Origin of the sequence: Ancylobacter sp. IITR112 (assembly GCF_041415945.1) — a bacterium.
Classification (GTDB): Bacteria; Pseudomonadota; Alphaproteobacteria; order Rhizobiales; family Xanthobacteraceae; genus Ancylobacter.
Genome location: NZ_JBGCUS010000001.1, coordinates 568,681 through 793,078, shown reverse-complemented (window position 1 = coordinate 793,078; position 224,398 = coordinate 568,681). Strand labels below are relative to the sequence as shown.

217 protein-coding genes and 2 pseudogenes (1 of these 219 cut by a window edge) are annotated in these 224,398 nt (G+C 68.2%); 102 read left to right on the top strand and 117 right to left on the bottom strand.

What is annotated here, in order from left to right:
- On the bottom strand, window positions 1-75 hold the 5' end (the start) of the coding sequence (locus AAC979_RS03625; RefSeq protein WP_371345454.1) for an Mrp/NBP35 family ATP-binding protein. Its footprint begins 1,095 nt before the window's first position; the window shows 75 of its 1,170 coding nt (coding positions 1-75); it begins with the start codon at window positions 73-75; the stop codon falls past the left edge of the window.
- A 248-nt stretch (window positions 76-323) separates the two neighbouring features.
- Between AAC979_RS03625 and AAC979_RS03620 the strand changes: the two genes are divergently transcribed.
- The 3 genes from AAC979_RS03620 (at window position 324) to AAC979_RS03610 (ending at window position 2,695) form a co-directional block, all read left to right on the top strand.
- On the top strand, window positions 324-1,145 hold the full coding sequence (locus AAC979_RS03620) for an ABC transporter substrate-binding protein (protein WP_371345453.1): 822 nt from the start codon (window positions 324-326) through the stop codon (window positions 1,143-1,145).
- A gap of 78 nt (window positions 1,146-1,223) precedes the next feature.
- A complete protein-coding gene (locus AAC979_RS03615) occupies window positions 1,224-1,946 on the top strand; it encodes an ABC transporter permease (RefSeq protein WP_371345452.1) in 723 nt (240 codons plus the stop codon).
- Window positions 1,946-2,695 (top strand): ABC transporter permease, encoded by a 750-nt coding sequence (locus AAC979_RS03610; protein ID WP_371345451.1) that lies wholly within the window; start codon window positions 1,946-1,948, stop codon window positions 2,693-2,695. Before AAC979_RS03615 ends, AAC979_RS03610 begins: the two co-directional genes overlap by 1 nt.
- A 168-nt stretch (window positions 2,696-2,863) precedes the next feature.
- Here AAC979_RS03610 and AAC979_RS03605 read toward each other — a convergent pair whose 3' ends face one another.
- The 3 genes from AAC979_RS03605 to cobT form a co-directional block, all read right to left on the bottom strand.
- On the bottom strand, window positions 2,864-3,499 hold the full coding sequence (locus AAC979_RS03605) for a uracil-DNA glycosylase family protein (RefSeq protein ID WP_371345450.1): 636 nt from the start codon (window positions 3,497-3,499) through the stop codon (window positions 2,864-2,866).
- Window positions 3,500-3,723: 224 nt separating this feature from the next.
- Entirely contained in the window at window positions 3,724-4,278 is a 555-nt protein-coding gene (locus AAC979_RS03600) for a thermonuclease family protein (RefSeq protein ID WP_371345449.1), read from the bottom strand.
- Between the two features lie 377 nt (window positions 4,279-4,655).
- The gene (gene cobT / locus AAC979_RS03595; RefSeq protein WP_371345448.1) at window positions 4,656-5,678 is read right to left on the bottom strand and encodes a nicotinate-nucleotide--dimethylbenzimidazole phosphoribosyltransferase; all 1,023 of its coding nucleotides are present in this window, start codon (window positions 5,676-5,678) and stop codon (window positions 4,656-4,658) included.
- 192 nt (window positions 5,679-5,870) lie between these two features.
- On the opposite strand from cobT, the gene bluB reads away from it, so the two are divergent.
- From bluB to AAC979_RS03575, 4 genes are read left to right on the top strand one after another with little or no spacing between them, the layout of a single operon-like run.
- On the top strand, window positions 5,871-6,560 hold the full coding sequence (gene bluB / locus AAC979_RS03590; RefSeq protein ID WP_371345447.1) for a 5,6-dimethylbenzimidazole synthase: 690 nt from the start codon (window positions 5,871-5,873) through the stop codon (window positions 6,558-6,560).
- Between the two features lie 12 nt (window positions 6,561-6,572).
- Window positions 6,573-7,355: an adenosylcobinamide-GDP ribazoletransferase gene (cobS, locus tag AAC979_RS03585; protein ID WP_371345446.1), complete on the top strand. Its 783-nt coding sequence runs from the start codon at window positions 6,573-6,575 to the stop codon at window positions 7,353-7,355.
- Window positions 7,355-7,612, top strand: a complete 258-nt coding sequence (locus tag AAC979_RS03580) for a DUF1289 domain-containing protein (protein WP_371345445.1) — start codon at window positions 7,355-7,357, stop codon at window positions 7,610-7,612. The genes cobS and AAC979_RS03580 overlap by 1 nt, the downstream gene beginning before the upstream one ends.
- Window positions 7,609-8,331, top strand: a complete 723-nt coding sequence (locus AAC979_RS03575; protein WP_371345444.1) for a TIGR02281 family clan AA aspartic protease — start codon at window positions 7,609-7,611, stop codon at window positions 8,329-8,331. The genes AAC979_RS03580 and AAC979_RS03575 overlap by 4 nt, the downstream gene beginning before the upstream one ends.
- A gap of 8 nt (window positions 8,332-8,339) precedes the next feature.
- On the opposite strand, the gene AAC979_RS03570 is transcribed toward AAC979_RS03575, so the two are convergent.
- Both AAC979_RS03570 and dusA read right to left on the bottom strand, forming a co-directional pair.
- Window positions 8,340-9,173: a sulfite exporter TauE/SafE family protein gene (locus AAC979_RS03570; protein WP_371345443.1), complete on the bottom strand. Its 834-nt coding sequence runs from the start codon at window positions 9,171-9,173 to the stop codon at window positions 8,340-8,342.
- 45 nt (window positions 9,174-9,218) lie between these two features.
- Entirely contained in the window at window positions 9,219-10,220 is a 1,002-nt protein-coding gene (gene dusA, locus AAC979_RS03565; RefSeq protein WP_371345442.1) for a tRNA dihydrouridine(20/20a) synthase DusA, read from the bottom strand.
- A 225-nt stretch (window positions 10,221-10,445) separates the two neighbouring features.
- Here dusA and AAC979_RS03560 point away from each other — a divergent pair, with 225 nt between their 5' ends.
- Window positions 10,446-11,390 carry a site-specific integrase gene (locus AAC979_RS03560; protein ID WP_371345441.1) on the top strand — a complete coding sequence of 315 codons (945 nt, stop codon included), beginning with the start codon at window positions 10,446-10,448 and terminating at the stop codon, window positions 11,388-11,390.
- Window positions 11,391-11,484: 94 nt separating this feature from the next.
- Here AAC979_RS03560 and AAC979_RS03555 read toward each other — a convergent pair whose 3' ends face one another.
- Together AAC979_RS03555 and AAC979_RS03550 are read right to left on the bottom strand one after the other, a co-directional pair.
- Complete coding sequence (locus AAC979_RS03555; RefSeq protein WP_371348990.1) at window positions 11,485-14,148, bottom strand: DEAD/DEAH box helicase; 2,664 nt, start codon at window positions 14,146-14,148, stop codon at window positions 11,485-11,487.
- Window positions 14,149-14,159: 11 nt separating this feature from the next.
- Window positions 14,160-15,713 carry a site-specific DNA-methyltransferase gene (locus tag AAC979_RS03550; protein WP_371345440.1) on the bottom strand — a complete coding sequence of 518 codons (1,554 nt, stop codon included), beginning with the start codon at window positions 15,711-15,713 and terminating at the stop codon, window positions 14,160-14,162.
- 438 nt (window positions 15,714-16,151) lie between these two features.
- On the opposite strand from AAC979_RS03550, the gene AAC979_RS03545 reads away from it, so the two are divergent.
- The 10 genes from AAC979_RS03545 to AAC979_RS03500 all read left to right on the top strand — a co-directional run bounded on the left by AAC979_RS03545 (window position 16,152) and on the right by AAC979_RS03500 (window position 25,945).
- Complete coding sequence (locus AAC979_RS03545; RefSeq protein ID WP_371345439.1) at window positions 16,152-17,345, top strand: DUF932 domain-containing protein; 1,194 nt, start codon at window positions 16,152-16,154, stop codon at window positions 17,343-17,345.
- A 222-nt stretch (window positions 17,346-17,567) separates the two neighbouring features.
- On the top strand, window positions 17,568-19,631 hold the full coding sequence (locus AAC979_RS03540) for a ParB/RepB/Spo0J family partition protein (protein ID WP_371345438.1): 2,064 nt from the start codon (window positions 17,568-17,570) through the stop codon (window positions 19,629-19,631).
- A gap of 61 nt (window positions 19,632-19,692) precedes the next feature.
- Window positions 19,693-20,727 carry a toprim domain-containing protein gene (locus tag AAC979_RS03535; RefSeq protein WP_371345437.1) on the top strand — a complete coding sequence of 345 codons (1,035 nt, stop codon included), beginning with the start codon at window positions 19,693-19,695 and terminating at the stop codon, window positions 20,725-20,727.
- A gap of 315 nt (window positions 20,728-21,042) precedes the next feature.
- Window positions 21,043-21,969, top strand: a complete 927-nt coding sequence (locus tag AAC979_RS03530) for a DUF2493 domain-containing protein (protein WP_371345436.1) — start codon at window positions 21,043-21,045, stop codon at window positions 21,967-21,969.
- 67 nt (window positions 21,970-22,036) lie between these two features.
- Window positions 22,037-23,172 (top strand): IS3 family transposase gene (locus tag AAC979_RS03525; RefSeq protein ID WP_371345425.1). Its coding sequence is split into 2 segments (ribosomal slippage): window positions 22,037-22,292 and window positions 22,292-23,172, totalling 1,137 coding nucleotides; the frame shifts between segments, so codons are not numbered across the junction.
- A 145-nt stretch (window positions 23,173-23,317) separates the two neighbouring features.
- Window positions 23,318-23,572, top strand: coding sequence for a plasmid stabilization protein (locus AAC979_RS03520; protein WP_371345435.1), 255 nt, complete (start codon window positions 23,318-23,320; stop codon window positions 23,570-23,572).
- Window positions 23,569-23,991: a type II toxin-antitoxin system VapC family toxin gene (locus AAC979_RS03515; RefSeq protein WP_371345434.1), complete on the top strand. Its 423-nt coding sequence runs from the start codon at window positions 23,569-23,571 to the stop codon at window positions 23,989-23,991. Before AAC979_RS03520 ends, AAC979_RS03515 begins: the two co-directional genes overlap by 4 nt.
- Window positions 23,992-24,273: 282 nt before the next feature.
- On the top strand, window positions 24,274-24,441 hold the full coding sequence (locus tag AAC979_RS03510) for a hypothetical protein (protein WP_371345433.1): 168 nt from the start codon (window positions 24,274-24,276) through the stop codon (window positions 24,439-24,441).
- A gap of 107 nt (window positions 24,442-24,548) precedes the next feature.
- Window positions 24,549-24,989, top strand: a complete 441-nt coding sequence (locus AAC979_RS03505) for a hypothetical protein (protein ID WP_371345432.1) — start codon at window positions 24,549-24,551, stop codon at window positions 24,987-24,989.
- Between the two features lie 629 nt (window positions 24,990-25,618).
- Complete coding sequence (locus AAC979_RS03500) at window positions 25,619-25,945, top strand: DUF736 domain-containing protein (RefSeq protein WP_371345431.1); 327 nt, start codon at window positions 25,619-25,621, stop codon at window positions 25,943-25,945.
- A 54-nt stretch (window positions 25,946-25,999) separates the two neighbouring features.
- Here the strand turns inward: AAC979_RS03500 and AAC979_RS03495 are convergent, their stop codons facing one another.
- The 4 genes and pseudogenes from AAC979_RS03495 to AAC979_RS03480 form a co-directional block, all read right to left on the bottom strand.
- Window positions 26,000-26,218 carry a helix-turn-helix domain-containing protein gene (locus AAC979_RS03495; RefSeq protein ID WP_013167646.1) on the bottom strand — a complete coding sequence of 73 codons (219 nt, stop codon included), beginning with the start codon at window positions 26,216-26,218 and terminating at the stop codon, window positions 26,000-26,002.
- 103 nt (window positions 26,219-26,321) lie between these two features.
- A complete protein-coding gene (locus AAC979_RS03490; RefSeq protein WP_371345430.1) occupies window positions 26,322-27,008 on the bottom strand; it encodes a GntR family transcriptional regulator in 687 nt (228 codons plus the stop codon).
- A pseudogene (locus tag AAC979_RS03485) lies at window positions 27,009-27,176 on the bottom strand (arylmalonate decarboxylase); the annotation flags it as partial. It abuts the gene before it with no gap.
- A 54-nt stretch (window positions 27,177-27,230) separates the two neighbouring features.
- Window positions 27,231-28,366 (bottom strand): IS3 family transposase gene (locus AAC979_RS03480; protein WP_371345425.1). Its coding sequence is split into 2 segments (ribosomal slippage): window positions 27,231-28,111 and window positions 28,111-28,366, totalling 1,137 coding nucleotides; the frame shifts between segments, so codons are not numbered across the junction.
- A 65-nt stretch (window positions 28,367-28,431) separates the two neighbouring features.
- Between AAC979_RS03480 and AAC979_RS03475 the strand changes: the two genes are divergently transcribed.
- The 3 genes and pseudogenes from AAC979_RS03475 to AAC979_RS03465 all read left to right on the top strand — a co-directional run bounded on the left by AAC979_RS03475 (window position 28,432) and on the right by AAC979_RS03465 (window position 30,239).
- The gene (locus AAC979_RS03475) at window positions 28,432-29,508 is read left to right on the top strand and encodes a M24 family metallopeptidase (RefSeq protein WP_371345429.1); all 1,077 of its coding nucleotides are present in this window, start codon (window positions 28,432-28,434) and stop codon (window positions 29,506-29,508) included.
- Between the two features lie 23 nt (window positions 29,509-29,531).
- Window positions 29,532-29,720 (top strand): annotated as a pseudogene (locus tag AAC979_RS03470) (GntR family transcriptional regulator); the annotation flags it as partial.
- 267 nt (window positions 29,721-29,987) lie between these two features.
- Entirely contained in the window at window positions 29,988-30,239 is a 252-nt protein-coding gene (locus AAC979_RS03465; protein WP_371348989.1) for a hypothetical protein, read from the top strand.
- 157 nt (window positions 30,240-30,396) lie between these two features.
- Here AAC979_RS03465 and AAC979_RS03460 read toward each other — a convergent pair whose 3' ends face one another.
- The 4 genes from AAC979_RS03460 to AAC979_RS03445 form a co-directional block, all read right to left on the bottom strand.
- Window positions 30,397-30,774, bottom strand: coding sequence for a type II toxin-antitoxin system HigA family antitoxin (locus AAC979_RS03460; protein WP_371345428.1), 378 nt, complete (start codon window positions 30,772-30,774; stop codon window positions 30,397-30,399).
- Window positions 30,771-31,067, bottom strand: a complete 297-nt coding sequence (locus tag AAC979_RS03455) for a type II toxin-antitoxin system HigB family toxin (protein WP_371345427.1) — start codon at window positions 31,065-31,067, stop codon at window positions 30,771-30,773. The genes AAC979_RS03460 and AAC979_RS03455 overlap by 4 nt, the downstream gene beginning before the upstream one ends.
- Before the next feature lie 112 nt (window positions 31,068-31,179).
- A complete protein-coding gene (locus AAC979_RS03450; RefSeq protein WP_371348988.1) occupies window positions 31,180-31,608 on the bottom strand; it encodes an amidase family protein in 429 nt (142 codons plus the stop codon).
- The gene (locus AAC979_RS03445) at window positions 31,575-32,621 is read right to left on the bottom strand and encodes an amidase (RefSeq protein ID WP_371345426.1); all 1,047 of its coding nucleotides are present in this window, start codon (window positions 32,619-32,621) and stop codon (window positions 31,575-31,577) included. The genes AAC979_RS03450 and AAC979_RS03445 overlap by 34 nt, the downstream gene beginning before the upstream one ends.
- Window positions 32,622-32,832: 211 nt before the next feature.
- On the opposite strand from AAC979_RS03445, the gene AAC979_RS03440 reads away from it, so the two are divergent.
- Window positions 32,833-33,968 (top strand): IS3 family transposase gene (locus tag AAC979_RS03440; protein WP_371345425.1). Its coding sequence is split into 2 segments (ribosomal slippage): window positions 32,833-33,088 and window positions 33,088-33,968, totalling 1,137 coding nucleotides; the frame shifts between segments, so codons are not numbered across the junction.
- 745 nt (window positions 33,969-34,713) lie between these two features.
- Here AAC979_RS03440 and AAC979_RS03435 read toward each other — a convergent pair.
- Both AAC979_RS03435 and AAC979_RS03430 read right to left on the bottom strand, forming a co-directional pair.
- Window positions 34,714-35,244 carry a response regulator transcription factor gene (locus tag AAC979_RS03435; protein ID WP_371345424.1) on the bottom strand — a complete coding sequence of 177 codons (531 nt, stop codon included), beginning with the start codon at window positions 35,242-35,244 and terminating at the stop codon, window positions 34,714-34,716.
- Complete coding sequence (locus AAC979_RS03430) at window positions 35,241-36,521, bottom strand: ATP-binding protein (RefSeq protein ID WP_371345423.1); 1,281 nt, start codon at window positions 36,519-36,521, stop codon at window positions 35,241-35,243. Before AAC979_RS03430 ends, AAC979_RS03435 begins: the two co-directional genes overlap by 4 nt.
- A gap of 199 nt (window positions 36,522-36,720) precedes the next feature.
- Between AAC979_RS03430 and AAC979_RS03425 the strand changes: the two genes are divergently transcribed.
- Window positions 36,721-36,864, top strand: a complete 144-nt coding sequence (locus tag AAC979_RS03425) for a hypothetical protein (protein ID WP_371345422.1) — start codon at window positions 36,721-36,723, stop codon at window positions 36,862-36,864.
- A 29-nt stretch (window positions 36,865-36,893) separates the two neighbouring features.
- Here the strand turns inward: AAC979_RS03425 and AAC979_RS03420 are convergent, their stop codons facing one another.
- Window positions 36,894-37,433, bottom strand: a complete 540-nt coding sequence (locus AAC979_RS03420) for an AAA family ATPase (RefSeq protein WP_371345421.1) — start codon at window positions 37,431-37,433, stop codon at window positions 36,894-36,896.
- 15 nt (window positions 37,434-37,448) lie between these two features.
- Window positions 37,449-38,741, bottom strand: a complete 1,293-nt coding sequence (locus AAC979_RS03415; protein ID WP_371345420.1) for a PAS domain S-box protein — start codon at window positions 38,739-38,741, stop codon at window positions 37,449-37,451.
- A 72-nt stretch (window positions 38,742-38,813) separates the two neighbouring features.
- On the opposite strand from AAC979_RS03415, the gene AAC979_RS03410 reads away from it, so the two are divergent.
- Both AAC979_RS03410 and AAC979_RS03405 read left to right on the top strand, forming a co-directional pair.
- Window positions 38,814-39,266, top strand: coding sequence for an Rrf2 family transcriptional regulator (locus tag AAC979_RS03410; protein ID WP_371345419.1), 453 nt, complete (start codon window positions 38,814-38,816; stop codon window positions 39,264-39,266).
- 110 nt (window positions 39,267-39,376) lie between these two features.
- The gene (locus AAC979_RS03405) at window positions 39,377-40,417 is read left to right on the top strand and encodes an HPP family protein (RefSeq protein WP_371345418.1); all 1,041 of its coding nucleotides are present in this window, start codon (window positions 39,377-39,379) and stop codon (window positions 40,415-40,417) included.
- A gap of 63 nt (window positions 40,418-40,480) precedes the next feature.
- On the opposite strand, the gene AAC979_RS03400 is transcribed toward AAC979_RS03405, so the two are convergent.
- A complete protein-coding gene (locus tag AAC979_RS03400; RefSeq protein WP_371345417.1) occupies window positions 40,481-41,572 on the bottom strand; it encodes a DNA topoisomerase IB in 1,092 nt (363 codons plus the stop codon).
- Window positions 41,573-41,687: 115 nt separating this feature from the next.
- On the opposite strand from AAC979_RS03400, the gene AAC979_RS03395 reads away from it, so the two are divergent.
- Complete coding sequence (locus AAC979_RS03395; RefSeq protein ID WP_371345416.1) at window positions 41,688-41,975, top strand: DUF2934 domain-containing protein; 288 nt, start codon at window positions 41,688-41,690, stop codon at window positions 41,973-41,975.
- A gap of 59 nt (window positions 41,976-42,034) precedes the next feature.
- Here the strand turns inward: AAC979_RS03395 and AAC979_RS03390 are convergent, their stop codons facing one another.
- The 10 genes from AAC979_RS03390 to AAC979_RS03345 all read right to left on the bottom strand — a co-directional run bounded on the left by AAC979_RS03390 (window position 42,035) and on the right by AAC979_RS03345 (window position 53,589).
- Window positions 42,035-42,913 carry a manganese catalase family protein gene (locus tag AAC979_RS03390; protein ID WP_371345415.1) on the bottom strand — a complete coding sequence of 293 codons (879 nt, stop codon included), beginning with the start codon at window positions 42,911-42,913 and terminating at the stop codon, window positions 42,035-42,037.
- A 356-nt stretch (window positions 42,914-43,269) separates the two neighbouring features.
- Entirely contained in the window at window positions 43,270-44,076 is an 807-nt protein-coding gene (locus AAC979_RS03385) for a DeoR/GlpR family DNA-binding transcription regulator (protein ID WP_371345414.1), read from the bottom strand.
- A 132-nt stretch (window positions 44,077-44,208) separates the two neighbouring features.
- The gene (locus tag AAC979_RS03380; protein ID WP_371345413.1) at window positions 44,209-47,607 is read right to left on the bottom strand and encodes an autotransporter domain-containing protein; all 3,399 of its coding nucleotides are present in this window, start codon (window positions 47,605-47,607) and stop codon (window positions 44,209-44,211) included.
- A gap of 595 nt (window positions 47,608-48,202) precedes the next feature.
- Window positions 48,203-48,469: a hypothetical protein gene (locus AAC979_RS03375; RefSeq protein ID WP_371345412.1), complete on the bottom strand. Its 267-nt coding sequence runs from the start codon at window positions 48,467-48,469 to the stop codon at window positions 48,203-48,205.
- 148 nt (window positions 48,470-48,617) lie between these two features.
- Entirely contained in the window at window positions 48,618-50,048 is a 1,431-nt protein-coding gene (gene hydA, locus AAC979_RS03370) for a dihydropyrimidinase (RefSeq protein ID WP_371345411.1), read from the bottom strand.
- Between the two features lie 211 nt (window positions 50,049-50,259).
- A complete protein-coding gene (locus AAC979_RS03365) occupies window positions 50,260-50,976 on the bottom strand; it encodes an energy-coupling factor ABC transporter ATP-binding protein (RefSeq protein WP_371345410.1) in 717 nt (238 codons plus the stop codon).
- Window positions 50,973-51,698: a cobalt ECF transporter T component CbiQ gene (gene cbiQ, locus AAC979_RS03360; protein ID WP_371345409.1), complete on the bottom strand. Its 726-nt coding sequence runs from the start codon at window positions 51,696-51,698 to the stop codon at window positions 50,973-50,975. Before cbiQ ends, AAC979_RS03365 begins: the two co-directional genes overlap by 4 nt.
- A complete protein-coding gene (locus tag AAC979_RS03355; protein ID WP_371345408.1) occupies window positions 51,695-52,249 on the bottom strand; it encodes a cobalamin biosynthesis protein CbiL in 555 nt (184 codons plus the stop codon). The genes cbiQ and AAC979_RS03355 overlap by 4 nt, the downstream gene beginning before the upstream one ends.
- Window positions 52,246-52,860, bottom strand: a complete 615-nt coding sequence (cbiM, locus tag AAC979_RS03350; RefSeq protein WP_371345407.1) for a cobalt transporter CbiM — start codon at window positions 52,858-52,860, stop codon at window positions 52,246-52,248. The genes AAC979_RS03355 and cbiM overlap by 4 nt, the downstream gene beginning before the upstream one ends.
- Before the next feature lie 3 nt (window positions 52,861-52,863).
- Window positions 52,864-53,589 carry a DUF4198 domain-containing protein gene (locus AAC979_RS03345; protein WP_371348987.1) on the bottom strand — a complete coding sequence of 242 codons (726 nt, stop codon included), beginning with the start codon at window positions 53,587-53,589 and terminating at the stop codon, window positions 52,864-52,866.
- Window positions 53,590-53,788: 199 nt separating this feature from the next.
- Here AAC979_RS03345 and nikR point away from each other — a divergent pair, with 199 nt between their 5' ends.
- Window positions 53,789-54,268 carry a nickel-responsive transcriptional regulator NikR gene (nikR, locus tag AAC979_RS03340; RefSeq protein WP_371345406.1) on the top strand — a complete coding sequence of 160 codons (480 nt, stop codon included), beginning with the start codon at window positions 53,789-53,791 and terminating at the stop codon, window positions 54,266-54,268.
- A gap of 69 nt (window positions 54,269-54,337) precedes the next feature.
- Here the strand turns inward: nikR and AAC979_RS03335 are convergent, their stop codons facing one another.
- The 3 genes from AAC979_RS03335 to AAC979_RS03325 all read right to left on the bottom strand — a co-directional run bounded on the left by AAC979_RS03335 (window position 54,338) and on the right by AAC979_RS03325 (window position 57,125).
- A complete protein-coding gene (locus AAC979_RS03335; RefSeq protein ID WP_244377614.1) occupies window positions 54,338-54,589 on the bottom strand; it encodes a GlsB/YeaQ/YmgE family stress response membrane protein in 252 nt (83 codons plus the stop codon).
- A 105-nt stretch (window positions 54,590-54,694) separates the two neighbouring features.
- Entirely contained in the window at window positions 54,695-56,212 is a 1,518-nt protein-coding gene (locus AAC979_RS03330) for a carnitine 3-dehydrogenase (RefSeq protein WP_371345405.1), read from the bottom strand.
- Window positions 56,213-56,222: 10 nt separating this feature from the next.
- The gene (locus AAC979_RS03325; protein ID WP_371345404.1) at window positions 56,223-57,125 is read right to left on the bottom strand and encodes a 3-keto-5-aminohexanoate cleavage protein; all 903 of its coding nucleotides are present in this window, start codon (window positions 57,123-57,125) and stop codon (window positions 56,223-56,225) included.
- A gap of 92 nt (window positions 57,126-57,217) precedes the next feature.
- Between AAC979_RS03325 and AAC979_RS03320 the strand changes: the two genes are divergently transcribed.
- A complete protein-coding gene (locus AAC979_RS03320) occupies window positions 57,218-58,183 on the top strand; it encodes a GlxA family transcriptional regulator (protein WP_371345403.1) in 966 nt (321 codons plus the stop codon).
- On the opposite strand, the gene choX is transcribed toward AAC979_RS03320, so the two are convergent.
- Together choX and AAC979_RS03310 are read right to left on the bottom strand one after the other, a co-directional pair.
- The gene (gene choX, locus AAC979_RS03315) at window positions 58,184-59,128 is read right to left on the bottom strand and encodes a choline ABC transporter substrate-binding protein (protein WP_371345402.1); all 945 of its coding nucleotides are present in this window, start codon (window positions 59,126-59,128) and stop codon (window positions 58,184-58,186) included.
- A 133-nt stretch (window positions 59,129-59,261) separates the two neighbouring features.
- The gene (locus tag AAC979_RS03310; protein WP_371345401.1) at window positions 59,262-60,062 is read right to left on the bottom strand and encodes an inositol monophosphatase; all 801 of its coding nucleotides are present in this window, start codon (window positions 60,060-60,062) and stop codon (window positions 59,262-59,264) included.
- A gap of 298 nt (window positions 60,063-60,360) precedes the next feature.
- Between AAC979_RS03310 and AAC979_RS03305 the strand changes: the two genes are divergently transcribed.
- The 12 genes from AAC979_RS03305 (at window position 60,361) to AAC979_RS03250 (ending at window position 72,554) form a co-directional block, all read left to right on the top strand.
- On the top strand, window positions 60,361-61,710 hold the full coding sequence (locus tag AAC979_RS03305) for a sugar ABC transporter substrate-binding protein (RefSeq protein ID WP_371345400.1): 1,350 nt from the start codon (window positions 60,361-60,363) through the stop codon (window positions 61,708-61,710).
- A gap of 219 nt (window positions 61,711-61,929) precedes the next feature.
- Window positions 61,930-62,484, top strand: coding sequence for an SIS domain-containing protein (locus AAC979_RS03300; protein ID WP_371345399.1), 555 nt, complete (start codon window positions 61,930-61,932; stop codon window positions 62,482-62,484).
- A 43-nt stretch (window positions 62,485-62,527) separates the two neighbouring features.
- Window positions 62,528-63,445, top strand: a complete 918-nt coding sequence (locus tag AAC979_RS03295; RefSeq protein WP_371345398.1) for a carbohydrate ABC transporter permease — start codon at window positions 62,528-62,530, stop codon at window positions 63,443-63,445.
- Window positions 63,445-64,263, top strand: coding sequence for a carbohydrate ABC transporter permease (locus AAC979_RS03290; RefSeq protein WP_371345397.1), 819 nt, complete (start codon window positions 63,445-63,447; stop codon window positions 64,261-64,263). The genes AAC979_RS03295 and AAC979_RS03290 overlap by 1 nt, the downstream gene beginning before the upstream one ends.
- Window positions 64,260-65,174 carry a sugar phosphate isomerase/epimerase family protein gene (locus AAC979_RS03285; RefSeq protein ID WP_371345396.1) on the top strand — a complete coding sequence of 305 codons (915 nt, stop codon included), beginning with the start codon at window positions 64,260-64,262 and terminating at the stop codon, window positions 65,172-65,174. The genes AAC979_RS03290 and AAC979_RS03285 overlap by 4 nt, the downstream gene beginning before the upstream one ends.
- Window positions 65,175-65,183: 9 nt before the next feature.
- Window positions 65,184-66,158 carry a sugar-binding transcriptional regulator gene (locus AAC979_RS03280; RefSeq protein ID WP_371345395.1) on the top strand — a complete coding sequence of 325 codons (975 nt, stop codon included), beginning with the start codon at window positions 65,184-65,186 and terminating at the stop codon, window positions 66,156-66,158.
- 47 nt (window positions 66,159-66,205) lie between these two features.
- Window positions 66,206-67,288, top strand: coding sequence for an ABC transporter ATP-binding protein (locus AAC979_RS03275; protein WP_371345394.1), 1,083 nt, complete (start codon window positions 66,206-66,208; stop codon window positions 67,286-67,288).
- Between the two features lie 41 nt (window positions 67,289-67,329).
- A complete protein-coding gene (locus AAC979_RS03270; protein WP_371348986.1) occupies window positions 67,330-68,367 on the top strand; it encodes an NAD(P)-dependent alcohol dehydrogenase in 1,038 nt (345 codons plus the stop codon).
- 94 nt (window positions 68,368-68,461) lie between these two features.
- Window positions 68,462-69,190, top strand: coding sequence for an SDR family oxidoreductase (locus AAC979_RS03265; RefSeq protein WP_371345393.1), 729 nt, complete (start codon window positions 68,462-68,464; stop codon window positions 69,188-69,190).
- A 3-nt stretch (window positions 69,191-69,193) separates the two neighbouring features.
- Entirely contained in the window at window positions 69,194-70,798 is a 1,605-nt protein-coding gene (locus AAC979_RS03260) for an FGGY-family carbohydrate kinase (RefSeq protein ID WP_371345392.1), read from the top strand.
- Window positions 70,799-70,947: 149 nt separating this feature from the next.
- Entirely contained in the window at window positions 70,948-71,334 is a 387-nt protein-coding gene (locus tag AAC979_RS03255; RefSeq protein WP_371345391.1) for a DUF2934 domain-containing protein, read from the top strand.
- Window positions 71,335-71,414: 80 nt separating this feature from the next.
- Window positions 71,415-72,554 (top strand): ROK family protein, encoded by a 1,140-nt coding sequence (locus tag AAC979_RS03250; protein ID WP_371345390.1) that lies wholly within the window; start codon window positions 71,415-71,417, stop codon window positions 72,552-72,554.
- 9 nt (window positions 72,555-72,563) lie between these two features.
- Here AAC979_RS03250 and AAC979_RS03245 read toward each other — a convergent pair whose 3' ends face one another.
- From AAC979_RS03245 to AAC979_RS03165, 17 genes are all read right to left on the bottom strand, one after another.
- Window positions 72,564-72,998 carry a low affinity iron permease family protein gene (locus tag AAC979_RS03245; RefSeq protein ID WP_371345389.1) on the bottom strand — a complete coding sequence of 145 codons (435 nt, stop codon included), beginning with the start codon at window positions 72,996-72,998 and terminating at the stop codon, window positions 72,564-72,566.
- Window positions 72,999-73,085: 87 nt separating this feature from the next.
- Window positions 73,086-73,265 carry a DUF3008 family protein gene (locus AAC979_RS03240; RefSeq protein WP_371345388.1) on the bottom strand — a complete coding sequence of 60 codons (180 nt, stop codon included), beginning with the start codon at window positions 73,263-73,265 and terminating at the stop codon, window positions 73,086-73,088.
- Window positions 73,266-73,297: 32 nt separating this feature from the next.
- Window positions 73,298-73,804: a ferritin-like domain-containing protein gene (locus AAC979_RS03235; protein ID WP_371345387.1), complete on the bottom strand. Its 507-nt coding sequence runs from the start codon at window positions 73,802-73,804 to the stop codon at window positions 73,298-73,300.
- Between the two features lie 147 nt (window positions 73,805-73,951).
- Window positions 73,952-74,359, bottom strand: coding sequence for a hypothetical protein (locus tag AAC979_RS03230; RefSeq protein ID WP_371345386.1), 408 nt, complete (start codon window positions 74,357-74,359; stop codon window positions 73,952-73,954).
- 70 nt (window positions 74,360-74,429) lie between these two features.
- Entirely contained in the window at window positions 74,430-75,395 is a 966-nt protein-coding gene (locus AAC979_RS03225; protein WP_371345385.1) for a carbohydrate kinase, read from the bottom strand.
- Window positions 75,396-75,419: 24 nt separating this feature from the next.
- On the bottom strand, window positions 75,420-76,871 hold the full coding sequence (locus AAC979_RS03220) for a mannitol dehydrogenase family protein (protein ID WP_371345384.1): 1,452 nt from the start codon (window positions 76,869-76,871) through the stop codon (window positions 75,420-75,422).
- 96 nt (window positions 76,872-76,967) lie between these two features.
- Complete coding sequence (locus AAC979_RS03215) at window positions 76,968-77,984, bottom strand: ABC transporter ATP-binding protein (RefSeq protein ID WP_371345383.1); 1,017 nt, start codon at window positions 77,982-77,984, stop codon at window positions 76,968-76,970.
- A 10-nt stretch (window positions 77,985-77,994) separates the two neighbouring features.
- Window positions 77,995-78,825 carry a carbohydrate ABC transporter permease gene (locus AAC979_RS03210; RefSeq protein ID WP_371345382.1) on the bottom strand — a complete coding sequence of 277 codons (831 nt, stop codon included), beginning with the start codon at window positions 78,823-78,825 and terminating at the stop codon, window positions 77,995-77,997.
- Between the two features lies 1 nt (window position 78,826).
- Complete coding sequence (locus AAC979_RS03205; RefSeq protein ID WP_371345381.1) at window positions 78,827-79,699, bottom strand: carbohydrate ABC transporter permease; 873 nt, start codon at window positions 79,697-79,699, stop codon at window positions 78,827-78,829.
- Window positions 79,700-79,932: 233 nt separating this feature from the next.
- On the bottom strand, window positions 79,933-81,255 hold the full coding sequence (locus tag AAC979_RS03200; protein ID WP_371345380.1) for a sugar ABC transporter substrate-binding protein: 1,323 nt from the start codon (window positions 81,253-81,255) through the stop codon (window positions 79,933-79,935).
- A 257-nt stretch (window positions 81,256-81,512) separates the two neighbouring features.
- The gene (locus AAC979_RS03195; RefSeq protein ID WP_371345379.1) at window positions 81,513-82,466 is read right to left on the bottom strand and encodes a sugar-binding transcriptional regulator; all 954 of its coding nucleotides are present in this window, start codon (window positions 82,464-82,466) and stop codon (window positions 81,513-81,515) included.
- On the bottom strand, window positions 82,463-83,161 hold the full coding sequence (locus AAC979_RS03190) for an HAD-IA family hydrolase (RefSeq protein ID WP_371345378.1): 699 nt from the start codon (window positions 83,159-83,161) through the stop codon (window positions 82,463-82,465). The genes AAC979_RS03195 and AAC979_RS03190 overlap by 4 nt, the downstream gene beginning before the upstream one ends.
- A 65-nt stretch (window positions 83,162-83,226) precedes the next feature.
- Window positions 83,227-84,171, bottom strand: coding sequence for a dicarboxylate transporter/tellurite-resistance protein TehA (gene tehA / locus AAC979_RS03185; RefSeq protein ID WP_371348985.1), 945 nt, complete (start codon window positions 84,169-84,171; stop codon window positions 83,227-83,229).
- 52 nt (window positions 84,172-84,223) lie between these two features.
- Window positions 84,224-84,643 carry a DUF6691 family protein gene (locus AAC979_RS03180; RefSeq protein WP_371345377.1) on the bottom strand — a complete coding sequence of 140 codons (420 nt, stop codon included), beginning with the start codon at window positions 84,641-84,643 and terminating at the stop codon, window positions 84,224-84,226.
- Between the two features lie 4 nt (window positions 84,644-84,647).
- Entirely contained in the window at window positions 84,648-85,076 is a 429-nt protein-coding gene (locus AAC979_RS03175; RefSeq protein ID WP_371345376.1) for a YeeE/YedE family protein, read from the bottom strand.
- Window positions 85,073-85,414 carry an ArsR/SmtB family transcription factor gene (locus AAC979_RS03170; RefSeq protein ID WP_371345375.1) on the bottom strand — a complete coding sequence of 114 codons (342 nt, stop codon included), beginning with the start codon at window positions 85,412-85,414 and terminating at the stop codon, window positions 85,073-85,075. Before AAC979_RS03170 ends, AAC979_RS03175 begins: the two co-directional genes overlap by 4 nt.
- A 40-nt stretch (window positions 85,415-85,454) precedes the next feature.
- On the bottom strand, window positions 85,455-85,658 hold the full coding sequence (locus AAC979_RS03165) for a DUF2892 domain-containing protein (RefSeq protein WP_371345374.1): 204 nt from the start codon (window positions 85,656-85,658) through the stop codon (window positions 85,455-85,457).
- 303 nt (window positions 85,659-85,961) lie between these two features.
- Between AAC979_RS03165 and AAC979_RS03160 the strand changes: the two genes are divergently transcribed.
- Both AAC979_RS03160 and AAC979_RS03155 read left to right on the top strand, forming a co-directional pair.
- Window positions 85,962-86,891 carry an alpha/beta fold hydrolase gene (locus tag AAC979_RS03160; RefSeq protein ID WP_371345373.1) on the top strand — a complete coding sequence of 310 codons (930 nt, stop codon included), beginning with the start codon at window positions 85,962-85,964 and terminating at the stop codon, window positions 86,889-86,891.
- Window positions 86,888-88,477 carry a rhodanese-like domain-containing protein gene (locus tag AAC979_RS03155; protein WP_371345372.1) on the top strand — a complete coding sequence of 530 codons (1,590 nt, stop codon included), beginning with the start codon at window positions 86,888-86,890 and terminating at the stop codon, window positions 88,475-88,477. The genes AAC979_RS03160 and AAC979_RS03155 overlap by 4 nt, the downstream gene beginning before the upstream one ends.
- Window positions 88,478-88,626: 149 nt before the next feature.
- Here AAC979_RS03155 and AAC979_RS03150 read toward each other — a convergent pair whose 3' ends face one another.
- The 3 genes from AAC979_RS03150 to AAC979_RS03140 form a co-directional block, all read right to left on the bottom strand.
- Window positions 88,627-90,201 carry a tripartite tricarboxylate transporter permease gene (locus AAC979_RS03150; protein WP_371345371.1) on the bottom strand — a complete coding sequence of 525 codons (1,575 nt, stop codon included), beginning with the start codon at window positions 90,199-90,201 and terminating at the stop codon, window positions 88,627-88,629.
- A 9-nt stretch (window positions 90,202-90,210) separates the two neighbouring features.
- Window positions 90,211-90,711, bottom strand: coding sequence for a tripartite tricarboxylate transporter TctB family protein (locus AAC979_RS03145; protein ID WP_371345370.1), 501 nt, complete (start codon window positions 90,709-90,711; stop codon window positions 90,211-90,213).
- 73 nt (window positions 90,712-90,784) lie between these two features.
- The gene (locus tag AAC979_RS03140) at window positions 90,785-91,780 is read right to left on the bottom strand and encodes a Bug family tripartite tricarboxylate transporter substrate binding protein (RefSeq protein ID WP_371345369.1); all 996 of its coding nucleotides are present in this window, start codon (window positions 91,778-91,780) and stop codon (window positions 90,785-90,787) included.
- A 482-nt stretch (window positions 91,781-92,262) separates the two neighbouring features.
- Between AAC979_RS03140 and AAC979_RS03135 the strand changes: the two genes are divergently transcribed.
- From AAC979_RS03135 to AAC979_RS03110, 6 genes are read left to right on the top strand one after another with little or no spacing between them, the layout of a single operon-like run.
- Window positions 92,263-93,381 carry an AbrB family transcriptional regulator gene (locus tag AAC979_RS03135; protein WP_371345368.1) on the top strand — a complete coding sequence of 373 codons (1,119 nt, stop codon included), beginning with the start codon at window positions 92,263-92,265 and terminating at the stop codon, window positions 93,379-93,381.
- Entirely contained in the window at window positions 93,365-94,159 is a 795-nt protein-coding gene (locus tag AAC979_RS03130; protein WP_371345367.1) for an SDR family oxidoreductase, read from the top strand. The genes AAC979_RS03135 and AAC979_RS03130 overlap by 17 nt, the downstream gene beginning before the upstream one ends.
- A gap of 11 nt (window positions 94,160-94,170) precedes the next feature.
- Entirely contained in the window at window positions 94,171-95,538 is a 1,368-nt protein-coding gene (locus AAC979_RS03125; protein ID WP_371345366.1) for an MmgE/PrpD family protein, read from the top strand.
- A gap of 5 nt (window positions 95,539-95,543) precedes the next feature.
- Window positions 95,544-96,641 carry an isocitrate/isopropylmalate dehydrogenase family protein gene (locus tag AAC979_RS03120; protein ID WP_371345365.1) on the top strand — a complete coding sequence of 366 codons (1,098 nt, stop codon included), beginning with the start codon at window positions 95,544-95,546 and terminating at the stop codon, window positions 96,639-96,641.
- The gene (locus tag AAC979_RS03115) at window positions 96,628-97,734 is read left to right on the top strand and encodes a tartrate dehydrogenase (protein WP_371345364.1); all 1,107 of its coding nucleotides are present in this window, start codon (window positions 96,628-96,630) and stop codon (window positions 97,732-97,734) included. The genes AAC979_RS03120 and AAC979_RS03115 overlap by 14 nt, the downstream gene beginning before the upstream one ends.
- A 42-nt stretch (window positions 97,735-97,776) precedes the next feature.
- On the top strand, window positions 97,777-98,478 hold the full coding sequence (locus AAC979_RS03110; protein ID WP_371345363.1) for an FCD domain-containing protein: 702 nt from the start codon (window positions 97,777-97,779) through the stop codon (window positions 98,476-98,478).
- A 150-nt stretch (window positions 98,479-98,628) separates the two neighbouring features.
- Here the strand turns inward: AAC979_RS03110 and AAC979_RS03105 are convergent, their stop codons facing one another.
- Both AAC979_RS03105 and AAC979_RS03100 read right to left on the bottom strand, forming a co-directional pair.
- Window positions 98,629-99,654, bottom strand: a complete 1,026-nt coding sequence (locus tag AAC979_RS03105; RefSeq protein WP_371345362.1) for a PdxA family protein — start codon at window positions 99,652-99,654, stop codon at window positions 98,629-98,631.
- Between the two features lie 4 nt (window positions 99,655-99,658).
- A complete protein-coding gene (locus AAC979_RS03100; protein ID WP_371345361.1) occupies window positions 99,659-100,396 on the bottom strand; it encodes an FCD domain-containing protein in 738 nt (245 codons plus the stop codon).
- Window positions 100,397-100,707: 311 nt separating this feature from the next.
- On the opposite strand from AAC979_RS03100, the gene AAC979_RS03095 reads away from it, so the two are divergent.
- Together AAC979_RS03095 and AAC979_RS03090 are read left to right on the top strand one after the other, a co-directional pair.
- A complete protein-coding gene (locus AAC979_RS03095; protein ID WP_371345360.1) occupies window positions 100,708-101,793 on the top strand; it encodes a tartrate dehydrogenase in 1,086 nt (361 codons plus the stop codon).
- 26 nt (window positions 101,794-101,819) lie between these two features.
- A complete protein-coding gene (locus AAC979_RS03090) occupies window positions 101,820-103,247 on the top strand; it encodes an MmgE/PrpD family protein (RefSeq protein ID WP_371345359.1) in 1,428 nt (475 codons plus the stop codon).
- Between the two features lie 61 nt (window positions 103,248-103,308).
- Here the strand turns inward: AAC979_RS03090 and yghU are convergent, their stop codons facing one another.
- A complete protein-coding gene (yghU, locus tag AAC979_RS03085; protein WP_371345358.1) occupies window positions 103,309-104,184 on the bottom strand; it encodes a glutathione-dependent disulfide-bond oxidoreductase in 876 nt (291 codons plus the stop codon).
- Window positions 104,185-104,480: 296 nt separating this feature from the next.
- Here yghU and AAC979_RS03080 point away from each other — a divergent pair, with 296 nt between their 5' ends.
- A complete protein-coding gene (locus tag AAC979_RS03080) occupies window positions 104,481-106,244 on the top strand; it encodes a chloride channel protein (RefSeq protein WP_371345357.1) in 1,764 nt (587 codons plus the stop codon).
- 2 nt (window positions 106,245-106,246) lie between these two features.
- On the opposite strand, the gene AAC979_RS03075 is transcribed toward AAC979_RS03080, so the two are convergent.
- Window positions 106,247-107,668 carry a short-chain fatty acyl-CoA regulator family protein gene (locus AAC979_RS03075; protein ID WP_371345356.1) on the bottom strand — a complete coding sequence of 474 codons (1,422 nt, stop codon included), beginning with the start codon at window positions 107,666-107,668 and terminating at the stop codon, window positions 106,247-106,249.
- Between the two features lie 142 nt (window positions 107,669-107,810).
- Here AAC979_RS03075 and AAC979_RS03070 point away from each other — a divergent pair, with 142 nt between their 5' ends.
- From AAC979_RS03070 to AAC979_RS03060, 3 genes are all read left to right on the top strand, one after another.
- Entirely contained in the window at window positions 107,811-108,062 is a 252-nt protein-coding gene (locus tag AAC979_RS03070; protein WP_371345355.1) for a hypothetical protein, read from the top strand.
- 178 nt (window positions 108,063-108,240) lie between these two features.
- Window positions 108,241-109,539 (top strand): isocitrate lyase, encoded by a 1,299-nt coding sequence (gene aceA, locus AAC979_RS03065; RefSeq protein ID WP_371345354.1) that lies wholly within the window; start codon window positions 108,241-108,243, stop codon window positions 109,537-109,539.
- A 360-nt stretch (window positions 109,540-109,899) separates the two neighbouring features.
- Window positions 109,900-112,086, top strand: a complete 2,187-nt coding sequence (locus AAC979_RS03060) for a malate synthase G (protein ID WP_371345353.1) — start codon at window positions 109,900-109,902, stop codon at window positions 112,084-112,086.
- An 85-nt stretch (window positions 112,087-112,171) separates the two neighbouring features.
- On the opposite strand, the gene AAC979_RS03055 is transcribed toward AAC979_RS03060, so the two are convergent.
- The gene (locus AAC979_RS03055) at window positions 112,172-112,783 is read right to left on the bottom strand and encodes a nitroreductase (RefSeq protein ID WP_371345352.1); all 612 of its coding nucleotides are present in this window, start codon (window positions 112,781-112,783) and stop codon (window positions 112,172-112,174) included.
- Window positions 112,784-112,979: 196 nt separating this feature from the next.
- On the opposite strand from AAC979_RS03055, the gene AAC979_RS03050 reads away from it, so the two are divergent.
- From AAC979_RS03050 to AAC979_RS03000, 11 genes are all read left to right on the top strand, one after another.
- Window positions 112,980-113,300, top strand: coding sequence for a GNAT family N-acetyltransferase (locus tag AAC979_RS03050; RefSeq protein WP_371345351.1), 321 nt, complete (start codon window positions 112,980-112,982; stop codon window positions 113,298-113,300).
- Window positions 113,301-113,477: 177 nt separating this feature from the next.
- Window positions 113,478-116,378: a DNA translocase FtsK gene (locus AAC979_RS03045; protein WP_371345350.1), complete on the top strand. Its 2,901-nt coding sequence runs from the start codon at window positions 113,478-113,480 to the stop codon at window positions 116,376-116,378.
- A gap of 50 nt (window positions 116,379-116,428) precedes the next feature.
- A complete protein-coding gene (locus tag AAC979_RS03040) occupies window positions 116,429-117,232 on the top strand; it encodes a hypothetical protein (RefSeq protein WP_371345349.1) in 804 nt (267 codons plus the stop codon).
- A gap of 9 nt (window positions 117,233-117,241) precedes the next feature.
- Window positions 117,242-117,694 (top strand): HPr-rel-A system PqqD family peptide chaperone, encoded by a 453-nt coding sequence (locus AAC979_RS03035; protein ID WP_371345348.1) that lies wholly within the window; start codon window positions 117,242-117,244, stop codon window positions 117,692-117,694.
- 9 nt (window positions 117,695-117,703) lie between these two features.
- Window positions 117,704-118,468 (top strand): hypothetical protein, encoded by a 765-nt coding sequence (locus tag AAC979_RS03030; protein ID WP_371345347.1) that lies wholly within the window; start codon window positions 117,704-117,706, stop codon window positions 118,466-118,468.
- A gap of 1 nt (window position 118,469) precedes the next feature.
- Window positions 118,470-119,648, top strand: a complete 1,179-nt coding sequence (locus AAC979_RS03025; protein WP_371345346.1) for a nucleotidyltransferase family protein — start codon at window positions 118,470-118,472, stop codon at window positions 119,646-119,648.
- Window positions 119,649-119,769: 121 nt separating this feature from the next.
- Complete coding sequence (locus AAC979_RS03020) at window positions 119,770-121,230, top strand: NAD-dependent succinate-semialdehyde dehydrogenase (RefSeq protein WP_371345345.1); 1,461 nt, start codon at window positions 119,770-119,772, stop codon at window positions 121,228-121,230.
- Window positions 121,231-121,294: 64 nt separating this feature from the next.
- Window positions 121,295-122,131 carry an EamA family transporter gene (locus AAC979_RS03015; RefSeq protein ID WP_371345344.1) on the top strand — a complete coding sequence of 279 codons (837 nt, stop codon included), beginning with the start codon at window positions 121,295-121,297 and terminating at the stop codon, window positions 122,129-122,131.
- 102 nt (window positions 122,132-122,233) lie between these two features.
- Window positions 122,234-123,580, top strand: a complete 1,347-nt coding sequence (locus AAC979_RS03010; protein ID WP_371345343.1) for an ATP-dependent RecD-like DNA helicase — start codon at window positions 122,234-122,236, stop codon at window positions 123,578-123,580.
- A gap of 53 nt (window positions 123,581-123,633) precedes the next feature.
- A complete protein-coding gene (locus tag AAC979_RS03005) occupies window positions 123,634-123,795 on the top strand; it encodes a hypothetical protein (RefSeq protein ID WP_371345342.1) in 162 nt (53 codons plus the stop codon).
- 115 nt (window positions 123,796-123,910) lie between these two features.
- Entirely contained in the window at window positions 123,911-124,360 is a 450-nt protein-coding gene (locus tag AAC979_RS03000; protein WP_371345341.1) for an Rrf2 family transcriptional regulator, read from the top strand.
- Window positions 124,361-124,404: 44 nt separating this feature from the next.
- On the opposite strand, the gene AAC979_RS02995 is transcribed toward AAC979_RS03000, so the two are convergent.
- Window positions 124,405-125,607 (bottom strand): acyl-CoA dehydrogenase, encoded by a 1,203-nt coding sequence (locus AAC979_RS02995; RefSeq protein WP_371345340.1) that lies wholly within the window; start codon window positions 125,605-125,607, stop codon window positions 124,405-124,407.
- A gap of 260 nt (window positions 125,608-125,867) precedes the next feature.
- On the opposite strand from AAC979_RS02995, the gene AAC979_RS02990 reads away from it, so the two are divergent.
- The 6 genes from AAC979_RS02990 to AAC979_RS02965 all read left to right on the top strand — a co-directional run bounded on the left by AAC979_RS02990 (window position 125,868) and on the right by AAC979_RS02965 (window position 132,318).
- Window positions 125,868-127,466, top strand: coding sequence for an ABC transporter substrate-binding protein (locus tag AAC979_RS02990; RefSeq protein WP_371345339.1), 1,599 nt, complete (start codon window positions 125,868-125,870; stop codon window positions 127,464-127,466).
- A gap of 181 nt (window positions 127,467-127,647) precedes the next feature.
- Window positions 127,648-128,658, top strand: a complete 1,011-nt coding sequence (locus AAC979_RS02985) for an ABC transporter permease subunit (protein ID WP_371345338.1) — start codon at window positions 127,648-127,650, stop codon at window positions 128,656-128,658.
- A 22-nt stretch (window positions 128,659-128,680) separates the two neighbouring features.
- The gene (locus AAC979_RS02980) at window positions 128,681-129,631 is read left to right on the top strand and encodes an ABC transporter permease subunit (RefSeq protein ID WP_371348984.1); all 951 of its coding nucleotides are present in this window, start codon (window positions 128,681-128,683) and stop codon (window positions 129,629-129,631) included.
- A gap of 2 nt (window positions 129,632-129,633) precedes the next feature.
- Window positions 129,634-130,248: a hypothetical protein gene (locus AAC979_RS02975; protein WP_371345337.1), complete on the top strand. Its 615-nt coding sequence runs from the start codon at window positions 129,634-129,636 to the stop codon at window positions 130,246-130,248.
- A 49-nt stretch (window positions 130,249-130,297) separates the two neighbouring features.
- A complete protein-coding gene (locus AAC979_RS02970) occupies window positions 130,298-131,290 on the top strand; it encodes an ABC transporter ATP-binding protein (protein ID WP_371345336.1) in 993 nt (330 codons plus the stop codon).
- Window positions 131,287-132,318 carry a dipeptide ABC transporter ATP-binding protein gene (locus tag AAC979_RS02965; RefSeq protein ID WP_371345335.1) on the top strand — a complete coding sequence of 344 codons (1,032 nt, stop codon included), beginning with the start codon at window positions 131,287-131,289 and terminating at the stop codon, window positions 132,316-132,318. Before AAC979_RS02970 ends, AAC979_RS02965 begins: the two co-directional genes overlap by 4 nt.
- On the opposite strand, the gene AAC979_RS02960 is transcribed toward AAC979_RS02965, so the two are convergent.
- From AAC979_RS02960 to AAC979_RS02935, 6 genes are all read right to left on the bottom strand, one after another.
- Window positions 132,305-133,177 (bottom strand): energy transducer TonB, encoded by an 873-nt coding sequence (locus tag AAC979_RS02960; protein ID WP_371345334.1) that lies wholly within the window; start codon window positions 133,175-133,177, stop codon window positions 132,305-132,307. The genes AAC979_RS02965 and AAC979_RS02960 overlap by 14 nt on opposite strands.
- Window positions 133,174-133,734, bottom strand: a complete 561-nt coding sequence (gene exbD / locus AAC979_RS02955) for a TonB system transport protein ExbD (protein WP_371345333.1) — start codon at window positions 133,732-133,734, stop codon at window positions 133,174-133,176. The genes AAC979_RS02960 and exbD overlap by 4 nt, the downstream gene beginning before the upstream one ends.
- Window positions 133,735-133,740: 6 nt before the next feature.
- Window positions 133,741-134,874, bottom strand: a complete 1,134-nt coding sequence (gene exbB, locus AAC979_RS02950; RefSeq protein ID WP_371345332.1) for a tonB-system energizer ExbB — start codon at window positions 134,872-134,874, stop codon at window positions 133,741-133,743.
- A 209-nt stretch (window positions 134,875-135,083) separates the two neighbouring features.
- On the bottom strand, window positions 135,084-136,496 hold the full coding sequence (locus tag AAC979_RS02945) for an FAD-binding oxidoreductase (protein ID WP_371345331.1): 1,413 nt from the start codon (window positions 136,494-136,496) through the stop codon (window positions 135,084-135,086).
- Window positions 136,497-136,510: 14 nt separating this feature from the next.
- Window positions 136,511-136,924 (bottom strand): type II toxin-antitoxin system VapC family toxin, encoded by a 414-nt coding sequence (locus tag AAC979_RS02940; RefSeq protein ID WP_371345330.1) that lies wholly within the window; start codon window positions 136,922-136,924, stop codon window positions 136,511-136,513.
- Complete coding sequence (locus tag AAC979_RS02935; protein WP_371345329.1) at window positions 136,921-137,163, bottom strand: type II toxin-antitoxin system Phd/YefM family antitoxin; 243 nt, start codon at window positions 137,161-137,163, stop codon at window positions 136,921-136,923. Before AAC979_RS02935 ends, AAC979_RS02940 begins: the two co-directional genes overlap by 4 nt.
- 166 nt (window positions 137,164-137,329) lie before the next feature.
- Here AAC979_RS02935 and AAC979_RS02930 point away from each other — a divergent pair, with 166 nt between their 5' ends.
- From AAC979_RS02930 to mgtE, 8 genes are all read left to right on the top strand, one after another.
- On the top strand, window positions 137,330-139,144 hold the full coding sequence (locus AAC979_RS02930; RefSeq protein ID WP_371345328.1) for an ABC-F family ATP-binding cassette domain-containing protein: 1,815 nt from the start codon (window positions 137,330-137,332) through the stop codon (window positions 139,142-139,144).
- Between the two features lie 180 nt (window positions 139,145-139,324).
- On the top strand, window positions 139,325-140,128 hold the full coding sequence (locus AAC979_RS02925) for a TrmH family RNA methyltransferase (protein ID WP_371345327.1): 804 nt from the start codon (window positions 139,325-139,327) through the stop codon (window positions 140,126-140,128).
- A gap of 280 nt (window positions 140,129-140,408) precedes the next feature.
- A complete protein-coding gene (locus AAC979_RS02920; protein ID WP_371345326.1) occupies window positions 140,409-141,017 on the top strand; it encodes an aspartate kinase in 609 nt (202 codons plus the stop codon).
- Window positions 141,014-141,571, top strand: a complete 558-nt coding sequence (locus AAC979_RS02915) for a flavoprotein (RefSeq protein ID WP_371345325.1) — start codon at window positions 141,014-141,016, stop codon at window positions 141,569-141,571. The genes AAC979_RS02920 and AAC979_RS02915 overlap by 4 nt, the downstream gene beginning before the upstream one ends.
- 1 nt (window position 141,572) lies before the next feature.
- Window positions 141,573-143,057, top strand: a complete 1,485-nt coding sequence (locus AAC979_RS02910; RefSeq protein ID WP_371345324.1) for a DUF6513 domain-containing protein — start codon at window positions 141,573-141,575, stop codon at window positions 143,055-143,057.
- Window positions 143,054-143,620 carry a DUF447 domain-containing protein gene (locus AAC979_RS02905; protein ID WP_371345323.1) on the top strand — a complete coding sequence of 189 codons (567 nt, stop codon included), beginning with the start codon at window positions 143,054-143,056 and terminating at the stop codon, window positions 143,618-143,620. The genes AAC979_RS02910 and AAC979_RS02905 overlap by 4 nt, the downstream gene beginning before the upstream one ends.
- Window positions 143,617-144,339 carry a (5-formylfuran-3-yl)methyl phosphate synthase gene (locus AAC979_RS02900; RefSeq protein ID WP_371345322.1) on the top strand — a complete coding sequence of 241 codons (723 nt, stop codon included), beginning with the start codon at window positions 143,617-143,619 and terminating at the stop codon, window positions 144,337-144,339. The genes AAC979_RS02905 and AAC979_RS02900 overlap by 4 nt, the downstream gene beginning before the upstream one ends.
- Window positions 144,340-144,675: 336 nt before the next feature.
- Window positions 144,676-146,055: a magnesium transporter gene (gene mgtE / locus AAC979_RS02895; protein WP_371345321.1), complete on the top strand. Its 1,380-nt coding sequence runs from the start codon at window positions 144,676-144,678 to the stop codon at window positions 146,053-146,055.
- Window positions 146,056-146,104: 49 nt separating this feature from the next.
- Here mgtE and AAC979_RS02890 read toward each other — a convergent pair whose 3' ends face one another.
- The 5 genes from AAC979_RS02890 to AAC979_RS02870 form a co-directional block, all read right to left on the bottom strand.
- Window positions 146,105-146,905, bottom strand: a complete 801-nt coding sequence (locus AAC979_RS02890) for a formylmethanofuran dehydrogenase subunit C (RefSeq protein ID WP_371345320.1) — start codon at window positions 146,903-146,905, stop codon at window positions 146,105-146,107.
- Entirely contained in the window at window positions 146,902-147,831 is a 930-nt protein-coding gene (gene fhcD / locus AAC979_RS02885; protein ID WP_371345319.1) for a formylmethanofuran--tetrahydromethanopterin N-formyltransferase, read from the bottom strand. Before fhcD ends, AAC979_RS02890 begins: the two co-directional genes overlap by 4 nt.
- A gap of 193 nt (window positions 147,832-148,024) precedes the next feature.
- Window positions 148,025-149,692, bottom strand: coding sequence for a formylmethanofuran dehydrogenase subunit A (locus AAC979_RS02880; protein ID WP_371345318.1), 1,668 nt, complete (start codon window positions 149,690-149,692; stop codon window positions 148,025-148,027).
- On the bottom strand, window positions 149,693-150,928 hold the full coding sequence (locus tag AAC979_RS02875; RefSeq protein WP_371345317.1) for a formylmethanofuran dehydrogenase: 1,236 nt from the start codon (window positions 150,926-150,928) through the stop codon (window positions 149,693-149,695). It abuts the gene before it with no gap.
- A 17-nt stretch (window positions 150,929-150,945) separates the two neighbouring features.
- Window positions 150,946-151,326, bottom strand: a complete 381-nt coding sequence (locus tag AAC979_RS02870) for a 4a-hydroxytetrahydrobiopterin dehydratase (RefSeq protein WP_371345316.1) — start codon at window positions 151,324-151,326, stop codon at window positions 150,946-150,948.
- Between the two features lie 156 nt (window positions 151,327-151,482).
- Between AAC979_RS02870 and AAC979_RS02865 the strand changes: the two genes are divergently transcribed.
- From AAC979_RS02865 to AAC979_RS02840, 6 genes are all read left to right on the top strand, one after another.
- A complete protein-coding gene (locus tag AAC979_RS02865; protein WP_371345315.1) occupies window positions 151,483-152,502 on the top strand; it encodes a beta-ribofuranosylaminobenzene 5'-phosphate synthase family protein in 1,020 nt (339 codons plus the stop codon).
- A gap of 89 nt (window positions 152,503-152,591) precedes the next feature.
- Entirely contained in the window at window positions 152,592-153,488 is an 897-nt protein-coding gene (locus AAC979_RS02860; RefSeq protein WP_371345314.1) for an NAD(P)-dependent methylenetetrahydromethanopterin dehydrogenase, read from the top strand.
- The gene (locus tag AAC979_RS02855; protein ID WP_371345313.1) at window positions 153,466-154,614 is read left to right on the top strand and encodes an ATP-grasp domain-containing protein; all 1,149 of its coding nucleotides are present in this window, start codon (window positions 153,466-153,468) and stop codon (window positions 154,612-154,614) included. The genes AAC979_RS02860 and AAC979_RS02855 overlap by 23 nt, the downstream gene beginning before the upstream one ends.
- A gap of 7 nt (window positions 154,615-154,621) precedes the next feature.
- Window positions 154,622-155,593 carry a methenyltetrahydromethanopterin cyclohydrolase gene (mch, locus tag AAC979_RS02850; RefSeq protein ID WP_371345312.1) on the top strand — a complete coding sequence of 324 codons (972 nt, stop codon included), beginning with the start codon at window positions 154,622-154,624 and terminating at the stop codon, window positions 155,591-155,593.
- A complete protein-coding gene (locus AAC979_RS02845) occupies window positions 155,590-156,498 on the top strand; it encodes a RimK family alpha-L-glutamate ligase (RefSeq protein WP_371345311.1) in 909 nt (302 codons plus the stop codon). Before mch ends, AAC979_RS02845 begins: the two co-directional genes overlap by 4 nt.
- Window positions 156,495-157,319, top strand: coding sequence for a triphosphoribosyl-dephospho-CoA synthase (locus tag AAC979_RS02840; RefSeq protein ID WP_371345310.1), 825 nt, complete (start codon window positions 156,495-156,497; stop codon window positions 157,317-157,319). The genes AAC979_RS02845 and AAC979_RS02840 overlap by 4 nt, the downstream gene beginning before the upstream one ends.
- On the opposite strand, the gene AAC979_RS02835 is transcribed toward AAC979_RS02840, so the two are convergent.
- Window positions 157,309-158,007 carry a HisA/HisF-related TIM barrel protein gene (locus AAC979_RS02835; RefSeq protein ID WP_371345309.1) on the bottom strand — a complete coding sequence of 233 codons (699 nt, stop codon included), beginning with the start codon at window positions 158,005-158,007 and terminating at the stop codon, window positions 157,309-157,311. The two genes, AAC979_RS02840 and AAC979_RS02835, sit on opposite strands and share 11 nt — an antisense overlap.
- 30 nt (window positions 158,008-158,037) lie before the next feature.
- On the opposite strand from AAC979_RS02835, the gene AAC979_RS02830 reads away from it, so the two are divergent.
- The 4 genes from AAC979_RS02830 (at window position 158,038) to pepN (ending at window position 163,180) form a co-directional block, all read left to right on the top strand.
- The gene (locus AAC979_RS02830) at window positions 158,038-159,006 is read left to right on the top strand and encodes an ATP-grasp domain-containing protein (RefSeq protein ID WP_371345308.1); all 969 of its coding nucleotides are present in this window, start codon (window positions 158,038-158,040) and stop codon (window positions 159,004-159,006) included.
- 2 nt (window positions 159,007-159,008) lie between these two features.
- A complete protein-coding gene (locus AAC979_RS02825) occupies window positions 159,009-160,052 on the top strand; it encodes a hydantoinase/oxoprolinase family protein (RefSeq protein WP_371345307.1) in 1,044 nt (347 codons plus the stop codon).
- A gap of 30 nt (window positions 160,053-160,082) precedes the next feature.
- Complete coding sequence (folB, locus tag AAC979_RS02820; protein WP_371345306.1) at window positions 160,083-160,445, top strand: dihydroneopterin aldolase; 363 nt, start codon at window positions 160,083-160,085, stop codon at window positions 160,443-160,445.
- A gap of 86 nt (window positions 160,446-160,531) precedes the next feature.
- The gene (gene pepN, locus AAC979_RS02815; RefSeq protein WP_371345305.1) at window positions 160,532-163,180 is read left to right on the top strand and encodes an aminopeptidase N; all 2,649 of its coding nucleotides are present in this window, start codon (window positions 160,532-160,534) and stop codon (window positions 163,178-163,180) included.
- Window positions 163,181-163,235: 55 nt separating this feature from the next.
- Here the strand turns inward: pepN and fae are convergent, their stop codons facing one another.
- A complete protein-coding gene (fae, locus tag AAC979_RS02810; protein WP_371345304.1) occupies window positions 163,236-163,775 on the bottom strand; it encodes a formaldehyde-activating enzyme in 540 nt (179 codons plus the stop codon).
- Between the two features lie 404 nt (window positions 163,776-164,179).
- On the opposite strand from fae, the gene AAC979_RS02805 reads away from it, so the two are divergent.
- Window positions 164,180-166,384 carry an ATP-binding protein gene (locus AAC979_RS02805; protein WP_371345303.1) on the top strand — a complete coding sequence of 735 codons (2,205 nt, stop codon included), beginning with the start codon at window positions 164,180-164,182 and terminating at the stop codon, window positions 166,382-166,384.
- A 6-nt stretch (window positions 166,385-166,390) separates the two neighbouring features.
- On the top strand, window positions 166,391-167,506 hold the full coding sequence (locus AAC979_RS02800) for an NAD(P)/FAD-dependent oxidoreductase (protein ID WP_371345302.1): 1,116 nt from the start codon (window positions 166,391-166,393) through the stop codon (window positions 167,504-167,506).
- A gap of 99 nt (window positions 167,507-167,605) precedes the next feature.
- Here the strand turns inward: AAC979_RS02800 and AAC979_RS02795 are convergent, their stop codons facing one another.
- From AAC979_RS02795 to AAC979_RS02735, 13 genes are all read right to left on the bottom strand, one after another.
- Window positions 167,606-170,587, bottom strand: coding sequence for a bifunctional [glutamine synthetase] adenylyltransferase/[glutamine synthetase]-adenylyl-L-tyrosine phosphorylase (locus AAC979_RS02795; RefSeq protein WP_371345301.1), 2,982 nt, complete (start codon window positions 170,585-170,587; stop codon window positions 167,606-167,608).
- 50 nt (window positions 170,588-170,637) lie between these two features.
- The gene (locus AAC979_RS02790; protein WP_371345300.1) at window positions 170,638-172,047 is read right to left on the bottom strand and encodes a sensor histidine kinase; all 1,410 of its coding nucleotides are present in this window, start codon (window positions 172,045-172,047) and stop codon (window positions 170,638-170,640) included.
- Window positions 172,031-172,711 (bottom strand): winged helix-turn-helix domain-containing protein, encoded by a 681-nt coding sequence (locus AAC979_RS02785; protein WP_371345299.1) that lies wholly within the window; start codon window positions 172,709-172,711, stop codon window positions 172,031-172,033. The genes AAC979_RS02790 and AAC979_RS02785 overlap by 17 nt, the downstream gene beginning before the upstream one ends.
- 268 nt (window positions 172,712-172,979) lie before the next feature.
- Window positions 172,980-174,542, bottom strand: a complete 1,563-nt coding sequence (locus tag AAC979_RS02780) for a Do family serine endopeptidase (RefSeq protein WP_371345298.1) — start codon at window positions 174,540-174,542, stop codon at window positions 172,980-172,982.
- 92 nt (window positions 174,543-174,634) lie between these two features.
- Window positions 174,635-175,138 (bottom strand): cytochrome c-type biogenesis protein, encoded by a 504-nt coding sequence (locus AAC979_RS02775; protein WP_371345297.1) that lies wholly within the window; start codon window positions 175,136-175,138, stop codon window positions 174,635-174,637.
- A gap of 125 nt (window positions 175,139-175,263) precedes the next feature.
- On the bottom strand, window positions 175,264-177,261 hold the full coding sequence (locus AAC979_RS02770) for a heme lyase CcmF/NrfE family subunit (RefSeq protein WP_371345296.1): 1,998 nt from the start codon (window positions 177,259-177,261) through the stop codon (window positions 175,264-175,266).
- Between the two features lie 187 nt (window positions 177,262-177,448).
- Window positions 177,449-177,895, bottom strand: coding sequence for a cytochrome c maturation protein CcmE (ccmE, locus tag AAC979_RS02765; RefSeq protein WP_371345295.1), 447 nt, complete (start codon window positions 177,893-177,895; stop codon window positions 177,449-177,451).
- Window positions 177,896-177,899: 4 nt separating this feature from the next.
- Entirely contained in the window at window positions 177,900-179,027 is a 1,128-nt protein-coding gene (ccmI, locus tag AAC979_RS02760; RefSeq protein WP_371345294.1) for a c-type cytochrome biogenesis protein CcmI, read from the bottom strand.
- 213 nt (window positions 179,028-179,240) lie between these two features.
- A complete protein-coding gene (locus AAC979_RS02755; protein ID WP_371345293.1) occupies window positions 179,241-179,708 on the bottom strand; it encodes a glycine zipper domain-containing protein in 468 nt (155 codons plus the stop codon).
- A 92-nt stretch (window positions 179,709-179,800) separates the two neighbouring features.
- Window positions 179,801-181,180, bottom strand: a complete 1,380-nt coding sequence (locus AAC979_RS02750) for an ATP-binding protein (protein ID WP_371345292.1) — start codon at window positions 181,178-181,180, stop codon at window positions 179,801-179,803.
- The gene (locus AAC979_RS02745) at window positions 181,180-181,863 is read right to left on the bottom strand and encodes a response regulator transcription factor (RefSeq protein ID WP_371345291.1); all 684 of its coding nucleotides are present in this window, start codon (window positions 181,861-181,863) and stop codon (window positions 181,180-181,182) included. Before AAC979_RS02745 ends, AAC979_RS02750 begins: the two co-directional genes overlap by 1 nt.
- 299 nt (window positions 181,864-182,162) lie before the next feature.
- Complete coding sequence (locus AAC979_RS02740; RefSeq protein ID WP_371345290.1) at window positions 182,163-182,453, bottom strand: hypothetical protein; 291 nt, start codon at window positions 182,451-182,453, stop codon at window positions 182,163-182,165.
- Complete coding sequence (locus tag AAC979_RS02735) at window positions 182,450-183,256, bottom strand: glycoside hydrolase family 108 protein (RefSeq protein ID WP_371345289.1); 807 nt, start codon at window positions 183,254-183,256, stop codon at window positions 182,450-182,452. Before AAC979_RS02735 ends, AAC979_RS02740 begins: the two co-directional genes overlap by 4 nt.
- A 146-nt stretch (window positions 183,257-183,402) precedes the next feature.
- Here AAC979_RS02735 and AAC979_RS02730 point away from each other — a divergent pair, with 146 nt between their 5' ends.
- On the top strand, window positions 183,403-183,873 hold the full coding sequence (locus AAC979_RS02730) for a hypothetical protein (protein WP_371345288.1): 471 nt from the start codon (window positions 183,403-183,405) through the stop codon (window positions 183,871-183,873).
- A 4-nt stretch (window positions 183,874-183,877) separates the two neighbouring features.
- Here the strand turns inward: AAC979_RS02730 and AAC979_RS02725 are convergent, their stop codons facing one another.
- From AAC979_RS02725 to AAC979_RS02655, 15 genes are all read right to left on the bottom strand, one after another.
- The gene (locus AAC979_RS02725; protein ID WP_371345287.1) at window positions 183,878-184,150 is read right to left on the bottom strand and encodes a hypothetical protein; all 273 of its coding nucleotides are present in this window, start codon (window positions 184,148-184,150) and stop codon (window positions 183,878-183,880) included.
- Window positions 184,147-185,031 (bottom strand): arabinofuranosidase catalytic domain-containing protein, encoded by an 885-nt coding sequence (locus AAC979_RS02720; RefSeq protein WP_371345286.1) that lies wholly within the window; start codon window positions 185,029-185,031, stop codon window positions 184,147-184,149. The genes AAC979_RS02725 and AAC979_RS02720 overlap by 4 nt, the downstream gene beginning before the upstream one ends.
- A 1-nt stretch (window position 185,032) precedes the next feature.
- Window positions 185,033-185,338: a hypothetical protein gene (locus AAC979_RS02715; protein WP_371345285.1), complete on the bottom strand. Its 306-nt coding sequence runs from the start codon at window positions 185,336-185,338 to the stop codon at window positions 185,033-185,035.
- A gap of 17 nt (window positions 185,339-185,355) precedes the next feature.
- Window positions 185,356-186,045, bottom strand: coding sequence for a DUF2793 domain-containing protein (locus tag AAC979_RS02710; protein WP_371345284.1), 690 nt, complete (start codon window positions 186,043-186,045; stop codon window positions 185,356-185,358).
- 25 nt (window positions 186,046-186,070) lie between these two features.
- Window positions 186,071-189,973 carry a glycoside hydrolase/phage tail family protein gene (locus AAC979_RS02705; protein WP_371345283.1) on the bottom strand — a complete coding sequence of 1,301 codons (3,903 nt, stop codon included), beginning with the start codon at window positions 189,971-189,973 and terminating at the stop codon, window positions 186,071-186,073.
- 207 nt (window positions 189,974-190,180) lie between these two features.
- The gene (locus AAC979_RS02700; RefSeq protein WP_371345282.1) at window positions 190,181-190,618 is read right to left on the bottom strand and encodes an NlpC/P60 family protein; all 438 of its coding nucleotides are present in this window, start codon (window positions 190,616-190,618) and stop codon (window positions 190,181-190,183) included.
- Window positions 190,618-191,487 (bottom strand): DUF2163 domain-containing protein, encoded by an 870-nt coding sequence (locus tag AAC979_RS02695; RefSeq protein WP_371345281.1) that lies wholly within the window; start codon window positions 191,485-191,487, stop codon window positions 190,618-190,620. The genes AAC979_RS02700 and AAC979_RS02695 overlap by 1 nt, the downstream gene beginning before the upstream one ends.
- The gene (locus AAC979_RS02690) at window positions 191,484-192,125 is read right to left on the bottom strand and encodes a TIGR02217 family protein (RefSeq protein WP_371345280.1); all 642 of its coding nucleotides are present in this window, start codon (window positions 192,123-192,125) and stop codon (window positions 191,484-191,486) included. The genes AAC979_RS02695 and AAC979_RS02690 overlap by 4 nt, the downstream gene beginning before the upstream one ends.
- Window positions 192,126-192,725 carry a phage tail tape measure protein gene (locus tag AAC979_RS02685; RefSeq protein ID WP_371345279.1) on the bottom strand — a complete coding sequence of 200 codons (600 nt, stop codon included), beginning with the start codon at window positions 192,723-192,725 and terminating at the stop codon, window positions 192,126-192,128. It abuts the gene before it with no gap.
- 231 nt (window positions 192,726-192,956) lie between these two features.
- On the bottom strand, window positions 192,957-193,199 hold the full coding sequence (locus AAC979_RS02680; RefSeq protein ID WP_371348983.1) for a rcc01693 family protein: 243 nt from the start codon (window positions 193,197-193,199) through the stop codon (window positions 192,957-192,959).
- Window positions 193,196-193,561 (bottom strand): gene transfer agent family protein, encoded by a 366-nt coding sequence (locus AAC979_RS02675; protein ID WP_371345278.1) that lies wholly within the window; start codon window positions 193,559-193,561, stop codon window positions 193,196-193,198. The genes AAC979_RS02680 and AAC979_RS02675 overlap by 4 nt, the downstream gene beginning before the upstream one ends.
- 173 nt (window positions 193,562-193,734) lie before the next feature.
- A complete protein-coding gene (locus tag AAC979_RS02670; protein ID WP_371345277.1) occupies window positions 193,735-194,142 on the bottom strand; it encodes a phage major tail protein, TP901-1 family in 408 nt (135 codons plus the stop codon).
- 359 nt (window positions 194,143-194,501) lie between these two features.
- Complete coding sequence (locus AAC979_RS02665; RefSeq protein WP_371345276.1) at window positions 194,502-194,918, bottom strand: DUF3168 domain-containing protein; 417 nt, start codon at window positions 194,916-194,918, stop codon at window positions 194,502-194,504.
- A 73-nt stretch (window positions 194,919-194,991) separates the two neighbouring features.
- Window positions 194,992-195,312 (bottom strand): phage head closure protein, encoded by a 321-nt coding sequence (locus AAC979_RS02660; RefSeq protein WP_371345275.1) that lies wholly within the window; start codon window positions 195,310-195,312, stop codon window positions 194,992-194,994.
- A complete protein-coding gene (locus AAC979_RS02655) occupies window positions 195,309-195,875 on the bottom strand; it encodes a head-tail connector protein (protein WP_371345274.1) in 567 nt (188 codons plus the stop codon). Before AAC979_RS02655 ends, AAC979_RS02660 begins: the two co-directional genes overlap by 4 nt.
- A gap of 84 nt (window positions 195,876-195,959) precedes the next feature.
- Between AAC979_RS02655 and AAC979_RS02650 the strand changes: the two genes are divergently transcribed.
- The 3 genes from AAC979_RS02650 (at window position 195,960) to AAC979_RS02640 (ending at window position 197,414) form a co-directional block, all read left to right on the top strand.
- A complete protein-coding gene (locus tag AAC979_RS02650) occupies window positions 195,960-196,679 on the top strand; it encodes a trypsin-like serine protease (protein WP_371345273.1) in 720 nt (239 codons plus the stop codon).
- A 207-nt stretch (window positions 196,680-196,886) separates the two neighbouring features.
- The gene (locus AAC979_RS02645; RefSeq protein WP_371345272.1) at window positions 196,887-197,114 is read left to right on the top strand and encodes a hypothetical protein; all 228 of its coding nucleotides are present in this window, start codon (window positions 196,887-196,889) and stop codon (window positions 197,112-197,114) included.
- 72 nt (window positions 197,115-197,186) lie between these two features.
- Window positions 197,187-197,414 carry a hypothetical protein gene (locus AAC979_RS02640; RefSeq protein WP_371345271.1) on the top strand — a complete coding sequence of 76 codons (228 nt, stop codon included), beginning with the start codon at window positions 197,187-197,189 and terminating at the stop codon, window positions 197,412-197,414.
- A gap of 100 nt (window positions 197,415-197,514) precedes the next feature.
- On the opposite strand, the gene AAC979_RS02635 is transcribed toward AAC979_RS02640, so the two are convergent.
- From AAC979_RS02635 to AAC979_RS02595, 9 genes are all read right to left on the bottom strand, one after another.
- Window positions 197,515-198,759: a phage major capsid protein gene (locus AAC979_RS02635; RefSeq protein ID WP_371345270.1), complete on the bottom strand. Its 1,245-nt coding sequence runs from the start codon at window positions 198,757-198,759 to the stop codon at window positions 197,515-197,517.
- A 420-nt stretch (window positions 198,760-199,179) separates the two neighbouring features.
- Entirely contained in the window at window positions 199,180-199,761 is a 582-nt protein-coding gene (locus AAC979_RS02630) for an HK97 family phage prohead protease (protein ID WP_371345269.1), read from the bottom strand.
- A complete protein-coding gene (locus AAC979_RS02625; RefSeq protein WP_371345268.1) occupies window positions 199,758-199,940 on the bottom strand; it encodes a hypothetical protein in 183 nt (60 codons plus the stop codon). Before AAC979_RS02625 ends, AAC979_RS02630 begins: the two co-directional genes overlap by 4 nt.
- A complete protein-coding gene (locus AAC979_RS02620) occupies window positions 199,937-200,125 on the bottom strand; it encodes a hypothetical protein (RefSeq protein ID WP_371345267.1) in 189 nt (62 codons plus the stop codon). Before AAC979_RS02620 ends, AAC979_RS02625 begins: the two co-directional genes overlap by 4 nt.
- A gap of 210 nt (window positions 200,126-200,335) precedes the next feature.
- Entirely contained in the window at window positions 200,336-201,496 is a 1,161-nt protein-coding gene (locus AAC979_RS02615) for a phage portal protein (RefSeq protein WP_371345266.1), read from the bottom strand.
- 60 nt (window positions 201,497-201,556) lie between these two features.
- A complete protein-coding gene (locus AAC979_RS02610; RefSeq protein ID WP_371348982.1) occupies window positions 201,557-202,879 on the bottom strand; it encodes a DNA-packaging protein in 1,323 nt (440 codons plus the stop codon).
- Complete coding sequence (locus AAC979_RS02605; protein ID WP_371345265.1) at window positions 202,845-203,444, bottom strand: hypothetical protein; 600 nt, start codon at window positions 203,442-203,444, stop codon at window positions 202,845-202,847. The genes AAC979_RS02610 and AAC979_RS02605 overlap by 35 nt, the downstream gene beginning before the upstream one ends.
- A gap of 789 nt (window positions 203,445-204,233) precedes the next feature.
- Window positions 204,234-204,803 carry an NADPH-dependent FMN reductase gene (locus AAC979_RS02600; protein WP_371345264.1) on the bottom strand — a complete coding sequence of 190 codons (570 nt, stop codon included), beginning with the start codon at window positions 204,801-204,803 and terminating at the stop codon, window positions 204,234-204,236.
- 60 nt (window positions 204,804-204,863) lie between these two features.
- A complete protein-coding gene (locus tag AAC979_RS02595) occupies window positions 204,864-204,986 on the bottom strand; it encodes a hypothetical protein (protein ID WP_371345263.1) in 123 nt (40 codons plus the stop codon).
- 57 nt (window positions 204,987-205,043) lie between these two features.
- Here AAC979_RS02595 and dcd point away from each other — a divergent pair, with 57 nt between their 5' ends.
- Window positions 205,044-205,601, top strand: coding sequence for a dCTP deaminase (gene dcd / locus AAC979_RS02590; RefSeq protein ID WP_371345262.1), 558 nt, complete (start codon window positions 205,044-205,046; stop codon window positions 205,599-205,601).
- Between the two features lie 6 nt (window positions 205,602-205,607).
- Here the strand turns inward: dcd and AAC979_RS02585 are convergent, their stop codons facing one another.
- Window positions 205,608-205,988, bottom strand: coding sequence for a DUF6481 family protein (locus AAC979_RS02585; RefSeq protein ID WP_371345261.1), 381 nt, complete (start codon window positions 205,986-205,988; stop codon window positions 205,608-205,610).
- Between the two features lie 111 nt (window positions 205,989-206,099).
- Here AAC979_RS02585 and AAC979_RS02580 point away from each other — a divergent pair, with 111 nt between their 5' ends.
- The gene (locus tag AAC979_RS02580; RefSeq protein ID WP_371345260.1) at window positions 206,100-206,999 is read left to right on the top strand and encodes a DMT family transporter; all 900 of its coding nucleotides are present in this window, start codon (window positions 206,100-206,102) and stop codon (window positions 206,997-206,999) included.
- Window positions 207,000-207,035: 36 nt separating this feature from the next.
- Here the strand turns inward: AAC979_RS02580 and AAC979_RS02575 are convergent, their stop codons facing one another.
- The 3 genes from AAC979_RS02575 to AAC979_RS02565 form a co-directional block, all read right to left on the bottom strand.
- Window positions 207,036-216,083, bottom strand: a complete 9,048-nt coding sequence (locus AAC979_RS02575; protein WP_371345259.1) for an autotransporter-associated beta strand repeat-containing protein — start codon at window positions 216,081-216,083, stop codon at window positions 207,036-207,038.
- A gap of 272 nt (window positions 216,084-216,355) precedes the next feature.
- Window positions 216,356-216,898 carry a superoxide dismutase family protein gene (locus AAC979_RS02570; protein WP_371345258.1) on the bottom strand — a complete coding sequence of 181 codons (543 nt, stop codon included), beginning with the start codon at window positions 216,896-216,898 and terminating at the stop codon, window positions 216,356-216,358.
- A 172-nt stretch (window positions 216,899-217,070) separates the two neighbouring features.
- On the bottom strand, window positions 217,071-217,832 hold the full coding sequence (locus AAC979_RS02565; protein ID WP_371345257.1) for an FCD domain-containing protein: 762 nt from the start codon (window positions 217,830-217,832) through the stop codon (window positions 217,071-217,073).
- Window positions 217,833-218,073: 241 nt separating this feature from the next.
- Between AAC979_RS02565 and AAC979_RS02560 the strand changes: the two genes are divergently transcribed.
- Both AAC979_RS02560 and AAC979_RS02555 read left to right on the top strand, forming a co-directional pair.
- Entirely contained in the window at window positions 218,074-219,210 is a 1,137-nt protein-coding gene (locus AAC979_RS02560; RefSeq protein WP_371345256.1) for an L-lactate dehydrogenase, read from the top strand.
- A 128-nt stretch (window positions 219,211-219,338) separates the two neighbouring features.
- Complete coding sequence (locus AAC979_RS02555) at window positions 219,339-220,187, top strand: hypothetical protein (protein ID WP_371345255.1); 849 nt, start codon at window positions 219,339-219,341, stop codon at window positions 220,185-220,187.
- Between the two features lie 7 nt (window positions 220,188-220,194).
- Here the strand turns inward: AAC979_RS02555 and AAC979_RS02550 are convergent, their stop codons facing one another.
- On the bottom strand, window positions 220,195-220,704 hold the full coding sequence (locus AAC979_RS02550; protein WP_371345254.1) for a YcgN family cysteine cluster protein: 510 nt from the start codon (window positions 220,702-220,704) through the stop codon (window positions 220,195-220,197).
- Window positions 220,705-220,877: 173 nt separating this feature from the next.
- On the opposite strand from AAC979_RS02550, the gene AAC979_RS02545 reads away from it, so the two are divergent.
- The 3 genes from AAC979_RS02545 to AAC979_RS02535 all read left to right on the top strand — a co-directional run bounded on the left by AAC979_RS02545 (window position 220,878) and on the right by AAC979_RS02535 (window position 224,324).
- Complete coding sequence (locus AAC979_RS02545; RefSeq protein WP_371345253.1) at window positions 220,878-223,106, top strand: transglycosylase domain-containing protein; 2,229 nt, start codon at window positions 220,878-220,880, stop codon at window positions 223,104-223,106.
- Window positions 223,107-223,177: 71 nt separating this feature from the next.
- Window positions 223,178-223,768 carry a DUF1214 domain-containing protein gene (locus tag AAC979_RS02540; RefSeq protein WP_371345252.1) on the top strand — a complete coding sequence of 197 codons (591 nt, stop codon included), beginning with the start codon at window positions 223,178-223,180 and terminating at the stop codon, window positions 223,766-223,768.
- Between the two features lie 10 nt (window positions 223,769-223,778).
- Window positions 223,779-224,324 carry a DUF1254 domain-containing protein gene (locus AAC979_RS02535; protein WP_371345251.1) on the top strand — a complete coding sequence of 182 codons (546 nt, stop codon included), beginning with the start codon at window positions 223,779-223,781 and terminating at the stop codon, window positions 224,322-224,324.
- The last annotated feature ends 74 nt before the right edge of the window (window positions 224,325-224,398 follow it).

The window sequence follows — 224,398 nt, the reverse complement described above, 5'->3', positions numbered from 1 at the left end:
GGCCTCGGTCACGGGACGGCCGTCGGGGGCGGAAACCTGCGCCAGCCGCGCCTTCACATCGTCTGCCGTCGCCATAGCGCGCTTCTCCTCAATAGAGCTGTTTCAAGCTGAGACACACCAGCGCGCGCGCAGCGTCAACCCGTGCCGCGCCGTCAGCCGATCGGCGCCCGCTATGGCGCTGCAATGCACACAAATGGATCAGTACGACTTTGTGACTAGGGAAGCGGCAGCCCAGTTGCGCAATATTCGGAAATAGTGCCAGCATGGGTTGCCGGAAACGACAGAACAAACCGGCGCAGCGTACTCATTCAGAGGGGAACATCATGAGCCTCGTCACCCGGTTTACGGCGGCGGCCACCCTTGCCGCGACCACCCTTGCCGCGACCACCCTTGCCGTGGCCATCCTTGCCGTGCCCCTGGCCGGCGGCGCCTCCGCCAAGGAATGGAAGACCGTCCGCATCGGCACCGAAGGCGCCTATCCGCCCTTCAACTATATCGAGAATGGCGAGCTGAAAGGCTTCGATGTCGACATCGCCAAGGCGCTCTGCGCCAGGATGAAGGTTGAATGCACCTTCACCGCGCAGGACTGGGACGGCATCATCCCGGCGCTGCTCGCCAACAAATACGACGCCATCGTCGCCTCGATGTCGATCACCGAGGAGCGCAAGCAGCAGATCGCCTTCTCGAAGAAATACTACAAGACCCCCGCCACCTTCGTCGTGCCGACGGGCTCGGCGATCACCGACACCTCGCCGCAGGCGCTGAAAGGCAAGGTGCTGGGCGCGCAGGGCTCTACCATCCATTCCAACTATCTCGAAGATGTCTATGCCAAGGCCGGCGCCGAGGTGAAGCTCTATGGCAAGCAGGACGAGGCCAATCTCGACCTTGCCAATGGCCGTCTCGACGCGGTGCTCGCCGACAAGGTGGTGCTGCTGGAATGGCTCGGCACCGGTGAGGGCAAGTGCTGCAAGTTCACCGGCGCCGAGCACACAGACCCCAAATATTTCGGCGAGGGCGTGGGCGTCGGCATCCGCAAGGACGACCCGGAACTGGTGGCGATGTTCAACAAGGCGATCGACGAGATCGTCGCCGACGGCACCTACAAGACCATCAACGACAAGTACTTCCCGTTCAGCGTCTATTGACGCCGCGCCGCAGCGCCGCTCCGGGCCTTTGCGGGGCGGCGCCTTTTCCTGTGCTGACCCTGGGGCGCGCCGTCCGTCATGCTGAATCTGCTTGAGCTGCTCTCCTTCGGCCCGAAGGGCTGGGGTGACGAGATTTTGCAGGGCGCGCTGCTCACCATCGAGCTCGCCCTCGTCACCCTGCCTGTGGGCATCGCCATCGGCCTCGCCGTGGCGCTGGCCAAGGATTCGCGCTCGCGCGTGCTGCGGGCGCTGGGCGATCTCTACACCACGGTGTTTCGCGGCCTGCCGGAACTGCTCACCCTGTTCATCGTCTATTATGGCGGGCAGATGCTGCTCACCCGCCTCGCCGGCGCGCTGGTCGAAGGCGCGCATATCGAGGTGAACCAGTTCGTCGCCGGCGTGGTGGCGCTGGGGCTGGTGCTCGGCGCCTTTTCCAGCGAGGTGCTGCTGGCCGCCATCCGTTCGGTGCCGCGCGGCCAGAAGGAGGCCGCCGCCGCGCTCGGCCTGTCGGGCTGGCGCACTTTCCGGCTGGTCACCTTCCCCCAGCTCTGGCGCGTCGCCCTGCCCGGCCTGTCCAACAACTGGATGGTGCTCTTGAAAGACACCTCGCTGGTCTCGGTCATCGCCATCAGCGATCTGATGCGCCAGACCTCGATCGCGGTGGGCGTGACCAAGCAGCCCTTCTTCTTCTATCTCGTCGCCTGCCTGATCTATCTCGTCTTCTCCGGCCTCTCCAGCGCCGTCTTCACCGCGCTGGAAGCCCGGGCCTCGCGCGGCTTCAAGCGGGTGGGAGGCCTTTGATGGAACCGTTTCTCGCCCCGCTCGGCGACGGCTTCCTTTGGCTGATGGGGCTGATCGGGCTCAACACCGACCTCATGGCCCGCTACGGCCTGCGCTTTCTCGACGGCGTGTCGGTGACGCTGCAGCTTGTCGGCCTGTCGGTGTTTCTCGGCGTGGCGCTCGCCATCCCGCTCGCTCTGGCGCGGGTGGAAGGCGGCAAGGCGCTGGCGCGCGCGGCCTGGACCTATTCCTATTTCTTCCGCGGCACGCCGCTGCTGGCGCAGACCTTCCTCGTCTATTACGGCGCCGGCCAGTTCCGCGAACAGCTCACCGATATCGGCCTGTGGTGGTTCTTCCGCGACGCCTTCAACTGCGCGGTGTTCACCTTCACGCTCAACACCGCCGCCTACCAATCGGAAATCCTGCGCGGCGGCATACAGAGCCTGCCGGCCGGGCAGATGGAGGCGGCGCAGGCGCTCGGCCTCTCCCGCGTGCTGGCCTATCGCAAGATCATCCTGCCGCAGGCGCTCGCCATCGGCCTGCGCCCGCTCGGCAATGAGCTGGTGCTGATGATCAAGGCCAGCGCCATCGCGTCCGTCATCACCGTCTACGACCTGATGGGCGTCACCCGCCTCGCCTTCTCCCGCTCCTATGACATGGAGGTCTATCTCTGGGCGGCGGTGCTGTATCTGCTGATGGTCGAAATCATCCGCCGGGTGTGGAATGTGCTGGAACGCCGGCTGAACCGGCATCTGGCGGTGTCGCGCTAGCTGAGCGGCCGTCCTCCCGGGCGCCGCAGGCGATCCGGGATCGCTCCAACCGCAACACGTCACCTCATCCGCGGGCTTGACCCGCGGACCCAGGCCAAGCCGGCGCGCCCGGTCGCTGGGTGCCCGGGTCAAGCCCGGGCATGAGGGCGCTCAATCCATGAGGTTGGCTCAGCCCAACAGCCGCGCCACCTCCGCCCGCAGCATTGGCACCAGTTCGGCCTCGAACCACGGATGTTTCTTCAGCCAGCCGGTGTTGCGCCAGGAAGGGTGCGGCAGCGGCAGGAAGCGGGGATGCTCGCGCGCGTCAAAAATCTCCCGCCAGCGCGCCACACGCTCGCCAAGCCCACCGCCGGCGAAGCGGCCCAGCCCGAGCCGCCTGAGGTGATAGTCCTGCGCCGCTGCCCCCACCGCGACGACGAGATCGAACGGCGCCCGCGCCGCGAACAGCCGGTCGTGCCAGAGGCTGGCGCATTCCCGGCGCGGCGGCAGGTCGCCGCCCTTGGCGTCCTGCCCGGGAAAGCAGAAACCCATCGCCGCCACGGCGAAGCGGTCGGGGTCGTAGAAGCTCTCGGGCGTCACCCCCAGCCAATCGCGCAGCCGGTCGCCGGAGGCATCGGTGAAGGAGCGGCCGGAAGCGTGCACCCTTGTGCCCGGTGCCTGCCCGGCAATGAGGATACGCGCGCGCGGCCCGACATGCAGCACCGGGCGCGGTTCGTGCGGCAGCGGCTTTCCGCGCGGCGTCTCCACGCAGAAGCGGCAGGCGCGGATGGCCGCGAGAAGGGCGTCGAGGTCGTCGGCGGGCATGGCGGTTAGAGCGTTTTCGAGCGAAGTGGATACCGGTTCGCGTGAAGAAAACGCGACAAAACAAATAATTAGATCATGTCACCGTTTCCTTTGAAACAGTGACATGATCTAGATAGGCGCGGCCGGACCATCCGTCATCCCGGATGGCCGCAGGCCGATCCGGGATCGCGTGGGAACGGAAGGCGATCCCGGCTGTCGCTGCACTCGGCCGGGATGACGATGCCTCACTCCGCCGGCCTCGGATGGCGCGCCCGCCAGTCGGCGGGCATCTCGAACGGACCGGACCAGAGGCCGGCACCGGCAGCGCGCGCCGATCGCTCTTCACCGCGATAGGAAAGGCTGGTCGCCACCGCCCAGCCCTTGCGCACCAGCGCGGCGCCGATATCGGCACCATCGACCGCGCAGCGGGCCACGGCGCGGCCATAGCGGTCCTCGTCCACCGGGCGGCACGTCACCGCGCCCTGCGCGACCAGCGCCTCCAGCGCCGCCCGCGCCTTCAGCCCGCACGGCCAGCTCTCGCCGCCCTCGCCGCAGCTCTGGTGCAGTTCCGGCGCGTCGAGCCCGTCGAGCCGCACCCGCTCGCCGGCGACGACGAGGCTGTCGCCATCCGCCACCCGCACCTGCCCGGTGAGCGGGGGAATGACCCGCTCCACCACCAGCGCTACGACAATGAGCCCGGCGGCGAGGAGGATGCCGCGCCAGGTTTGCGGCCGCCAACCCTGCGGCCGCCAGCCGCGCGGGGTACGATGTCGTCGCGCACGTGAAAGTGTGAAGCTCATTGCCAGTGCTCATTACCAGCCCTCATGGCCGGGCTTGACCCGGCCACCCAGCCCTCTCCCGCGCACCCGCTGCCAAGCTCTGGGTCCCCGGGTCAAGCCCGGGGATGAGGGAAGGGGAAGGGCCGCGTCCGACCGTCATCCCGGCCGAAGCGAAGCGCAGAGCCGGGATCGCTCGCCGGCCCCGTCGCGATCCCGGATCGACCTGCGGCCGTCCGGGATGACGGCAGGCTCCGCCAGTCTCACCCTCATGGCCGGGCTTGACCCGGCCACCCAGCCCCACCGCGCGCACCACCCGGTAAAGGCTGGATCCCCGGGGCACGCCCGGGGATGAGGGAAGAGGGGTCAAACGCACAACGTCGCGCCGCACGCCCGTCCCCTCACGCCCCCGCCACGCCGGCTTCGGCAAAGGTCGCCATGCCGCCATGGCAGGCGAGCGCGGATTTGATGACCCCGATGGACAACGCCGCGCCGGAGCCCTCGCCGAGCCGCATGTCGAGATCGAGCAGCGGGCGCAGTTCCAGCCGTTCCAGCACGGCGCGATGCGCCGGCTCGGCCGAGACATGGCCGGCGAGGCAATGGTCGAGCGCGCGCGGGTCCAGCGCCTTCAGCACGGCCGCCGCCGCCGTCACCACATAGCCGTCGAGCACCACGGGCACGCGCTGCAGCCGCGCGGCGAGGATGGCGCCGGCCATCGCCGCCACTTCGCGCCCACCGAGCTTGCGCAGCACTTCCAGCGGGTCGTCGAGATGGCCGCGCACCCGCGCCACCGCCGCCTCCACCGCCGCGATCTTGCGTTCCAGCACCTCACCCGTCGCCCCGGTGCCGGGGCCGACCCAACCAGCGGCGTCCCCGCCATAAAGCCCGTGGAAGATGGCCGCTGCCACCGTGGTGTTGCCGATGCCCATTTCGCCGAGGCACAGAAGGTCCGGCTCACCCGCCAGCGCCTCCATGCCGAAGGCCATGGTGGCGGCGCATTCCGCCTCGGTCAGCGCGTCGCGCTCGACGATGTCCGGGGTGGGCAGGTCGAGCGCGAGGTCGAACACCCGCAGCCCCGCGCCGAACACGCCGCATATCTGGTTCACCGCCGCCTTGCCGGCGGTGAAGGTGGCGACCATCTGCTTGGTCACCTCGGACGGGTAAGGCGAGACGCCCCGCCCCGCGACGCCATGGGTGGCGGCGAACACCGCGACGGTCGGCCGGTTCACCTGCGGAATCTCGCGCCCCTGCCAGCCGGCGATGAAGACCGCGATCTCCTCCAGCCGCCCCAGCGCGCCGGGCGGCTTCACCAATTGCCCCTGCCGGGCGCTGGCGGCGGCGTGGGCGGCCGCGTCCGGGCCCGGCATCTGGGCGACGAGGTTGCGGATGTCGTCGAAAGGCAGGCCGGTGGTGGAGCGCAGCATGGGGAGCCTCAGCAGCAGGACGGGCGGCGCCAAAACGGACGAGGCGGGTCGAAGAAGTGTCGCCTCGGGCGCCAAGGCGGGGTAGACCCTCGCCGAGAGACGCGCAAGCCTCGGCACCGCAGCCGCGCCCTCAGCAATACGCAATACGCAACACGCATGGACGCGCGCGGACGAGCAAGAAGGGGATCACGGATGGAAGCCCGTCAGGAGGCGCCCCTGGCCGCGCCTCTCAAGGCCTCTGCCGCCACGCCGCCGGCCTTTGACGCGGCGTTTCGCGACCGGCTCGACACGCTGTTCGCCTGGCGGCGCGATGTGCGCTGCTTCCGCACTGACCCGCTGGACGAGGACACGGTGCACGCGCTGCTCGCCACCGCCTGCCGCGCGCCAAGCGTCGGCTACAGCCAGCCCTGGCGGCTGGTACGGGTGCGCGCGGCCGGGCGCCGCGCCGCCATCCGCGCCCTGTTCGAGACGGCGAATGCGCAGGCGCTGGCGCAGCAGCCGGAGGAGCGGGCAAGCCTCTATGCGCGGCTGAAGCTCGCCGGGCTGGACGACGCGCCCGAACATCTCGCCATCTTCGTCGAGCCCGACCCCGCCGCCGGCCACGGCCTCGGCCGCGCCACCATGCCGGAAACCGTCGCCTATTCCGCCGTGCTCGCCATCCACACGCTGTGGCTGGCGGCGGCCGCGCGCGGCATCGGGGTCGGCTGGGTGTCGATCCTCGACCCGCAGGCGGTGGGTGCGGCGCTGGAGGTGCCGGCGCACTGGCAACTGGTCGGCTATCTCTGCCTCGGCTATCCCGCCGAAGCCTCTCCCGTGCCGGAACTGGAACGTGCGGGGTGGGAGCGGCGCCGGCCGCTGGCCGAACTTCTGGTCGAGCGCTGAAGGCGAACGCGCATGCCGCTGCCGATACTCTCCGATGTGCCCGCCGCGCTGCGCTTCCTCTCGCGCCTGCCGGTGCGCCTGCCCTCCGAGCCCCGCGAGGACGGCCCGCCGGACCTCAACCGGCTCGGCCCCGCTCTGCCGCTCGCCGGCGCGGTACTGGGGAGCATCGCCGCTATCGTGCTGCTCGTCGCCCATGCCGTCGGGCTGGGCGATTTTCTCGCCGCGACACTGGCGGTCGCCGTGCTGGTGGCGATCACCGGCGCGCTGCATGAGGACGGGCTGTCGGATGTCGCCGATGCGCTCGGCGGCTGGAGCGTCGAGCGGCGGCTGGCGATCATGAAGGACAGCCGCGTCGGCGCCTTCGGGGTGTGCGCCCTCATCCTCGCCTTCGCCCTGCGCATCGGCGCGCTGGCGGAGCTGCTGGCCGCCGGCCCGGCGGTGGCGGCGGCGGGGCTCATCGCGGCGGTCAGCGTCTCCCGCCTCGCCGGACTGTGGATGCTGGCCGCCCTCCCCTTCGCGCGAACCGACGGTCTCGCCCACAGCGCCGGGGTGCCGGGGGCGACGAGCCGGTGGCGCGCGCTCGGCGTCGGTCTCCTCATCGCCTTCGGTCCCATCGTCCACCTCATCGGCCTCATCGGCCTCGCCCTCGCCACCGCTTTCGCGGTCGTGATCTTCCTTGGCGTGGTGCGCCTTGCGCGCGCCCAATTCGGCGGACAGACCGGTGATGTCGCGGGCGCCGCGACGCTTCTGGTCGAAATCGCCTTCCTGATCGGGCTGCTCATCTTCGCGCGCTGATGCCCTGTTCGCGCCGGCGCTTAACCGGATCGACAGGAAGATGCGCCAGAGTGGAGCGTCCCCTAGCGTACCGAATCATGCCGCAAACCCGCTCCACACCTTGCGTTTCTGTCTGCACGCTGGACGCCGCCGGGCGCTTGTGCCTCGGCTGCGGCCGCACTCTGGAGGAGATCGGCGCGTGGCCGGCGCTCAGCGAAAACGAGCGGCGCGCCATCATGGCCCGCCTGTCCACCCGTCCCCGGGAGGCCGGGCGATGAATGCCGATCGGCTGATGTGGATCGTGGTCATCGGCCTCGCCTCCGGCATAGGTCTGGTGTTCTTCGCCTCGCGCTATGGAGATGTCGCCGGCTTCGGCGCTAACGACTTGGCGCAGCTTGTGTTTTACGGCGCCTTGCTGATGGTGGTCGGCGCCAGCGTCTTCGCCACTTTCACCGGAAGGCTGGGCGAGGCGCTGCGCGCCGCCATGCTGTGGCTGATCATTTTCGCTTTTCTCGCCGTGGGTTACACTTACCGTTTCGAACTCCACGCCGTCGCCTATCGCGTGCTCGCCGAACTCGCGCCCGGCTACGCGGTGCCGCTGGCGAGCGACGGGCCGGCGGTCGAGGTGGCGCGGGCACGCGACGGCGATTTCAATGTACGGGTGGAGATCAACGGCACGCGCATTCCCATGCTGGTGGACACCGGCGCGTCCAGTGTCGTGCTGACGCCCGAGGATGCGGTGGCGGTGGGGCTGCCGCTGGAATTCCTCAGCTATGACATACCCATAGACACCGCGAACGGGCGTGGCCGGGCGGCGGCGGTGGTGCTTCAGCGCATCGGCATCGCCGGCTCGATCGACGAGCGCGACGTGCCCGCCCTCGTCGCCAGCCCCGGCACGCTCAAGCACAGCCTGCTCGGCATGACCTTCCTCTCCCGCCTCGGCAGTTTCGAAATCCGCGGCGAGAAGCTGGTGATGCGGGCCAAGGCGTTGGACTGACGGAGCTTTTACTCTGTGATCAGCGCGATGACGAAGCGCAGGCCGACGATCATGAGGTAGAGGCCGAAGCCGACCTCCAACTGGCGCTTGGTGAAGCCATGCGCCAGCCGCGCGCCCAGCGGCGCCGCCAGCGTGGCGATGCCGCCGACCAGCACCAACCCCGGCAGCGAGACATAGCCGAGCGAAAATGGCGGCAGATCATCGAGATGCGGGATGCCGCTGAGGATGTAGCCGAGCGTGCCCGGCACGGCGATCAGCGCCCCGAGCCCGGCGGAGGTGGCGATGGCGGTGTGGATCGGCACCCGGTAGAGGGTCAGCACCACCGTGGCGATGCCGCCGCCGGAAATGCCGATCAGCGGCGCCGAGGCGCCGATGCCGAAGCCATAGAGCGCCATGGGAACCCGGCCCGGCAGCGTTTCCGCCAGCACCCAGTGGTCGCGGCCGAAGATCAGCTTGGACGACATGAGCGTCGCGAACAGCACAAAAGCGATCTTCAGCACCACATCCGGCGACACCGCCGCCAGCGCCGTGCCGGCAACGACGCCGGCAACCAGCGGCAGGGCCCATTGCCGCATGATGGAATTGTCGATCTTGGTGCGGCGCCGATGGGCGAAATAGGAACGCAGCGCCGTCGGCACGATGATGGCGAGCGCGGTGCCGACCGAGAGGTGCATGCGCTCGGAATCGTCGACGCCCACCGCCCCGAAGACCTCATAAAGCACCGGCACGACGATGGCGCCGCCGCCAATGCCGAACAGGCCGGCGAGAATGCCCGTCGCCAGCCCCGCCACCAGCAGCACGCCGGACAGCCACATCAGATGTTCGAAAGGAATCGCCTGCATCACGCCACCACGTCACCCCATCGGCCGTCTCGTGATGGCACGGATTCAGGCGACAAGCGACCGCCGTTCTTCGGCGCGGCGGATCTCATTGACGGCAGTTCGCAGCACATCGAGCCCCGCATCGGCCTTGACACCCTCAATGGCGAGGTGGCGGCGATAGGCGCGCGCGCCGGGACGGCCGGGGAAAAGCCCCAGCATGTGGCGGGTAATGTCGTGCAGGCGGCCGCCGGTCTCAAGATGGGCGGCGATATAGGGCTCGAACGCGGCGATAGCGGCGAACGCATCGGGATGCGGATCGTTCGCGCCGAAGAACAGGCTGTCGACCCGCAGCAGAAGCTCCGGCTGCTGATAGGCCGCGCGCCCCAGCATCACCCCGTCGACATAAGCGAGCTGCGCCTGCGCCGCCTCCAGCGTGGTGAGCCCGCCATTGAGACTGACCGGCACGCCCGGCAGGCGCGCCTTGAGCCGGTGGACACGGTCATAATCAAGCGGGGGAATGTCGCGATTCTCCTTCGGGGAGAGCCCCTGCAGCCACGCCTTGCGGGCATGGACGATGAGCCCGTCCGCCCCTGCCGCCAGCACCGCATCGGCCAGCGCGTCGAGCGCGGCTTCCGGATCCTGCTCGTCGACGCCGAGGCGGCATTTCACCGTCACCGGAATGCGTACCGCCGCCTTCATCGCCGCCACGCACGCGGCGACGAGGGCGGGATCGCGCATCAGGCAGGCGCCGAAATTGCCGCCCTGCACGCGATCGGACGGACAGCCGACATTGAGATTGATCTCGTCATAGCCCCAGTCGGCGCAGATCGTCGCCGCCTTTGCCAGAGCCTCGGGGTCCGACCCGCCAAGCTGCACCGCAACGGGGTGCTTCTGCGGCGAATAGCCGAGCAGCCGCTCGCGATCGCCGAAGATCACCGCATTCGCCGTCACCATCTCCGTGTAAAGCAGCGCGCGTGCCGAAAGCGCCCGGTGGAACGCCCGGCAGTGCCGGTCGGTCCAATCCATCATAGGGGCCACGGCAAATCTAAATGATTGATTTTTCAACATTATTTTTGTAACTTCAAGAAGTTGGGCCGCGTCGTGTGCACCCGATTTTTCGCCACGATACGCCCCATTTTCCGGTTTTTCGACGCGTGAGTGCACACGGAGCGCACACGGTTTGGCTAGCTTCACTAAACTAAAATCCGGCTGCTGGAGAGCCCAGATCCGTCGGAGCAGTACGTCAATGAAACGTTCCTGCGCCGTAGGGATGCCGAGGAATGGGCGCTCGACATGGAGCGTCGCATCGATCGCCAGGAACCCGCCGTCACGCGCAGGTCGCGCGACGCGAAGCGCTTCCGCGATCTCGTCGCGCTCCACCGCCAGGACATGGCCGAGGTGGGGATCAGGATCGGCCGTTCCAAGGACTTCTGCCTCACCGCCATCGACGAGGCGCTCGGCGCCTTGAAAATTGGCGAGCTCGACCGCGAGCGCCTCATCAAATACGGCAAGGACCGCGCGAAGGAAGGGGCTGGCCCGGTCACGGTCAGCATGGACTTCGGGTATATAAAAACCGTCCTCTCCCACGCTGCCGCAGTCCACGGCGTGACCCTCTCGACCGAACCCCTCGATCTGGCACGCATCGCCCTGAAGCGGCTTGGCCTGATCGGGAAAGGCAAGGAGCGGGATCGCCGGCCGACGCAGGATGAGCTTGACCGCATCATCACGGCGCTGGACGAGAACCCTCGGCAGAACATTCCCGTCGGAAGGATCGTGCGCTTTGCCGTGGCCACGGCGATGCGTCAGGAAGAAATCTGCCGTGTCGAATGGCGCGACTTCGATCCAAGGACGCGGATGCTGCTTATTCGGAACCGCAAGGACCCGCGCAGGAAGGACGGCAACGATCAGCGCATCCCGCTGCTCGATGTGTCGGGCTACGACGCATGCAAGATCATCGAGGAGCAAGGAGCCGCGCTGAGCCGTCGAGAAGGCCGCATCTTCCCCTACAACGGCCGCTCGGTCGGCACCGCTTTTCGTCGGCAGTGCCAGGACCTCAAGATCGAGGACCTGCATTTCCACGATCTGCGCCACGAGGGCACTAGCCGGCTGTTCGAGGCGGGCTTCGCCATCGAACAGGTGGCTCTCGTGACCGGCCACAAGGACTGGAAGATGCTGCGGCGCTATACCCACCTCAAGCCGGAGGCGTTGCATACCATCCGGGCTGCGAGAGCGGCTTAGCTTAGACCGCCGCGGCTGCGTCGCCTCTGTTGCTGGCGACGGATCAGCCGCGGGTTTGCAGAAGCACGATTCCTGAAGAGGCAGAGTTGGGCCATCAACCTCCGCTCAACCGATCCATCAACTGCCCGCGCATATCGCGATCTCCCAGTTGCTTTTCAACCACGATGAACACCCCCCTGCCACCGCTGCTCTGCTCCCAGAGCCGGCCGACAGCACGCTTCTCATTGGTGTCGTCGACGCCGCTGCCGGCCAGCAGCGCACCCTTGTATTCGATCACGGCGAGGCGCCCATCGTTCAACTGCGCCACGAAGTCGGGATAGAATCGACCGCCTGCCGTGGGCAGCCAGAAGGATTGCGGGTGCCGCGCCACATTGCGTAGCCAGAATTTCACCGATGGCAGGCTGTCGATCGCCTGAGCGCACTGGAACTCCTCGCCGTCCAGAGTGCCGTCGAAGGCCGGCAGATTGTCCGCGCCAAGGAAGTGCTTACGTGGCCTCCACTTGCCCTCGCGCTGCTTGCGCACGTCGCAATACATCCCGTCCCGGAACTCGAAGCCATCGTTGAAGGAGGCCTGAACCTTCGCCTCGGGTGCGAAGAGAAACCGCTGATAGACCTTTCCCTGTTCGGCCTGGCGTATCGCCGCGATCCGCTCGGTGAGCTTGCGGGCCAGAATGAACTTTGTGCGCATCAGCGCCGCGAGGTGAATTTTCCTCGGGCCGGTGAGATAGCCCACGCAATCGCTCAGCCATTTCAGCAGGTCGGATTGGTGAATGTCGGGCTGGCGCAACTGCCGGTCCAGCCAGAGAACCAGCCCTTGCGCGGACCAGCCCTCCACATCCACGTCGAGCGCGAGTTGCTCCGCCTCGCTGGCGAACTGGTAGCTGACATGCCGGCCGTCCACGTCGATCTCGAAGCTGCGCGCCGTCTCCCGGATGGCGAAGGCCGCCTCGTCGAGCCGGGCGGGATGCGCGGCGAGCGTCCAGTCATGGAATTCCATGAACAGGTCGGCATCGGCGAATGCGAGTTCGCCCTGCACCTCGGCGACAAGGCGCGGCAGCGTGAACCGCTCGCCCTGCTCGGCGGGCGATAGCTTATCCTTGATCTCGATCCGGTATTGGCGAACGGCCTCGGAGAAGCCGGCGCGCGCCGCTGCCGGGATCGCCGAGGTGATGGCGGCCTCGATCTCCGCCGCCACACGGCCGGTGACAGCGATCTCGACAGAACCATCCGCCGCCGGAGCGATCGAGACGGCTTCGTGCTGCGCTACGGCGGCCAGCGCCTCGGCGACCTCTACGCTCGCTTCTACCGTATGGCGGAACACCGGCGCGGGCTTCTCGCGCGGCGCGAAAAGGCCCGTCTCATCGAAATGTCCCTGCGCCGGCTCGATCACCTCCTGGGCTTCCTGTTCGTCGAAGCCCATGTCTACCAGCTTGTCGGTGAGCGCCTTGGCGGCGGCGCCGAAGGAGGCTTCCGAGACATGCGCGTAGGCGCGGTTGAGGGCATCGGCCTTGCGGCGGCGGGCGTATGGCATGCGCAGAACGCGTCCGAGCAACTGCTCTGCGTCGGTGGCGCTGCCAATATTCTGCACCGAACAGAACACATAGGCGAAGGAGCAGTCCCAGCCCTCTTTCAGCGCCTCGACGGTGATGACGTACTCGATTGGACATTTCGGGTCGAACAGGTTGATGCCGTCGAGTTCGCGTTGGTCGCCGGTCGCCACCGCGATGCGCTCGGGCGCGATCTGCTCCACCTCAATGAGGTGCGTCTTCAGCGCCTCGACCGTCACCTCGCCATTTTTCGGCTGCGCCTGGAACAGCACGATGGGCCGGATGTAATCGGCCTCGCCCCTGGCCGCTTCCTCAAGCGCGGCGCGGCTGGCAATGGCACCGTTCACCGCGTTCTGCCAGCTGTCGTGCTCGGCGAGGATGATCGGCAGCTTGATCATCTCAGCGTCCTTCAATTCCTGCGCGCTGACACTGTGCAGGATGTTGGAATTGAAGCGCGGCGTGGCGGTGAACTCGATGATGGCGCACGGGTTCACCCGCGCCTGCATCTCGCGCGAAAGACCGGTGACGGCGTTGTGCGCCTCGTCCACGATCATCAGCGGGCGATGGATGTGCAGCAAATTGGCGAAGGAGAAGCGCGGATCGCCAACCTTGTCAGTGGAGCCGTCGCGCTGCTCCAGCCCGGCCGTGGAGGCCGGCACGGTGGAGAAATGCGGCTCCATGTTCTCGTTGTGGGCGTAGACCTTGCGGCCTTCTGTGTTGCTCACCCGCAGGGTCTGGATCGTGCCGACCACAACGCACGCATTGTCGCGGATGTCGTGCGGGCGAATCATGGCGAAATCGGCGATGTCGAACACGCGCACGCGGCCCTCGAACACCGCGTCGAGCGCCTGCCGGTAAGGGTGCCGGGTGTTCTTCAGCGCCTCGACGGTTTGCAGCCGGATGGTGTTCGACGGCACCAGCCAGAGCATCAGCGGGAAATCCTTCTCGATCCACGCATCCCGCGCGACGCCGATAGCATGGGCGGCGAGGATGGTCTTGCCGCCGCCGGTGGGCAGGCGCAGGCACACATAGGGCGTGCCCGGCAGACCCGCGAGCGGCGCATAGCCGGTGCGAAAACGGCCGAGGCGCCGCGCCTGCTCGGGCTCGCGGGCAATGGTGTCATAGGCGTTGGCCGGGCCGGCCACGCGCGCCTCTTCCAGAAAGCGCCGGAGAATGGCGAGCGTGTCGGCCTGATAGGTTTTTAGCTGCATGTCGGCCACTGTCAGCGCCTCGCCTTCACGTCATAGGGCGTTTGCTTGAACGTCACCTGCTCGCGCTCCAGCACCGGGGGGCTGATGCGCGATTGCTCGCCATAGACGGTGAGCGGCCCGGCGAAGTCCGGGTCTTGCGCGGCGATGGCGGTGCGGATCAGCGCCAGCGTCGCTCGCGTCAGCACATTGCCGCCATCGGGGCGCCTGTCGCCGAGAATGCCGTTATAGAGCAGGGCGAAGGCCCGCCCGTCATGGAAGCCGAGCAGCGGCGTGCCTGATGTCGCTGTCCACGGCGTGGCAGCTTCGCTGAACCAGATATGGGCCGCGAGCACGGGGAAGCGGATATCGGCGCGGATATGCCCGTCCTCGTCGAACACCGGCGGACCGAGCCGATAGAAACGGAAGCCGCCGCCGCCCCGCCAGCCGACGCTTTGCGATATGCCGCCCGGCTCGCCGGCAATCACCTTCTCAAGCCGTGGCGCGCAATGGGTCACGGCATGGTCGCCCATCTCAATGCCGATATAGCGCCGCCCCATCTTGTGCGCGACCGCCGCCGTTGTGCCCGAGCCGAGAAAACTATCGAGCACGAGGTCGCCGGGGTTGGTGGCGATCTGCATGATCCTTTGAATTAAACGTTCGGGCTTTGGAGTACCAAAGCTCACATCGGAGCCAAAAAGCTCGTTTGCTTCCTTTTTCGACTCATCGGTATGACCGGCATCGGAATGGGGCCACCAAGTCCATGGAACCAAGCCCTCAACCTCGGAAAGAAACCGGATGACGCTCGGTTGCGAGTCGCCGCTCTTTCCCCAGTAGATCCGCCCTGCTGCCTTTAGTTTCAAAAACTCAGGCTCAATCATTGACCAGCACCGCCCCTCCGGAGGAGTAAAGATGCGGCCCGACGGGGAAACTATCTCATACATCTGATTTGGCCGATAACCTTGAGCGGTCATAGGCAAGCCGCGCCATCGATTCCTTGGATCAGTCTCTTTAGGATTGTCAGGATTTCGATAGATTTTTGCTTGATCTTCATTTAATGGAACTTTGTTCCGCTTCGATTTGAATTTTTCTGGGTCCGCCGCATAGACAGAGATGTATTCGTGCGCGTCGCCGATGGAGCCACGATTTTCTCTCGAATAGCGCTTTTGCCAGACATTATTCGCTACGAAATTCCTCCGTCCGAACACCTCATCCATGATGACTTTGAGGTAATGCCCCTCATTGTCGTCGATGGACACCCAGATCGACCCGTCTTCCGACAACAGCTCGCGCAGCAATTCCAGCCTCGGCCACATCATGGCCAGCCACTGCGTGTGTTCGAGATTGTCGTCGTAATGCTCGAAAGCCGAGCGGGTGTTGTAGGGCGGGTCGATATAGATGCACTTCACCTGGCCGGCATAGAAGGGCAGCAGCGCCTTGAGCGCATCGAGATTATCGCCCTGGATCAGCATGTTCCCCGATGTCGGATCGCCGGCGGAAAGCTCCGGCACCTCCTCCAGCAGCCGATAGGGCACGCGCTGCGCGGCGCGGACATCGTCGTCTCGGGTCAGCCAGCTTAGGATCGGCATGCGTCAGGCGTCTCTCAGTCTCGTTTCACGCGGCACTGGCGTTCCGCGCGGCTTCTCGCGCGGTGCGCGCCTTTGCGCTGTCCTGGCGCAGAGATACCCCATCCCGAACCGCCGCGCGCGCTTCTCGGGGACGCGCGGTGCATCAACCCGCTGGAACAAGCGGCCGAGGACCCCGCAGAGCCTCAGCAGGATACGCGTCGCGCATATTCGCCTCCTCGTCCCCGAATCAATCAGGCCTGCCAATCAATCTACCCGATCACCTGCCGCGCACGTTCCATCTGGAGACAGCGGTCTCCCTTTAGGGCCTGTCCTTGCTGTATCTTCAGCCGCTCGGAAGCCGGCTTGTCCAGGATAGAGAGTGAGAGATCGGACGAGATTCCGTGACGGGTTGAGGGCTGGGAGAGAGTCTTCCGGCGCCCGTCATGGAGACTGATCCCCATGAACATGCAGGTTTTGGATGTCTGTCGCGACGTCGGTGGCGGCTACAAGGTTGATGTCACGCGCGGCGAGCGGGTCGGGCGCGTGTCGTCGGAGTGGTTTTCCCGGCCGGACGACGAACGGTTTCTGTCGCTCGGCGAACTGGCCGCGATGGTACGGGGCCGGGCCGATCACAGCCGGTCGCGCCTCGTGGAGACGTCCCGCATCCATGTGGAGGCGAGCCGCTCCAATGCCGAGCGGCTGGCGCTGGTGCTGCCCGGGGCGGACGCGCCCGTCGAGCCGAACCATTGGTCCTTCGGCCAGCTCGCGGCCCAGATCGGGGCGCCGGCCGCCTATCTGCGCCAGCTTCCCGCTGCACTGGCTGGCATCAATCTCCAATTTGGGCTGACCTCGCACCGCGCCGAGCAGATCAAGACATATGAGACCGACAATGGCCGCGTCGAGCTGCGCGCCGTCACCGGGCCGGACTATGGCCGGATCTATGATCATGAGCTGGTCGAGGCGGTGCAGCGCATCGCCGGCAATGGCACCGGTGACACACGCTGGAAGGTGCCGGGCGTGCTTGACTGGCAGACGGGCGTCTACAATCCGCGTGTCGACATCACCAAGGATACGACGACGCTCTACGCATCCGACCGCGACGTGTTCCTGTTCCTGGTGGACGATCTGAACCCGATCGAGGCCGGGCGGCTGCCCGACGGCTCGCCGGACCTCTATTTCCGGGGCTTCTATTGCTGGAACTCGGAGGTGGGGGCCAAGACGCTCGGCATTGCGAGTTTCTATCTGCGTGCCGTGTGCCAGAACCGCAATCTCTGGGGCGTCGAGGACTTCCAGGAGATCACCATCCGCCACTCCAAATACGCCGCCTCGCGCTTTGCCCATGAGGCGGCGCCGGCACTCACCCGCTTCGCCAATTCTTCGCCGATGCCCTTCGTCAACGGCATCAAGGCGGCGCGGGAGAAGATCGTCGCGCGCACCGACGAGGACCGCAGCGACTTCCTGCGCAACCGGGGCTTCTCCAGGGCCGAGACGACCAAGATCATCGACACGGTGCTGGCCGAGGAAGGGCGCAAGCCCGAGAGCATCTTTGATTTCGTGCAGGGCATCACCGCGGTCGCACGCGACAAGCCCCACCAGGATGCGCGGCTAGACCTTGAGGGCCGGGCCAAGAAGCTGCTGGATCGGGCCACCTGATTTCCGGAAAGCCGGAGATGCGGACAGCCGTGTCTCCGGCTTTGCGCTTGTGCGGATCTGCGGTTCTGCGGCGTCGCCCTCCAGAGTGAGAGGGCGGCGCTGCGCTTCGTGACGGGTTGGAGGCCGAGAGAGAGGCTCCCGTTCCTCCGTGGCAAAGCCCCACCGGGGCTTTGCCTGCCCCGGTGGGGCATCCGTCGTCACCCCATCACGGAGATGCCTTCCATGGCGACCACTGTTCAGAAGATCACGCTCTCGCCCTCGCGTGACATCCCCTTCAACAAGCTCCTGCTCAGCCAGTCGAACGTCCGGCGCATCAAGGCCGGCGTCTCGATCGAGGAACTGGCCGAGGACATCGCCCGCCGTGGCCTGCTGCAGGGCCTCAGCGTTCGCCCCGTCGTCGATGGCGCCGGCGTGGAGACCGGTATGTTCGAGATCCCGGCTGGCGGGCGGCGCTATCGGGCGCTGGAGCTGCTGGTGAAGCAGAAGCGCCTCGCCAAGACCGCGCCGGTGCCCTGCGTCATCCGGGAAGGCGGTATCGCCGAGGAGGATTCCCTCGCCGAGAATATCCAGCGCGCGCCGTTGCACCCGCTCGACCAGTTCCGCGCCTTTCTGGCGCTGCGCGAGAAGGGCCAGTCGGAAGAAGAGATCGCGGCTGCCTTTTTCGTCTCCGTCGGCGTGGTGAAGCAGCGCCTCAAGCTTGCCTCGGTGTCGCCGGTGCTGCTGGAGGTTTATGCCGAGGACGGCCTGACGCTCGACCAGTTCATGGCCTTCACCGTGTCCGGAGACCATGCGCGCCAGGAACAGGTCTTCGAGCGGCTGAAGACCTCCTATGACAAGCAGCCCTATGCCATCCGCCGCATGCTGACCGAGGGTGCTGTCCGCGCCTGCGACAAGCGCGCCCAGTTCATCGGCCTCGAGGTCTATGTCGAGGCTGGCGGCATCATCCTGCGCGACCTGTTCCAGGGCGACGACGGCGGCTGGCTGCAGGATGTCGCGCTCGTCGACCGGCTGGTGGCCGAGAAGCTCAAGGCCGAGGCGGATGCCGTCGCTGCCGAGGGATGGAAGTGGGTCGAGATGGCCCCTGACTTCGCCTATGGCCACACCTATGGCCTGCGCCAGCTGCGTGGCGAGACCATCGCCCTCACCACCGAAGAGGAGGCCAGCCGCGACGCCCTGCAGGCGGAATATGATCGCCTGTCCACGGAATACGCTGAGGCGGAAGAATTGCCGGAGGAGGTCGACGCGCGGCTTGGCGAGATCGAGACGGCGATCGAAGCCTTCGAGGCGCGTCCGATCACCTTCGATCTGCAGGATGTGGCGCGGGCCGGTGCCTTCGTCAGCATCGCCCATGATGGCGCGGTGCGCATTGAGCGCGGCTATGTGCGGCCTGAGGACGAACTGCCGGTGGAGCCCGAAGTCGCTGTGGAGGACGCCGGGCCGCGCCTTGTCGCGGCGGCGGCCATGCGTACTGGCGAGGCCGTCATGGCAGATGCGCCGGCGCCCGAGCCCGAGGACGAGGAAGGGCTGTCTGCGCTCTCGGACCGGCTGATGACCGAGCTGACCTCGCATCGCACGCTCGGCCTGCGCCAGGCGTTGGGCGAGCGGCCCGATGTCGCCTTCCTCGCCGCCCTTCATGCCCTGACGCTGAAGAGCTTCTACCGCTACGGCTCGGATAGCTGCCTTGAACTCGATCTGAAGAGCGTGGCGTTCAGCGCGCAGGCGCCGGGGCTGAACGACAGCGTCTCGGCCGCGGCGATCCACGCCCGACATGAAGGCTGGGCCAAGGCCCTGCCGAAGGACTCGGCTGATCTCTGGGAGGCTCTGCACGACTGGGACAGCGACAGCCGCGCCGGCCTGTTCGCCCATGTGGTGAGCCTATCGGTGAACGCCGTCCATGAAGCCTGGAACCGGCGCCCGCGCGCGCTGCACCATGCCGATCAGCTCGCGTGCGCGGTCGAGCTCGACATGGCGGCTGCCGGGTGGAAGCCGACCGTGGACAATTTCCTCGGGCGCGTGACCAAGGCCCGCATTCTGCAGGCGGTGAGCGAGGCCAAGGGGCCGCGTGCGGCAGAGCGCATCGCGCACCTGAAGAAAGGCGACATGGCCCGCGAGGCCGAAACGCTGCTGGCTGATACCGGCTGGCTCCCGGAACCGCTGCGCGGCTCTGAACCCGCCGTTGGCGGAGAAACGGCGGCTCAGGACAGCACAACGGCCATGGGCGAAGACGGGAGCCTTGAGGATACTGAGGACACCACGGACATCCCCCCTGCCGTAGCGGCGGAGTAACCCTCAACACGATCTCGGCCCGCCGGCTCTGTCGGCGGGCCTTTGTTTTGAAAAGCTCGCCATGTCCGGGATTGCTCACGATCTGTCGCGGCGGCTCGCCAATCAAGCCGAGGCGGTCTGCCGACACTATCTTTCCAATGGTCGCCGGGAGGGTCGTTACTGGCTCGTCGGCGATATCAGAAACACACCCGGTCGCTCGCTCTTCGTCCGGCTCCAGGCATCCGCGAAGGGGCCGGCGGGCAAATGGACCGATGCCGCCACCGGCGAACATGGCGATCTTCTCGATGTCATCCGCGGATCGCTGGGCCTCACTGATTTCATCGACATTGCTGCCGAAGCACGAACGTTTCTCAGCCTGCCGGATCCCAAACCGGAACCCGCAGCACCACCTAGCCGTGTCCGGCCGGCTCCATCGGGGGCGGTCGAAGCGGCACGCCGGTTGTTCGCCATGTCGCAGCCCATCGCCGGGACCATCGCAGAGACGTATTTGCGCCGACGCGGCATTACGCTTTTGCACGGAACCGGAAACCTGCGCTTTCATCCACGCTGCTACTACAAGCCTGACGACGGCCCGTCAGAGACCTGGCCCGCGATGATCACCGCCGTCACCGATCTCACCGGCAGGATCACCGGCGCACACCGCACCTGGCTCGCCCCCGACGGTTCGGACAAGGCTCCGGTCGCCACGCCGCGCAAGGCGATGGGTAATCTGCTTGGGTCTACCGTTCGCATCGGCGTGCCCGACAGCGTGATGGCGGCAGGTGAAGGCATCGAGACCATGCTGTCTCTCCGGCAGGTCCTGCCCGATATGGCGATGGCACCGGCACTTTCGGCCGCGCATCTGGCCGCCATCCTGTTCCCACTGAGGCTGCGGCGGCTTTACATCATCCGCGACAACGATCCTGCCGGTGACGCCGCCCGGGACACGTTGATCGAACGGGCGAACGCCGAGGGCATCGAGGCCATCCCATTGTCGCCAGCGCTCGGGGACTTCAACGAGGATCTCCAGCGGCTCGGTATGGATGCACTTCGGACGGGTGTTCGGGTGCAACTCGCCCCGGGGGACGTGGCGCGCTTTCTGTGCCTGCCCCCATAGCCGGAGCGGGCTGAACCGCGATCCTTGGCTGCCATACCCGCAAGGATGCGTCAGTGACGGCAAGAGGACCGCGCCTTGCGCCTTCGAGAGGGCGATCGGCCGTCAGCCGGGCCGGATCGGCAATGGCTGCCGCCGACGATTTTCCGGCGCGGCCTTAGGGCCGCTTTCCATCGCGAAGCAAAATCGCCGGCTTCTCGCCATCCTCCGCTGCCGCTGCGGCCCTCTCGCTTCGCTCCGGGTGCAGTTCCGTCCCGCCCGACGGCTTCGTCGCCATGAAGGCCGCGAAGGTCGCGGTCCAAACCATTGGGGCATCCCATGAGCGCGCATGACGACCACGAGCCGCAGCACGTGTCATCCCCGACCGACCATCTGATCCAGGAATTGCAGCTCCACGGTTACCGTCCTTCCGAGGACGAACGCGACCAGCGCCCGCCACCTCAGGACCGCCTCATCGAAGGCGCCATCGCCGATATCTTCGACGCCCTGGTCGCCACGATCACCGACACCAGTCTCGATGCTGAGCTTCCCGATCTCCTCTGGTCGACCGTCAACATGTTCCACCGCGCCGTGGACCGGATCGAGCAGAAGCTTGACGACAACGAGCAGGCCCAGAAACAGCTTCAGCGTGAACAGGACGGCTCCGAGGTGAAGTCCCTAGAGCTCGAGCGCCTGATCGACATCGGCATGAACCTGATCGGCCGGCGCGACGGCATGGAAACCTTCCGCGAGGCCGCCGCCGACCGCTACCGTATCGCCACCGGCTCGCCTTGGACGCCACGGGCCGGATCACGGGTCAACCATCGCCACCTCACTGCGGCGCTGATCGACAGCCGGGATTTCCTCGCCGCCCGGCGGCGCGCGGATAGCGAGGTGCTCGTGCCCGCCGGGCCGAAGATCGCCTTCTCGGGTGGCGACACCGCTGATCACCGGCAGATCTGGGCCAAGCTCGATCAAATCCACGGCAAGCACCCGGACATGGTGCTGGTGCATGGTGGCTCGCCCAAGGGCGCCGAAAAGATCGCGTCCCTCTGGGCCGACAGCCGCAAGGTGCCGCAGGTGGCCTTCAAGCCCGACTGGACGAAGCACGCGAAGGCCGCTCCCTTCAAGCGCAACGACCAGATACTGAACGTCGTGCCGATCGGGGTCGTGATTTTCCCCGGCACAGGCATTCAGGACAATCTGGCCGACAAAGCCCGCAAGATGGGCATTCCGGTCTATCGCTTCGGCTCCGGCGGCGCATAAGTGAGGTGGTCCCCGAAATCCGGACAGGGAGTTAAGCTTGGTTCGGCCTGACGGAAGGACGAGCCCGATGACCGGGAAGAGGAAGCGATATTCATCGGATTTCAAGGCGAAGGTGGCCCTGGAGGCACTGCGCGGGGAACAGACGGTGGCCCAGTTGGCGGCGAAGCATGGTCTCCACCAGACCATGATCAACGCTTGGAAGAAGCAGGCCATCGAGGGGATGGCCGCAGTGTTCTCCGGCAAGGCGGAAGCGGCCGACGCCGCCCGCGAGAGCGAGATCGACCAGCTCCATGCCAAGATCGGCCAACTGGTGGTGGAACGGGATTTTTTGCGTCGGGCCTCCGGGCGATGAGCGTGGGGGCAAAACGCGACATGATCGAACCGGATCACCCCCGACTACCGATCACGCGCCAGTGCGCCCTGGTCGGCATCAGCCGGTCGGCTTTCTACGGCGGGCCGCGGATCGAAAGCCCCGAGACTCTTGCCATTATGCGGGCGATCGACGGCCAGTTTCTCGAGACGCCGTGGTACGGCTCGCGGCAAATGGTGCGCCATCTGCGCCGGCAGGGGCACGAGGTTGGGCGCAAGCGTGTGCGGCGCCTCATGGCCCGCATGGGGCTGGCCACCATCTACCAGCGGCCGAAGACCACGGTGCGCCACCCGCAGCACCGCATCTTCCCCTATCTCTTGCGCACCATGGCGATCGAGGAGCCCGACCAGGTCTGGTGCGCCGACATCACTTACATCCCGATGCGGCGCGGATTCCTGTATCTGGTCGCCATCATGGACTGGCACAGCCGCAGGGTTCTCTCCTGGCGGCTCTCCAACACCATGGAGGCCGACTTCTGCATCGAGGCACTGGAGGAGGCCTTGTCCCGGTTCGGGCGGCCGAGCATCTTCAACACCGACCAGGGAAGCCAGTTCACCAGCCCGCGCTTCGCAAAGGTGCTGCTGGACGCTGGCGTGCGGATCTCCATGGATGGCCGCGGCCGGTGGATGGACAACGTGTTCATCGAGCGCCTCTGGCGGTCCCTGAAATACGAGTGCATCTACCTCAACGCCTTCGAGACCGGGTCCGAGGCCCGCGCCGGGATCGGCCGATGGATCACCTACTACAACCGCACGAGGCCCCACTCGGCTCTCGGCGGCAGAACGCCGGAGGAGGTCCACATGGCCTGCGACGGCATCAACAAGGCGGCGTGACACACACCAGAACCAAGCTTAGCGAAGCCGCCAAAATGTCCGGCGAATGGGGACCACCTCAAAGCGCCGCAACTCTGCATCTTGAAAGTGATAGCAATTCCTCTATTTTGCTATCAATGCAATCAATTTTACTGGAGGCGCCATCATGCCCGCAGTGACGATCCGTAACCTCTCCGAGGCGACGCACCGAGCCCTCAAGATCCGCGCGGCCCAGCACGGCCGCAGCACCGAAGCCGAGATGCGCGACATCCTTGAGACCGCCGTTCGCCCTGACACGCGCCTCCGGCTCGGCACAGCGCTCTCGGAGCGCAGCCGCCGCCTCGGCTTGACCAATGAGGACATCGACGCGCTCAGCCCGGCGCGCGACCGGACGCCCGCCGAGCCCATGAGCTTCGAATGATCCTTCTCGACACCAACGTCATATCGGAGGCGATGAAGCCCACGCCCGACGACACCGTGCGGGCATGGCTCGACGAGCAGGCGGCCGAGACGCTCTATCTCTCCAGCGTCACGATTGCCGAACTGGTGTATGACATCGGTGCGCTGCCCGCCGGTAAGCGCAAAGACCGGCTCACCGAGGCCCTGGAAGGGGTGATGGAGCTGTTCGCCGATCGCGTTCTGCCGTTCGATATCGCTGCCGCACGACGCTATGCCGACCTTGCCGTGAAAGCCCGCGCGGCTGGCAAGGGCTTTCCGACGCCCGACGGCTATATCGCCGCAATCGCAGCCTCCCGGGGCTTCGCTGTGGCCACGCGCGATACCAGCGCGTTCGACGCCGCCGGTGTGGCAGTCATCGATCCGTGGAACGTGGAACGCTGACGGCTTCGCACAGGCAGCATGTGTTGCACCTCGCAGCCGGGCGGAAGCGACCTGTGCAGCAACCCGCTATCACGGTCTACTGACCGGACGACCATCCCCGCTTCACGACGCTGATCCTTTGGTCCAGCCGATGGCCTGACGCCATCAACCCATGAAGGGTCGGACTACGCTACGCGTGCCGCCGCTCCGGCTGTGCCTCACGCGGTGATTGCGGCCAACGGCCGGCCTCCTCGGGCGCCTGTCAGCGGGGGATGGACCTCCGCTCGCGCAGGAGTCAGGTCGATGTCCGTCCAGATCGCTCACGCCTTCGCCTTCAGCCTCGCCACCACCCTGATGGCCACCGTCGTCATCTTCCGCGCCGGCGACGGAACGCTCTCCGTCATTCCTGCTGCCGAGTATGACGGCGACGAAGCCGCCATCGTCCGGGAGATCGACCCCTTCGCCTCCTGAGAGGCGAACCGGCGGCCATGAATGGTGGCCGCCGCCAATTCTGCTCATCGGGCGGGTGCGTCGGAGTCGGTGGCGACACATTCCTCCGATCTTACGGAGCCGTCCCCATGATCTTCATCGGCATTCTTCTCGGCATCGCGACGATCGCATTCCTCTGCTGGCAACTCTTCGCGCTTGCGGTGTTCGCGTTGCCGCTGTTTGCGGGCATCACGGCGGGCACATGGGCCTATGGCACCGGCGGCGGATGGCTCGGCGTACTTGTTGTCGGCCTTGCCGCCGCTGGCCTGACTTACGGCCTCGGCCAGTTCCTGTTCGCGATCGTCAGCCCGATCTGGGCGCGCCTGATGATCGCGGCCGCATTCGTCGTCCCGGCCGCTGCGGCAGGCTTCCACGCCACCCATGGCATCGTTAAGCACACCATGCCCTCCCATACGTGGCAGATGGTGTTTTCGATCCTCGGAGCCGGCGTGGTCGGCATCGTCGCCTTCGTGCGCATCACCGGAAGGAAGGCATTGCGCCCTTCTGGCGGACACAGCTCCGCCCACTGACACCGCAACATCCGCTCGGCGCACCAGAAGGCGAATGACATTACGTCCGCGTCAAAGGGCTGGGCCGGGAGGGAGCGGAAGCCCAAATGGTCCGTTTCGCCATGCTGTACGGCAGAGTTAGCGTGCGCGGCAAACGGCGGCCGTGTCGCTGTTGAAAGGCCCCTCGGAGTGGAGCATTCGAGGCGTTGGCGGGCCAGGGAAACGGCAGTTTGGCCAAGCTCAGGGTATCGTCCGCCGATGCTCGCCGGCGCGTCTCTATGTCCGGCGCCAGGCCAAACCATCTCCCTCATCCATCAGCCATTGCCCGCTCCAGACGGCCTCTTCAATGGCCTGATCTGGCCGAAGGTCGGCTGCGCCTCGAGCGCCTATGCCACAACGGCTGGTCCCGACTTTCTTCCCCTGCCGACGCCCACCCCGCGCGCTGCGCGGGGCCCCGGATCGCCGTCATTCCTCGCGGAGCAACAAAGTCGCGCCTGCGCCGTCCTCCGCTGCGCTGCGGTCGCAATCCTCACCCCATCGCGCGAGCGCGACGGGGACCCCGAGGCGATGCGGCGCCGCTCGCCTTCGGCCTTTCGATCGCCATCGAGGCCGCAATGGCGCGGGCTCAGAAGACAGGACGGAGACGGAACATGGCCACCATCGGCACCTTCAAGAAGACCGGCACCAACGAGTTCACCGGCGACATCGTGACCCTCGGCGTGCAGGCCCGGGGCGTGCGCATCATCCCCGACACCCGCGCCACCGGCGAGAACGCCCCCAGCCATCGGGTCCTGGTCGGCCGCGCCGAGATCGGGGCCGCCTGGTCCAAGCGCTCCACCGAGGGCCGCGACTATCTGGGCCTCAAGCTCGACGATCCGAGCTTCAACGCCCCCATCTACGCCAACCTCTTCGATGACGAGGACGGAGAGACCTTCTCCCTTATCTGGTCTCGCCCCAACGGGCGCCGCAGCGACTAAGACCTCGCCTGGATAAGGGCCCCGGCCTCATGGCCGGGGTCACACCGGCACCCCTCACTTCTCGTCCGGTGGGAGAACCAGCTCGACATGGCTGACATCGAGAGCACGTGCCAGCTCATAAAGCGTAATGATCGTCGGATTGCGTCGGCCACGTTCGAGACCACTGAGATACTGCTGGCTCAGCCCCGAGCGCTCGGCAACCTGTTCCTGCGTCAGGTCCTTGGCCTGACGCAGGCGGGCGAAATTTCGTCCGACCAGCTTGCGCATATCCATGCGCAAACCGTTCGCAATTCCGTCGTGCCGAGTTTATCAACTATAATATGTAAACGCATTTGGCCCGAATGGAACCCGGCCCGTCCGGGCTGGGTCTGCAGCATCAAACGGCAGCGTGCGCGCTCGCGACACGATGAAGACCAAAGGCGATATGGTTGCGCTGGATATAGCCGACCGCCCTTATGTCACCGGCGCGCAGCGCACCCACGATCTCGTTGAGTTCACTGGCCAGATCGGCAATCTGTTCCTCGAAAAACGCCTCGATCACGCTGTACCAGATGCGCGAGGCCTGGAAGTAATAGCGCTCATGGGTCTCACGCAAAGCGAGATTGGCGATGAGCCGGTTCGTAGCATGATGGAGTTCATGGTTGAGCTGCCAGAACGCCTCCATGTCCCGCAGGCCTCTCAGCGCCACCAACCGGTCCTGAAGCAGCAGGATGGTTGAGAGGGCGCGCGGTGCCTCGTCTTCTGCGGGAAACTCGCCCATCATTTCGCTCAGGCGCAGCCGGAACGCGTAAATATCACGGAAGGCGTTTGGATCGACGCCGGTCACCATCGTTCCCACGCCGTTGCGGGTCTCGGTGAGTCCGTCATATTCCAGCCGCTGCAGCGCCTGGCGCACAGGCGTGCGACTGACTGCGAATTCGTCGGCGAGTTCGTGTTCGCCAAGCAGCATGCCGGGCGGGTAGCGCAGCAGACAGATCCGGTCTCGCAAGGCCCGGTAGATGTCCGTCACTTGGCCACGCGGGGCACGTGTCTTTGAGTTTTCGCTTGTCGCGCTTTCGCTCACTCAATGCTCCCGAAGCAGAATGCCATAATCATCCCGCTGGTCCGCGATCCCGGCAAGACGCAGGCAGTCCCACATCATCGCCTGATTGCTGGTCACAACGGGTTTGCCGATCCGGCGCTCGAGTTCCTCGATGATGTCGAGAGACCGTAGAGCACCACAGCTGAGGTGGTCCCCATTCGCCGGACATTTTGGCGGCTTCGCTAAGCTTGGTTCTGGTGTGTGTCACGCCGCCTTGTTGATGCCGTCGCAGGCCATGTGGACCTCCTCCGGCGTTCTGCCGCCGAGAGCCGAGTGGGGCCTCGTGCGGTTGTAGTAGGTGATCCATCGGCCGATCCCGGCGCGGGCCTCGGACCCGGTCTCGAAGGCGTTGAGGTAGATGCACTCGTATTTCAGGGACCGCCAGAGGCGCTCGATGAACACGTTGTCCATCCACCGGCCGCGGCCATCCATGGAGATCCGCACGCCAGCGTCCAGCAGCACCTTTGCGAAGCGCGGGCTGGTGAACTGGCTTCCCTGGTCGGTGTTGAAGATGCTCGGCCGCCCGAACCGGGACAAGGCCTCCTCCAGTGCCTCGATGCAGAAGTCGGCCTCCATGGTGTTGGAGAGCCGCCAGGAGAGAACCCTGCGGCTGTGCCAGTCCATGATGGCGACCAGATACAGGAATCCGCGCCGCATCGGGATGTAAGTGATGTCGGCGCACCAGACCTGGTCGGGCTCCTCGATCGCCATGGTGCGCAAGAGATAGGGGAAGATGCGGTGCTGCGGGTGGCGCACCGTGGTCTTCGGCCGCTGGTAGATGGTGGCCAGCCCCATGCGGGCCATGAGGCGCCGCACACGCTTGCGCCCAACCTCGTGCCCCTGCCGGCGCAGATGGCGCACCATTTGCCGCGAGCCGTACCACGGCGTCTCGAGAAACTGGCCGTCGATCGCCCGCATAATGGCAAGAGTCTCGGGGCTTTCGATCCGCGGCCCGCCGTAGAAAGCCGACCGGCTGATGCCGACCAGGGCGCACTGGCGCGTGATCGGTAGTCGGGGGTGATCCGGTTCGATCATGTCGCGTTTTGCCCCCACGCTCATCGCCCGGAGGCCCGACGCAAAAAATCCCGTTCCACCACCAGTTGGCCGATCTTGGCATGGAGCTGGTCGATCTCGCTCTCGCGGGCGGCGTCGGCCGCTTCCGCCTTGCCGGAGAACACTGCGGCCATCCCCTCGATGGCCTGCTTCTTCCAAGCGTTGATCATGGTCTGGTGGAGACCATGCTTCGCCGCCAACTGGGCCACCGTCTGTTCCCCGCGCAGTGCCTCCAGGGCCACCTTCGCCTTGAAATCCGATGAATATCGCTTCCTCTTCCCGGTCATCGGGCTCGTCCTTCCGTCAGGCCGAACCAAGCTTAACTCCCTGTCCGGATTTCGGGGACCACCTCATGAGTGATCCGGATTCGATCGCCTATTACGGGGGCTACTGGAACTATCTCGGCATGGAGTTCGGGCGGCCGACGCTGATGATTGTGAGGCCCGGTCGGGTTCCGGTGATCCTCACGCCATTGATGGAATCAGACATGTGCGCGGCCATGAGCTGGGTCCGGGACATTCGCCCCTGGAGCGATGGTGGCCGGGAATGGCGGGACCTGCTCATTGGCCAATTGGCCGGCCCCGTGACCGCCATGGCACTCGGGATCGAAGCGGCCCGTCTGCCGAACGTGGTCGCCGCCGAGATCAGGGAGCACCTTCCCGACCGCACCCTGTCGGACATTGCGCCGCTGATTGCAGAGCAGCGCATGATCAAGTCTCCGGACGAGATTGCCATCATGCGCCAGGCCGGCGAGGTTGCCGTTTCCATGATGGATGCGGCTGCGGACGCGATCGATCCCGGCGTGCCCGAATATGAGATCGCGCTCGCCGCCATGCAGGCCGGCACGCGCCGGGCCGCCTCCCTGCTGCGCGATCCGCACGACCGCTACGTTTCGCCGCTGATCCACAATCTGCAGATCCTGCAGTCCGGCACCGACACCTGCATGGTCCATCGGCGCGCCGGCGTGCGCCGGCTGGAGACGGGCGATCCAGTCTATATCTGCTTCTGCGGCATGGTGAGCTTCCGCAACTACAAGCTCGGTTTCGACCGCCAGTTCTTCGTGGGGACTGTGACTGACGAACAGGCGCGCATCCAGGAGGCCTCCGTGGCTGCCCAGCGCGCCGCGCTGGCCATGATCCGCCCCGGCATACGCTGCGAGGCGGTCAACGCCGCTGCGGAAGAGACCTATGCGGCGGCCGGCTTTTCTCCAGGCTATCGAACCGGCCGCTCTGTCGGCATGTCGCTCTTGGAGGTACCGGAACTCAAGCGCGGCGAGACGCGTGAGCTACGGGCCGGCATGACCTTTGCCGTCGACGGCGGCATTACCGTGCCCGGCAAGGGCGGGGGACGCATCGGCGACTCTATCGTCGTGACAGAGGATGGCTTTGACTATCTCACGTCCTATCCCCGCGACCTGAGGGTTCTCTGAAGCAGGAAGCCGCAGAGGCGAGGATGGAACGGGATGGGGACCGCTTTCACCGGGGATCACAGCCTTCAGGATGCCTGGGCAGGGATCGACGGCATCAGGTCTACCGTTCCCTGAAGACACGGGCGCTCCTCTACAGGTTTCGTCCCGGTCAGCACCTGGCGGTCGTTGAGCTTTCGGACCAACTGAGGGTCAGCAACACGCCTGTGCGCGAGGCGCTGATCCGACTGCATGCCGAAGGTCATATCACCGCTATACCCGCACGAGGGTTTTTCGCCCGCGAACTGCGTCTGCGCGAAATGCAGGAACTCCACGACCTCCTGCAGCTTCTGCTCCGACACGGCCTCGAAGTGACCCCTCCTCCGGCATCATCTCGGCTCTTATCCGATTTAGGACGCCCGCCTTTGAACCCGGGCGACCCGAGGACGGCCATTGCGCTAGCCCGCCGAACGGAAGCCGTCTTCCTTGGCATAAGCCGATGGATGGGTAGCGATGTGATTGAGCGCAACGTAGCCGACCTGTGCGAGCGGACTCATCATGTGCGCCGCTGCGCCTATCGATCACCCGATCTGACCATCCCGCTCTATGACACCCTCGCGGCCTTGGCATCCGCGTTAGCCTACGGAAGAAGGGAGGCGGCCGAGCGCTCTCTGAATGATCATTTCCAACTTCTTGAGGCGGCGCTGCCGGATTTGGTCATGCGCGCACTCGCCACGTCCTTGGTGCAGGACTGACGCGTGTGACCGGGAGGACATCACCTCGACTGAGTAATGTCCTGAAAGGCGGACACTGTGGATCTCAATGTCCCCACTGATCGGTCCCCATTCGCAAATCGAGCTTGATCGTACCAGCGCCATCTCGCGGCGCGATGAAACTTTCCTTGGGGACGTTTTACGCCGCCAGCCTGTACGGCCGCACCAGGATATCCGCCGGCATACCCCACTCCTTGCTTAACTTGCCGATCATATCGACAGTCAGGGCTCGCTTGCGGCGCAGGACTTCCGATGCGCGCGGTGCCGAGCCGAGCAACACCGCAAGATCCTGCTGCGTTCGCCCGGTCACTTCAAGGAAAGCGCGCAGCGCTTCGACAGGATCGGCATCTGGCAGCGGAAAGTGCCGCTCCTCATACGCTGCGATAAGGTCCGAGAGCACGTCGAAGCGGTCCCCTTCCGTCGAGCCCGGTTCAGGCTGCTGCTCGAAATAGCGCGTTACCTCGGCCAGCGCCCACTCATAGTCCGCGTCGGTCTTGATCGGTCGAATGTCCATCAAACGGTCTCCGGATCTATGGCGTCATATTCAGCGTGAGTGCCTACGAACTTGATCAACACCCGACGGAATGGATAGGCGACGTGGACGATGCGTCGGAACTTGTTGCCACCGACATCAAAGATCAGGCGGTTGTCCCCTATGAAATCCACGGTAGTCCCGAACGTCGCTTTCACGTCCTGAGGGCCGGCCCACGCGGCCTTCGCCACGCGGGCATACCAGAGCACGAGTGGCGTCTCAGCTTGCGGATAGCGCTCCCAGAAGAGCTTGAGAGTCCGGCGAGCGATGATCTGCATAGGTGCTTATAGCGAATTCCCGGGTTGGGAACAAGAGATTTTCCCAAATTGGGAACATCGTCTCCACAGACAGCGCCACTCGGAGTTGGACGGTATCCGTGGCGCCCGTATCCTAATGCGCATAACGCTCTCGCTGCTCCGCGAGCGGAGACGGCATGACCGTGCCATCATCCATCTCGTCATTCGGCTCGATCCAGCCGGCCAGAGCGACCCGTTCCAGTGCCGCGCCGATCGCCAGGAGCTTCATGTCCCGATGATGCGCACCGATCAGCTGCAACCCGATCGGCAGACCGTCACCATCCCGCCCGATGGGAACGGTCAGCGCCGGGTGACCGGTCAGATTGAACAGGCATGTGAACTGCGACAGTGCATTGCCAACAGGCACCGCAACGCCGGCTACCGTCACCTGCTTCTGGTCGAGAGGCGGTGCGGCGACCGGCGTCGTCGGCGTCATCAGGACATCGACGTCTTTGAGCACCGCGCTCACCTCGGCCTGCTCCATGGCGATCAGCCGGAGAGCCTGCACATAATGCTCGGCCAGGATGAACTGGCCTTGAAGCAGGCCTTCGCGAACATCTTCCCCATACAGATCAAACCGGCGCTGGAGATTTCTCCGGTGCCAGGCAAAGGCCTCGACGAGTTGAACGGCCAGCGAGCCGTGCGCACATAGGTTGGGTCTGGCAACACAACCTCGATGACATGAGCCCCGAGCCGGCGGCATTCCGCGATCAACTGATGCACGCGCAGGGCAATGTCGGACGCGACATTCTCAAGATAGACGCCCTCAGGCACGCCGATGCGCAGGCCGTGCAGCGAGTTGCCGCGCTCAGAATGATCCGCGTTGGCTCCCACAAGAGTCTCGTCCGCCTCGCGAACGGCCAGGAACACCTCGGCCGCGTCACTGCAGCTTCGCGCAAGAATCCCGGCATGATCCAGCGACCAGCAGAACGGCACCACACCCTTCAGGCTGATCTGCCCACGGGTCGGCTTGAAGCCAATAAGGCCGCACAAGCTGGCAGGAACACGAACCGAGCCGCCCGTATCGGTGCCGAGCGCAAACATCGCCGTGCGGTTGGCGACAGCAACAGCAGAGCCGCTCGAGGATCCACCTGCAAGACAACGACGATCATGCGGATTGGCCGGGGTGCCAAAGATCGGGTTGGCGCCGGTAATGCCGTAGCAGAATTCGTGCAGATTGTTCTTTCCCAAAAGGATGGCTCCCGCTGCCTTGAGGCGCTCAAGCGCCCGCGCGTCTCGGAGCGGCCGGTAATCATGCATGGCGCGCGAGCCCGCCGTCGTCGGCAGCGCCACTGTGTCAAAGACATCTTTGCAGGAGAAGGGGATGCCGGCTAGGCGCCCAAATGCGCCAGCCTGCTCCACCATGCCAGCACGCGAGAGCGCATGTTCCGCACCGATCGCGACATAGCTGAGATCGCAACTGTTGCGCGCTTCAGCTCGTGCCAGAAAAGCCGCGGTCACCTCTTCCGGTCGAACCTCGCCGGAGATCATCAGCCGTCGGAGCTTGCGCAGGGACAGACGCGTGAGGTCGCTCATTGGCCTTTTTCCTGGAAAGGAGGGATTGCCGGTCCGATGTCGGCGAGATCCTCATCGGAGAGCCTCTGCAAGCCTGCCAGCAGATCGCCCAGGCCACTGACGAGGCCATGCCCTGCCCCGTGTCCCAGCGGCGCCAACGTCGCTGTGAGGTGGTCCCCGAAATCCGGACAGGGAGTTAAGCTTGGTTCGGCCTGACGGAAGGACGAGCCCGATGACCGGGAAGAGGAAGCGATATTCATCGGATTTCAAGGCGAAGGTGGCCCTGGAGGCACTGCGCGGGGAACAGACGGTGGCCCAGTTGGCGGCGAAGCATGGTCTCCACCAGACCATGATCAACGCTTGGAAGAAGCAGGCCATCGAGGGGATGGCCGCAGTGTTCTCCGGCAAGGCGGAAGCGGCCGACGCCGCCCGCGAGAGCGAGATCGACCAGCTCCATGCCAAGATCGGCCAACTGGTGGTGGAACGGGATTTTTTGCGTCGGGCCTCCGGGCGATGAGCGTGGGGGCAAAACGCGACATGATCGAACCGGATCACCCCCGACTACCGATCACGCGCCAGTGCGCCCTGGTCGGCATCAGCCGGTCGGCTTTCTACGGCGGGCCGCGGATCGAAAGCCCCGAGACTCTTGCCATTATGCGGGCGATCGACGGCCAGTTTCTCGAGACGCCGTGGTACGGCTCGCGGCAAATGGTGCGCCATCTGCGCCGGCAGGGGCACGAGGTTGGGCGCAAGCGTGTGCGGCGCCTCATGGCCCGCATGGGGCTGGCCACCATCTACCAGCGGCCGAAGACCACGGTGCGCCACCCGCAGCACCGCATCTTCCCCTATCTCTTGCGCACCATGGCGATCGAGGAGCCCGACCAGGTCTGGTGCGCCGACATCACTTACATCCCGATGCGGCGCGGATTCCTGTATCTGGTCGCCATCATGGACTGGCACAGCCGCAGGGTTCTCTCCTGGCGGCTCTCCAACACCATGGAGGCCGACTTCTGCATCGAGGCACTGGAGGAGGCCTTGTCCCGGTTCGGGCGGCCGAGCATCTTCAACACCGACCAGGGAAGCCAGTTCACCAGCCCGCGCTTCGCAAAGGTGCTGCTGGACGCTGGCGTGCGGATCTCCATGGATGGCCGCGGCCGGTGGATGGACAACGTGTTCATCGAGCGCCTCTGGCGGTCCCTGAAATACGAGTGCATCTACCTCAACGCCTTCGAGACCGGGTCCGAGGCCCGCGCCGGGATCGGCCGATGGATCACCTACTACAACCGCACGAGGCCCCACTCGGCTCTCGGCGGCAGAACGCCGGAGGAGGTCCACATGGCCTGCGACGGCATCAACAAGGCGGCGTGACACACACCAGAACCAAGCTTAGCGAAGCCGCCAAAATGTCCGGCGAATGGGGACCACCTCATACCTGGTTCCGAATTTTTTCGCCGCCAACAGCGATTTACCCTCTATGATACGGGCGTGTAGCGCTGGCCGACTGAGATAAGCGGCCAAGCTGGTACGATAGCGCGCTTCGTGCGATTTCAGGGTGCTCTCGGGACTGTGCCGAGCACAAAAGAAAAGCGCGGAGAAGCGCGCTTCACGTGCACACAAATTGCACACGATCTCCAGTCAAGCCGTTGAAAAATAAAGAAAATTTCTGCGATCCATCATAGGCGCGACGGAGAATCTAAGCGATTGGTTTTCAACCATTAGTCTCAGCTTCAGCCATTATGTCGTCTCTTCACGATCCGCCTTATCGCCCCGATACGCACCATTGTCCGGGTCTTCGTCGCGGGCGCGCGTCAGCACGCGGGCATTGGCGGCATTCACTAAACTAAAATCCGGCCGCTGGAGAGCCCGGATTCTTCGAAGCGGCCCTATGTCGACGGAACGCTCCCTTGCCAAAGAGATGCGCCCCTTGGGGGCGGCGCATTGCGATCGTCAGAACCCTTCCGGCGGAGCGTCTGCGCTTGGCAAAGGTCGGTAGCGGGCGACATAGGCCCAAGCCCGCTGATTCGGCGGCCGGCACATGGGAGGAGCAAGCTTAACCCCTGCGACGGAGTGCAGTTCATGGAGGCGCTCCGTCCTGACGGCAAGCGGCGGCCCGCTACTTCATCGGTCGCTTCTCCAGCTTGCGGGCGAGCGTCCGCCGGTGCATGCCGAGCCGGCGGGCGGTCTCGGAGATGTTGAAGTCGGCCTCCACCAATGTCTCGTGAATGCGCTCCCATTCCAGGTTCTTGAGCGAGGTCGGTCGGCCCTGCAGTGGCACCGATACATCGCCCTCGACGCGCGCGAAGGCTTTTTCGATGTCGTCGGTGTTGGCGGGCTTGGGCAGATAGTGGCTGGCACCGAGCTTGATCGCCTCTACTGCCGTGGCGATGCTGGCGAAGCCGGTGAGTACCACGATGCGGATGGCGGGATCGTGGGCGTGCAGCATCTTCACGCATTCCAGCCCGGATTCACTTCCGAGCTTGAGGTCAACCACGGCGAAACCGGGTGTCGTGTCGGCGAGGAAGCGCGCCACAGCATCAAGACCGGCACAATGGTCGACTGCATAACCACGACGTTCGAAGGAGCGGCGCAGCGCACGGGCGAGGCTGCTGTCATCCTCCACGATCAGAAGGCGATTCTCGCTCACACTCTCGTCTCCGACAGGGCAGCGAGCGGCAGGCGCAGCGTCACGCAGGCTCCGCCTTCCCCCCGGTTGCGCGCCTCGACCGAACCGCCCAACCGCCGCAGCACATTGACCACGAGGAACAGCCCAAGCCCAGCGCCGGCCCGCGGCTTGGTGGAGCGATAGGGCGTACCGAGTTCGGCGAGAATGGCGGCGGGGAAACCGCTGCCGCGATCCGTGACCTCCACGACGAGGGTGCCATCCCGGCGCGCGGCGCGCATCTCCATCCCGTCCGGCGACGCCTCCAGCGCGTTGTCGAGCACATTGACCAGCACCTGCCTGAGCGCGAGATCGGAAATGATGGGCTCGTCAGGTTCGAAGCCATTCTCATAGGTGAAGCCGACCAGCGCACGCGCGGCCCGCCAGTCGGCCACTGCCGCGTCGAGAAAATCGCGAACGGTGGTGCGCACGGTGCCCTCGCCCCGGGCCTCGCCGGATGAGAGAAGGATGCCGGTGACGATCGCCTTGCAACGGGCAAGCTGGCCCTGCATCTCCGAGATGTCCTGTGCAAGGTCCGGGTCGGTGGTAATAGCCGGCAGGCTCTCCCAGTCCTTCAGGATGACCGAGAGCGTGGTGAGCGGCGTGCCCAGCTCATGCGCCGCGCCGGAGGCGAGCAGGCCCATGCGCACGATGTGCTCCTCCTCGACCGACTGTCGGCGCAGCTCGGCGAGATGCGCGTCGCGCGCCCGCAGATTGGCGGTGATGCGGGTGACGAACAGCACCAGCAGGCAGGCGGCCAGCACGAAGCAGATGAACATGCCCTGCACATGCAGGCTCCAGAAACCACCCATATGGCTGTGCGGCATCACCAGATCGCGGTGCCAGAGCGTGAGGCTGATGAAGCAGCCGGTGGTGATCGCCACCAGCGTCCAGACCGACCAGGCCTCCAGCAGCACCGCACCGAGGATGACCTGCAGCAGGAACAGGGAGATGAAGGGGTTCTGCGCGCCGCCGCTCAGATAAAGCTGCGCGGTGAGCGCCGCGACATCCAGCAAGAGCTCGATGAACAGCTCGGTATTGGTGACGCTCTCCTGCCGGCGGTAGCGCAGCAGGCTGACGATATTGAGCGCCAGCAGGAAAGCCACCACCGCCAGCATCTCCGCAAGCGGCAGGGGAATCGCGAACTCGAAATGCACCAGCCAGATCGTCACCAACTGGCCGATGACAGCGATCCAGCGCAATTGCGCCAGCAGCAGAAGATTCTTGCGGTTGGTGGTATCGACGGTGGTCAGCGGCGCCACAATGTCTCAACTCCCGTGCCGGCGCGCGGCTGCGTATTCGTATCGTGCCGTCCCAGAGCCGGCGCGCGGGCGAACCGCGCCATACTGCCCGTTCTAGGCCGCCGGCGCCCTGACGCCCATTGGGCATTCTGTCCAAGCGCGCCATCCGGCCCCGCTTGAGCGGTTGTCTCGCGCGGCCCGAAGCGGCCGTTCACCACAGGTGCGGCGCGAGCCGCACATCTATCGGGCGAACCGGTTCTCTCTCGCCTTCATCATCGCCGTAGCCGCGCTGCACATCATCAACTCGCTCAGCCACGACACCAACTGGACCGTCGGCCATGTGCATTCCTGCGCGCTCGGCTGAGTCGCCTTCATCCGCTTCGGCGCGCTCTGTCACATTCCCTCCTCGGCCAGCGTGCCGAGGACGATATCGGCCCGCGCCGACACCGACACTTTGGGCAGGATCGTCACCTCGTAGCCAAGAGCCGGATAAGCGTCGCGCAACCGGTCATATTCGGCCAATGCCACAGAAAAATCGTGCCGGCGCTCGGCATCTCCGGCATAGATTTCCGGCCAGGGAGGCGTCAGGAAGACGCGGCGATTATAGCGGTGAGCATCGCAGAACGCTCTGTCCAGCGGCGTCGCCATTGCCGAAGCCAGGGCCGCCACGGCGTCGATCAGCCCGCGATCAAAGAACACCCATCCGCTGTGCTGCCGCGCCGCCGCCCTGTCGTCCAAAGCGAGCGCTATGGCGCGCCGGGCAAAGGCGGCAAGATCGAGCCAGGGCAAGGCCGATCCGCCGCTGAGGAGCTGTTCGCTGACGATCCGGCGGCCGGGCTCCTCGACGACGGCACAGCCGCGGCGTGCCAGTTCGGCCAGCAAGGTCGATTTGCCCCCGCCCGAGCAGCCGGAGATCACGACGAAGCGGTCCATCGGCACGCCCCTCGATCAGGCCGGAGCCTGAAGCGCGGCGACTTTCTTCTTCAGCGCCTTCATTTCCTCGAAACGCGGGGTGATGTCGCGCAGAAGCGCCGCCATGCCCGTGACCTTCCCGGCCTCGTCCTTGATGAGCGCTATGGTGAATTCCAATGAGATGCGCCGCCCGTCGCGGGTCAGCCCGGGCACGGCCAGCATGTCGCCAGCACCATAGCGGCTCTCGCCCGAGGCCACCGTCTCGCGGTAGCCCTCCCAGTGGCGGGCACGGAAGGGCTCGGGAATGATGATGTCGAGCGATTGTCCCAGCGCCTCATCCTCGGTGAAGCCGAAAATGCGCTCGGCGCCGGGATTCCACAGCACGATATCGCCCGCAGCATCGCTCACCACCACAGCATCGGCGGCGCTGTCGAGAAGCGCATCGCCGATTATCGCGCGCGTGAAGCCGGGGCCGGTGCGCGAGCGACGCGCCGCGACGGCAGCAGCCGGGACCGGCGGCGCGGAGACCTGCGGCGGTTCGTCAAACAGATCCTCGACCGCGCCGAAGAACTCATAGTGAAGCCGTTCGGAGGAAACCCCGGCCCGAGCCAGCGCGGGCACGAAGGTGCGCAGGAAGCCGAGCGGGCCGCAGAGGTAATATTCCGCTTCAGCGACCGGCGAATGTTCCAGCAGCCAGTCGGGCGTCAGATGGCCGGCGCTGTCATAGTCGTGCCCGGCGCGTTCGTCCTCGCCCGCCCTTGTGTGAAAGAACGTGGTCTCGGCCCCCAATGCGGCGGCAAGGCTGCGCACATGGGCGCGGAACGCATGGGTGGCGTTGTTCTGCGTGCAATGAATGAACTGGAGCCGCGGCGTGCGGCCTTCTGCCGCCAGCCCTTCCAGCATCGCCACCATCGGCGTGAGCCCGACCCCCGCGCTGACGAAGACCAGCGGACGCGCATCCGAGGGGGCAAGCACGAAGCCGCCGGAAGGCGGGGCGATGTCGAGCAGCGTGCCCTCGCCTGCCGCGTCATGCAGCCATGTCGACACCGTCCCCTCCGGCTCGCGCTTCACCGAGATGCGGTAGGTTTCGCCATTGGGCGCGGTGGAGATGGTGTAGTTGCGCTTCTGCCGGCCGCGACCGGGAATGTCGGCGAACAGCGTCAGATGCTGGCCGGCCCGATGCGGAGCCGGAGGGCGCCCGTCGCGCGGGCGCAGCACGAAGGAGGTGATGACGTCACTTTCCCGGATGCGGCGCTCAAGCACAAAGGTGCGCACGCCCTCGCCCGCCTCTCGCCCGGGTTCGTCCGTCCGTGCGCCGCTTTCGTTCATGGCTTGCCTCCCCTGAAATCATGTATACGCTATACATGTATCAGCGAACTGGAAAGCCTCCAGACAACGGCCATGCAACTGACGCGCTATTCCGACTACGCCCTGCGCGTGATGATCTTCCTCGCGGCGCGGGGCGACCGGCTCTGCGCGATCTCAGAGATCGCCGCCGCCTATGCCATTTCCCAGAACCACCTGATGAAGGTGCTGCATGGTCTCGGTAAGGCGGGTTACGTCATCAGCGCGCGAGGACGCTCCGGCGGCTACCGCCTGGCGCAGCCGGCGAGCGCCATTCGCGTCGGCGCGCTGTTGCGTCATACAGAGGGCGATGTCTGCCTGGTCGACTGCGCCGGCTGCGCGCTCGCCGCCGGATGTGGCGTCGCCCCCGTGCTCGAAGAGGCCATGGATGCCTTCTTCGCCGTGCTGGACAAATACACTATTGCCGATCTGGTGGCGCGCAAGCCCGGCTTCCAGGGATTGATTCTCTCGCTCGGCCTTGTTCCGCCGCATGCCGGAGCCGTCCAATGACGGGCGCTCCCTCACCCCTCACCGCTCCGCCCGCGGCGCGTTGCTGATCCCCGCCACGCCGCTCCGGCAGCGGACCGCAGCGCCATCTTTTCTCCGATTTGGAGGCCATCGTGTCTGTCAGTTCCCGCCTGAGACTGTTCCGTCCAATCCTCGCCGGCGCGAATTTGCGGGATCGCATGCTCGCTTGCGCCGGAGCTCTGGTCGGCATAGCGCTCACCGGGCTGATCTGCGCCTATGCCGCCGCCGACTCACAGCAACTGCTGTGGCTGGTGCCGCCGATGGGCGCCTCGGCCGTGCTGCTCTTCGCCGTGCCGGCAAGCCCGATGGCACAGCCCTGGCCGGCGATTGGCGGCAACGCTCTGTCCGCCCTGGTCGGCGTGATTGTCGCGCATTACCTGCCGCTGTCGCCACTTTCCGCCGGAATCGCCGTCGGGGGCGCGATAGCGCTCATGTCGCTGCTGCGCTGCCTGCATCCGCCGGGTGGCGCCGCCGCGCTGGTCGGGCTGTTCGCCGGCGCGTCCTCCAGCTACACCTTCGCTCTGCTGCCGGTGGGGGCGAACGCGGCCGTCCTTGTCGCCTCTGCCTGGGTTTATCACCGCTTTTCCGGGCACACTTATCCGCATGTCGCCAAGCCTGCAGCAAAGCCGGCGAAGGAATTGCCCTGGACCTTCCGCTCCTCCGACCTCGCCGCCGCGCTGGAACGTACCGGCGAGACCTTCGACATTGACGTGAACGACCTTGAACGCCTGCTGCGCGAGATCGAACAGGCCACGGTGGCACGCTCCTATCGCGATCTCACTTGCGCCGAAATCATGCATGAAGGAGTGATCGCGGCGCGGCATTCCATGTCGGTCGACGAGGTACGGGCGCTGTTCGTCCAGCACGATGTGCGCCGGCTGCCTGTCCTCAATGCGGAAGGGGCGATCATCGGCGCCCTCGGCCTTCGCGAACTCGCCGCGCCCTCCCCCGCGCTGGCGCAGGCGATGGTGCCCGCCAGCACCGCTTCGCCGGACACGCCGGCCATCGCCCTGCTTGACCGTTTCGCCAAGGGGCGCGTCCACGCGGTCTTCATCGTGGACGCCGATGGCCGCCCGCTGGGTGTCGTGACCGAAGCGGATTGGCTTGCCGTGCTCACCCGCGGCCTCGGCTGAACGAAGCGCGCGCAGGCGGCTGCGGCGGAGAGGCTGGTCGCGCTCGTCGCGTGGTCGACCGCCTTATGCCCGCATCTCTTCCCCGCCGCCGATATCGGTGCGGCGCGATGCGCGGCGGGGGGCACGGGGGCGGCAGCCCTTGCTACGTAGCAATTCGGCGAGCAACTGCATGCGCGCCAGCGGCGAACGCGCTTCGGCGCCGATTTTGGCGAGCTTCCCGGTTTCAAAGGCGGAGATCACGCTGTCATGAACATAACTGGTGCGGCAGACGGTAAGCGTGTTGGCGAGTTCATCGGCCAGCGGCGCGATCGCCTCTCGGATCTGGCGGCGGCGCCCGCGCTCGCTCCCTGCCGGCTCGAGCTGCCCCAGGCGCTCAAGCACGCCGAGCGACGCTGTCAGCGTGCGGAAATCCTTCAGTGAGATCGAACGGCTGCTGATCACCTTCAGAAAGGCATTTACGTCGGTGCCTCGTACCGCGTGCAGACCGCCATCCTCGCCCCGATACTTGAACAGCCGCGCACCGGGGATTTGCTTCAACTGCGCCAGAGCCCGCGCCAGGTCGGCATCGCGGCAATGCTTCTCGATCGGCTTTCCGCCCTTTCCCCTGAAGGACAGCGCGACCTCCTCGTCCTTGAGGCGCACATGTGACTTGAGCAGGGTCGTCGCCCCGCGCGTGCCGTGCTCGAGCGCATATTCCTCGCTTCCGGCGCGGATGGCGGTGAGCGCGACGAGTTGCACCACGGCGGCGAGGGCGAAACGACGCGAGGAGGAGGGCTGGCGCAGTTCGCGGCGCACGCAGCGCAGAATGCGCGGCAGCGCTTCGGCGAGACCGGACAGCCGGTCGGCCTTCAGCGTCTCGCGGATGAGAGTCCAGTCCGGATGATAGCGATATTGCATCCGGCCGGCCGCATCCTCCCCGACCGCCTGGAGATGCGCGCGCGGATCGCTGGCAAAACGTACATCCCGATAAGCCGGCGGAACCGCAAGCCGTCGCAGCCGCGCCAGAAGCTGCGGGTCCTTCAACGGCGTTCCGTCCGCGCTTTCATAGCTGAAGCCGCGCCCGCGGCGTTTGCGGCGGATGGTGAGCGCGGCGGGTGAGACGATCTTCAGGTCGAAGCGGCGCGCCAGGCGCCGGAGCGTGGTTTTCTCGGTCATGATGGTGAAATGCGCCTGCCGCAAGATCAGCCTCAACGTGGCGCGGGCCACCCCGGTTCCGGCGGAACGGTCCGCCTCGCACCGGCGTTCTCATTGGGTCACGCGGGAGGACATCATGGACATGCACGAACAGGCGATACGCGAGCGGGCTCACCGGCTCTGGGAAGAGGAAGGCCGTCCCGAGGGGCGGGCCGAGGATCACTGGTTCCAGGCCAAGGAGATTGTGGCGCTCGAGGAGGGCCGCCCGGAAACCCTGCTGTCGGTGGAAGAAACCGCCACCGCCCCGGTGGAGCCCATCGAGGCGCTGGTCAATACCGGCGAGTTTCCCACCCTGACTGATCAGGGCGAGATGGAAGTTCCCCATCATCCCGCGCCCGAGACTGATCGCGACGACGCCGCCTGACGCGCAGCGGCGCTTGCGAGCACAGGCGGGACGGCCGCTCCGGCCGCCCCGCGCTTCGGTCAGAGATTGCGTTCGATCGCGCCTTCCACCTTTCCCAGCATGCCGCCCACACCGGATTTCGACACCTGGCCCGCCTGTGCGCCGCTGTCGGGCCGGGCCGGCGCCAGGCTCGGCTCGCCACCGAGCGGCTGGGATACCTGACCGGTAAATTCGGCACGGCCATCCATGCTTGGCCCCGTCGACCAGCGGCCTTCGGGAATCGAGCCATCGGTCATGTGGCCGAGATAGACATAGGAAAAGTCGCTGTTTTCCTGCTCCTGCGGGAAGCTGTCAGGAATTGGCAGCGCCGCCGCGCCGCCGAGTTCCTCGATCGCCGCCAACCATTGCTGCTGGTGCATGGTGTCGCGGGCGATGAGAAAAGACAGCATGTCCTTCATGCCGGGGTCGTCGGTCATGTTGTAGAGCCGCACCGCCAGAACCCGGCCGGAAGATTCCGCCGTCACATTGGCGTACATGTCCGCCGCGATGTTGCCCGAAGCATAGACATGGGAAGCGTTGAACGGCACCCCGTTGGCATCCGCCGGCAGCGCGGCAAGGCCGGTCGAGAGCAGATGGCGGAAGTCCATCCCGTTCAGCACGGCGCCGCCAACGGCATCGGCGGAAATCTCCTCTTTGAGCGAGAGAGGCGCGTTTTCGAGATTCAGCGCCACGGCGGTGGCCAGCATCTCGATATGGCCCAGTTCCTCGGTCGCCGTGTTGAGCAGCATGTCGCGGTATTTCGCCGGGCCGCGGGCGCCAAAAGCCTGGAACATGTACTGCATGGCGACGCGGATCTCGCCCTCCACCCCGCCGATCGCCTGCTGCAGCGCTCGGGCGAAGACAGGATTGGGCTTCTCGACGCGCACCGGGTATTGCAGCTTGCCGTCAGTGTAGAACATGGGAACCTCCAGGATATGCCGGGGCGGCCGGCGCCTCGTCGGGCGCCGCCGCAGGATGGCTGTCATTGTTGGCGTCTTGGCAGAACCCGCTCAGGGCCGTGCCCGCAGACCAACCGGCCAAATCCGCCATCGTTCCGAGATTATTTAAACTTTGATAAACTATGGCAGCCAAGTAGTGGATGAAGGTATGACTATATGAGAGGCGCTTTTACCTTCTAACGCCACCATACGACACCCCGAACAACTGGAGGCCGCCGGACATCACGCCGTTGCACGCCGCGCCGTCCGGCCAACAGGAGGGCTTGGCGGGTTCGGATGCGGTTGCCGCTCCGGCGCATCGTCACGCGGGCGCGAGTTCAGGCCGGCTCCAGCCGCGCCAGGTGGAGCTTCACCCCGCTCTTCTCGGCCACCGCGGCCAGATCACCGACCGGCGCCGCCTCGGTGACGACGAGGTCGATGTCGCGCAGCGACCCGAGGCGCACCAGCCCCCGGCGGCCGAACTTGCTGCTGTCGATGGCGAGGATCACCCGTCCCGCCTGCATCATCGCGGCGCGCACGGCGGCGACTTCGGCATAGTCGTCATCGCCAATATCGCCATCCTCGTCGATGCCGCTCACCGAGATGACGACGAAGTCGAATTTGAACGCCTGGATGAACTCGGCGGAGGTCTGGCTGAACACGCCGCCATCGACCTGCCGCACGAAGCCCCCGGGGACGGCGATGGTGAAATCCGTGCAGTCGCTCAAGGTCGAGGCGACGCGCAGACTGTAGGTGACGACGCGCAGCGCCTTGTGGTCGACCAGCGCGCGAGCCACCGCCTCGCAGGTCGTCCCGGTGTCGAGGAAGACGGAGGCATTGTCAGGCACGAGGCGGGCGACGGCGGTGCCGATGGCCTCCTTGGCCTGCGCATTGGCGACGCGGCGCTGACGATACACTGTCGGGTCGATCGGCGTCGACGCCACCGCGCCGCCATGCAGCCGGCGCACCTTGCCCTCGCGTTCCAGCGCGACGATGTCGCGCCGGGCGGTCTGCGTCGTCACCGCGAAGCGGCTGGCGATCTCCTCGATCGAGATATAGCGGTTCTGTTCGAGGTACTGCACGAGGAAGGCGCGGCGGCGCGCCTTTTTACCCTCGTCTTCCCGCTCCTCGTCGCGCATCAGCATGTCGGCTCTCGAACGCACATTGCACAATAGTCAACGACCCATGCGGCGTCCATCTGGCGCCCCATGGGTCGAGACCGCTCGGTGCCGGCCGGACCCTGGGGCCCGGCCGGCGCGGATCGGCGAAACGGCGCGTCAGAACCTGACGCTCAGCGTTCCGGTGAGGCCGTTGTCGCTCTGGCCGGAGCCGAACTGCCCGTCATATCCGACACTGATGGTAGCATATTCCGTCGCGAGGAATTCAAGGCGCGCCCCGAACACCGCGACATTCTCAGCGATCGGCGCGCCGGCGACGGAGAACACGTCGCCGCCGACAAAGGCGAGAGAGGCTTCGGGCGTGATGTCGCCGGAGGCGTGCTGCCAGCCGACCGTTCCGTGCAGCTTGGCCAGAGCCGTGCCGACATTGAAGGTGGTCGAAGCGCGCAGGCCGAGCGTGGTGAAGAAGGTGTCGAGACCGTCGCTCCCCCCGCCCAACGCGGTCACACCGCCCTGCTCCGCGAAGGAGTCGTTGCTGAAATGGACATAGGCGAGATTGGCGAAGGGTTCGAACACCGCCTTTTCACTCTCGAACCGGTAGCCCAGTTCACCGAAGACCTGTGAGGTGGCGGCATCGTAGGCTGCCGTCAGCCGCTCGGCGATGGTCGGGATGTTCACCTGGCGCGTGGTGTCGATGCTGTGCCAGGTATAGGCGGCGCCGAGGCGCACCCCGACCGGGCCGGACTGCGTCCCGGCATAGAGGCCGAGATGGACATTGTCGCTGTCGGCACTGGCGGCGAGGTCGTCGAGGCTCACCGAGGTCTGGCTGTAGCCCGCCAGCATGCCCACGCGCCAGTTGCCGGGCAGCCCGGCATCGAGGCCGCCGAGAACGCCGCCGGTATTGCTGGAAAGACCCGAAGCGTTGCCGTCGCCGTCGACCTCGTTCCACGAGCCGAAGCCGCGCATCCACATGGCGACGCCCTTGGTGTCCGCCGCCACCGGGCGGGGCGCCTTGGTATCGAGGCCGACCACCGCCATGTCGTCGATGAGCGTCTCGCCCGCCGAGGCGCGCAGGCGGTCATCCATCGCGTCGCGGACATACCGGCTGTTGCTCACCAGAACGCCCGCCGTGGAAGCGTGCAGTTCACCGCCGATCTGGGTGAAGATGGCGCGGGCCGTGCCCGCATCCTGCATCACGATGGCATCATAGAGCGCGTTGCCATAGCCGAGGCTCTCGGCGCCGCGCGCCGCCGCCTGCTGGTTGCTTGTGTAGCCGACCTTGTCGAACGCCGTGTCGTTGCGCGATAGCATCAGTTCGATCTCGGTCTCGCCATAGGTCAGCGTGGGATCGAGAAAGGCGAGGCTGGAGGAAATGTCGGCGAAGGCGCCGTCAATGCCGCCGGCCGAGGTGAGGATGGTATAGGCGGTCTCCGGCAGATAGTCGCCGCCGGCGGCAATGGCGACGACACTGCCGCCCTCGATAGTGGTGGTGCCGGTGACGGCGACACGGTCGCTCATGCCTTCGGCATTCACCTCGACCTGGTAGTAGGAACCCGCCGCGAAGGTCAGGTCGCCGGCCACGTTGAGCGTGCCGATGGACTGGCCCGGCGCCAGAATGCCGCCCGAGGCGACGCGCAGATCGCCCACCGTGCCGGTGCCGCCCAGCGCGGCGCCGTCGAACACGGTGGTGAGGGCGGAAGCGGCGATGGAGCCGTTCACCACCAGGAAGCCCTCTTCCACGCGGGTTTCGCCGGTATAGGTGTTGTCGCCGAACAGCCCCAGCGCGCCCTCGCCCAGCTTCGTCAGGCTGCCGGTGCCGGAGATGACGCGGGCGATGGCCACCGCATTGTCGGCTTCCGCGATCTCGATGCTGCCGCCGCCAGCTTCCAGCACGACGGCACGGTCGAGCAGCGCCATGTCGGTGCCGGCGATGCGCAGCGTGCCGTCATCGAGATGCAGGCTGGCCGCCGAGGTGCCGAGCGCGGCGTCCTCGTCGACGATCAGCGTGCCGCCATCAGTCACCAGCGTCTCGCCGATGAAGCTGTGGTCGTCGATGCAATAGTCGACAATGGCCTGCTGGAAGCGCGGATCGGTGCTGGTGCAGTCGAGCAGCGTCTTCTTCTCCTCCTCCGTCAGGTCGGTGAGGATGGGATTGCCGTTCTCGTCGGAAATCTGCCCGAGATAGACATCGGTGCGCATATTGTTGCGGGTGAGGTAGAACTCCTTGTTGTTCTCCTCGAACACAGTGGCGTCCGAGCCCCACACCAGCCGGGTCTTCTCGACTTCCGCGCTGTCCACCGTCTCGGTGTAGGTCACCAGCGCGGGACCGATCCATTTCAGCGTGTGCGCGACCGGCTCGTGGTCGGCGAGCGGGGAGGTGCCGTCATTGGTGAAGCCGACATCGTCAAGCACGCCGGTATAGGCGTCATTGGGATCGTCGACGATGGTGTACCACTTGCCGAAGGGGCGGGAGACCAGGAAATGGTCGATCGTCACGCGATCCCAGCTTGTCCAGGTATTGGTGGCGTCCTCGCCGGCGGACGGCCAGGTCGTGGTGCCATCACCCAATTCGTGCGGGGCGAAGGGCTCGCGCTCGGCCTCCGTGGTCAGCAGCATGTACTGCTTCTTCAGCACGTTCATGGTCACCGGCGTGTTCGAGGCGACCGGATAGGTCTCATCCTCGAAGGTGATGCCGTTCTGCGCCATGTCCTTGGCGATGATCGCTTCCCACTGGCGCCAGCTCAACTGCGAGATGCTGGTCTTGCCGGGGAATTCGTCGCGATGCGCGTCGAAATAGGCCTGGATCACGTTGCGATAATGCACCGTGCCATTGCCGTCGATCACCTGCATCGAGGCCGCATAGGCCTGATACTCGGTCTCCTTGCCGTCGGGCGTGTATTCGAGGGCGAGTTGCTTCCACAGCGCCGAGGAGCCGCTGTCGACGATGGTGCGGGCGAAAAGATAGGACTGCTGCTCGGCATTGTGCAGGCCGCGTTCAGAGACATCGCCGGCATTGAAATCGCCAACGAGGATGATCGGCGTGTCGGAGCTCGCCGCCCAGCTATTGAGGCCCTTCACCTCGTTGAGGCGGATATTGGGCTCGTCATAATAGTTCAGATGCACCGAACCGATGATCGTCTGCGGCACGCCGTTCTGCGCGTCGATCTTCTGGTAGGCGACGGCGTCGCCGAGCGTGCTGGAGCCGAAGCTGCCGGAGAGGCGGCTGAGCACGCTGACATCGCTGATCTGGGTGCCGGCATAGGTGCCGAGGCCGGCATCGCCGAGAATGCTGGTCAGGCCGGGAATGTACTTGGTGTTGGTCCGCGATTCCTGCAGGGCGATGATGTCGTAATTGCCGTTGATGAAGAAATCGGAGGTGACGCCGAGATTGTTGGCGTACTGGTCGCCCCAGGTGTTCAGCGTCAGGATGCGGATCGTGCCGTCCTGCGCCTGAGCGGCGGCGGCGCCGAGGACCGTCATGGCGGCGCCGCACAGGAACCGCGAGGTCAGAGTGGCGAGGCTGAAGTCACGTCGGTGACGGCTTGTCCTGGTAGTCATCGTGCAGTCCCCATGCGCCCGGAATGGCCAGAACCGAACCGAAAGCGCCAGCGGCTCGCGGTTTTCGGTCGGCAGTTGATCGAGGATTGCTGATTTGGCAGATCAGTATGTCACTTAGATAACATTTTGATCGCACGATAACGAAGCGGGACAGGAAGCGGGCAGCGTGCCTTTCCGGTCACGGCGGCCTGTCCCGACCGGGCGAGCCCAGGCGCGCGCGCCCCGCCCCTCCCAAGCGGCGGCTCTTCGACCAGAGCATGTTTGACGCTTATATATCTGATTAGACTGATAATTTTTCACTGACGCAAACGGAGCGGCGTGGGCCCGCCCGACAAGTCGACGGATTTCGGGGGCTACGGAATCGTTCCGCCACGCGAGTTGGTCGCCTCATCGCCACGGGTAGCCGACGGCGAAACCGACGACCGGAAGCATCAAATGACACTTCATGGAGAATGTTTTTCGACATAAAATGTCGCTAAAACAACATTTGTTGGTGCAGCTCTGCGACTCTGTGCTGCCCATGAGAAAGGGCAGGAGGAACCCCCTGCCCTTTCCCGCCTTCCGCCGGCGCGGCACCCGGCCACGCCCGCACCGCTCACCAGCGGCGGTGATGGTGATCGCGGCCGATGAAATAGCCGACCACGACGCCCGCGAGAGCCGCCGTCACCATGCCCGGGAGCACGTCGATGCGGTTGGCGACCGCCGCATTGCCGGCGGCATAGAGGCCCGAGGCGCGCTCGGCGGCGTCATGCACACCGTCGCGGACGCTGTCGGCAGCGGCGGACATGTTGCGGCCCGTGTCGCGCATCAGCGCATCGGCGCTGGACGGCAGATTTTCGTTGATCTTGTTGGGGTCGACCATCGGCAAGCTCCTGTGACGTGGACTGCCCGAACAACGCCGGCCGCCGATCCGCGTTCCCATGGCCCGCCATCCATCGCCGGCGACGGCGACGAAAGGTGCGATGAGGCTTCCCGCCTGATGCCTGCTCCCCCCCGCCGCGCCGACGCAGTCATCGGCCGTAGCCCGCAGGCACGGCGTAGGGCGAGAGGTCGCGCCTGAGGAAGCCGCCATCGCCAGGCTCCCCGACAATACGGCCGTCCTCGGCCATCACCTTGCCGCGCAGCAGGGTCATGACCGGCCAACCCGTCACCGCCATGCCCTCATAGGGCGTATAGTCGGCGCCGTGGTGCATCAGCTCCTGGCGGATCGTCTCCTTGCGGTTAGGGTCCCACAGCACGATGTCGGCGTCGAAACCGGGGGCGATGGAACCCTTCTTCGGATAAAGGCCGTACATCTTGGCGTGGTTGGTGGAGGTGAGCGCGACGAACTCGTTGAGCGTGATCCGCCCTTCCACCACCCCCTTGGAGAACAGGATCTGCAGCCGCGTCTCGACGCCGGGAATGCCGTTCGGTACCCAGCGGAAGGAGGTACGCGCCTTCGGGTTCAGCTTGCCCCCGTCTCCCTCATAGAAGAAAGGACAGTGATCGGAAGAGAAGGTCTGGAACACGCCGGTGCGGATGCCCTCCCAGATGGCGTCCCAGCTCGCATGGTCGCGTGGCGGCGGCGAGCAGACATATTTGCCGCCGCTCTCATCCATGTTGAGGCCCTTCATGTCCTCGGCGGTGAGCGCCACATATTGCGGGCAGGTCTCGCCATAGACCTTCAGCCCCTTCTGCTGCGCCCAGCGGATCTGCTCCATCGGCTCGCGGCCCGACACATGCACCACCATGATCGGCACGTCGGTCAGTTCGGCATGGCTGATGGCGCGGTGCGTCGCCTCGCGCTCCACCGATGGCGGACGCGAGGTGCCGTGATAATAGGGCGCGGTCTTGCCGGCCGCCTCCAGCTTCCGGGTCATGAAGCGGATGGCGTCATAGCCCTCGCAATGGACCATGACCAGCGCGCCGCAGCCGCGCGCGCAGTCGAACACCTCCAGCAACTGGCCGTCGTTCAGCACCAGGTCGTCATAGGTCATGAACACCTTGAACGAGGTGTAGCCGTCGTCCACCAGCGCCGGCAGTTCCTGCCCCAGAACGCTGGGCGAAGGATCGGAGATGATGAGATGGAAGCCATAGTCGCAATAGCACTTGCCCTCGGCCTCCTTGTGATAGTCCATCACGCTCTGGCGCAGGCTCGCCCCGCGCGGCTGCAGCGCGAAGGGCAGCACCGTGGTGTTGCCGCCGGCGATGGCCGAGCGCGTGCCGCTCTCGAAATCATCCGCCATCGCCGGGCCGCCAAAGGCCGGCTGAGCGAGGTGGACGTGGCTGTCGATGCCGCCGGGCATGACCAGCAGGCCCGAGGCGTCGATCACCTTCGCGCCGCCGGCAAGGCTCTCCGCCACTGCCACGATGCGCCCGTCGCGTATGCCGACATCGGCGCGCACCGTGTCTGAAGCGGTGACCACCGTGCCTCCGCGTATGACCGTATCGAATTCGTGCATGGGCGCCTCGCTGGCTCAGTTGGGGGGGACGCGGCTCCGCCGGCATGCGCCCCGCCTGCAAGTCACGCACCACCTCCCGGCAGCAAAGGGCGCGACGCGGTCCCCCGCGCGCGACGCGCCCGCGCAGCTTACGGAGGGAACGGCGCCCGCTCGTTTACGGTCAGCCACCGCCTCCTGGTTAGGCAGAGGTACGACCGCCCCCCGCCCGCCCCTAGCTCTCGGCCACGGGATGGATGTGCGGGTGCGAGTGGGTATGGCTGTGCGGGTGGCTGTGCAGCGCGGCCGGGATGAGCCGCCCGCCCTCGATCGCCATCGCCCGCGTCGCCAGTTCGGCGATGAAGCCGTCATCATGCGACACCAGCAGCATGGCGCCGGGAAAGGCGTGCAGGGCCGCCCGCAGGCGCTTTCCGTTCGCGGCGTCGACGCCATTGGTGGGCTCGTCGAGCAGCAGCACATCCGGCTTCATCGCCAATAGCCCGGCGAGGCAGACGAGACGCTTCTCGCCGCCGGAAAGCCGATGGCTGATGCGCGGCGCCAGCGCGCCAATGCCCAGCATCGCCAGCACCTCCTCGGCGCGGCGCAAGGCTTCCGCCTGGGTGCAGCCGAGATTGAGCGGGCCGAAGGCGACATCCTCGATCACGCTCGGACAGAACAGCTGGTCGTCGCTGTCCTGGAAAAGATAGCCGATGCGCGGGCGCAGGGTACGGAACTCCCGCTCGCTACCGCAGGCAGTGCCGAACAGCCGGACCTGCCCGGCACTCGGGCGCTCCAGCCCGACCAGCGTGCGCAGCAGCGTGGTCTTGCCCGCCCCGTTCGGCCCGACAATGGCGAGCCGCTCCCCCTCTGCCAGCGCGAGGCTGACCCGGCTGAGTACAGCGGCGCCGTCACGGATGACGGTGATCTCTTCAAGCGAAAGCAGCGCGCTCATAGCCGGTCCGCCAGGGTGAGGGCGAACCCGAAGGCCAGCGCGGCCGTCACCCCGGCCCAGTCCCGCCGTGTCGGCGGCGGCAAGGCGAGGCGCGGAAAGCGCCCCTCATAGCCCCGGCACAGCATCGCCTCCTCCACGCGCTGCGCCCGCGCCAGCGCGCGCACCAGCAGCATGCCGACGAGATGGCCATAGCTGCGCCAGCTGTGGCGGTTCGTGCCTGGGCGGAAGCCGCGCACCCGCATTGCTTCCAGCAGCCGCCGCGCCTCGTCGCGGATAAGTGTGAGATAGCGGGCCGTGAGCACGAACAGCCGCACCAGCGTCTCCGGCACATAGAGCCCGCGCAGCGCGCCGCCGAGCCCGGCCGGCTCCACCGCCCCGAGCAGGCCGACAATCACCAGCACCGAGGTCGACACCTTGGCGGCGATCAGCGCCGCGCGCGCCATCCCCTCGACGCTCGCGGTGAGCGGGCCAAGCGAAAACAAGGGTTGTCCCGGCAGGGTGAACGGAAGCGTGGCGAAGAGCAGCAGCAGGAAGCCCTCCACATGCAGCAGCCGCCGCCACAGCTTCGCCTCCGGCCGAGACCACGCCACCGCCAGCACCACCACCCCCAGCGCCGTCACCGCGACGGGCAGCCGATGCAGCTGTGACAGGCAGGCAATGAGGACGAAGGCCGCGACGAGGCGCAGGCGCAGATCGCTGGTCGCGGCGGCGTCCGTCTTCATGCCCGCCGCCCCTTCGCCCACAGCGCCATGCCGGCGAGGCCGAGAATGAGGAAGATGCCGGACATCACATCGGCGAGGCGCAGGCGGTCGTCCATTTGCTCGATGCGCTCCATCAGCGGCGTCACCTGCCGCTGCACCGCCGCCTCGACCAGCGCGGCCAGCCGCGCGTCGCCCTGCGCGTCCACCGTCGGCACCGGACCGTCGACGGGCGGCGGCGCCGCAGCGGCGGCCGCGCCGCCGAAACGCGACGCCGGCAGGGTGGCGGCGGCGATATGGCCCTCACGGGTGTCGACCGTCACCGTGGCGTCGACGGGCGGCTGCGGCACGGCGAAGGCGAAGCGCCCCTCCCCGTCCGTCGTCCCGGAGGCGAGCGCGGTGCCGGCGGGGTCCTTGGCCGTCCACACCGCCCCGGCGGCGCGGCCCCCGCCGATAAAGAAGGCGTAGCCCGTCACCTCGCCGCCCTCGACCGTGGCGAACACTTTCAGCTTGTGCGCCTGCGCCGGGCCGGCGAAGGCCAGCGCCAGCAGAAGCGGCAGCAGCAGGCGGATCATGAGGTGACGGGCCTCAATGCCTCGGGCTGCACGCGGGCGAGGAAGGACACCACGGCGCCGGTGACGAAGGCTTCCACCAGCGCCAGCGGCAGATAGGTGGCGATGACCACGCGCGCCGCCGGGGCGAAATCGCTCGACGACAGCCACAGCGCCAGCGCCACCATGCCCCCGGTGCCGAGCACGGCCACCGCACCTGCCGCCGCCCCGGCGGCAAAGCGCAGGGACGCGCGCGGCGTGGAACGGATCACCGGCCCCAGCGCCATGCCGCACAGCACGCCCGGCAGCGCGATGTTCACCGTGTTCACCCCCAGCGTCGTCAGCCCCCCGAAACCGAACAGCAGCGCCTGCAACAACAGGGCCACCAGCACGGCGAGAAAGGTGGCGGGACCCAGCATCACCCCCATCAGCCCGGCCAGCAGCAGATGCACGCTCGACGGCCCCACCGGCACCGCCACCAGCGAGCCCGCGAAGAACGCGGCGGCGAGCAGCGCCGTGCGCGGGATCATCCGCTCATCGAGCCGCCGCAGCCCCAGCGCCACCCCGCCGGCGGCGATGAGACCGCCGCCGATGAGCACGGGTGCGGAAAGGATGCCGTCCGGGATATGCGCCATGCGCTATTTTCCAACCATGTCGGTCGCCTTCACCCAGATCAGCGCGCCTTCTTCCACCGGCACCTCCTTGCCCTCGGGCGAGGTCATCGGCGTGTCGCCTTCCAGCAGCGCGGCGAAACCCCACCAGCCGGCGCGCGGCATGGCGTAGGTGAAGGTGCCGTTGGCATCGGCCTTGATCACCTGCGTCACGAAGGCGTCGTTGGGCGGCGTCACCGTGCCGTCATTGACGAACTCCACCTCGACCTCGGCGAAGGGCGCGGGCTTGCCGCCCTTCAGCACCACGCCGGTGAAGACATTGCCGGTCCACAGCCCGGTCGGCCGGGTGAGCGGCTGGATTTCCACCGGCAGGCCCACCAGCGCGTCCCAGCCCTCGCCCGAGGCATAGGCATCGACCGTCACCTTGGCGTAATGGACGATGAACTTGCCTTCGGAAGGTTCCCAATAGGGCTGCGGCTCGACATAGAAGATTGCCGCGCCGGGCTCCTTCAGCTCATAGGCCAGCGTCCACGCGCTCTTGCCATCCACCGGCTTCTCGGTGATCCGCCCGAGAAGATCGGTGGTCTTGCCGCCGGCCAGCACACCCATCTTTGCCGGCTTCTTCATCTCCATGACCGGCCCACCCTCGACGGGATGGGTGAACACCATGTCCACGCTCACCGCGCCACCCTCGGGCAGCACGTCGGCGGAAGGGATGATCTCCTGGAAATGCGCCAACGCCGGCAGCGCCATCAGCGGCAGGGCGAACAGAGCGGCAATGAAGCCGGAATGGTGGGGGGCGGACACGCGGCACCTCCTGTATGAATAAATGAGTAAAAAATCATACAGACGCAGCCACGTGCGGCAAGCACAAAAAATAGTCACGAACCGAAAAGTCTTGCGGAAATCAAGGTGATAACCTAGTTTCCAGCCCACCGGGAGGGGCGCTTCCATGCAGCGGATCACCATCGCCATCGACGACGATCTGGCCGCGCAGCTCGATGCCTTCATCGAGCAGAGCGGCGCGGCAAGCCGCTCGGAAGCCATACGCGACATGGTGCGACGCGGCCTTTCCGCCCGGCCGGACGGGCCGGACAGCGCCGCCTGTTTCGGCGTCGTCAGCTGCACGATCGACCAATCGGTGCGCAACCTCGCCGCGCGCGTGCCACAGGGGCGGCTGGAGCGGCACGACCAGACGGTAGCCGCCCTCTCCGTGCCGCTCGATCACACGACCTCGGTGGATGTCACGGTCATGCGCGGCGAGGTCGGCGACATCGCCGCCTATGCGCAGGCTCTGTTTCTAGAGCGCGGGGTGATGCATGGCGCGCTCAGCCTCATACCGGTCGCCGAGGACACGTCGCGCCACGTCCACAATCACGGCTCCCCGCACGCACACACCCATGTGCGGGTGAAAAGCGGGTTCCAGGAGTGAGACAGTCATGAGAAAGGCGCGCCCTTGCGAGCGCGCCTTCGCTGGCGTCGGGTGGGTGCAGCCCTCGCGTCAGTTTCGTATGGCGCGCACCAGCCCGATCAGGATGCACGCCCCGAGCACGCCGGCTACGAGATAGCCGATCCAGCCGCCGAAGCCGACGCCGATCAGGCCGAACAGGAAGCTCGCCACCGCCGCGCCAATGATGCCGAGCACGATGTTCATGAAGATGCCGGTGCCGGTCTTCATGATGGCGGAAGCAATCCACCCCGCCAGACCGCCGATGATGATGGCGGCGATCCAGCCAATCTGTGCGTCTTCCATGCGATTTCTCCCAGAACCCCGGTTGGAAACGCTGAGAAAACGCATGGGCCGGCGGGCCGTTCCCGCCGGCGGGGTGGTTTCGGCGGTATTTCGGGCGCGGTGCCGTTACTCCGCCGCCGCGGCCCGGGGGTTGGCGCCGATCGCCCGCCCTGCGGCAGCCGGCCGTTCCAGCCCGGCATGGGCGGCGGCGAGCGCGTTCAGTTTTGCCAGGATCGACGCCGGCGCCGGGCAGGCGCGGCCGGCTTGGCTGTCCACATGCAGCAGCATGTGTTCGCCGGTGGCGACTTCCCGCCGTTCCGGGCCGGCGAACAGCCGGTGGAACAGATGCAGGCGCTTCTCGTCCGTGCTGAGGATCTGCGTCGTGCACGCCAGCGCCTCGCCCAGCTTCGCCTCATCGAGATGCCGCAGATGCGTCTCCACCGTGTAATAGCTGTGGCCGCCTTCGACATAGGCGAGATCGACGCCGATGAGCCGTAAGAGCGCATCCGTCGTGTCGCCGAACACGTGGAGATAGCGGAACTCGGTCATGTGGCCATTATAGTCGAGCCAGGCCGGGGAAACGCGCGTCTCCATGAGTTCGAGCGGCGCGGCGCGGTCGATGGCCACGGGCGGCGTGCTCGCCTGCGCCCATAGACGCTGCTCGAAATCCTTCAGCAATTGCCCCGCGCCCCAGCCCTCCCCGCCCCGGCTGGCCTTCAGCGCCTGCACAATGCCGACGAGATTCTCGTCGCGGATGCGCTCGAGCTCGCGGATGGTGAGGCCGCCCGCCTGCGCGTCGGACTGGGCGCCGATCTTCTCCACCAGCGCGTCGTCGAGATCGACCACATCGGTGAGCCTGGTCCAGGGCCAGTGCAGGCAGGGCCCGAACTGGGCGAGGAAATGGCGCATGCCGGCCTCGCCGCCGGCGATGCGATAGGTCTGGAACAGCCCCATCTGCGCCCAACGCAGGCCGAAGGAATAGCGGATCACGTCGTCCAGCGTCTCGACATCGCAGATGTCGTCCTTGATCAGCCACAGCGCCTCGCGCCACAGCGCCTCCAGCAGCCGGTCACCGACAAAGGCTTCGATCTCGCGGGCGATCACCACGCCCTTCATGCCGATGGCGTCGAGAACGGCCTTCGCCCGCTCGATCGTTTCCGGCGCGGTTTCCACGCCACCGACGATTTCGACCAGCGGCAGCAGATAGACGGGGTTGTAGGGATGGGCGACGAACAGCCGGCCGGGATGGGCTAGCCCCTCCTGAAGCTCGCTGGGCTTGAGGCCGGAGGTGGAGGAGCCGATGAGCGCCTCGGCCGGGGCGCTCGCGTCGATTTCCGCCAGCACACGGCGCTTGAGGTCGAGCCGCTCGGGCACGCTTTCCTGCACCCATTGCGCCCCGGCCACCGCCTCGGCCAGGCTGGCGCAGAAGGTGAGCGTGCCGCGTTTCGGCAGCGGCGCGCCGGTGAGCAGGCCATAGGCGCGCTCGGCATTGGCCAGCACCTCGGCGACGATGCGCTCGGCCTCCGGGTGCGGATCGAACACGCGCACATCAATGCCGGCAAGCAGGAAGCGCGCGATCCAGCCGCCGCCAATGACCCCGCCGCCGATGCAGGCCGCGCGGGAAATGGGAGAAAGGGCGGACATCGGCATCTCCTCAGCGCTTCACCAGCTTCAGCTTCTCGCGAACCTCGGCTGGGCCGATGACACGCGCGCCCATATTGGTGACTACGTTTACGGCCTTTTCCACCAGCTGGGCATTGGTGGCGAGCTGGCCCTTGCCGGCATAGAGGTTGTCTTCCAGCCCCACCCGCACATTGCCGCCCGCCAGCACCGCGGCGGCAGGATAGGCCATGGCGTTGCGGCCAATGGAAAAGGCGGAGAAGGTCCAGCCGGCCGGCACGTTGTTGACCATCGCCATGAAGGTATTGAGGTCGTCCGGCGCGCCCCAGGGGATGCCCATGCAGAGCTGGATCAGCACCGGGTCCTCGATCAGCCCTTCCTCGGCGAGTTGCTTGGCGAACCACAGATGTCCGGTGTCGAAGGCTTCGATTTCGGGACGCACGCCCAGCGCCGTCATCTGCCGCGCCATCTCGCGCAGCATGGACGGCGTGTTGGTCATGACATAGTCGCCGAGATTGAAATTCATCGTGCCGCAGTCGAGCGTGCAGATTTCCGGCAGGCAGTCCGCGACATGAGCGACGCGCTCGGTGGCGCCGGCCATGTCGGTGGCCTTCTCGTTCAGCGGAAACGGCGCCTCGACATGGCCGAAGACCAGATCGCCGCCCATACCGGCGGTGAGATTCAGCACCACATCGACCTCGGCCGCGCGGATGCGGTCGGTGACCTCGCGATAGAGGTCGCGGCGGCGGGAGGCGGCGCCGGTCTCGGGATCGCGCACATGGCAATGCACCACCGCCGCGCCGGCCTTGGCCGCGTCGATCGCGCTCGCGGCGATCTCCCGCGGGGTGATCGGCACATGGGAAGAGCGGCCGGTGGTGTCGCCGGCGCCGGTGACGGCGCAGGTGATGAAAACATCGCGATTCATCGACAAGGGCATGGCAAGGCTCCTGAACTCATGACGGGAGCTTGACGGCAAAGCGAAGTCGTGACGCAACTCTTTGCGCAACCCATTTTTCATTCTGCGCAACGATGATCTTTGCCCCCGCCGACGACCCGCTGGACGTGACCCTGCTGCTGTTTCCCGGCCTGTCGCTGCTCTCACTGGCGGCCACACTGGACCCGATGCGCGGCGCCAACCGCGTGCTCGGCCGGCCCGCCTTCCGCTGGAAGCTGGTGTCGATGGACGGGCAGATGCCGGCCGCCAGTTGCGGCCTGCCAATCCCCGTCGAGGGCGCCTTCGATGCCGCCGCGCGGCAGGATGTGCTGATGGTGGTGGCGGCGTTCGAGGCGGCGCGCTTCGCCACGCCCCCCATCCTCAAGGCGATCCGCGCCGGTGCCACCCGCTCGGTGGCGACGGGCGGCATCGAATCCGGCTCGTGGCTCATGGGCTTCGCCGGCCTGCTCGACGGGCGCCGCGCCACCACCCATTGGGAGGATCTGGAGGATTTCGCCGCCCGCTTCCCGGAGACGGATGTGCAGCCGGACCGCTTCGTCATCGACGAGCCGGTGTTCACCACCGGCGGGGCGACGCCCGCGCTCGACTGCATGCTGGCGCTGATCCGCGCCCGGCACGGCTATTCCACCGCGCTCGATGTGGCGAGCCTGTACATTTATGAGGAAGTGCGCACGGGGTCGGACGTGCAGCCCATCGTCTCGCTCGGCCGCATCCGACAGCACGAGCCGCGCGTGGCCGAGGCGATCCGGCTGATGGAAACCCATATCGACCGCCCGCTCACCATCGCCGCTATCGCCCGGCGGGTGGGGGTGTCGACGCGGGGGCTTGAGACGCTGTTCGTCAAGACGGTCGATGTGTCGCCCGGCGCCTATTACGTCACGCTGCGGCTGAAGGCGGCGCGGCGGCTGGTGCTCGACACCAATCTGCCCATCGCCGACATCGCCGAGCGCACGGGCTTTTCCGCCATCGCCTCGCTGTCGCGGGCGTTCCGGCGGCAGTTCGGCGCGCCACCTTCGGCGGCGCGCCAGAAGCGTTTGTAATCAGAGGCCGAGGCCGCTCTTCACCGCCGCCGCGCCGGGCTTGCCATCGAGCGTGGTGACGCCGGCGAGCCATTTGTCCACCGCCGCCGGGTTCTGCTTCATCCACGCCTTCACCGCGGCGTCCGGCTGCATTCCCTTGTCGAGAATGTCGCTCATCAGCTGGTCTTCCATCGCCACGTCGAAGACGAGGTTCTTGAGCAGCTTGCCGACATTCGGGCATTCCTTGGAGTAGCCCGGACGCGTGAGGGTCAGCACCGTGGCGCCGCCATCATTGGGGCCGAACACGTCCTTGCCGTCGGTGAGATATTCGATCGGCAGGTTGACGTTCATCGGGTGCGGCCGCCAGCCGAAGAACACCACCGGCTCGCCCTGCTTGATGCGATGGCCGACCTGGGTGAGCATCGCCTGCTCGCTGGATTCCACGAGATCGAAGCCCTTCAGCCCGAAGCTGTTGTCGGCGATCATTTTGGAGATGGTGGCGTTGGCGCCGCTGCCGGCCTCGATGCCGTAGATCTTGCCCTGCAGCTTGTCCCTAAACTTGGCGATGTCGGCATAGGTCTTCAGCCCGGCCTCATAGGCGGCCTTGGAGGTGGCGAAGCCGATGCGCGCGCCTTCGAGATTGGTCGCCGCCACCTCGACCTTGCCGGCCTTCACCAGCGGCACCTGCGTCGGCTCCTGCAGCGGCATCCAGTTGCCGAGGAAGATGTCGCGGTCGCCATTTTCCAGCGCCTTGAAGGTGATGGCGACGGAGAGCACCGCGACGTTCGGCTGATAGCCGAGATGGGTCAGAAGCTCATTGGCGACGGCGGTGGTGGCGGTGATGTCGGTCCAGCCGACATCGGAAAAGCGCGGCTTCGCGCAGGAGGCGGGGTCCACAGCGAAGGCGGAGGAGGACAGGAGCGTCGCGGACACGGCGACGCACGTCACGAGCAGGCGTGAAATCATGGCTGTTCCCTCTGTTGGCGATCTGCCGCAGCATCGGCACCGCAGGGGAAGCCTATCGCCGGGGGAGCCGGCTGCTTGACCGTGCTCGAAGCTGGGATGACGAAATGCGCAGCTTCGCCGCCGGTGGCGCCGCCTAATCCCGCCCGCTCAGCCGCCGCAGTTCACCATGCACGGTCGCATTGCCGGCCCATAGCGCCCCGGGCCGGGAAAAATCCCCCTCGAAGGTCACAACCCCGCCGGCCTCGCGCACCAGCACCATGCCAGCCCAGCAATCCCAGCAATGCAGCGTCGGATCGTAATAGCCGGCCAGCCGGTTCGCCGCCACATAGGCCAGCATCAACGCCCCTGAACCGACGCGGAACAGCACGCCGCCGGCGCGGTACAGCGCCTCGACAAAGGCCCCGACCTCCGCCGCCGGCGCCTTCTGCGTGGCGCCGAAGCCGGTCGTGGTGGAGGCGACCGTCCAGTCCGGGTTCATCGTCAGCACCCGCCCATTCAGCCGGGCGCCGCCGCCGAGAACGGCCGAGTAAAGCTCGCGCAGCATCGGCGCGTAGATCACGCCGGCGACGGGATCCGTCCCCCGCGCGAGCCCGATTGACACCGTCCAGTTCGGCTGGCCGACGAGGAAGGGCATGGTGCCGTCGATCGGGTCGATCACCCAGACGAAGCCGGAGCGGCCCTCACTCGCCGCCTCCTCCTCGCCGACAATACCGTCCTCGGGGAAGCGCCGCCGAATCGCCTGGCGCAGCCACGCCTCGATGCTGCGGTCCGCCTCGCTGACGAGGTCCTGCGAGGCGGATTTCAGCTCCGGGTGCAGCGTGTCGCGCTGCAGGAAGAAGCGGCGGGCCCGCGTCCCGGCCTTGCGTGCCAAGGTTTCGGCGAAGCCATGCCGGGCGCGCAGCGTGTCGGTTCCATCATCATGCTCCGCGTTCATCCTGCCCTCATCACGCTTGTTGACGCTCGCACATTGGCCAGCTTGCTCGATGTCGATGCTATTGCATATTTCAGATTACAAATGTATCGCTTTCCCTGTCGATGGCCCGCCCGCCATCGCCGCCGCCGGGCATCACGACAAGCGTCGGAGCAAGGTTGAGGCCGGCCCGTCCGGCACATTTGTGGGGGATGACAGCGCCGGCAACGGCCCGCTCCGCCGCCAAGACGAGAGACGGTTTGAACCGTCCCAGTGCCGGCCTCGCCCACACCGTGGCGCTGTGCCAATTCAGGAGGAAACCATGAAGCGTGCATTGAGAATCTGCGCCAGCGTCGTCGCCCTCGCGGCCGCGACGGCGGCCATGCCCGTCGCGGCGATGGCCGATTGGCTCGAAGAGGCGGCCAAGCCTCTGAAGGGCACCGAAGTCAACGGCATCTTCCTCGACCGTCCGGGCTATCGCGCCATCATCAAGCTGCTGCCGGAGTTCGAGAAGAAGACCGGCATCAAGGTCAATTACGAAATCGTCCCCTATGAGAACACCCGCGAGAAGGAAGTGCTGAACTTCACCTCGCGCGGCGATCTCACCATGGCGCTGGTCGATCTCGTCTGGATCGGCGAGTTCGCCGAAAATGGCTGGCTCGTGCCGGTCGAGGAACTCGCCAAGGACAAGGCGATCACCGACCCGAACCTGAAGCTCGACGGCTTCTTCCCGCTGCTGCTGGAAGCCTTCGGCTCCTGGGGCGGCACGGTCTACGGCCTGCCCTTCGACAATTATTCCGGCCTGCTGTTCTATAATTCCTGCAAGCTCAAGGAAGCCGGCTTCGACAAGCCGCCGGCGACCTGGGAAGAGGTGATGACCGTCTACGGTCCCAAGCTCACCGACAAGGAGAAGAACCAGTACGCCTATGCCCTGCAGTCGCGCCGCGGCGAGACGCAGTCGGCCGACAGCTTCATGCGCTTCCTGTGGCCGTTCGGCGGCTCGCTGCTGAACAAGGACTTCAAGTCCAACCTGATGAGCAAGGAGAGCCAGACCGGCCTCAACTTCCGTCAGGACCTGATGAAGTACATGCCGCCGGGCGTCGTCTCCTTCGACCATGCCGAGGCCGTGAACGCGCTGGCGCAGGGCCAGGTGGCGATGATCACCGAATGGTCGGCCTTCTATTCCACCCTCGCCGATCCCGCGACCTCCAAGCTCGGCGACTGCCTCGCCGTGGCGCCGGAGCCCGCCGGCCCGGCCGGCCGCCTGCCCGCGCTGGGCGGCTTCTCGCTCGCCGTCGCCTCGCAGGCGAGCCCCGAGCAGCAGAAGGCCACCTGGCTGTTCATCCAGTGGGCGACCTCGGAAGATATCGCCAAGGCTTATGTGGAGGCCGGCGGCGTGTCGGGCCGCATGGCGGTCTACAACGACCCGGAGATCAAGGCGAAGTACAAGTTCGTCGAGCCGATGGTCGCCTCCTGGCAGGCCGGCGTTCCCGAGTATCGTCCCCGTTTCCCGGCCTGGCCGGCGATCTCCGAGATCGTCGCCGAGTGGGGTTCCAAGATGATGCTGGGTGAAGTCACCGTCGAGGGCGGTTCCAAGGAGATCGGCACCCGCATGGAAGCCATCCTCGGCAAGGAAGGCTATTACGACGGCAAGAAGAAGCTGCTGCAGTGAGTTGAAGTCGGCGGCGGGGCCTCTCTCCCGCGCCGCCGGCCTCCGGGCGGATGCCGCAACCCGCGAAGCGGCATCCGCCCCCTTTATCCCAAAACCGAAACAGCACGTTTCCAGGAACCGAAAGCGCCGTCATCCTGAGGCGCCTGGCGTTTGCCGGGCCTCTCAGTATGCCGATGCCCGGAGGCCATCGAGGCCTCGACGCTTGCGAAAGCCAATGCCATGACCACGCTGCACGCCCGCGCCCTGGACGAGATCCGCGCCTGCCTCGACCAGGTCCGCGCCGACGAACTGGACGGCGCCATCGCGGAACTCGCCGGCGCCAACCGCATCGCGCTCTACGGCGTCGGCCGCGAGGGCCTGCAGGTCAAGGGCCTCGCCATGCGCCTGTTCCATCTCGGCCTCAAGGCCGCTGTGGTGGGCGACATGACCACCCCGCCGGTCGGCCCCGGCGACGTGCTGGTGGTGTCGGCCGGACCGGGCGACTTCTCCACCGTCGCCGCGCTGATGGGCGAGGCGCGCGCCGCCGGCGCCCGCACCCTCGTCGTCACCGCCGAGGCGGGCGGGGCCGCCGCCGCCCGCGCCGACCGGGTGCTCACCGTTCCCGCCCAGACCATGGCCAGCGACCAGGGCGCGGCCGCGACCTCGGTTCTGCCGATGGGCTCGCTCTATGAGGGCGCGCTCTATCTGCTGTTCGAGATCCTGATCCTCGGCCTGCGCGACCGGCTGGGCGTGACCCCGGCGCAGATGCGCGCCAACCATACGAATCTGGAGTGACCTTGGGTCCCTTCTCCCCCGGTAGGCACCACAGGAAGACGCCATGAGCGACACCGCGACATCCCCCGCACAACGCCGGCCCAACCGGGGCTATGGACGCTGGACGCCGCTCTGGTTCCTGGCGCCGGCGGTGCTGACGCTGTTCGTGATCGGCATCTATCCGACGATCTTCGCGCTGGTCACCTCGTTCCGGCGCTACAACATCACCCGGCCGCGCGAGGGTTTTCCCTTCATCGGCTTCGAGAACTATGTGAACGTGCTGACCGACAGCACCTTCTGGTCCTCGCTGTTCCTCACCGCCAAGTTCTACGTGACCGTGCTGCCGATCCAGGTGGCGCTCGGCCTCGCCATCGCCCTGCTGCTGCACAAGCCCGGCATGGGGCTGCTCAAATCGCTCGCACGGGTCACACTGGTCGTCCCACTGGCCACGACCTATGCCGTGGTCGGCCTTGTCGGGCGCTTGATTTTCAACAGAGATTTCGGCGTGGCCAACCAGGCCCTGAGCGTGTTCGGGCTGGGGCCCATAGACTGGCTGTCAACCCAGGACGGCGCCTTCGCCGCCATCGTCATCATGGATGTGTGGCAGTGGACGCCGTTCTGCGCGCTCATCTTCCTCGCCGGCCTCTCCATGGTGCCGGGCGAGATCGAGGAGGCGGCGCGACTGGAAACCTCGTCAAAGCTGGCTTTGCTGCGGCATGTGCAACTGCCCTATCTGCTGCCCGGCCTCACCGCGGTGATGATCCTGCGCTCGGCGGATGTGCTCAAGCTGTTCGACATGGTGTTCGTGATGACGCGCGGCGGCCCCGGCTCGGCCACCGATCTCATTTCGATCTACATCCAGCGCGTCGGCTTCCGCATCTTCGATCTCGGCACCGCTTCGGCGCAGGCGATCCTCTTGCTGATCCTCACAATCATCATCAGCCGGCTCTATATCCGCCTGCTTTACCGCGAGGTTCACTGATGCGTATCTCGTCCGGCAAACTGCTTCACGCCCTCGGCCTGACTGCCGTGGTTATCTTCACGCTGTTTCCGTTCTTCTGGATGGTGTCGGCCAGCTTCAAGACGCAGGCTGATATCCTGTCCTCGCCGCCGGTGTGGTTCTTCACCCCGACGCTGCAGAACTACGCGGAAATCTTTGCGGACACCAAGGTCAGCGGCGCCATCATCAACTCGCTGATCGTCGCCACCTGCTCGACATTGCTGGCCGTCATCCTCGGCGCGCCGGCGGCCTTCGCCCTCGCCCGCTATGAGTTCCGCGGCAAGTCCGACCTCTGGTTCTGGTTCATCTCCAACCGCATGATCAGCCCGATCGTGCTGGCGCTGCCGGTCTATCTGCTGGCGATTCAGGTCGGGCTGCTCGATACCCATCTGGTGCTGATCCTCATCTACCTCACTTTCCAACTGCCGATCGTGGTGTGGATCGTCACGGATCAGTTCAAGTCGATCCCGGCGGATCTTGAGCAGGCCGCGCGACTCGATGGGGCGAGCCAGTTCACCATCTTCCGCAAGATCTACCTGCCGCTCGGCGCGCCGGGCATCGCGGTGTCGGCCATCTTCTCCTTCATTTTCTCCTGGAACGAGCTGCTCTATGCGCTGGTGCTGACCCGCCGCAACGTGCAGACCGCACCGGTTGTCGCCACCAGCTTCATGTCGGGCTATGAGCTGCCCTGGGGCAAGATCATGGCCACCGGCACCGTCATCGTGCTGCCCGTTACCATCTTCGCGCTCATCGTCTCCCGGCACATGGTGCGCGGCCTGACCATGGGAGCGACGAAGTGAGCAACGCCCCCGCACCGATCCGCTTCGGCATCAATCTCGGCTTCTGTACCAAGCGCTGGATCACGCCGGAGCTGTGGACCGCCGTTGTGCGCGAGCGGCTCGGCCTCGATCTCGTGCAGTTCTCTTTCGACCTCGTCGATCCCATGTGGCCGGACGCCATTGTCGACCGCCATGCGGCCGAGGTGCGGCGCGCGGCCGAGTCGGCGGGGCTCACCATCCACAGCGCCTTCATCGGCCTCGCTCATTACAGCTTCAACCAGCTCCTGCATCCCGATCCGGCGGTGCGCAACTACGCCGAATACTGGCTCGGCCGTGCCTATCGCTTCGCCGCGCTGGCCGGCATTCCCCGCGTCGGCGGGCCGCTTGGCGCGCTTGCCGCGCGGCTCGATGGCAGCGAGGCCGACTCCCTCGATTCCGCCGATTACGCCGAACTCGTCACGCGCATGCACCGGCTCGGCGAGCGCGCGGCAGCGGAAGGGCTGAGCGAGCTCTATGTCGAGCCGACGCCGCTGCGTCGCGAATGGCCATGGACCATCGCCCAGGCCCGGCAGATGATGAACGACGTGGCCCACAGCGCGGTGCCATGGCGCCTCTGCATCGACTGGGGCCACGCCACCTTCGCGCCGCTCTATGGCGACGTGACCGGCGGCATGGAAACCTGGCTGCGGGACCTCGCCGACGTCACCACCGCCGTTCACATCCAGCAGACCGACTTCGCCTTCGACCGCCATTGGGACTTCACCGTGCCCGGCAAGGTCGATCCGCTGGAGGCCGCCGCCCTGCTGCGGCGCACCGGCACCGACACCTGCCCGGTGTTCCTCGAAGTGTTCTATCCCTTCGAAGAAGACAGCCGCACCATCCTCGCCGCGCTGGAGACAAGCTGCGCGCGCCTCAAGCTCGCTCTCGCATAGGCACCGGCGATGAACGGGGGCGGGCGCGAGCGCGGCAGGCCGGTGGGCACGCAGGAGATGGAGGCGGCGCAAATCCGTGCGCGGGTCGCCTGGCTCTATTACATCGGCGGCCTGACCCAGCAGGAAATCGCCGACCAGCTCGGCCTCACGCGACTGCGCACCAACAAGATTCTTGGTCAGGTGCGCTCCGACGGCTCGGTGTTCATCGACATCCGCCTGCCCATGGCCGATTGCATCGAGGCCGAGCAGAAGCTGAAGGCCGAGTATGGGCTGGAACAAGTCACCGTTGTGCCATCCCTCCCCGACGAGGCCGAGCAGCAGCGCGTCATCGGCGAAGCCGCTGGCGGCATGCTCGACACGCTGCTGGAAAATGGCATGGGCCTCGGTGTCGGCTGGGGCAAGACGCTCGCCGCCGGGCTCAAGCGCATCACCGCCCGCCCGATGGCGGAAAGCTGGGTAACCTCGGTCATGGGCGGGCTGACCCGCGGCTCGGGCTCCAGCACCTTCGAGGTGGCGACCGGCTATGCCCGCGCCATCTCCGCCGAATGCTACTATCTCGCCGCCCCGCTCTATTTCCCGACGCCCGAGAGCCGCACCATGCTGCTCTCGCACCATGGGATCAGCGAGACCATGCGCCGGGCGCGGACGGTCGACGTGGCGCTGCTCTCCTGCGGTGACATGACGACCCGCTCCCTGCTGGTGCAGACGCAGACCGTCTCCGAGAACATCGACAGCCTGCGCGCCGCCGGCGCGGTGGGCGATCTGCTCGGCATGTTCCTCGACGCCGACGGGCGCCCGGTGGACCACCCTCTGAACGAGCGCGTGCTGTCGCTGGCCCCGCATGAGGTGAAGCCGGTGCGCCACTCGATCCTCGCCTCGGGCGGGCTCTACAAGGTGCCGATCGTGCGGGCGATCCTGCGCGCGGGCTATGTGAAACGGTTGGTGACGGACGAAGGCTGCGCCTCGGCGCTGCTCAAGGACTGATGGACGGCCGCCGGACCCTCGCGGCCGGCCACTCTGGAGACTGTATGATGAGCTTCCTGCGACTGGACAACATCAAGAAGAACTACGGCGACGCCGCCGTCATCAAGGGCGTCAGCTTCGCCGCCGAGAAGGGCGAGTTCGTGGTGTTCGTCGGTCCCTCGGGCTGCGGCAAGTCCACCCTGCTGCGCATGATCGCGGGGCTGGAGGATGTCAGTTCGGGCGAACTCTACATTGACGGCCGCGACGTCACCTATGAGGAGCCCGCGAAGCGCGAGGTCTCCATGGTGTTCCAGTCCTATGCGCTCTACCCGCATATGAGCGTGTTCGAGAACATGGCCTTCGGCCTGCGCATGGCGAAGAAGCCGGAGGCCGAGATCAAGGCGCAGGTGCTGGAGGCCGCGCGCATCCTGCAGCTCGAAGCGCTGCTGGAGCGCAAGCCGCGCGCCCTTTCCGGCGGTCAGCGCCAGCGTGTCGCCATCGGCCGCTCCATCGTCCGCCACCCCAAGCTGTTCCTGTTCGACGAACCGCTGTCGAACCTCGACGCGGAACTGCGCTCGCAGATGCGCGTCGAAATCGCCAAGCTGCACCGCTCGCTCGGCGCCACCATGGTCTATGTCACCCATGACCAGGTGGAGGCGATGACGCTGGCCGACCGTATCGTGGTGCTGCGCGCCGGCCTCGTCGAGCAGATCGGCTCGCCGACCGAGCTTTACGACACCCCCGCCAACACCTTCGTCGCCGGCTTCATCGGTTCGCCGAAGATGAACTTCATAAACGCCAAGGTGGCGTCGATCGCGGGCAACACGCTCACTTTGGCGCACCCGACCTTCGCCGGCGGCACGCTGACGCTGGACACACCGGCCGCCGCGCGCACAAAGGTCGGGGCGGCGGTGACGGTGGGGCTGCGGCCGGAACATCTCACGGTCGGGGCCGCCAACCCGGTGCTGGCACTCACCCTCGATTTCGCCGAGAGCCTCGGCGGCTCCACCCAGCTCTATGCCCGCTCCGAGGGCGAGCCGATCATCGCCCTCACCGCCGGCCGGCCGAACCTCAAGCCAGGGGACGCGCTCACCCTCGGCATCGACCCCACCCACATCTATCTCTTCGACGCCGCCGGCCTTGCGCTCTGAGCGCCCCGGCGACGGCACACTCCAGCAGGACACGCCCCATGGTGCAGGCACTGGTTCTCGAAAAGAAGGGCGAACTTGCCCTTCGCGACATCGACCTCCCGCTCGAGGTCGGCCCGGACGACGTGAAGATTTCCATCCACACGGTCGGCGTCTGCGGCAGCGACGTGCATTACTACACCCACGGCGCCATCGGCTCCTTCATCGTGCGCGAACCCATGGTGCTCGGCCATGAGGCGGCCGGCACGGTCACGGCGGTCGGCGCCAATGTGAAGAACCTCAAGGTCGGCGACCGGGTCTGCATGGAGCCGGGCGTGCCGAACATGAATTCGCGCGCCACCAAGCTCGGCATCTACAATGTCGACCCGGATGTGCGGTTCTGGGCGACGCCGCCGATCCATGGCGTGCTGACCCCCGAGGTGGTCCACCCCGCCGCCTTCACCTATAAGCTGCCGGCGAATGTCTCCTTCGCCGAAGGCGCGATGGTGGAACCCTTCGCCGTCGGCCTGCAGGCGGCGACCCGCGCCCGCATCACCCCGGGCGATGTGGCCGTCGTCATCGGCTGCGGCCCGATCGGCATCATGACCGCGCTCGCCGCGCTGGCTGGCGGCTGCTCGCGCGTCTACATCTCCGATCTTTCCGCGCCGAAGCTCGCCATTGCCGGCCAGTATCCGGGCGTTCACCCGGTCAACATCACCGAGCGCCCCTTGGCCGAGGTGATCGCCGAGGAGACCGAGGGCTGGGGCGCCGATGTGGTGTTCGAGGCCAGCGGTTCGCCGCGCGCCTATGAGGGCATTTTCGACATTGTGCGCCCCGGCGGCACGCTGGTGCTGATCGGCATGCCGGTGGAGACGACCAAATTCGACGTGGCGGCGGCGATCATCAAGGAAGCGCGGATCGAGACCGTGTTCCGCTACGCCAATAATTTCGACCGCGCGGTGAATCTCATCGCCTCCGGCAAGGTCGACCTCAAGCCACTGATCTCCGAGACCTTCGACTTCGCCCGCAGCATCGAGGCGTTCGACCGCGCCGCCAAGGGCCTGCCGACCGACGTGAAGCTGCAAATCGTGATGCCGGGTTAAAGCGTCGACCTGCCCCCTCTCGCCGACGGGGAGAGGGGTGCGGCAGGCTTCTTCCGCCCGTCAACCGGGTGTCTCCCAACTCATCGGAGTTTCCATGGCAAACCGTCTTGAAGGCAAGGTGGCGGCCATCACCGGCGCAGCCTCGGGCATCGGGCTCGAATGCGCCCGCGCCATGCTCAGTGAGGGCGCGACCGTCGCCCTGGTCGACCGCGCCGCCGACACGCTCACCGCGCTTTGCAAGGAGCTCGGCCCGAAAGCGGTGCCGGTCGTGGTCGACCTGCTCGACCCCGCGAGCGTCGCCACCATGCTGCCGCAGATCCTCGAAAAATGCGGCCAGCTCGACATCTTCCACGCCAATGCCGGCGCCTATATCGGCGGCGATGTGGTGGAAGGCGACCCCGACGTGTGGGACCGGGTGCTGAACCTCAACATCAACGCCGCCTTCCGCACCGTGCAGGCGGTGCTGCCGCATATGGTGGAACGCGGGAGCGGCGACGTGCTGTTCACCTCCTCCATCGCCGGCGTCGTGCCCGTGGTGTGGGAGCCGATCTACACCGCCTCGAAATTCGCCGTGCAGGCCTTCGTCCACACCACACGGCGGCAGGTGGCCAAGCACGGCATCCGCGTCGGCGCGGTTCTGCCCGGGCCAGTCGTTACCGCGCTCATCAAGGACTGGCCGCAGGCCAAGCTCGACGAGGCTCTTGCCTCCGGGGCCCTGATGGAAGCAAAGGAAGTGGCGGACTGCGTCATCTTCATGCTGACCCGCCCGCGTAACGTGACCATACGCGATCTGGTGATCGTGCCGAACGGAACGGACCTCTAGGCCATGGGCGGATGCTTCGCGGGAATCGATGTCGGCACGGGCAGCGTGCGCGCCGGCATTTTCGATGCGGACGGGCAGCAGCTCGCCGTCGCCAAGCGCGACATCCGCATGTGGAAGGAGGCAGGGGATATCGTCGAGCAGTCGAGCGACGATATCTGGGCCTGTGTCTGCGCCTGCGTCCGGGAAGCGCGGGAAGCTGCCGGGCTGGCGCCGCAAGACATTGCCGGCATCGGCTTCGACGCCACCTGTTCGCTTGTGGTGCTGGGGCCGGAGGGGCGCCCCCTCCCCGTCGGCAGGCACAGCGATCCCGCCCGCAACATCATCGTGTGGATGGACCACCGCGCCACCGGCCAGGCCGACCGCATCAATGCGCTCGGCAGCCCGGTGCTGGACTATGTCGGCGGCACCATTTCGCCGGAGATGGAGACGCCCAAGCTGCTGTGGCTGAGCGAGGAACTCCCCGCCACCTTCGCCGGTGCCTGGCAGTTTCTCGACCTCGCCGACTTCCTCACCTGGAAGGCCACCGGCAGCCTCGCCCGCTCGGTCTGCACCGTCACCTGCAAATGGACCTATCTCGCCCACGAACAGCGCTGGGACGAGAGCTATTTCCGCAAGATCGGCCTCGGCGCGCTGGCCGATGAGGGGTTTGCCCGTATCGGGACCGAGATCGTCGCCGCCGGCACGCCGCTCGGTGCCGGGCTGACGGTCGAGGCGGCCGACGAACTCGGCCTCGCGCCGGGCACCGCCGTGGCGGCGGGGCTGATCGACGCCCATGCCGGCGGCATCGGCACGGTGGGTGCGCGCGGCGGCAGCGGCGATGTGCTCAGCCGCATGGCCTATGTCTTCGGCACCTCCGCCTGCACCCTGCTGACCACGCCGGAACCAGCCTTCGTGCCCGGCGTGTGGGGGCCCTATTACTCCGCCATGGTGCCGGATTTCTGGCTCAATGAAGGCGGTCAGTCCGCCGCTGGCGCCGCCATCGACCGGCTGGTGCGCCTGCACCCGGCGGCTCCGCAGGCCGCCGAGCTGGCGCGGGCGGCGGGACAGAGCCTCAATGTCTGGCTTGCGCGTCGCGCCGAGGCGGCGGGCGGCGCTGCCTCAATCGCTGCTCTCGTCGGCACGCTGCACGTCGTGCCGGAATTCCTCGGCAACCGCGCCCCCTTCGCCGACCATCTGGCGCGCGGAATCGTGGCCGGGCTCGGCATGGATGAGGGGCTGGACAGCATCGTCGGCCTCTATATGGCCGGGCTGGCCGGCATCGGCTATGGGCTGCGGCAGATTCTGGACGCGCAGGCCGCCAAGGGCGCGCGCACGCAGATGGTCGTCATCTCCGGCGGCGCCGGCCAGAGCGCGCTGGTGCGCCAGGTGCTGGCCGATGCCGCGCAGGTCGATGTCGCCGCCACCGCCGCGCCGGAGCCGGTGCTGCTGGGCTCGGCGATTCTCGGCGCCGTGGCCGCCGGCCGCTATGACAGCTTCGCCGGCGCCATGGCGGCCATGTCGGAAATCGAGGTTGTCTACGCGCCCGACCCCGCGACTCGCGGCTGGCATGAGCGGCGATTCGGCGCCTTCGAAGCGCTGCAGGGCGCCTATCGAGGCCTGCGCGACTGAAAACACGGCGCGGTGCCCCCTGTCGCCGCAACGTGAAGCGCCCAACTCATGTTCCGTCTTCCGCTTTTCATGCGCCTGCGACACCTTTGCGATAGCGAAGCGGTGCCTATGGGTTCACGCTGGCATGACGATCTGACGCGGGGGACCACATGACCAATCGAGAACAGCGTATCCGTGAATGGGCGTACCGGCTGTGGGAACAGGACGGCTATGCCCACGGGCGTGACGGGGAACACTGGTTCCGCGCGGTGGACATCGTGCTGAGCGAAGATGCCGCGGCGCAGAATGGCACGCAAGCCGAGCCGGCCTCGGCAGAGGACATTCCCGCCGCCGACACCCCTCCCGCCGCGCTTCCAGCCGCTGCCAAGCGCGGCCCCGCCAAGGCAGCCGCGAGCGTGCCGGCGGCCGAGACGGTGACAGCCCCGGCAACGCCGAAAGCCAAGACGCCGAAAGCCAAGGGCGCCAAGACGGCGGAGGCCGCACCGGCACCTGAGCCGGTCGCGCCTGCGCCCGCCAGCCGGCGCAAAAGGAGCTGAGCTTTCCCGCCGGCTGAATGGAACGCCCCCTCCCCGTCCGTCGTTCTCTCCGAACGCGGTACAGACGGGGAGCGGGATTCATGGCGAAATCAGCGGCACGCAGGGAAAAGGCGGACACCACCCCTCGGATGCCGCCCGATGTCGCGGTACATGGCGCGGCGACACTGACGAGCGTCACGGTCGACGCCTTCAATGCCCAGTTGCGCGACGACAACGGCTTTGTCGGCGACCGTGCCCGGCGCGCGGCGTTCTTCGAAATCTTCGACCGCTGGCGCGACCTCGGCGACCGCAAATTGTCCGTGCTCGGCGAAACACCCACGGCCGAGCTGTCGAAAAACACGATCGACCAGGCGCTGACCGAGGGAAAGCCACACGAACAGGCCATCATCCACAGCGCCATCGAGGAATATGCGCAGGAACTCTTCGCCGTCGTGCGCCGCTTTCTGCGCACCAAGGAGTGGCGCGACACCGAGCGCATCGTCATCGGCGGCGGGCTTAAGGCGGGCCGCTTCGCCGAAATCGCCGTCGCCCGGACCGAACTGCTTGCGCGCGAGTCGGGATTGAAGATCGAGATACGCCCGATCCGCCACGATCCCGATGAAGCCGGGCTCATCGGCGCCGCCCATCTCGCCCCAAGCTGGATGTTCGCTAGCTTCGATCACATTCTCGCGGTCGACATTGGCGGCACCAATATACGCTGCGGCATCGTCAAGCTGAACCTCGACAAGGAAGAAGACCTGTCGAAGGCCCGGGTCCGCAGCTTCGAACTATGGCGCCATGGCGACGAAGACCCGGGGCGGGAGGCAGCCATCGCCCGGCTTGTCGGAATGTTGGAAAAGCTGATAGCGGACGCCGACAAGCACGAGCTGCGCCTCGCCCCCTTCATTGGCGTCGGCTGCCCCGGTTCCATCGCCGGCGACGGTTCGATCGAGAACGGTGCCCAGAATCTGCCGGGCAATTGGGAAAGCGCCCGCTTTCACCTGCCGGCGGCGCTGTGGCAGGCGATTCCCTCCATTGGCGGCAATGAAACGACGGTGCTGATGCACAATGACGCCGTGGTGCAGGGGCTGAGCGAAGTGCCGTTCATGCAAGATGTCCGCCATTGGGGCGCCCTGACCATCGGCACCGGCCTCGGCAATGCGCGCTTTACCAACCGATCCCGCTCGGACGGCAGCGTCAAAGCGGAACGCCGCGCCGCGAAGAAAGCCGCGAAAGACTGAACACGGGCGTCAGGCGCCGGCCTTCCTCGCCAGCTCCTCGCGCTCGCCCTTCTCGCGCGCATGGCGGGCGAGTTGCTCATAGTCGGCGCGGATTTTCTCCAGCGCCGTGTCGTCCAGTTCTTCGAGGTCGAGCAGCACATGCCGCGTGCCCTCGGTGCGGGCGATCAGTTCGTCGATCTTGATATGCAGCGCGGCGGTGTCGCGGTTCTGGCTGTTCTGGATCACGAACACCATGAGGAAAGTGATGATGGTCGTCGATGTGTTGATGATCAACTGCCAGGTGTCGCCGAAGCCGACAAAGGGGCCGGTCAGCCCCCACACGACAATCAGCCCGGCCGCTGCGGCGAAGACGCCCGGTCGCCCGGCCTGGGCGGCCACCCATTGTGAGAACCGCGTGAACAGTGAACGCTGCGGCTTGCCGCTTCTGGATCGCGTGATCGACATCTGCCTTTCCCGTTGGGCGCGCCTTAAACGCGACGGCGGCGCCGAGGGTTCCCCTCGCCGCCGCCGTGCCTCATCCGGGCCGCCAGATCACACATGCTCAGGCTTGCCCTTGCGCTTGGTGCTGGCAAGCTCCTCAAGCTCCCTCTCGGTCATGGATGTCTCCATCGACTTCGAGGCGCCCTGCAGCTCGCTCTTCTTCGTCTCGCCGCGCTTGGCCGAAAGGGCCGCGCCAGCGGCCTTCTGCTGAGCCTTGGATTTCGCCGGCATGAAAACCTCCCTCGCGCTCTCGCGCTCGGCCGTTACTCGGCTGCGTGCCGGTTCACCTGCGCATCCGCCAGCTTGGTGAGCTTGGCGTCGGTGCTCTTTTCCTCTTCGAGGTTCTTGGAGAGCACGCTGGCGCAGTCGGGACGGCCCAGCAGCTTGGCCCAGGCCACCAGCGTGCCGTAGCGGGTCATCTCGTAATGTTCCACCGCCTGGGCAGCAGCGATCAGTGCGGCGTCGAGGACCTGCTTGTCCGCCACCTCGCCGGAAACCTCCTCGGCTTCGTCGATGATGCCGTCGATTGCAGGGCAGGTGACCGCCTTGGCTTCCACGCCGTGCATCTTGAACACCTCCTCGACGCGGAGGATGTGCCCCTCGGTTTCGGACAGGTGCTGCTTGAAGCCGGCCTTGAGCTGCGGATCGGTCGCCTTCTCGATCATGTTGGGGAGAGACGAAGCGATCTTCTTTTCCGCGTAATAGATGTCGCGAAGGGTATGGACGAAGAGATCATCCATCGTCTTGATGTCCTTGGAGAACAAACCCATGGTATTTTCCTCCTTTTTCAAAGGTAACATAGGCGACATTCGTTAATTGGCGCCGCGCGCGGAAGCTTTCGTCCGCGCTCCAAACGGTGAACACCCCATCGGCTGCACCGTTCCACATCTCTGGGAAAGAAACCGGCCGCGCGGCCGTTACATCGGCGCCGGAGCCGGATCGCGCGGCGGCAGGTCGACAGGCGGCGCGTTCGGCTCGTCGAGCGGCTCTTCAATCTCCGGCGTGATGTCGGGATCCTGGTCGGGCGGAAGCGTCGGTTCGTCGATGCCGGGCTGAGGCCGGTCCAAAGGCGGCTCGCGGGGTGGGCTTGCGGCCAGCGTCGCCGCTGCGCGGCGCGGCGGAGGCGGCGCCGGCCATGGATCGCTCACATCCGGGGGAATGGGATCGCGAATGCCGGGAACGTCAGGATCGTGCACCGGCGGCTGCACCGGGTCACGGATCGGGGCCGGATCGGGCGTCGGCGGCATGTCCGGCATGGGCGGCACGCCGGGTGTACCGGGCGTCGTGGGGTCGGCGATGGCGAAGCTTATCTGGCTGGGGGTCATGGAACTCTCCTCCCATTTGCCTGTCCGGGCCAACGCCGGCCAGGGCTGGGGGTTCCGGAGAGCGCGCCCGTCAGCCCGTCGCCATTTCGTGGCGCCAGGGTGGATTGGCGCCGACGCGCGTCACCGACACCGCAGCCGCCCGGACGGCGAAGCCGAGCGCGGCCTCAAGCTCCGGTGCGCCGAGGCCCGCCAGCGCGTCCGGCCGCGCCAGCCCCCGCTCGATCAGCGCGCAGAGGAAGCCGGCATTGAACGTGTCACCGGCCCCGACTGTGTCGGCCACGGTCACCGCCTCGCCCGGCACCGCGACCTCGGCGCCCTCGCCGAAACCGCGCGCGCCCTTGGCACCGAGCGTGACGAGCACGAGGCGCGGCCCCATGGCGCGGATGCGCTCGGCCTGGGTGGCGATCTCGCCCGGTCCGGTAAGCCAGAACAGGTCTTCGTCGGAGAGCTTCACCACATGGCTGAGCGCAATCAGGCGGAAAAGGCGGGCACGACAGGCCACCTCATCGCGGATGAAGCCGGGGCGGATATTGGGATCGAGCATGATCAGCCGCCCCGTGCCGTCCGCCGCCGTGCGCGCCGCCAGCGCCTCCATGGCCGAGCCCACCGGCTCATTCACCAGGCTGATGCCGCCGAAGAACAGCACGCCGACCTCGTCCGGCAGATCGGGAAGGTCGGCCGGAGTGAGCAGGCGCCCGGCGGTGTTCTCATCGAGAAAGAGATAGCGCGCCTGCCCCTCGACCAAGGTCACGAAGGCGAGCGTCGAGGGCCGGTCGAGCGGCGGGCAAAGGCTGGCATCGGCCCCCGCCGCATCGAGCGCCGCGCGCAGTTGCGCGCCGAACATGTCGCTCGACAGGCCGTACCAGAAGGCCGTCGCCACGCCGAGCCGGGCCGCGGCGATCGCGGTGTTGAACACCGCTCCGCCGGGCAGCGGCAGGAAAGCCTGCCCCTCCGGGGTCGCACGCGGCACCATGTCGATGAGCGCCTCGCCGGCACAGAGCAGAACCGGCGCGGCGGGCGGGGCGGGCATGGACATGGACGACCTCGGACAGCGTTGGAACTAACCCGCGAGATAGTCGGCAAGGACCGCGCGGGCGCCCTTCGCCCATAGCGCGCGCAGCGCCTGGGCGAAAGCCACAACGACCTCAGGATCACTTGCGAGATCGCCATAGACCTCGCTCATGGCGAGCCAGACGCCCGGATCCGCCTTCGCCTGCTGCGCGCGGATCGTCAGTTCCGACCAGTTCGGGTCGTTCGGCGCGATCACCGCCCCGCTGTCGCTCGTCCCGGCGCAGTAGCGGCACCACAGGGCGGATTCGAGGATCAGCCCCAGGGGCAGCCGCCCGGCGGCACGGTTGTCGCGGATCGAGGGCACGATGAATTTCGGCTGGCGGTTGGAACCGTCGAGGCAGAGCCGGCGCACCGTGTCCGCCACCTCCGGGTTGGCGAAGCGCTCGCGGATGACGGCGTAATAGGCGGCGAGGTCGGTGTCCGGCACCGGGGGAACGATGGGGATGATCTCCTCGCGCTCCACCTTGTCGAGAAAGGCGGAGATGAGGGGTTGCTCCATCGCCTCATGCACGAGATCGACATCCATCAGCCCGCCGGGATAGGCGATGATGGCGTGGCCGCCATTGAGGATGCGGATCTTCATCGCCTCATAGGCGTGGACATGCTCGGTGAAGACGACGCCGACCTTCTCCAGCGCCGGACGCCCGGCGGGGAAATGATCCTCCAGCACCCATTGGCGGAACGGTTCGCACGTCACCGGCACCGGATCGTCGAGCCCGAACGCCGCCGCCATGGCACGCTCGCGCTCGCCGGTGGCAGGGGTGATGCGGTCGACCATCCCGTTCGGGAAAGCGACATGCGCCTCCACCCAGTCGGCGAAAGCGGGATCGGCGAGCCGCGCCAACCCCACCACCACCTGCCGCGTCACATGGCCATTGCCGGGAAGGTTGTCGCAGGACATCACGGTGAAGGGCGGCACGCCGGCGGCGCGACGGCGCTTCAACGCGGCGAGGATGGCGCCGAACGCGGTGTCCGGCGCCTCGGGATGGGCGGCATCGGCCTGGATATCCGGCGCGCCCGTATCAAGCCTTCCGGCCGAATCCATGAAATAGCCGCCCTCGGTCACGGTGAGGCTGACGATGCGGATTTCCGGCTTCGCCATAGCGGCGATGAGCGCGCCATTGCCGCGCTCGACGGGCAGAAAGTCGATCATCGCGCCGATGCGCCGGGCGCGCCGGCCGGTCGGATCGAGTTCAATGACGGTGGAGAGGCAGTCCTGCGCCTTTAGCGCGTCGCGCATCGCCGCATCGGCCGGGCGCACGCCGGCGCCGATGATCGCCCAGTCATGGCCCTCGCCACGCGCGAACAGGTCGTCGAGATAGACGGCCTGATGGGCGCGGTGGAAATTGCCGAGGCCGATATGAACGATGCCCGGCGTCAGGCGGGCACGGTCATAGGCGGGCAGCGCGGCGGCGGCAGGCGGATGGGCGGGGGTCGTCATCTCTCAGGTCTTCCGCTTGTCGCACCGCTGAAGCGGGCGACGTTGAAGGCGCGGCCGGCGACCGGCCGTGATCGAGGGGGCGAAGGCGGCGGACGCTCAGCCGGCCGGCGCAGGGGCCGCGAGCGCCTTGCCGGCGGCATCGAAGCGGTGGAGCTTGTCCGCCTGCGGGGCGAGGCTCACTTGCGCGCCATGGCGCAGTGGCACATCGCCGCCGACGCGGACATTGATCTGACCGACGCCCTCGACCTCAACCTTGAGGAAGGTGTCGGAGCCGAGATGCTCGCACAGCCCCACCATGCCCTTCCACGGCCCTTCTTCGGCGAGGTCGATATGTTCCGGGCGGATGCCGAGCGTGTGTGCGCCATGCTTCTGTGCCTCCGCGCCCTCGATCAGGTTCATCTTCGGGCTGCCGATGAAGCCGGCGACGAACAGGTTGGCGGGGGAGCGGTAAAGCTCCAGCGGGCTGCCGACCTGCTCGATGCGGCCGGCATTCAGCACCACGATGCGGTCGGCCATGGTCATGGCCTCCACCTGGTCGTGGGTGACGTAGATCATCGTCGTCTTCAGCGTCTGGTGCAGTTCGGAGATTTCCTGCCGCATGGAAACGCGCAGCGCCGCGTCGAGATTGGACAGCGGCTCGTCGAACAGGAACGCCGCCGGCTCGCGGACAATGGCGCGGCCGATGGCGACGCGCTGGCGCTGGCCGCCGGAAAGCTGGCTCGGCTTGCGGTCGAGATAAGGCGTGAGGTTCAGCACCTTCGCCGCCGCCTCGACCTTGCGCGCCTGCTCCTCGGCCGAGGCCCCGGCCATGCGCAGCGGGAAGGCGATGTTCTTGGCCACGCTCATATGCGGGTAGAGCGCGTAGCTCTGGAACACCATGGCGAGGCCACGCCGCGCCGGCGGCAGCTTTGTCGCGTCCTTGCCGTCGATGGAGATGGTGCCGGAGGAAGTATCCTCCAGCCCGGCGATCAGGCGCAGCAGGGTGGACTTGCCGCAGCCGGAGGGGCCGACGAACACCACGAACTCGCCATCGGGAATGACGAGGTCGATCCCCTGGATGATCGACACGCCGCCGAAAGATTTGCGGACCTCGGAAAGAACGATCTCGCCCATGGGACTCTCCCTATTTCACGGCGCCGAAGGTCAGCCCGCGCACGAGCTGCTTCTGGCTGAACCAGCCCAGGATCATGATGGGCGCGATGGCCATGGTGCTGGCCGCGGACAGCTTGGCGTAAAACAGCCCTTCCGGGCTCGAATAGCTGGCGATGAAAGCGGTGAGCGGCGCGGCGTTGGCCGCCGTCAGGTTCAACGTCCAGAAGCTCTCGTTCCAGGCGAGGATGACGTTGAGCAGCAGCGTCGAGGCGATGCCCGGCACCGCCATGGGTGTCAGTACATAGAGGATTTCCGAGGACAGGCTGGCCCCGTCCATCCGCGCGGCTTCCAGGATCTCGCCGGGGATTTCCTTGAAGTAGGTGTAGAGCATCCACACGATGATCGGCAGGTTCACCATTGTGAGCACGATGACCAGGCCGGTCTTGGTGTCCAGTAGCCCGGTATCGCGGGCGAGCAGATAGAGCGGCACCAGCACGCCCACCGCCGGCAGCATCTTGGTGGACAGCATCCACATCAGGAGGTCCTTGGTGCGCTTGCCCGGCACGAAGGCCATGGACCACGCCGCCGGCACGGCGATGATGAGGCCGAGCAAGGTTGAGCCGAGCGAGATCACCACCGAGTTCCAGAAATGCGCGAGATAGTCGGAGCGCTGGTTGACCGTCTCGTAGTTTTCCAGCGTCCAGTCGAAGAACAGGAAGGACGGGTGCGCGTTGATAGCCTCGCCCTCGGTCTTGAACGAGGTGAGGAAGGTCCACAGGATGGGGAAGAAGATCAGCAGCGCCACGCCCCAGGCGAGGAGGGTGACGGCGGCCTTGCGGCCTTTCGAGACCTCGCGTGCCATCTCATGCCTCCAGATTCTTGCCGATCATCCGCATCAGGAAGATCGCGACGATATTGGCGAGAAGAACCGCGACGATGCCGCCGGCCGAGCCGAGGCCGACATCGAACTGCAGCATGGACTGCATGTAGACGAGGAAGGTCAGCGTGGTGGAGGCCGTACCCGGTCCGCCATTGGTGGTGACGAGGATTTCGGCGAAGACCGACAGCAGGAAGATGGTCTGGATCAGCACCACAACCGTCATCGCCCGCATCAGATGCGGCAAAGTGAGGTGAATGAAGCGCCAGACCGGACCGGCGCCATCCATCTCCGCCGCTTCCATCTGCTCGCGGTCGAGGCTCTGCAGCGCGGTGAACAGGATCAGCGTCGCGAAGGGCAGCCATTGCCAGGCGACGATGGCGGTGATGGAGGCGAGCGGCGCCGTGGCGAAGAAGTCGATGGGCGGCAGGCCGAGCCCGCGCGCCAGCGCCGCGAACAGCCCGTTCACCGGGTTCATCAGCATGTTCTTCCACACCAGCGCCGACACGCTCGGCATGACGAAGAAGGGTGCGATGACGAGGATGCGCACCATCCCCTGCCCCCACATCGGCTGGTCGAGCAGCACAGCCAGCGCCACGCCGCCGATCACCGTGATCGCCAGCACGCCCAGCACCAGGACCAGCGTGTTGACCAGCGCCGGCCAGAAGGCGGGGTCGGTGAAGAAATAGCTGTAGTTCTCGAAGCCGGTGAACTCCTCCATTCCCGGCATCAGCAAGTTGAAGCGCAGGAAGGAGAAGTAGATGGTCATGCCCAGCGGCACGATCATCCAGAGGAACAGCAGCAGCACCGCCGGGGAGAGCATCAGCCGGCCGGCCATGCGCGAGGCTTGTGTCGCCATGTGGGTCTCCCTTGACCGAGCGGCCTGCGGCGCGGGCGCCGGGGCTCGGGGGAACGGAAAAGCGAGATAAGGGCGCGTCCGGCGCCGTGCCACCGCGCGAACCCGCCACGGGTGGGAAGTCCCGGCACGGCGCGGAAGCGGGAGACACCCACGCCGTGCCGGGAAACAGCCCGGCGCGGGCGGGCGCCGGGCGAAGCGGGCCGACCTTCGCCGGAGCGACGGCCGCGAGAGCGCTACTTCTTGGGATAGCCGGCGCGGGTCATCTCACGGGTTGTGAGCGCCTGCGCGGCGGCGAGCGCCTGGTCGGCGGTCGCGGTGCCGGCGAGGGCGGCGGAGAATTGCTGGCCCACCGCCGTGCCGATCGCCTGGAATTCAGGGATGGCGACGAACTGCCCGCCGGTATAGGGCACCGGCTGGTCGGACGGCTTCTGGGTGTTGGCCGACTCGATGGCGGTCAGCGTCATCTGCGCGAAGGGCGCGACCTTCAGATATTCCGGGTTCTTGTAGAGCGAGGTGCGGGTGCCCGGCGGCACATTGGCGATGCCGTCCTTCTCCGCCACCAGCTTGGTATAGGCCGGCGAGGTCGCCCAGGCGACGAAGGTCTTGGCGGCTTCGGCCTTGGCAGTGGTCGCCGGAATGGCGAGGTTCCACGACCACAGCCAGTTGCCGTGATTGCTGCCGCCCTTGCGCACCGGCGCCGGGGCGAAGCCGACCTTGTCGGCCACCTGCGATTCCTTCGGATCGGAGATGAAGGACGCCGCCACCGTGGCGTCGATCCACATGCCGCATTTGCCGGTCTGGAACAGCGCCAGATTCTCATTGAATCCGTTGGAGGAAGCACCGGGCGGGCCGTATTTCTTCATCAGGTTGAGATAGGTATCGAGCGTCTTCTTCCAGGCGGGGCCGTTGAAGAGCGGCTTCCACTCCATGTCGAACCAGGCGCCGCCCATGGAATTGTTCATCGAGGTGAGGAACGCCATGTTCTCGCCCCAGCCGGCCTTGCCGCGCAGACAGATGCCGTAGATGCCGGCACCCTTGTCGGTCATCTTCTCGGCCGCTTCGGTGATGAACTCCCAATCGGGATTCTCGGGCATCTTCAGCCCCGCCTTCTCCAGCAGGTCGGTGCGGTACATCAGCATGGAGCTTTCGGCGTAGAACGGCACGGCGTGCAGCTTGCCGTCGACGGTCAGCCCCTGCGCCACCGGCGGCAGCAGGTCGGCCTGGTCATAATCGGCGCCGAGATTTTCCAGCGGCATCAGCCAGCCCTGCTTGGCCCAGATCGGCACTTCGTAATTGCCGATGGTCAGCACGTCATACTGGCCGCCCTTGGAGGCGATGTCGGTGGTTACGCGCTGGCGCAGCACGTTTTCTTCCAGCGTCACCCAGTTGACCTTGATGTCGGGGTGCTGGGCGTTGAACTCAGGCATCAGGCGCTGCATGCGGATCATGTCGCCATTGTTCACGGTAGCGACGGTGATGGTCGTCTGCGCCGAGGCCGAACCCATCAGGGCAAGCAGCAGCGAGGCACCCGCGAGGGGGCGGAATGCGATGGTCATACTCTCCTCCCGTTCGGCGTTCTGTGAGCAAATAATCGCCGTATGGGCAAATACTCACGCGCACCCCGGCGAGCGTCAAGCGATTTCGATGCTGCAAGCGCGAGCATCGGGCCCGCCTTTGGTCGAAAGCGCGCCAAATCCTGGTATTATATTAGGCATACTGGGCACTTAGTGTGCACCCCCGGCCGCGCCACCGCACGCCGCCGTTGCGTCACATGTGTCACATGCGCGTGTGGAGCGCGGTGCCGGTCGCGCTCTTATCCCGCGAGAATCCCGGCCGCGGTGGGCTCGTCGGTGACGAGGCCGTTGATGATGCCGGAGGTCAGCGCCGCCCGCAGCGCCGTAATCTTCGCCGCCCCCGCGGCGATGCCGATCACCGGCCGCTCGGGCGTGGCGATCTCCACCCGCACCCCGGTGAGGCGGGCATTGAGCGCCAGGTCGAGATAGCGGCCCTGGCGGTCATAGATCCACCCCGCCACCTCGCCCGCCGCGCCGGCGTTCTGGATCTCGTGCAGTTCCTCGGGGGTAAGGAAGCCGTCGGTCAGCAGCGGCGCGTCCTCGCTCATCTGGCCGACGCCGACAAAGGTCACGTCCGCCGCCTGCGCCAGCCCGCGCACCTTGCGCACGACGCCGAGCGACTGCAGCGTTCGGTTTTCCTCCACCGTGTCGACGAGAACGGGCACCGGCATCGGGTAATGCGGCGCCCGCACCTTCTCGGCGAGGCGCATGATGACCTCGAAATAGGAGGCCGAGCCGTCCAGCGCGATATTGCCGAGCAGTGAGACCAGCCGGTGCTGCGGCGCTTCCGCCGGCCCCAGCGCGTCGACCATGCCGCGCAGCGCCCGCCCGGTGCCGAGCGCGATGACACGCGAGGTGCCTTCCGCCAGCACCCGCTCCATTTCCTCCGCCGCCGCCGGCGCGATGGAACGCACCGGATCGCGGGAAGGCCCGAGGGCCGGCATCACCCGGCAGCGCACCAGCCCGAACCGCGCGCGCAGCGCCGCTTCCAGCTCGACACAGCTCGCCAGATGATGGTTGAGCCGCACATGGATCAGCCCCGCCGCCACCGCCCGGCTGACGAGGCGCTGTGCCCGCTGGCGCGACAGCCCCATCTCGGCGGCGATCTGGTCCTGCGTCAGCCCGCCGACATAATAGAGCCAGGCGGCGCGGGCGGCCTGGTCGTCAATCGAGGCTTCGGGCTCGCTGGTCATGCTGGTGTCGGGTCCGCGGCGCCGGCCGGCGCGTGAAAAAGGTCGGCCCTCGCCGCCCGCAGCGAGGCGAAGCTGTCGAAGTGCCGGTGAGGCAGGGTTCCGGCGGGCAAGGGCAGGTCCATCGCGGCGAAATGCCCGCCGCCGGTGAAATGCCAAACCTCCATGCCGGCGGCAAGCCCCGCCATCACCCCCGGCGCACTGTCTTCCACCACCACGCACGATGCCGGCGCCGCGCCCATCCGCGCGGCGGCATGCAGGAACAGGTCCGGCGCCGGCTTGCCGCGCGCGACCTCGGCGGCGGTGAAGGCCCGACCGGCAAATACGCGCTCGAGCCCGACGAGACGGAGCGAGGCGGCAAGGCGCGGCGGGCTCGACGAAGTGGCGAGGCAGAACGGCACATCGAGCGCGGCCAGCGCCTCGACCGCGCCCGCGACAGGCTTGAGGCCAGCCTCGAAGGAGGCGAGCAGCCGGTGGCGATAGGCCTCCTCGAAGTCCCCAGGCAGTTCAACGCCGAAACGTGCCGTCACCTCGGTGCGGATCGCGCCCTGCGCCCGGCCGATGAAATGGCGCGCGACAAAACCCAGGTCGACGGCGACGCCGTGACCGGCAAGCGCGTCGATCAGCGCGCGGGCAGCGAGCAGCTCGCTGTCGATCAGCACGCCGTCGCAGTCGAAAATGAGAAGCGCGGGCCGCATGCCAGCGGTCTAGCCCTCGCCTCGGCCGCCGTCCAGCGGCGCCGCGCGCGGCGTGTCACGGCGTGTCACGGTGCCTTGGGCAGCAGCCGACCGCGCAGCAATTGCCAGAGGCTGTGCGCGGAGGTGAGCGCGACCACCCCCGTCGCCAGCGCCAGCAGGAACGGCGCCAGCATCGCCAGCGCGCCGGTTTCCCCGCGCACCACCAGTTGCAGGCTCGCCGTGGCCAGCGCCGTCAGGCCGAAGGTGAAGGCCCAATAGGCCGGCGAGGGCGGCTGGCGCAGGATCCATGGCAGCAGCCGGGCGATCAGCAGCAATTGCAGCAGCCCATAGCCGAGCAGCGCCCGGGCGAAAATGTCGGGCCCACCGGCGTTGACGCTGAGATAGGTCACCGCCCCCACCACCGGCGGGGCAAGCTGGATGCCCAGCGTCGGCCGCTGGGCCGGCGCCAGCGCCGCCCCGTGCTGGAAGCGATTCAACAGCACCGATTCCATGGCGAGCCAGGAAAACAGGCCGGCGCCGAAGGCAAGCTGGCCCCAATCGCTGAAGCCGAGCACGCCGCAGGCGGTGCCGGTGACGAAGCTCCCCGCCACCAGCGGCAGGTACATGACGGGCGTCGCTGTGGCGGGGTCGCGCTCGCCGCGCCATAGGGCACCGGTGCGCCAGATGCCGAAGCCGACGGTGAAGGCGGCGCCCGCCAGCAGCAGCGCCACGGCGAGGCCACGCGCATAGGGCGCCGCCGCGACGCTCACCAGCAGCGTCGCCACCCCGGCCAGCCCGACAAAACCGGACTGCACGGGGTGCCCGAGCTCGGCCAGCGCCGCCGCGCGCGCCAGCACCCATTTCAGCACATAGAGCAGCAGCAACACCGCCCAGACCAGGGCACCGGCCGCCATGATCGCCTCGCCGATGAGGGCGGGCGCGCCCCAGAGCTGATGCGCCGCGCGCCAGCTTCCACCCAGCCCGCAAAGACCCAGCACCATGCCGAAGAAGGACACGGGAACGAGCGGCACCACGCGATTATGCGTCAACGCGATCTCCTCCGGCTGCGACGGCAGTGGCGCCCTAACCGTTCCGCCTTTCGGCGATCAGGCGGGCCGCCCACATTCCTGCCAGCATGGCGGGAATGAAGACGAGAGTCCCCGGCGCCGCAAGGCCGAGCGCGGTGAAGGCCGGGCCGGGACAGAAGCCGCCCAGCCCCCAGCCGATGCCGAACAGCGCCGGGCCGACGAGCAGCCGCGCGTCGATATCGGTGCGCGTCGGCAATTGGAAGCGCGGCGCCATCAGCGGGGCCTCGCGCATCAGCACGAGCCGGAAGCCGAGAAAGGCGACCATCACCGCCCCGCCCATGACGAAGGCGAGCGAGGGATCGAAGGTTCCGAACAGGTCGAGGAAATTCAGCACCTTGGCCGGATTGCTCATGCCGGAGACGATGAGGCCGAGGCCGAACAGCAGGCCGAGGCCGAGATTGACCAGGATCGACATCGCCTCAGCCTCCGATCAGGTGACGCATGATGAAGACGGTGGCAAAGCCCGCCAGCATGAAGATGCCGATGGCGACCAGCGAGCGGCGCGACAGGCGCGCCAGCCCGCACACGCCATGGCCCGAAGTGCAGCCTGATCCCCAGACCGAGCCGAAGCCGACCAGCAGGCCGGCCACCGCCATCAGCACAAGATTGGACGACACCGTCTGCAGCACCGCCGCGCCGGTCAGCGCGGCGTAGAGCAGCGGGGCGGCGACCAGCCCGGCGATGAAGGCGAGCCGGCCGGCGAAGCCTCGGTCGGCATAGGGCGGAAACAGCCGGCTGGCGATGCCGCTGATGCCGGCGATGCGGCCTTCCGCCAGCAACATCAGCACGGCACTCAGCCCGATGAGGATGCCGCCGAGAAAGGAGGCAAGCGGTGTGAAGGTGGTCATGTTTCGGTGTCCAGGCTGTCAGCGGCGGGCGCACAGAACAGGGCATGCATCGTGGTGATGAAGGTCTCCACACGCGGGTCGGCAAGCCGGTAGAACACCTGCTTGCCCTCCTTCCGCCCCGTGATCAGCCCGGCAGCGCGCAAGCCGGCGATCTGCTGCGACAGGCCGGGCTGGCGGATGCCGAGCAGATCTTCGAGTTCGCGCACCGAACGCTCGCCGGCGACCAGCGCGCAGGCGACCAGAAGCCGGTCGGGATTGGACAGGGTCTTGAGAAAGGCCGAGGCCTCCCCCACCCGGGCCTTCATCGCGGCGGCCTCGTCAGAAAGCGTGTCGAGCATGTAGCCGTTCCCGAAAGGCGACGCCCGCCTCCCGCCTGTTTCACTTGCGCCCGGGCGACGGGCAGGTGGAGATGCCAAGCACGGAATAGAGCGGGCAATTGCCGATCAACGCCGTTAGCAGCGGCACGAGGCCGATGAGGCCGAGCCAGCGCAGATCGCCTTCCAGCACGAAAAGCAGCGACAGCAGCACGAGGCCGAGAACGACGCGAAGAGCCTTGTCGACGGGTCCGATATTGCGGGTCATGGCGGGTGTTCCCAAGCGCAGGCAGGTCCGTTCCTGCCAAGCTCTATCTATAACGATTGCATAAACTTGCAATCGTTATATCGCAAGTAAAAATGCTTAGCCTCCTAGCGGATCGGTGACCCGTCTCCCGTGCCGACATCGGAGATCCAGCCGCTGGCGGCGGCAAGCCATGGTCGACCTTCGCCAGTTCGCCGTCAGTTTGCGCTTCAGAGCGGGATTTGAGCGCAACTCCCTTGCCTTTGGATGGTAAATTGTCGACAGTTGGCAAAATGTGGATGCAACGTCCCTTGTGAGGAAGACCCCATGGAAGTCGCCGAAGCCGTTCCCGAACTCCTGCCCACCTCACGGCTGATGGAGGGCTTCACCTTCCAGCGCATCAGGACGCGGGGTGCGGAGATCAATGTCGCCACCGCCGGCGAAGGCCCGCCTCTGCTGCTCATCCATGGCAACCCCCTCACGCTTGTGAGCTGGCACAAGGTGGCGCCTTCGCTGGCGCGGGATTTCACTGTCGTTGCCATCGACATGCGCGGCTATGGCGACAGCTCCAAGCCCGATGGCGGCGAGGACCATTCCGGCTATTCCTTCCGCACCATCGGCGAGGATGCGTTCGAGGTGATGGACGCGCTCGGCCATCAGCGCTTCGCCGTCGCCGGCCATGATCGCGGTGCCCGTGTCGGCTTCCGCATGTGCCTTGACCGGCCCGAGCGCATCACCCGTTATGCCGCGCTCGACATCGTGCCGACGCATCACGTGCTGAACAACATCACGCTCGGCTGGGCGCGCGAGAGCTATCACTGGTTCTTCATGGCGCAGAAGGCGCCCTTCCCGGAAAATCTCCTCGGCGCCGATCTCGACTATTACATGCGCTACAAGCTCAACAAGAAGGGCGTCGGGCTGGAGATCTTCACCCCCGAGGCGATGGCGGAATATATTCGTTGCGCCACCAGAGAGCAGATACACGCCGTCTGCGAGGATTACCGCGCCACCATCACCGTCGACCTCGACATGGACACGGCGGACTATGGCACGCGCAAGATCGCCTGCCCGACATTGGTGATCTGGGGCACCAACAGCCATTGCGGCCGCCATTTCAAGCCGGTGGAAGCGTGGTCGGAATGGGCGGACGATCTCGTCGGCCTTCCCGTCCCGACCGGCCATTACCCGGCAGAGCACCGGCCCGATCTGGTCTATGCCGCCTTCTACCGCTTCTTCCGCGGTGAGAAGGTGACATGAGCGTGGAGGTGGTGACGGCGGCGGCGGCGAAGGCCCGCCTGCACGAAGGCGGGGAAATCGCCTTTCTCGATGTGCGCGAGGCGGCAGCGTTTGGCGAGGGGCACCCGCTCTTCGCTGTGCCCTGCCCGTTCAGCCGGCTGGAAGCCACCTCGCTCGCGCTGGTGCCGCGTGCTGACTGCCCGATCCTGCTGATCGACGATGGCGACGGCATCGCCGAGAAAGCCGCGCGGCGGCTCGCCGCCTGCGGCTACAGCGACATCGCCCTTGTCGATGGCGGTCTTCCCGCCTGGGCGGCGGCGGGGTTCGGTGTCTTCGCCGGGGTCAATGTGCCGAGCAAGACGCTGGGCGAATTGCTGGAGCACGATCATCGCCCTGAGATGATCGACGCCGCCACGCTGGCGCAATGGCGGCGCGAGGGACGCGCGCATGCCTTGTTCGATGCTCGCCCGCCGGCGGAATACGCCAAGATGCGAATAGATGGCGCCCGTTGCCTGCCCAATGGCGAACTCGCCCACCGCCTCGACACCGCCGTGGGGGACGCGGCGACGCCGATCGTCATCACCTGCGCCGGGCGCACACGGGGCATCATCGGCGCACTGACCCTGCGCGCCATCGGCGTGCGCAACCCGGTCTATGCGCTGGAGAACGGCACCCAGGGCTGGGCGCTCGCCGGCCTGCCGCTCGATCGCGGCGCGACGGCCGATCCGCTGCCGCCGCTTGACGGCGCGCAGGCGCAGATGAGCCGCACCCGCGCTCGGCGCCTGGCAGATACCGCGCAAGTGCCGCGCGTCACCGTGGCGGAGGCGGAACGGCTTGTGGCCGAGCCCGGCCGTACCCCTTTCCTGTTCGACCTGCGCAGCGCCGAGGAGCGGGCGGCGCGGCCGGTGCCGGGCGCTATTCCGGCCCTCGCTGGCCAGCTGATTCAGGCGACCGACCAGTATGTCGGCGTGCGCCATGCGCGCCTCATCCTGATGGACGATACCGGGCTGCGCGCCGCGCTCGCGGCGCTGTTCCTGCGCGCGCTCGGCTTCGAGACGTATGTGCTGGCGCTTGATGATGCCGAGGAAACCGACGTCCCCACCGTTCCAGCGACCGCGCTGAAGACCCCCGCCCCGCCTCCCGCGATTGACGCACGGGCGGCGTGGCGCCTGGCGCAGGATGGCGTGCCGGTGCTCGATCTGCGCCCCTCCACCGAGTGGGAGGCGTGGCGGCTCGATGGCGCCCGCTGGCTGCTGCGCGGCGATCTTCCCGCCGCCCTCCCGAAAGGCGCGCGCCGGGCGATCCTGCTCGGGGAGGCGCAAGCGGTGGCCGGCTCCGCCGCCGATCTCCGCGCCGCCGGCCTTTCCGCCCGCTGGCTGCCGGCCGATGCCGCGGCCTGCGCGCAGGCCGGCTGGCCGGTCGAGTGCGTGCGCCGGCGCATGAGCCGGGAGGAGGCGCGCGACCGGGTGTGGTTCGTGCATGACCGCCATGACGGCAATGCGGAAGCCTCCCGGCAGTATCTCGCCTGGGAGATGGGCCTTGTTCACCAGCTCGATGAGGCCGAGCGCGACGCCTTCGGCTGGGTGCCGGTGCCCGCACCTGCCTGAGCTTTCCCCGACCGACGCCGGGCCTCCCTCACCCCTTCCGCTGCCAGCGGGAGGGGTTTTCGTCGGTCCGGAGACGCACCGGCGCCCACCGACGATAAAGGGCGGGTTCGCACCCGCCCTTCCGCAAGCCGTCGCCGGACGCGAGCGTCTCAGCCCTTGCTCGGCGTCGTGTGGGCGGCATTGGCCGCCGCCTCGTCGCGCAGCTTCTCCATCGCCCGCGCTTCGGCCGCTTCCGCCCGGTTCTGCTTGCGTTTACCCCAGGCCGTCATGGCGAGCGAGGCGAACATGATGACGAAGATCGCCATCGCTCCCGGCCGCTCCAGAATATAGAGCGGATGGCCGGCCGAGAGCTGGTAGGAGCGCAGGAACTCCGTCTCCAGCATGCGTCCGAGCAGGATGCCGACCACCACCGCCGGCACCGGGTACTGGTAGCGGTTGAGCGCAAAGCCGAGCATGGCGAAGACGAACAGCGTGATCGGACCCGACACCTCGCCCGTCACCGCATAGGTGCCGAGCGTGGCGATGACGAGGATCGCCGGCAGCACATAGCGGGTGCGCACCTTCATGACGTTGGTGGCGGCGTAGATGAAGCCGATGCCGACCACCAGCAGCACCACCGCCTGAACCATATTGTTGAGGATGATGGCGTAGGCCATCGGCTTCTGCGTCTCGATGAAGCTCGGGCCGGGCACGATATTGTGCATCATGAAGGCGGCGATCAGGATCGCGGTCGCGCCGCCGCCGGGAATGCCGAGGGCCAGCATTGTGGCCATGGAGCCGCCCTCGCCGCTCGCCACCGCCGATTCCGCCGCGATCACGCCCTTCGGATTGCCCTTGCCGAAACTGGCGCTGTCCTTGGCGGTCCGCTTGGTTTCGGCATAGGAGATCAGATTGCCGATGGAGGAGCCGACGCCCGGCACGGCGCCGATGACGATGCCGATGACCGAGCCGCGCAGCAGCACGCCGGGATATTTCAGCGTGCCCCAGCAGCCCTTCAGGATCTTGCGCAGGCTGACATCGCGCGCGCCATCGGCTTCGATGATGTAGTCGCGCCCGGCGAGACCGAGCAACTGGCTGGCCGCCAGCAGGCCGATCATCGCCGGGATGGGGGCGATGCCGTCAAGCAGTTGCGGAATGCCGAGCGTACCCCGGGTGAAGCCGGCCGTGTTCATGCCCACCGTGCCGAGCAGGATGCCCAGCGCGGCGGCGAGCAGACCCCGGCTTATATAGGTGGAGCCGAGCGAACCCAGCAGCAGCATGCCCCAGATCGCCACCGCGAACATTTCCAGCGGGCCGATGCGCAGCACGATATCGGCGAGCGGTTCCAGCACGAGCAGCAGCAGCACATAGCCGAAAATGCCGCACAAGGTGGAGGCGAACAGCGCATAGCCAAGCGCCTCGTTGTGCTCGCCCTTCTGCGACATGGCATAGCCATCGAAGGTCGTGGCGAAGGACGAGGGCGTGCCGGGTATGTTCATCAGGATCGCTGGCACCGAGCCGCCGAATCCCGCCCCGGTATAGACCGAGGTTAGGAAGACGATGGCGGAGAAGAAATCCATGTAGAGCGACATCGGCAGCACGATCGCCATCGCCATGGTGATCGAAATGCCGGGTATCGCCGCGAAGACGAGGCCGATGATCAGGCCGGGGACGATCCATCCCCACGACCCGACCGAAGAGAACATGATGCCTAGTGCCTCCTGGAAGGCGGAAATGTCGATCATCGTCGCGCCTCACAGAAGCAGGGTGGGCATGGGATAGGGAATCATGGCGCGGAAGCCGTAGATCGCCACCAGCGTCACGGCGGCCGAATACAGAACCACCCGCACCGGCCGTCTCTCGCCGCAGATCACCATCGCGGCGACGGCGAAGAGGAACATGGAGAGATCGAAGCCGAGCGGCTCCAGAAGGAACACCATCAGGCCCAGCGAGATGCTGAGCGCGGCGATGCGGACCACGTCCGAGCGCTCCATCGGGAGGCTCTCGTCAAGCGGGTCCTTGTCGGAATCGGCGACTTCCGCCCCGCGCTCCTCCACCTTGTGGAAGCACTGCGGCAGAATGAACAGGTACATGGCGAGCGCGAACAGCGCGACCGGCTGCACCAGCAGAAGGTTGTTCACGCTCAGCGACACGCTGCGGGCATCGAGCAGATACCAGAACACGACGGCCGCGATGAAGGTGATGAGCGCGAGATGGCCATAGTCGATGGCATAGCTGTGCCGACCGATGCGCATCTTCTTCTCCATACGTCAGAGGGAGGAGAGGAAGGCGGGCGCGGTGTGGCGCCGCGCCTTCCCTTGATGCGGCCTATTTCAGCAGGTCGACGTATTTCGCCATCTTGGCGGCGTTGTCGAGATAAGCCTTGTTGGAGGCTTCCGGCCCGTACCAGGTGGTAGCCAGTTCCTGCAGCTTCAGTGTCTCGATCGCCTTCGGGTTCTTGCTCGCCTTCTCTGTCGCCATTACGAGGGTCTTGAAGATATCGGGATGTTCGTTCTTCAGCTTGGTGGTCACTGCCCAGCCGCGCTGCGACCCCTCGACGAAGTCGGTCTTGAGGCCGCTCGCGCCGATCAGCGGCGCATCCGGGTACCAGTCCACCGTCTCGGCGGCGAAGATGGCGAGCGGGCGGATTTTCGACTTGAGCGGCAGGAAGCCCTCGCCGCCGACGAAGCCGACATCGACCTGGGCGCCGGCGGTGGCGTTGCGGGCCGGCCCGCCGCCATCATAGGTGACGATGCGCAGCTTGGACGGGTCGATGCCCGCCGCCTGGAAGGCCAGCACCATATTGGCATAGTCAGCCGAGGCCGGCTGTACGCCGATGCTGAGGCTGGACGGGTCCTTCTTCAGCTTCTCGATTACCTCGGCGAAGCTCTTGACCGGTCCGCCGGACGAGGTCGCCGCCAGCGTGTAATCGCGCGACGGCAGGTTGATCATGGTGAAGTCGTCGACCTTGTAGGGCGCGTTCTGCAGCAGCACGGTGAGCGGAATATAGGGCGCCGCCGAGGTGCACAGGATCGAATAGCCGTCCGCCGGCTGATTCAGCGCATAGGAATTGCCGAGCTGCGTGCCGGCGCCGGGCTTGTTGACGATGACGAGCGGCTGGCCGAGCTCCTGCTCCAGATAGGGCATGAAGGCGCGCGACAGCCGGTCATTGTAGCCGCCGGTGGCGAAGGGCACGATCACGTTGATCGGACGGCTCGGATAGGTCGCGGCGCGCAGGATGGACGGCATGGCGACCATGCCGGAGGCGACGGCAATGCCGCCCGCCGACATCCTGAAAACGTCTCTGCGTGTGAAATGGGTCATGTTTTCCTCCCGCCGTTCCATCTGGCTGCTTCGGCCGGCGGCCCATGAGCGGCCGACACATGTGGATTGGGCGGGGGAAGACTGTCCCGCCCTCCGTCAACTGTCAACAGATTTGCCGCAAAGTTTGCTCAGCGGCGGGGGAGCGCTCCCGTGCGGCGGCGGCGGCAACACGGCTCTCCCCAGGTATTCCAAGGCTTATCATGGCTTCAAACGAGCCGATCACGCGGGTGATCCGGCTTGCCCGCTGCCGCAGCGGCATGGCTCGCCACCCGGCTAATCTGTTGACAGTTTTCATTAGCAATGTCTCTATCCGCCCATGCCCGGCCGGCGGAACGCTCCGCTGCGCGAGGGGCGTCACCCACCACCGCCAGTCGGGGAGGCCCCATGCCCGATCACCCGCGCCACCGCCGCATACCGGCCTCCTGTCCCGCGCGGCGTGGCGCGGCTGGTGCTGGGCCCGCCGCCGGATCTGCAGTCGGCTGATGGCGGCGCCCCCTGAACTGCCCGGGCCGGGCGAGCCTGACACCGCCAACGCCGGCCGCGCCTGGCACCGGACCGGGCTGCGTCTTGTCGGCACCTACAGCCTCGCCGCCGCTGCTGGCTATGCCGCCTCGCTCATCCATATTCCGCTGCCCTGGATGCTCGGCCCGCTTTTCGTCTGCGGCGTGCTGAACGTCTCCGGCGTGCCGCTGCAGGCCGGCTGGCATTTGCGCGAAATCGGCCAGGTTATTGTCGGTCTCGCCATCGGCATGCGCTTCACCCCGCATCTGCTGCTGGTGTCGCTGGAATTGCTGCCGGCGATGCTGGCGGCGACGCTCTACATCATCCTCGCCACCTTTATCGGCGCGCTGATCATGCGCCCGCTGGCGCGCATCGACGCGACCACCGCCTTCTTCGCCACCGCTGCCGGCGGCATGGCCGATATGGCGGTGGTGGCGGCGGCGCGCGGCGGCGACACCAATGCCGTCTCCATCGTCCACGCGCTGCGGGTGACGACGGTGGTGAGCATCGTGCCGTTCATGGTGTTCGCCTTCGGCGAGGCCGGAAACGTCAACACGGTCGACCCCACCGCCTCACACGACCTTCTCCTGCTCGCCCTCGGCCTTGTCATCGCCTATCTCGGCGCGCAGGCGCTGCGCCCGACCGTGATCCCCAATCCGTGGCTGCTCGGCTCGCTGCTGCCGAGCGCCGCGCTCGGCGCCTCGGGCCTGCTCAATGTCGCGGTGCCGGGCGTCCTCATCATCGCCGCTCAGGTCATGATCGGGGTGTGGCTGAGCATGCGGTTCCGGCGCGATTTGTTCGTGCGGCTGCCGCGCGTCGCCGCCGCTGGCCTGCTGATCGGCGTGCTGCTCATCCTCGCCGCCGCGCTCGGGGCGGAAGCGCTGTCGCTCGCCACCGGCCTGCCGCTGACCACCAGCTTTCTTGCCCTCGCCCCGGCGGCGATCACCGAAATGGTGCTCACCGCCAAGGCGATGCACGCCGATGCCGAGCTGGTGACCGCCTTTCACATCGTCCGCATCGCGGTGATCTCGTCGACCATCCTGATCGTGTTCCGAATTTACCGCTTCGTGCTGAGGAGCCATTATGAATCTGGGGTTTGACAGCCGCCGCGCCGTCATCGTCGGCGGCAGCTACGGTATTGGCGAGGCCACCGCCGCCATCCTGCTGCGCGAAGGCGCGCAGGTGCTCATCGCCTCGCGCAGCCGCGATAATCTCGACGCCGCCTGCGCCCGCCTCGAAGCGGCCACCGGCCGCGCGCCGGATGTGTTCGTCGCCGACGTGGTCAAAGACGCCGGCGCCGCCGAGACGCTGATGGGCGAGGCCCGCCGCCGCTGGGGGGCGCTTGACATCCTCGTCAGCGCGGTCGGCGGCAGCGTGAGGGCGGATTTCGACACGCTGAGCGATGAAGACTGGCTGGCGAGCTACGAATTCAACGTGCTCTCCACCGTCCGCAGCGTGCGCGCCGCCCTGCCCCTGCTGGTGGTGGGCGACGCCCCGGCCGTGGTCACGCTCGGCGCGGCAGCCGCGAAGATGCCCTATGCCCACCAGATCATGACCAATGTCCACAAGGCCGGGCTGCTCGGCCTGGTCAAGACGCTGGCGCTGGAGCTGGGCGAGAAGGGCATCCGCATCAACGCGGTCGGGCCCGGCCGCACCAAGACCGCGCTCTGGATCAACCGCGCCACCAAGATGGCCGCCGAGCGCGGCGTGCCGGTGGACGAGATCTACGCCGAATTCTCACACGAAATCCCGCTGAAGCGCTTCGCCGAGCCGGAAGAGATCGCGGTCATGGTCGCGTGGCTCGCCAGCCCGCTCGCCAGCTACATCACCGGCCAATCCATCAATGTCGACGGCGGCATCGCGCGCGGCCTCGTTTAAAGGAGAACAGAATGTCCACGACAGACGTTACCCGCCAGCTCGCCGCCTGGATCGTCGGCTGCAGGCTCGCCGACATTCCCGCTTCCGTACAGGCCGAGGGCGTGCGCACCTTCTTCAACTGGGCGGGCTGCGCCGTCGGCGGCGCCCGGCATGAGACGGTGGACCGCGCGCTGGCCGGAATCTCGCCCTTCGCCGGCAAGCCGCAGGCGACCGTCCTCGGGCGCGGCGAGCGGCTCGATGTGCCGAACGCGGCGCTGATCAACGGCATCTCCTCGCATGTGCTGGACTATGACGACACCCATCTGAAGACCATCATCCACCCCGCCGGCCCGGTCGCTTCCGCCTTGCTGGCGGCGGCGGAATATCAGCCGATGACCGGTGCCGACTTCCTCGCCGCGCTGGTCGTCGGCGTCGAGGTCGAATGCCGCATCGGCAACAGCGTCTACCCCGAACATTACGATCGCGGCTGGCACATCACCGGCACGACCGGCGTGTTCGGCGCCGCCGCCGCCGTTGGCCACATGCTGAAGCTTGACGCCACCAAGATGACCTGGGCGCTCGGCATCGCCGCGACGCAGGCCTCGGGGCTGCGCGAAATGTTCGGCACCATGTGCAAGAGCCTGCATCCCGGCGTCGCCGCCCGCAACGGCGCGCTCGCCGCCTTCCTCGCCAAGGCCGGCTTCGACAGCTCGCTGCAGGCGATCGAGGCGCCGCGCGGCTTCGCCCATGTGCTCTCCACCAAGCAGGATTACAACGAGATCCTCGGCGGGCTGGGCGAAAGCTGGGAAGCCGGGCTCAACTCCTACAAGCCCTTCGCCTGCGGCATCGTCATTCACCCCACCATCGACGGCTGCCAGCAGCTGCGCGAGGAACTGGGCGACGCGGTGAACCGCATTGCCGCTGTGCGCCTGCGCACCCATCCGCTGGTGCTGGAACTCACCGGCAAGCGCACGCCCAAGACCGGGCTGGAGACCAAGTTCAGCGTCTTCCACGCCGCCGCCTGCGCCCTGCTGCGCGGCGACGGCTCGCCCACCGCCTTCACCGACGAGGCCGCCAACGCTCCCGAGATCATCGCCCTGCGCGACAAGGTGGACGCCACTTCCGACACCTCCATCCACGAAGCCTCGGTGGTGATCGAGGTGCAGTTAAACGACGGCCGGACGATTGAGAAGACCATCGACCGCGCCATCGGCAGCCACGAGAAGCCGCTGAGCAACGAACACCTCGCGCGCAAATTCGCCCACCAGTCGGCCCTTGTGGTCGGCGACGAGGTGACCGAGCGGCTGATGGCCCTGTGCTGGCGCCTGCCGGAGCTGGCGGATGTCGGCGAGATCGCCCGCGCCTCGGTGCCGGCCGGCCTGCGCGACGCGGCGGAGTGAGCGCCGTGACCACGCACGCACCTCTGCGCATCGGCGTTCTCAATGGCGACGATATCGGCCATGAGATCGTCCCCGCCGCCCACGCCATCGCCGATGCGGCGGCGCGGGCGAGCGACCTCGCCATCGACTGGCGCCCCATGCCGCTCGGCCGCAAGGCGCTGGACGAGCTCGGCCACACCATGCCGCCGGGCACGCTGGAGGCGCTCGGCACGCTCGACGGTTTCATCCTCGGCCCGATCGGCCATCAGGCTTATCCGAAGGTGCCGGAAGCGATCAATCCGCACCCGATCCTGCGCAAGAGCTTCGATCTGTTCGCCAATGTGCGCCCGACCCGCTCCTATCCCGGGCTCGGCTGCCTCTATGACGATATCGACCTCGTCATCGTGCGCGAGAATAATGAGGGCTTCCAGCCGGACCGCAACGTGGTCGCCGGCTCCGGAGAGTTCCGCCCGACGCACGACACCACCATCTCGGTGCGCGTCATCACCCGCGAGGGCAGCCGCAAGGTCGCCCGCGCCGCCTTCGAGATCGCCCGCGCTCGCAAGAAACGGCTCACCGTCGTGCACAAGAACACCGTGTTCAAGCTCGGCTGCGGCATGTTCGTGGAAGAGTGCTACGAGGCCGGCAAGGACTTCCCCGATGTCGCCATCGAGGAAGTCATCGTCGACACTTTCGCGATGAAGCTGGTGCGCGAGCCGCAGCGCTTCGATGTCGTCGTCACCACCAACATGTTCGGCGACATCCTCACCGACGAGGCGGCGGGTCTCGTCGGCGGGCTCGGCATGGCGCCGGGCCTGTGCATCGGTCGCGGCGAGATCGCCATGGCGCAGGCCACCCACGGCTCGGCGCCCGACATTGCCGGCAAGGGCCTCGCCAACCCCTATGCGATGATCGAATCCACCCGCATGCTCATCGAATGGCTCGGCCGCCGGCGCGGCATTCCCGCCGCCGCCGAGGCCAGCGCGCGGATGAAGGCGGCGATCGAGGCCGCGCTGGCCGATCCCGCCACCCGCACCCCGGACATTCGCGGCAGCGGCACCCAGGCCGACATGACCCGCGCCATTCTTTCCTACATGGAGGCTCACGCCCATGCGCCGGCATAAGATCGCGCTCATTCCCGGAGACGGCATCGGCTCCGACGTCATCAATGCCGGCCGCGAGGTGCTGGACGCGCTGGCCGCCAGCGATGGCGGCTTCGGCTTCGATTTCGAGAGCTTCGACTGGGGTTCCGACCGCTACCGCCACACCGGCAGGATGATGCCGGAGGACGGTGTCGACACGCTGCGCGGCTTCGACGCCATCTATTTCGGCGCCGTCGGCGACCCGAAGATTCCCGACCACATCACCCTGTGGGAATTGCGGCTCGCCATCTGCCAGGGGCTGGACCAATACGCCAATGTCCGCCCCTCGCGCCTGCTGCCGAACATCACCGGCCCGCTGCGACCGGAACTCGGCAAGGACATCGACTGGGTGATCGTGCGCGAGAACAGCGAGGGCGAATATGCCGGCGCTGGCGGGCGGGCGCATCGCGGCCTGCCGATCGAGGTCGGCATTGATGTGTCGGTGTTCACCCGCACGGGCATCGAACGGGTCTGCCGCTTCGCCTGCGAACTCGCCATGTCACGCCCGCGCAGGAAGCTGACCATCGTCACCAAGTCCAATGCCCAGCGCCACGGCATGGTGCTGTGGGACGAGGTGTGCAAGGGCGTCATCAAGGACTTCCCTGACCTCGATGTCGACTGGATGCTGGTCGACGCCATGACCATGCGGCTCGTGCTGCGGCCGGGCACGGTGGACACGGTGCTCGCCACCAATCTGCATGCCGATGTGCTCTCCGACCTCGCCTCGGCGCTGAGCGGCAGCCTCGGCATCGGCGCCACCGCGAACCTCGCGCCCGACCGCTCCACGCCTTCCATGTTCGAGCCGATCCACGGTTCCGGCTTCGACCTGATCGGCAAGGGCATCGCCAACCCGATCGGCGCGTTCTGGAGCGCGGTGATGATGCTGGAACATCTCGGCGAAGCCGATGCGAGCGCCCGGCTGATGGCGGCGATCGAGCAGGTGACGGCGGAGGGCACCGCGCTGACCCCCGATCTCGGCGGAACGGCAGGGACGGCGGAGGTGACGGCGGCGGTGATCGCGCAGCTTCAACGTCAAAGTGTCGCAGACGCCGGCACAACCCGCAGTGTGGCGTAAAATCTGGAAGCGTTCCAGCGCCGGATTGTTTACAATTGACGGATGAGCATCATCAGCGATTCCGAGCCCCTGAGCGATTTGTCGGTTGTGAAAAGCGTCTCGCTCACGAGCGCGCTCGAGAAGGAACTCGAGCGCCTCATTCTGACGGGCGAACTGGAGCCGGGGGTTCGGATCAACGAGATCCACCTCTCAAACCGTTTCGGCACCAGCCGCGGCCCGATCCGTGAGGCCACCCGCAGCCTGGAGGCAAAGGGCCTGGTCGAAGTCGTGCGCAATCGCGGCGTGTTCGTCCGGCGGCTCTCGGTCGAGGATGCGGTGGAAATCTACGATGTGCGCGCCGCTCTGTTCGGCCAGGCCGGGCGGCTGCTCGCCGAGCGGATGACCGATGGCCTGCTGGCCGAGCTTACCCGCATGGTGGACGAGATGGACGCGGTCGCCGAGCGCGGCAGCTTCGACGACTATTACCCGCTCAATCTCGGCTTCCACAATCTCATCGTCGGTTCCTGCGGCAACCGCACGCTGCAGGCCGAATATCATCGCTTCGTCAACAAGCTGCATCTGTTCCGCGCCCGCGCGCTGGTGCAGGGCGGTGGCCTCGCCGTTTCCAATCGCGAGCACAGGGCGATGCTGGAGTCTCTCGCCTCCGGCGATGGCGACCGGGCGCAGATGACGCATTGGCGGCATGTGGCGCTGGCCAAGCGCCGCCTCATTGCCGCCGTGGATGGCCCCGCGCGGCACGATTGACGACGCCGGCGTCCCCCCAGCGGCCGCGCTCCCTCTCCCCGTCGGGGAGAGGGTTGAGGTGAGGGGTCTCGCCGACTTACCCGCCTTGTGCCCCCTCACCGACCCGCTGCGCGGGCCACCTGGAGAGGGAAGTCGTGAGCCGCGCGCCTCTCACGCGGCGGCGCGGGCCTCTATCTTGCGCGCGGCCACCCGCGCGGCGAGGCGGATGGCCGACTGGAAGGCGCCGATATCGGCGATCCCCTTGCCGACAATGTCGAACGCCGTGCCATGCGCCGGCGTGGTGAACACCACCTCCAGCCCGGCGGTGATGGTGACGCCCTTGTTGAAGCCCTTGAGCTTGGTCGCGATCTGCCCCTGGTCGTGATACATCGCCAGCACGCTGTCATAAGCGCCGGCAAAGGCCTTCAGATACACGGTGTCGGACGGGAACGGCCCCTCGCAGGTGATGCCCTCCTGCGCCATCGCCTCCACCGCCGGGCGGATGAAGTCGATCTCCTCGGTGCCGAACAGCCCGCCCTCGCCGCCATGCGGGTTGAGCGCCGCCACCGCGATGCGCGGGCGGGCGATGCCGGCCTTGCGCATGGTCTCGTCGGCGAGGCGCAGCGCGCCGCAGATGCTGTCATAGGTCACCTGGTCCAGCGCCGTCCGCAGCGAGACATGCGAGGTCACGCGCGTCATCCACTGGCCTTCCAGCACGTTCATCTCGCTGAACGGGCCCTTATGGTCGAGCAGATGCGCGAACATCTTGTGCTCGTCCGGGAACCGCCAGCCACCCCTGAACATCGCCTGCTTGTTGAGCGGGGCAAAGCACACGCCGTCAACCTCGCCCGCCTTGGCGAAGTCGATGGCGCGGGCGAGCGTGTCGCCCGTCAGCCGGCCGGAATCGGGATTGGCGACGCCGAGCGGGAACAGGTCGGGGTCGGTATTGCCGAGATCGACCATGGGTATGCCGGGCGCGTTCCAGTCCACCGCGCCGGGCGAGGCGTAAGGCACGAGGTCGAGGCTCACCCCGGCATGACGCGCGCCCATCTCCAGAACCCGGGCGTCGCCCACCACGACGAGCCGCGCCTCCTGCTCGAAGCCGCCCTGGCTCAGCAGCCGGGCGGTCTGTTCCGGGCCGATGCCGGTGCAGTCGCCGGGGGTGACGGCGAGAATGGGGAGCGGGTGCGCGGTCATGGAACTACCTGTCCTTGGAACGTGTCTGTCGTGGATCGAGCGGGCTCGGCCTTGCCTCGGTGGCGCTGGAATCTTCCAGCGTGCGCAGGAAGCGAGCCTTGCCGGCGAGGATGTGCCGCTCCAGCAGCCGGGCGGCGCCGGTGCCGTCGCTCTGGCGCAGCGCGGCGACAATCGCCTTGTGCTCGTCATTGGAGCTGCGCATCGAGCCGGGCAGCACCAGCCCGCGCCGACGGAACAGATGCAGTTCAGCCTCCAGCAGCGGGTACAGTTCGATCAGCTTGTCATTGTCGGAGGCGACAACGACCTGGCGGTGGAACTCGTTGTTGAGCGTGTAGAAGGTGGCAATGTCGGGCGCCTCGATCGCCGCATCCATCTGAGCGATCAGTTCCTCCATCGCCCGCAGTTGCACCGTGGTGATGATGGCAGCGGCGAGCCGCCCGGCAGTGCCGAACAGGCCGGCGCGGATGTCGTAGAGGTCGAGCGCCTCCTTGGTGGAAACCTCGCGCACGAAGAAGCCGCGATTAAGCTCGCTGCGCAGCAGGCCGATCTGCTCCAGCGCCCGGCACGCCTCACGCACCGGGCCGCGGCTGATGCCGAGCCGCAGCGCCAGCGTGCTCTCATTGATGCGGGTGCCGCCGGTGAGTTCGCCCGTGCCGATCATGCGCTCGATCTCGCGCTGGATCAGCGGCACGAAGGAGGCGGTGCGCGGGGTGCGCGGGGGCGTGACGGCGGGGCGGAGCATGAGGCCATTCCGCCGGCAAAATCGCCAATTGTCAACAATGATGAGCGAAATAGCGTGCATCCCTCGCTGAATGGCGTCGCCGGGCCTGACCGCACGCAATGATTCCGCCGCCGCCGTTGATGGTTAAACATCCTATTATAATAAAGACTTCGGGACAATCGCGCGACTTGGAAGCCGGCTCAGCACGCCATGGCGACAGGCAGAGTGTCGCAAAAATTGTTGACAGTTGGCGGAGCATTGCACACTGTCCTGCGGCGCCCCGGGACGGTGCCGCCGTCCGCCCTCCCCGCCCCGATCTCGCAGGAGTTCCCATGACGACCTATTCCATAGCGGTCATTCCCGGCGACGGGATCGGCAAGGAGGTGGTGCCGGAGGCGCAGCGCGTTCTGGAGGCGGCGAGCCGCATCGGGGGCTTCTCCTTCGACTGGACCCATTATGACTGGAGCTGCGAGCGCTTCGCCAAGACCGGCGCGATGATGCCGGCCGACGGCCTCGCCCAGATCCGCGACAAGGACGCCATCTTCCTCGGCGCCGTCGGCTTTCCCGGCGTGCCCGATCATGTCTCGCTCTGGGGCCTGCTGATCCCGATCCGCCGCAGCTTCCACCAATATGTAAATCTGCGCCCGGTGAAGCTGCTCGCCGGCGTCGAGAGCCCGCTCAAGGGCCGCGAGGCCGGCTCGATCGACTTCTACGTCGTGCGCGAGAACAATGAGGGCGAGTATTCTTCCATTGGCGGCCGGCTCTATGAAGGGCTGGACGATGAACTGGTGATGCAGCAGTCTATCTTCACCCGCCGCGGCTGCGACCGGGTGATGCGCTACGCCTTCGAGCTGGCCAAGGGCCGCAAGAAGCACGTCACCTCGGCCACCAAGTCGAACGGCATCAGCCACACCATGCCGTATTGGGATGAGCGCTTCGCCGCGATCTCCAAGGAATATCCCGGCTTCACCACCGACCAGTTCCACATCGACATTCTCACCGCGCATTTCGTCCGCAACCCGGACTGGTTCGACGTGGTGGTGGCCTCCAACCTGTTCGGCGACATCCTGTCCGATCTCGGCCCGGCGGTGGTCGGCTCCATCGGCATCGCGCCGGGCGGCAACATCAACCCGGAGAAGGACTACCCCTCCATGTTCGAGCCGGTGCACGGCTCGGCACCGGACATCGCCGGCAAGGGCGTCGCCAATCCCATCGGGCAAATCTGGTCGGGCGCGATGATGCTGCGTCATCTCGGTGAGGAAGCCACCGCCGCCGCCATCGAAAAGGCGATCGAGGATGTGCTCGCCCGCCGTGACAGCCTCACCCGCGACCTTGGCGGGACGGCCGGCACCCGCGAACTCACCGACGCCATCATCGGCGCCCTGCCTTCCGTCGCCGCCCGCGCCCCGGCCGCCTGACGCCCCACATAAAGAGGAAACGCCCCATGACGCTGCACCAGACCAACCCCGCCCAGGCCCAGCCCATAGTCGAGGGGCTGACCCAGGAGGTGGCGGAATTCGTCGTCGGCACCTCCTATGCCGATTTGCCGGCCGAGGTGGTCGAACTCGGCAAGAAGTCGATCCTCGACGGCATCGGCCTCGCTTTGTCCGGCTCGGTGGCGAAAAGCGGCGAGCACATCCAGGCCTATCTCAAGGGCCTCGGCATCCAGGAAGGACCTGCCACCGTCATCGGCACCTCGCTCAAGGTGCCGACGCGCTTCGCCGCCTTTGCCAATGGCGTCGGCATCCACGCCGATGATTATGACGACACCCAGCTCGCCGTCGCCAAGGACCGTGTCTATGGCCTGCTCACCCACCCGACCGCGCCGGCGCTGCCGGCCGCGCTCGCCGTGGCGGAAGCCGCCGGCACCTCCGGCACCGAGATGATGCTGGCCTATCACCTCGGCGTCGAGGTGGAGTGCAAGATCGCCGAAGCCATCAACCCGCGCCACTACCAGCACGGCTTCCACGCCACCGCGACCTGCGGCACCTATGCCGCCGCCGCCGCCGCCGGCAAGCTCAAGGGGCTGAATGTCGAGCAGATGGTGCGCGCCTTCGGCTGCGCCGGCAGCCAGTCGGCCGGGTTGCGGGAGAATTTCGGCACCATGATGAAGCCGTTCCACGCCGGCCGCTCCTCGGAGAGCGGCGTGGTGGCAGCCGATTTCGCCGCCTTGGGCTGGACCACCACCGACAAGATACTGGAAGCCCCGCGCGGCTTCTTCCAGGCGGCGGGCGGCGGCTTCGACCCGGCCGCCATCGTCGGCAAGCTCGGCCAGCCCTGGACCTTCGCCTCGCCGGGCGTCTCCATCAAGCCGCATCCGTCGGGCTCGCTCACCCATCCCGGCATGACCAAGATGCTTGAACTCATCCGCGAACACGGCATCAAGGCCGAGGATGTCGAGCGCGTGGATGTCGGCACCAACCAGAACATGCCGAACGCGCTGATCCACCACCGCCCGAAGAACGAACTTCAGGCCAAGTTCTCGATGGAATTCTGCATGGCGATCCTGCTGCTCGACGGGCGCGGCAGCCTGCCGGAATTCACCGACGAGACGGTGGAGCGGGACGATGTGAAGGCGATGATCGAGCGGGTGAATTTCCATGTCCACCCGGAGGCGGAAGCCGCCGGCTACGACAAGATGACCACCATCATCGACATCCACATGAAGGACGGCCGCACCATTTCCGGCCGCTCCGACTTCGGCAAGGGCAGCCCGGCCAACCCGATGACCTATGACGAGGCCGCCGACAAGTTCCGCGGCTGCGCCGAATTCGCCAAATGGGACGAGGCCAAGACCGAATCCATCGTCGAGACGGTGCGCCGGCTGGAGCAGGTGCGCGATATCCGCGACCTCACGCGCCTCTGCGCCTGACGCCGCGCCGTCGAGAGGAAGGGCGCCCCTTGCCCCGGGGCGCCCTTTTTCATGTCTGACGTCAGCCTGCGGCGTCCAGCTTGTCCTGCGTCTTCGTGTCGAAATCGCTGGCGTCGTGGCGCTCGCGCAGTTGCTCATGCGGCTCGCCGGTCATGCGGTTGACCATGCGCCCGCGCTTCACCGCCGGCCGGGCGAACAGTTCGTCCGCCCAGCGCACGACATTGGTGTACTCGTGCCCGGACAGGAAGGTGCCGGCATCGCCATAGGTCCAGCCCTTCACCAGCGCGCCATACCAGGGCAGCACCGCCATATCGGCGATGGTGTAGTCGTCACCGGTGAGGTAGCGGGTTTCGGCAAGCCGCCGGTCGAGCACGTCGAGCTGGCGCTTGGCCTCCATGGCGTAGCGGTCGATGGCGTATTCGATCTTCACCGGGGCATAGGCATAGAAATGGCCGAAGCCGCCGCCGAGAAACGGCGCGCTGCCCATCTGCCAGAACAGCCAGGACAGGCATTCGGCGCGCTTGGCCGGATCGGTCGGTATGAAAGCGCCGAACTTCTCCGCGAGATGCAGCAGGATCGCGCCGGATTCGAACACCCGGATCGGCGTCTCGCCCGAACGGTCCATGAGGGCGGGAATCTTCGAGTTCGGGTTCACCTCGACAAAGCCGGAGCCGAACTGCTCGCCCTCGCCGATCTTGATCAGCCAGGCGTCATATTCCGCGCCCGTATGGCCGGCGGCGAGCAGTTCCTCGAACAGGATCGTCACCTTCTGCCCGTTCGGCGTGGCGAGCGAATAGAGCTGGAACGGATGCGTGCCGACCGGCAGCGCCTTCTCATGCGTCGCCCCGGCGGTCGGGCGGTTGATATTGGCAAAGGCGCCGCCATTGCCCTTGTTCCAGACCCAGACCTTGGGCGGCGTGTAGCTAGTATCGGACATAAGGGGTTCTCCATGCGCGGCGGCCGGCCCGCAGGCGGCGCCGAATCCGTGGGACGTCGGGCGTGACTTTAGCCCGCCCGGCGGCGCGGTCATCCCCGCACCCATCACATCGCGGCGACGCGACCATGCGTCAGGCGTTGCGTGCGGCCGCGTCCTTGCCTAGAGCGTTTTCGAGCGAAGTGAAGACCGGTCCGCGTGAAGAAAACGCGACAAAACATGGAATTAGATCATTTCATCGTTTCTGCGAAACAGTGAAATGATCTAGTCAGGCGGCAGGGCATTTGGGCGAGCGGAACGTGACCTCCGAGAACAGCACCGGCGAGGACGGAATGCCGCGCGGCCTGCGCCGGCTGGTGCGCACCAGCGAACTCGGCCTCGTCATTCTCGCCGGCCTTGTCGGCGTCGCCGCCGGCCTCGTCGTCATCGCCATGAACACGGCGCTGCAGGGGCTGCATGTGCTTCTGTTCCGCATCCCCGCAGCCAGCCATCTCTCGACCATGGCCGGCGTGCCGGCCGTGCTGCTGCTGCTCGTTCCCGCGCTCGGAGGGCTAGCCTTCGGCCTTAGCGTGCGGGCCTTCCTGCGCACGAGCGCCAACCCGCCGGTGGACCCGATCGAGGCCAATGCGCTGCATGGCGGGCGCATGTCGCCGCGCGACAGCCTCGTGGTCGGGCTGCAGACGCTGTTCTCCAGCGGGGTCGGCGCCTCGGTGGGGCTGGAGGCGGGCTATACCCAGGCGGCGGCCGGCCTCGCCTCCTTTGTCGGCCGGGTGTTTCATCTGCGGCGCGGCGATCTGCGGCTGCTGGTGGGCTGCGGCGCCGGTGCCGCCATCGGCGCGGCCTTCGACGCACCGCTGATGGGCGCCTTTTACGGCTTCGAGCTGGTGCTCGGCACCTATGCCATTCCCGCCTTCGTGCCGATGATGACGGCGACCTTCGCCGCCTCGCTGACCCAGCAGGTTCTGGCGCCGCCGCACCATCCGCCGCTGCCGGTGCTGCACGCGCCGGGCCTGACCCATCTGCCCTCCGTGCTGCTGCTCGGCTTTTTCTGCGCGCTGGTCGGCATCGCCGTCATGCGCGGGGCGACGCTGGTGGAAGCGGGCTTCCGCCGCTCGGCCCTGCCGACATGGCTGCGCCCGGCGCTGGGCGGGCTCGCCGTCGGCGCGCTGGCCCTTTGGAATCCGGCGGTGCTCTCCGCCGGGCATGGCGCGGTCTATCACTTCCTCGCCGCCGATACCGGCCTCACCCTCGCCGCGCTGCTATTGGTGGCGAAAGTCACCGCCTCCTCCGTCTCGATCGGCGCCGGCTTTCGCGGCGGCCTGTTCTTCGCCTCGCTGCTGATGGGGGTGATGGCGGGGCGGGTCTTCGCCGGCGGCATGGGCCTGATCCTGCCCGCGCTCGTGCCGGCGCACGATTTCTATGCCCTCATCGGCATGAGCGCGCTGGCGGTGGCGGTGGTCGGCGGGCCGATGACGATGACGCTGCTGGCGCTGGAAATGACCGGCAATCTGCAGCTCACCCTCGCCGTGCTGGCGGCGGCGGGCACCGCCTCGCTGGCGACGCGGCGGCTGTTCGGCTTCTCCTTCGCCACCTGGCGCTTCCATCTGCGCGGCGAGAATATTCGCGGCGCGCATGACATAGGCTGGTTGCGCGAGCTCACCGTCGCCACGCTGATGCGCCGCGAAGTGCCGCTGATTGCGCTCGACACCCCACTCGGCGAGGCGCGCCGCCGCTACCCGCCCGGCGCCACGGCCTATCTCGTCGCCACCGAGAATGGCCGCTATGCCGGCATGATCCCTCCGGCAGCCCTGTTCGAGACCGGCGAGGGCACGCCGCCGCCGGATTTGCGCGCCCTCCTGCGCCTGCCCGATGTCTCGCTCCGCCCCACCGCCACGCTGCGCGAGGCGCTGGACCTGTTCGAGCGCACCGAGGCCGAGGCGCTCGCCGTCACCCTGCCCGATGGCGAGGTGGCCGGCGTGCTCAGCGAGGCGCATGCGGTCAAGCGCTATGGCGACGAGATGCGCCGCCGGCTCAGCGATGTCACCGGCGAGAAGCTGGACTGAGGCTAGAGCCCGCGCCGCGCCGGGGCGTAGAAGCTCTCGGACATGTCGATCTCGTTCAGCGTGAAGCGGTGGTCGGTCGGCGGCTGGGCGCGCTGCTCGCAGTCGAGCCGCGGGCAGATGCGGCAGCCGACGCCGATCGGCACGGTCTGCGAGGGATCGGAGAGGTTCATCCCGTCGGAATAGACCATCTGGTGCGCGTGGCTGATATGGCAGCCGAGCCCGATGGAGAGGTGCCGGCGCGGCGCATTGTGCCGGTGCCCGCCCTTGGTGATCGACTTGGCGATGCAGAAATAGCGCTGGCCCTCCGGCATCTGGCTCAGTTGCACATTGATCCGCTCGGGGTGGAAGAAGGCGGCATAGACATTCCAGCGCGGGCAGGCGCCGGAATGGCGGGAAATATGGATGCCCGACAGCGAGAAGCGCTTGGAGATGTTGCCGGCGATATCCGTGCGCACCAGATGCAGCGGAATGCCGCTGCGCCCCGGTCGCTGCAGCGTGGTCATGCGGTGGCACACCTGCTCGAAGCTGGTGCGGAAGCGCCGCTGGATGCGCTCGATGTCGTAGCGCGTCTCCTGGCAGGCGGCGAGGAAAGGCTCATAAGGCATCACCAGCGCCGAGGCGAAATAGCTTGCCAGCGCGTTGCGGGTGACGACGGGGGCGTCGTCCGGCAGGTTGGCGGCGGCGATCAGTTCGTCGATCTGCCGCGACGCCGCGAGCAGGCCGAGCTGGTGAGCGACGACGAACAGCGCCGATTCCGGCGGCAGCACCTCGGCGGTGATGAGTTCATGCGCGCCCGCATCATAGCGCCGGGCGATCCCGGCCGGCAGCGAGGCGGAACGCCAGTTCAGCCCGAACACATTGGCGAGATAGGTTTTCAGCCCGTGCTCGAAGGAATCCGAGGCGAAGTCGATGTCGTGGCGGATGCGCTCCGCCTCGGCTTCCAGCGTCGGGAAGTAGTTGGCGTTTTCCTGAATGAAATCGGAGACGGCGTCGGTGGAGGAGTGATAGCCGCCCTCCCCCTCGATCGCCCCCGTCGCGCCGGTGCGGTGCGCCTCGCGTAGCGTCTTGAACTGGTCGTAGAGCCGCACCACCGCCCGGCCGATGGCGGGGTTCGAGGAGGCGAGGTCGCGTATGTCCTGGTTGGTCAGCGTGTTCTCGGCGAACAATTCGTCGCTGAACAGCTCCATCAGGTCGCCGACGAGACGGGTCTCGTCATTCTCCACCAGCTCGCCCGGCTCGATGCCGAAATAGCCCGCCAGCTTCATCAGCAGCGGCACGGTGATGCGGCGGCGATTATGCTCGATGAGGTTGAGATAGCTCGCGGAAATGCCGAGCGCGCCGGCAAGGTCCGCCTGCGAGATGCGCTTGGCGCGGCGCAGCCTCTGCACCCGGCTGCCGATACGCGGTTCACTGGTGGCGAGCATGGCCCGACCCTTTGCTGGTTTTACAAAATCGACCTGTAAACTTTACAAGCCTTATCAGCTTAACACGCTCAAATCATTATCTTTCTTGCATTTCGAAGTCGAGTGTTAAATCTTTACACCACACCCGCAGGGAGGAATTGACATGAGCGCGAGCACCGACACCCGCACCAATCCCGGTGAAGAAGAATTCATCACCATCATCGGCGGCGACGCCGAAGAGATCGGCCAGGTCTTCCGCGACCAGGGGCTGGCGGCGAAGGATTTCACCATCGTCCACCGCATCGGCCGGCACCGCATCGCCATGGCCCCCGGCCAGGACGACATGAGCGCCCTTGTCGGCGCCCTGCTCGGCGGCCGTCTGGTGGCGGCGACCTACACCCGCCGGTCGCGCTAGCCAATGGCGGCACGCCCCCGCTTCCGCCCGCCCCGCTTCGCCCCGCTCGACCTTGTGCCGCGCGACTTCAGGCCCGCCCGCGTCGAGGACGCGCGACGCGGCGTGGCCGGCGCGGGAGCCGCACCCTCCTCGGCCCCCGCGTCTCTCTCTTCTCCCGATCTTGCTTCAGGAAACGACCATGCTGGACCAGACTCGCCCCCACTCGCCCGACAGCTTCCCCGCCCCGAGCTGGGCCCCGGACCGCTGGCGCGGCATTCATCGCAGCTACACCCCCGCTGACGTCGCCCGCCTCGCCGGTTCGCTGCGCATCGAGCACACGCTCGCCGCCAACGGCGCCCGCCGGCTGTGGGATCTGCTGCAGACCCAGGCTTTCGTGCCGACCATGGGCACCTATACCGGCATCCAGGCGGTGCAGCAGGTCAAGGCCGGGCTGGAGGCGATCTATCTCTCCGGCTGGCAGGTGGCCGCCGACGGCAATTCGGCCGGCGACATGTATCCCGACCAGAGCCTCTACCCCGTCGACAGCGTTCCCGCCGTGGTCCGCCGCATCAACAAGGCGCTGATGCGCGCCGACCAGATCCAGACCATGGAGCGCGCCGACGGCGCCACAGGCCCGCAGCACGATTTCTTCGTGCCGATCATCGCCGATGCCGAAGCCGGCTTCGGCGGCCAGCTCAACGCCTATGAGCTGACCAAGGCGCTGATCGAGGCCGGCGCGGCGGCGGTGCATTTCGAGGACCAGTTGGCGTCGGAGAAGAAGTGCGGTCATCTCGGCGGCAAGGTGCTGGTGCCCACCCGCCAGTTCGTCCGCACGCTCAACGCCGCCCGCCTCGCCGCCGACGTGCTCGGCGTGCCGACCGTGATCATGGCACGCACCGATGCGGAATCCGCCCGGCTCATCACGTCAGATGTGGATGAGCTGGACCGGCCCTTCATCACCGGCGAGCGCACGCAGGAAGGCTTCTACCGCTACAATGGCGGCTTCGAGGCCGGCATCGCCCGCGCCATCGCCTATGCGCCCTATGCCGATCTACTCTGGTGCGAAACCTCGACCCCCAGCCTCGACGACGCGCGGCGCTTCGCCGAAGGCGTGCACCGTGTGCATCCCGGCAAGATGCTCGCCTATAACTGCTCGCCCTCCTTCAACTGGGCCAAGCATATGGACAAGGCGCAGATGAAGACCTTCCAGGCCGAGCTGGGAGCCATGGGCTACAAGTACCAGTTCATCACGCTGGCCGGCTTCCACAACCAGTGCTTCACCACTTTCGAGCTGGCGCGGCGCTACCGCGAGGACGGCATGGCCGCCTATTCCGAGCTGCAGCAGCGCGAATTCGCTGCCGAGGCGCAGGGCTTCACCGCCACGCGCCACCAGCGCGAAGTGGGCACCAGCTATTTCGACGCCATCGCCACCGTGCTCAGCGAAGGCATGAGCGCCACCACGGCGATGCAGGACTCGACCGAGACCGCCCAGTTCTGAGCCGTATCCCACCTTGTCACCCCGGGGCGGCGCAGGCCGCGCGCCCGGTGGCGGTTCGGGGAAAACCGCCACCGGGTCCGGCGAAAGCCGGACTCCCCGGGGTGACGTTTTCGTCATCCCCCGGGGTGACGCTTTCGTCGCCCTGGCGGAGGTATGCCCTCATCAACCCTGGGTGAGGATCGTCTTCGCTGCAACGCAAATGCGGCGTGAGGCGTTGACGAGCAAGGATCGCCCCTTGCATCGCGGCTCAATCCGACTATGTGCGATGTTGCACCGCACCCGCACTTTTGTTTAAGTCAATGCACAGCTGTGCCGGCGGCTTGCGGCAACCGGCCATCCGCTCGCGTGAAGGGATCCGTCATGACTCATACCGACGTTGCCGGCCTGAAGGTCGATTCCGCCCTTGTCGACTTCATCAATAATGAAGCCATGCCCGGCACCGGGGTGGACAAGGCCGCCTTCTGGGAGAGCTTCGCCGGCATCGTGCGCGATTTCGCCCCGCGCAATGCGGAACTGCTGGCGCGACGCGACGAATTGCAGGCGCAGATCGACGCCTGGCACCGCGCCCACCGCAACAAGCCGATCGACCCCGTCGCCTATGAGGTGTTCCTGGCGGAGATCGGCTATCTGCTGCCGGAGCCGGACGCCTTCGAAGTCGTCACCGACAAGGTGGACGACGAACTCGCCCGCATTCCCGGCCCGCAACTGGTGGTGCCGGTCACCAATGCCCGCTATGCGCTGAACGCCGCCAATGCCCGCTGGGGCAGCCTCTATGATGCGCTCTACGGCACCGACGCCCTGCCGGAAGATGGTGGCGCTACCCGTTCCAACGGCTTCAACGCGGTGCGCGCCCGGCGCGTGATCGAGAGCGCCCGCGCCTTCCTCGACGAAAGCGTGCCGCTGGCCGCCGGCAGCCATGCCGACGCCGTCGCCTACAGCGTGAAGGACGGTGCACTGGCGGTCGAGCTTTCCTCCGGCGCCCGCACCGGGCTGAAGGACCCCGCGCAGTTCGCCGGCTTTGCCGGCGCGGCCGAGGCGCCGTCCTCCGTGCTGCTGGTCAATAATGGCCTGCATATCGACATCGTCATCGACCGCGCCCACCGTATCGGCGCCACCGACGCCGCTGGCATCGCCGACATCGTCATTGAGGCGGCCGTGACCACCATCGTCGACTGCGAGGACAGCGTCGCGGCGGTGGACGCGCAGGACAAGGTGCTGGTCTATCGCAACTGGCTCGGCCTGATGAAGGGCACGCTCAGCGCCAGCTTCGCCAAGGGCCGCGAGACGGTGGAGCGCAGCCTCGCCGCCGACCGGCGCTACACCTCCGCCACCGGCGAAGAACTCACCCTGCACGGGCGCAGCCTGATGCTGGTGCGCAATGTCGGCCAGCACATGATGACCGATGCCGTGCTCGACGCTCAGGGCCGCGAGATCCCCGAGGCCATTCTCGACGCCGCCGTCACCTCGCTGATCGCACTGCACGACCTCAAGGGCGCGAGCGAGCTGCGCAACAGCCGCGCCGGCTCGGTCTATATCGTCAAGCCGAAGATGCACGGGCCGGAGGAAGTCGCCTTCGCGGTGGACCTGTTCGCCCGTGTCGAGCAGGCGCTGGGGCTCGACCTCAACACGCTGAAGATCGGCATCATGGATGAGGAGCGCCGCACCAGCGCCAACCTCTCCGCCTCGATCCGCGCCGCCCGCGAGCGCGTCGTGTTCATCAATACCGGCTTCCTCGACCGCACCGGCGACGAGATCCACACCTCGATGGAAGCGGGCCCGATGGTGCGCAAGAACGAGATGAAGGCGCAGGCCTGGATCAAGGCCTATGAGGACAACAATGTCGACGCCGGCCTCGCCGCCCATCTCGACGGCCATGGCCAGATCGGCAAGGGCATGTGGGCGATGCCCGACCGCATGGCCGACATGATCGCGCAGAAGATCGCCCATCCGCTCGCGGGCGCCAACACCGCCTGGGTGCCCTCGCCCACCGCCGCCACCCTGCACGCGCTGCACTATCACAAGGTCGACGTGTTCCAGCGGCAGGCGGAACTGCGCAGCCGCAAGCGCGCCTCGCGCCGCGACCTGCTCACCATTCCCGTGGTCGACCGCGGCAATTGGGAGCCGGCGGCGGTGCAGGAGGAACTGGACAACAACATCCAGGGCATTCTCGGCTATGTCGTGCGCTGGGTCGACCAGGGCGTCGGCTGTTCCAAGGTGCCGGACATTCACGATGTCGGACTGATGGAAGATCGCGCCACGCTGCGCATCTCCTCCCAGCACGTCGCCAACTGGCTGATGCACGGCGTGGTCACCGCCGAACAGGTGGAAGAGACGCTGCGCCGCATGGCCAAGGTGGTCGACGGCCAGAACGCGGGCGATCCCGCCTATGTGCCGATGGCCCCGGCCTATGACGGCTTCGCCTTCCGCGCCGCCCGCGATCTTGTCTTCGAAGGCCGCGCCCAGCCCAATGGCTACACCGAATTCGTGCTCACCCGCCGCCGCCGCGAGGCCAAGCGCGCGCAGGCCGAGGCTCAGGCCGCCGCCTGATCCACCGTTCGAGGAAGCGCCAAAAAACGCCAAGCGCCCGAAGAAGAGGCCGTCCCGCTGCGCCGGGGCGGCCTTTCGCATTTGCTCAGCCCGGTGGCGACCAGCGCGTAGCGAGCGCCGCCACATCCGGGCGTGGGCGGTCGGCCGGGGCCTCCGAAGCGGTGCCGATATGGACAATGCCGGCCACCCGCTCGCCCTCGCCGACGCCGAGAATGGCCAACGCCGCCTTATGCGTCGCCGCCCAGCCCGTCACCCAGATGCCGTCGAAGCCCATCGCCGTGGCGCCGGTGAGCAGGTTCATGCACACCGCGCCGGCCGACAATTCCTGCTCGAAGCCGGGAATGGCGCTGCCCGCCACCGGGCGGCTCACCACCACCACCGCCAGCGGGGCGGGAAACAGCCTTCCCATGATGGCGGCGAATTTCTCCCGCTTTTCCTCCGGCATCTGCGGGTTGTTCGCGCGATAGGCCTGCGCCAGAAGCGCCCCGATCTCGGCGCGCGCCGTCCCCTCGATGAGGATAAAGCGCCAGGGCGTCAGCATGCCATGGTCCGGCACACGGGCGGCAAGGGTGAGCAGTCGCTGCGTCTCTTCCGCGTTCGGCCCCGGCGCCTGAAGGCCGGCGGCGGCAACCGAGCGGCGGCTCGCCAGCAAGGCGAGCGTGTCGGGCGAAGGCGTGCGGCGCGGGCGCAAGGTCATGGAGGCTCTCTTTCCGGCGGACGGGCCTGCGCTATATCGAAATCAGGCGCTACATTCACCCCACGATAAATTAACCCCGCCCGGCCGGACGGGGGCGACGCCGCGCCCGTTTTGGTCGACAATATCCCAATGCGCCCGCCCCGCACGCCAAGCCGACACAAACTCAAACCGAACCGGGCGCCCCAAGGAGAATCGCATGAGCATGAACGGCGAAATCCCGGTGCGGGACAACCGCGCCGCCGACCGCTTCGAGATCGAACAGGACGGCCAGACCGCCATCGCCCAGTACATTCTGGCGCATGACCACATCATCTTCACCCACACGGAAGTGCCGCCGGAACTCGGCGGGCGCGGCCTCGCCACCCGCCTTGTCGAAGCCGGGCTCGCCAGCGCCCGCCAGCGCGGCCTCGCCGTGGTGCCGCGCTGCTCGATGTTCGGCCGCTACATGATGAAGCACCCGGAAACGCACGATCTGATGCCGCCGGAAATCCGCGCCACGCTCGGCCTTCCCGTCTGACGCTCCCTCCCCCGGCGCCATGCCGCTGGGGGAGACTCACATCGACGCCGGGGAAATCCGCCGCCTCATACCGTTCGTTAACGCTGTTCGCCTAACCATATGGCACGGCCTCGAGGGCGCCCTGCGCGCCTGTCTCGGCAGGCCCAACGTCAGTAGCGGTAAAGGTTTCAGCGTCCCATGCGTAATCCGGCGCGCCCCTCCGATCCGAATGCGGACAAGGCTTCCGAGTCGAAGGCGAGCGCCCAGACTCATGTGTTCTCCCGTGCCAACCCGCAGGTGACGCACGCCCCGCCGCCGCCCAAGGCGCCGAAGCCGGCGCCCCCGGCGCCGCGCGCGCCGGCGGTGGCGCCGCAGCACGAAATGGTGCCAAGCTGGCTGCAGCCCTTCACCATGCCCCCCAATACCCGCTTCACCCGCACGCCGGACTATCTGATGCGCCAGCCGGTAGCGACCTCGCCGGTGCCGGAGACGCCGGCCACCGCGACCGCCATCGTCGCCCCGCCGCGCCCCTCGCTCACCCCGGTGCTGCGCGTGCCGCCGCGCAAGCCGCCGCTCGGCGCCGCCCCGAAGCCGTTGATCGTCGCCCATGCCCGCCGCGCGCTCTCCGCGCAGCCCGATGTCGTGCCCGCCGCGCCCGCCGCCCCGGCCCCCGCCGTGCGTGCCGAAGCCGCGCCCGTCCCGGCGCCCAGGGTCGTCGCTCCCGTCGCTCCCGCCCATGTGGCGGCAAAGCCGGTGAGCGCGCCGGCCGCCTCGATGATCCGGTTCGGCTATGGCACGCCGCCGGTGATGCCCGCCGCCGGCACCGCCACGCCGCGCGCGCCCTGGGGGCCGGAAGCCCCGATCACCGCCGCCAATGACGTGGCCGATGTCTACGACCTCATCCCGCTGGAAGACGGCGCCTATGAGGACGAATTCCCCGAGGAGGAGCGCCTGCTCGCCGCCCGCTATGGCGCGCTGCGCGATGGAACCGCCGCGCCCGCCGGCGAGAGCGCCGGCCGTGCCGAGGTGCCGCCGTCCCTCGCCGCTGCCGAACACGGGGAGGATGTCCTCGACGACCAGGAAGCGGATGCCGACGAAGAGGCGGCGTTCGCCCGCGCCTTTGAAGAAGACGATCTGGACGCGGCGTACGACGAGGCGCAAGACGACGAGCCGCAAGACGACGGCGCGGGCGACGACGACGAGGCGCGCGACCACGAGGTTTACGCCGACGAGGTTGCGGACGCGGAACTCACCCCGGCTTTCGAGGCCGAGGGCGCGCCGGCCCTCGCTGCCGAGGAAGGCCCGGGCGAGGACGCCGCCGACGCCGCCGCCCTCACGCTTGGCGGGTTCTCCGGCTACAGCGCGACGCCGGCCGATCTCTCCTTCTCCTGGCCGATGTTCGGCATGGTGGCGGTTTCCACGGCGCCGCGCGCCCTCGAGCCTGCCATGGCCACGCCTGCCATGGCCACGCCCGCCATACCCACGCCCGAACAGCCCGCTGCCCCGGCGCCCGCCCCGGCCCCGGTTGCGGCAGCGCCCCGTGCCGCCCGCCCCGCCACTCCGCGCCCGGCGACCGAGGCGGGCGACGCCTATGAACTGCCGCCGCTGGAACTGCTCACCGAGCCGCCGCACAGCGAGCCGGACTATGAGCTTTCGGAGGAATTCCTCGACCGCAATTCGGTGAAGCTGCAGCAGGTGCTGCATGATTTCGGCGTGCGCGGCGAGATCATCGACGCCAATCCCGGCCCGGTGGTCACGCTCTATGAGCTGGAGCCCGCGCCGGGCATCAAGTCCAGCCGCGTCATCGGCCTGTCCGCCGACATCGCCCGCTCGATGAGCGCGATTTCCGCCCGCGTCGCCGTGGTGGAAGGGCGCAACGTCATCGGCATCGAACTGCCCAACCAGCGCCGCGAGACGGTGTGGCTGCGCGAAATGCTGTCGAGCCACGAATTCGAGGCCGCCCGCGCCAAGCTCGGCATCGGCCTCGGCAAGACCATTGGCGGCGAGCCGGTCATCGTCGACCTTGCCCGCATGCCGCATCTGCTGGTCGCCGGCACAACCGGCTCGGGCAAGTCGGTCGCCATCAACACGATGATCCTCTCGCTGCTCTACCGGCACCGCCCGGACCAGTGCCGGCTGATCATGATCGACCCGAAAATGCTGGAACTCTCGGTCTATGAGGGCATCCCGCATCTGCTGACCCCGGTCGTCACCGACCCCAAGAAGGCCATCGTCGCCCTGAAATGGGCGGTGCGGGAGATGGAAGACCGCTACAAGAAGATGAGCCGCCTCGGCGTGCGCAACATTGACGGCTTCAACGCCCGCGTGGCGGAGGCGACCGCCAGGGGCGAGATCATCACCCGCACAGTGCAGAAGGGGTTCGACAAGGAAACCGGCGAGCTGATCGAGGAAGAGGAGATCATGGATCTCGCTCCCCTGCCCTTCATCGTCATCGTGGTCGACGAGATGGCCGACCTGATGATGGTCGCCGGCAAGGAGATCGAAGGCGCCATCCAGCGCCTCGCCCAGATGGCCCGCGCCGCCGGCATCCACCTGATCATGGCGACGCAACGCCCGTCGGTGGATGTCATCACCGGCACCATCAAGGCGAACTTCCCGACCCGCATCTCCTTCCAGGTCACCTCGAAGATCGACTCACGCACCATTCTCGGCGAGATGGGCGCGGAGCAACTGCTCGGCCAGGGCGACATGCTCTATATGGCCGGCGGCGGGCGCATTTCCCGCGTCCATGGCCCCTTCGTCTCCGACCAGGAGGTGGAGCGCGTGGTCGAGCACCTCAAGAGCCAGGCGCGGCCGGAATATCTCGAAGAAGTCACCGCCGATGAGGATGAGGAGCCGGTGGTCGAGGACGCCGCCGTGTTCGACAAGTCCGCCATGGGCGAGGACACGGGCGATCTCTACGACCAGGCGGTCGCCACCGTGCTACGCGACAAGAAGGCGTCCACCTCCTACATCCAGCGCCGGCTGCAGATCGGCTATAACCGCGCCGCCTCGCTGATGGAGCGGATGGAGAACGAAGGCATTGTCGGCCCGGCCAACCACGCCGGCAAGCGCGATATCCTGCGCGACACGCGCTGACACCAACCGGCGGTCTCGCTCGGCCCGACTTGAACCAAGGATAAGGGCGCATGCCAGTCTCACCTGTCATGCGCCTTTCCGCATTCGGCGCGGTGATGGAACTCACCTGCCCCGACCCGCCGACCCATTCCGCCGTCATCGCGGCGCTTCCCGCCTATTGGCAGCCCGCCGAGGGTGCCGAGCCGGATGTGCGCTTCACCGCCGAGCCCAGCGGGCGGACCGCCGGCGGCGACGTGCGCTGGCGCGTTCTGGAAGACGGCACGGTGCGGGGCGAGGGCGTCACCGGCGCGCAGGCCGCGCACATCCTCGCGCTTCGCATGGACTATCAGCTCGGCGCCTTCGCCCGCGACTGCGCTTTCATCCATGCCGGTGTCGTCCTGCATGAAGGCCGGGCGATCCTGCTGCCCGGCGCCAGCCGTGCCGGCAAGAGCACGCTGACCGCCGCGATGGTGCGAGCCGGCGCCACCTATGTCTCCGACGACGTGGCGGCAATCGGGCTGGATGGCCGGGTGCGCCTGCTCTCGCGCGCCCTCACCCTGCGCGCCGATATGGCCGAAAAGCACGCTCTGCCCGGCGCCGGCGGCACCGCTGTTCTGCACGAAGGCACGGTCCCGGTCGGCGCGGTCCTGTCGCTCGTCTATCGCGACGGCGCACCGCCGCTCACCCTCCGGCCGCTCAGCGCCGGCGAGGCGGTGCTGCGGCTCGTCGCCCAGGCGATGAACGGGCGCCACCAGCCGGAAGCGGTACTCCAATCTTGCGCCGCCGCTGTTACCTCGGCATGGTGCGCCAAAGGAAACCGGGGCGAGGCGGACGCCGCGTCTCGGGAGATTCTTGATTATTTGTCAGAAGCGTGAGTAACCGCCGTGCCCCCAGCGATACGCAAGACCGGCCTGTTCTCGACCCTCGTGGACGGGCAGGCGGTAATCTATGATTCCGCCAGCCGCCAGACCCATTGCCTCAACCCGCACGCGTTGAAAGTGTGGAACCTGTGCGACGGCCGCCACGACCGCGTCGCCATGGTGCAGGCGCTGGCAGCGGAAGGTGGGCTGCCGGACGGCGAGGCCGGCGATCTCGTCGACGCCGCGCTCGACCGCTTCGCCGAGTTGGAACTGCTGCAGGGGGCCGCGTCCCTCGACCGCCGCGCGCTCGGCGCCACTGCCGCCAAGAGCCTCGCCGCCGGGCTCGTGCTCAGCGTGATGATGCCGACCCGACAGGCGGCGGCGTCGGGGGATTCGTGCAGTGGCCTCTCGCAAGTAGCGTGCAATTTTCTCCCGCAATGCGGTTGGGTCGGCTATTGCATAACACTCCCGGATTGACCCGCTCCCATGGTCATGCGGACGACGCTGATCTTCGACGATGAGTGTGTCGCCTGCTCGGCGCTGGCGCAGCTCATCGGCGCCCGCGCGCCTGATATGGCGCGGGTGAGCTTCTATTCGCCCAGGGCGCAGATCCTGCTGCGCCGGCATTTTCCGCAGGGTTGGGCGATCCGCCCCTATCTGATCGTCGGCGAGGGCGAGAATGAGCGCGTGGTCAGCGGCGCCGCCCTGCTGTTTCGGGTCGCGCGCCTGCTCGGCCCGGCCGGAATGGTGAAAGCCGCGCGGGCGCTGCTGCGCCGCGCGCGGCGGGAGAAGGCGCGCGGCGGCTGGCAGGGCAACCCCACGGCGCAGATGCGCGCCTATGTCCCCGCAAGCCCGGCCGAAGCGGCCGCCTTTGCCGGCGAGGCGCTGCTGCTGCCCGCTGCGCAGCCCGGCCTCGGCTTCGAGCGCATCCTGCAATGGTACAATCTGCACGGCGCCTTCCAGACCGCGAGCTACTGGACCCATGGCATTGCGGGCACGCTGGTGCTGGAACAGGTGCACCGCCCCTCGCCGCCCCCCGCCGTGGAGGGGGTGGCGGGCGAAGACATCGCTCTCGGCGCCGGCCGCTCCGCCCGCCTCTATGCCACCGGGGAACCGCATGAAGGCGCCACGGCCGCACTCACGCTGATCATGGCGCTGCCGGCGGAACGCTGGCTCTCGCTGCGCGCTACCGGCATGGACCGGGCCACGCTGCTTTCCCTGGCGCGGGGCTGCGCGCCCGTTGCAGCCTGACATGACGACGCCTCCCGGCCTCGATCTCCTGCGCGCTTGCCTGCGCTGGGATGCGGCGGGGAACCACGCCTTGCGCACCCTCCACGCGGCCGGCTGGGCACAGATCATGGAGCTTGTACGCGCCCGCGACGGGCACGCCCTGCTCGCCCGCCGGCTGACCCGCGCGCCCGATATCCCAGTGCCGGAGGAGGTGGCGCAGGAACTGCACCGCTTCAAGCTGGATGTCGCCATTCGCGCCCTCGCCGGCCTGTCGCTTCTGGCGCCGGCGGTCGCGGCGGCGGGCGTGCCGGTCATGGCGCTGAAGGGGCTCGACCTCGCCGGCCGCGTCTATGGCGATTTCGGCAGCCGGCCGATGGGCGACATGGACATTCTGGTGCGGCCGACGGATATGGACGCCATGGCGGCGGCGCTGAGTGCGCAGGGGTTCCGCGCCGATACCGCGCGGCGCCAGACCACCTATCATCGCCTCTTCCACTCGCCCTTGCCGGCCGGCCTGCCGGTGGAACTGCACTGGGCGCTGGGCGACAGGGTCGGCGCGCCCGACCGCACCGACCTTCTGGACGCGCTGTGGACGCAGGCGGAGACGGTCGATATCGGCGGCGCTCCCTTCCTCGTGCCGAGCCGGCCGCTGCTGCTGCTCTATCTCTGCCACCACATGGAACAGCATCTGTTCGACATGCCGCTGACCCATGTGTGGGACGTGGCCGAGGTGCTGGAACAGGCCGGCGAAACGTTCGACGCGGCCGCGTTCGCACGCCTGTGCGAGCGGTTCGGCCAGCGCAAGGGCGTTCAGGCGGCGCTGCATCTGATGAGTTCCTGCCTCGGCATCCCAACCCCGGCTCCGCCGCTGCCCGCCGACACCCGCGCACTGCTTCCCGATGTGGTCGCCAATCTCGGGCGGTATCCGAAAACGCCCGCCGACGAGCCGAGCCCCGATCTGGTGCTGCTGACCTCGCACCGCACCCCCTGGCGGGTCCGCGCCCATGTGCTGCGGCGCGTTTTATTTCCTCCCCGCCGCTCGCTGGCCGCCGGCGGCCGAGCCGTACCGCTCGCCTATGCCGGGCTGTGGCGCGACGTACTGAGGCGCTTCCTGCGCCTGCGGGTGATGCGTCGGATCAAGGCGCCGCCCTCGCTCGCCCGCCCCCGACGTGCCGCGCGGCTGAGTGCGTGGCTGCGCTGAGGGCTGGTCCCCGTGCGAAAAGTGGATCCAATGACGCTGCGGCAGACCGCTCTGCCCCCTTTCGGTCCGGCGTCGCGGCCATTAGGTATGCGGCCTAAATCCTGTCGTGAAAGGTTCGGCCATGTCCCATCCCGTGTCCTACCCCGAGGTCCAGCTCTATATTGACGGCGCATGGCGCGGGGGCAGCGACCATGGCGGCGCCCCCGCCAGCCAGGAGGTGATCAACCCCGCCACGGAAGAGGCGATCGGCACTGTCGCCCATGCCAGCCGCGCCGATCTCGACGCCGCCCTCGCCGCCGCCGAGAAGGGCTTCGCGGTGTGGCGCCACACGCCGCCGCATGAGCGCTACAAGATCATGCGCAAGGCGGGCGAACTCCTGCGCGAGCGCCATGAGACCATCGCCACCCTGATGACGATGGAGCAGGGCAAGCCCCTGCCGGAGGCGCGGATGGAAACGCTGGCCTCCGCCGACATCATCGACTGGTTCGCCGAGGAAGGCCGGCGGCAATATGGCCGGCTCATTCCCGCCCGCGCCGCCGGCGTGCAGCAGGTGGTGCACCGCGAGCCGGTGGGCGTGGTTGCCGCCTTTACCCCGTGGAACTTCCCGATCAACCAGGCGGTGCGCAAGGTCTCCGCCGCGCTCGCCGCCGGCTGCGCCGTCATCCTCAAGGGGCCGGAGGAAACCCCGGCGAGCTGCGCCGAGCTGGTGCGCGCTTATGCCGATGCCGGCGTGCCGGCGGGCGTGGTCAATCTCGTCTTCGGCGTGCCGGCGGAGATTTCGCAGTATCTCATCCCCCACCCCGTGGTGAAGAAGATCTCCTTCACCGGCTCCACGGTGGTCGGCAAGCAACTCGCCGCGCTGGCAGGCGCGCATATGAAGCGCGTCACCATGGAATTGGGCGGTCATGCCCCGGCCGTGGTGTTCGAAGATGCGGATGTCGAGGTGGCGATCAAGCTGCTCTCCGGCGCCAAGTTCCGCAATGCCGGCCAGGTCTGCGTCTCGCCGACCCGCTTCCTCGTGCATGAGGACCTCTATTCCCGCTTCGTCGACGGCTTCACCGAGGCGGTGAAGGGCGTGAAGGTCGGCAACGGGCTTGAGGACGGCGTGCGCATGGGCCCGCTGGCCAATCCGCGCCGGGTCGAGGCGATGGAAGCGCTGACCGCCGACGCCCTCGCCAAGGGCGCCACGCTGCACACGGGCGGGTCGCGCATCGGCAATAAGGGCTATTTCTTCGAGCCGACCGTGCTCACCGGCCTTTCCCCGGATGCGCGCATCCTCAATGAGGAACCCTTCGGCCCGGTCGTGCCGATCCTGCCCTTCTCCTCCACCGAGGCGGTCATCGCCGAGGCCAACCGCCTGCCCTATGGCTTGGCGGCTTACGCCTATACCACCTCCGCCGCCCGCGCCGACGAGTTCGCCCGCCGGGTGGAAAGCGGCATGGTGTCGATCAATCATCACGGCCTCGCTTTGCCGGAAGTGCCGTTCGGCGGCATCAAGGATTCCGGCTATGGGTCGGAAGGCGGCACCGAGGCGATGGAAGCCTATGTGAACACCAAGTTCGTGACCCAGCTCGGGGTCTGAACCCGGCCTCGCCAGCGGCCGCGATGTAGGGTATCGACGTAGTGCCCTCCATCGCGGCCCTGTCATGGACCTGTTCGTTCTTCTCGTCGTTCTGCTCTCCGCCCTGCTGCAGGCCGGCTGGAACGTCCTGCTGAAGATGCGGCTCGATCCGCTTTCGGCGCTCACGCTCGTGGTTCTCGGCGGCGGCGGCGCGGCGCTGCCGGCGGCGCTGTGGCTCGGCCCGCCCGAGCCGGTGCTGTGGCCGTGGATGGCGGGTTCGATGACCGCCCATCTCGCCTTTTATGGTTGCCTCGTCGGCGCCTATGCGCGGGCCGATCTCGGCCTCGTCTATCCCGTGGCGCGCGGCGGCGCGCTGCTGATGACCGCCGCCATCGCCATTCTCGTGCTGCACGAGCCGGTGCGCCCCATCGGCGTCGCCGGCATCGCCTTGCTGTCCCTCAGCGTGTTCGTCACCGGCTGGCGCAGCCGGGGAGAGGCGTCGCAGGCGGCCGCGCTGCTGCTGGCGCTTGGCTCCGGCGGCGCGGTGACCGCCTATTCCCTCATCGACGGCACCGCCGGGCGCCTCGGTTCGCCCTCGGTCTACACGGCCTGGCTGTTCGTCGGCGATGCGGTGGTGGTCACGCTCGGCCTCGCGGCGTGGAAGGGCACGGCGTTGCTTCGCCCCCTGCGCCGCCATTGGCCCTTGGCGCTGGCCGGGGGCGCCATGCTCTATGTCAGCTACTGGCTGTGCGTCTGGGCGATGACGCGCGCGCCGATCAGCCTGGTCGCGGCGGTGCGCGAGGCGAGCGTGCTGTTCGGCGCCGCCTTCGCCGTTCTGTTGCTGCACGAAAGGCTGCGCGCCGAGCGCATCCTCGCCGCCGTGCTTGTCGTGGCGGGCGTGACGCTGATCAAGCTGCATTGAGTGACAGAGAGCGCTCCGCCGTCGAGGCCGAGGCCGGGTCCGGCAGCACGGACGGCAACGCCCCCTGTCGCCCCGCCGGCCCTGCTGTGCTCCATTGCGCCGATGACTGACACTCCCGCCCTGCCGATTCGCCCTTCCCTCCCTGCCGATGCCTTTGCCGGCCCGCTGGCGCTGGTCGGCTCCGGCGCGCCGCTCATCATGGTGCTGGGCGGCGCCGGCACGGGCAAGACGACATTCCTGCACGCGCTGCGCAAGCATGGCGGGGGCCGGCAGGCGTTTCTGGCGCCCACCGGCGTGGCGGCGCTGCAGCTTGGCGGGCAGACCATCCATTCCTTCTTCGGCCTGCCGCCCCGGCTGATGGACCCCGACCAGGTGCGCCCGCGCTCGCCGAAGCGCACGCTGATGAAAAAGCTGGAACGCCTCGTCATCGACGAGATTTCGATGGTCCGGGCCGATGTGCTCGACGCGGTGGACCGCAGCCTGCGCATCGCCCGCGGCAATCCCGAGCCGTTCGGCGGGGTGCAGGTGGTGCTGGTCGGCGACTTCCTGCAATTGCCGCCGGTCGTGCCGCAGGCCGAGCGCGAGATTCTCGGCCATCTCGGCTATGAGGGGCCGTTCGCCTTCGATGCCCGGGTGCTGCGCGAGGTGGAGCCGGTGCGGCTGCCCTTCCTCCAAGTCTACCGCCAGACCGACGACACCTTCGTCCAGCATCTGGCGGAGCTGCGTACCGGCCGCTTTGTCGGCGACGCCATCGCCGCCATCAACGCCGCCTCGCATCGCGACCACCGGCCCGGGCGCATCCCGGTCGTGCTGGCGCCCACCAATGCGCGGGTCGACGCCTATAACCGGCGCGGCATGGAAGCGCTGTACGACGACGGCCGGCTCTATGAGGGCAAGAGCGAGGGCGAATTCGACCTCGCCAATGACCGGCTGCCGGTGCCGGAGACGCTGGCGCTGAAGGTCGGCGCGCGGGTGATGACGGTGCGCAACCACCCCGAGCGGTACTGGGTCAATGGCTCGGTCGGCACCATTACCGGCCTCGCTCCGGACCGTGCCTATGTCCGGCTCGACGGCGCCGGCATTGTCGAGATCGAGCGCACCAGCTGGGAGCGCATCCGCTATGACTGGGACGAGGCCACCGGCAAGGTGGCCGCCAAGGTGGTCGGCAGCTACACCCAGCTGCCACTGGTGCCGGCCTGGGCGGTGACGGTGCACAAGGCGCAGGGGCTGACGCTGGAGGATGTGCGGATCGACTTCGACGCCGGCGCCTTCGCCGCCGGACAGGCCTATGTCGCGCTGTCGCGCGCCCGCTCGCTGGAAGGGCTGTCGCTGGCCCGCCCACTGCGCGCCTCCGATATCCGCATCGACCGCCGCGTCGCCGCCTTCACCGCCGCTTTCGAGGGTAACGGCAATCTGATGACCGCCGCGCGCGGGCTGGGCGACGACTGAGCTTGCCATATTCCTATATTGTCCATAGACTACTCTCCAATCGGAGAGTGACCATGCGCCAGACCGGCCCCCGCCTGATCCGCGACAAGCTGCTGTTCGCCCTGGCCTATGGCGCGGTGATCGCCGCCGTGCTGTTCCTGCATCCGGTGCCGGAAGCGCCGGCGCCGGGACCGCTCGCCGCCAATCTCGCCACCGGCACCCCGGGCGCCCGCTGACACACGCCGGCAAGGCTGGCCGAATCAGCGCCGGTCGATCACCTTGCGCGGAAGGGCGGCGCGGGGCGGGCCGCCTTCCCTCCGCCGCCGCGCGCGGCGACATGACGAAACGGACATGCTGACCAACAAGGGCAAATACGGCCTGAAGGCGATGCTTTATCTCGCGCGACTCGAACCGGGCGCGAGCGCCATGGGACAGGAGATCGCCAGCGCCAACAACATCCCGAAGAAGTTCCTCGACGCCATCCTGCTGGAACTGCGCAATGCCGGCATGCTGCGTTCCAAGAAGGGGCCGGGCGGCGGCTATGCGCTGGCCAAGACGCCGCGCGACATCCGCATCGGCCACATCATCCGCGTGCTTGACGGCCCACTGGCGCCGATCAACTGCGCCAGCAAGAGCGCCTATGTGCCCTGCCAGGATTGCGAGGACCTCGCCACCTGCGCGGTGCGCATCACCATGAGCAAGGTGCGCGACGCCATGTCGGACATACTCGACGGCATGTCCCTGCACGACATGGTGGTCTTCGCCGAGAGCCCCGACGCGGACCTCATGTACAATATCTGAGACGGCGCGGCGGCGGGGAGCGGCGGCAGACCCGCCCCCTGCGCTCAGAAGAACGCCTGATGCCCAGTGATCGCCCGGCCGAGGATCAGCGCGTGGATGTCGTGCGTGCCCTCATAGGTGTTCACCGTCTCCAGGTTCACCATGTGCCGCATGACCGGGAATTCGCCGGAAATGCCGTTGCCGCCATGCATGTCGCGGGCGGCGCGGGCGATGTCGAGCGCCTTGCCGCAATTGTTGCGCTTGAGCATGGAAATGGTCTCCACCGGAAGCTGCCCCGCGTCGAACAGCCGGCCGGCGCGCAAAGCGAGCTGCAGGCCGAGCGTGATCTCGGTCGCCATGTCGGCCAGCTTCTTCTGGATAAGCTGCGTCGCCGCCAGCGGCTTGCCGAACTGCTTGCGGTCGAGCGTGTACTGGCGCGCCGCGGCGTAGCAGGCTTCCGCCGCCCCCATCGTGCCCCAGCCAATGCCGAAGCGGGCGCGGTTGAGGCAGCCGAACGGGCCCTTCAGCCCGGAGGCGTCGGGCAGCAGGTTTTCCTCCGGCACCTCGACCCCGTCCATCACGATCTCTCCGGTGATGGAGGCGCGCAGCGACAGCTTGTTCTCGATCTTCGGGGTGGAAAAGCCCTTCATGCCGCGTTCCAGCAGGAAGCCGCGGATCTCGTCGCCATGGGCGGCGGATTTCGCCCACACCACCGCAATGTCGGCGATCGGCGAATTGGTGATCCACATCTTGGCGCCGGAGAGCCGGTAGCCGCCGTCGATCTTCTCCGCGCGGGTGCGCATGCCGGCGGGATCGGAGCCCGCATCCGGCTCGGTCAGGCCGAAGCAGCCGACCAGTTCGCCGGTGGCGAGCTTCGGCAGGTATCTCCGCTTCTGCTGTTCGCTGCCATAGGCGTTGATCGGGTGCATCACCAGCGATGACTGCACGCTCATCGCCGAGCGATACCCCGAATCGACCCGTTCCACCTCGCGCGCCACCAGCCCGTAGGCGACATAGCCGAGCCCCGCCCCGCCATATTCCTCGGGAATGGTCGGGCCGAGCAGGCCGAGTTCGCCCATCTCGCTCATGATCTCGCGGTCGAAGCGTTCCTGCATATACGCCTCGGTGACGCGCGGCAGCAGCTTTTCCTGCGCATAGTCGCGCGCCGTGTCGCGCACCAGACGCTCTTCCTCGGTGAGCTGCGCATCGAAATCGACCGGATCGGCCCAGTCGAACGAAACCTTGGCGGCGGACGGCGCGGCACTCATGAAAGCTCTCCCGGACGTGCCGGCACCCGAGGCCGGCCGCCTCTCATACAACGTCCCGCCACCGCGTGCATCCGCCCTTCGACGGAGGGCCCGGCGCGACAGATGACGCAGCGGCATACGACTTAGGTCGGGGGGTGGGGTATGATTGCGCAACACTGAGACACGTGTTTCAGTTGTGAAATCGGACCGCGGCGAACAAACAATGAGCCGGCCCACGGATTGGGCACGGCTCGCGCGGTCTCTGAGAGGGGAATTCACACATGCCGGCTTTTCATGCCAAGGCAGCCCTTGCGGCTGCCATGCTCGTGGCGCTGTGCGCGCCGTCCTACGCCGCCAAGACGCTCGTCTACTGCTCCGAAGGCAGCCCGGAGAATTTCACCCCGGCGCTGAACACCACCGGCACCAGCTTCGACGCCGCCCGTCCGGTATACAATCAGCTCGTCGAGTTCGAGCGCGGCACGACCAATGTCGCTCCCTCCCTCGCCGAGAGCTGGACCGTGAGCGACGACGGCAAGGAAATCACCTTCAAGCTGCGCAAGGGGGTGAAATTCCATTCCGGCGTGAACGGCTTCACACCCACCCGCGATTTCAATGCGGACGACGTGCTGTTCTCGTTCGAGCGCCAGTGGAAGCCGGAGAACCCGTATCACAAGGTCACCGGCGGCGCGTATGACTACTTCAACGACATGAGCATGCCCGATCTGCTCAAGTCGATCGACAAGGTGGACGACTACACGGTCAAATTCGTGCTGACCGAGCCGAACGCCCCGATGCTGGCGAATCTCGCCATGGATTTCGGCACCATCACCTCGAAGGAATATGCCGACTTCCTGCTGAAGAAGGGCACGCCCGAGCAATATGACCAGATTCCGGTCGGCACCGGCCCGTTCTCCTTCGTCACCTACCAGAAGGACGCGGTGATCCGCTACAAGGCCAATCCGGCCTATTTCGCCGGCAAGCCGGCGCTCGACAATCTCGTCTACGCCATCACCCCGGACCCGACCGCTCGCTACGCCAAGCTGAAGAAGGGCGAATGCCATGTGATGATCGCGCCGAACCCGGCCGATATCGCCGGCATGAAGACCGATCCGGTGGTCAACCTGATCTCCCAGCCCGGCCTCAACATCGGCTATCTCTCGTTCAACACGCAGAAGCCGCCCTTCGACAAGAAGGAGGTCCGGCAGGCGTTCAACATGGCGATCGACAAGGCCGCCATCATCCGCGATGTCTATCAGGGCGCCGGCCAGGCGGCGATCAACCCGATCCCGCCGACCATCTGGTCCTACAACAAGGACATCAAGGACTACCCCTACGATCCCGAGAAGGCCAAGCAGATGCTGGCCGATGCGGGTGTCAAAACCCCGCTCGACATCGACCTGTGGTGGATGCCGGTGCAGCGCCCCTACAACCCGAACGCCAAGCGCATCGCCGAGATCATGCAGGCGGACCTCGCCAAGATCGGCGTCAACGCCAAGCTCGTCTCCTATGAGTGGGGCGAGTACCGCAAGCGGCTGCAGCAGGGCGAGCACATGACCGGCCAGCTCGGCTGGACCGGCGACAATGGCGACCCGGACAATTTCTTCTTCCTGCTCGGTTGCGCCGCGGCCCGCCCGGGCGGCCAGAACCTGTCCAAATGGTGCAACAAGGACTTCGACGCCCTGATCAACAAGGCGAAGACCATTTCGGACACCGCCGAGCGCACCAAGCTCTATGAGCAGGCGCAGGTGATCGTGAAGGAAGAGGCGCCCTGGTTCACCATCGCCCATTCGGTGGTGTACGAGCCGACCCGCAAGGAAGTGGTGGACTACAAGGTCAGCCCGCTCGGCCGCCACGAATTCTACGGCGTCGACCTGAAGTGACCGACCGGCCGGGGCCGCAAGCCCCGGCACGCCCCGCCTCCCGGACGCGGCCCGCCGCGTTCCGGGATCGCCACCTGCCAAGGCGCATCTCCGTCGCGCGATCCCGGATCACCGCTGCGCGGTGTCCGGGATGACGGCTGCCTTGCCGGGACAAGGCCCGACCCATGGGTACGCCCCGCACATGCTCAAACTCATCTTCCGCCGTGTCGCTCTGACGCTGCCGACTTTCGTGGCGCTGATGTTCGTCACTTTCGTCGCCGTGCGCCTCGTGCCCGGCGACCCGATCGAGGCCCGCACCGGGGAGCGCGGCATCGCGCCCGAACGGCTGGCGGCGCTGCGTCATGAACTCGGCCTCGACCAGCCGGTGTGGAAGCAGTTTCTCGACTACGTCTACGCCCTGCTGCACGGCGATTTTGGCGTCTCCATCGTCACCAAGACGCCGGTGCTGCACGAATTTCTCATCCTGTTCCCGGCAACGCTGGAACTCGCCTTCTGCGCACTCGTCTTCGCCGTGGTGCTGGGCATCCCCGCCGGCGTGCTGGCGGCGGTGCGGCGCGGATCGGCGCTCGACCATTCGGTGATGGCGGTCGCGCTGGCGGGCTATTCCATGCCGATTTTCTGGTGGGGCCTGCTGCTCATCATGTTCATGTCGGAATATCTCGGCCTCACCCCGGTTTCCGGCCGCATGGACCTGATCAACTATTATTTCGAGCCCGTCACCGGCTTCATGCTGATCGACAGCCTGCTGTCGGGCGAGGACGGCGCCTTCGGCGCGGCGGTGGCGCATCTCATCCTGCCCTCCATCGTGCTCGGCACCATTCCGCTGGCGGTGATCGCGCGCATGACGCGCTCCTCCATGCTGGAGGTGCTGGGCGAGGATTATGTGCGCACCGCCCGCGCCAAGGGCCTCTCGCCGCTGCGCGTGGTCGGGCTGCATGCGCTGCGCAACGCGCTGATCCCGGTCGTCACCGTGGTCGGCCTGCAGACCGGCACGCTGCTCGCTGGCGCGGTGCTGACCGAGACCATCTTCGCCTGGCCGGGGGTGGGCAAATGGCTGATCGAATCGATCTCGCGGCGCGACTATCCCGCGCTGCAGGGCGGCATCATGCTGATCTCCGCCATCGTCATCCTCGTCAATCTCATCGTCGACATGCTCTATGTCGCGATCAATCCGAGGATCCGGCATGGCTGAGGAAAACGCCATCGACGATCCGATGCCGACCGGCCCGGAGCATCTGCTGCCGAGCGATTCCGGCCTCAGCCTCGGCGCCATCGCGGTGGCGGAAGCCGAGCCGGTGCGCGCGGCGCCCTCGCCGCTGCGCGAGTTCTGGTCCGCCTTCAGCGAGAATCGCGGCGCCGTGCTCGGCCTCGCCGTGGTGGTGTTCATCACCCTGCTGGCGCTGTTCGCGCCCTGGGTGGCGCCGCACGACCCGACCGAGCAGTTCCGCCACAGCGTGCTGCTGCCCCCGGTCTGGGCTGGCGGCAACTGGAGCTTTCCCTTCGGCACCGATGCGGTGGGGCGCGACGTGCTGTCCCGCCTCATCTATGGCGCGCGCATCTCGCTGGGCATCGGCCTGTCAGTGATGGTGGTGTCGGTGGCGCTCGGCATCGTGCTCGGCCTGACCAGCGCCTTCCTGCGCGGCCTGGTGGAAGTGGTGATCATGCGCATCATGGACATGGTGGTGGCGATACCCAGCCTGGTGCTCGCCATCCTCATCGTCGCGGTGCTGGGGCCGAGCCTCACCAACACCATCGTTGCCGTCACCGTGGTGTATCTGCCGCGCTATGTGCGGCTCGTGCGCGCCGCGGCGCTGGCGGAACTGTCGAAGGAATATGTCGTCGCCGCCCAGGTTGCCGGTGTCGGCCGGCTGCGGCTGATGTTCGTCACCGTGCTGCCGAACTGCCTCGCCCCGCTCATCGTGCAGGCCGCACTCGGCATTTCCGACGCCATTCTGGAGGCGGCGGCGCTCGGCTTTCTCGGCCTCGGCGCGCAGCCGCCGACACCGGAATGGGGCGCCATGCTGGCGGATGCGCGCGAGTTCATCCGCTCCGCCCCGTGGATCGTCACCCTGCCCGGCCTCGCCATTCTCGTCACCGTGGTCGCCATCAACCTGATGGGCGACGGCCTGCGCGACGCGCTCGACCCCAAGCTGAGGCGGAGCTGAGGATGAATGCGTGGATTGGCCCGGCCATCGTCGCGGCCATCATATCCTCGCTGGTGACCGTCATCGGCTGGTGGCTCAACCACCGCCATGACCAGAACATGGAAGCGGCCCGCCGCCAGGAAAGGATACGAGACGTGCAGACGGCACTCCGCGCCGAAATCCGCAGCCATCGTCACCGGCTTCGGCTGTTCGACGAGGCGACCCGTTTCGACGAGGTGGAGCACGGCCCCGACAGCCGGCGCGACGACTTCACCCCGTTCGTTCCACGCGAGGTCGGCAGCTTCGTGTTCGAGGCCGTCGTGAAGGATATTCCGATCCTGCCGACCGAAGTGATCGACCCTGTCGTCGTGTATTATCGGCAGGTTCAGGCGCTCGCCCAGTTCGCGGAAGATCTCCGTGGCGACCGCTTCGCGACGCTGGAGTGGTCCCGCAAGGCTGCTATGCACGCCGACTACATCGCTATGGGCAAATATGCCGGCGTACTCGCCGACGCGGCGATGGACGCCCTTGATGCCACGCTTGCGCGCGGCGTCTTCAGTAGCTCGGCCGGGGGCCGGTCGGTCCCGAAATCGGGGTCGGGGGCGGCACCGGGATCGGGCGGGGATGTGAAGCCATGATCGGGTTCCTCATGCGCCAACAATATAAGCACGAAGGGGCCCAAGTCCAATGACACCCCTGCTCTCCATCCGCAATCTCTCCGTCACCTTCGCCACGGGGCGCGGGCCGTTCCGCGCGGTGGACGGGGTCGATCTCGATGTCGCGCCGGGCGAACTCGTCGCCATTGTCGGCGAATCCGGTTCCGGCAAGTCGGTGGCGATGCTGGCGGTGATGGGCCTACTGCCCTGGATCGCCACCGTCACCGCCGACCGGATGATGTTCGACGGGCGCGACCTGCTCGCTCTTTCCGCCCGCGAGCGGCGCAAGATCATCGGGCGCGACCTCGCCATGATCTTTCAGGAGCCGATGTCGAGCCTCAACCCGTGCTTCACCGTCGGCTTCCAGATCCGCGAAGCCATGGCCGCGCATCTCGATCTCTCCCGCGCCCAGCGCAAGGCGCGTGCGGTGGAACTCCTGGAACTCGTCGGCATTCCCGAGCCGGAGCGGCGGCTGAAAGCCTTTCCCCACCAGCTTTCCGGCGGCATGAGCCAGCGGGTGATGATCGCCATGGCACTCGCCTGCCGGCCGAAGCTCATCATCGCCGACGAGCCGACCACCGCGCTCGATGTCACCATCCAGGCGCAGATTCTCGATCTGCTGCTGAAGCTGCAGCAGGAGAGCGGCGTCGGCCTCGTGCTCATCACCCATGACATGGGCGTGGTGGCGGAAACGGCGCAACGCGTCTGCGTGCATTATGCCGGCCAGCAGGTGGAGATGCAGGACACGCGCGGCCTGTTCCGCGACCCGCACCACCCCTACACCGCCGCGCTATTGGCCGCACTGCCGGAGCGCGCACAGGGCCGGCTGCTGCCCTCCATTCCCGGCATCGTGCCGGGGCTGGCGGACCGGCCCACCGGCTGCCTGTTCTCGCCGCGCTGCCGCTTTGCCACCGAGACCTGCCGCACCGTGCCGCCGCCGCGCGCGGGGGCGGAACTCGGCCTCGCCCTCTGCCACACCCCGCTGATCGCGGGCGTGCCCCAGCGCCGGGAGTTCGCGGCATGAACGCCCCCCTTGCCCCGCCCGCCCCGCCCACTGAGGCGGTGATGGAAGCCGTCGACCTCGCCCAGAGCTATGAGGTCTCGCGCGGCCTGTTCGCGAAATCCGCCACGGTGAAGGCGGTGGCCGGCATCAGCTTCCGCCTCGCCCCGCGCTCGACCCTGGCGGTGGTGGGCGAATCCGGCTCCGGCAAGTCGACACTGGCCCGCATGCTCACCCTGATCGAGCGGCCGGGCGCGGGCTCGCTGCGGCTCGACGATGTCGATGTCGCGGAGGCCGATGCCCGCACGCTGCGCCGCTATCGCGGCGAGGTGCAGATGGTGTTCCAGAACCCGTTCGGCTCGCTCAATCCGCGACAGACCATCGGCAAGGCGATCGAGGAGCCGCTGCTGGTCAACACGTCGCTTTCAGCCGCCGAGCGCCGCACGCGGGCGCTGGATATGATGACCCGCGTCGGCCTGCGGCCCGAACATCACGGCCGCTATCCCCACATGTTCTCCGGCGGCCAGCGCCAGCGTATCGCCATCGCCCGCGCGCTGGTGCTGCGGCCGAAAATCCTGGTGCTGGACGAGCCGGTTTCCGCGCTCGACGTGTCGGTGCGGGCGCAGGTGCTGAACCTCTTGGTCGAGCTGCAGGAACAGCTCGGCGTCGCCTATGTCTTCGTGTCCCACGATCTCGGCGTGGTCCGGCACATGGCGGACGAGGTGCTGGTGATGTATCTCGGCCGCGCCGTCGAGCACGGGCCGCGCGACGCCATTTTCGACGCGGCGCTGCACCCCTATACGCGCGCCCTGCTCTCGGCCACGCCAGTCGCCGACCCGGAAGCGAAGAAGGAGCGCATCGTGCTGCAGGGTGAACTGCCCTCGCCCTTCAACCCGCCGCGCGGCTGCCCGTTCAACCCGCGCTGCCCCTTGGTGGTGGAGCGCTGCCGGGTGGAGATGCCGCCGCTGGCCATGAGGGGCGCCCAGCGCGTCGCGTGCTGGGTCACCGGCGGCGACGCCGTTCCGTCCAGCGCTCCGCTCACCTCAGGCTGAACACCACCGGCACGGTGAAGGAGATGGTGCCGCCCCCCACATCCGCCGGGGGCGGCGGCACGGGGGAGGCGCGGCGCACCATGGCCACCGCCTCCTCGTCGAAGCGCGGATTGCCCGACGAGCCCGCCAGCCGCGCCGAGAGCACCTGCCCGGCCCGGTTGATCGAAAACGCCACCTTGGCCTTGCCGGTGCCGTTCTCGCCGGCGGGGTAGCGCTTGTGGCGGTTGAGATGCGCCATCAGCCGCGAGCGCCAATTGGCCTGGGCCCGGCTGTTCGAGGTCGCCGCGCCCGCCGTCGGGGCGGCGACGCGGTCGGCATTCTGCGCCTCAATCGACGGCGCGGCCGAGGTGCGCGGCGCCGGGGGCAGGTCGCTCTTGTCCTTCTTTTTCGGCTTGGGCTTCGGCTTGGGCTGCTCCTTCGGCGGCTCGGGCTTTTCCTCCGGCGGAGGAATTTCCTGGGCGAGCGGCGGCGGAGGCGGCAGCGGCACCTCGATCTCCTCGGCCGGGCTTTCCGCGACTTCCGGTATCGGTTCTTCCGGCGGCAGCGGCTCGGGCGGCGGCGTGTCCTCCACCTCCTCGGCCAGCGGGTCCGGAGGCACCTCCTCCTCGACCTTCTCCTGCGCCTCGACCATTTGCGGGCCAGGCGGCAGTTCCATCGGCTCGGAAGCCGGCGCCACCGGCATTTCCGCCAGTTCGATCATGATCGCCGCAGGTTCCTCGATCATGACCGGTGGCGGCTCGGTCAGCATGTAGCCGAGCGCCCCGCCATGCACGGCCAGCACCACGGCGCCGCAGGCGATCCACACGCCCGCCTCGCGCAGGCGGTGACCACCGCCTCCCCGGAGCAGCAGCAGGCTCATGGCGCCGGCGCCCCGGCAGCGGGCGCGGCCGTCACAGCCGCGGCGGGCACAGGCGCGGCGGGTGTCGCGTCAGGGGCAGCCGACGCCGCGCCGGAGGCCGCCGGGGCGCCCGCGGGCGCCGGCGGGGTGGCTGGCTGGCCGGTCATCTCGATGCCGACCAGCGCGATCTTGAGATAGCCGGCGCTGCGCAAGAGGTTCATCACCTCCATCAGCGCGCCATAGTCGACGCTCTTGTCGGCGCGCAGGAAGATGCGGGTGTCGCGCTTGTTTTCCGTCGTGCGGTCCAGCGTCGCCCCCAGCGTCTCGCGCGCCACGTCGTCATTGCCGATGGCAAGCACGAGGTCGCTCTTGACGGTGAGATAGACCGGCTTGTCCGGGCGCGGCTGCACGGTGGCGTTCGAGGCCGGCAGGTCCACCGCCACATCGACGGTGGAAAGCGGCGCCGCCACCATGAAGATGATCAGCAGCACGAGAATCACGTCGATGAACGGCGTGACGTTGATCTCGTGGTTCTCCGGCAGGTCGTCGGTTTCGGTGCTCTGCAGCTTGGCGCCCATCGCGGATCACTCCGCCGCCGCGGCCCGCACGCGCGGCGGCGCGGCGCGGGCGGCATCGCGCCGGTCGAGATCGCGCGAGAGCAGCCGCAGCACCTCGGCCGAGGCGTCGCCCATCAGCAGGCGATAGCCCGACACCTGGCGCGAGAAATGATTGTAGATCACGACCGCCGGAATGGCGGCGACGAGACCGATGGCGGTGGCGAGCAGCGCCTCGGCGATGCCCGGCGCCACCACGGCGAGATTGGTGGTCTGCGCCTTCGAGATGCCGATGAACGAGTTCATGATGCCCCACACCGTGCCGAACAGGCCGACGAACGGGGCGGTGGCGCCGATGGTGGCGAGCAGGCCGGTGCCGCGTGTGATCGCCCGCCCGGCCGCCACCTCGATGCGGGTGAGCGAGATCGACACGCGCTCCTTGATGCCGTCGGCCGGCAGCGGGCCGGAGCGCTTCAGTTCGAGATCGGTGGTCGCCAGCATCGCCCCCGCCGGACCGCGCGGGGTGACGCGGCGCGCCTCTTCCAGCGTGGCGCTGGCGAGATAGCCCTTCAGCGCCCGCCGCAGCCGGCCCTTGGCGAACATCAGTTCCAGCGACTTGGCCAGCCACACCGTCCACGTCACCACCGAGGCGAAGGCAAGGCCGATCATGACAGCCTTCACCACCCAGTCCGCCGCCATGAACATGCCCCAGGGGGAGAGGTCATGCGGGAGTTGGGCGGCGACGGTCGGGTCCTCATCCGGCGCCAGCGGCAGGGCGCCCGTGGCGGGGTCAGCCGGCACCTCGCCGCTGGCCGCGGAAGAAGCGGCACCCTCGCCCTGCGGAGCCTGCCCCGGTGCGGCCTCGCCCATCGGCGCCTGCGCCGGCAGGGCCTCTCCGGCCGGCGCCAGCGCCGGCGTGCCGGAGATCGGCGGCACCAGCGGGTCGGCCGCCGGCGCGCCGGTTTCCGGTGCGGCAACGGGGGTGGTGGGCGTGGGCCGGGAGGAAGCGGGGGCCGGGGCAGCGGCAGCCGGGGCCGCCGGCGCCGTGAGCGCGGGCGCCTGTTCCTGCGCCCACGCCCCCATGGGGGCGGTGAACAGCAGCGCCAGCGCCGTCAACAGCGTGAGGGCGGCGCGCGGGGCGGGTGTCTTGGGTGTCGTCGGCATCGCGGCTTCCCGAAGTTCCGGCCTTCCCCGGCACTCCGCCAGCGGGCGGACCTAATGACCGGGGCTCTCAGTTCCGGCTTCCATAAACCCGCGACGACTAGCTCGACAACAGCAAATCCTTCACAACTACAAATGTGGAATCTTTCAAAACTGCGAATAGGACAGGATTGTACAATCTAACATTATTCTAGACTAAGAGAGTGCGTCACCTAGGCACCGATCACCTTGCCGGGGTTGAGCATGCCAGCGGGGTCGAGCGCGCCCTTGAGGCGGCGCATCAGGTCGAGCGCGACGGGGTCGGCGTAGTGCGCCAGTTCCTCCCGCTTCAACAGGCCGATGCCGTGTTCGGCGGCGATGGAGCCGTCCATGTCGTCGACGATGTCGTGCACGATCCTGTTGAACCGCTCCCAGAGCGCGAGGAAGGCGGCCTTGTCCATGCCCACGGGCTGGCTGAGGTTGAAATGGATATTGCCGTCGCCGACATGGCCGAAGGGGCACGGGCGCAGCCCCGGCAGCGCCGCCACGCAGGCCGGCAGCGCCCGCTCCAGAAATTCCGGCACGCGCGAGACCGGCACCGAGACATCGTGCTTGATCGAGCCGCCCTCATGCTTCTGCGCTTCCGACATGTCCTCGCGCAGCCGCCACATATTCGCCGCCTGCGCCTCGCTGGTGGCGATGGCGGCGTCCAGCACCTCGCCCGCCTCCATGGCGGCGCCGAGGCCCTCCTCCATCAGCGCGGGAAGGTCGAAGGCGCGGGTGGGCGAGGAAAGCTCGGCCAGCACATACCAGTCATAGCTCTCGCGCAGCGGGCGCACCGTGCCCTGCATGTGCTTCAGCACCGTTTCCACCCCAAAGGCGGCCATCAGCTCGAAGGTGGTGAGCGCGTCGCCCGCCTCGCCGCGCAGCCGCTTGAGCAGAGCGAGCGCGGCGGCCGGGTCCGGCACGGCGAGGAAAGCGGTGGCGCGCTGCGCCGGCTGCGGGAACAGCTTCAGCACGGCGGCGGTGATGATGCCGAGCGTGCCCTCGCTGCCGAGGAAAAGCTGCTTGAGATCATAGCCCGCATTGTTCTTGCGCAGCCGCTTCAGCCCGTTCCACACCCGCCCGTCGGCAAGCACCACTTCCAGCCCCAGCGCCAGTTCGCGCGCATTGCCATAGCGCAGCACGGCGGTGCCGCCGGCATTGGAGGAGAGATTGCCGCCGATGCGGCAGGAGCCCTGCGAGGCGATGTGCAGCGGGAACAGGCAGCCCACCTCCTCCGCCGCCGCGTGCACCTTGTCGAGAATGCAGCCCGCTTCCACCGTCATCGTCATGTCGACGGGGTCCACCGCGCGGATGCGGTCGAGCCGGGAGAGGGAGAGCAGCATCTGGCCGAATGGCATCTGCCCACCCACCAGCCCGGTATTGCCGCCCTGCGGTACCAGCGGCACGCCCGCCCGCGCGCAGGCGTCGACCACGAACGCCACCTCCTCGGTGGAGCCGGGCCGCAGCACCGCCGGCGCCTCGCCCTTATAGAGCCCGCGCTCCTCGTGCAGATACGGCGCCATGTCGGCGGCGTCGGTGAGCACATGCGCGGCGCCGAGGCGCTGGGCGAGCGTGGCGAGCAGGGGGGAGAGGGAGGACATGAAGAACCCTGAAGCTAGCGGGAAGCGTCGATGACACGGACGTGGCCGGCGTTACCATAATCGAGAATGGCACGGTCGGCGGTCAGCAGTGGAAAACCCAGATGCCGCGCGGTGGCGATGATCAGCCGGTCGGCGGGATCGGCGTGCAGCGTGCCGGGAAGGCGCACGCTGTCGACGGCGATGGCTGGCTCCAGCGCGGCGAGGCGCAGCGCCGGCAGGGCCAGAACCGTTTCCAGCCAGGCGCCCACATCGTCGGCCAGCGCCAGCCGCCCCTTCTGCACCAGCATGGCGATTTCCCACGGCGTGATGGCGGAGATGAACACGCCGCCAGCCTCGCCCGCTTCATCAATAGCGGCGCGCGCCTGCCCGCCGAGGCGGGCGTCATCGTCCAGCGCCCAGATCAGCACATGCGTGTCGAGCAGGATCACGAAGTGGCGGCCCAGTCGGTCGCTTCCGACACCGGCGCGAACGGCTCGTCATAGCGGGTGACGACCCCGCGGGAAGCACCGATCAGTGACCGCGCCGGCGAGGCCGGGACCGGGCTCAGCACCGCCACCGGCTTGCCCCGGCGGGTAATGGTCACCGGCTCGCCGGTCTCGTTCATCTCATCAATCAGGCGCAGGCATTCGGCCTTGAACTGCGCAGCCGAGACAATCCGTGCGCTCATGAGCCTGCCTCCTGAAACATGTACATGATTTATGTACATCATTGCCCCGTAATGGCAAGGCGCCCGCGCCCGCCCGGTGCAACGCTCATCGCGGACATGGCTCCATTGTTGCCCCGCCTCTTCCCCACCCCTTGCCCCCGCGCGGCTTTCCCCCTATCCCCGCGCCATGGCGCCTCCTCTCCTTCTGCTTCAAGACACCAAGCTCACCTTCGGCGGCACGCCGCTGCTGGAGGGGGCGGAGCTTTCCGTTTCCGCCGGCGAGCGCGTCGGCCTTGTCGGCCGCAACGGCTCGGGCAAGTCCACCCTGCTGAAAATCGCCGCCGGCCTCGTCGCGGCCGATAGCGGCGCGCGCTTCGTGCAGCCCGGCGCGACGGTGCGCTACCTGCCGCAGGAGCCCGACCTCTCCGGCTTCGAGACCACGCTCGCTTATGTCGAGGCCGGCATGGGGCCCGGCGATGCGGAATATCGCGCGCAATATCTGCTCGGCGAACTCGGCCTCACCGGCACGGAGCACCCGGCCAATCTCTCCGGCGGCGAGGCCCGCCGCGCCGCGCTTGCCCGCGTGCTGGCGCCGGAGCCGGACATCCTGCTGCTCGACGAGCCGACCAACCATCTCGATTTGCCGGCCATCGAATGGCTGGAAGCGGAAATCGCCTCGCTGCGCTCCGCCCTCGTGCTGATCAGCCATGACCGGCGCTTCCTGCAGGACCTCACCCGCGCCACCGTCTGGCTCGACCGGGGCCGCACGCGGCGCATGGAGCGCGGCTTCGGCTTCTTCGAGGAATGGCGCGACCAGGTGCTGGAAGAGGAAGAGCGCGACCAGCAGAAGCTCGCCCGCAAGATCGTCGCGGAAGAGCACTGGATGCGCTACGGCGTCACCGCACGGCGCAAGCGCAACGTCCGCCGCGTCGGCGAACTCGCCGCCCTGCGCGCCCAGTATCGCGAACATCGCGGCGCCGTCGGCACCATTTCCGTCACCGCGACCGAGGCGGAAGTCTCCGGCAAGCTGGTGATGGAGGCCGAGCACATCTCCAAGGCCTATGGCGATCGCGTCATCGTGCGCGATCTCTCCATCCGCATCCAGCGCGGCGACCGCATCGGCATTGTCGGGCCCAATGGCGCCGGCAAGACCACGCTGTTGAAGATGCTGACCGGCGAACTCGCCCCGGACAGCGGCAAGGCCAAGATGGGCACCAATATCGAGATGGCGACGCTGGACCAGCGCCGCGCCGCGCTCGACCCCAACCGCTCGGTGCGCGACACGCTCACCGACGGGCGGGGCGATCAGGTGTTCGTCGGCGGCAATCCGCGCCATGTCATCGGCTATATGAAGGACTTCCTGTTCACGCCGGAACAGGCGGGCACCTCCGTCTCCAAGCTCTCGGGCGGCGAGCGCGGGCGGCTGCTGCTGGCCTGCGCGCTGGCGCAGGCTTCCAACCTCATGGTACTGGACGAGCCGACCAACGATCTCGATCTGGAGACGCTCGACCTGCTGGAAGAGATGATCGACGATTATGCCGGCACGGTGCTGCTGGTGAGCCATGACCGCGACTTCCTCGACCGCACCGTCACCGCCACCATCGCCTATGAGGGCGACGGCCATTGGGAAGTCTATGCCGGCGGCTATTCCGACATGGTGGCCCAGCGCGGCCATGGGGTGAAGGCCAAGGCGGCGGCCGCGGCGGCCAGCGCGAAAGCCGCCCCTGCCAAGGCGGGCGCCGCGCCGGCGGCCTCCGGCGCCAAGCGCAAGCTCTCCTTCAAGGAAAAGCACGCGCTGGAACAATTGCCCAAGCGCATGGCGCAGCTCGAATCGGACATCGCCCGGCTCAACAACACGCTGCACACGCCGAATTTCTACACCCGCGACCCCGCCGGCTTCCAGAAGGCCACCGCCGAACTCACCAAGGCCCAGGCTGAACTCGCCAAGGCCGAGGAAGAATGGCTGGAGCTGGAAATGCGGCGCGAAGAGCTGGAGGGGTGAACCCCTCTGCGTGGGGCCTGAAGCCTGCGTGCTTCGAGACGCGGCGCGGCTCCATCATCCGATCTTGAACCGTCCTCATCCCCGGGCTTGACCCGGGGACCCAGCCTTGATGCCGTGAGCCAATGGAAACCTGGGTCCCCGGGTCAAGCCCGGGGATGAGGGAGAGATGAGAGTGCCATCATGATGCTCATCCCCCTCACCTCCCCCGACGATCCGCGCATCGACGCCTATCGCGTCATCAAGGAGCGGGATCTGGTGGGGCGCGGCGGGCGCTTCATCGTCGAGGGGCGCACGGTGCTGGATGTCGCGCTGTCCCCGCGCAACCGATTCGCGCTGGAATCGCTGCTGCTGGCGGAAAGCCGGGTGGAGGCGCTCAGCCCGCTGCTGGCACAGGCACCGCAGGACCTGCCGGTCTACACCGCCAGCCAGGCCATCCTTGACGGCATCACCGGCTTTCACATTCATCGCGGGCTGCTCGGCGTCGGGCTGCGCGGCGAGCTACCCCCCATGGCCGAGCGCATCGCCGCCCTGCCGGAGGAGTCGCTGGTGGTGGTGCCGCTCGGCATCACCAATCACGACAATGTCGGTGGCATCATGCGCAACGCCGCCGCCTTCGGCGCCGATGCGGCGCTGTTCGACTTCGCCTCCTGCGATCCGCTCTACCGCAAGGCGATCCGCGTCTCGGTCGGCGGCAGCCTGATCGTGCCCTTCGCCCGCGAGGGCACGGCCGAGGCGATTCTCGACCATCTCGCCGCCGCCGGCTTCGAATTGCTGGCGCTCAGCCCCGCCGGCGCGGTCACGCTGGACGAGGTGCGGCCGGCCCGGCGCACCGCCCTGCTGCTCGGCGCGGAAGGGCCCGGCCTGCCCGATTCCATCCTCGCGCGCACCCGCACGGTGCGCATCGCGATGAGCGCCGGCTTCGATTCCCTCAATGTCGCGACGACAAGCGGTATCGCGCTACATGCACTGGCCCGCATCCGGTAAAGCGCGCGTGAGGGGCGAATCAAGGCTCGACAATCCGCCCCCCGAGGCGCATCCTCAATTGCACTTCTACAGGCGGCCAGCCGTCTGATTGATCGTCAACTTCCAAAGGCCCGAGGCATGTCCTCGGGCCTTTTTTCTTGTCCCCGCCCGCTTTGGCCGCAGCGCTTTTGCTGGTATGGCGGCAGGTGCGCGGCGTGCTCTTTGGACGGAAGGCGGAACCGCTTAGGCTGGGGAGCCTGAGCGACGCGGCCGGCCCGACGGCCCGAACGGAAGCTGAACGATGCCGGACCACCTCACCCCTCCCCGCCCTGCCATCGTCAAGCTCGGCGGCAGCCTCGTCGGCGCCCCTGACTTGGCGCCGCTGCTGGCCACGCTCGCCCGGCGCGGCGCGCCACTCGTTCTCGTCGCCGGCGGCGGCCCGCTGGCCGATGCCGTGCGGGGGCTGCAGCCGCGGCTCGGCCTGTCTGACGCCGCCTGCCACCGCATGGCGATCCTCGCCATGGAACAGACCGCCCACGCCTTCGCCGATCTCGCGCCCGGCCTCGCCCTCGCCGCCACGCCGGAGGAGATCGCTCAGGCGCACGCGCAAGGCCGCGCCGCGCTGTGGCTGCCCGCCGCGATGGCGCTCGCCGCCCGCGACCTGCCGGAAAGCTGGGAGCTGACCTCCGACAGCCTCGCCGCCTGGCTTGCCCACGCCATCGGTGCCACGCGCCTGACGCTGGTGAAATCTGCTCCCGCTCCCGCCGGCGGCACGCCGGACCACTGGGCGGCGGCGGGGCTGGTCGATCCGCTGTTTCCCGCCTTCGCCGCCCGCCTCGGCTGCCCGGTCGACGTGACCCTGCCGGCGGCACTGCTCGCCGCCTCCGCCCAGAAGGACATCGCCGCATGAGCGCGACCAAGGGACTTTATCCGCGCTGGGCCTGGGCACTCACCGGCTCCGGCCATTACTTCACCGAATCCATCGCCCTGATCAAAGCGCTCGACGCGGTGGACCTGTTCGTCTCCAAGGCGGCGGACGAGGTGCTGCGCATGTACAAGCAGGATTTGCCCAAGGACACCCGCATCTTCAGGGAGACGACCGCCAGTTCCGCCCCGGTCGGGCGTTTCTATGAGGGGCTGTACCACACGCTTATCGTCTCCCCCGCCTCCTCCAACACGGTGGCGAAGGCGGTGTTCGGCATTTCCGACACGCTGGTGACCAATTGCTTCGCCCAGGCCGGCAAGTGCCGCGTCCACGCGATCGTCTTCGCCTGCGACACCGCGCCGGAAATGATCACCATGGCGCCGAAGGGGCCGGTGCCGGTCTATCCCCGCCGCATCGACCTGGAGAACACCGCCAAGCTGAAGGAATTCGACGACACCGTCGTGGTGGAATCGATCGGCGATCTCGACGCCGCCATCGCCGCGCGGCGCCTTCATCTCGCGGCACAGGCCGGCGCCTGACATGGCGGACGAGCCCGCAGCCCCGCCCGGCCGGCCGGAAAAGGTCGCCCTCGTCACCGGCTCGCTGGCCGAACCGCGCCTGACGAAGATCGCCGGTGACATCACCGACGCGACGCTGCATCCGGTCGTCGTCAATGTCGGGGTCAAGGTCGCGGCGCTGATGACGGCGGAGATTGTCGAGCGCCGGCTGAAATTGCCCGAGGGCACCGACCGGGTGCTGATGCCCGGCCGCTTCCGCGGCGATCTCGACCGCTTGGAGCGCTTCTTCGGCGTGCCCTTCGCCCGCGGCCCGGACGAGATGGCCGACCTGCCGGATTATTTCGGCCAGAAGCGCCGGGCGGCGGACCTCTCGCAGCACGATGTCACCATCTTCGCCGAGATCGTCGACGCCACCGTGCTCGACACCGAAGCGCTCATTGCCCGCGCTTTGTTCCTCAAGGGCGAAGGCGCCGATGTCATCGACCTCGGCTGCCTGCCGGACACGCCCTTCCCGCATCTGGAAGAAGCCATCGCCGCCCTGCACGAACAGGGGCTGAAGGTGAGCGTCGATTCCTTCGACCTCAACGAACTCACCCGCGCCACAAGCGCCGGCGCCGATTATCTGCTCAGCCTGAACGAGAATACGCTCGATGTGGCCAGGGAAGGCCCGGCCATTCCCATTCTCGTGCCGGCGACGCAGGGCGATCTCTCTTCGCTCTGTCGCGCGGTGGATGCCTGCCTCGCCTCCGGCCAGCGCTTCTATGCCGACCCGATCCTCGACCCCATCCATTACGGGTACACCGCCTCCGTGGTGCGCTATGCCGAGCTGCGCCGGCGCTACCCCGACATTCCCATCCTCATGGGCATCGGCAATGTCACCGAGCTGACGGATGCCGACACGACCGGCATCAACGCCATCCTCATGGGCATGATTTCGGAACTGCATATCCAGGCCGTGCTGGCGGTGCAGGTCAGCCCGCATTGCCGCACGGCGGTGCGCGAATTCGACCGGGCACGGCGGGAATATTACGCCGCCCGCCAGGCCGGCGCGCTGCCGCAAGGCTTTGGCGGCGGGCTGATGGCGCTTCGCGACCGCAAGCCCTATGCCGCCTCGCCCGAGGAGATCGCCCGGCTCGCGGGCGAGGTGCGCGACCGCAATTTCCGCATTGATGTCACCGAGGCCGGCATCCACATCTACAATCGCGAGGGCCACCATGTGGCGGCCGAGCCCTTCGCGCTGTTTCCACATCTCGGCGTGGAGGCCGATGGCGCCCATGCCTTCTATCTCGGCGTCGAGACCGCGCGGGCGGAAATCGCCTATAAGCTCGGCAAGCGCTACGCGCAGGATGAGGGGCTGAAATGGGGCGCGGCGGGCGAGATCGCCGGCAGCCCCGAGGCGGCGCATCGTTTGACATTCAAGGAGGCCGGCACGACCTTGCAGGCCAAAGCCAGCACCAAAGCTGACGCCAAAGCCAGTGCCGCGCCGAAAGCCAGAGAAACGCCGTGATCCGTGAAGCCATCGTCACCACCCGCTCGCTCAATGGCGAGCCGCACATCGCCCCTATGGGCGCGACGGTGATCGAGGGCGGCTATCTGCTTCAGCCCTTCCGCCCCTCGCGCACGCTGGACAATCTCGCCAGCACCCGCATCGCCGTGGTCAACTTCACCGATGATGTGCGCATCTTCGCCAGTTGCGTCGTCGGTCGCCGGCTGAATGTGGATGTGAAGAAGGCGACCTATATCGACTGCCCGCGCCTCGCCGATGCGCTCTCGCATGACGAGGTGACGGTGGAGCGGGCCGAGGATGACCCGCAGCGGCCGAAATTCTTCTGCAAGACCTATCATTCCGAGGGCCACACCCGTTTCGACGGCATGAACCGCGCCAAGGCGGCGGTGCTGGAAGCCGCCGTATTGGTCAGCCGGCTCGGCATGCTGCCCGACGAGAAGGTCGATCAGGAAATGGCCTATCTCGCCATCGCGGTGGAAAAGACCGCCGGGCCGGAGGAGCGGGAAGCCTGGGGCTGGATGCTGGAGGCCGTGGCGGAGCACCGCCGCCGGCGCGCCTCGTGAGGCCGGCAGCGCCCGGCCTGCTGGCCAGCGTCACCGATCTGCACGAAATGGAGCTGGCGCGGGCCGGCGGCGCCGATATCGTCGATCTCAAACAGCCGGCCTTCGGCGCGCTGGGGGCCTGGAGCACGCAGGCACTCACCGCCGCCGTCATGCTGTGGACCGCCTGGGGCGAGCAATTGGGCGAGGCCGGCCGGCCCGCGCTCAGCGCGACCATAGGCGACCAGCCGATGGTGCCCGGCCTCATCCGCGCCGCCGCCGAGCGGGTCGCCGGCACCGGTGTGCCCTTGGTCAAGGTGGGCCTGTTCGTCTCCCCGCATGCGGAAGAGTGCATCGAAGCGCTGGCCCCGCTCGCCAGCCGGGTGCGGCTGATCGGCGTGCTGTTCGCCGACGAGGCGCCGGATTTCGCGGTACTCGCCGCGCTGGGGCGCGCCGGCTTCGCCGGGGTGATGATCGACACCGCCGACAAGAAAGCCGGCCCGCTGACAGGCCATCTCGACCCGCTCACGCTGGGCCAGTTCGTCGCCGAGGCGCGCCGGCACGGGCTGATGACCGGGCTCGCCGGCTCGCTGCGGCTGGAGGATATTCCGGCGCTGGTGGGCGTCGGCGCCGATTATCTCGGCTTTCGCGGCGCGCTGTGCGAGGGCGGCCGCACCGGCAGCCTCAGCCCGCTGCGCCTCGGCCAGGTCCATGCCCGCCTGCGCGCGCCGAGCGAGCCTTAGGGGCCCCGCGCCGTCATCCCGGCCGAAGCGAAGCGGAGAGCCGGGATCGTCCGCCAATCGCCTTTCTGCAAGCGATCCCGGATCGGTCCCGACGGACCGTCCGGGATGACGGCTCAGCGAAGGCGCTCCCGGCTTGACTTTACCATCGCGCAGGTTCATTTCCCCGCCCGCCGCGTGTCACCGCGGCGCAATCGGAATCCCCTAACCATGCCCAGCGACAGTACCAGTCGATTGTCCGGCCGGCCGCGGCCGGCGCTGTGATCCGGCATCGGGCCTGACCCGGTTTCGGCTCCCCGCGCCGCCCGCCAAGGGCCGGACAGCGGAAAGAGAGCCGAAATGGACGAACGGACGGAAGACCGCCGCGACGATGCCGTCGTGGATGCCGCAGCCCTGGCCGCGGAACTCGCCGAGGAACACCCCGCCGATATCGCCGAACTTCTCGACGAGCAGGAGCCGAAGGCCGCCTCCGCCCTGCTCGCCAGCCTGCCGCGCGAGCAGCAGGTCGAAATTCTCGACGGCCCCGATGTCGATCTCACCAGCGACCTGATCGAAGCCCTGCCGGTCGAGGAGGCGGTGCGCCTCATCACCGAGATGTCGGCCGACCGTGCGGCGGACCTGTTCCGCTGGATGGACGAGCCCGGGCGCTCGCACCTCTTCGCCCATCTGCCGCAGGAGACGCAGGCCGAGCTGAACAAGCTGCTGGCCTGGCCGGAGCACAGTGCCGGCGGGCTGATGACCACCGAATTCGTCACCGTTCCCGCCACCTGGACCGTGGGCGAGACGCTGCGGCATATCCGCGAGATCGAGCGCACGCGCGAGACCATCTACGCCATCTATGTGCTCGACCCCGCCACCCAGAAATTGCTGAAGGCGGTGACGCTGCGCCGGCTCATCACCGGCGAGCCGGAGGCGCCGATCCTCTCCGTCGCGCCCAGGCACGACCCCATCACCGCCGATCCGCTGATGGACCGCGAGGACGTGGCGCGGCTGATCTCGAAATATGACCTGCTGGCGGTGCCGGTGGTCGACCCGAACGAGCATGTGCTCGGCATCGTCACCGTCGACGACATGATCGACGCCATCATCGAGGAAGGCACCGAGGACGCGCAGAAATTCGGCGGCATGGAAGCGCTGGACGAGCCCTATATGGATATCGGCTTCTTCCACATGCTGAAGAAGCGCGGCGGCTGGCTCTCCATCCTGTTCCTCGGCGAAATGCTCACCGCCAACGCGATGCAGCATTTCGAGGACGAGCTGGAACGCGCCATCGTGCTCACGCTGTTCATTCCGCTGATCATGAGCTCGGGCGGCAATTCCGGCTCGCAGGCCACCTCGCTCATCATCCGCGCGCTGGCGCTGGGCGAGATCAAGGTGAAGGACTGGTGGCGCGTCGCCCTGCGCGAACTGCCCTCCGGCCTCGCGCTCGGCGGCATTCTCGCGCTGCTCGGCGTCACCCGCATCACCGTCTGGCAGCTCGCCGGCTTCTATGATTACGGCGAGCACTGGGTGCTGGTGGCTCTGACGGTAGGCGCGGCGCTGGTCGCCATTGTCACCTTCGGCTCGCTGATCGGCTCGATGCTGCCCTTTGTGCTGCGCCGGCTCGGCTTCGACCCCGCCAGCGCCTCGGCGCCTTTCGTGGCCACCTTCGTCGACGTGACCGGCCTGGTGATCTATTTCAGCGTGGCGATGGTGATCCTCAAGGGCACGCTGCTCTAGCCGCCCCCGCTTTCATGGCCGGGCCATGCCCGGCCATGAGGCGCGAGGACTACCCCCGCGCCAGCACCTCGCCCTGCCCGCCGATCAGCGTGTCGCCGACGATCCGGCGGGCCTTCGTCCAGCCCTGCAGCCGTGCCGCGAGTTCCGGCACACGCCGCGCCAGCAGCCGTAGCGCCACGAGTTCATGCGCGCCGGTGTCGACGAAACCGGCCGGCAGTTCCGGCACGGCGTCGACGAAGATCGTGCCGCGCTTCATGCCGCGCCCCATCAGCGGGCCGATGGCGCCGCCGACGCTCACCGTGCCGGCGATCATGTCGGTCGCCAGCCCCTCCCCGGCATTGCCGGCGATGGTGATCAGCCCGCCGCGCTGGCGCTCGGCCGCGCGCGGGCCTGCATCGCCGCCGATCACCAGCACCCCGCCCGACAGCCCGCGCCGCGAACCCGAGCCCGCCGCCCCGGCATGGGAGCCGGCATGGCCGGCGAGTTCGATCCGCCCGCCGGACATTTCGCTGCCGAGAAAATCCCCGGCCTCGCCGCCAATGCGCAGCACGCCGCCGCTCATGCACCGGCCGGCAAAGGCCCCGACCGTGCCGTCGACGATCAGTTCGCCCGTGGTCATGCCGGCGCCGACGCCGTCGAGCCTGACATCGCCGATCTCGATCAGCAGCACGCCGTCGGGCGCGCCCTCGACAAAGAACAGCTCCGCCAGCTTCACCCGGCGCCCGCCGCAGGGCACCTCCTTGTGTTCCAGTTCGCGCAGGGTGAGCGGACCCGTCACCTCGGGGGTGAGGCCGGACAGGTCGACCCGCGCCTCGAAGGGCGCGCGCGGCTTGAGAGACACCCCGCTCATGCCGTCTCTCCCGCGCCCTGCATGATCTCGCGCAGCTTGAAATGGAACGGCCCGAGATTGCCGCCATAATTGCCGGCGTCGATCGCCACCACGCCACCTTCCGCGCCCAGCGCGCAGACGGCGGTGATGCCCACCTTGGTCGCTTCCGCCACGGCTTCGAAGCTCACCCCGTCAATGACGATCTCCAGCACCGAGCCGACCGTGTCGGGCAACTGGCTCGGCACGGTGCCGCGCAGTGTCGGGCAATAGGCGTCGTTGGTGGAGGCGAACAGGCCCTTATATTTCGACCCGACCTTGGAGCCCGAGCGCACCACCCCGCCGGGGAAGGGCAGGATGATGCCCGGCACCTGCATCATGGCCGCCACCGCCGCCTCGGCGGCTTTGAGCGCCTCGCCGCGCGAGCGGGCGAGGATGAGGAAATTGCCGCCGCCGACACCGTCGACCGAGCCGGTATCCTCGTCGCAGACGAACTCGCCTTCCATGACCGGCAGGCGCCAGAAGCGCATCCCCTCGCCTTTGCTGCCGCCGATCTTCTTGGAAATCTGGTGCCCGTCGGCGAAATAGCGGATGGTCTTCGCCAGCGGCACGCGCTTGCCACCCTCGATGCCGGCATAGCAGGCCGTGGTCGGGCAGGTCAGCACGCACTGGCCGAGCCGCAGCGGCACCACCTTCTTCAGCGAGCCGAAATCCATCGCGAAGATGAGCAGGGAAACGCCCGGCCGCCCATCCGGCGTCTCCTCGGGGCCGAGCGTTCGCTCGATTCCCGCCTCGCAGCCGCAGCCGATGACGGAGGTGGCGAAGCCCGTGGTGGTGCGCCCGGCGATCAGCGCCCATTCCGGCGTGTCGGCGGTGATGATGAGCCGCGTGCCCACCATCGGAAAGGCTTCCGCGAAGCTGTCGCGGATTTCGACGCCATTGAGGATCATCGGGCGCCCTCCTGCAATGTCGACAGGTTTGGACGCCTGCGGCGATCTTTCTGCCCTGCTCCCTCTCCCCGACGGGGAGAGGGGTGGGGTGAGGGGCCGGGACGCCCGGAAGTGCGGAGCGCGTGCCCCCTCTCCCGGCGCTGCGCGCCGACCTCTCCCCCACGGGGAGAGGTGAGAAGTCCGTCGATCGGTCTCACGACGCACCCCCTTCGCATTTCAGGATGGTCGGGCCGGCGCCATTGCGCAGTTCACCGTCGCTGATGCGGAAATGCTGGGCCTTCAGCCCCACCGCCTCGTCGAACCAGCGCTGCATGTCCTTTTCCACCGAGCGGTCGAAGTCGGGACGCGCGACATGGGTGGTGCCCTGCGCCAGTTCCACCACCACGCCGTCCTTCACGATCAGCCGGCCGTTCTTGAACACCATGCGGGTGGTGGAGAACATCGCCTCGCGGTCGGCGTCCTCGGTGTGAACGGCAATGTCCGCCACCGCACCGGGCCCGAGATGGCCTTTGTCGGTCAGCCCCAGAATGCGGGCCGGCGCCGCGCGGGTGAGGATGGCGATCTCCTCCAGCGTGTATTCGCGGGTGATCTGCCCCAGCAGCGTGTGCGCCTGCGCCGCCTTGTTCAGCGTGGCGAGCTGGGCGTTGCGGAAATCGCGGTCCATCAGCAGGCGGATGAGGTGGGGATAGGTGGTGAACGGCCCGCCATTGGGGTGATCGGTGGTGAGGAAGATCCGCCAAGGGTCTTCCACCAGCAGGAACAGTTCCAGCCCGATCGCCCATTGCAGCGCGTTGACGAAGGACTTGTCCTTGTATTCGAACGGCACCACGCCGCAGGCCGCGTCCAGCTCGATATCCATGCCGATGGATTTCTTCGGGCTGGCAAGGCCGCGATTGCGGTATTGCGACATGTAGTCGGCGGAAGCCGTAATGGTCTGGCCGAACATCACCTGCCCGACATCGACGGAGATGTTCGGGTTGGCGTTGACCATTTCCGCGATGCGCGCCGCCGAGGAGGAGAAGCGCTTGTCGCCTTCCGTGCCGTAAGAATGGAACTGCAGATGGGTGAGGTGCAGCCGCCGCCCCTCGGTGGCGAGCATGGTGGCGAGCGTCGTGTCGTCATTGCCGGGCACGCCGAGATTGCAGCCATGCAGATGGATCGGGTGCGGGATGCCGAGTTCCGTCACCGCCCGGATCAGCGTGGTCAGCACCTTGCGCGGCGTCACCCCGTAATGCGGGTTGGCCTCGTCGAGGTCCATCTTGCGGGCATTGAACTTGAAGGCGTTGATGCCGCCGGGATTGACGATCTTGATGGCGAAGGCCTGCGTCGCCTCGATCATCCAGCCGACATAGGCGTTCACCTGCTCCTGCGCCGCCCCGGCGGCGAGCAGGCGCTGGAAATAATCGTCATTGCCCAGCACCAGATAGGCGCCGGTGTCGAGATTGGGGATGTCGGCCATTTCCAGATGCGCGCCGCGCGCATTGGCGCCGACCATCGCCGGCTCGAACACGGTGGTGTAGCCAAGTTCGGCGTAGCGGCAGCCGGTGGCATGGGCGGTGGGCACCGCCCGGCCGCCGCCGCAGCCGCAGAAATTGCCGGGCATCTCCGGGAAGGCCCGCCGGTCCTCCTGCATCAGCAGGCGGGCGAGGTTCATCTTGCCGCCGGCGATATGGCTGTGCAGGTCGATGCCGCCGGCCATGACGACGGCGCCGCCAAGCTCGTATTCCGCATCGGCCTTGAGATCGGTGGCGGCGACGATGCGCCCGTCCTCGATCTCGATATCGCGCACGGCGCCGCTGGCGACACCGTTTTCGCCATTGGCCGGGTCGAGCACACGCCCGCCCTTCAGCCGCAGTCTCATTTACCCCTCCGCTATGCGACGCACAGCCTCGGCGACGCTGGGAAGCGTCGCGACGCGCAAGGCGCCGAGCGGCAGGCTTACGATGGAATCCATGCGGAACACGGTGCCGGCGTGGTCGACGCCGGGAGTGCCCACGGGGATCAGAACATCCGGTTCTTTGTCGAATATTGTCTCGGGATGGGCAAGAGCGATGATCTTGCCCGCAAAGGCCGGCGGCGGCTCCGGCCGGAAGGCGGAAATCCACACCAGCACATCGGCATCGGCGAGCGCCGCCTCGGTGGCGAACAGCGTGCCGTCATGCGTGCTCGCCTGCCCGCGCACGGCGGTGCGCAGGGGATAGCCGAGCCGCCACAGAAGAAGCTGGTTCACGCCGATGATGTTGTCGCGCCCGCCGAGCGGGAACACGCCGGCCCGTGTGGTGACGTTCAGCCGGTCGACCAGCGCGGTGGCGCGCGTGGCGACGAGGTCGCCATCTTCACGTTCCGCCGCGTTCCAGGTCACGACAGCGTAATGGGCGTTGCGCAATTCCTCCGCCAGCGCGGCGAGCGTGTCGGCGCCAATGCCGCCGAAGCTCTCCCCCGGTGGGCGGCGGCCGGCGACCAGCGTGCCGAGCGCTTCCAGCGCCGCCACCGGGTCGTCGCTGGCGTGGTGGACGACCTGCGCGCCGGCAAGCTGCCCGCGCGCCTTCTCCCCCGGCGCGGCGCCGAGGAAGACCACGCGGCGGTTGGCGCCGGCGAAGAGCGGCGTCGCGGGAAAGAAGCGCTCGAACAGCCGGCCCCAGGTCGCGCTGGGGTCGTCACCGACGACGAGCAGCAGGTCGCAGCGGTTGCGCACCTCCGCCAGAGTGGTGGAGAGCCAGCCGGTGCGCTGGGCGGCGGCGTAGTTTCGGAACAGGCCCTCGGAGGCGTAATGGTCCAGCACCCCGCCGAAGCGAATGGCGAGATCGACCGCCGCCCCGGCGCCGGCCATGTCGACGCCGAGCCCGCCGATCAGCGGCGCGCGGGCGTTGGCGAGAATCTGGCGGGCCGCTTCGGTCGCTTCGGTCTCACTGGCGGTCTCACCGGCCACACGCGCCACCGGATCGGCGGTATCCAGACGGCGCAGCAGCCGCGCCGCTTCCGGGCAGACGGGCGCCTTGGCGCGGACCTGACGGCCCTCGACCTCGACGGTCAGGTCGTCGCAGCCGAGCCCGCAGAAGCCGCAGGCCACATTCTCGATCGTCTGAACCTCGGCCATGCCAACTACCTGATCAATCAATCGTATTTGATGTAGGCGAAACGCAGGTCGCCGCGCGGCGTGCCTTCCAGCGCGCTGTCGGCCTCGGTCCCCGGCTGCCAGCCGACGACATCCTCGATCTTCTTCGCCAGTTGAAAATCGCGCTCGGTGATGCCCTTGGCGTCGTGCGACATCAGCCGCACCTCCACCCAGGCATAGGACGCCGTGATGTCAGGATGGTGCCAGGCTGCCTCCGCCAGATGGCCGACAGCGTTGATCACCATCAGCGTGCCCTTCCACGAAGAGGTGCGGTAGGTGCGTCGAATCCAGCCGTCCTGCAGCTTCCACTGCGGCAGAGAGGCAGCAAGGCGTTCCTCCACCTCCTTGTCGGTGAAGGTTTTTTTGGGATCATGCGCCATCCCTGGCGTCCTCCTGGCGGCGTCTGCCCGTTCTGATGCGGGCGTCGTTTACCGATTCGGTAGCACGCAAGCGCGGCATCCGGCAAACCCCGAAATCATCACCCGGCTTGTCGCCGACACCATCCGCGCCTTACGATGGCGGGCGAGGAAACGCTGGTGAACACCACGACACGCCAATTGCGCTCGGCGAGCGAGCCCCAGGACCGGGCGACGGTGCGCATCACCGCGCCGGGGCGTTTGCATTTGGGATTCCTCGATCTCGCCGGCACGCTCGGCCGCCGCTTCGGCAGCCTCGGCATCACACTGGACCGCCCCTCGACCGTCGTGCGCCTGCGCCGCGCCGAAAAGCTCTCCGCCAGCGGACCGGATGCCGGGCGAGCCCTTGTCGCCGTTGAGAAAGCGGCCGCCCGTTTCGGCCTCGACACGCGGGTGGAAGTGACGGTGGAAGCGGCGCTGCCGCCCCATTCCGGCCTCGGCTCCGGCACCCAGCTCGGCCTCGCGGTCGCGACCGGCCTCTGCCTCATCAACGGGTTGGAGCTTTCCCCGCGCGAGGTCGGCGCGGCTTTGGGTCGCGGCGCGCGCTCGGCCATCGGCATCGGCGCCTTCACCGAGGGCGGGGTGATCCTCGACGGCGGCAAGAAGCGGGGCTCCGACGCCCCGCCGCCCATTCTCTCGCGCCTGCCCTTCCCCGAGAACTGGCGCATCCTGCTGGTATATGACCACGGCCATCAGGGACTTAGCGGACCCGAGGAAGTGCAGGCGATGGAAGGGCTGCCGCCCTTCGCCGACACGCTGGCCGGGCACATGGCGCGGCTGGCGGTGATGGTGGCGCTGCCGGCGCTGGCGGAAGGCGATGTGGATTACTTCGCCGCCGCGGTCGGGGAAATGCAGCGACTGCTCGGAGACCACTATGCGAGCGCCCAGGGTGGCCGCTATACAAGTTCATCCGTCGCCGAGGTGATGGAGTGGCTGGAGGCGCGCGGTCTGCGCGGCCTCGGCCAGAGTTCCTGGGGTCCCACGGGTTTCGCCATTATCGGCAGCCCCGAGGAGGCCGACCAGCTTCTCAGCGAGGCCCGTGTCCGCTTCGGCGACCGGCCCGCTCTGGCTTTCGACTGTGCGCGCGGCAGCAATGCCGGTGCGCGGATCGAATGGCTTGCCTGCGTCGAGCAGTGCTAGCGACGGTTTTGGCGTCACGCCCGCGTCGCTCCCTTCATTTTCCGCATGAGAGGCCGCAAGGCCCGATTCTGACCTAGGGAACGCACGCCATGGCGGATATCGCCCCCATCCTCCACATCATCTCGCCGCTTCGCCATGTCAGCCCGTTCGATGTGAACATGGCGGTCGATGCCGGCTACACGACCATCCTCCCCTATTCCGGCGTCACGCTGGACGAGGTCGGCGACCTCACGCAGGACATGATGTTCTCGCGCCATCCCGACGCCGCCCCGCGCACCGGCCTGTTCATCGGCGGCAAGGATGCGGGCCTGGCGCTCGACATGGCGAACAAGGCGAAGAGCGTGCTCTTTCCGCCCTTCGAGATTTCCGTCTTCGTTGACCCCGCCGGCTCCTTCACCACCGCCGCCGCCATGGTGGCCGAGGTGGAGCTGAAGCTGCGCCCGGCGCGGCCGGAAGGCCTCAAGGGCGTGAAGGTGCAGGTCTATGGCGCCACCGGTGTTGTCGGCGGCATCGCCGGCGTCATCGCCGCCCAGGCCGGCGCCGAGGTGACGCTGGTCAGCCACCGCGAAATCGAGGCGGTGGAAGCCAAGGCGCGCGATTTCAAGCAGCGCTTCGGCGTCGACCTCGCTAGCGCCACCGGCAAGAGCGAGGACGACAAGCGCGCGTTGGTGGCGGAGGCCGAGGTGGTGCTGGCCTGCGGCCGCGCCGGCGTGGAAATCCTCTCCGCCGATGTGCTGGCTGGCGCGCCGCATCTCAAGGTCGCCGCCGATGTCAACGCCGTGCCGCCCTCGGGCATCGCCGGCATCGACGCTCACGCCAATGGCACGCCGCTCGCCCATGGCGCACTCGGCATCGGCGCGCTCACCATCGGTCATCTCAAATACCGCGTGCAGCACGAACTGCTCCAGCGTATGCGCGTCGCCCCGGCCGCGATGACGATCGGGTTTGAAGATGCCTTCCTGCTTGCGCGATCGCTCACGGCCTGAGGGCGGGTTCGATGTCGTCCTTGTCGGCATCGCCGCGCGCGGGCTGGCGGCGAGCGCCCGTCGCGCCGGCCTCAGCGCCTTCGTCCTCGACCTGTTCGCGGACGAGGACACGCGCGCCCTCGCCGCGCGCAGCGTCCGGCTGCGCCGCCGGGATGGCCTCGCGCTCGACCCGGACGACCTGTTGGCCGCGCTCTCCCACCATGCCGAACCGCACACGCCGCTCGTGCTCGGCACCGGCTTCGAGGACGCGCCCGACCTCGTCGCCCGTCTGGCGGCACGCTTCCGGCTCGCTGGCAGCGGGGCGGAAACCCTCGCCGCGCTCAAGGAGCCGTTCAGCTTCGCGAAGAGGCTTGCCGCGCTGGGCATCCCCCACCCGGGTGTCTTTGCCGGCCCGCCCCCCGAAGGCGTTGCGGCGCTGGAAAAGCGCATCGGCGGCTCGGGCGGAAACCATGTCCGCCCGTCCGCGCGGCCCCGCGGGCCGGGCTGGTATCTGCAGGAACGGCTGGAGGGGCGCAGCGTCTCGGCGCTGTTCCTCGGCAATGGCACAGAGGCGCGACTCCTCGCCTTTTCCGAGCAATGGTGCGCACCGGCCGAGGACGCGCCCTTCCGCTATGGCGGCTGCGCGGGCCCGTTCGCCCTGGAACATCGCCTTGTCGCGGAGATCCACGCCGCGCTGTCCCGCCTCACCGCCAGCGTCGACCTCAAGGGGCTGGCGAGCGCCGATCTCATCATCGGCCCGGGGGCGTGGCATCTCATCGAAATCAACCCGCGCCCCGGCGCGTCCCTCGACATTTTCGACGCGCCGCCCCTCCCGCCTCTGCTGCGCCTCCATCTCGACGCCTGCATCGGCAAGCTGCCGGACCTCCCGCTCCTTGTCCCCGGCGCGAAAGTGGCGACCCGGGCCGCCGGCCTATTTTACGCACCCGCCGCCATGGAGATCCGGGACGCGCTGCCGGCATGGGCAGCGGACCGTCCCGCCCCGGGCACGCGCATCGCGGCGGGCGAACCCGTCTGCACGGTGCACGCGACCGGTCGCGATCTTGCCGACGCCCGCGCTCTTCTGGCGCGGCGCATGGATCTTCTTTCGCGCGCGCTGAGCATGGCCAGCCGCGCAGTTGCGGAGTAACTCTCCCATGGCGAACGCCCCTCAGACCGAGCCGAGGCCGAGCGTTGCGGCGCTATCGGCGCCCCTCGTCGACGCTCTCATCGCCAACGCCGCCCCGTTGCGGCTCGACATCAGCCGAAGCCCCTGCGGCGCCCGCATCGTCGATGCCGGCATCAGCGCGCGCGGCGGGCTGGAAGCCGGACGGCGCATCGCCGAAATCTGCCTCGGCGGCCTCGGCGCGGTCGGCCTTGCCACCAGCGGGCGATTTCCGCGCTGGGGCACGATGGTGACCGTGACGACGGCCGATCCGGTCATCGCCTGCCTCGGCAGCCAATATGCCGGCTGGAGCCTGGCGGAAGGCGACTTCTTCGCCCTTGGCTCCGGCCCCGGCCGCGCCTTGTGGGCGAAGGAGAAGCTGTTTGAGGAACTCGGCTATCGCGACCGGGCCGATCATGCCTGTCTCGTGCTGGAAGTCGACAAGCTGCCGCCCGACGTGCTGGTGGCGCGCATCGCCGAGGAATGCGGCATCGCGCCGGAAAAACTCACCCTCATTCTCACCCCCACGTCGAGCCTCGCCGGCACGGTGCAGATCGTCGCCCGTGTGCTGGAAGTGGCGCTGCACAAGACGCATGCGCTGCATTTCCCGCTCGACCGGGTGGTAGACGGTATCGGCGCCTCGCCCCTGCCGCCGCCGGCGCCCGATTTCGTCGCCGCCATGGGCCGCACCAATGACGCCACGCTCTATGGCGGCGATGTGCAGCTCTTCGTCACCGGGCCGGAGGACGAGGCCCGCGCTCTGGCGGAAGGCCTGCCCAGTTCCTCCTCGCGCGACCATGGCCGTACCTTCGCGGAAATCTTCACCGCCTATAAGGGCGATTTCTACGCCATGGACCCGATGCTGTTCAGCCCTGCCCGCGTCACCGTGACGGCGCTGGAAACCGGCCGCAGCTTCACTTTCGGCGCCTTCCACGACGATATTCTGGAGCGCTCCTTCGCATGAGCGTGGAACGCTCCGACACGGTCGTCATCTTCACCGAGGATGCCGACTGGCACACGCGCCGGCTTAAGGCAGCGATCGAGCGCGAGGGGCTCGACGTGCTGGTGCTCTCGCTCAATGAGTGCGGCTTCGCCATTGGCGCCACCACGCATGGGCTGGTGCTGCCGGGTCTCGGCGACGCGCTGCCGGCCGCGGCCTTCGTGCGTCTCATCGCCAAGGGCTCGACCGAGCAGATCACCGCGCGGCTGGGGCTGCTGCACGCGCTCTCCGCGCTCGGGGTCAAGGTGATGAACGACGCCCGCGCCATCGAGCGCTGCGTCGACAAGTCGATGACCAGCTTCCTCATCGCCCGGGCCGGCCTGCCGACGCCGCGCAGCTTCGTCGGCGAGGACCGGGCGGCGATGCAGGCGCTGCTGGACGAGGCGCCGGGCGACATGGTGCTCAAACCGCTGTTCGGGGCGCAGGGGCGCGGCATCCGCCGGCTCTCCCCGCGCACCCTGCTGCCCGAGCCGGACAAAGTCGGCGGCCTTTACTATCTGCAGGATTTCGTCGCCGCCCCCACCGCCGAGAGCTACCAGGACTGGCGGGTCTTCGTCATCGGCGGGACGGTGGCCGGGGCCATGCTGCGCCGCTCCCCGGGCTGGATCACCAATATCCATCAGGGCGCCGTCGGCGTGCCGGCACCGTTGGACGCCCGCGCGCATGATCTCGCCATCCGCGCCACGGCGGCGGTCGGCGCCGATTATGCCGGTGTCGATTTAATCGAGGACGCGCAAGGCCGGCTTCAGGTGCTGGAGGTCAATTCCATGCCGGCCTGGAAGGGCTTGCAGCAGGCAACGGGGCTCGACATCGCGGCGGCTCTGGCCCGCCATCTCGCCGGCGCTCTGGCGGTGACGGTGGCGGCATGACCGCCGAGGCTATCGCCGCCGCCTTCCGCGCGGCCTGCCATGCCGAACTCGACGCGCTGAAAGCCGGCAATGTCCACCGTTTCAGCGCCGGTCACGGCATGGAGGTCGCGCATTTTGAACGTGCGGCCGAAGCGGCGGCGCCCTTTCTCGCCGCGCCGGGCGCCCGTGTGGGGAAGCGGATCGAGAGCGCGGTGGCGGCCTCATGGGCCGTCACGGGGCTCAACACCAATCTCGGCATCATCCTCCTCTGCGCCCCGCTGGCGGCGGCAGCGGAACGGCCCGGCCCGCTGCGGCCGAACCTTGAGACGGTGCTGGCCGGTCTCGACATCACCGACGCGCAGGCCGCCTTCCGCGCCATCGCCGCCGCCAATCCCGGCGGGCTCGGCCGTTCTGGCGCACACGATGTCGCCGCGCCGGCCCGGATCGGCCTGCGCGAGGCGATGGCGGAAGCCGCCGACCGAGACCGCATCGCCCGGCAATATGTCAGCGGCTTCGCGGATATGTTCGACATCGGCCTCGCCCGTCTCGCCGCGCTGGGCGCCGTCGAGCCGGAAGCCCGCACCGAGGCGGTGCATCTCGCCTTCATGGCCGCCTTCCCCGACAGCCATATCGCCCGCAAATTCGGCGACGCCACCGCCGAACAGGTGCGGGCGGAGGCGGCCGAGGTCGCGGGCACCGTCGATTTCCGCGCCCCCGCAGGGATACGTCGCGCGCCGCTTCACGCCTTCGACGCCAGCCTGAAGGCGAGCGGCCTCAACCCGGGCACCAGCGCCGATCTCACCGTGGCGACGCTGTTCGCGCAGGCGCTGCTCACCCCATGAACGCCGCGATATCCGCACGCGACAGCCGCCCGTCATGCAGCGCGCTCGCCAGCAGTACGCCGGCGACGCCGAGTTCGGCCAGACGATGAAGATCGCCCGCGTCGCGCACCCCACCGGCTGCGTAGACCCGCCGGCCCTCAGCCCGGGCGAGAATGGCGGCGAGGCGCTCCAGATCCGGCCCCTGCCCGGCGCCGACCCGCGCCAGCGTCATCACGATCACCGCGTCAGGCCAAAGGCCGGCGTCCGCGTGCAGTTCGGACGGCCCGCGCGGGCCTTCCGGCCCGTAGTCGAGCGAGAGCAGCCCGGCGCCGCTCGCCAGTGCCGCCTGCGCGGCGCCGGTATCGCGCAAACTCTCGCTGCCGATCACCGGCCGGCCGGGGCCGTGGCGCATCCGCCGGGCAAGCGCGGCGGGCGAGGCTTCGCCGGCATCGACCCAAAGGGCAAGGGAGGGGTGGCGTTCGACAAGCATGCGCAAGGTGGCGTCATGCCCGCCCCGACCGGTAATCGCGTCGAGATCGGCGATGTAGAGCGTGCGGAAGGCGCCGAGCGCCAAAAGGCCATCGACCACGTCCTGTGGCGCCGCGCCGGCGGCCAGCGGCGTCGCGATCGGGCGGTAGGCGTCGCGGGCGCCGCGCCGTGCGTGGACCACCGCACCTCCCATCAGGTCGATCACGGGTATAAGTTCCACTTTCGACGTTCCTCTCTGGCACTTTGGTAGATGTTGGTCTTTGTCGTTGAAACGATCACCGGGGGCGGCGCCCTCGGTGCGCAGTTGCCGGCGTCGCTGATAGCCGAAGGCGCGCTGATGCGCGACACGCTGATTGGCGACCTTGAGGATCTTCCCGGCGTGCGGGTGGTCACCACTCATGATGCGCGCTTCCCCGCCCCGCCGCGCGGCACCAGCACGGCGCTGCGCCTCGGCGACGATGCCGCCTCGGTCTGGCGGCTGATGGCGCAGGAGGCCGAATGCTGCTGGCCCATCGCGCCGGAGAGCGAAGGCGTTCTGGAAAGACTGGTCCGGGACTTCCGCGCCCATTGCCGGCGCGTGGTGGCGCCTGACGTGGAGACCATCGCTCTGTGCGCCAGCAAGCGCCGGACGGCCGAAGCACTGGCTTCCGCCGGTGTGCCGGTCGTGCCGACCTGGCCGCTCGACGCGCTGCCGGAGGCCGTTCGCGGGCCGTTCGTGGTGAAGCCGGACGATGGCGCGGGCGGGCTCGGCCTGCGCGTCATCGAGCGGCGCCCGGCCCCGCCCTTCGCGCCCGGCCAGGTGGTGCAGCCCTTCCTCGCAGGCGAGGCGGCAAGCCTCACACTGCTGTGCCAGAGCGGGCGCACCCATGTGCTCACCGCCAATCGCCAGCACATCGTGCACGTCGCGGGCACGCTGCGCTTCACCGGCGTGGCCGTCGGCGCGTTCCCGGTGGACGAGGCGCTGCGGTCGTTCGGGGAGAGCATCGGCGCGGCATTGCCGGGCCTCCACGGGCTGGTCGGCGTCGACTACATCGCCACAGCGGAAGGCCCGGTGGCGGTCGAGGTAAATCCGCGCCTCACCACCTCCTATGCGGGCCTCCGCCAGTCGCTCGCGGTCAACCCGCTGGCCTTCATGAGCGAATTTATCCGCGACGGCGCGGTGCCGGACCTGCCGCACCTGCCGCCCGCCCTCCCCGTCGACATCGTGCCTGAGGAATGACCGTGAAGAGAATTGCCCGCCTGGGATGGGATGTCGGCGGCGCCCATGTGAAGCTTGCCGCCTTCGGGCAGGATGGCCGGCTGAAGGCCGTGCGCATCGCGCCCTGCCCGGTGTGGAAAGGCGAGGCGGAACTTGCCGCCACGCTGGGCGAGCTGCGGGCAGAGTTCGAGCCCGGCGTGCCCTCCGCCGTCACCATGACCGCCGAAGGCGCCGACCTCTGGCCCGACCGCCACGCCGGCGTGGTCGGCACCGCCGGCCTGCTGATGCGCGAACTCGCCGGCGCGCCGCTCGCCCTGTTTGCCGGGCCGGAAGGCTTCGTGCCGCCCGAGCGCGCGGCCGAGCATGCCGAGCGCATCGCCTCGGCCAATTGGTACGCCACCGCCGCCGTACTGGCGCATCTCCTGCCCGGCGGCATTCTGGTCGATATCGGCTCGACCACGGCCGACCTCATCCCGTTCGAGGCCGGGCGGGTGACGGCGCGCGGATTCTCGGATGCCGAGCGCCTCGCCAGCAACGAGCTGGTCTACACCGGCGCGGCCCGCACGCCTGTCATGGCTCTGGCAACCGACGCACCCTTCGCCGGCCGCTGGCTGCCGCTGATGGCTGAGTTCTTCGCCACCACGGCCGACATATACCGCCTCACCGGCGATCTCACGGAGGAGGCCGACCTCTACCCGAGCGCCGATGGCGGGCCGAAGACGGTGGAGGCCAGCGCCCGCCGCCTGCTGCGGATGATCGGGCAGGATTTCACGCCGCCGCTCCTGACCAAGACGAAGGCGCTGGCGCGCCACCTTGCGGAAGCGCAGCTCAGCCGCATCGGCCGCGCCTTCGACTGTGCCGCCTCGGCGCAGGAGAACGCGCCGGAGATGCTGGTCGGTGCCGGCGTCGGCCGTTTCATGGCGCAACGGCTCGCCGAGCGGCGCGACCTGACCTATCTCGACCTTGCCGATGTGCTGACCGACGATCCCACCCTCTCCCGCCAGGCGGCGGACTGTGCCCCGGCAGTGGCGGTCGGCCTGCTGGCCGCCGCGCTCGACGTCGCCTGATCCACTCTTGAAAGCAGCGGAACTCTTTTCATGTCCGACCGCATCTTCCTTCGGGGCGTCGAATTGCACGCCACCCACGGCCTGCACGAGGAGGAGGCGCGGCTCGGCCAGCGCTTCATCGTCGATATCGACTGGTGGCTCGACGCCGGCGACGCCGCCGCCCATGACAATTACGCCGAGACGGTCGGCTATGAGAAAGTGTTCGAGGTCATCCACGAGGTCTCGTCTGGCCACCGCTTCCACATTCTGGAAGCCTTCGCCCAGGCCATCGCCGGGACGGTACTCGCCCGCTATCCCCGGGTGGAGAAGGTACGGGTCGAACTGCACAAGCCCTCGGCGCCGATCGCCGGCATTTTCCGCGATGCGGGGGTGGAGATCACCCGCACGCGCTGAGCGTCGGCCGCGCCTTTAGCCGACACTTCCAGCGCAAGGCGCAATTGGCTACCTCTTTACGTCCCTTCCGCTTCCCGGAGTCGACCATGTCGCGCGATGCTGTGCCCCCGCCTGTCCGTCTCGGCGACTACCGGCCGCCGGACTGGCTGGTCGACACCGTGCATCTCGATGTCCGCCTGCACCCCACCGCCGCGCGCGTCCTCGCCCGGCTGGCCCTGCGGCCGAACCCGGAGGGGCGGGAGGGCTCGCCCATCGTTCTCGACGGCGACGACCTGCAGCTCAAGTCGCTCAGCCTCGACGGCGCGCCGCTCGCCGGCACCGCCTATGTCGTCACCCCGCAGGCGCTCACTGTGCTCGCCCCGCCCCAGCGCGCGCTGACGCTGGAGATCGAGACGGTGGTGAATCCCACCGCCAACACCAAGCTGATGGGCCTCTACCGTTCCAGCGGCACCTATTGCACCCAATGCGAGGCCGAAGGCTTCCGCCGCATCACCTATTTCCCCGACCGGCCGGACGTTCTCGCCGTCTACACCACCCGCATCGAGGCCGAGCGCGAGGAAGCGCCCGTGCTGCTCGGCAATGGCAACCCGGTGGAAGCCGGCCCGGTGGAGGGCACCAGCCGGCATTACGCGGTGTGGCACGACCCCTGGCCGAAGCCCTGCTACCTCTTCGCGCTGGTCGGCGGACGGCTCGACCGCATCACCGATGAGTTTGTCACCGCCACCGGCAAGAAGGTCGAGCTCGGCATCTATGTCGAGCCCGGCAAGACCGAGCGCGCGGGCTATGCCATGGACGCGCTCAAGCGCTCCATGCGCTGGGACGAGGAAGTGTTCGGCTGCGAATACGACCTCGACGTGTTCAACATCGTCGCCGTGGCCGATTTCAACATGGGGGCGATGGAGAACAAGGGGCTGAACATCTTCAACGATAAGTATGTTCTGGCCAGCCCGCAGACCGCCACCGATGCCGACTACGCCAATATCGAGACGATCATCGCCCACGAATATTTCCACAACTGGACCGGCAACCGCATCACCTGCCGCGACTGGTTCCAGCTCTGCCTCAAGGAGGGCCTCACCGTCTTCCGCGACCAGGAGTTCTCTTCCGATGCGCGCTCGCGCCCGGTCAAGCGCATCAGCGATGTGCGGTTGCTGAAGTCGCACCAGTTCCCGGAAGATGCCGGCCCGCTGGCGCACCCGGTGCGCCCGTCCACCTATCGCGAGATCAACAATTTCTACACCGCCACCGTCTATGAGAAGGGCGCGGAAGTGGTGCGGATGCTGAAGACCCTGCTCGGTGAGGAGGGTTTCCGCGCCGGCATGGACCTCTATCTCGACCGCCATGACGGCGACGCCGCGACGGTGGAGGAGTTCCTCGCCTGCTTCGCCGATGCCAATGGCGTCGACCTCACTCAGTTCGCCCTGTGGTACGCGCAGTCCGGCACGCCACAGCTCGCCGTCAGCGGCACCTGGGACGCCGCGACCCATCGCTACACGCTCGACGTGGCGCAGAGCCTTCCCGCCACCCCCGGGCAGGACCACAAGCAGCCCATGGTCATCCCGCTCGCCCTCGGCCTGGTCGGACCTGATGGCCGCGACCTGCCGCTCACCCTCGACGATGGCAGCAATGCCGAGCGCGGCGTGCTGCGCATTACCGCGCCGCGCCAGAGCTTCGTCTTCCGCGACATCGCCGAGCGGCCGGTGCCCTCGCTCAATCGTGGCTTCTCCGCGCCGGTGAAGCTGTCCAGCGACCTTACCACCGCCGACCTGCTGTTCCTCGCCCGGCATGACAGCGACCCGTTCAACCGCTTCGACGCCGCCCAGACCATCGCCCTCGGCCATCTCGTGGCGGCGACCGCCGCCGCCCGTGCCGGTGCCGATCTGCCGGTGCCGGACGCGCTGGTCGAAGCCTTGGGAGCGACGCTGGCGGATGGCGCGCTGGACCCCGCCTTTGTGGCGCAGGCGCTCTCCATCCCGTCCGAGGCGGATGTCGCCCGCGAGATCGGCGTGGATGTCGACCCGGATGCCATCCACCTCGCGCGCACCCGGCTGCGCCGCGCCGTCAGCGTTGCTCTGGCTCCGGAGCTGGAAGCCACCTATGCCCGCCACGCCCCAGCCGGCACCTATTCCCCGGATGCCGCCTCGGCCGGCCGGCGCGCCTTGCGCAATAGCTGCCTCGACCTTCTCGCCGCCGGCGGTACGCCCGAAGCCCTCGCACGGGCACAGGCGCATTTCGACACCGCCGACAACATGACCGACCGCTTCTTCGCCCTGGCGGTACTAGCCCATGCGGCGCCGCAGGCGCGCGAGGCGGCGCTGGCCGCCTTTCACGAGCAGTTCCGCGACGATCCGCTGGTGGTCGACAAATGGCTGGCACTGCAGGCGCAGATCGCCGAGCCGGAGGCGCTGGAACGGGTGCGCGGCCTCACCCGCCACCCCGCCTTCGCCTGGACCAACCCGAACCGCGTGCGCGCGCTGATCGGCAGCTTCGCCGGGCTCAACCCGACGCAGTTCCACCGCACCGACGGCGCCGGCCACGCCCTGGTCGCCGATGCGGTGATCGACATTGACGGGCGCAACCCGCAGCTCGCCGCCCGGCTGCTCGCCGCGTTCAAGAGCTGGCGCTCTCTGGAGCCGGGGCGGCGCGCCTCGGCCGAGGCCGCGCTGCGGCGCATCGCCGCCACGCCCGGTCTGTCACCGGATGCGAGCGACATTGTCGGCCGCTCGCTGGAGTGAGGCGCCCGGACGCCCCGCCCGTACCCGCAAGGCGGGACGGCGCGGGGCGCGCGGCTCAGTATTCGACGACGCCGTCCAGCGCGTAGTGCTTGATGGTCTTGCGGTTGGCGATCAGTTCGTCCACCGTCGGCTTGCCGGTCATGGCGCGTTCCAGCGCCAGCTTCATCGCCTCGTAATTGGTTCGATAGAGATCGGCCTTGTCGAGGTTCGGGTCTTCGGCGCAGCGCGGGTCGAGCCACACCATCACGATCATGCACAGCTCATCCGCCTGGTCCTTCGGCAGGATGCCTTCGGCCAGCGCGTCGACGATGGCGTCGCCAATGGCGCCCTGCACCACGCCGCCGAGCAGGTCGACATATTCCAGCGTGTGGATGGTGGCCTTGGTGGTCATCATCGTCGCCGGACGCACCTGCTGGTTCAGGTCGCGCACCACGAACATGCGGGTATGACCCTGCACCTGACCCATCATCGAGGCGAAGGCGTTCCCGGCGGGGCCACGCACGGAGCCGATCAGCACTTCCGGCATCGCGTCGGTGAACTGTCCCTCGGCCGCGAGCACGGTCGCCTCGCCGGTGCGGAACCAGATGTCGCTCATGTGAACCTCTTTTTTCAACCGCCACCCGCAAACCGGGCGAAACCGCTTAGCATCCGCCCCCGCGCGGCGTCCATGCGGCGCGGTTGTCGGCACCCGTCACCCCGCTTGTCGCCCCGCGCCACATACCCGGGCACCCACCTCACCCTCACAGGTTGCTGAATCGTTAGCTTGACTCCCCGGGACTCTGGACAGGGAGGGGTCCATTCGATTCAAATCGGAGTGATTCGGAGAGATGCGGCACATCGCTCCTGTCGTACTGGGAACGGGTTTTGGGACTTCGGGGGAGGCCGGCGATGGCGCGCGCCAACGCTGCAGGCGCGTCCGTGCGCGTACAAGCCATGCGAGGGCTTGCACGCAGCGTGGCGCGACCTGCCTATCAGCGATTGGTCGACGCCGAACCCTTCATGCGCAAGGCCGTTCCGGCGCTGATCGTGGCGTTCATCGCCTCGGTCGCTATTGCCGCGATCGTGCAGATTCATGCCTATCGCACCGAAGCCATCGCCAATGCCAAGGATGAGCTCGCCCTCTTCGCCGCTGCCATCGCCAGCGAGGCCGGGCGGCAGCCCGCCGGCACCGCGACGCCCGATGCGCTGCTGAAGAACAGCCTGCCCCCGCGCGCCGCCGAGGATGGACGCCGCTATGGCCTGATCGACGCCAATGGCAAGATTCTGGCGACCCATGACGAGGCCGCCGCCGCCGCCGACCAGATCAGCCAGCTTCTCGCCAACACACAGGCTCTGACCATCTTCGCCGAGAACGCCGGCGTGCTCGATGTGGTGATGCCGGACGGCACCGCCGCCCTCGCCACCGTGCGCAACCTGCCCAATGGCGCGCTGCAGCTCGTCGTGGTGCAGCCGCTCGATGGGGCGCTGGCGACCTGGCGCTCCGACACGGTGCTCACCGTCACCCTGCTGTCGACCACGGGCGCGGTGCTGCTGATCCTCGGCTTCGCCTTTCACTGGCAGGCCACCCGCGCCCGCGAGGCGGACGGCATTTATGAGACGGTGCGCGCGCGCATCGACACCGCCCTGTCGCGCGGCCGCTGCGGCCTGTGGGACTGGGACATGGGGCGCGGCCGGATGTTCTGGTCGGAATCGATGTTCGAAATGCTCGGCCACGAGCCGCGCGAGGACCTGATCTCCTTCGGCGAGGTGGCGAGCCTCGTCCATCCCGACGACACCAATCTCTACGACATCGCCCGCGAGATCGCCGACAAGCCCGGCCGCACCATCGACCGCGTGTTCCGTATGAAGCACGCCGACGGCCATTGGGTGTGGCTGCGCGCCCGCGCCGAGGTCGTCCCCCAGCACAATGGCGAGCCGCCGCATCTGGTCGGCATCGCGGTGGACGTGACCGAAGAACGCCGGCTGGCGGAGCGCACCGCCACCGCCGACATGCGCCTGCGCGACGCCATTGAGAGCATCTCCGAATCCTTCGTGCTGTGGGATGCGGCGAACCGGCTGGTGCTGTGCAATTCGCGCTTCCAGTCGCTCTATGGCATCGGCGACGCGCATGTGGCGCAGGGCACCGAGTTCGAAACCATCGCCTCTCTCGCCCGCCAGCCGGTGGTGCGGATCCCGTTGCGTACGGAAGACCGGCCGGAGGAAGGCGCCCGGGCTTTCGAGGCGCAGCTCGAAGGCGGGCGCTGGCTGAAAGTGGCCGAACGCCGCACCAAGGATGGCGGCTATGTCTCGGTCGGCACCGACATCACCGCTCTGAAGCGCCATGAAGAGCGCCTGATGGAAAGCGAGAAGCGGCTGATGGCGCTGGTCGCGGACCTGCGCAAATCGCAGCAGACGCTCGAACTGCAGGCGCTGCAGCTCGCCGAGCTGGCGCAGAACTATGCCGACGAGAAGACCAAGGCCGAGGACGCCAACCGCGCCAAGTCGGAATTCCTCGCCAATATGAGCCATGAGCTGCGCACGCCGCTCAACGCCATCATCGGCTTCTCCGAACTGATGGAAAGCGGGCTGTTCGGCCCGCTCGGCAATGACAAGTACAATGAGTATTGCCGCGATATCCGCGATTCCGGCCGCTACCTGCTCGACGTGATCAACGAAATTCTCGACATGTCGCGCATCGAGGCCGGGCGCGTGCAGCTCAACCTGCAATCGGTCCAGCTGGACGAGGTGGTCACCGACGCCATCCGCGTCATGTCGGTGCGGGCGGGTGAGAAGCAGCTCACCATTGTCGACGAATCCGATACGGCGGTGACGGTGGAAGCCGACAAGCGGGCGCTGAAGCAGATCACCCTCAACCTGCTGTCGAACGCCATCAAATTCACCCCGGAGCAAGGCCGCGTCAGCCTGCGCACGCGCCGCTCCAAGCATGCGGCGCTGCTGGTCATCGAAGACAGCGGCATCGGCATCGCCAAGAGCGCGCTGGCCAAGATCGGCCGCCCGTTCGAACAGGTGGAAAGCCAGTTCACCAAGACCCACAAGGGCTCCGGCCTCGGCCTCGCCATCGCCAAGTCGCTGGTGGAGCTGCATGGCGGCTCGATGCGCATCCGCTCCTCCGAGGGCGTCGGCACCACGGTGGTCATCCGCCTGCCCTTGAACGGTCGCCCCGCGCTGCAATACCGTGCCGGCCGGACCTCTGCCGCCGAGTAGCCGTCAATGAATGCCCTGGAAGAGAACGCCGTCGACTGCGTCGTCGCCGGTGCCGGCGTGGTCGGCCTCGCCATCGCCCGCGCCCTCGCGCTGAAAGGGCGCGACGTGCTGGTGCTGGAAGCCACCGGCCTCGTCGGCTCCGACACCTCCGCGCGCAACAGCGAGGTGATCCATGCCGGCATCTATTACGCCCCCGGCACGTTGAAGGCCCGGCTCTGCGTCGAAGGCCGCGCGGCGCTCTATGCCTATTGCGCCGAGCGCGGCATCGCGCATCGCCGCTCGGGCAAGCTGATCGTCGCCAGCAGCGCGGTGGAAATCGACAAGCTCGCCGCCATTGACGCCCATGCCCGCGCCTGCGGTGTCACCGATCTCCAGCCACTGACGGGCGCCGAGGCGCGGGCGCTGGAGCCGGCACTCCATGCCGAAGCGGCCCTGCTCTCGCCCTCGACCGGCATCATCGACAGCCATGCGCTGATGCTCGCCCTGCGCGGCGATCTGGAAGATGCCGGCGGCATGATCGCCTTCAACGCGCCGATCCTCGCGGGCGAGGTCTCGGCGAAGGGGATCGCCCTCACTGTCGGCGGGGCCGAGCCGATGCGGCTCTCCTGCGCCAGCTTCATCAACGCCGCCGGCCATGGCGCGGTGCCGCTGGCCCGGGCCCTTACCGGACTGCCAGCCGAGACGATCCCGCCGGCCTATTTCTGCAAAGGTTCCTATTTCACCCTGTCCGGCCGGGCGCCGTTCACCCGGCTGATCTATCCCGTGCCGGAACAGGCGGGTCTCGGCGTGCATCTCACTCTCGATCTCGGCGGACAGGCCCGCTTCGGGCCGGACACCGAATGGATCGACACGCCGGACTACACCGTCGACGCCGCGCGCGGGGACGCCTTCTACGCCGCCATCCGCCGCTACTGGCCGGCGCTGCCGGATGGAGCGCTGAATCCCGGCTATGCCGGCATCCGCCCGAAGATCGTGCCGGCCGGCGCGCCGGCGGCGGATTTCCGCATCGACGGGCCGGAGGCGCATGGCGTTCCCGGGCTGGTGCAGCTCTTCGGCATCGAATCCCCCGGCCTCACCGCCAGCCTCGCCATCGCAGACCTTGTGGCGGCGAAGCTGGGCTAGAGCAATTCCCGCAAAAGCGCATAGCGGTTTTGCGATAGGAATTGCGTATAGTCAGAGAGTTAGAGCATTTCCGGTGAATGTGAATTCACCGGAAATGTTCTAGGCTCTCTTCCGCCGCCGCTTGGGCTCGGCGGCAAGCAGCCGCTCGAAAGTGGCGCGCACGGCGCGCTGCGTCTCGAACAGATGCGCTTCCAGCGTGGAAAAATCCGGCATCGCCCCGGCACGCGCCAATAGCCGCCGCAGCGCCGGGCTCGCCTCGGCCGGATTGAACGGCTCGGTGATGGCGAGGCGCAACACCTGCGTCAGATCGTGCAGCAACCGGCAGGCATCGGCCAGAACCTGCCCGTCCTGCGGGTCGAGCAGGTCCACGCGCTGCGCCGCCTCGATCACCCGCAGCGTCGAGGTGTCGATGATGCGCGGCTCATGCGCGGCATGGGCCAGCACGAGATATTGCGCAAGGAACTCGATATCGACGAGACCGCCGCGCGCATATTTCAGATCCCAGGGGTCGTCCTCGCCCTTCTCGTCGGCAATGGCGCGGCGCATGTCGAGAATGTCGGCGGCGAGGCGGTGCGGCTCGCGCTCGCGCGCCAGCACGTCGCGAATGGCGCTCTCCACCCGGCTCCGGAAGCCGGGCGAGGCGGCGACCACGCGCGCGCGGGTCAGCGCCATATGCTCCCAGGTCCAGGCTTCCTCGGCCTGATACAGCTCGAAACGCGGCAGACTGGTCGCCACCGGGCCGGAACGGCCGGAAGGCCGCAGCCGCAGATCGACCTCATAGAGTTGCCCGGCATTGGTCGGCGTGGTCAGCGCACTGACGATGCGCTGGGTGAGGCGGGCGAAATATTGCCCACCATACAGCGGGCGCGGGCCGTCACTGTCGGGGTGCTCCTCGTCGAAATCATAGAGAATGATGAGATCGAGGTCGGAGCCCGCCGTCATTTCCCGCCCGCCGAGCTTGCCCATGGCGAGCACCGCCACCTCCGCCTGCGGCAGCGTGCCGTGCGCGGTGCGGAAGCGGGCGATCACGTCCTCTTCCAGCGAGCGGATCAGCACATCGGCCAGCCGCGCGAAGGCCTCGCCGGCGCGGGCGGCGGGCAGCGTGCCGGAAAGGATGCGCACGCTGATCAGCACATGGTGCTCCTGCCGGAAGCGGCGGGCGCGGTCGAGCCGGTCCTCCTCGTTCTCCGCCTGGGCGAGGTCGGCGGCGAGCCGCGCGGCGAGTTCCGGCTCGTCGGGCAGCGCGCCGAAGAAGGCGGGGTCGAGCAGCGCGTCGAGCAACGAGGGCCGGTGCGCCAGCATTTCGCCGAGGCGCGGCGCGGTGCCGAGAATGGTGGCGAGCAGGCGCACCAGGTCGGGATTGTGCCGCAGCGCCGCCAGCAGCCGCTGCGCGGTCGGCATCTCGCGGAAGAAGCGGTCGGCGGCGTTCAGCCCGGCATCGGGAGCGCCACCGCGCGCCAGCGCGTCGACAAGCAGCGGCACGATGGCTTCCAGTTCCTCGCGCACGCCTTCCACCCGCAGCGCGCGCGGCTCGCCGGCCAGCCAGCCGCGCACGGTGGCGCTGGCCGCCTTGGGGTCGGCATAGCCGAGCCGGTGCAGCGTCGCCAGCGTCTCGCGGTCGTCGGCGCGTTCCGGAAATTCCAGCCGCCCCTCCACCGCCGCGCGCGGCGGGGCGTCCTCGAACAGTTTGGAATAATGGTCCTGCACCCGGGTCAGACGCTGGGTCAGCGCCTGCGCGAAGGCGTCGCGGTCGGCATAGCCCATGAAGAGGGCGAAGGCGGCGAGCGCCTCCTCGTCTTCCGGCAGGCTGTGGGTCTGCGCATCGCCGACCATCTGCAGCCGGTGCTCGACCCGGCGCAGGAAATGATAGGCCTCGTCCAGTTGCTCGCGCGCCGGCTCGCCGATCCAGCCGGTCTGCGCCAGCACGGCGAGGGCTTCGAGCGTGCGCGGGGTGCGCAGGCGCGGATCGCGGCCGCCGGCGATGAGCTGCTGCGTCTGCGCGAAGAACTCGATCTCGCGAATGCCGCCGCGCCCGAGCTTGACATTGTGGCCCTCCACCGCGATCGCCTCATGGCCGCGAAAGGCGTGAATGTCCTGCTTCATGGCGTGAACGTCGGAGATCGCGGCATAGTCCAGCGCCCGCCGCCAGACAAAGGGCGAGAGCTGGCGCAGGAACTCGTGCCCCAGCGCGATATCGCCGGCGATCGGCCGCGCCTTGATATAGGCCGCGCGCTCCCAGGTGGCGCCCTCGCGCTCGTAATAATCCAGCGCCGCCTCAACCGAGAGCGCGGCCGGGGTCGAGGCCGGGTCGGGCCGCAGCCGCAAATCGACGCGGGCGACATAGCCCTCGCCGGTGCGCTCCTGGATCAGCCGCACCAGACGCTGCGTCATCCGCACGAAAAACGGCGCCGCCTCGACATCCTTCGCCAGCGGCGCCACCTCGGCATCGTAGAGGACGATCAGGTCGACATCGCTGGAATAGTTGAGTTCCCGCGCCCCGTGCTTGCCCATGGCGAGCACGGTGTAGCCGAGCCCTTCCACGCCGGTCTTGCGCAGCTTGCGCGCGGCGATGCCCTCGCGCACCAGAAACGCCACCGCCGCGGCAATGGCCGCATCCGCCGTGGCGGTGAGTTCCGCCGTCACGCGGGCAAGGTCGAACACCCCGCCAATATCCGCCAGCGCCACGGCGAGCGCGGTCAGCGCCCGCAGCCGGCGCAACGCCGCCATCACCTCGGCCTCGTCGGCCGACGCCTCGACGGCCGCCACGGTGGCGGCGCGGGCCTCGGCGAGCGCGGCGAGCGGCTCGGCCTCCAGCAGCGCCAGCAGCCGTGCCGGGTCGACGCGGATCAGTTCGGTGAGGAAGGGCGAATGCGCCGCCACCGCCGCCAGCACCGCGCGCGCCTCGTCATGATCGGCCAGCAGGGCGGCGAGCCGGGCACGGACGGGTTTCGGCGCGTCGGCGATCGCGTCCGCCAGCGCCTCGGGCAGCCCGCGCGGCACGGGAAAGCCCGGCGCACGTTTCAGCCTCGCAAGGAGGCTGTTAGCCGGCACCGATTCCGTCCCGCTCTTTGCCGCCGCCATGCCGTCTTCGCCCCCCTTGCCTTCTGCACCGGCCTGCCGCCGGCGCCGTCCTACTGCGCCTCCGCTTCGTCCGCGAGGTCGAGCGGCAGGTCGATAACGACCCGAAGCCCCGGATCGTTGCCCTCCAGCGACAGTGTGCCGCCGTGCAGCCGTACCACCGCTGCCACCAGAGACAAGCCCAGACCGAAGCCGGGACGGGTGCGGCTCGCTTCCAGCCGCACGAAACGCTCGAGAACACGCGGGCGATCCGCCTCGGCGATGCCGGGGCCGCGATCGGCCACCACCAGCCGCAGCCGGTCGCCGGCGCGCACCGCGCTCAGCGTCAGGTCGCGCCGTTCACCCGGCGCGTCCGGCGCGCTGTACTTGATGGCGTTGTCGATCAGGTTGGCGAGCGCCTGGCCGAACAGTTCGCGCACGCCATGCATCGGCAGCGGGCCGGCGATCTCGGTGCGCAGGTCGAGCCCGCTCTCATCCGCCACCGGCTCGTAGAGTTCCGCCACTCCCGCCACCGTCTCGGCGAAGTCGAAGCGCAGCATTTTGGCGCTCGCCTGTCCCGCTTCGGCGCGCGCGATCATCAGGAGCGCGTCGAAGGTGCGGATCAGGCCGTCCGATTCCTCGATCGTGCGTTCGGTGGCGAGGCGCCATTCCTCCTCGGAGGCGGCGGTGCGCAGCGCGTCCTCGGCCCGGTTGCGCAGCCGGGTGAGCGGGGTCTTGAGGTCGTGGGCGATATTGTCCGAGACCTCTTTCAGCCCCGCCATCAGCGCCTCGATGCGGTCGAGCATGGCGTTGAGGCTGAGCGCCAGCCGGTCGAACTCGTCGCCGGTGCCGGAGACGGCGAGACGGCCGGAGAGATCGCCGGCCATGATGCCGTCGGAGATCGCCGTCATCTGGTCGATGCGCTTGAGCACGCGCCGTGTGATGAACAGTCCGCCCGCCATGCCGAGCACGACCAGCAGCGCCAGTCCCCACACCGCCGGGCCGATGATGATCTGGCGCAGCTCCTCGCGCTCGACCACGTCGCGGCCGATCAGCAGCCGGTATTCGCCCGGCAGGAAGATGACATGCACCAGCGCCCGGCTCGGCGGCGCGGCGGAATCCTCGGTGCGGATGTAACTGATCTCGCGCCAGCCCTGCCGGTCGAGGAAGTTCAGCGGCAGGTTCATCATGTTGCCGGCCAGCGGATCGCCGTTGAAGCTGGTCACCAGCAACAGCCCGGCATCGGGCGCACCGGCGCGCCGGTTGACCAGATTGACCAGCCGGCTGATGCCGCCGCGCTCGAACTGCGCCTGCATGAAGCGCGTGTCCTTCTCGATCGTCTCCACCGCCTGGCGTGTCACCAGGCGCTGTGTGTGCCAGCCGAGATAGGCGATCACCGAGGCGCCGAAAATGGCGAAGATGAACAGATAGGCCGCGAGCAGCTTGAACGCGGTGGTGCGGATGAGCTTACCGAGCGCCGTCACGAATAATGTACCCCGCGCCGCGCACCGTGTGGAGCAGCGGCGGATCGAAGCCCTTGTCGATCTTCGCGCGCAGCCGCGAGACGTGAACGTCGATCACGTTGGTCTGCGGGTCGAAATGATAGTCCCACACATTTTCCAGCAGCATGGTGCGGGTCACCACCTGCCCGGCATGGCGCATGAGATATTCGAGCAGGCGGAACTCGCGCGGCTGCAGCGCGATCTCGTGGCCGGAGCGGGTGCAGCGATGCGCCAGCCGGTCGAGTTCGAGATCGGCAACGCGGTACACCGTATCGGCCGCCTGCGGCCCGCCGCGCCGGGCAAGCGCCTCGACGCGCGCCAGCAATTCGGTAAAGGCATAGGGCTTGGGCAGGTAGTCGTCGCCGCCGGCGCGAAGGCCGGTCACGCGGTCATCCACCTGGCCGAGGGCTGAAAGGATCAGCGCCGGCGTCTTGTCGCCGCGCCCGCGCAGATCGGCGATCACCGACAGGCCGTCGCGGCGCGGCAGCATGCGGTCGACGATGAGCACGTCATAGCCCCCGTCGCGGGCGAGCACGAGGCCCTCTTCGCCGTCGGAGGCCACATCCGCCACATGCCCGGCCTCGCGGAACGCCTTGCGCAGGTAATCGGCGGCGTCGCGGTCGTCCTCGACGATGAGCAGGCGCATGGGGGACTCGTCGGCATTCTTGCGGGCCGCTCTCCGGAAATCCGCGAGTTCGATGAATGGGCCCTCTCGGCCCCGCGCGGAATCGGAGGCAGCGGTACGATTCGAATTCGTCTCCATGTACGTCATTTCGAGCCTCGCGCCTATATTGGCGTCCCGCCGGGGCGCCCCCGAAATAGATGACGCGGGGAATCCTCCCGGATTCCCCGCGCCACCGAACCGGCCGCAGCCCAAGGGGCGACGGAACGAGCCGCAACCGGAACCCTTAAGGTCAGCCCTTCTGGTCACCCAGCGAGATGGCCACGAAACGGGTGCCCTGCTCGGACTTGACGCGCATCAGCACAGCCTTGCGGTTGTCCTTCTTGGCGGTGGCGAGGCCGTCGCGGACTTCCGCCGGGGTCATGACCGGCTTGCCGCCGACATCGAGAATGACATCGCCCGCCTTGATGCCGCGCTCGGCCGCCGGGCCGTTCGGGTCGACATCGGTAACGACCACGCCGATATCACCGGCGCCGGCGACACCCTTGGCGGGCGCCAGCGACAGGCCAAGGCGCGGAATGCCCTTGCCGTCTTCCTCGCCCTGCCCGGCCTGGCCCTTGTCGGCGGAGGCGACATCGGTCGGCAACTGTTCCAGCGTAACCGGAATGGTCATCGACTTGCCGTCGCGCAGCACGCTCAGCTTGACCGTGGTACCGGGCTTCTTGCGGGCGATCTCGCGCGACATTTCGCGGGAGTCCTTGACGTTCTCGCCGTCGATCGCCGTCACCACGTCGCCGGGCTTGAGGCCGGCCTTCTCGCCGGGCGTGCCGGGCTGCACCTGGGCGATCAGCGCGCCTTCGGCTTCCTTCAGGTTCAGCGCCTCGGCGACATCGTCGCTGACCGGCTGGATCTGCACGCCGACATAGCCGCGCGCCACCTGCCCGCCATCCTTCAGCGCCTCGACCACTTCGGAGACGGTTTCGGAGGGAATGGCGAAGGCGATGCCGACATTGCCGCCCGAGGGCGAGACGATGGCGGTGTTCATGCCGATCACGTCGCCGTCGAGGCTGAAGGTCGGGCCGCCGGAATTGCCGCGGTTGATCGGGGCGTCGATCTGGATGAAGTCGTCATAGGGGCCGGAGCCGATGTCGCGGCCACGCGCCGAGACGATGCCGGCCGTCACGGTGCCGCCGAGACCGAACGGATTGCCGACCGCGACCACCCAGTCGCCGACGCGCGGCGCCTTGGAGGCGAGCTTCACCCAGGGGAAGTCCGACTTGCCGTCGACCTTGAGCAGCGCCACATCGGTGCGCGGATCGGTGCCGATCACCTTGGCGGTGTAGCTCTTGCCGTCGGTGGTGGTGACATCGACCTCGGACGCGCCGTCGACGACATGGTTGTTGGTGACGACATAGCCATCATTGGAGATGAAGAAACCGGAACCCTGGCCGACGACGCCACGGTGACCGGGGCCGCGACGCGGGCCCATATCCGGGCCGCCGGGGCCGCCGGGGCCGAAGCCGAAGCGGCGCATGAAGCGCTCGATCTGCGGGGGGATGTTCTGGCCGCCGAGGCCCTCTTCGTCATTGGCGGCGAGCTTGTCCTCGTCCTTCTTCACCTTCACGCTGACGACGGCGGGGGAGACCTTCTCGACGATGTCGGCGAAGGAGAAGGTGCCGGCGGGCTGGTTGGTGGTCAGCTGGGCCTGGGCGGGAGTGATGATCTCGGGCAGCACGAAGGCGCCGACAGTGCCACCGGCGAGGGCCAGGGTGAACACGCCGGCGAGCAGCCGGGAACGGCTCTTGCGCAGCGTGGACGAAGGGGTGCGGGTCGTGTTGGGCGCGGTGCGCGACATGTGTCGTTCCTCGTTCGACAAATCACTCTCCCCACCGGGAGCGTTGAACGAGAACCTAGAGACCGTCGCCTTAACGCAGTCTGGCGAGCGGGTTAAACTTTCGTAACGTCGTCGGGGGCGTCGGCTGGCCGCTCGGCCAGCGCCTCCCGCAGCCGCGCCTCTTCCTCCGGCGACAGCGGCACGGCGGCCGGCGCCTCGCCCGCCCCCGCCTGCGCCGCCCGGCGGCGATAGGCGATAACGAGGCCGAGCCCGCCGAACACCAGCACCGCGAAGGGCGCCAGCCAGAGGATGACGTTCGCTCCGTGCCAGGTCGGGCGCAGCAGCACGAACTCGCCATAGCGGGCGACGAGATAGTCGAGCACCTGCTGGTCGCTCTCACCCTGCTGGATACGCTCGCGCACCAGAAGGCGCAGGTCGCGCGCCAGCGGCGCGTCGGAATCGTCGATGGACTGGTTCTGGCACACCATGCAGCGCAGCTCCTTGGAGAGCTCGCGCGCCCGCGCCTCCTGCGCCGGATCGGGCAGCACCTCGTCCGGCTGCACGGCGGCGGCGGGGGTTATGAACGCGAGGCCGAGGAGCAGGGCGACAGCGAGCATCGCCCGCCAGCGCGCACCTCCCTCATGCCCGGGCTTGACCCGGGCACCCAGATCTCGAACCCGCGCACCAGCGGCAAAACGGAATCCCCGGGTCAGGCCCGGGGATGAGGGAGACGTGTGGATGCTCATTCCGCCGCCACCACCTTCGGCTCGGCCGCCGCCTTCGGCTTCTTCGCCGGCTTGGGCGCCCCGACGCGCAGGCGCCGGTCGCTGAGCGAGAGCGCGCCGCCCAGCGCCATGATGATGGAGCCGATCCAGATCAGCGTCACATAGGGCTTCCAATAGGCGCGCACGCCGACCCCGCCGCCGGGCAGTTCGTCGCCGAGGCTGACATAGAGCTGGCTGAAGCCGAGCGTGCGGATGCCCGATTCCGTCGTCGGCATGTTGCGGGCGGTGAACAGGCGCTTGGAGGATTCGATGGTGCCGATATCGACCCCGCCCCGGCGCACCGTGAACACGCCGGCGAGGTCGCGGTAATTCGGCCCGTTGCGCGGCTCCAGCCGGTCGAGGGTCAGTTCATAGCCGCCGACCTCGAAGCTGCCGCCAACCTTCACCCCGGTGATGCGCTCGGCGTTCCAGCTCGTCTCGGCGACGATGCCGAACAGGCACACGCCGACGCCGGCATGGGCAAGCGCGGCGCCGAACACCGCGCGCGGCAGGCCGCGCAGCCGGGCGAACGCGGTCTTGGCCGGCACGCGGCCGAAGCCGGCGCGCTCCGTCACTTCCGCCACCGCGCCGATCACCACGAAGGCGGCGAGGCCCATGCCGAACGGCGCCAGCAACGGCCCGCCGCCCTGCGCATAGGCTGCCAGCGCGGCGATGACGATGGCGGCGCCGAACGCCGCCATCAGCCGCTGGGCGGCGCCGGCGAGATCGCCACGCTTCCACGCCAGCAGCGGGCCGAACGGCATGGCGAAGGCCACGGGGAGCATCAGCGCGCCGACGGTGAGATTGAAATAGGGCGGTCCGACCGTGATCTTGGCGCCGTTATAGGCTTCCAGCGCCAGCGGGTAGAGCGTGCCGACCAGCACGGCGGCGGCGGCGGCGGTGAGCAGCAGGTTGTTCAGCACCAGCGCGCCCTCGCGCGAGACCGGCGCGAACAGCCCGCCCTGCCGCAGCATCGGCGCCCGCAGCGCATAGAGCGCCAGCGAGCCGCCGATGAAGAAGACGAGAATGGCGAGGATGAACACGCCGCGCGAGGGATCGGTGGCGAAGGCATGCACCGAGGTGAGCACGCCCGAGCGCACGAGGAAGGTGCCAAGCAGCGACAGCGAGAAGGCGAGGATGGCGAGCAGCACCGTCCACACTTTCAGCGCGTCGCGCTTTTCCATCACCACGGCGGAATGGATCAGCGCCGTGCCGGCGAACCACGGCATCAGCGAGGCGTTCTCCACCGGGTCCCAGAACCACCAGCCACCCCAGCCCAGTTCGTAATAGGCCCAATAGGAGCCCATGGCGATGCCGAGTGTCAGGAATGCCCAGGCGGTCAGCGCCCAGGGCCGCACCCAGCGCGCCCAGGCGGCGTCGATCCGCCCTTCGATCAGCGCGGCGACGGCGAAGGCGAAGGTGATGGAGAAGCCGACATAGCCGAGATAGAGCAGCGGCGGATGGATGGCGAGGCCGATATCCTGCAGGATCGGGTTGAGGTCCTGCCCTTCCGCCGGCGGCGGCACCACCCGGATGAACGGGTTGGAGGTCAGCAGGATGAACAAAAGGAACGCCACCGCCACCGCGCCCTGCACGCCGAGCACATTGGCCTTCAGCCGCGCCGGCAGATTGCCGCCGAACAGCGCCACCAGCGCCGCGAAGATCGCCAGCACCAGCACCCAGAGCAGCATCGAGCCCTCATGGTTTCCCCAGGTGCCGGTGATGCGGTAGAGCAGCGGCTTGGCCGAATGCGAATTCTCCACCACGTTCAGCACCGAGAAATCGGACTGCACATAGGCCACCACCAGCGCCGCGAAGGACAGGCCGACAAAGCCCGCCAGCACCAGCGCCAGGGTCGAGCCGACGCGCATCAGCGCCGCGTCGCCGGTGCGCGCCCCCCAGATCGGGATCACCGTCATCAGGATGGCGACGGCGAGCGAGAGCACCAGCGCGTAATGGCCGATTTCCGGGTTCATGGGCTTAGCCTTCCCTGCCGGCCCCTATGCGTCGTGGCCGCCTCGCTCAAGAAGCTGTCATCCCGGACGGCCGCCAGGCCGATCCGGGATCGCGGGCCGATAATGGCACGGAAAGCGGAAGCCGATCCCGGCTCGCGGCCGTGCCGCGTCCGGGATGACGTTGACCAGGGACCCAGCGGAAGAACGCTCACGGCGTCGCCTCCCCTTCCTTCCACACGCCCTGCTTCTTCAGCGCGTCGGCGACTTCCTTCGGCATGTAGTTCTCGTCATGCTTGGCGAGCACACTGTCGGCGGTGAAGCTGCCATCGGGGGCGATGACGCCCTCGGCGATCACCCCCTGCCCCTCGCGAAACAGATCGGGCAGCAGCCCGACATAGGCGACGCGCATATCCGCGCCGTGATCGGTGATGACGAAGCGCACATGGGTGCCGTCGGTGTGCTCGACGCTGCCGTCCTTCACCAGCCCGCCGAGCCGCAGCCGCGTGCCGGGCATCGTGCCCTCGGCGGCGATCTCGCTCGGCGTGCGGAAGAACACGATGGTGTCGCTGAGCGCGAACAGCACCAGCCCGGCGGCGAGGGCGAGCACGCCGGCGGCGCCGGAAATGACGAGAAGGCGGCGTCCTTTGCGGGTCATGGCGTCAGCTCTCCAGCCCGAGTTCGCGCGCCAGCGCGTCGATGCGGCCGAGCGCCGCCGTATCGCTGGCGAAATGGGTGCGGGCCTGGCCGGCGGCGGTCTTGGCCTTGTCCTGCTGGCCGAGCACGGTCCAGGCGCGCATCAGCCGCAGCCAGCCCTCGATATCGTCGCCCTGCTGCGCCAGCCGCGCCTCCAGCCGCTCCACCATGCCGCGCACCATGGCCTCGCGCTGCTCCGGCGTCAGGCTTTCCGCCGCCGCCATGTCCGCCGCGCCGGGACCGGGGCCGGCGGTGGCCGGGACCGGCGCGCCGATGCGGGTCAGCGCCTCGCGCAGCAGGCCGAGCCAGGGCGCATCGGGCGGGGACTGGGCGACCAGCGCGCTCCAGCGCGCCGCCGCCTCCGCCGTCTGCCCGTCCTGCTCGGCGGCGAGGCCGAGAAAATACTGCGCCTTGGGGTCTTGCGGGTCGGCGGCCAGCGCCGCCGTGAATGCCTGTTTCGCCTGCGCCGTCACCACCCCGCCCGCCTGCGCGGTGAGCGCTTCGCCAAGGCCGGTTTCGCGCTGGGCATTGGGGCCGAGCAGGCGGATGGCGTTGGCCCAGGCGCGGGCGGCATCGTCGAGCCGGCCGATGCGGGCATAGATCGGCGCCACCACCTCATAGCCGCGCCCGTCATCCGGGTTGGCTTCGAGATGGGTCTCGACCTTGCGGATGAGGATGGCGATGTCGGAAGGGTTGGGCTGCGCCTCCAGACGCTGCGCCAGCGGCTGCGGCGGATAAAGCGGCGAGCCCAGGGAAAGATACAGCCCCCCGGCCAGCAGCGGCACGCCGAGCAGCGCCACCACGGCGACCACGCGCCGCCGCCGACCCTCGCCGGAGCCCTCACCCTCACTCGCCCGCTCGGCGGTGGCGCGCAGGATGCGCCGCGCCACCTCGGTGCGGGCGGCCTCGCCTTCGGCCGGGGCGATCAGGCCGGCGGCGCGGTCGCGCTCGATCTCGGCCAGTTGGTCGCGATAGACGGCGAGATCGGCCTCGGCGGTGCTGGCGGCGGGCGCCGCCGCGCCGGTGCGCAGCGGCCACAGCACCGCCAGAATGGCGGCGCCGGTCATCAGCGAGAAGGCGATCCACAGCAACATTAGTTTTCCTCTAATGCGCTGAGGTAGCCGACCTCGAGCCTGTCGCCAATCCGTAACACCCTCAGTCGGATCGCCGCAGGCTCACAGTGCCGCGAGGACGCGGACCGCTTCAGGTCCGCTTTGCCTGCGAGGGACGCGGACCGCTTCAGGTCCGCTTTGCCTGCGAGGACGCGGACCCCTGCGGGACCGGCCTGCGTCACCCCGCCGCGCGGCTCAGCCGGCGACGGGCGACCAGGTGCCGTCCGGGTTGCGGCAGGCGGTGCCGCGCGCGGTCTGCGGCTGGCCGTTGATATAGATGGTGTGGGTGAACTCCCGGCACTTGGGCGAGCCGCCCCGCGCATAGGTCGGGCCGGGGACGATGGTGCCATAGGCGCCGCTATCGCCGCGCCAGCTCACCGGCGCGCCGGGACTGCCATATTCCAGCGCCTGCGTTTCGGCCTGCTGCGCCCGCTGCCGGTCGGCCTGGTCGAGCGCATTACCGATGGTGCCGCCGATCAGGCCGCCCACCGCCGCGCCGACCAGCGTGCTCGCGGTGTTGTGCCCGACTGCCTGGCCGATGATGCCGCCCGCAACCGCGCCAATGGCCGCGCCGCCGACAGTGTTCGGGTTTTCCTGCGCGGTGCTGCAGCCCGCGAGCACGCCGGCGACAAGGCCCACGGCGACGAATTGGTATGCGCGCATGAAAATCTATCCTCCAGCTTCGGCACGGCATCTCGCGCACCAAGGAAGAGAGGAATAGGGCGAAAGCGCGGCTCCGTCACCCCTTTCGCCGATCAGGCCGCCGGCAGCCGCACCACGCAGCGCAGCCCGCCGAACGGGGAACGGCCGAAGCTGAGCCGGCCGCCGTAAAGTCCTACCAGTTCGGCGACGATGGACAGGCCGAGGCCGGAGCCCGGCCGGGTCTCGTCCAGCCGCTTGCCGCGCTTCAGCGCCTCGGTCTGCTGCTCCGGCGTCAGGCCGGGGCCGTCATCGTCGATGGTGATGTCGAAATAATCGCGCTCGCCCGCCGCGCCCGGCACCGCTACGACGGCGATCTCCACCAGCGTGCGCGCCCATTTGCAGCCATTGTCGACGAGATTGCCGAGGATCTCCTCAAGATCCTGCCGCTCGCCGCGAAAGCGCAGGCTCGCCGCCACCTCTGACTCCACCGCCACGCCCTTGGCGCGGTAGACCTTGGCCAGCGTCGCGGCGATGCGCGCGACGATGGGCTCGACCTCCTCCACCGTGGTGACGACGGAAGCACGCGCGGCCATGCGCGCCCGCTCCAGATGATGCGCCACCTGGTCCTTCATGATCTGCGCCTGCTCGGTCACCTTGGCGGCGAGCGGCGCGTCCGGCCCATGGCCCCGTGCCGCCTCGTTCTGCAGCACGGAAATCGGCGTCTTCAGCGCATGGGCGAGGTTGCCGACATGGGTGCGGGCGCGCTCGACAATCTCGCGATTGGTGTCGATGAGCGCGTTCACCTCCGCCGCCAGGGGGGCGATCTCGATGGGGTAGTCGCCCTCAATGCGATCGGCGCGGCCGGTGCGCACCTCGTGCAGCGCGGCGAGCATGCGCTTGAGCGGACGCAGGCCGAACAGCACCTGGAACACCAGCGTCAGCAGGAAGGCGCCGCCGAGAATCGCCAGCGTCACCGCCAGCGCCTGGTCGAAGCCGGCGACCTCCTCCTCGATCTCACCCGCATCGGCCGCCACCGCCACCGCATAGCGCCCATCCTCGCCGAGATCGACCACCCGCTCGACAATGCGCAGCCTCTGGCCGGAGGGGCCGTCGGCATAGGATTCGCGCAGCCCCGAGACATCCGAATCGGGCTGGCGCTCGAACAGGAGCGGCAGCTTGCCCTCGGGCAGCGAGCGCGAGGTCTTCACCTGCGCCGCCGGCCCGTCGGTGCGGGTGATCTGCCAGTACCAGCCGGAAATCGGGAAGTTGAACAGCGGGTCGCCCAGCGTCGTCGGCTCCGGCATGGTGCCGGAGGGCGAGTTGGCGACATCGGCGACGATGGTCTTGAGATAGACATCGAGCCGCTGGTCGAAGGCGCGTTCCACCGCCGCGCGGTAGACCTGATGCAGGGTGAAGCCGGTGACCGCCAGCACGAGAACGCTGACGACCGTCGCCGAAACGAACAGGCGCAGCGCCAGCGAGCCGGAGCGCATCAGCGCGGCGCCTCGCGCGTCGTCTCCGGCGCGACGAGCAGATAGCCGAGCCCGCGCACGGTCTGGATCACGTCCACCTCCAGCTTCTTGCGCAGCCGGCCGACGAAGACCTCGATCGTATTGGAATCGCGGTCGAAATCCTGATCATAGAGATGTTCGACCAGCTCCGTGCGCGACACCACCCGCCCGGTATGGTGCATGAGATAGGCGAGCAGCCGGTGCTCATGCGAGGTCAGCTTCACCTGCCGCCCGCTCACCGTCACCCGGCCGGAGCGGGTGTCGAGCATCACCGGGCCGCAGGTGAGTTCGCTGGCGGCATGGCCGGCGGAACGGCGCAGCAAAGCGCGGAGGCGCGCCAGCACCTCCTCCATATGGAAGGGCTTGGCGACATAATCGTCGGCGCCGGCATCGAAGCCCTGCACCTTGTCGCTCCAGCGGTCCCGGGCGGTGAGAATCAGCACCGGCATTTTCCGCCCCGCCCGCCGCCAGGCTTCCAGCACCGAGAGCCCGTCCATCTTCGGCAGGCCGATATCGAGCACCACGGCGTCGTAAGGCTCGGTATCGCCGAGGAAATGGCCCTCCTCGCCGTCAAAGGCGCGGTCGACGGCATAACCGGCCTCGACCAGCGCCTCATGCATCTGGCGGTTCAGATCGGGATCGTCCTCGACGACAAGCAGGCGCACGGCAGTTCCTCACGCACACCGCGCGGGGGGCACGCGGCGCTGCGAGCATGCCACCGAGTGTGGCGGATGTCAGGTGCGGGGTGCGGGGCGCCCAGGCCCGTTCGTCATCGCGGACGGCCGCAGGCCGATCCGGGATCGCGCGGCATCCGGCGGACGATCCCGGCTCTGCGCTACGGCCGGGATGACGGCAAACCGGGACAGGGCCTCACCCGCGCCCCCCTCACTTCCCCCGCCAGCCGCACAGTTCCCGCCCCACCGCGTTGTGCGCCTTCACCTGGCGGATGGTGGGGTCGGTGTCCTCACTCGCCCAGCTTATCGGCCGGAACACCCCGCAGGCGCCCCTCGTCGCGGCGGAAGGTGTCGTCGTCGCGCAGCCGGCCGCCGTCAACGTTGCGGCGATCAGCAGCAGCCCGCGCGCGGTCCGCGCGCGCGATCGTCTCCAGCACATCGCGTTCTCCTTCCACCAGGCATGCCGCCCGTCCTTCGGCGCGGCCCTTGAGATAAATCCCGCCCGCCAGCGCGGCGGCGGCGAAAAGCAGCGCGGCGGTGCGCCCGAGCGGGCTCGCCAGCAGGCCGAGCAGCGCCGTCACGGCGTCACCTCGCCGGCCTCGATCCGCGCCAGCGCCGCGCGAAGGGTGAGGGCCACGCCCGCCAGCATCAGCGCCGCGAACGCCCATTTCAGCGGTTCGGCGAGGCTGGCGAGCGGCGCCAGCCGGTCGGCCTGTTCGGCCACGACGGCGCCGAGCATACCGGCCCCGCTCAGAAGCCCGCCGGCGCCTTCCGGCGTGCGCGAGAGCCGTGTGTCGGCCGGGCGGGCGCGGGCGGCGCCGCCGGTTTCCCGCGCGGCCTCCGGCTGTGCCGAACCTGCCTGCGCCGCGCCCGCCAGCGCCTTCGCCGCCGCCCGCACCTCGCCGACGCGCCGGGTCCAGCCGGCGCCGAAGGTCGGAAAGGTGCGCAAGGTCCGCAGCATGGCAAGCCGCCGGTCGCACACGCCGTCGATCAGCGCGGACACGGCGCGCGCCTCCAGCGCCGCCAGCGTCGCCTCGCCCACCTGCCCGTCCGCAGTGACCTTGAGCGCGCGCTGCAGCCATTTCGCCGCCTGCGCCGGCCCGGAATTCACCGCCGCGTCGAACAGCGCATAGTCGAGCCCGGCCGGCAGGTCGTCGGCGCGCACCGCGTCCCAATACTGGCGGCGATACAGCGCGCTGACCTCCTCCGGCGCGATCCGCCGCACCTCCCGTAACGGCAGCCCATGGCGCCGACGCCAGCCATCATAGACGCGCTGGGTGATGCCGTTCATCGTCGCTCCGCCGGGATCGGCGGGGTGGTCGGCATAGCCGCCCTCGTGGACGAGCACGCGCTTAAGCGCCCCGTCGAAGCCCGACGCGGTCATGGCATGACTCCACTGCAAAAATTAGGGGGTAAATTTTGGGGATTAACGCTATGTTAAGGGTCTCACTACCCGAGCACGGTTGCAAAAATACCCGAATATCGAGATTCCTTTTGAGAAGCTGGCTACCGAACGGGGCTCTGCACGGCATGGCAAGAGAAGATCGACTCGTCGAAGACCTGCGCGGCATTTTCGATGAAGCACGGCGCAGCTCCGGCCAGGTGCAGGCGGAGGCGCTTCTGGCTGTCGCCCCGGTGGTGCTGAAAAGCACCGATTCCGAGCGCGGCGTGGCCTATATGCGCGACCGGCTGACACCCGAGAGCTACCGGGCGATCTGCCGCGCCATTGGCGACGAACTGGATCGGCTCAATGCCGAGATCGACCGGCTGAAGCGGTTCGAGAAGATCGCCACCGTGGTCGAAACCGCCAAGCGCCGCATCATTGCCCGGCCGACCATCGCCGCCAAGCCGGTGGCGACCGCCGCCGCCAAGGCCGCCGCCGCGAGCGCGGCGGGAGCGGGCGAAGCCGGACCCGCCGCTGCCTTCATCGGCCCGCAGCCGCCGGCGCCGGCGGGGCCGCCGAGCGCGGCCGGCCGCGGCATGCGCGCCGCCGCCGAATAGGCGCTCAGTCGTCTCCGTCCCACCCCTCGCCGGGCCGCGTCGCCGTCAGGGCGGCGCGCTCCTCCTCGCCGAGCAGTCGCTCATACCGCTCCTGCGGGATGTCGATCTGCACCGCCCTCGGCGTCGCCGGTATCGCCAGCGCCGCCCGCCCGTCGGTGGGGTGCACATGCCAGGCCCAGAGGAATTGCGTCGCCCCGGCGGGGGCGCCCAGCGCCTGCCACGCCGCGGCGCTGCGATCGGCCGCCTGCGCGGGCGAGGCAAAGATCAGATAGTTCATGGCAACGTTCCCTGCAGGGCGGCATCGAGCGCGGCGATAGCGAGTGGCGCGCGCGCGAGAACCAGTGCCGACATCTGGCCGTAAAGCGGGGCGCCGCCATTGGGGCTGACGCCGATCCGCACCGTGCTGTCGCTGTCGACCGACGCCGTCGAAGTGCCGAGTGCCACCATTGTCGTGGCGCCGTCGATGGCGAAGTCGAGCCCGTCTTCAAGGAATCGTGCCCGGCCGATGAACCGGGCCCAGGAACCCATCACATAGCCTCGCGAGGCGAGCGGCGGATTGTCCAAATCATTGGCGGAGGCGGCGAAGCGGGCCGCCGCCAATGTCGGCGTATGCAGGATCCCCGCGCGATACCAGGACAGGTTTGCCCCCTTCGAGGCGCTGAAGAAGGCTGCGGAGCCGGCGGTGGCCGACGACAGGCCGGCGACACCGATGGTGACGTTGTCCGCCTTGCGCGCAAAGTCCGCGGCGCCGGCAATGCCGAAATTCTGGCTGCCGGAAAAGGCGAGGACCGGCCGGCCATTGGGGCCGGTGTCGAGCGCGCCGGCATTGACCAGGCGCGGCTGCGCGGCCGTCACGCTCTGCGTGGCGTGGCGTCCATTCCCGCTCTGGTCGTACCAGATGACGGCATAGGCGCTGGCCGTGCCGGCGAAGGCGAGCAGCGCGGCGCTGTCCAGCGCGCCCAGCGGGGTGAAGCCGATATCGGCCTCGGCGCCATCGCTGGATCGGCGGACCCGAACGCCGGGGCCGGTCTGCGCGGTCAGAAGCCGCGTCAGGCCGTAGGCGGCATAGAGCGTGCCGGCGAAAGCGTCGAGCACCGGCCGCGCCGCCGGGCGCGCGCCGCGATGGGCGAGCGAAAGCGAGAAGCCGAAGGCCGCCATCTCAGTCGACCCGGTGAATGACGAGCCCGGCCGTGGTGCCGGTGGCCAGCACGCGCCGGACCAGAAACTCCAGCACGCTGACCTGGCCAGGCGGCAGCGGCAGGGTCAGCGGCGCGTCGTCAGCGGCATCGACGGGGAGGATGCGGATCTCGGCGCTCGCCAGCGTGGCCGGCGCGAACACCCGCAGCCGGGCATAGCGCGGCAGGTCGGCGGCGTCGCTCGGCGCCACCAGCGCCCCGGCGCGGCCGAGGCCAGCGGGGGAGAGAGCGCGGCGGTGCCAGGGGTCTTTGGCGGCATCATAGGGCATGGGTTCGCTCCCTGATATCAGAGGGTGAAGGCGAGGTAGGACAGGACGAGCCGCACCCGCCCGCCGGTGAAGCTGCCGCCCAGCGCGGTGACGCGCAGCGGCGTGTCGGCATAGAAGGCCTGCGGGCCGATCACGCCGATATTGCCGGCGCCGGCGGCGATGCCGAGCAGCCCGCCGAATTTCGCCGTCTCGCCGGATATGCCGACCTCGTAGGACGTCGCCCCGGTCACCGCCGCCACGGTGCGGCTGGCGACCGCGAGGCAGATGGCGCGGCTGGGAATGACCAGTGTCGAGACCGCGAAGGCCCCGGCGAGGTTCACCTCCGCCTCGGCGACGCGCAGCGTCGCGGCGGCGCCGGAAGGGGCGAGGACGAGCGCCTCGCGCCAGACGCTGCCGTCGAACAGCAGCGTGACCCCTTCCGCGACGACATAGGCGCGCCAGCCGGCGCGGGGGGCGAGGAAATGCCAGCCGGAATCGTAGAGCGCGATCTCACCCTCATGGCCGGCGAAGGCGTCGCCGGCGCCGGACGCGACCAGATGCCGGTCGCCCGGCAGCGGCGCGGCCGGGGGAAGGGCGCGGGTGCGGTCGAGCACGGCGAGTTGCACGGCGGCGTCGAGCCGCAGCAGCGCCTCATTATGCGTCACATGTTTCTGCGCCTGCGCCGCCGCGAGCAGCGGCAGCGCGAGCAGGGGCGTCGTCTCGCTCATGGGATCATCCTGTGGGACGAAGGGGTCAGGGCCGCAGCCGCGCGGTCAGCGCCGCGCCGGCGCCGACTTCGGCGGAAAGCTGGGCGATGCGCACATCGAGGAAAGGCTGCGCCGCGCCGAAATCGGCGATCTCGTCTTCCGCCGCGTAGAGAAAGACCGGCGCGGTGGCGGTCACGCGGCGCTTCACGCTGGCCCCGCTCAGGATCTCGATCTCATAGGCTTCCGTCGATTCGCCCAGCGGCACCTCGACCAGATCCCAGGAATCGCCGTCGCGGCGGGCGCGGCGCGTCCAGCTCAGTTCCACCCCCGCCGCCCGGCGCCGGGCCCGCGCATGCACCGGCGCGAAGGGCCGCAGCGCCTGCGGGCCCAGCGTGGCGGCGATCTCGGTGACGGCGTCGTCGCCATGGTCGCGGTCGGAGCGGCCGACGCGGTAGGTGACGGCGCGGCCGATCAGGTCGAGCCCGCTCGCGACCGGCACCAGATTGGCGTCGATTTTCATCAGCCGCGTCCCCGCCGGCCAGTCGGCGCCCGCGCGCGCCTCGGTGCCGAGCTGTCCGCGCAGCAGGCCGGAGAGGCGCCAGGTCGAGGGGCCGATCAGCTCGGCCTCGGTGAACTGGATCACCTCCACCGCGCCCGCCCCGTCCATCAGCGCCAGCGCATTGGCCCCACCGAGCACCGCCTCCGCGCTCGCCCCGGCGAGCAGGCCGCCGTCGAGTTCGACATCGAGGCTCGCGCGCTGCCAGCGCCACAGCGGGCCGGCGGGCAGCGCCCCAAGCGTCGTCCCCGTCACCGCCGCCGCCGAAAGTGACGCCGCCGGCTCGAAGCTGCCGCCGTCCACCGCCCGCCACACGGTCAGGCTGCCCGGCCAGGGGGTGAGGAAGGCGCCGAGCCAGGCCAGCACCGGCGCGCCCTCCCCGCCCGCCAGCGGCAGTTCGAGGAGATGCACCAGCGCCGGCCCCTCGCCACCCGGCAGTTCCACCTCGCCCGCCGGCGCCTCGCGCGAAGCGAGGGCGAACACGGCGGGGTCGATGCTGCGCGCATTCACCGTCCGCGTGCCGCGATCCTCGATGGCGGTGATCTCCAGCAGCCGGGACCGCCCGTCACGTTCCAGCCGCACCACATCGCCCGGCTCCAGAGCGAGATGCGAGGGCGGCAGGTTGAGGCTCGCCGTGTCGCGCCCGGCCCAGGCGTCCTGCAGCCAGCGCTCGGCGAGGCCGGCGACGAGAGCGGGATCGGCCACCATGGCGATGTCCATCCCGGTTTCCGCCCGGGCCGCGCCGGCCAGACGGCGCGAGACGGCGGTGGCGTGCCGATAGTCGCCGGTGCCGTCGATGAAGCCGAGCGTGACGGCGAGCGGCAATTCGCCCTCCGCCGCCCGCACCAGCGACGGCGCGGCCACGTCGTCGCCGGTGACGAGGTCGTCATCGGTGAGCGTCGCCCGCACCCCGCCGCCGCGCGCCGCCAGCGCCAGCGCGCCGCCGCGCTCGGCGAGATCGAAGGCGAAGGCCCGCGCCAGCGGTTCCAGCGCCGCCCGCGCCGTCATCGGCCGGTCGACGACATAGCCGTCGACAATGCCGCGCAACGTGTCGGTAGCGATGTCCACCACGCCGAAATCCGCCGCCAGCCGGGCGGTGAGTTCGGCGAGCGGCGCGGCGCCGAGCCGGCCATTGAGCCAGTGCCCGGTCTGCCAGTTGGCCCCGTCGGCCCAGACGGAGGTGGCGCTCGGAAAGACCGGGAAGGGCCGCGCGTCCCAGGTCCAGAGATGGATCGCCGCCGGGTCGATCATCCGCCCGCCCGGCAGCGCCGGGGCCGGCGGGTTCAGCGCCGTGGAGCCGGCAAAGCCGGCAAGGCTCACTTCCAGATGCCGGCGCTGGATCAAATCGTCGCGCGCGCCGCTGGAAAAGGGCGGCAACCCGCCCTCCGCGGATTTCGGGTCGGGAAAGGCGCTGGGCCGGTTGGCACCCTTGTCAACCGCCGGACAGCCCACCTCCATCAGCCGCACCGGCTTGGAACCCGGCACCCACGCGGTCGGGCTGGCCTGCCGCACGCCGCCGACGCGCTCGTGGTGCGCGTGGCTCCACCAGCCGGCGATATCCTTCTGGCGAAATACCCACGCCTCGCCATAGGCGCCATCGGTGATCGGGGCGCGCGCCTGCGCGGCGCGGGCGGCCTCATCCGGGTAATACCAGTCGAAGGCTTCGCCCCCCGTGAGATTGCCGGCGAGATAGGCGCGGTCATGCCCGCTCTCATGAGCTTCCGCGTCGAGATGGGCGTCGCCCTCGCGCCAGTCGGCCAGCGGCGGGTACCAGTCGATGCCGATGAAATCGAGCGCCGGCGAGGCCCAGAGCGGGTCGAGCGGAAAGCGCAGCTCCGCCCCGCCGTCCCGCACATGCGCGCCATATTCCGTCCAGTCGGCGGCATAGCCGATCTGCGTGCCCGGCCCCAGCATCGCCCGCACCTCGCCCGCCAGCGCGGCGAAGGCGCTGGCGGCCGGGTAGACGCCCGGCGCGGAACGCACGCGGGTCAGCGCCGCCATTTCCGAACCGATGAGGATGGCGTCCACCCCGCCGGCGATCTGGCTGAGCTTGGCATAGTGCAGCACCATGCGGCGCAGCGTCCATTCCGCCGGGCCGGCATAGGTGACGCGCCCGCCAGAGGCGCCGAACTGCGCCGCGCTCGCGGTGCCGAACAGCGCCGCCACCTGCGCGCCCGCCGCCGCCGTGCCATCGGGCGAGCCGGCGACACCGGGGGCGGGGTGGCAGGTGACGCGCCCGCGCCAGGGGTGGGCCGGCTGCATCGCCCCCGGCGCATAGGGGTCCGGCAGGGCGTTGCCGGCGGGAATGTCCATCATCACGAACGGGTTCAGCGTCACCTTCAACCCGCGCGCCTTGAGCGCCTCGATCGCCGCGATGACGCTGTCGTCGGACGGCGTGCCGCCATAGGCCGGCTTGCCGTCATACTGGCTCACCAGCGCGGCGCTGGTGCGGGTCAGTCCCGCCACCTGCCACGCCACGGGAACCAGCCCCATCTGCGTCGGCTTGACGCGCCGCTCCACCGCCGGACGGATCAGGCACTGGCCGGCGCGCAGATCGTTGCCGAACCAGGCGACGACCAGCGCCACCCGTTCGAGATTCGGGCAGGTGGCGAGCAACTGGTCGAGGGCGGCGGAAAGATCGCTGGGATGGGTGGTCACATGCCGGTTTTCAAGCTGATAAACCCCCGGCCGGTCCACCCGCAGCACCTCGCGCGGCTGATAGCCGAACTCGGTGGCGCCGGGGATCAGCGTCACCGCCCGCACGGCGTTCTCCAGCGCCCCCACCGCGCGCTCCACCTCGACGGAAATCTGCGGCAGCCGGTTGCCGAAGCGCGCCAGCGGCAGGCGCTCGAAGACGAGATAGGCGAGGCCGCGATAGGCCGGCGCCCCCGGCTCGCGCGCCTCGATCAGCGGGTCGGGAAGCTGGTCCTCGCCGCCCTTGTGCAGGCGCACATTGAGCGCGCGGGTGTCGAGCAGCCTTCCATCGGCCCAGATGCGGCCGAGCCGCGTCACCGGGCCCTCGCACAGGCCGACGGCGAAGCTGCCGAAATAGCTGTAGGTGGTGGTGCTGGCGCCACCTCCCGCCATGCCGCCCTTGCCGCCGGAGGCCTGCGTCTGGGTGGACACCACCTCCTGCACCGGCGCCGCCCAGATCACCTGGCCGGAAAGCCGCGCCCGGCCATAGAGCCGGGGCAGCGCCGCGCCCTCGGTGGAGGTCATGGTGCCGAACTCGGCGAGGCGCGGGCCCTGCGTGCGCTGGCCGGGGTTCAGCACCAGGCTGTCAATAGCCGAGCCGCCGAGCGCGCCAAGCGCCCGCCCGGCCAGCGCCCCCACCGGCCCGAACAGCGCCCCGCCGATCGTCCCGCCCAACGCGCCGAGAATGAGTGTGGCCATGGTCGCTCCGCTTGTTGGAATGACGCCTTTGGCGCCCATTTGCGCTCGGTCTGGCGAAGCCCACCACGCGCGCCCTCATCCCCGGGCTTGACCCGGGGACCCAGCCCGACCGCCGCACCCGGCCGAAGGCTGGGTGGCCGGGTCAAGCCCGGCCATGAGGGCGTAAAGTTGGGGGTGAAGGGCTGGATGCGGCATAGCGAGCCCCCCTCACGCGCCGGGAAAGGCGAAGGCGAAGGCGAGCCGGCGCCGCCACCAGGGGGCGAGGAACACTTCCGCCACCGCCGCCCCGTCATGGGCGTGCACCATGCGGTCCGCGCCCACCAGCAGGGCGGCATGCTTGGCGGGAAAGCCGTCGCGCCAGCGGAACAGCAGCACATCGCCGGGGGAGATCGCCTCCAGCGGCACGGCGCGCATGTGCCGGCCGGCCGCCTCCGCCATCTGCTCGGCGCGCGTCGCCTCCGCCCAGTCCGGCGCATAGGCCGGCAGGTCCTGCGGCTCCGGCCCCAAAACCTTCCGCCACACGCCGCGAATGAGGCCGAGGCAGTCCGCGCCCTCGCCCTTCAGCGAAGCGCGGTGGAGATAGGGCGTGCCGATCCAGTCCCGCGCCTCGGCCACGATCCGCGCGCGCACATCCCCCTCGCCCATCACGGCCTCCCCGGCGTCGCCACACGCAGCACCGCGTCATTGCCCGGCATGTGCGGAAAGCCGCGAAAATTCAGCGTGTTGGCGAAGCGGTCGCGGCAGGTGGCGAAGCGCTTGTCGCAGCCGGCGGTGACGGTGAAGCTCTCCCCCGGCACAGGCGTCACCGGCGGGCGCTGCCACAATTCCAGCCGCACATCCCCGGCGGCGCTCACCGTGTGGGCCTTCACCTCGGTGGCGAAGCCGGCAGAAGCGCCGCCGGTGAACACCAGCCTGCCCTGCGTGAACCAACCGCCCGCAAAGGCGCCGAGCCCTTCCGCCACGATCAGCCCCGGCCCCTCCGCCGCGCTCACCGTGCCATGGCCGGTATAGGCCGGCCCGGCGAGGTCGATCCGGCAGCGTCCATCGCCGAGATCGGCGTCGCAGCCGGCGGTGAACAGCCGCCCGCGCACCACATTCAGCGCGGATGAGAGCCCGCGCAGTTCGGCGGTGAAGCTTCCCTCGCTCCGCCGCACCTCGCCCAGATGCGCCCGGCGCAGCAGCAGGAAATGCTCCGGCGCCGACCAGTCGGCGAGGATCAGCTCGATCCCCGCCCCGTCATAGCGCCCGGCGTCGAGATCGGCGTCGTCGATCAGCTCGGAGGTGAGCGCCGCCGCCATCTCGCCCCCGCCCACCGCGAAGCCGAGCGCGGCGGCATCCTCGCTGCCTGAGGCGCCGGCGGCGGCGCGGAACAGCGTGCCGTCGACGGCAAGATCCTCGTCATGCTCGGTCAGCGCCACCACCACGCCGTCGCGACGGGTGATCCGCCAGCAGCGCGCGAGCGTCGTCACCCCGCCCGCGAGCGACGCGGCGAGGCCTTCGGGGATTTGCCTCACGGCCGTATCTCCAGAATGGGAATGCGCGGGATCGCCCCGGCCTCGAAAGCGGAGAGGTTCACTTCGAGAAAATCCGTGTCGAAGCGCACCGGCACATCGAACAGGAAGCCGGCGGTCACGCTGGCCCCCAGCGCCGGCACATGGCCGGGCAGGAAGCTGATGAGCCCGGCCGCCGTGTCGAGGCTGAAATGCGTGCCCGCCACCCGCTCCGCCCCGTTCACCGCCACCCGCACCGAGCCGGCGACCGGCTTGGCGATGGGGCGCTGATAGGGCGCGTGCGCGCCGCCATAGGTTTTCACCAACTGAAATTGCGCGCGCGCTCCGGTGCCGCTGCCCAGCGCTTGGTCGAGCGGCGTCACCGCCGCCCCCGGCGCGCCGGAGGCGTGGTCGAGCCGGTCGCGCCAGCGAAAGCCGAACAGCCGGCCGCGCCGCTCCTCGAAAAAGGCGACAACAGTGGAAAGCTGCGCCAGCGAGGTGACGCCATAGCCGGCATCCCAGCGCCGGCGGGAATGAGCGAGCCGCGTGTTGCGCTCCTCGTGGCCGGTCAGCGTGGTGACGATTTCCGTCGCCCGCTCCGGCCCGCCCGCCGCGCCGAGCGCGATGTCGAGCGGAAACAGCGCCTCGTGAAAGCCGGGCATCTACAGGCTCCTTTCCCCGCGCGCCACGGCGCGGGCGATGAGGCCGGCGAGATAGGCGTCGGAGCGGCGGAAGGCGCCCGGATCGGGCGTCGAAACATTCACCGTCACCTGCGTTCCGCGCGTCCCGCCCTGCGCGGCGACACCGAGCCGGCCATCGGCCCCGCGCGCCAGCGGCAGGATCGCCTCCGCGCCGCGCTCGCCCATCAGCCCGAGCGCACCGCCGGCCATGGGGAAATAGGTCGGCGCCGCCACCACCCCGCCCTGGGCGAAGGGGGTGACGCGGCCCTTGTCGAACGCCGCCCCTTTTGCGAAGCCGGAAAGGCCGCCGAGCGCACCCTGAAGAAGACCGGAAATCCCCTGTTCCAGCGGTTTGAAGGCGATGTCGAGCGCCAGCGAGGACAGCCGGCTCGCCAGCGTGCGCAGCACATCGTCGGCCTCGCGGCCTTTCACCGTGGCGCCGGCGAGCGCATCGCCCACCGCCCGGCCGAAACCGCGCGCCAGCCGCTCCGCTTCTGCGATCTCGCGCTGGAAGGCGCTGGTATCGGCGCGGATTTCCACCGTCAGCCCGTCGTCGAACGCATCCGCGTCGCCCGCAGCCATCCTGCCCTCCTGAATGAAATGGTGCCGTGTTCCGTCCCAGCGGAGGCGCAGGCGCCGCGCCGAACGCCCCCTCGCTCCCTCATGGCCGGGCTTGACCCGGCCGTCTGCCCCCCTCGCTCCCTCATGGCCGGGCTTGACCCGGCCACCCAGAGTTCAGACCGGGTGCGGGCGGCCGAGCTGGGTCCCCGGGTCAAGCCCGGGGATGAGGGCATGGGCGGCAAGACGGCCCCCTCAGTCCGGGAACCGCGCCATCAGCGCGGCGAGGCCGGCGCGGTCCAGCGGGGCCCGCGCCGGGCCGGCAAAGGCGCGCAGCGCGGCGGCGAGTTCGCGCGGCGTCATCCGCCAGAAGGCAGGTGACGACAGATTCAGCCGGCCGAAGCCGAAGGCCATCGCCTCCTCCCAGGGGAAGGGCGGGACGCCCTCCCCGGGAAGGGGCGGGACGCCCTCCCCGACGAGCTGAGCCGGCCCGCCTATCCCCTCGCCTCCGGAGGATCGGGTAAAGGGCGCGCCGCTCCCTCGCCCGCCTCTTCCCCGCCGAAAGTCGCGGCGATCAGCGCGCCGACGATCCGGGCGAAGCCGGCCGCCCCGCCGGGCGTGGTCATGCGCGCCACCTCCGCCTCGGTGACGGTCTCCCCCGCCCCGCGCAGCCCGGCGGCGAGCAGGCGGATGGCGTCGCGCGCGGCGAGGCGCCCCTGCGCGAAGCGCCCGGTCAGCGCCACCAGATCGGCGGCGCCGAAAGCGTCCTCAAGCTCCGCCAGCGCGCCGAGGGTCAGCACCAGCGTGCGCCGGCGCCCGTCGAGTTCGGCGGAAATCTCGCCGCGGTGGCGATTGGCCATGATGTGCTCCTCTCCGAGGGCTGAAGCTGACGCTAAAACCCACCCCTCATCCCCGGGCTTGACCCGGGGACCCAGCGCAGCCGCCCGAAGCCGCTCTGAAGTCTGGGTGGCCGGGTCAAGCCCGGCCATGAGGGCGCTGTTCCTCGCCGCGCCGTCCCGTCACAGCGCCGCCTTCACAGCGCGACAAAGGTGATCTCACCCGCGCTTTCCAGCGCGATGTCGAATGTCACCTCGCGGTCATGCTCGCCGGCGAATTCCAGGCTGGTGATCTGGAACGGCCCGGCCAGCGTGCCGAAATCCGGCACCACGATCTGCGCGTTGCGGATGGTGCCGTCGAAGAAGCTCTGGCGGATCAGCGCGTCGGAGGCGCCGTCCTTGAACACGCCGGAGCCGGAAACCGAGGCCCGCTTCACCCCGGCCCCGGCGAGCAGTTCGCGCCAGCGCCCGGCGCTCTCGGCATGGGTCACGTCCACCGCCTCGGCATTGAAGGCGATCTGCCGCGAGCGCAGCCCGGCCACGGTGGCGAAGCTGGTGCCGTCATGGATCTTCAACAGCAGGTCCTTGCCCTTTTGCGCCGCCATCGGCCGCTCCCTTGCTTGCCTCAGCCGCCTTGCGGCGGTATTCAGAGATGGTTAACCCTTGGGAAGTACAGTCAGCTCCGACCCAGGCGCGGCGGCTGATCTGGCCGGGTTTGCAGTTTGATTCCGCAAACGCCGCCAAGTGACTTCATGTTCTGAATCAACTTCAGGCGGATTATTGAGTCGCCTGAATCGCTTGCGCGGTTTTCTTCGCGGGTCTGCCAAAACAACAATCCGCTTCGCGCGTCCGGTGCGGCCGGGAAGGCGCCGCAGCCGCCCGCCTGCTCACATTCCGATTCAACCCGGCGCGAATTCCCGAGTCGGCAGAATCATTTGCACGCGAATGCTGCCGGCTGCGCCCGTCACGCGGGCTCGGTCACGGCGCGGAAGCGCAGCAGCGCGCGATAGCTGCGCCCACCGGGCTCGCGGCGGATGTCCGCCGAGGTGAACCGCAGATTCACCAGCCGGTGCCCGTCAAGAGCGAGCGGCGCGTCGTGTAGCGCCTGCTGCACGAGGTGAGCCAGCGCATGCGCCTCGCCGTGCCCGCCCTCGCGCGACCAGCAGGCCAGCGTCAGCCGGTGCTCCGCCCCGGCCTCGGTGCCGGTGGACCAGTCGGTCACCTGCGCCTCGCCCAGCGTCACATAGGGAAAGGCCGGGCTGGCGGGCGGCACATCGTGGATACGCCCCGCGCCCAGCGCGGCGGTCAGGGCGGCGTCGGTGGTGAGCGCGGCGTGGATCGCCCGGCGCAGCGCGACGGCGGGACCGGCCGCGGTGCTCAACGCCGCCTCCCGGTTGCGCGTTGCGCCAGCCGGCGGCGCAGCGCCTCCAGCCCGCGCAGGCGGGTTACGAATTTCATGGCGTCTCCTCCCGGCAGTCGCAAACAAGGAAGCGCCCGCGCCCGTCCGGGTCGCTCACCGCCTCGACGAGAAAGCGCCGGGCGCCGAGCCGCAGCCGGTCGCCCGGCTGCACCGTGGCGGGCGCGCGCACGGTGACGCTATGGGCGAGCACGGCGCCGGGACGGTCGGCGATCTCCGCCGCCGCGCCGCGCGTCGCGATCGCCGCCCACAGGCTGTCGACGGCGAGGAAGCTGCGGGTGACGCCGCCCATGCCGTCCGGCATCTCCACCGGCGTCTCATGCACCAGACGGTGCCGCAGGGCCCCGATGCCGCTCACAGCCGCGCCACCCGGAACGGCGCCACCAGCGCGTCCAGCCGGGCGGGAAACGCCGCGCCGGCTCCCGCGACATCGCGATGCTCGTAGAAATGGGCAAGAACCACCCGCACCGCCTCGATGAGCGGCGAGGGCACATGGTCCGCGTTCGGCCCATGTCCGGCGGTGATGTCGAGGGCAATCCCCGCCAGAGCCCGCCCCGGCGCCGGCACCGCCCCGCGCGCGACGCGGATCAGGCCGGGCAGGCGGGCAGTGTCGAGCGTGAAGGCATCGAGCGGCACGGCGGTTTCGGTGCCGTCGGCGGCGATCACCCGCGCGGCGGTGAGCGCGCGCAGCGGGTTGGCCGGCGCGGCGATCACCCCGCTGGCGGGCCAGGCGTCGCGCACGAGGCGCCAGCTCTGGTCGATCAGCATCCGCCGTGTCAGCGCCTCCACGGTCGCCCGCGCGGCGGTGATCAGCGAGGCGATCAGCGCGTCCTCGGCACCGTGGTCGATGCGCAGATAGGTCTTGGCCTCGGCGAGCGTCAGCGGCTCGGCGGCGGGCCCGGCGAGAAGGATGGCGGGCATGGTGCCTCTCTGTGAATGAGTTCCGGCGATTGACCTTGCGGCCGGGCGCCGCCACAACGGCGCGTCCCTGTTCGGAACCCGCCGATGCGCCTGCTGCTGCCCGCCGCCCTGATCGCCCTCGCCCTCGCCAGCCCCGCCCGTGCCATTGTCGGCGGCGGGCCGGCGGAGCCGGGTCTGGCGGCGGAGACGGCGATGATCGTGTCGACGCGCGGCGCCACCTGCACCGGCGTGGTGCTGGGGCCAAACGTGCTGCTCACCGCCGCCCATTGCGTCGAGCCGGCGGCGGATTATGCGGTGGTGGTGTTCGAGGCCGGCACGCCGCGCCTCATCCCGATCGACCGCAAGGCGGTGCACCCGTCCTTCGATCCGAACTCGTTCGAGACGCGCCGCCCGACGCCGGACCTCGCTCTGGTGCGGCTCAGCGAGACGCTTCCCGCCAGCTTCCGCCCGGCCGCGCTCAGCGACCAGGTGGCGCTGCCGCCCAAGCGCACCGCCTTCACCGTCGCCGGCTATGGCGTGACCAAGGACGGCGACGGCAAGAGCGCCGGCACGCTGCGCGCGGTGACTCTCCCCAGCATCGGCACCACGGGCGGCATCATGGTCCGGCTGTCCGACGGCGCCGCCAAGGGCGGCTGCACCGGCGACAGCGGCGGGCCGGTGCTGATCGACGGCGTCGTCGCCGGCATCATCGGCTGGTCGACGGCGGCGGGCGGCGCGCGCGGCTGCGGCGGCGTCACCGGCGCGACGCTGATCGGCCCGCAGCGCGCCTGGATCGACGCCACGTTGCGCGGGCTGACGCGTTAGGCATTCGAATCGTACGCGATCTTATCGACTGCGCCATAGGTGCCGCGACGCTGCGCCGCCAGAGCCAAACACGCAGTTGTTATTGCGTAAACGCAATCCTGACGGCGCTTAATCGCAACTGGCCATGCGCCGATGCCGGAACTAGCTTCTCCTCATGAACGGCGCGGCCGAAACATGCCGCCCACCCACTCTTCGGAGAAGACGAAAATGAACAAGCTCCTCATCGCCGCTGTCGCCCTCGCCACGCTCGGCTCCGTCGGCGCCCAGGCCGCCGGCCGCGACAGCACCGTGTATGGCACCCATCCGGCGCCGCAGGTTCAGAGCCAGGCGCAGAACAAGGTCGTCGAAGGCCGCAACGCCGCCGTCGCGGCGCCTGCCGTCTCCGACGCCTATATCCAGCGCACGGTCGAAGCCAACGCCCGCTCGACCAACTGATCCCCGCCCAATCCCCCTCGGCCGGCGCCCCCGTGAGAGCGCGCGCCGGCCATTTTTCACGGAGTATCGACCATGAACAAGATCCTCATCGCCGCTGTTGCCTTCGCCACCCTCGGCGCCGCGGGCGCCCAGGCCGCCGGCCGTGACGCCACCATTTACGGCACCCACCCGGCCCCGCAGGTGCAGAGCCAGACCGCGCAGCCGGTCGTGGAAGGGCGCAACGCCACCCTGACCACCCCGACCGTTTCCGACGCCTATATCAACCAGGCCGTCGAGGCGAATGCCCGCTCGACCAAGTGAGCCGGCACTGCACGATCTGACTCTGTTCGAGACCTGACCGTCTTTCTGGGGCGCCCCTCACCGGGCGCCCCTTTTTTGCGTCGCGCTTACGCGACGCGGCTCAGGCGGCGAATTTCAGCAGCTTGATGGCGTCGAAATCCTGCACCCCACCGCCGACGCGCTTGGTGGTGTAGAACAGCACATAGGGCTTGGCGGAATAGGGATCGCGCAGCACCCGCACCCCGGCGCGGTCGACCACGAGATAGCCGCGGCGGAAATCGCCGAAGGCGATGGAGAGGCTGTTCGCGCCGATGCCCGGCATCTCCTCCGCCTCGTGCACGGGAAAGCCCATCAGGCTCGGCGGCGTGCCCGGCGCGCTGGGCGGCGCCCACAGATACTGGCCGTTCTCGTCCTTCAGCTTGCGCACCGCGCCCTGCGTGCGCCGGCTCATCAGGAAGCTGCCATTCTGCCGGTAGCCGGCTTTCACGGCATAGACGAGGTCGACCAGCGGGTCGGAGGGGCTGGCGGCGGGGAAATCGCCCGCCGCGCCGGTGGCGAGGAAGCCGAGCTTGCCCCACGCCCAGGCGCTGTCCGCCACCGTGTCATAGGCGAGAAAGCCCTTCGGCTTGCCCACCCCGTCGCCGGTGACGAACGCCGTGCCTTCCTGGCTGGCGAAGGCGGCTTCCACCTCGATGGCGAGCCATTCGTCGATATTCACCGCCGAATCGTCGAGCAGCGTCTGCGTCGCCGCCGGCATGGCATAGAGTTCCATCGCCGGGAAGGCGATCTCATCAAGCACCGGGCTGGCGGTCTGGCCGCGCGCGCCGGTTTCCGCCACCCAGCCCACCGCCGGGCCGGAGGTCATGAACGGCTTCTTGTAGGTGCCGGCGGAAATCACCCGCACATCGGCCAGCGCGCGGATCGGCGACAGCGCGGCAAGCCGCTTGCCGATCTCGCGCTCGGTCTCGGTGGGCACGGTGTAGCCACCATCCGCGCCGACGCCGGCGGAAAGCGCCTTCGCCTCCAGCCGCTTCAGCCCCGCCGCTTCGCCGGTGCGGACATAGGCGTCGAACGCCGCCTTGTGCTCGCGCGCGGCGAGGTCGCTGACGGGATCGCCGCCGCCGAGCGCCGGCCGGCGGGCTTTCAGCACCAGTTCGTCGATCAGCGCCTTCTGCGCGTCCAGCGCGGCATTGATGCGCGCCACCTTGTCATCGGCGACGACATCGCCGCCGCGCCGTTCCAGCGCGCCGAGCCGCTGGTCATTGGCGTCCTTGAACGCCTCGAAGGCGCTCATGAATTCCTCGAAGGCGGCGGAGACTTCCGGGCCGGCGGACTTGCATTCGGGTGCGGGCATGCTGGGTTCCATGTGGCTCGTATCCTTTACAAGAAGAGCGCCGTCATCCCGGCCGCAGGCGCAGCCGGAGAGCCGGGATCGTGAAATGACGTTGCGATCCCGGATCGGTCCTGCGGACCGTCCGGGTGACGGCGGCGGGGGCGCCGCGGGGAAACGGTGCCCCGGACAAGCCGCGCGCCGCGCGGCGCCGATCCGGGGGGCCCCTCCGCCTTCCTCATCCCCGGGCTTGACCCGGGGACCCAGCCTTTCCTGCAGCGGCCGGCCAGAAGTCTGGGTGGCCGGGTCAAGCCCGGCCATGAGGGGAGGCATCGCGCGCGCAAACCATCCTTCGAGGCTCGCTTCGCTCGCACCTCAGGATGACGGCACTCGTGATGCAGAAGCCTCGTCATGCTGAGGTGCCGGCCGCAGGCCGGCCTCGAAGCACGCAGGCCGCTACCCCAAAACCGGCCGCAGCCCGGGCAAGGCGCGCAGGCGGCGGGCGCCACGGCGGATCGCGCCCGCCAAATGATCGCCCGCCCGCTTCACCGCCGCGATGCGGGCATCCGGCTGCATGGGAAAGGTGACGACCGACACCTCCCACAGGTCGATGCGCGAGAGCCGTCGCACCCGCGTGCGCGGATCGGTGCGGCCCTCCACCGCACGAAAGCCGATGGAGAGCCCGTCAATGGCCCCGGCGCGCATCAGCGCCAGCACCTCGCGGGCGCGGGCGACATCGAGGGTGAGCTGGCCCTGCACATAGAGCCCGACCGAATCCTCCGCGAGCCGGATCCAGGTGCCGATCGGCTCGGCCGGATCGTGTTGGAACAGCAGCCGCACGCCGCCGGCGCCGCGTTCGGCCAGCGAATGGGCGAAGGCGCCGGGCAGGATCAGGTCGCGGCCGAGATCGACCCGGCCGAACAGCGCCGCATAGCCCTCGAAGCGGCCATCGGGCGCGATGCTGGCGAGCGCGCCGGCAAAGGGCGCGGCCCCGGCCTTGGTCTCGCGCGGGGGGAAGGAGCGCGCGTCGAGGCTCATGCCCCCACCCCCGTGCCCGGCCGGCGGGTCGCGGCCGTGCGTTCCAGCCGGCCGAGCGTGCGGCCGAACTGGCGAAACACCTGCGGCGCCTGCCCGGCCCGGTCCGGCGCCGGCAGAAGCGGGGAAAGCCCGGTGAAGCGGCCGGGCAGGAAGGCCCGGATGCGCGGGGTCGAACTCATGTCTCGTCTCCGAACAGGGCGTTGAAGCGCGCGATCTCGCGCACGAAATCATCGAAGCGCCGCACCGCGCGGCCCAATTCGCGCAGCGCGAGCCCGGCCAGCGCGGAGGCCCCCAGCGCCCACATCAGCAAAGCGAGATGGGCGATGTCGGCTTTGTCAGCAAAGGCTGTCATGAGCGGCTGCATGGGTTGCCTCCTCGGCCCGTTTGCGGCGCTGGTCGTTATTGCGACCCCCAAGGTCGTCATCCCGGCCGAAGCGAAGCGCAGAGCCGGGATCGCGCCACGGCAGGCGCACCCGGCAGCCCCCGATCCCGGATCGCCGCCCTGCGGCATCCGGGATGACGCGGTGGCGATGTGAGGTGCCGGCCATCGGCCGGCCCGGTAGCGCGGAGGCCCCTACCCCCGCACCCCATAGCCCACGGCCTGGCGCTTTTCGTCGTCGGTGAGGAAGGTCGCCTCGTTCACCCGGCGCCACAGCGCCTCGCGTTCGCCATGCAGCACCTCGATTGCGTCGAGGTCCGGCTCCAGCACCAGCCGGCCCGGCCCATAGGCGGGGGCGAGCCAGAGGCTCAGCTCATGCAGCAGACGGCGGCCGAGCGGAAGAATGGTCTGGCGCCACAGCACGCGGCTCGCTTCGGCGTAATTGGCATAGGTGGCATCGCCGGGGATGCCGAGCAGCATGGGCGGCACGCCGAAGGCCAGCGCGATCTCGCGCGCGGCGGCGTTCTTCGCCTCAAGAAAATCCATGTCATGCGGCGAGAGCGAGAGCGGGCGCCAGTCGAGCCCGCCCTCCAGCAGCAGCGGCCGCCCGGCATTGGCGCTGCCGGCGAAATTCGCCTCCAGCTCCTCCTTCAGCCGGTCGAACTGCTCGTCGGAGAGGTTGCCCGCCCCGCCATAGATCAGCGCGCCGGAGGGGCGCGCGGCATTGTCGAGCAGGGCCTTGTTCCAGGCGCCGGCGGCGTTGTGCAGGTCGAGCGCCATCTGCGCCGCCTCCAGCGGCGGGGCGCCATAATGGTCGTCGAGCGGGTTGAACAGCGCCACATGCAGGATCGGCGGCGGCACCCCTTCCTGCACGAAGCGCACGGAGCGCCCGCCCGCCGTGTAGTCATAGGCCAGCGCCCAGCCATCGGCGCCGGGCACCACGCGCATCCGGTCCGGGCGCAGCACATGCAGTTCGCGCGGCGCGCCGCCGAGGCTCACCGCCTCGACATAGGCATTGCCGGCCAGCAGCAGATGCGCGGCGAGCGCTTCCATCAGCCCCGCCCCGGCAAGGCGGGCATTCGGCTGCGCCAGCAGGTCGAGCAGCGGATGGCTCGCGCTCTCGCGCCCGTCCTCGCTCAGCAGCGGGCGCAATTCGCCCACCCCCTGCGCGATCAGCCGCACGCAGCGATAGGCGATGGCGTTGCGCTGATAGCCCTCGCGGGCGAGCGCGCCATAATCGCGCGGCGTCCATTGCGGCCGATGGCCGGAAAGCAGCGCCACCAGCGCCTGGGTGCGCGAGGCCTTGGTCTCCGGCGGCGCGAGGCGGCGACGCAGCGAGAAGGGAAAGAGCTTCATGAAGGGGCTCCGGTTGAAAACAAGGCCGTCCGGGATGACGCGGAGCACGGCAAGGCCCCCTCACACCCGCCGCACCCGGGGCGCCGTGGCGCGGGGGCCGAGCGCCAGCGCGGTGACGGCCCAGACCAGCGCGTCGAGCCGGTCGGGCGAGCGGCCATTGGAGAGGCCGTCCGGGCCGAAATCGCACATCTCGTCTTCCAGCGCCGGGAACGGGCCGACATGGCGCACCCGTCCCTGCTCGTAGAGCGCGGCCACCGGCTCGGCGCGCAGCCATTTTCCGCGCGTGGCCCGCACCTCGGCGACCGGCACCGTGGGGTCGATGCCGGCGAGGATGGTCCGCACCATCTCCCCGCCCTGGTTCACCTCCACCACCACCCGGTCGGCCTCCAGCTTCTGGAACAGGCCGATGGCGCGCCCTCCCCAGCCATTGGGCGTCAGACCCTGCGCGCTGTCATCCGCCAGCACATGCACGATGCCCGCCGCGTCGATCCCCGCCGCGAGAATGCCGCAGGCATCCGCCCGCTTGCCGGAGGAGGCCGGCGGGTCCACCGCCACCACGATGCGCTCCATCGAACGCGCCAGCTCCGGCGCGGCCTCCAGCCGCCCCGCCTCCAGCGCCGCGCGGTTCCACAGCGCGTCCGGCCGGTCCTCGATCAGTTCGCCGCCGAGTTCCTGCCGGCCGAGCCGGGTGCCGGCATAACGGCCGACCACGGTGTCGAGAAAGCGCGGCGCCAGATGCGCGGCGTTTTCCGCTGTGCCCATGCGCGTCACCGCCGTGCGCGGGTCGGCGAGCAGCGCGCGGATCAGCGCGGTGGGGCGCGGCGTGGTCGTCACCATCTGGCGCGGCCGCTCACCGAGCCGCAGGCCGAATTGCAGCATGTCGAACGCGGCCTGCGCGTAGCGCCATTTCGCCAGTTCGTCGCACCAGGCGGCGTCGAATTGCGGCCCGCGCAAACTCTCGGGGTCGTCGGCGGAAAAGCCCTGCGCCACCGCCCCGTTCGGCCAGACGAGGCGCCGGCGCGTCGGCTCCCAGCTCGGGCGCTCCTGGCGCGGATGGATGGCGAGAAGGCCGGAAACGCCCTCCACCATCACATCGCGCAGATCGGCATGGCTTTCCGCCACCAGGGCGAGCCGCCCGGCCTTTGGCCCGGCGCCGCCGTGAACGAGGGCGCGCACCCATTCCGCCCCCGCCCGCGTCTTGCCGGCGCCGCGCCCGCCCAGCATCAGCCAGGTCAGCCAGTCGCCGCCGCCCTGCGCCGTGTCGGGCGGGCGCTGCGAGGGTCGGCCGATCAGCGGCCAGTGATGGCGCAGCCAGTCGAGGGTCGGGGCGTCGAGCGCTTGCAGCGCCTCAGGCAGCTTCCCCGCCCGCCAGCACGCGCTCAAGCGTGCGGCCAAGCTCGCGTCGGAAGGCGTCGGCGTCGCGGTCGGCGTCATCGTCGCTCCCGTCGGGCTGTTCTCTGTCCAGTGCCGCGAGTTCGCGCAGCGAGCGCACCAGAATGGCCAGCGTGCGCGCGGCGCGTTCGCTGTCGGCCTGGCTCGCCTCCGGCCGTGCCGCGACGGCGAGGCCGGCCAGCGCGACCAGCCGCTCCAGCGCGGCGATCTCGCGCTCGATCCGCCGCACCAGCCGGTTGATCAGTTCCCCGCGCGAGGCGGGCGCGGTTTCCGCCGGGGTGGCGGCGCCCCCCGCCAAGTGGACGGGCGGCGGGTCGGCCGGCGCCTCGTGTTGCGAAGGCGTATCTTGCGGGAGCGGATCGGCAGGCGACACGGGCGCGCCGGGAATGCGCGCCATGCGCGGCGTCCAGCCCCAGCGCTGCCGGCGCAGATTGAAGGTGGATTTGGAAATGCCGAGCAGATCCGCCACCTGCTGCACCGGCACATTCGTGCGTTCATAGAGCCGGCGCGCCTCTTCCAGCGCTTCCGGCGAAACCGACCGCCCGGGAACCGACATGCCACCTCCGCCGATCGAGCACGGAAACGAAAAAGCCGGCCCGAAGGCCGGCTGAACAGCCACACCGCGCGGGGGCCGGAGGGATCAACCCCCGCCGCTTCCGACGCAGTTGTGGAGCATGAGGGAAAGCTACCCGGCCAGCGTCACGCTGTCAAGGATTAATTTCCTAGTTTAGGAATTATGTTCCTTATGCCCTGAAGCCGTCATGCCCCGCGCCGCACCGATCCGGGGCCCCGGGGGAAGCTCTTCGGCCGAAACCCGGCTCCACGCCCCCCTCATCCCCGGGCTTGACCCGGGAATCCTGCCTTCCCAACGGCAACCGGCGAAAAGTCTGGGTGGCCGGGTCAAGCCCGGCCATGAGGGTGTTTCGCTGGCAGCGCCCCCTCCCGTATCCCGGACCAGCGGCACAGCGTGCCGCGACGACCGGAACCCAGGGATGGCTCTTGGCCACCCCCAGCCCTCCCCGCCAACACACCCTCATCCCCGGGCTTGACCCGGGGACCCAGCCCTTCAAACGGCACAGTGCCGAATATCTGGGTGGCCGGGTCAAGCCCGGCCATGAGGGCGTTTCGCTGGCAGCGCCCCGTCCCGTGTCCCGCACCAGCGGCACCACGTGCCGCGCCGATCCGGAACCCAGGGATGGCTCTTGGCCACCCCCAGCCCTCCCCGCCAACACACCCTCATCCCCGGGCTTGACCCGGGGACCCAGCCCTTCAAACGGCACAGTGCCGAATATCTGGGTGGCCGGGTCAAGCCCGGCCAGGAGGACGCCCGCAGGTCGTGCCGGCCTCAGCCCTTGGCGTGGGCCGCCAGCAGGTGGATTTCCTTGATCAGCGCCTCGACGCCGCCGGTGAGGAACTTCACCGTCTTCTCATCGGTGAAGGCGCCATCGGCAATCTTGTCGCCGACATTGGGAATGGCGAGGTGGGGATAGGCGACAATGCGCGCGCCCGCCGCGCTCAGCGATTCGCGCAGCGAGGCCTGCGCCCGGATGCCGCCGGTGGAGCCGGGCGAGGAGGTGAGCACCAGCACCGGCTTGCCGAGCAGCGCGCCCTTCGCATAGGGGCGCGAACCCCAGTCCACCGCGTTCTTCATCGCGCCCGAAGGGCCGTAATTATATTCCGGCGAGGCGAAGATCACCCCGTCCGCCGCGGCGATCGCCGCGCGCAGCGCCGCCGCGCCGGCCGGCTGGGTGGCGCCGTCCTCGTCCTGATTGTAGAGCGGCACGTCGTTCAGCGTCAGCACGGTGAGGTCCGCCGTCGGGGCGAGCGCGGCTTTCAGCGCTTCCAGCACGGCGGTGGAATAGGCGCCGGAGCGCAGGCTGCCGGAAATGCCGAGAAGCTTCGGGCGGTCGGTCATCAAAAACTCCACTGGTGGAAAGGGGTGGGTGGCGCAGCTTGTGGCGCCGCGCCGCCGGGCTCAAGCCCCTTTCATTGCATTGCCGCATGAAACACAATGCGCCGCACCGGAAAACGCCGGCTCGCCGCCGGGCGGCGCGGCCATGGCCGCATTGGCATGGAAATTGTCATAGCGAGAGGCCATGTTAGCTCTCCCGCAGCGCGGTAAAAACCGCGCGCGATCCTTTTGAGGGGCCTGCCCGTGATCCTGACCGACCGCGACATTCTCGATGCCATGGCCGAAGGCTCGGTGCTGATCGAGCCGCCCCCGCCGCCGGAATTCTACGCCCCGAACGGCGTCGACCTGCGGCTCGACGCCCGGCTCACTTTGTATCGCGACCCCGCGCCGGGGGAAGACCCGGTGATCGACCCCGCCGGACCGGGCTACAGTTTCCGCGAGGCGATCACCCGCCTGGCCGGCGACATCGACATCGGGACGGAGGGGTTCGTGCTCGACCCCGGGCGGCTGGTGCTGGGCTGGACGCTGGAGCGGGTGGACCTGCGGCCGGGGGCGCGGCTGGCGGCGCGGGTGGAGGGCAAGAGCTCGCTCGCCCGGATCGGTCTCATCGTCCACCTCACCGCACCGACCATCCACGCCGGATCGACCGGGCAGATCCAGCTCGAGATCATCAATCTCGGGCCGCGCCCCATCCGCCTGCGGGCGGGCATGAAGGTGTGCCAGTTGATCCTGGAGCAGACGCTGGGGGTGCCCCAGCGCAGCTATGGCGGGCAGTTCGCCGGCCAGCGCGCGGCCGGCTGAACGGCCTCAGCGGCGGCCGACGCGCTGCTTGCGGGCGGCGTAGCGCTCATCGCGCCGGGCCTTGGCGGCGGCGGCGGCAGCGGCGGCTTCCTCGATGGCGGCGGCCTTGGCCGCGATCTCCGCTTCCGCGGCGGCGGCCGCGTCCGCAGCGGCGGCCTCGGCGGCAAGGCGGGCGGCCTCCGCCTCCGCTTCCTTGCGCGCGGCCTTTTCCGCCGCCTTGGCGGCCTGCGCCGCCTGCCGCGCCTCGGCCGCGGCCTTGCGCTCGGCCGCGCGGGCGATCACCGCCGGGTCATCGGCGCTGGGGCGTTCGGCAAGGCGGGACACCAGCCGGGCGCGGGCTTCGGCGGCATTCTTCTGGCGGTCTTTGAAGGAATCGACTGATTTCATGCCGCTTCCCTTATCTCTTTTTTGCGCCGATTGACAGCCGCCTGCGAGCAACTAGTTTCCGCGCGCGATCCGGCCGGGTGAGCCGCCTCGCGGGACGGCGGTGTGCGCGTGATGGCTCCCAGAGATGTGGCTTCCTACCTGTTCCTGGCGCTGGTCTGGGGCTCGTCCTTCGTGGTCATGGACCACAATATCCAAGCCTTCGGCTGGGCCGGCTCGGTGTCGTTCCGCTCCTTCCTGGCTTCGGGCACCCTGTTCCTGGCGGCCCGCGCGACGGGCCGGCGACTGGATTTTTCCTGCGGCCCGTTCCCACTGTTCGTGGTGGGGCTGACCACGGTCGCCATGCAGCTCGGCTTTCTCTCCTACGGCCTGCCGCAGATCGGCACTGCCATGTCGGCCATCCTCGTCGCCACCATCCCGCTCTTCACCATGCTGATCGCCGCGCTGTGGGGCGTCGAGCGGTTCCGGCTCGGCGGGCTGGTCGGCGTCCTGCTCGGCGCGGCGGGAATCGTGCTGCTGGTGGGCTTCCCGTCGCAGCCGGTGACGACGGCGTTTCTCATCGGCTGCGCCGCGACCCTCGCCTCCACCCTCTCCGCCGCCTTCGGCAGCGTCTATGCCGGGCGGCGGCTGGCGAAGACGGGCTCGTGGGAAATCACCATCGGCGCCTTCTTCTTCGGTGGCCTGCTCAGCCTGCCGCTCGTCGCGCTCGTGCCGCTGCCGGGCGTGCCGGGGCTTGGCGACATCGGCACGCTGCTGATCGCCGGCGTGCTGATGAGCGCCATCACCTATGTGATCTTCTACCGGCTGATCGCCTCCATCGGCCCCACCCGCGCCATCAGCGTGGAATTCGGCGTCACCGGCGTCGCCGTCACCATCGGCACGCTGTTGCTGAACGAACCGCTGACATTGCCGCAGATCGCCGGCGGCGTGGTCATCGCGGCGGGCTGCGCGCTGGTTCTCGGCGTCATCCGCCTCGGCCGGGCCGAGGCGGTGGCCGAACATCCCGGCGCGTAAGCCTGGCCGGCGCCGCCGAGACGGGCGGCGCCGCGCTCAGAAGCGAATCTGCAGCCCGCCGCTGATCGCGTTCTGCTGCGCACTGCTGGCGATCTGCCCGTCATAGCGGAGACCGAGCCGGGTATTCGGGTTCAGCTCATAGGCCAGCCCGCCGCCAAACACGAAGGTGTCGGGCGCGATCGGCGCGCCCTCGATGTAGAACGGCGCCGAGCCGGTGACGAAGCTCATCACCGCCGCCGGCACGGTGTCGCCGAAGGCGTGCTGCCAGCCCAGCGTAAAACTGGCGGTGATCGGCACGCCGTTCACGTCGATCGCCTGCCCGCCGCGCAGGCCGAGCGTCGTGTAGAACGTGTCCATCGTGTCCGTGTCGACCCTGAGCGCCGAGTTGGAGCCACGCTCAACGAGGTTCCAGCCATCGAGATGCAGATAGGCGAGGCCGAGGAACGGCTCCAGATCGGCCGAGCCGACGGGCAGGTCATAGCCGATCTCGCCGAAGAGCTGCGCCGAGCCCGTGGTCACGTCGCCATTATTGCTGGCGGAATAGCCGGGGAAGGCCACCGTGCGCGCGAGCGACATGTCGTGCCACGCATAGCCCGCGCCGAGCCGCAGGGCGAGCGGCCCCTGCTGCAGGGCGCCGTAGAGGCCGAGTTCGTAATTGTCCATCGAGCCGGACGAATCCCGGCCGGACACGTTGAACCAGGAACTGCTGTAGCTGCCATAGACACCGAGCCGCGCGGTCTCCGCGAGGGCGGCGTCGACGCCGCCGACAAAGCCGCCGATCGTGTCGGAGGCGGAGGCGGCATTGCCGTTGGAGCCGATATCGCCCCGCGCGCCGAAGCCCTGAATCCACATGGTGGCGGCGCTGTCGCTACCGAGGCCCGCCGTCTGCGGGCCATCGGAGGCATAGGCGAGCGGCGCGCCGCCGCCCTCGAAAGCCGCCTGCCGCAACCGGGCCCCCACCGCATCGCGGGTGAAGACCGACTGCTGCTGGATCACCGCGCCGGTGGTGGCGTAGATCTCCCCGGACAGGGCATCGAAGGCGATGAACGCCTCCGACTTCAGTTGCGAGGCGACCGCGTCGTAAATCTCGTTGCCGGCCCCGAGCGATTCCACGGCATTCGCGGTGGCGAGCTGATTCCAGCTATGAGCCTCGCGCCAGAAGGGAATGTCGCGCCGCACCAGATTCAGGATGACCTCGTTGTCGGTGTAGTCGACCAGTGCATCAAGGAAGGCGAAATTGGTCGTCACCGTGCCGAACACGCCATGCACGCCGTCGCTGGCGGTGAGAATGGTGAAGCTCTTATAGTCGGCATAGGTGCCGCGCTGGGCGTGCACGTCGAGCGTGCTGGTCGCGTTGATGCCGACCGCCCCGGTGACGGCGATCAGGTCATGGCCGCTTCCGGCGGTAACGTCCGCCCGATAGGTCGACCCCGCCGCCAGCGCCATCTTGCCGGTGACATTGAGCGTTCCCGGCGAGAAGCCGGGCGAGATGGTGCCGCCGTCGAGAATGTCGACGATCCCGACGGTGCCGGAGCCGCCGAGCACGCCCCCAGCCGCGACGCTGAAATTGGCGTCCGAGACGGTCCCGTGCCGCACGAGAACGCGCGCATCGTTCACCTGGACGAGACCCGCATAGGTCGAGCCGGCAAAGTCGACCGTGCCGCCGCCTTCCAGAATCACCTGCCCCGGCCCGCTGAGCGCGGTGGGGAAGGTGTAGCGCGCGGCGAGATCGTAAATGAGCGTCCCATTATTGAAGATCGCCCCGCTGAGCCAGCCGGAGGTGCCACCATCGCCGATCTGCAGCGTGCCGCCGTCGATTGTCGTCCCCCCGGTGTGGAAGGCGTTTCCGGTGAGAATCAGCGTGCCCTCCCCCTTCACGCTGAGGCTGCCGGTGCCGCCAATGTCCCCGGCGAAGGTGCCTGCCGCCGGCTGGTCGAAGACGAGGGCGCCATTGTCGAGCACGTCGCCCTGGATCGAACCCGCGGTGCCGACAACGGTTCCAGCATGGATGATGAGTCCGCCAAAAGCATTGGCGCCGGTGAGGGTGAGCCGTCCATCGCCCGTCTTGGTCAGCACGCCCGTACCGGTCACCGTGCCGGAGACGGCAAGGAAGCGGTCCTCCGCCACCTCGATTACCGCGCCGGCCGCGCTGAGGGTGATGTCGCGCGCGGTGCTGAAGCTGTGCAGCACCTTCAGCGCCGCCCCGTCCAGCGACAGCCCGGTCCCCGACGCACCGAGACTCTCGTCGGCATGCACCGCCAGCGTGGCGCCGGAGACCAGAGTGCCGCCGGCATAGGAATTGATGCCGCCGAGTTCCAGCGTGCCGCCGCCGGCGACCACCAGCCCGCCGTCGCCGCCGACCTTGCCCGTGAGCGCGAGGGTGATGCCGCTGCCGACGCTGAAGCCGCCCGTGCCGGTGAGCGTGACCGTCCGCGCGCTCGTGAAGGAGGTGGTGGGCGCCAGAATGCCATTTGCCAGCGTGAGGGTGCCAGCGGCGGCGCCGAGATTGCCGTCGGAGGCCACCTGCAGCGTGGCCCCGGCGCCGATCAGCGTCCCGCCGGCATAGGTGTTGACCCCCGTCAGGGTGATCGTGCCAGAACCAAACTGGGACACCTGCCCGCTGCCGGAGATGACCCCGCCGAAAGTCAGCGCCTCCGTCCGGTTGAACGACAGGTCGCCGTCATTGATCACATCGCCGGCTATGGAGCCCGTGGCGGTGCCATTGCCGAGCATCAATGTGCCACCGGAAATCCGCGTGCCGCCGGTGTAGGTGTTGGTTCCCGTCAGCACCAGCGTGCCGGAGCCAGCCTGTTCGAGCGTGCCCGACCCTGAAACGGTGCCGGCATAAAGAATGTTGTCCGAACGCTGGAACACGAGCGTGCCGGCATTGACGACATTGCCGGAGATGCTGCCCGAGGTGCCGCCGTCGCCGACCTGCAGCGTCCCGGCCGCAACGACCGTGTTGCCGGAATAGGCGCTGTTCCCGGTCAGCACCAGCGTGCCGCCGCCGGTAAGGGTGAGGTCGCCGGTGCCGGTGATGGAGCCGGAAAGAGTGAACGTCTCCCCGCCCTCGACATTGATGGTGCCGCCGCCGACCAGCGTGACGTTGCGGACGCTGGCGAAACCGACATCGACCGAGAGGATGCCGGTCGCCAGGGTGATGCCGCCGGTCGGGGCGCCGAGAGCGCTGTCGGCGAGGACACGCAGCTTGCTGCCATTGATGATGAAGGTGCCGCCGGAATAGGTGTTCGCGGCGGCGAGAGAGAGATCGCCGGGCCCGCTCTGCACCACCTGGCCCGTGCCGGAAATGACGGAAAACACCGCCTGAGTACCGGGCTCGTTGTAGATCAGCGTGCCGTTATTGACGATGGGCCCGGTAATCTCGCCCCAGCTCGTGCCATTGCCCATCTGCACCGTGGTGCCCTGGTTTATCTGCAGGCCCCCGCTCGCATAGAGCCCGCCCGTCACCACCATCGCGCCTATGCCGGCCTGTATGACCGTGCCCGAGCCGGTGACGATGTTGCTGAAGGTGAAGGCCGTGCTGCGGTTCAGGGTGAGCGTGCCGTCATTGACGATGTTGCCCACGACCGAGCCCGTGGTGCCTCCATTGCCGAGTTGCAGCACACCGGCCTTGATCGTGGTGGTGCCGGCAAAGGCATTGTCGGCGGCGAGGATGAGCGTGCCGCCGCCTTGCTTCGTCAGCCCGCCCGTGCCGACCATCGAGCCGGTCAGTGTCAGGGTCGTGCCGGCGACGGGCTCAATTCGGCCGCCATTGGTCAGCAGGACGACGCGCGCGGAGGTGAAGCTGGTCCCGATCTGCAGCGTGCCGTCCTCGATCACGATCGCTCCCGAGGAGTTGCCGAGATTGGCGTCGGCGTTCACCTGCAGCGTGCCTTCGGCCACCAGCGTGCCGCCGGCATAGGTGTTGGTGCCGGTGAGGATCAGCGTGCCGCTGCCGAGCTGCTGCACGCCGCCAGAACCGCTGATCGTGCCGAGGAAAAGGATCTCGTCGCTGCGGTCGAAGGAGAGCGTGCCGTTCGTCGTGACATTGCCGGCGATACTGCCATTGGTGCCGCCATCGCCGATGATCAGCGCGCCCTGGGAAATGGTGGTAGTGCCGGAATAGGTGCTGGCGCCGGTGAGCGTCAGCGTCCCCGCCCCGACCTTCGTCAGCCCCCCCGTTCCGGAAATCGAGCCGGCGAACACCGTGTCGGTGTCGTCATAGCCGACGCTCAGCGTGTTGCTCTGCAGATTCACCGCACCGCTGCCGGAGAGCGAGCCGATGCCCTCATTGGCGTCGAGTTGCAGCGTGCCGGCGGCTTCGATCCGCACCGCCGAGGCGTCGGGCAGCGCGCTGCCACCCTGCGCCTCGAGCGTGCCCGCGACGATGACGGTGCTGCCGACATAGGTGTTGGCCGCGCTGAGCACGAGCGTGCCGGCCCCGTCCTTGCGCAGGTTGCCCGTGCCGGAAATGACGCCCGAGACGGTCAGCGTCTGGCCGGCGGCCGGCTTCAGCGTGCCGAAGCCATCGAGAACCACGGCGCTGGCGAGAGTGAAGGAGCCGGTGGCCTCCAGCCCGCCATCCGCAAGCGTCAGTACATTGCCGGCGGCGCCCAGCGACGCCGCGCTGGCGACGCTGAGGAACCCGCCGGAAACCTTGGTGCCGCCGGTATAGGTATTGGCGCCGGTGAGGATAAGCGTGCCGGTGCCGACTTTCTCGATGCCGCCCGTGCCGGTGATCGGTGCGCCGATCGTGGCGGTGACATCGTGTCCCTCCACCCACAGCACCCCGCCGTCCGTCACATTCAGCGCCGAGGTGGCGTCGCCCCCATCGGCTTGCAGGACATAGCCGTCAGTGACGAATTCCAGCTTCTTGAAGTTCTGTGCGCCGCTCACTGTCACCGTCCCGGCGGTTCCGGTGAAGATGCCGGTCTCGCCGCCCCACGGGATCGTCTGGCCCGAAGACAGCAGATCCCAGGTGGTGCTGGTCGACGACCAGATGCCCGAGCCGCCAAAGCTGGTGCCATCGTCGGTGGTCCAGACCTGGACCGCGCTATCATCCCTCAGCAGCAGGTTCACACGCCCCGAATCGCCGGTTTCGATGGTGCCGGTATAGGAGGCGGAATCCGCGAGGCCGGAGAGATCGAGCGAGGCGAAGTTGCCGCTCGCAGTGCCAGTATAGGTGAAGACACGGTAGATGCCGGCACCGTGCACCGCCTCGCCGGAGACGCTCAGCGTGCCGTCCAGCGCGAGGTCGCCCGACACTTCGGCAACACCGGCATTGCCGGCCCCGCCCAGCACCAGCGACACGCCGGAGCCGCTGTCGAGACTGAGCTGTCCGGTCATCAACGCCGTGTTCTGCGTGTTGGGCTGGCCCACCGCGCCACCGGCCAGCGTGCCGCCGGACTGCACCGTCACCACGCCGGCGATGCTGCCGAACCCCTGCAGCGTGCCGCCATCGGCAATGGTCACGGCGGAGGTCGCCAGGCTGCCGCCATAGAGCCCCAGCGTGGCGGCGCCCACCGTCGTGCCGCCGGTATAGGTCGCCACGCCGGTCAGCGCGAGTTCGCCGCCACCCGTCGTGGCCACCGCGCCGGCGCCACTGATCGTGCCCGCCAGCGTCAGCACCGTGCCGGCGGCGACGCTGAAAGTGCCCCCGCCGCCGCCAAGCGTCACGGCCCGCTCGGTGGTGAAGCTGGCGCTGGTGGCAAGGGTGCCGTTGTCCAGCGTCAGCCCGCCAAGGGCGGCGCCGAGATTGGCGTCGGCGGCCACCTGCACCATGCCATCATAGATCGCGGTGCCGCCGGAATAGCTGTTGCTGCCGGTCAGGACGAGCGTGCCGAGGCCCTCCTTGATAAGCTGCGAGGATCCGGATTCGCCGAGGCTGCCGCTGAGCGTCAGCGTCTGGCCCGAGTCGACATTGACCGTTCCGCTGCCGGTCAGCGTTACCGTCCGCGCGCTGGCAAAGGAGGCTGTGGCCGAGAGCGTGCCGTTGGAGAGAGCGACGCCCCCACTCGTCGCGCCCAGATTGGCGTCGCTGCTGACCGAAATCGTGGAGCCATTGCTGACGGAGGTGCCGCCCGCGTAGAGGTTGGTGCCGCTCAGCGTCACCAACCCGCCCCCTGCGGCGCTGACACTGCCGGTGCCCATGATCACTCCGGCATAGGTCTGGCTCGCGCTGGAGTTGAAGACGAGCGCGCCGTCATTGACGATATTGCCCGCGACCGAGCCGACCGACGTCCCGCTGCCGAGATTCAGCGTCCCGGACATGATGGAGGTGTCGCCGGTATAGGTCTTGGCACCGGTGAAGGTAACCACGCCATTCTGGCCATTGATGCTGACGCTGCCGTTGCCGGAGATCGCATCCGCCATCACTATGGACTGCGCCGGGTCGAGCACCAGCGTGCCATTATTGACAATCGTCCCGGCGAAACTGGTGGCCGTGACGCCGTCGCCAATCTGCAACGTGCCGCCCCCGATGGTCAGGCTGGTAAGGTCGTAGGTGCCGGTTAACAGCGTCGAGCCCACGTTCTGGTCGACCAGACTGCCGCCGCTGATCGTGCCCGAAAAGGTCGTCGCGAGACCGTCCCCGCCAAATGTCAGCGTGTTGCCGCCAAGCGCGATGGCGCCGCTGCCGCTGAACGAACCGATGGTCTCGCTGGTGTTCAAGGTGAGTTGCGCACCGCTCGCCACGGTGACGGCGGTGAGATCGCCGATCGCCGCTCCCCCGGCCAGCACCAGCGCCCCCGCCTGAATGAGGATCGGACCGGAAGAAGCGTTGGTGCCGGAGAGCGTCAGGGTGCCGGCCCCGCTCTTCACCAGGCTGCCACTGCCGGAAAGGATGCCCGCGAACGCGCTGTCGCTCGCCGCATCGACCGTGAGCGTGGAGCTACCGAGATCGAGCGCGCCGTCGCCGCTCAGGCTGCCAATGGTGAGGCTGGCGCCCAGTTGTAGCATAGAATTGCTGGTGACGCTGACCTCGGCGCTCGACGCCAGGACGGACGGCGCGTTGAGGATGAGCGATCCGCCCGCGCCGCCGGTGACGGTCAGCGAGCCGAGCGTACCCGTGGCGCCCGCGAGGGTGAATGTCCCGGCGCCGGTCTTGATGAGGCCGCCCGTGCCGATGAAATTACCCGAGAAGGTGCTCGAACCATTGCCGCCGCCGACCGTCAGCGTGTTGGTCCCGAGATTGACGGCGCCCGCTCCCGCGAGGCTTGCGGCAGCGACGGAGGAGGTCACTTGCAGCGTCGCGCTTTCGTCCACCGTAACGGCGGCGCTGGCCGGCAGCGCGGCCGCGGAGCCGAGGATCAGCGTGCCGGCGCTCACCGTCACCGGGCCGGTGAAGCTGTTCGTGCCGGTCAGCAGCAGCGAGCCCTGGCCGCTAAGTGTGAAGCCGCCGCTGCTGGCCCCGTCGCTGATGTTTCCGCTGATCGTCCCGGTGGTGCCATAATCGGACAGGAAGGTGACAGAGCCTGCGAGGGTCACCGCCCCCGTGACGACCGGACCCGACGGGCTGCCATTGGTCGCGAATTCGAGGGTGGCGCCATCGGCGAGGATGAGCGTGCCCGCGGCGGCGCCAAGCGGGCTGGCGCCAAGGAGCGAGAGGGTGCCCTGCGCGACGGTCGTCGTCCCGGAGATGTCGTTATCGCCGCTGAGGACGAGCATCCCGCCCCCGGTGACGATCAGATTGCCGTCCCCCTGGATCTGTCCCGACAGGTTCAGCACCGTGCCGCTTTCGACATTGAAGGTCGCGCCCGGCCCGTCGCCGCCGCTCAGTTCGATCGGCTGGCCGATCAGCATCGTGGCGGTGGTCGTCAACTGACCGGAATTGGAAATGAGCAGGTCACCATCGGGGCCGAGCGACAGGGCGTCGTCGATCGACAGGGTGCCGTACTCGACATTCCAGGCCGCCGCGAAGGACGATTCGCCGAATAGGGTCCACGTCGTGCCGCCGAGAACCGCATATTCCGTGAAGCCGTAGAAGCTGCTGCCAAGGCTGCCGGCATCGAAGACCCCCTCGTCGCCGGCGTTTCCGCCGAGGGCGAGCGCGTTCGATCCGCCGGACACGGCGACCCCGCCGGTGGCAACATAGCTGTTGGTGAGAACCAGCGTGTTGCCGTCTCCGGTGATGGCGATGGCCGCCGACTGCCCGGCCGGATTGCCGCCCTGTATGCCGCCGGCGGCTGTGCCGAACAGCGTGACGACATTGTTGTCGCCGGAGATCAGAATGCCGTAGCCGCCCGGCCCGCTCGTGCCTCCCGACAGGGAAATGCCGCCATCGCCGCCGGTGATCTGCGCATTCGCCTCAATGATCACGCTGGCGGCGCTGCTGGCGATCTCAAGGCCGTTGCCGCCGATCCCCCCGAAACTCGACAGCACCCCGTGGCCGCCCATGCCGCCATCGCCACCCTTGGCTTCGTTCTGGATGCCGACCGAGCCACCGGACCCATAGAGATAGAGGCCGGTGCCGCCATCGCCGCCATTGCCCGCGCCGCCCTCCAGAATGACCGGAAAGTCGCCGCCATCCCAAGTGAACGAGGCGCCGCTGCCGCCATCGCCGCCATCGCCACCGAGCACCGGAGACAGCAGAACAAGCGAACCGCCCTGCAGTTCGATGACCGCGCCATAGCCGCCGGCGCCCGGACCGCCGCCGCCGCCGGCGATGCCCTCGAAGTCGGTGTTGAACTCACCGCCATCGCCGCCATCGCCGCCCTGGCCACCAATCGCCGTCCCGCTTGGCGCCTCGGTTCCGACATAGCCATGCGCGCCGCCGCCGCCGCCGCCGCCCGAGCCGCCGAGATCGCCGTCGCCGCCATCGGTGCCCTGCAGCCCCGGAATGAATCCGCCGACGCCGCCATCGCCATTGATGGTGACAAATTCGGGCGAGTTACCGGCCGCGCCGAAGCCGCCGGTGACCCCGCCGCCACCGCCGCCACCACCCCCACCCGGCGGAACCTCGGCATAGGGCAATCCGTTGCCGCCCGGCCCCGTGGGGTTGGTGGCGCCGTTCACGGACTGGGCGAGAGTGGGCGACGCGGCGAGGAGCGCGACGGAAGCAAGCAGCGCGGCCCGCAGCGACGCCACGGAACGCACGGAACGCAAAGGCCTAAGGATCATGGAAGCTCGCCCGCCGGGTCAGAATATGTCTCGCCCCCACCGGACGCGGCACGCGAACGCAGTGACTCCCGGAAGGTCGTCCGTCGCCGCCGCCCCTTTGAATCGGGGCGCCCTCCCGCGCCGAACGGAAACATCATAGACACGGCCAGCAACGCAGCAACACGTGCATACCTCCCGGCCTCCGGTTCTTTCCTACCGTTGCGGCCCGGACACGGCGTTCCCTCTCGCTGGGCGCGCGCTTACGGTCGCTCGATCACCCCGCAGGCGACGCGCTCCCCCGCCTCGCCGGCCGGCTGGCTGGTGTAGTCGTCCGGGCCGGAATGGACCATCAGGGCCGAGCCGTCCTCGTCGAACAGCGACGCGGTGCCCGGTTCCAGCGTGACGAAGGTGTTCAGCACCTGCACGCTCAATGTGCCGCTCGGGCCGACGAACTGGTTCGGCATATCGCCGGCATGAGGCCCCGCGGGATCGAGCAGCCCGTGGCGCTTGCCCTGCGGATTATAGTGCCCGCCGGCGGATTTGAACCCATCAGCGGGATCGCATTTGCCGGTCTCGTGGATGTGGAAGCCATGAGGCCCCTGCGCGATCCCCTGCAGCTCGACGGAAATGAGCACGCCATGGGGCGTCTGCTTCAAGGTGGCATTGCCGAGCTGCTCGCCTTTGGGACTGATCAGGCTGGCGGACGCCGTGTTTTCGGGCGGGACGCCGGAACTGGAAGACTGGGCCAAAGCCGGCAGCGTGGCGGCGCAAAGCGCGGCCATGGCAACGGAAAGACGGCGCATGTCCATCTCCTTATGAACGGGGTTGCGATATAGGGGCGCCGGCATATGCCACGCACTGCGGGCCGCGTTCCGCTGGAACCGGCCCGGATCGTCATCGACCGGCAGCCGCCCTGTTCCGGACTAACGTTACGGCAGGGGCGCTGTTCCGTCTTTTTCCGGCTATCGACCCGCTTCAGCCAGACAGCAGCGTCGAACGGTTGAGGCGGCGCACCGCGAGATCGACCCGCGCCGCGTCGCGGCGGGTGCGGGCCACGGTGTCACCGGTGAATTTGAGATGGTCGTGGATCGCCTTCTCCGCCGCATCCGGGTCGGCGGCCACCACCGCCTCGCCGATCGCCTTATGCTGGGCCAGCAGCGCGTCGCGGAATTCGGCCTCGGCGAAAAGGCTGGTGCGGTTGAAGAAAATGTCCCGCCGCAGCATTTCGGAGAAGGCGCGCATGACATGCAGGATGACGAGGTTGTGCGAGGCGGCGTAGATCAGCCGGTGCAGGACGATGTCGGCCTCCGCCTCGCGATCGGGATCGGCGGCGGCATGGGCTGCCTGCATCTCGTTGAGACATTCTCGGATCGCCTGCCGCTCGGGCGCGGTGGCGCGCACCGCCGCGAGACCCGCCGCCAGCCGTTCCACCGCGGTGCGGTACTCGAAATAATCCGCCGTCACCTGCTCGTTGGATTGCAGCAGCCCGGCCAGCGGATCGGTCAGCCCGGCGAGGAATTCGGTCACGCGCGTGCCTTCGCGGCTGGTCGCCAGCAGGCCGCGCTGTTCCAGAAGCGCCAGCGCGTCGCGCAGCGAGGGACGGGACACGTCGAGCCGCTCGGCGAGGTCGCGCTCGCTGGCCAGCTTCTCGCCCGGCCGTAGCACGCCTTCCAGGATCAGCCGCTCGATATGCTCGGCAATCGCCTCCGCCAGCTTCGGTGTGCGCAACCGTTCCACGGCACGTCTCCCTCTCGTCTCAGCCCCCGCTTGCTGCGCCAAGACGCGCCGGCACGCAAGCGTCCCTGCGCGGCGGGAGTTGACTTGCATGGTAAATTAACTTTACCAACGCCACACCATGGCGCGTTCGGCAGGGCCGGCAGCCGCGGGAGGCGCGGCTTCCGCCATGGCGAGATGATGTAACGCCGGCCGGAACCGGTATATCAATCGTTCCGGCCATGATCCCAGGGGAAGACCGCCAATGGTCACTGTGACCAACATCCAGGACCTTCGCGCCATCGCGATGCGCAAGGTGCCCCGCGCCATCTTCCATTATGCCGACCGCGGCTCCTATGACGAGGCGACGCTGCGCGCCAACAAGGCGGACCTCGCCGCCATCCCGCTGCGCCAGCGGGTGATGATCGACGTGTCCGACCGCTCCACCGCCACCACCATGATCGGCGAGAAGGTGGCACTGCCGCTCGCCATCGCTCCCACCGGCCTCACCGGCCTGTTCCATGGCGACGGCGAAATCCATGGCTGCCGCGCGGCGCAGGCGGCGGGCATTCCCTTCACCCTCTCCACCATGTCGATCTGCTCGATCGAGGATGTGGCCGGCGCGGTCGACAAGCCGTTCTGGTTCCAGCTCTATGTGATGCGCGACCGCAAATTCTCGGAATCGCTGATCGAACGGGCGAAAGCGGCGAAATGCTCGGCGCTAGTGCTGACCCTTGATCTGCAGATTCAGGGCCAGCGCCACATGGACATCAAGAACGGCCTCGCCGTGCCGCCGAAGCTGACGCTGGCCAATGCGCTCGACATCGCCACCAAGCCGCGCTGGATCGCCAGCGTGCTGATGGGCAAGCGCCACTCCTTCGGCAATCTCGCCGTGCGGCAGGAGAGCGACAGCCTCTCCACCCTCTCGCAGTGGATCGCCGGCCAGTTCGATCCCTCCCTGTCGTGGAAGGATGTCGAATGGGTGCGCTCCATCTGGCCGGGCAAACTCATCCTCAAGGGCGTGCTCGATGTCGAGGACGCCAAGATCGCCGCCGCCACCGGAGCCGACGCCATCGTGGTGTCGAACCATGGCGGGCGCCAGCTCGATGGCGCGGTTTCCTCGATCAAGGCGCTGCCGAAGATCGTGGACGCCATTGGCGGCGGGAAGAGCGAGATCTGGTTCGACGGCGGCGTGCAGTCCGGCCAGGACATTCTCAAGGCCCGCGCTCTGGGCGCGCAGGGCTGCCTGATGGGCAAGGCGTTCCTGTGGTCGCTCGCCGCCGGCGGGCGGGCGGGCGTTGCCCAGGCAATCGAGATCATCCGTAAGGAGCTCGACGTGTCCATGGCGCTCACCGGCGTCAAGGACATCGAGCAGGTGGACCGGAGCGTGCTGGCGATGTGAGGAAGGGGGTGGCGGGTTCAGCCTGATCCGTCTTCCCGGGCCTGCAATGGTTGGCGTTGACGCAAGGAGATCAAACGTCAGAGAACGGTGCCCTTGACGCCCATTCTTTTAAAAGCATTCCTACCGCGATGCTTATCCGCCATCGGCTCACGGCAATTGCAGTTGGAATAGCCGTTTCCTGTAGCGCGCTAGCCCAAGAGGGGGCGCGCGAAAACACAGCGAGACAGACTGCCGCTGCCCAAACATTGACCGAAAAATCCTCCGCACAGCTCGCGGAGGTGTTCGCCGGCGCGCCAACGCTCCCTGCCAACGCCGACTATCTCTATTTGGGTGAAGGGTTGGCGCAATGGGGAATGGCGGCTACGGGCTTACTTGCTCTCTTCGTCAGCGTCCTAGCTGTGGTGTTGCTTCAAAAAACGCTCAAGTCCACTCGCGACGCTGTCCTTCAAGCCGAAAAAGGGAGCGATGCCGCCATAAAATCGGTTGAGGTGACCAAGCGAATTGGAGAGGCTCAGGTCAGGGCCTACGTCTCGGCCCAATACTGCATTTTGCACGACATCGCCGTTGGAAAGAAACCATGGGCGCGTGTAGGTTTCCACAATAGCGGCGCCACTCCGGCCCAGCCGGTTAACGTGAGAGGCTCAATTATCTTCGGCGACCTTCCACAAAGCCCTGACCACTCGCAGTTTATTGTTGGTCGCCGAGAAAATACCGCAGGACTCGCATCAGGCGCATCCGCCTCTACTGAGATTCGTAGGTTAAAGCCTTTTACCGAAGAAGAATACGAGAGATTCATTGATGGAACGGGCGCATTTTACATATACGTCGCGATCAAGTTTGACGATGTATTCGGATACAATAACACCTCTCGAACCATATTCATTTATCGATTCACTGAGTCCGCTCTAGGCGCCACAGCAAGTGTGGCCGAGTATGGAAATAGCTTTCAATGGGGCCAACCGCCGATCAACGCCTGATCAGAGCCTACGCGTCCTTCGCCTTGCGCCGCATCGCCCCGCGCGGCAGGCGCAGCGGCCAGCGGACCATGTGGTCGACATAGTCCTCCAGCGGCAATTCGTCTTCCAGCGCCGCCACCTTGCCGCGCACCGAGACACCCGCCGCATGAACGGTCTCACGGTCGCCCGAGACCAGATGGTGCCACCAATAGAGGTCGCGCCCTTCCTTCACCAGCCGGTAGCCGCAGGAGGGCGGCAGCCAGTCCAGCTCGCGCACCGTCTCCGGCGTCAGCCGCACGCAGTCGGGCACATGCTTCTGGCGTTCGGGGTAGTTGCGGCAGCGGCAGTTGAAATCGTCGAGAAGCTGGCAGCCAATGTCGGTATAGGCGATCGCGTCGGTATCCTCATCCTGCAGCTTGACGAGGCAGCAGCGCCCGCAGCCGTCGCACAGACTCTCCCATTCCTCGGCGGTCAGCTCGTCAAGGGTTTTGCGGCGCCAGAACGGCACCTCCGCGAGGGTGGTGGAATCGTCGTGCATGAGTCGGGGATTTTCCGCAGCCTCGGGCGCCGGGCCGCGCTTCACGAACCGGCAATCACTCCTTAGATAACGTCGCCGCCGCGCCGTGGCGAGCCTTGATGCTGCCCTCGTCGCGCGGCAAGGGCTCGGCTATAACAGCAGGCGGGGCGCGCTGGCGCCGCTGGAGCATGGGTTTGAACGACACACCGTCCAATGATCCCCCGCCGCCGACGGCACGGGAACCCGCTTCCGGCCGGCGGCCGCCATCGGCATTTGGCCGGCGGCTGCGCCATGTGCTGTTGGCCGTCGATTCGTGGATCGATTCGACGATCTATTCCGGCGGCGTGAATCTGCGCTCTGGCTGGGACAGCTTCGTCGCCTTCACCGAACGCTTCAATGTGCAGGGCCCCGCCCGCCTCGCCATTTCGCTCGGCTCGGAGGCGATGACCTGGGGCGCGGTCGGCGCGGTGCTGATGCTGGCGCTCGCCGTCCCGGCCTTCCAGGAAACCTCGGACGACTGGCTCAAGCGCGCCGAGCTGTCCGTCACCTTCCTCGACCGCTACGGCAACACGATCGGCGAGCGCGGCATCCGCCACAACGACACGGTGCCCCTGGAAGAATTCCCGGACCACCTCATCAAGGCCGTGCTCGCCACCGAGGACCGGCGCTTCTACGAGCATTTCGGCATCGACATTCCCGGCACCTTCCGCGCCGTGCTCTCCAATGCGCGCGCCGGCGGCGTGGTGCAGGGCGGCTCCTCGCTCACACAGCAGCTGGCCAAGAACCTGTTCCTGTCGAATGAGCGCACGCTGGAGCGCAAGATCAAGGAAGCCTTCCTGGCGTTGTGGCTGGAATTCCACCTCACCAAGAACCAGATCCTCAAGCTCTATCTCGACCGCGCCTATATGGGCGGCGGCGCCTTCGGCGTGGACGCGGCGGCGCAGTATTATTTCGGCAAATCGGCGCGCGACGTGAACCTCGCCGAGGCCGCGATGCTGGCCGGCCTGTTCAAGGCGCCGTCGAAATTCGCCCCCCACATCAATCTGCCGGCGGCGCGCGGGCGCGCCAGCGTGGTGCTCGACAATCTCGTCGATGCCGGCTTCATGACAGAAGGCCAGGTGTTCGGCGCCCGCCGCAACCCGGCGACGCCGGTCGACCGCAAGCAGGACGACCTGCCCGAATATTATCTCGACTACGCCTTCGACCAGGTGAAGCAGATCGTCGAGACGTTGCCCAAGACCTATGCCGAACGCTCCTTCATCGTGCGCACCGCGCTCGATCCCAACATCCAGAAGGCCGCCGACACCGCCATCCGCGACAGCCTGCGCCAGTTCGGTAAGGACTATGGCGCCAAGCAGTCGGCCATGGTGGTGATGGAGCCGAACGGCGCGGTGCGCGCCATGGTCGGCGGGCGCGACTATGGCGAGAGCCAGTTCAACCGCGCCACCGACGCGCTGCGCCAGCCCGGCTCGTCGTTCAAGCCCTTCGTCTATACGGCGGCGCTGATGACGGGGAAGTACAAGCCCAGCACCATCGTCGTCGACGGGCCGATCTGCATCGGCAACTGGTGCCCGCAGAATTACGGCCGCTCCTATGCCGGCTCCATCACCCTCATCAATGCCCTCACCCGCTCGCTGAACACGGTGGCGGTGAAGCTCGCCGAGAATATCGGCCGCGGGCGCATCGTCGATCTCGCCCATTCCATGGGGCTCAAGACCGAGCTCAAGATCACCCGCGCCCTCCCCCTCGGCGCCGCCGAGGTGACGGTGGTGGACATGGCCACCGCCTATTCCGTCTTCGCCAATGGCGGCTATTCCGTCGACGCGCACGCCGTGGTCGAGATGCGCACGCCCAATGGCGACCCGGTTTGGAGCTTCGCCGAGAACGGGCCGACGCCGAAGGAGATCATCCCGCCGGACATCATCGCCATGATCAACCCGATGCTGAACAGCGTGGTGGAAAACGGCACCGGCCGGCGCGCCATGATCCCCGGCACCAAGGTCTCGGGCAAGACCGGCACGACAAACGCTTATCGCGACGCCTGGTTCGTCGGCTTCACCGGCAATTATGTCGGCGCCATCTGGTTCGGCAATGACGACTACCAGTCCACCCGCAAGATGACCGGCGGCTCGCTGCCGGCGATGACCTGGCAGAAGGTGATGGCCTTCGCCCATCAGGGCATCGAGCTGAAGCCGACCCCCGGCCTCGGCAACCAGCCGGCGCCCGCGCTGGACGGCGCGGCGGCGCAGGCCTCGGCGCTCCAGATCGACGGCGTCCAGCGGCCCGTCACCCTCTCGCCGGCCTCGGCCGCGCGACTGATGGAACTGTCCGAGCGCCTCGGCGCGGCCGCCGCTGCGCCGCCGCGCCGGCCCACCGCGGGCATCGCCCCCGCTACCGGCGCCAGCCTCGTGGGAAACAACTGATCCGCCGCGATTGACCTTCCTCCCGCAAGCGCCCATCCATGGGCGCCCGCTCCACCGGAGAGCTTCCGCCCGTGCGCTCCCTGCTGTTCCTCCTGATCCTGGCCATCGGCACCGTCGTCGGGCTCGGCCTGACCTGGATCACCACGGTCAATGGCTACGGGCCGGGACTGGTGCGTTCGGGCCCCTGGGAGACCTGGCCGCGCGCCGGCACGGAAACGGCCGACCCCTATGCCCGCGCCGCGCTCGCCCGCGCCGGCGAGTTGCCGCTGGAACTGGCGGACGGCATCGCCTTCGTCGCCTCCACCGATTCGACCGGCCGGCCGCTCGACGGGCGCTGCGACATCCGCGTCGCCGGCAGCCTGCCGCAGGCGCGCTTCTGGACCCTCACCCTCACCGATGCGCAGGGCCGGCTGATCGACAATGCCGCCCGGCGCACCGGCTTCACCAGCGCCGAGGTGGTGTGGAACCGCGACGGCACGCTGGACGTGGCGCTCGGGCCGCGCGCCCAGGCCGGCAACTGGCTGCCGACCGGCGCGCGCGACCGGCTCATCCTCACCTTCCGCCTCTACGACACCTCCGTCGGCCTCGCCAACCGCACCAGCGACGCGCCGGAGATGCCGCGCATCACCACCGAGCGCTGCCCCTGGGAGCGCAGCTCATGAGCCTGCGCCGATGAGCCGTTTCATCCTCGCCGCCCTGGCCGGCCTTGTGCTGGGCCTTATCGTGCATCTCGCTGCGGTGCTGATGCTGCCCTATCTCGCCGAACGCGACGCTTATGCGCGCCTCGCGGCCGCAGCCGGCCCCAATGAGGTCGAGCCGATCGACGACCCGTCCGAGCTCGGCGCCGTGCTACCGGCGAGCGATCCCGCCTTCATCTCGGCGGTTTGCCTTTATGATCTCGCCGCCGGTCCACTCAAGGTGCGGGTGCCGACGACCGAGGATTACACCTCGGTATCCTTCTACACCCGCTACGGCCTGCCCTTTTACGCGATCAATGACCGCTCGGCGGGGCGCTCCATCATCGAGCTCGACCTGATGAACGCCAAGCAGCGCGCGGCGCTGCCGGAGGATGACGAGGTGACGGCCGCCGACCGGCTGATCGTGGAATCGCCGAGCGACGAGGGTATCGTGCTCATCCGCGCCCTCGTGCGCGAACGCAGCGCGCGCGACGAGGTTCGCGCGCGCATGCAGCTTGCGAATTGCGGACCCGCCGCCTGACGCCGGGTCCCCTAGCGTGGATCGCGCGTTGCGCCGGCCACCGTCACCGACGGTGGCGGCGCGGGGCGCACATA

Bases quoted from the DNA above. Each gene is read 5' to 3' on its own strand.
- AAC979_RS03620 (WP_371345453.1), top strand. From the start codon at position 324: ATGAGCCTCGTCACCCGGTTTACGGCGGCGGCCACCCTTGCCGCGACC.
- AAC979_RS03615 (WP_371345452.1), top strand. From the start codon at position 1,224: ATGCTGAATCTGCTTGAGCTGCTCTCCTTCGGCCCGAAGGGCTGGGGT.
- AAC979_RS03610 (WP_371345451.1), top strand. From the start codon at position 1,946: ATGGAACCGTTTCTCGCCCCGCTCGGCGACGGCTTCCTTTGGCTGATG.
- AAC979_RS03605 (WP_371345450.1), bottom strand. From the start codon at position 3,499: ATGCCCGCCGACGACCTCGACGCCCTTCTCGCGGCCATCCGCGCCTGC.
- AAC979_RS03600 (WP_371345449.1), bottom strand. From the start codon at position 4,278: ATGAGCTTCACACTTTCACGTGCGCGACGACATCGTACCCCGCGCGGC.
- cobT (WP_371345448.1), bottom strand. From the start codon at position 5,678: ATGCTGCGCTCCACCACCGGCCTGCCTTTCGACGACATCCGCAACCTC.
- bluB (WP_371345447.1), top strand. From the start codon at position 5,871: ATGGAAGCCCGTCAGGAGGCGCCCCTGGCCGCGCCTCTCAAGGCCTCT.
- cobS (WP_371345446.1), top strand. From the start codon at position 6,573: ATGCCGCTGCCGATACTCTCCGATGTGCCCGCCGCGCTGCGCTTCCTC.
- AAC979_RS03580 (WP_371345445.1), top strand. From the start codon at position 7,355: ATGCCCTGTTCGCGCCGGCGCTTAACCGGATCGACAGGAAGATGCGCC.
- AAC979_RS03575 (WP_371345444.1), top strand. From the start codon at position 7,609: ATGAATGCCGATCGGCTGATGTGGATCGTGGTCATCGGCCTCGCCTCC.
- AAC979_RS03570 (WP_371345443.1), bottom strand. From the start codon at position 9,173: ATGCAGGCGATTCCTTTCGAACATCTGATGTGGCTGTCCGGCGTGCTG.
- dusA (WP_371345442.1), bottom strand. From the start codon at position 10,220: ATGTTGAAAAATCAATCATTTAGATTTGCCGTGGCCCCTATGATGGAT.
- AAC979_RS03560 (WP_371345441.1), top strand. From the start codon at position 10,446: ATGGAGCGTCGCATCGATCGCCAGGAACCCGCCGTCACGCGCAGGTCG.
- AAC979_RS03555 (WP_371348990.1), bottom strand. From the start codon at position 14,148: ATGCAGCTAAAAACCTATCAGGCCGACACGCTCGCCATTCTCCGGCGC.
- AAC979_RS03550 (WP_371345440.1), bottom strand. From the start codon at position 15,713: ATGCCGATCCTAAGCTGGCTGACCCGAGACGACGATGTCCGCGCCGCG.
- AAC979_RS03545 (WP_371345439.1), top strand. From the start codon at position 16,152: ATGAACATGCAGGTTTTGGATGTCTGTCGCGACGTCGGTGGCGGCTAC.
- AAC979_RS03540 (WP_371345438.1), top strand. From the start codon at position 17,568: ATGGCGACCACTGTTCAGAAGATCACGCTCTCGCCCTCGCGTGACATC.
- AAC979_RS03535 (WP_371345437.1), top strand. From the start codon at position 19,693: ATGTCCGGGATTGCTCACGATCTGTCGCGGCGGCTCGCCAATCAAGCC.
- AAC979_RS03530 (WP_371345436.1), top strand. From the start codon at position 21,043: ATGAGCGCGCATGACGACCACGAGCCGCAGCACGTGTCATCCCCGACC.
- AAC979_RS03520 (WP_371345435.1), top strand. From the start codon at position 23,318: ATGCCCGCAGTGACGATCCGTAACCTCTCCGAGGCGACGCACCGAGCC.
- AAC979_RS03515 (WP_371345434.1), top strand. From the start codon at position 23,569: ATGATCCTTCTCGACACCAACGTCATATCGGAGGCGATGAAGCCCACG.
- AAC979_RS03510 (WP_371345433.1), top strand. From the start codon at position 24,274: ATGTCCGTCCAGATCGCTCACGCCTTCGCCTTCAGCCTCGCCACCACC.
- AAC979_RS03505 (WP_371345432.1), top strand. From the start codon at position 24,549: ATGATCTTCATCGGCATTCTTCTCGGCATCGCGACGATCGCATTCCTC.
- AAC979_RS03500 (WP_371345431.1), top strand. From the start codon at position 25,619: ATGGCCACCATCGGCACCTTCAAGAAGACCGGCACCAACGAGTTCACC.
- AAC979_RS03495 (WP_013167646.1), bottom strand. From the start codon at position 26,218: ATGGATATGCGCAAGCTGGTCGGACGAAATTTCGCCCGCCTGCGTCAG.
- AAC979_RS03475 (WP_371345429.1), top strand. From the start codon at position 28,432: ATGAGTGATCCGGATTCGATCGCCTATTACGGGGGCTACTGGAACTAT.
- AAC979_RS03465 (WP_371348989.1), top strand. From the start codon at position 29,988: ATGGGTAGCGATGTGATTGAGCGCAACGTAGCCGACCTGTGCGAGCGG.
- AAC979_RS03455 (WP_371345427.1), bottom strand. From the start codon at position 31,067: ATGCAGATCATCGCTCGCCGGACTCTCAAGCTCTTCTGGGAGCGCTAT.
- AAC979_RS03445 (WP_371345426.1), bottom strand. From the start codon at position 32,621: ATGAGCGACCTCACGCGTCTGTCCCTGCGCAAGCTCCGACGGCTGATG.
- AAC979_RS03420 (WP_371345421.1), bottom strand. From the start codon at position 37,433: ATGGACCGCTTCGTCGTGATCTCCGGCTGCTCGGGCGGGGGCAAATCG.
- AAC979_RS03415 (WP_371345420.1), bottom strand. From the start codon at position 38,741: ATGAACGAAAGCGGCGCACGGACGGACGAACCCGGGCGAGAGGCGGGC.
- AAC979_RS03410 (WP_371345419.1), top strand. From the start codon at position 38,814: ATGCAACTGACGCGCTATTCCGACTACGCCCTGCGCGTGATGATCTTC.
- AAC979_RS03400 (WP_371345417.1), bottom strand. From the start codon at position 41,572: ATGACCGAGAAAACCACGCTCCGGCGCCTGGCGCGCCGCTTCGACCTG.
- AAC979_RS03395 (WP_371345416.1), top strand. From the start codon at position 41,688: ATGGACATGCACGAACAGGCGATACGCGAGCGGGCTCACCGGCTCTGG.
- AAC979_RS03390 (WP_371345415.1), bottom strand. From the start codon at position 42,913: ATGTTCTACACTGACGGCAAGCTGCAATACCCGGTGCGCGTCGAGAAG.
- AAC979_RS03385 (WP_371345414.1), bottom strand. From the start codon at position 44,076: ATGCTGATGCGCGACGAGGAGCGGGAAGACGAGGGTAAAAAGGCGCGC.
- AAC979_RS03380 (WP_371345413.1), bottom strand. From the start codon at position 47,607: ATGACTACCAGGACAAGCCGTCACCGACGTGACTTCAGCCTCGCCACT.
- AAC979_RS03375 (WP_371345412.1), bottom strand. From the start codon at position 48,469: ATGGTCGACCCCAACAAGATCAACGAAAATCTGCCGTCCAGCGCCGAT.
- hydA (WP_371345411.1), bottom strand. From the start codon at position 50,048: ATGCACGAATTCGATACGGTCATACGCGGAGGCACGGTGGTCACCGCT.
- AAC979_RS03365 (WP_371345410.1), bottom strand. From the start codon at position 50,976: ATGAGCGCGCTGCTTTCGCTTGAAGAGATCACCGTCATCCGTGACGGC.
- cbiQ (WP_371345409.1), bottom strand. From the start codon at position 51,698: ATGAAGACGGACGCCGCCGCGACCAGCGATCTGCGCCTGCGCCTCGTC.
- AAC979_RS03355 (WP_371345408.1), bottom strand. From the start codon at position 52,249: ATGATCCGCCTGCTGCTGCCGCTTCTGCTGGCGCTGGCCTTCGCCGGC.
- cbiM (WP_371345407.1), bottom strand. From the start codon at position 52,860: ATGGCGCATATCCCGGACGGCATCCTTTCCGCACCCGTGCTCATCGGC.
- AAC979_RS03345 (WP_371348987.1), bottom strand. From the start codon at position 53,589: ATGGCGCTGCCGGCGTTGGCGCATTTCCAGGAGATCATCCCTTCCGCC.
- nikR (WP_371345406.1), top strand. From the start codon at position 53,789: ATGCAGCGGATCACCATCGCCATCGACGACGATCTGGCCGCGCAGCTC.
- AAC979_RS03335 (WP_244377614.1), bottom strand. From the start codon at position 54,589: ATGGAAGACGCACAGATTGGCTGGATCGCCGCCATCATCATCGGCGGT.
- AAC979_RS03330 (WP_371345405.1), bottom strand. From the start codon at position 56,212: ATGTCCGCCCTTTCTCCCATTTCCCGCGCGGCCTGCATCGGCGGCGGG.
- AAC979_RS03325 (WP_371345404.1), bottom strand. From the start codon at position 57,125: ATGCCCTTGTCGATGAATCGCGATGTTTTCATCACCTGCGCCGTCACC.
- AAC979_RS03320 (WP_371345403.1), top strand. From the start codon at position 57,218: ATGATCTTTGCCCCCGCCGACGACCCGCTGGACGTGACCCTGCTGCTG.
- choX (WP_371345402.1), bottom strand. From the start codon at position 59,128: ATGATTTCACGCCTGCTCGTGACGTGCGTCGCCGTGTCCGCGACGCTC.
- AAC979_RS03310 (WP_371345401.1), bottom strand. From the start codon at position 60,062: ATGAACGCGGAGCATGATGATGGAACCGACACGCTGCGCGCCCGGCAT.
- AAC979_RS03305 (WP_371345400.1), top strand. From the start codon at position 60,361: ATGAAGCGTGCATTGAGAATCTGCGCCAGCGTCGTCGCCCTCGCGGCC.
- AAC979_RS03300 (WP_371345399.1), top strand. From the start codon at position 61,930: ATGACCACGCTGCACGCCCGCGCCCTGGACGAGATCCGCGCCTGCCTC.
- AAC979_RS03295 (WP_371345398.1), top strand. From the start codon at position 62,528: ATGAGCGACACCGCGACATCCCCCGCACAACGCCGGCCCAACCGGGGC.
- AAC979_RS03290 (WP_371345397.1), top strand. From the start codon at position 63,445: ATGCGTATCTCGTCCGGCAAACTGCTTCACGCCCTCGGCCTGACTGCC.
- AAC979_RS03280 (WP_371345395.1), top strand. From the start codon at position 65,184: ATGAACGGGGGCGGGCGCGAGCGCGGCAGGCCGGTGGGCACGCAGGAG.
- AAC979_RS03275 (WP_371345394.1), top strand. From the start codon at position 66,206: ATGAGCTTCCTGCGACTGGACAACATCAAGAAGAACTACGGCGACGCC.
- AAC979_RS03265 (WP_371345393.1), top strand. From the start codon at position 68,462: ATGGCAAACCGTCTTGAAGGCAAGGTGGCGGCCATCACCGGCGCAGCC.
- AAC979_RS03260 (WP_371345392.1), top strand. From the start codon at position 69,194: ATGGGCGGATGCTTCGCGGGAATCGATGTCGGCACGGGCAGCGTGCGC.
- AAC979_RS03255 (WP_371345391.1), top strand. From the start codon at position 70,948: ATGACCAATCGAGAACAGCGTATCCGTGAATGGGCGTACCGGCTGTGG.
- AAC979_RS03250 (WP_371345390.1), top strand. From the start codon at position 71,415: ATGGCGAAATCAGCGGCACGCAGGGAAAAGGCGGACACCACCCCTCGG.
- AAC979_RS03245 (WP_371345389.1), bottom strand. From the start codon at position 72,998: ATGTCGATCACGCGATCCAGAAGCGGCAAGCCGCAGCGTTCACTGTTC.
- AAC979_RS03240 (WP_371345388.1), bottom strand. From the start codon at position 73,265: ATGCCGGCGAAATCCAAGGCTCAGCAGAAGGCCGCTGGCGCGGCCCTT.
- AAC979_RS03235 (WP_371345387.1), bottom strand. From the start codon at position 73,804: ATGGGTTTGTTCTCCAAGGACATCAAGACGATGGATGATCTCTTCGTC.
- AAC979_RS03230 (WP_371345386.1), bottom strand. From the start codon at position 74,359: ATGACCCCCAGCCAGATAAGCTTCGCCATCGCCGACCCCACGACGCCC.
- AAC979_RS03225 (WP_371345385.1), bottom strand. From the start codon at position 75,395: ATGTCCATGCCCGCCCCGCCCGCCGCGCCGGTTCTGCTCTGTGCCGGC.
- AAC979_RS03220 (WP_371345384.1), bottom strand. From the start codon at position 76,871: ATGACGACCCCCGCCCATCCGCCTGCCGCCGCCGCGCTGCCCGCCTAT.
- AAC979_RS03215 (WP_371345383.1), bottom strand. From the start codon at position 77,984: ATGGGCGAGATCGTTCTTTCCGAGGTCCGCAAATCTTTCGGCGGCGTG.
- AAC979_RS03210 (WP_371345382.1), bottom strand. From the start codon at position 78,825: ATGGCACGCGAGGTCTCGAAAGGCCGCAAGGCCGCCGTCACCCTCCTC.
- AAC979_RS03205 (WP_371345381.1), bottom strand. From the start codon at position 79,699: ATGGCGACACAAGCCTCGCGCATGGCCGGCCGGCTGATGCTCTCCCCG.
- AAC979_RS03200 (WP_371345380.1), bottom strand. From the start codon at position 81,255: ATGACCATCGCATTCCGCCCCCTCGCGGGTGCCTCGCTGCTGCTTGCC.
- AAC979_RS03195 (WP_371345379.1), bottom strand. From the start codon at position 82,466: ATGACCAGCGAGCCCGAAGCCTCGATTGACGACCAGGCCGCCCGCGCC.
- AAC979_RS03190 (WP_371345378.1), bottom strand. From the start codon at position 83,161: ATGCGGCCCGCGCTTCTCATTTTCGACTGCGACGGCGTGCTGATCGAC.
- AAC979_RS03180 (WP_371345377.1), bottom strand. From the start codon at position 84,643: ATGTCGATCCTGGTCAATCTCGGCCTCGGCCTGCTGTTCGGCCTCGGC.
- AAC979_RS03175 (WP_371345376.1), bottom strand. From the start codon at position 85,076: ATGACCACCTTCACACCGCTTGCCTCCTTTCTCGGCGGCATCCTCATC.
- AAC979_RS03170 (WP_371345375.1), bottom strand. From the start codon at position 85,414: ATGCTCGACACGCTTTCTGACGAGGCCGCCGCGATGAAGGCCCGGGTG.
- AAC979_RS03165 (WP_371345374.1), bottom strand. From the start codon at position 85,658: ATGACCCGCAATATCGGACCCGTCGACAAGGCTCTTCGCGTCGTTCTC.
- AAC979_RS03160 (WP_371345373.1), top strand. From the start codon at position 85,962: ATGGAAGTCGCCGAAGCCGTTCCCGAACTCCTGCCCACCTCACGGCTG.
- AAC979_RS03155 (WP_371345372.1), top strand. From the start codon at position 86,888: ATGAGCGTGGAGGTGGTGACGGCGGCGGCGGCGAAGGCCCGCCTGCAC.
- AAC979_RS03150 (WP_371345371.1), bottom strand. From the start codon at position 90,201: ATGATCGACATTTCCGCCTTCCAGGAGGCACTAGGCATCATGTTCTCT.
- AAC979_RS03145 (WP_371345370.1), bottom strand. From the start codon at position 90,711: ATGCGCATCGGTCGGCACAGCTATGCCATCGACTATGGCCATCTCGCG.
- AAC979_RS03140 (WP_371345369.1), bottom strand. From the start codon at position 91,780: ATGACCCATTTCACACGCAGAGACGTTTTCAGGATGTCGGCGGGCGGC.
- AAC979_RS03135 (WP_371345368.1), top strand. From the start codon at position 92,263: ATGGCGGCGCCCCCTGAACTGCCCGGGCCGGGCGAGCCTGACACCGCC.
- AAC979_RS03130 (WP_371345367.1), top strand. From the start codon at position 93,365: ATGAATCTGGGGTTTGACAGCCGCCGCGCCGTCATCGTCGGCGGCAGC.
- AAC979_RS03125 (WP_371345366.1), top strand. From the start codon at position 94,171: ATGTCCACGACAGACGTTACCCGCCAGCTCGCCGCCTGGATCGTCGGC.
- AAC979_RS03115 (WP_371345364.1), top strand. From the start codon at position 96,628: ATGCGCCGGCATAAGATCGCGCTCATTCCCGGAGACGGCATCGGCTCC.
- AAC979_RS03110 (WP_371345363.1), top strand. From the start codon at position 97,777: ATGAGCATCATCAGCGATTCCGAGCCCCTGAGCGATTTGTCGGTTGTG.
- AAC979_RS03105 (WP_371345362.1), bottom strand. From the start codon at position 99,654: ATGACCGCGCACCCGCTCCCCATTCTCGCCGTCACCCCCGGCGACTGC.
- AAC979_RS03100 (WP_371345361.1), bottom strand. From the start codon at position 100,396: ATGCTCCGCCCCGCCGTCACGCCCCCGCGCACCCCGCGCACCGCCTCC.
- AAC979_RS03095 (WP_371345360.1), top strand. From the start codon at position 100,708: ATGACGACCTATTCCATAGCGGTCATTCCCGGCGACGGGATCGGCAAG.
- AAC979_RS03090 (WP_371345359.1), top strand. From the start codon at position 101,820: ATGACGCTGCACCAGACCAACCCCGCCCAGGCCCAGCCCATAGTCGAG.
- yghU (WP_371345358.1), bottom strand. From the start codon at position 104,184: ATGTCCGATACTAGCTACACGCCGCCCAAGGTCTGGGTCTGGAACAAG.
- AAC979_RS03075 (WP_371345356.1), bottom strand. From the start codon at position 107,668: ATGCTCGCCACCAGTGAACCGCGTATCGGCAGCCGGGTGCAGAGGCTG.
- AAC979_RS03070 (WP_371345355.1), top strand. From the start codon at position 107,811: ATGAGCGCGAGCACCGACACCCGCACCAATCCCGGTGAAGAAGAATTC.
- aceA (WP_371345354.1), top strand. From the start codon at position 108,241: ATGCTGGACCAGACTCGCCCCCACTCGCCCGACAGCTTCCCCGCCCCG.
- AAC979_RS03060 (WP_371345353.1), top strand. From the start codon at position 109,900: ATGACTCATACCGACGTTGCCGGCCTGAAGGTCGATTCCGCCCTTGTC.
- AAC979_RS03055 (WP_371345352.1), bottom strand. From the start codon at position 112,783: ATGACCTTGCGCCCGCGCCGCACGCCTTCGCCCGACACGCTCGCCTTG.
- AAC979_RS03050 (WP_371345351.1), top strand. From the start codon at position 112,980: ATGAGCATGAACGGCGAAATCCCGGTGCGGGACAACCGCGCCGCCGAC.
- AAC979_RS03045 (WP_371345350.1), top strand. From the start codon at position 113,478: ATGCGTAATCCGGCGCGCCCCTCCGATCCGAATGCGGACAAGGCTTCC.
- AAC979_RS03040 (WP_371345349.1), top strand. From the start codon at position 116,429: ATGCCAGTCTCACCTGTCATGCGCCTTTCCGCATTCGGCGCGGTGATG.
- AAC979_RS03030 (WP_371345347.1), top strand. From the start codon at position 117,704: ATGGTCATGCGGACGACGCTGATCTTCGACGATGAGTGTGTCGCCTGC.
- AAC979_RS03025 (WP_371345346.1), top strand. From the start codon at position 118,470: ATGACGACGCCTCCCGGCCTCGATCTCCTGCGCGCTTGCCTGCGCTGG.
- AAC979_RS03020 (WP_371345345.1), top strand. From the start codon at position 119,770: ATGTCCCATCCCGTGTCCTACCCCGAGGTCCAGCTCTATATTGACGGC.
- AAC979_RS03015 (WP_371345344.1), top strand. From the start codon at position 121,295: ATGGACCTGTTCGTTCTTCTCGTCGTTCTGCTCTCCGCCCTGCTGCAG.
- AAC979_RS03010 (WP_371345343.1), top strand. From the start codon at position 122,234: ATGACTGACACTCCCGCCCTGCCGATTCGCCCTTCCCTCCCTGCCGAT.
- AAC979_RS03005 (WP_371345342.1), top strand. From the start codon at position 123,634: ATGCGCCAGACCGGCCCCCGCCTGATCCGCGACAAGCTGCTGTTCGCC.
- AAC979_RS03000 (WP_371345341.1), top strand. From the start codon at position 123,911: ATGCTGACCAACAAGGGCAAATACGGCCTGAAGGCGATGCTTTATCTC.
- AAC979_RS02995 (WP_371345340.1), bottom strand. From the start codon at position 125,607: ATGAGTGCCGCGCCGTCCGCCGCCAAGGTTTCGTTCGACTGGGCCGAT.
- AAC979_RS02990 (WP_371345339.1), top strand. From the start codon at position 125,868: ATGCCGGCTTTTCATGCCAAGGCAGCCCTTGCGGCTGCCATGCTCGTG.
- AAC979_RS02985 (WP_371345338.1), top strand. From the start codon at position 127,648: ATGCTCAAACTCATCTTCCGCCGTGTCGCTCTGACGCTGCCGACTTTC.
- AAC979_RS02980 (WP_371348984.1), top strand. From the start codon at position 128,681: ATGCCGACCGGCCCGGAGCATCTGCTGCCGAGCGATTCCGGCCTCAGC.
- AAC979_RS02975 (WP_371345337.1), top strand. From the start codon at position 129,634: ATGAATGCGTGGATTGGCCCGGCCATCGTCGCGGCCATCATATCCTCG.
- AAC979_RS02970 (WP_371345336.1), top strand. From the start codon at position 130,298: ATGACACCCCTGCTCTCCATCCGCAATCTCTCCGTCACCTTCGCCACG.
- AAC979_RS02965 (WP_371345335.1), top strand. From the start codon at position 131,287: ATGAACGCCCCCCTTGCCCCGCCCGCCCCGCCCACTGAGGCGGTGATG.
- AAC979_RS02960 (WP_371345334.1), bottom strand. From the start codon at position 133,177: ATGAGCCTGCTGCTGCTCCGGGGAGGCGGTGGTCACCGCCTGCGCGAG.
- exbD (WP_371345333.1), bottom strand. From the start codon at position 133,734: ATGGGCGCCAAGCTGCAGAGCACCGAAACCGACGACCTGCCGGAGAAC.
- exbB (WP_371345332.1), bottom strand. From the start codon at position 134,874: ATGCCGACGACACCCAAGACACCCGCCCCGCGCGCCGCCCTCACGCTG.
- AAC979_RS02945 (WP_371345331.1), bottom strand. From the start codon at position 136,496: ATGTCCTCCCTCTCCCCCCTGCTCGCCACGCTCGCCCAGCGCCTCGGC.
- AAC979_RS02935 (WP_371345329.1), bottom strand. From the start codon at position 137,163: ATGAGCGCACGGATTGTCTCGGCTGCGCAGTTCAAGGCCGAATGCCTG.
- AAC979_RS02930 (WP_371345328.1), top strand. From the start codon at position 137,330: ATGGCGCCTCCTCTCCTTCTGCTTCAAGACACCAAGCTCACCTTCGGC.
- AAC979_RS02925 (WP_371345327.1), top strand. From the start codon at position 139,325: ATGATGCTCATCCCCCTCACCTCCCCCGACGATCCGCGCATCGACGCC.
- AAC979_RS02920 (WP_371345326.1), top strand. From the start codon at position 140,409: ATGCCGGACCACCTCACCCCTCCCCGCCCTGCCATCGTCAAGCTCGGC.
- AAC979_RS02915 (WP_371345325.1), top strand. From the start codon at position 141,014: ATGAGCGCGACCAAGGGACTTTATCCGCGCTGGGCCTGGGCACTCACC.
- AAC979_RS02910 (WP_371345324.1), top strand. From the start codon at position 141,573: ATGGCGGACGAGCCCGCAGCCCCGCCCGGCCGGCCGGAAAAGGTCGCC.
- mgtE (WP_371345321.1), top strand. From the start codon at position 144,676: ATGGACGAACGGACGGAAGACCGCCGCGACGATGCCGTCGTGGATGCC.
- AAC979_RS02890 (WP_371345320.1), bottom strand. From the start codon at position 146,905: ATGAGCGGGGTGTCTCTCAAGCCGCGCGCGCCCTTCGAGGCGCGGGTC.
- fhcD (WP_371345319.1), bottom strand. From the start codon at position 147,831: ATGATCCTCAATGGCGTCGAAATCCGCGACAGCTTCGCGGAAGCCTTT.
- AAC979_RS02880 (WP_371345318.1), bottom strand. From the start codon at position 149,692: ATGAGACTGCGGCTGAAGGGCGGGCGTGTGCTCGACCCGGCCAATGGC.
- AAC979_RS02875 (WP_371345317.1), bottom strand. From the start codon at position 150,928: ATGGCCGAGGTTCAGACGATCGAGAATGTGGCCTGCGGCTTCTGCGGG.
- AAC979_RS02870 (WP_371345316.1), bottom strand. From the start codon at position 151,326: ATGGCGCATGATCCCAAAAAAACCTTCACCGACAAGGAGGTGGAGGAA.
- AAC979_RS02860 (WP_371345314.1), top strand. From the start codon at position 152,592: ATGGCGGATATCGCCCCCATCCTCCACATCATCTCGCCGCTTCGCCAT.
- mch (WP_371345312.1), top strand. From the start codon at position 154,622: ATGGCGAACGCCCCTCAGACCGAGCCGAGGCCGAGCGTTGCGGCGCTA.
- AAC979_RS02845 (WP_371345311.1), top strand. From the start codon at position 155,590: ATGAGCGTGGAACGCTCCGACACGGTCGTCATCTTCACCGAGGATGCC.
- AAC979_RS02840 (WP_371345310.1), top strand. From the start codon at position 156,495: ATGACCGCCGAGGCTATCGCCGCCGCCTTCCGCGCGGCCTGCCATGCC.
- AAC979_RS02830 (WP_371345308.1), top strand. From the start codon at position 158,038: ATGTTGGTCTTTGTCGTTGAAACGATCACCGGGGGCGGCGCCCTCGGT.
- folB (WP_371345306.1), top strand. From the start codon at position 160,083: ATGTCCGACCGCATCTTCCTTCGGGGCGTCGAATTGCACGCCACCCAC.
- pepN (WP_371345305.1), top strand. From the start codon at position 160,532: ATGTCGCGCGATGCTGTGCCCCCGCCTGTCCGTCTCGGCGACTACCGG.
- fae (WP_371345304.1), bottom strand. From the start codon at position 163,775: ATGAGCGACATCTGGTTCCGCACCGGCGAGGCGACCGTGCTCGCGGCC.
- AAC979_RS02805 (WP_371345303.1), top strand. From the start codon at position 164,180: ATGCGCAAGGCCGTTCCGGCGCTGATCGTGGCGTTCATCGCCTCGGTC.
- AAC979_RS02800 (WP_371345302.1), top strand. From the start codon at position 166,391: ATGAATGCCCTGGAAGAGAACGCCGTCGACTGCGTCGTCGCCGGTGCC.
- AAC979_RS02795 (WP_371345301.1), bottom strand. From the start codon at position 170,587: ATGGCGGCGGCAAAGAGCGGGACGGAATCGGTGCCGGCTAACAGCCTC.
- AAC979_RS02785 (WP_371345299.1), bottom strand. From the start codon at position 172,711: ATGCGCCTGCTCATCGTCGAGGACGACCGCGACGCCGCCGATTACCTG.
- AAC979_RS02780 (WP_371345298.1), bottom strand. From the start codon at position 174,542: ATGTCGCGCACCGCGCCCAACACGACCCGCACCCCTTCGTCCACGCTG.
- AAC979_RS02775 (WP_371345297.1), bottom strand. From the start codon at position 175,138: ATGCTCGCTGTCGCCCTGCTCCTCGGCCTCGCGTTCATAACCCCCGCC.
- AAC979_RS02770 (WP_371345296.1), bottom strand. From the start codon at position 177,261: ATGAACCCGGAAATCGGCCATTACGCGCTGGTGCTCTCGCTCGCCGTC.
- ccmE (WP_371345295.1), bottom strand. From the start codon at position 177,895: ATGACCCGCAAAGGACGCCGCCTTCTCGTCATTTCCGGCGCCGCCGGC.
- ccmI (WP_371345294.1), bottom strand. From the start codon at position 179,027: ATGTTGCTGTGGATCGCCTTCTCGCTGATGACCGGCGCCGCCATTCTG.
- AAC979_RS02755 (WP_371345293.1), bottom strand. From the start codon at position 179,708: ATGCGCGCATACCAATTCGTCGCCGTGGGCCTTGTCGCCGGCGTGCTC.
- AAC979_RS02750 (WP_371345292.1), bottom strand. From the start codon at position 181,180: ATGCGCTCCGGCTCGCTGGCGCTGCGCCTGTTCGTTTCGGCGACGGTC.
- AAC979_RS02735 (WP_371345289.1), bottom strand. From the start codon at position 183,256: ATGACCGCGTCGGGCTTCGACGGGGCGCTTAAGCGCGTGCTCGTCCAC.
- AAC979_RS02730 (WP_371345288.1), top strand. From the start codon at position 183,403: ATGGCAAGAGAAGATCGACTCGTCGAAGACCTGCGCGGCATTTTCGAT.
- AAC979_RS02725 (WP_371345287.1), bottom strand. From the start codon at position 184,150: ATGAACTATCTGATCTTTGCCTCGCCCGCGCAGGCGGCCGATCGCAGC.
- AAC979_RS02720 (WP_371345286.1), bottom strand. From the start codon at position 185,031: ATGGCGGCCTTCGGCTTCTCGCTTTCGCTCGCCCATCGCGGCGCGCGC.
- AAC979_RS02715 (WP_371345285.1), bottom strand. From the start codon at position 185,338: ATGCCCTATGATGCCGCCAAAGACCCCTGGCACCGCCGCGCTCTCTCC.
- AAC979_RS02710 (WP_371345284.1), bottom strand. From the start codon at position 186,045: ATGAGCGAGACGACGCCCCTGCTCGCGCTGCCGCTGCTCGCGGCGGCG.
- AAC979_RS02705 (WP_371345283.1), bottom strand. From the start codon at position 189,973: ATGGCCACACTCATTCTCGGCGCGTTGGGCGGGACGATCGGCGGGGCG.
- AAC979_RS02700 (WP_371345282.1), bottom strand. From the start codon at position 190,618: ATGGGCGAGGGGGATGTGCGCGCGCGGATCGTGGCCGAGGCGCGGGAC.
- AAC979_RS02690 (WP_371345280.1), bottom strand. From the start codon at position 192,125: ATGCCCGGCTTTCACGAGGCGCTGTTTCCGCTCGACATCGCGCTCGGC.
- AAC979_RS02685 (WP_371345279.1), bottom strand. From the start codon at position 192,725: ATGGCTGCGGGCGACGCGGATGCGTTCGACGACGGGCTGACGGTGGAA.
- AAC979_RS02675 (WP_371345278.1), bottom strand. From the start codon at position 193,561: ATGGCCAATCGCCACCGCGGCGAGATTTCCGCCGAACTCGACGGGCGC.
- AAC979_RS02670 (WP_371345277.1), bottom strand. From the start codon at position 194,142: ATGGCGGCGCAAAAGGGCAAGGACCTGCTGTTGAAGATCCATGACGGC.
- AAC979_RS02655 (WP_371345274.1), bottom strand. From the start codon at position 195,875: ATGCCCGCCATCCTTCTCGCCGGGCCCGCCGCCGAGCCGCTGACGCTC.
- AAC979_RS02650 (WP_371345273.1), top strand. From the start codon at position 195,960: ATGCGCCTGCTGCTGCCCGCCGCCCTGATCGCCCTCGCCCTCGCCAGC.
- AAC979_RS02645 (WP_371345272.1), top strand. From the start codon at position 196,887: ATGAACAAGCTCCTCATCGCCGCTGTCGCCCTCGCCACGCTCGGCTCC.
- AAC979_RS02640 (WP_371345271.1), top strand. From the start codon at position 197,187: ATGAACAAGATCCTCATCGCCGCTGTTGCCTTCGCCACCCTCGGCGCC.
- AAC979_RS02635 (WP_371345270.1), bottom strand. From the start codon at position 198,759: ATGGAACCCAGCATGCCCGCACCCGAATGCAAGTCCGCCGGCCCGGAA.
- AAC979_RS02630 (WP_371345269.1), bottom strand. From the start codon at position 199,761: ATGAGCCTCGACGCGCGCTCCTTCCCCCCGCGCGAGACCAAGGCCGGG.
- AAC979_RS02625 (WP_371345268.1), bottom strand. From the start codon at position 199,940: ATGAGTTCGACCCCGCGCATCCGGGCCTTCCTGCCCGGCCGCTTCACC.
- AAC979_RS02620 (WP_371345267.1), bottom strand. From the start codon at position 200,125: ATGCAGCCGCTCATGACAGCCTTTGCTGACAAAGCCGACATCGCCCAT.
- AAC979_RS02615 (WP_371345266.1), bottom strand. From the start codon at position 201,496: ATGAAGCTCTTTCCCTTCTCGCTGCGTCGCCGCCTCGCGCCGCCGGAG.
- AAC979_RS02605 (WP_371345265.1), bottom strand. From the start codon at position 203,444: ATGTCGGTTCCCGGGCGGTCGGTTTCGCCGGAAGCGCTGGAAGAGGCG.
- AAC979_RS02600 (WP_371345264.1), bottom strand. From the start codon at position 204,803: ATGACCGACCGCCCGAAGCTTCTCGGCATTTCCGGCAGCCTGCGCTCC.
- AAC979_RS02595 (WP_371345263.1), bottom strand. From the start codon at position 204,986: ATGGCCTCTCGCTATGACAATTTCCATGCCAATGCGGCCATGGCCGCG.
- AAC979_RS02585 (WP_371345261.1), bottom strand. From the start codon at position 205,988: ATGAAATCAGTCGATTCCTTCAAAGACCGCCAGAAGAATGCCGCCGAA.
- AAC979_RS02580 (WP_371345260.1), top strand. From the start codon at position 206,100: ATGGCTCCCAGAGATGTGGCTTCCTACCTGTTCCTGGCGCTGGTCTGG.
- AAC979_RS02570 (WP_371345258.1), bottom strand. From the start codon at position 216,898: ATGCGCCGTCTTTCCGTTGCCATGGCCGCGCTTTGCGCCGCCACGCTG.
- AAC979_RS02560 (WP_371345256.1), top strand. From the start codon at position 218,074: ATGGTCACTGTGACCAACATCCAGGACCTTCGCGCCATCGCGATGCGC.
- AAC979_RS02555 (WP_371345255.1), top strand. From the start codon at position 219,339: ATGCTTATCCGCCATCGGCTCACGGCAATTGCAGTTGGAATAGCCGTT.
- AAC979_RS02550 (WP_371345254.1), bottom strand. From the start codon at position 220,704: ATGCACGACGATTCCACCACCCTCGCGGAGGTGCCGTTCTGGCGCCGC.
- AAC979_RS02535 (WP_371345251.1), top strand. From the start codon at position 223,779: ATGAGCCGTTTCATCCTCGCCGCCCTGGCCGGCCTTGTGCTGGGCCTT.